This is a genomic window from Lactobacillus sp. M0403 (assembly GCF_016101265.1).
GTDB lineage: Bacteria > Bacillota > Bacilli > Lactobacillales > Lactobacillaceae > Lactobacillus > Lactobacillus apis.
The window spans coordinates 57,672-288,357 of the sequence record NZ_JACFQV010000002.1 but is presented as its reverse complement, the minus strand read 5'-3'; the positions used below and the strand labels follow the sequence as shown (position 1 = coordinate 288,357).

General features: G+C 36.6%; 217 protein-coding genes, 2 tRNA genes and 5 other annotated features (2 of these 224 only partly in view). Of the genes, 32 read left to right on the top strand and 187 right to left on the bottom strand.

All coding sequences use genetic code 11. The features are described 5' to 3' along the window. Together H3T48_RS03915 and tpx are read left to right on the top strand one after the other, a co-directional pair. Nucleotides 1-471, top strand: the 3' end of a protein-coding gene (locus H3T48_RS03915; protein WP_198188597.1) for an aminotransferase class I/II-fold pyridoxal phosphate-dependent enzyme. The gene continues 726 nt to the left of window position 1, outside the view; only the last 471 of its 1,197 coding nucleotides appear in the window; the start codon falls outside the window, past its left edge; its stop codon occupies nt 469-471. 78 nt (nt 472-549) lie between these two features. Further along, the gene (tpx, locus tag H3T48_RS03910) at nt 550-1,044 is read left to right on the top strand and encodes a thiol peroxidase (protein ID WP_198188596.1); all 495 of its coding nucleotides are present in this window, start codon (nt 550-552) and stop codon (nt 1,042-1,044) included. A 694-nt stretch (nt 1,045-1,738) separates the two neighbouring features. On the opposite strand, the gene galE is transcribed toward tpx, so the two are convergent. The 7 genes from galE to prmA all read right to left on the bottom strand — a co-directional run bounded on the left by galE (nt 1,739) and on the right by prmA (nt 11,214). Next, nucleotides 1,739-2,761 carry a UDP-glucose 4-epimerase GalE gene (galE, locus tag H3T48_RS03905; protein ID WP_198188595.1) on the bottom strand — a complete coding sequence of 341 codons (1,023 nt, stop codon included), beginning with the start codon at nt 2,759-2,761 and terminating at the stop codon, nt 1,739-1,741. 431 nt (nt 2,762-3,192) lie between these two features. Beyond that, nucleotides 3,193-3,693 (bottom strand): NUDIX hydrolase, encoded by a 501-nt coding sequence (locus tag H3T48_RS03900; protein ID WP_198188594.1) that lies wholly within the window; start codon nt 3,691-3,693, stop codon nt 3,193-3,195. A 65-nt stretch (nt 3,694-3,758) separates the two neighbouring features. Next, nucleotides 3,759-5,603 carry an aspartate--tRNA ligase gene (gene aspS, locus H3T48_RS03895; protein ID WP_074425297.1) on the bottom strand — a complete coding sequence of 615 codons (1,845 nt, stop codon included), beginning with the start codon at nt 5,601-5,603 and terminating at the stop codon, nt 3,759-3,761. Nucleotides 5,604-5,611: 8 nt separating this feature from the next. Further along, on the bottom strand, nt 5,612-6,898 hold the full coding sequence (gene hisS, locus H3T48_RS03890) for a histidine--tRNA ligase (RefSeq protein ID WP_198188593.1): 1,287 nt from the start codon (nt 6,896-6,898) through the stop codon (nt 5,612-5,614). 269 nt (nt 6,899-7,167) lie between these two features. Continuing rightward, nucleotides 7,168-7,605, bottom strand: a complete 438-nt coding sequence (gene dtd, locus H3T48_RS03885; RefSeq protein ID WP_046306965.1) for a D-aminoacyl-tRNA deacylase — start codon at nt 7,603-7,605, stop codon at nt 7,168-7,170. Then, the gene (locus H3T48_RS03880) at nt 7,605-9,842 is read right to left on the bottom strand and encodes a bifunctional (p)ppGpp synthetase/guanosine-3',5'-bis(diphosphate) 3'-pyrophosphohydrolase (protein WP_122035228.1); all 2,238 of its coding nucleotides are present in this window, start codon (nt 9,840-9,842) and stop codon (nt 7,605-7,607) included. Before H3T48_RS03880 ends, dtd begins: the two co-directional genes overlap by 1 nt. 427 nt (nt 9,843-10,269) lie before the next feature. Next, complete coding sequence (gene prmA, locus H3T48_RS03875) at nt 10,270-11,214, bottom strand: 50S ribosomal protein L11 methyltransferase (protein WP_187157955.1); 945 nt, start codon at nt 11,212-11,214, stop codon at nt 10,270-10,272. A 60-nt stretch (nt 11,215-11,274) separates the two neighbouring features. On the opposite strand from prmA, the gene H3T48_RS03870 reads away from it, so the two are divergent. Beyond that, entirely contained in the window at nt 11,275-11,775 is a 501-nt protein-coding gene (locus H3T48_RS03870) for an aminoacyl-tRNA deacylase (protein WP_198188592.1), read from the top strand. A 109-nt stretch (nt 11,776-11,884) separates the two neighbouring features. Beyond that, nucleotides 11,885-12,847, top strand: a complete 963-nt coding sequence (locus tag H3T48_RS03865; protein WP_370567525.1) for a sugar-binding transcriptional regulator — start codon at nt 11,885-11,887, stop codon at nt 12,845-12,847. Here H3T48_RS03865 and citX read toward each other — a convergent pair. From citX to H3T48_RS03775, 18 genes are all read right to left on the bottom strand, one after another. After that, nucleotides 12,840-13,388, bottom strand: a complete 549-nt coding sequence (gene citX, locus H3T48_RS03860) for a citrate lyase holo-[acyl-carrier protein] synthase (RefSeq protein ID WP_122035238.1) — start codon at nt 13,386-13,388, stop codon at nt 12,840-12,842. The genes H3T48_RS03865 and citX overlap by 8 nt on opposite strands. A 24-nt stretch (nt 13,389-13,412) precedes the next feature. Beyond that, a complete protein-coding gene (gene citF, locus H3T48_RS03855) occupies nt 13,413-14,951 on the bottom strand; it encodes a citrate lyase subunit alpha (RefSeq protein ID WP_305067121.1) in 1,539 nt (512 codons plus the stop codon). Continuing rightward, on the bottom strand, nt 14,941-15,855 hold the full coding sequence (locus H3T48_RS03850) for an aldolase/citrate lyase family protein (RefSeq protein WP_198188590.1): 915 nt from the start codon (nt 15,853-15,855) through the stop codon (nt 14,941-14,943). Before H3T48_RS03850 ends, citF begins: the two co-directional genes overlap by 11 nt. Further along, entirely contained in the window at nt 15,856-16,152 is a 297-nt protein-coding gene (citD, locus tag H3T48_RS03845) for a citrate lyase acyl carrier protein (protein WP_122035245.1), read from the bottom strand. Then, entirely contained in the window at nt 16,142-17,200 is a 1,059-nt protein-coding gene (gene citC / locus H3T48_RS03840) for a [citrate (pro-3S)-lyase] ligase (RefSeq protein WP_198188676.1), read from the bottom strand. The genes citD and citC overlap by 11 nt, the downstream gene beginning before the upstream one ends. Before the next feature lie 22 nt (nt 17,201-17,222). Then, the gene (locus tag H3T48_RS03835; protein ID WP_122035249.1) at nt 17,223-18,020 is read right to left on the bottom strand and encodes an alpha/beta fold hydrolase; all 798 of its coding nucleotides are present in this window, start codon (nt 18,018-18,020) and stop codon (nt 17,223-17,225) included. After that, complete coding sequence (locus H3T48_RS03830) at nt 18,021-19,487, bottom strand: DASS family sodium-coupled anion symporter (RefSeq protein WP_122035251.1); 1,467 nt, start codon at nt 19,485-19,487, stop codon at nt 18,021-18,023. It lies immediately after the preceding gene. A gap of 18 nt (nt 19,488-19,505) precedes the next feature. Beyond that, nucleotides 19,506-20,204: an RraA family protein gene (locus tag H3T48_RS03825; protein ID WP_122035253.1), complete on the bottom strand. Its 699-nt coding sequence runs from the start codon at nt 20,202-20,204 to the stop codon at nt 19,506-19,508. 15 nt (nt 20,205-20,219) lie between these two features. Then, on the bottom strand, nt 20,220-21,149 hold the full coding sequence (locus H3T48_RS03820; protein WP_122035255.1) for an L-lactate dehydrogenase: 930 nt from the start codon (nt 21,147-21,149) through the stop codon (nt 20,220-20,222). A gap of 186 nt (nt 21,150-21,335) precedes the next feature. Next, nucleotides 21,336-22,733, bottom strand: a complete 1,398-nt coding sequence (locus H3T48_RS03815) for a flavocytochrome c (RefSeq protein ID WP_198188589.1) — start codon at nt 22,731-22,733, stop codon at nt 21,336-21,338. A gap of 18 nt (nt 22,734-22,751) precedes the next feature. Further along, the gene (locus H3T48_RS03810; protein ID WP_198188588.1) at nt 22,752-24,155 is read right to left on the bottom strand and encodes a class II fumarate hydratase; all 1,404 of its coding nucleotides are present in this window, start codon (nt 24,153-24,155) and stop codon (nt 22,752-22,754) included. A 188-nt stretch (nt 24,156-24,343) separates the two neighbouring features. After that, entirely contained in the window at nt 24,344-26,389 is a 2,046-nt protein-coding gene (locus H3T48_RS03805; RefSeq protein ID WP_198188675.1) for a copper-translocating P-type ATPase, read from the bottom strand. Between the two features lie 124 nt (nt 26,390-26,513). Then, complete coding sequence (gene brnQ, locus H3T48_RS03800) at nt 26,514-27,893, bottom strand: branched-chain amino acid transport system II carrier protein (RefSeq protein WP_122035263.1); 1,380 nt, start codon at nt 27,891-27,893, stop codon at nt 26,514-26,516. A gap of 141 nt (nt 27,894-28,034) precedes the next feature. After that, nucleotides 28,035-28,273, bottom strand: a binding site (T-box leader). Nucleotides 28,274-28,324: 51 nt separating this feature from the next. Continuing rightward, the gene (locus tag H3T48_RS03795; RefSeq protein ID WP_198188587.1) at nt 28,325-28,963 is read right to left on the bottom strand and encodes a copper homeostasis protein CutC; all 639 of its coding nucleotides are present in this window, start codon (nt 28,961-28,963) and stop codon (nt 28,325-28,327) included. 22 nt (nt 28,964-28,985) lie between these two features. Continuing rightward, nucleotides 28,986-29,939 (bottom strand): N(4)-(beta-N-acetylglucosaminyl)-L-asparaginase, encoded by a 954-nt coding sequence (locus tag H3T48_RS03790; protein WP_198188586.1) that lies wholly within the window; start codon nt 29,937-29,939, stop codon nt 28,986-28,988. A gap of 134 nt (nt 29,940-30,073) precedes the next feature. Next, nucleotides 30,074-31,489, bottom strand: a complete 1,416-nt coding sequence (locus H3T48_RS03785; protein ID WP_198188585.1) for a DASS family sodium-coupled anion symporter — start codon at nt 31,487-31,489, stop codon at nt 30,074-30,076. 20 nt (nt 31,490-31,509) lie between these two features. Further along, entirely contained in the window at nt 31,510-33,327 is a 1,818-nt protein-coding gene (locus H3T48_RS03780; protein ID WP_198188584.1) for an FAD-binding protein, read from the bottom strand. 3 nt (nt 33,328-33,330) lie between these two features. Next, nucleotides 33,331-35,124 carry an FAD-binding protein gene (locus H3T48_RS03775; protein WP_198188583.1) on the bottom strand — a complete coding sequence of 598 codons (1,794 nt, stop codon included), beginning with the start codon at nt 35,122-35,124 and terminating at the stop codon, nt 33,331-33,333. 208 nt (nt 35,125-35,332) lie between these two features. On the opposite strand from H3T48_RS03775, the gene H3T48_RS03770 reads away from it, so the two are divergent. Next, nucleotides 35,333-36,214, top strand: a complete 882-nt coding sequence (locus H3T48_RS03770; RefSeq protein ID WP_198188582.1) for a LysR family transcriptional regulator — start codon at nt 35,333-35,335, stop codon at nt 36,212-36,214. A 63-nt stretch (nt 36,215-36,277) separates the two neighbouring features. Here the strand turns inward: H3T48_RS03770 and H3T48_RS03765 are convergent, their stop codons facing one another. Continuing rightward, nucleotides 36,278-36,997, bottom strand: coding sequence for an MIP/aquaporin family protein (locus tag H3T48_RS03765; RefSeq protein ID WP_122035273.1), 720 nt, complete (start codon nt 36,995-36,997; stop codon nt 36,278-36,280). Nucleotides 36,998-37,202: 205 nt separating this feature from the next. Then, nucleotides 37,203-37,988, bottom strand: a complete 786-nt coding sequence (locus H3T48_RS03760) for an SLAP domain-containing protein (protein WP_198188581.1) — start codon at nt 37,986-37,988, stop codon at nt 37,203-37,205. Between the two features lie 173 nt (nt 37,989-38,161). Here H3T48_RS03760 and H3T48_RS03755 point away from each other — a divergent pair, with 173 nt between their 5' ends. Next, nucleotides 38,162-39,016, top strand: a complete 855-nt coding sequence (locus H3T48_RS03755) for a glycosyltransferase family 8 protein (RefSeq protein ID WP_122035277.1) — start codon at nt 38,162-38,164, stop codon at nt 39,014-39,016. Nucleotides 39,017-39,174: 158 nt separating this feature from the next. Further along, the gene (locus tag H3T48_RS03750) at nt 39,175-39,456 is read left to right on the top strand and encodes an HU family DNA-binding protein (RefSeq protein WP_046306988.1); all 282 of its coding nucleotides are present in this window, start codon (nt 39,175-39,177) and stop codon (nt 39,454-39,456) included. Between the two features lie 78 nt (nt 39,457-39,534). On the opposite strand, the gene H3T48_RS03745 is transcribed toward H3T48_RS03750, so the two are convergent. The 5 genes from H3T48_RS03745 to H3T48_RS03725 all read right to left on the bottom strand — a co-directional run bounded on the left by H3T48_RS03745 (nt 39,535) and on the right by H3T48_RS03725 (nt 43,224). Continuing rightward, nucleotides 39,535-40,236, bottom strand: coding sequence for a methionine ABC transporter permease (locus tag H3T48_RS03745; protein ID WP_122035279.1), 702 nt, complete (start codon nt 40,234-40,236; stop codon nt 39,535-39,537). Continuing rightward, complete coding sequence (locus H3T48_RS03740; RefSeq protein ID WP_122035281.1) at nt 40,229-41,290, bottom strand: methionine ABC transporter ATP-binding protein; 1,062 nt, start codon at nt 41,288-41,290, stop codon at nt 40,229-40,231. The genes H3T48_RS03745 and H3T48_RS03740 overlap by 8 nt, the downstream gene beginning before the upstream one ends. Before the next feature lie 28 nt (nt 41,291-41,318). Beyond that, nucleotides 41,319-42,173, bottom strand: coding sequence for a MetQ/NlpA family ABC transporter substrate-binding protein (locus H3T48_RS03735; RefSeq protein ID WP_122035283.1), 855 nt, complete (start codon nt 42,171-42,173; stop codon nt 41,319-41,321). Between the two features lie 42 nt (nt 42,174-42,215). Next, nucleotides 42,216-42,458 (bottom strand) — a binding site (T-box leader). 63 nt (nt 42,459-42,521) lie between these two features. Next, a complete protein-coding gene (locus tag H3T48_RS03730) occupies nt 42,522-42,713 on the bottom strand; it encodes a hypothetical protein (RefSeq protein ID WP_046306992.1) in 192 nt (63 codons plus the stop codon). A 1-nt stretch (nt 42,714) separates the two neighbouring features. Further along, nucleotides 42,715-43,224, bottom strand: coding sequence for a dihydrofolate reductase (locus tag H3T48_RS03725; RefSeq protein ID WP_122035285.1), 510 nt, complete (start codon nt 43,222-43,224; stop codon nt 42,715-42,717). Between the two features lie 183 nt (nt 43,225-43,407). Between H3T48_RS03725 and H3T48_RS03720 the strand changes: the two genes are divergently transcribed. Continuing rightward, nucleotides 43,408-43,719 (top strand): TipAS antibiotic-recognition domain-containing protein, encoded by a 312-nt coding sequence (locus H3T48_RS03720; RefSeq protein ID WP_122035287.1) that lies wholly within the window; start codon nt 43,408-43,410, stop codon nt 43,717-43,719. A gap of 49 nt (nt 43,720-43,768) precedes the next feature. On the opposite strand, the gene pnuC is transcribed toward H3T48_RS03720, so the two are convergent. From pnuC to H3T48_RS03695, 5 genes are all read right to left on the bottom strand, one after another. Further along, nucleotides 43,769-44,482: a nicotinamide riboside transporter PnuC gene (gene pnuC / locus H3T48_RS03715; protein ID WP_122035289.1), complete on the bottom strand. Its 714-nt coding sequence runs from the start codon at nt 44,480-44,482 to the stop codon at nt 43,769-43,771. Nucleotides 44,483-44,586: 104 nt separating this feature from the next. Continuing rightward, nucleotides 44,587-45,753 (bottom strand): cation:proton antiporter, encoded by a 1,167-nt coding sequence (locus H3T48_RS03710; RefSeq protein WP_370567524.1) that lies wholly within the window; start codon nt 45,751-45,753, stop codon nt 44,587-44,589. A 216-nt stretch (nt 45,754-45,969) separates the two neighbouring features. Further along, the gene (locus tag H3T48_RS03705) at nt 45,970-46,293 is read right to left on the bottom strand and encodes an AzlD domain-containing protein (protein WP_187157983.1); all 324 of its coding nucleotides are present in this window, start codon (nt 46,291-46,293) and stop codon (nt 45,970-45,972) included. Beyond that, entirely contained in the window at nt 46,280-46,987 is a 708-nt protein-coding gene (locus H3T48_RS03700; protein ID WP_198188580.1) for an AzlC family ABC transporter permease, read from the bottom strand. The genes H3T48_RS03705 and H3T48_RS03700 overlap by 14 nt, the downstream gene beginning before the upstream one ends. A 158-nt stretch (nt 46,988-47,145) precedes the next feature. After that, the gene (locus H3T48_RS03695) at nt 47,146-47,550 is read right to left on the bottom strand and encodes a carboxymuconolactone decarboxylase family protein (protein WP_198188579.1); all 405 of its coding nucleotides are present in this window, start codon (nt 47,548-47,550) and stop codon (nt 47,146-47,148) included. A 157-nt stretch (nt 47,551-47,707) separates the two neighbouring features. On the opposite strand from H3T48_RS03695, the gene H3T48_RS03690 reads away from it, so the two are divergent. Beyond that, nucleotides 47,708-48,076, top strand: a complete 369-nt coding sequence (locus H3T48_RS03690; protein ID WP_074425254.1) for a MerR family transcriptional regulator — start codon at nt 47,708-47,710, stop codon at nt 48,074-48,076. Between the two features lie 54 nt (nt 48,077-48,130). Here H3T48_RS03690 and H3T48_RS03685 read toward each other — a convergent pair whose 3' ends face one another. After that, nucleotides 48,131-48,505 carry a hypothetical protein gene (locus H3T48_RS03685; protein WP_109715545.1) on the bottom strand — a complete coding sequence of 125 codons (375 nt, stop codon included), beginning with the start codon at nt 48,503-48,505 and terminating at the stop codon, nt 48,131-48,133. 178 nt (nt 48,506-48,683) lie between these two features. On the opposite strand from H3T48_RS03685, the gene H3T48_RS03680 reads away from it, so the two are divergent. Next, nucleotides 48,684-48,772, top strand: a tRNA-Ser gene (locus tag H3T48_RS03680). Between the two features lie 185 nt (nt 48,773-48,957). Here H3T48_RS03680 and H3T48_RS03675 read toward each other — a convergent pair. The 8 genes from H3T48_RS03675 to H3T48_RS03640 all read right to left on the bottom strand — a co-directional run bounded on the left by H3T48_RS03675 (nt 48,958) and on the right by H3T48_RS03640 (nt 53,322). Next, on the bottom strand, nt 48,958-49,140 hold the full coding sequence (locus H3T48_RS03675; RefSeq protein WP_109715546.1) for a hypothetical protein: 183 nt from the start codon (nt 49,138-49,140) through the stop codon (nt 48,958-48,960). Nucleotides 49,141-49,525: 385 nt separating this feature from the next. Further along, nucleotides 49,526-49,804 (bottom strand): hypothetical protein, encoded by a 279-nt coding sequence (locus H3T48_RS03670; RefSeq protein WP_198188578.1) that lies wholly within the window; start codon nt 49,802-49,804, stop codon nt 49,526-49,528. Further along, entirely contained in the window at nt 49,791-49,928 is a 138-nt protein-coding gene (locus tag H3T48_RS03665; RefSeq protein WP_198188577.1) for a hypothetical protein, read from the bottom strand. The genes H3T48_RS03670 and H3T48_RS03665 overlap by 14 nt, the downstream gene beginning before the upstream one ends. A gap of 179 nt (nt 49,929-50,107) precedes the next feature. Continuing rightward, nucleotides 50,108-50,341, bottom strand: coding sequence for a hypothetical protein (locus H3T48_RS03660; protein WP_198188576.1), 234 nt, complete (start codon nt 50,339-50,341; stop codon nt 50,108-50,110). 80 nt (nt 50,342-50,421) lie between these two features. Beyond that, on the bottom strand, nt 50,422-50,673 hold the full coding sequence (locus H3T48_RS03655) for a hypothetical protein (RefSeq protein ID WP_198188575.1): 252 nt from the start codon (nt 50,671-50,673) through the stop codon (nt 50,422-50,424). 260 nt (nt 50,674-50,933) lie between these two features. Beyond that, entirely contained in the window at nt 50,934-51,146 is a 213-nt protein-coding gene (locus tag H3T48_RS03650) for a hypothetical protein (RefSeq protein ID WP_198188574.1), read from the bottom strand. Between the two features lie 118 nt (nt 51,147-51,264). Further along, nucleotides 51,265-52,200 carry a hypothetical protein gene (locus tag H3T48_RS03645; RefSeq protein ID WP_198188572.1) on the bottom strand — a complete coding sequence of 312 codons (936 nt, stop codon included), beginning with the start codon at nt 52,198-52,200 and terminating at the stop codon, nt 51,265-51,267. A 459-nt stretch (nt 52,201-52,659) separates the two neighbouring features. Continuing rightward, nucleotides 52,660-53,322 (bottom strand): hypothetical protein, encoded by a 663-nt coding sequence (locus tag H3T48_RS03640; protein ID WP_198188570.1) that lies wholly within the window; start codon nt 53,320-53,322, stop codon nt 52,660-52,662. A gap of 199 nt (nt 53,323-53,521) precedes the next feature. Between H3T48_RS03640 and H3T48_RS03635 the strand changes: the two genes are divergently transcribed. After that, a complete protein-coding gene (locus H3T48_RS03635; protein ID WP_046307014.1) occupies nt 53,522-54,103 on the top strand; it encodes a phosphatase PAP2 family protein in 582 nt (193 codons plus the stop codon). A 239-nt stretch (nt 54,104-54,342) separates the two neighbouring features. Here H3T48_RS03635 and H3T48_RS03630 read toward each other — a convergent pair whose 3' ends face one another. Beyond that, nucleotides 54,343-55,176, bottom strand: coding sequence for a DegV family protein (locus H3T48_RS03630; RefSeq protein WP_198188568.1), 834 nt, complete (start codon nt 55,174-55,176; stop codon nt 54,343-54,345). 242 nt (nt 55,177-55,418) lie between these two features. Here H3T48_RS03630 and eno point away from each other — a divergent pair, with 242 nt between their 5' ends. Next, on the top strand, nt 55,419-56,705 hold the full coding sequence (gene eno, locus H3T48_RS03625; protein WP_198188566.1) for a phosphopyruvate hydratase: 1,287 nt from the start codon (nt 55,419-55,421) through the stop codon (nt 56,703-56,705). Between the two features lie 175 nt (nt 56,706-56,880). After that, complete coding sequence (locus H3T48_RS03620; RefSeq protein ID WP_198188564.1) at nt 56,881-59,154, top strand: HAD-IC family P-type ATPase; 2,274 nt, start codon at nt 56,881-56,883, stop codon at nt 59,152-59,154. Nucleotides 59,155-59,268: 114 nt separating this feature from the next. On the opposite strand, the gene H3T48_RS03615 is transcribed toward H3T48_RS03620, so the two are convergent. From H3T48_RS03615 to H3T48_RS03500, 24 genes are all read right to left on the bottom strand, one after another. Next, nucleotides 59,269-59,787, bottom strand: coding sequence for an N-acetyltransferase (locus H3T48_RS03615; RefSeq protein ID WP_109715553.1), 519 nt, complete (start codon nt 59,785-59,787; stop codon nt 59,269-59,271). A 309-nt stretch (nt 59,788-60,096) separates the two neighbouring features. After that, the gene (locus H3T48_RS03610; RefSeq protein ID WP_198188562.1) at nt 60,097-60,624 is read right to left on the bottom strand and encodes an adenine phosphoribosyltransferase; all 528 of its coding nucleotides are present in this window, start codon (nt 60,622-60,624) and stop codon (nt 60,097-60,099) included. An 89-nt stretch (nt 60,625-60,713) separates the two neighbouring features. Next, a complete protein-coding gene (gene recJ, locus H3T48_RS03605) occupies nt 60,714-62,990 on the bottom strand; it encodes a single-stranded-DNA-specific exonuclease RecJ (RefSeq protein ID WP_198188674.1) in 2,277 nt (758 codons plus the stop codon). 170 nt (nt 62,991-63,160) lie between these two features. Further along, entirely contained in the window at nt 63,161-64,999 is a 1,839-nt protein-coding gene (gene lepA, locus H3T48_RS03600; protein ID WP_198188560.1) for a translation elongation factor 4, read from the bottom strand. Between the two features lie 140 nt (nt 65,000-65,139). Continuing rightward, entirely contained in the window at nt 65,140-66,279 is a 1,140-nt protein-coding gene (gene dnaJ / locus H3T48_RS03595; RefSeq protein WP_046307029.1) for a molecular chaperone DnaJ, read from the bottom strand. Nucleotides 66,280-66,357: 78 nt separating this feature from the next. Next, the gene (gene dnaK / locus H3T48_RS03590) at nt 66,358-68,208 is read right to left on the bottom strand and encodes a molecular chaperone DnaK (protein WP_198188551.1); all 1,851 of its coding nucleotides are present in this window, start codon (nt 68,206-68,208) and stop codon (nt 66,358-66,360) included. A gap of 18 nt (nt 68,209-68,226) precedes the next feature. Next, a complete protein-coding gene (grpE, locus tag H3T48_RS03585) occupies nt 68,227-68,808 on the bottom strand; it encodes a nucleotide exchange factor GrpE (protein ID WP_198188538.1) in 582 nt (193 codons plus the stop codon). 12 nt (nt 68,809-68,820) lie between these two features. Beyond that, nucleotides 68,821-69,870 carry a heat-inducible transcriptional repressor HrcA gene (gene hrcA, locus H3T48_RS03580; protein ID WP_198188536.1) on the bottom strand — a complete coding sequence of 350 codons (1,050 nt, stop codon included), beginning with the start codon at nt 69,868-69,870 and terminating at the stop codon, nt 68,821-68,823. A gap of 136 nt (nt 69,871-70,006) precedes the next feature. Beyond that, a complete protein-coding gene (gene ribF / locus H3T48_RS03575) occupies nt 70,007-70,939 on the bottom strand; it encodes a riboflavin biosynthesis protein RibF (protein WP_187157999.1) in 933 nt (310 codons plus the stop codon). A 20-nt stretch (nt 70,940-70,959) separates the two neighbouring features. After that, a complete protein-coding gene (gene truB / locus H3T48_RS03570; RefSeq protein WP_198188534.1) occupies nt 70,960-71,853 on the bottom strand; it encodes a tRNA pseudouridine(55) synthase TruB in 894 nt (297 codons plus the stop codon). Between the two features lie 43 nt (nt 71,854-71,896). Beyond that, nucleotides 71,897-72,259, bottom strand: coding sequence for a ribosome-binding factor A (locus H3T48_RS03565; RefSeq protein ID WP_122035325.1), 363 nt, complete (start codon nt 72,257-72,259; stop codon nt 71,897-71,899). 18 nt (nt 72,260-72,277) lie between these two features. Next, nucleotides 72,278-74,938 carry a translation initiation factor IF-2 gene (gene infB, locus H3T48_RS03560; RefSeq protein ID WP_198188533.1) on the bottom strand — a complete coding sequence of 887 codons (2,661 nt, stop codon included), beginning with the start codon at nt 74,936-74,938 and terminating at the stop codon, nt 72,278-72,280. 4 nt (nt 74,939-74,942) lie between these two features. Continuing rightward, on the bottom strand, nt 74,943-75,254 hold the full coding sequence (locus H3T48_RS03555; RefSeq protein ID WP_074425229.1) for a ribosomal L7Ae/L30e/S12e/Gadd45 family protein: 312 nt from the start codon (nt 75,252-75,254) through the stop codon (nt 74,943-74,945). Nucleotides 75,255-75,256: 2 nt separating this feature from the next. Beyond that, nucleotides 75,257-75,553, bottom strand: coding sequence for an RNase P modulator RnpM (gene rnpM / locus H3T48_RS03550; RefSeq protein WP_101138666.1), 297 nt, complete (start codon nt 75,551-75,553; stop codon nt 75,257-75,259). An 18-nt stretch (nt 75,554-75,571) separates the two neighbouring features. Continuing rightward, the gene (nusA, locus tag H3T48_RS03545) at nt 75,572-76,786 is read right to left on the bottom strand and encodes a transcription termination factor NusA (protein ID WP_198188532.1); all 1,215 of its coding nucleotides are present in this window, start codon (nt 76,784-76,786) and stop codon (nt 75,572-75,574) included. Nucleotides 76,787-76,805: 19 nt separating this feature from the next. Beyond that, nucleotides 76,806-77,279 carry a ribosome maturation factor RimP gene (rimP, locus tag H3T48_RS03540; RefSeq protein WP_198188531.1) on the bottom strand — a complete coding sequence of 158 codons (474 nt, stop codon included), beginning with the start codon at nt 77,277-77,279 and terminating at the stop codon, nt 76,806-76,808. A 106-nt stretch (nt 77,280-77,385) separates the two neighbouring features. After that, nucleotides 77,386-81,693, bottom strand: coding sequence for a PolC-type DNA polymerase III (locus H3T48_RS03535; RefSeq protein ID WP_198188529.1), 4,308 nt, complete (start codon nt 81,691-81,693; stop codon nt 77,386-77,388). A 5-nt stretch (nt 81,694-81,698) separates the two neighbouring features. Beyond that, nucleotides 81,699-83,399, bottom strand: coding sequence for a proline--tRNA ligase (locus H3T48_RS03530; protein WP_198188527.1), 1,701 nt, complete (start codon nt 83,397-83,399; stop codon nt 81,699-81,701). Nucleotides 83,400-83,418: 19 nt separating this feature from the next. Continuing rightward, nucleotides 83,419-84,675: an RIP metalloprotease RseP gene (rseP, locus tag H3T48_RS03525; RefSeq protein ID WP_198188525.1), complete on the bottom strand. Its 1,257-nt coding sequence runs from the start codon at nt 84,673-84,675 to the stop codon at nt 83,419-83,421. A gap of 9 nt (nt 84,676-84,684) precedes the next feature. Further along, on the bottom strand, nt 84,685-85,482 hold the full coding sequence (locus H3T48_RS03520) for a phosphatidate cytidylyltransferase (protein ID WP_198188523.1): 798 nt from the start codon (nt 85,480-85,482) through the stop codon (nt 84,685-84,687). Nucleotides 85,483-85,493: 11 nt separating this feature from the next. Beyond that, entirely contained in the window at nt 85,494-86,228 is a 735-nt protein-coding gene (locus tag H3T48_RS03515; protein ID WP_198188521.1) for an isoprenyl transferase, read from the bottom strand. Nucleotides 86,229-86,230: 2 nt separating this feature from the next. Continuing rightward, nucleotides 86,231-86,788 (bottom strand): ribosome recycling factor, encoded by a 558-nt coding sequence (gene frr, locus H3T48_RS03510; RefSeq protein ID WP_046307059.1) that lies wholly within the window; start codon nt 86,786-86,788, stop codon nt 86,231-86,233. Next, on the bottom strand, nt 86,788-87,513 hold the full coding sequence (pyrH, locus tag H3T48_RS03505) for a UMP kinase (RefSeq protein WP_109715569.1): 726 nt from the start codon (nt 87,511-87,513) through the stop codon (nt 86,788-86,790). The genes frr and pyrH overlap by 1 nt, the downstream gene beginning before the upstream one ends. Before the next feature lie 205 nt (nt 87,514-87,718). Next, nucleotides 87,719-89,176 carry an FAD-dependent oxidoreductase gene (locus H3T48_RS03500; RefSeq protein WP_198188519.1) on the bottom strand — a complete coding sequence of 486 codons (1,458 nt, stop codon included), beginning with the start codon at nt 89,174-89,176 and terminating at the stop codon, nt 87,719-87,721. Between the two features lie 107 nt (nt 89,177-89,283). Between H3T48_RS03500 and H3T48_RS03495 the strand changes: the two genes are divergently transcribed. Further along, the gene (locus H3T48_RS03495) at nt 89,284-90,171 is read left to right on the top strand and encodes a LysR family transcriptional regulator (RefSeq protein WP_198188517.1); all 888 of its coding nucleotides are present in this window, start codon (nt 89,284-89,286) and stop codon (nt 90,169-90,171) included. Between the two features lie 37 nt (nt 90,172-90,208). Here H3T48_RS03495 and H3T48_RS03490 read toward each other — a convergent pair whose 3' ends face one another. The 7 genes from H3T48_RS03490 to H3T48_RS03460 all read right to left on the bottom strand — a co-directional run bounded on the left by H3T48_RS03490 (nt 90,209) and on the right by H3T48_RS03460 (nt 97,341). After that, complete coding sequence (locus tag H3T48_RS03490) at nt 90,209-91,123, bottom strand: ROK family protein (protein ID WP_198188515.1); 915 nt, start codon at nt 91,121-91,123, stop codon at nt 90,209-90,211. A gap of 250 nt (nt 91,124-91,373) precedes the next feature. Then, the gene (locus H3T48_RS03485; protein ID WP_198188513.1) at nt 91,374-92,174 is read right to left on the bottom strand and encodes an alpha/beta fold hydrolase; all 801 of its coding nucleotides are present in this window, start codon (nt 92,172-92,174) and stop codon (nt 91,374-91,376) included. Further along, nucleotides 92,175-92,837, bottom strand: coding sequence for a malonate decarboxylase holo-ACP synthase (locus H3T48_RS03480; protein WP_198188511.1), 663 nt, complete (start codon nt 92,835-92,837; stop codon nt 92,175-92,177). It abuts the gene before it with no gap. Continuing rightward, nucleotides 92,825-94,492, bottom strand: coding sequence for a biotin-independent malonate decarboxylase subunit beta (gene mdcD, locus H3T48_RS03475; protein WP_198188673.1), 1,668 nt, complete (start codon nt 94,490-94,492; stop codon nt 92,825-92,827). The genes H3T48_RS03480 and mdcD overlap by 13 nt, the downstream gene beginning before the upstream one ends. Continuing rightward, nucleotides 94,482-94,775: a malonate decarboxylase acyl carrier protein gene (gene mdcC, locus H3T48_RS03470; RefSeq protein ID WP_187158013.1), complete on the bottom strand. Its 294-nt coding sequence runs from the start codon at nt 94,773-94,775 to the stop codon at nt 94,482-94,484. The genes mdcD and mdcC overlap by 11 nt, the downstream gene beginning before the upstream one ends. A 15-nt stretch (nt 94,776-94,790) precedes the next feature. After that, the gene (mdcA, locus tag H3T48_RS03465; protein WP_198188509.1) at nt 94,791-96,431 is read right to left on the bottom strand and encodes a malonate decarboxylase subunit alpha; all 1,641 of its coding nucleotides are present in this window, start codon (nt 96,429-96,431) and stop codon (nt 94,791-94,793) included. 1 nt (nt 96,432) lies between these two features. Continuing rightward, complete coding sequence (locus H3T48_RS03460) at nt 96,433-97,341, bottom strand: acyltransferase domain-containing protein (RefSeq protein ID WP_198188507.1); 909 nt, start codon at nt 97,339-97,341, stop codon at nt 96,433-96,435. A 110-nt stretch (nt 97,342-97,451) separates the two neighbouring features. Between H3T48_RS03460 and H3T48_RS03455 the strand changes: the two genes are divergently transcribed. Then, on the top strand, nt 97,452-98,324 hold the full coding sequence (locus H3T48_RS03455) for a LysR family transcriptional regulator (RefSeq protein WP_198188505.1): 873 nt from the start codon (nt 97,452-97,454) through the stop codon (nt 98,322-98,324). A 99-nt stretch (nt 98,325-98,423) separates the two neighbouring features. Continuing rightward, the gene (locus H3T48_RS03450; RefSeq protein WP_198188503.1) at nt 98,424-99,533 is read left to right on the top strand and encodes an acyltransferase family protein; all 1,110 of its coding nucleotides are present in this window, start codon (nt 98,424-98,426) and stop codon (nt 99,531-99,533) included. A gap of 420 nt (nt 99,534-99,953) precedes the next feature. Here H3T48_RS03450 and tsf read toward each other — a convergent pair whose 3' ends face one another. The 3 genes from tsf to H3T48_RS03435 all read right to left on the bottom strand — a co-directional run bounded on the left by tsf (nt 99,954) and on the right by H3T48_RS03435 (nt 102,832). Then, entirely contained in the window at nt 99,954-100,829 is an 876-nt protein-coding gene (gene tsf / locus H3T48_RS03445) for a translation elongation factor Ts (RefSeq protein WP_198188502.1), read from the bottom strand. A 31-nt stretch (nt 100,830-100,860) separates the two neighbouring features. Then, nucleotides 100,861-101,646 carry a 30S ribosomal protein S2 gene (gene rpsB, locus H3T48_RS03440; protein WP_187158021.1) on the bottom strand — a complete coding sequence of 262 codons (786 nt, stop codon included), beginning with the start codon at nt 101,644-101,646 and terminating at the stop codon, nt 100,861-100,863. Nucleotides 101,647-101,800: 154 nt separating this feature from the next. Next, complete coding sequence (locus H3T48_RS03435; protein ID WP_074425196.1) at nt 101,801-102,832, bottom strand: GIY-YIG nuclease family protein; 1,032 nt, start codon at nt 102,830-102,832, stop codon at nt 101,801-101,803. Nucleotides 102,833-102,890: 58 nt separating this feature from the next. On the opposite strand from H3T48_RS03435, the gene H3T48_RS03430 reads away from it, so the two are divergent. Both H3T48_RS03430 and H3T48_RS03425 read left to right on the top strand, forming a co-directional pair. Beyond that, nucleotides 102,891-103,505, top strand: a complete 615-nt coding sequence (locus H3T48_RS03430) for a 1-acyl-sn-glycerol-3-phosphate acyltransferase (protein WP_198188500.1) — start codon at nt 102,891-102,893, stop codon at nt 103,503-103,505. 98 nt (nt 103,506-103,603) lie between these two features. Next, nucleotides 103,604-104,782, top strand: a complete 1,179-nt coding sequence (locus H3T48_RS03425; RefSeq protein ID WP_198188498.1) for a cyclopropane-fatty-acyl-phospholipid synthase family protein — start codon at nt 103,604-103,606, stop codon at nt 104,780-104,782. A 162-nt stretch (nt 104,783-104,944) separates the two neighbouring features. On the opposite strand, the gene H3T48_RS03420 is transcribed toward H3T48_RS03425, so the two are convergent. The 5 genes from H3T48_RS03420 to H3T48_RS03400 all read right to left on the bottom strand — a co-directional run bounded on the left by H3T48_RS03420 (nt 104,945) and on the right by H3T48_RS03400 (nt 110,652). Further along, on the bottom strand, nt 104,945-106,345 hold the full coding sequence (locus tag H3T48_RS03420; RefSeq protein WP_109715578.1) for an FAD-binding oxidoreductase: 1,401 nt from the start codon (nt 106,343-106,345) through the stop codon (nt 104,945-104,947). Between the two features lie 131 nt (nt 106,346-106,476). Further along, nucleotides 106,477-108,267, bottom strand: coding sequence for an ABC transporter ATP-binding protein (locus tag H3T48_RS03415; RefSeq protein WP_198188496.1), 1,791 nt, complete (start codon nt 108,265-108,267; stop codon nt 106,477-106,479). Nucleotide 108,268: 1 nt separating this feature from the next. After that, nucleotides 108,269-110,023 (bottom strand): ABC transporter ATP-binding protein, encoded by a 1,755-nt coding sequence (locus tag H3T48_RS03410; RefSeq protein ID WP_198188494.1) that lies wholly within the window; start codon nt 110,021-110,023, stop codon nt 108,269-108,271. Between the two features lie 71 nt (nt 110,024-110,094). Beyond that, nucleotides 110,095-110,310: a YneF family protein gene (locus tag H3T48_RS03405; protein WP_074425186.1), complete on the bottom strand. Its 216-nt coding sequence runs from the start codon at nt 110,308-110,310 to the stop codon at nt 110,095-110,097. A gap of 69 nt (nt 110,311-110,379) precedes the next feature. After that, entirely contained in the window at nt 110,380-110,652 is a 273-nt protein-coding gene (locus tag H3T48_RS03400; protein WP_046307087.1) for a DUF896 domain-containing protein, read from the bottom strand. Between the two features lie 144 nt (nt 110,653-110,796). Here H3T48_RS03400 and lexA point away from each other — a divergent pair, with 144 nt between their 5' ends. Next, nucleotides 110,797-111,420, top strand: a complete 624-nt coding sequence (gene lexA / locus H3T48_RS03395) for a transcriptional repressor LexA (protein ID WP_187158027.1) — start codon at nt 110,797-110,799, stop codon at nt 111,418-111,420. Nucleotides 111,421-111,688: 268 nt separating this feature from the next. Here lexA and H3T48_RS03390 read toward each other — a convergent pair whose 3' ends face one another. From H3T48_RS03390 to ylxM, 7 genes are all read right to left on the bottom strand, one after another. After that, a complete protein-coding gene (locus H3T48_RS03390) occupies nt 111,689-112,456 on the bottom strand; it encodes a nucleoside phosphorylase (protein ID WP_198188672.1) in 768 nt (255 codons plus the stop codon). Nucleotides 112,457-112,551: 95 nt separating this feature from the next. Further along, nucleotides 112,552-112,899: a 50S ribosomal protein L19 gene (rplS, locus tag H3T48_RS03385; RefSeq protein ID WP_046307093.1), complete on the bottom strand. Its 348-nt coding sequence runs from the start codon at nt 112,897-112,899 to the stop codon at nt 112,552-112,554. Nucleotides 112,900-113,012: 113 nt separating this feature from the next. Further along, nucleotides 113,013-113,738, bottom strand: coding sequence for a tRNA (guanosine(37)-N1)-methyltransferase TrmD (gene trmD / locus H3T48_RS03380; protein ID WP_198188486.1), 726 nt, complete (start codon nt 113,736-113,738; stop codon nt 113,013-113,015). Next, nucleotides 113,728-114,243: a ribosome maturation factor RimM gene (gene rimM / locus H3T48_RS03375; RefSeq protein WP_198188484.1), complete on the bottom strand. Its 516-nt coding sequence runs from the start codon at nt 114,241-114,243 to the stop codon at nt 113,728-113,730. Before rimM ends, trmD begins: the two co-directional genes overlap by 11 nt. Nucleotides 114,244-114,314: 71 nt before the next feature. Beyond that, nucleotides 114,315-114,587 carry a 30S ribosomal protein S16 gene (gene rpsP / locus H3T48_RS03370; protein WP_046307097.1) on the bottom strand — a complete coding sequence of 91 codons (273 nt, stop codon included), beginning with the start codon at nt 114,585-114,587 and terminating at the stop codon, nt 114,315-114,317. 85 nt (nt 114,588-114,672) lie between these two features. Next, nucleotides 114,673-116,100, bottom strand: coding sequence for a signal recognition particle protein (gene ffh, locus H3T48_RS03365; protein ID WP_198188482.1), 1,428 nt, complete (start codon nt 116,098-116,100; stop codon nt 114,673-114,675). Between the two features lie 3 nt (nt 116,101-116,103). Then, complete coding sequence (gene ylxM, locus H3T48_RS03360) at nt 116,104-116,445, bottom strand: YlxM family DNA-binding protein (protein ID WP_198188480.1); 342 nt, start codon at nt 116,443-116,445, stop codon at nt 116,104-116,106. Nucleotides 116,446-116,650: 205 nt separating this feature from the next. Between ylxM and H3T48_RS03355 the strand changes: the two genes are divergently transcribed. Next, entirely contained in the window at nt 116,651-118,078 is a 1,428-nt protein-coding gene (locus H3T48_RS03355) for an APC family permease (RefSeq protein WP_046307103.1), read from the top strand. A gap of 62 nt (nt 118,079-118,140) precedes the next feature. Here the strand turns inward: H3T48_RS03355 and H3T48_RS03350 are convergent, their stop codons facing one another. The 19 genes from H3T48_RS03350 to H3T48_RS03260 form a co-directional block, all read right to left on the bottom strand. Next, entirely contained in the window at nt 118,141-119,565 is a 1,425-nt protein-coding gene (locus H3T48_RS03350; protein ID WP_046307105.1) for a C69 family dipeptidase, read from the bottom strand. 34 nt (nt 119,566-119,599) lie between these two features. Continuing rightward, complete coding sequence (gene ftsY / locus H3T48_RS03345; RefSeq protein WP_198188478.1) at nt 119,600-120,862, bottom strand: signal recognition particle-docking protein FtsY; 1,263 nt, start codon at nt 120,860-120,862, stop codon at nt 119,600-119,602. Nucleotides 120,863-120,864: 2 nt separating this feature from the next. Then, nucleotides 120,865-124,428, bottom strand: a complete 3,564-nt coding sequence (smc, locus tag H3T48_RS03340; protein WP_198188476.1) for a chromosome segregation protein SMC — start codon at nt 124,426-124,428, stop codon at nt 120,865-120,867. Nucleotides 124,429-124,440: 12 nt separating this feature from the next. Beyond that, nucleotides 124,441-125,127: a ribonuclease III gene (gene rnc / locus H3T48_RS03335; RefSeq protein ID WP_122035384.1), complete on the bottom strand. Its 687-nt coding sequence runs from the start codon at nt 125,125-125,127 to the stop codon at nt 124,441-124,443. Nucleotides 125,128-125,258: 131 nt separating this feature from the next. Next, entirely contained in the window at nt 125,259-127,028 is a 1,770-nt protein-coding gene (locus H3T48_RS03330) for an oligopeptide ABC transporter substrate-binding protein (RefSeq protein WP_122035386.1), read from the bottom strand. 244 nt (nt 127,029-127,272) lie between these two features. Continuing rightward, entirely contained in the window at nt 127,273-129,042 is a 1,770-nt protein-coding gene (locus H3T48_RS03325; RefSeq protein ID WP_198188469.1) for an oligopeptide ABC transporter substrate-binding protein, read from the bottom strand. Nucleotides 129,043-129,221: 179 nt separating this feature from the next. After that, entirely contained in the window at nt 129,222-130,982 is a 1,761-nt protein-coding gene (locus H3T48_RS03320; RefSeq protein ID WP_198188466.1) for an oligopeptide ABC transporter substrate-binding protein, read from the bottom strand. 174 nt (nt 130,983-131,156) lie between these two features. Then, nucleotides 131,157-132,932 carry an oligopeptide ABC transporter substrate-binding protein gene (locus tag H3T48_RS03315; protein WP_198188465.1) on the bottom strand — a complete coding sequence of 592 codons (1,776 nt, stop codon included), beginning with the start codon at nt 132,930-132,932 and terminating at the stop codon, nt 131,157-131,159. Nucleotides 132,933-133,072: 140 nt separating this feature from the next. Further along, entirely contained in the window at nt 133,073-134,845 is a 1,773-nt protein-coding gene (locus tag H3T48_RS03310) for an oligopeptide ABC transporter substrate-binding protein (RefSeq protein ID WP_198188462.1), read from the bottom strand. 192 nt (nt 134,846-135,037) lie between these two features. Beyond that, on the bottom strand, nt 135,038-136,810 hold the full coding sequence (locus H3T48_RS03305; RefSeq protein ID WP_122035396.1) for an oligopeptide ABC transporter substrate-binding protein: 1,773 nt from the start codon (nt 136,808-136,810) through the stop codon (nt 135,038-135,040). A 166-nt stretch (nt 136,811-136,976) separates the two neighbouring features. Further along, nucleotides 136,977-137,897 carry an ABC transporter permease gene (locus H3T48_RS03300; RefSeq protein ID WP_122035399.1) on the bottom strand — a complete coding sequence of 307 codons (921 nt, stop codon included), beginning with the start codon at nt 137,895-137,897 and terminating at the stop codon, nt 136,977-136,979. Between the two features lie 12 nt (nt 137,898-137,909). Then, the gene (gene opp4B / locus H3T48_RS03295; RefSeq protein WP_122035401.1) at nt 137,910-138,869 is read right to left on the bottom strand and encodes an oligopeptide ABC transporter permease; all 960 of its coding nucleotides are present in this window, start codon (nt 138,867-138,869) and stop codon (nt 137,910-137,912) included. 2 nt (nt 138,870-138,871) lie between these two features. Continuing rightward, complete coding sequence (locus tag H3T48_RS03290; protein WP_122035403.1) at nt 138,872-139,849, bottom strand: ATP-binding cassette domain-containing protein; 978 nt, start codon at nt 139,847-139,849, stop codon at nt 138,872-138,874. A 2-nt stretch (nt 139,850-139,851) separates the two neighbouring features. Further along, nucleotides 139,852-140,865, bottom strand: coding sequence for an ABC transporter ATP-binding protein (locus H3T48_RS03285; protein WP_122035405.1), 1,014 nt, complete (start codon nt 140,863-140,865; stop codon nt 139,852-139,854). A 121-nt stretch (nt 140,866-140,986) separates the two neighbouring features. Beyond that, on the bottom strand, nt 140,987-141,229 hold the full coding sequence (gene acpP / locus H3T48_RS03280) for an acyl carrier protein (protein WP_046307130.1): 243 nt from the start codon (nt 141,227-141,229) through the stop codon (nt 140,987-140,989). Nucleotides 141,230-141,252: 23 nt separating this feature from the next. Beyond that, nucleotides 141,253-142,251, bottom strand: coding sequence for a phosphate acyltransferase PlsX (gene plsX, locus H3T48_RS03275; RefSeq protein WP_198188460.1), 999 nt, complete (start codon nt 142,249-142,251; stop codon nt 141,253-141,255). 18 nt (nt 142,252-142,269) lie between these two features. Then, nucleotides 142,270-144,306, bottom strand: a complete 2,037-nt coding sequence (recG, locus tag H3T48_RS03270) for an ATP-dependent DNA helicase RecG (RefSeq protein WP_198188459.1) — start codon at nt 144,304-144,306, stop codon at nt 142,270-142,272. Between the two features lies 1 nt (nt 144,307). Beyond that, nucleotides 144,308-145,966, bottom strand: coding sequence for a DAK2 domain-containing protein (locus H3T48_RS03265; RefSeq protein WP_198182350.1), 1,659 nt, complete (start codon nt 145,964-145,966; stop codon nt 144,308-144,310). Between the two features lie 21 nt (nt 145,967-145,987). Beyond that, entirely contained in the window at nt 145,988-146,350 is a 363-nt protein-coding gene (locus H3T48_RS03260; RefSeq protein WP_046307138.1) for an Asp23/Gls24 family envelope stress response protein, read from the bottom strand. A gap of 166 nt (nt 146,351-146,516) precedes the next feature. Between H3T48_RS03260 and rpmB the strand changes: the two genes are divergently transcribed. After that, on the top strand, nt 146,517-146,702 hold the full coding sequence (rpmB, locus tag H3T48_RS03255; RefSeq protein WP_046307139.1) for a 50S ribosomal protein L28: 186 nt from the start codon (nt 146,517-146,519) through the stop codon (nt 146,700-146,702). An 85-nt stretch (nt 146,703-146,787) separates the two neighbouring features. On the opposite strand, the gene H3T48_RS03250 is transcribed toward rpmB, so the two are convergent. From H3T48_RS03250 to gmk, 10 genes are all read right to left on the bottom strand, one after another. Next, a complete protein-coding gene (locus tag H3T48_RS03250) occupies nt 146,788-147,480 on the bottom strand; it encodes a thiamine diphosphokinase (protein ID WP_198188458.1) in 693 nt (230 codons plus the stop codon). Next, nucleotides 147,480-148,133 carry a ribulose-phosphate 3-epimerase gene (gene rpe, locus H3T48_RS03245; protein ID WP_198188671.1) on the bottom strand — a complete coding sequence of 218 codons (654 nt, stop codon included), beginning with the start codon at nt 148,131-148,133 and terminating at the stop codon, nt 147,480-147,482. The genes H3T48_RS03250 and rpe overlap by 1 nt, the downstream gene beginning before the upstream one ends. Nucleotides 148,134-148,140: 7 nt before the next feature. Further along, entirely contained in the window at nt 148,141-149,034 is an 894-nt protein-coding gene (rsgA, locus tag H3T48_RS03240; protein ID WP_232349860.1) for a ribosome small subunit-dependent GTPase A, read from the bottom strand. Beyond that, complete coding sequence (pknB, locus tag H3T48_RS03235) at nt 149,031-151,007, bottom strand: Stk1 family PASTA domain-containing Ser/Thr kinase (protein WP_198188457.1); 1,977 nt, start codon at nt 151,005-151,007, stop codon at nt 149,031-149,033. The genes rsgA and pknB overlap by 4 nt, the downstream gene beginning before the upstream one ends. After that, nucleotides 151,004-151,753, bottom strand: coding sequence for a Stp1/IreP family PP2C-type Ser/Thr phosphatase (locus H3T48_RS03230; protein ID WP_074425145.1), 750 nt, complete (start codon nt 151,751-151,753; stop codon nt 151,004-151,006). Before H3T48_RS03230 ends, pknB begins: the two co-directional genes overlap by 4 nt. A gap of 4 nt (nt 151,754-151,757) precedes the next feature. After that, nucleotides 151,758-153,080: a 16S rRNA (cytosine(967)-C(5))-methyltransferase RsmB gene (gene rsmB, locus H3T48_RS03225; RefSeq protein WP_198188456.1), complete on the bottom strand. Its 1,323-nt coding sequence runs from the start codon at nt 153,078-153,080 to the stop codon at nt 151,758-151,760. Beyond that, nucleotides 153,070-154,014, bottom strand: coding sequence for a methionyl-tRNA formyltransferase (gene fmt / locus H3T48_RS03220; RefSeq protein WP_198188455.1), 945 nt, complete (start codon nt 154,012-154,014; stop codon nt 153,070-153,072). Before fmt ends, rsmB begins: the two co-directional genes overlap by 11 nt. A gap of 14 nt (nt 154,015-154,028) precedes the next feature. Then, nucleotides 154,029-156,428, bottom strand: a complete 2,400-nt coding sequence (priA, locus tag H3T48_RS03215; protein WP_198188454.1) for a primosomal protein N' — start codon at nt 156,426-156,428, stop codon at nt 154,029-154,031. 63 nt (nt 156,429-156,491) lie between these two features. Then, entirely contained in the window at nt 156,492-156,710 is a 219-nt protein-coding gene (gene rpoZ, locus H3T48_RS03210) for a DNA-directed RNA polymerase subunit omega (RefSeq protein ID WP_046307157.1), read from the bottom strand. A 2-nt stretch (nt 156,711-156,712) separates the two neighbouring features. Continuing rightward, nucleotides 156,713-157,327 carry a guanylate kinase gene (gmk, locus tag H3T48_RS03205; protein WP_046307159.1) on the bottom strand — a complete coding sequence of 205 codons (615 nt, stop codon included), beginning with the start codon at nt 157,325-157,327 and terminating at the stop codon, nt 156,713-156,715. A gap of 207 nt (nt 157,328-157,534) precedes the next feature. Here gmk and H3T48_RS03200 point away from each other — a divergent pair, with 207 nt between their 5' ends. Next, nucleotides 157,535-157,810: a hypothetical protein gene (locus tag H3T48_RS03200; protein WP_046307161.1), complete on the top strand. Its 276-nt coding sequence runs from the start codon at nt 157,535-157,537 to the stop codon at nt 157,808-157,810. A gap of 40 nt (nt 157,811-157,850) precedes the next feature. Here the strand turns inward: H3T48_RS03200 and H3T48_RS03195 are convergent, their stop codons facing one another. The 16 genes from H3T48_RS03195 to H3T48_RS03120 form a co-directional block, all read right to left on the bottom strand. After that, nucleotides 157,851-158,714, bottom strand: a complete 864-nt coding sequence (locus H3T48_RS03195; RefSeq protein WP_198188453.1) for a GNAT family N-acetyltransferase — start codon at nt 158,712-158,714, stop codon at nt 157,851-157,853. After that, nucleotides 158,711-160,396 (bottom strand): DNA repair protein RecN, encoded by a 1,686-nt coding sequence (gene recN / locus H3T48_RS03190; protein ID WP_198188452.1) that lies wholly within the window; start codon nt 160,394-160,396, stop codon nt 158,711-158,713. Before recN ends, H3T48_RS03195 begins: the two co-directional genes overlap by 4 nt. Nucleotides 160,397-160,405: 9 nt before the next feature. Beyond that, nucleotides 160,406-161,215 carry a TlyA family RNA methyltransferase gene (locus H3T48_RS03185; protein WP_198188451.1) on the bottom strand — a complete coding sequence of 270 codons (810 nt, stop codon included), beginning with the start codon at nt 161,213-161,215 and terminating at the stop codon, nt 160,406-160,408. A 3-nt stretch (nt 161,216-161,218) separates the two neighbouring features. Further along, a complete protein-coding gene (locus H3T48_RS03180) occupies nt 161,219-162,085 on the bottom strand; it encodes a polyprenyl synthetase family protein (protein ID WP_198188450.1) in 867 nt (288 codons plus the stop codon). A gap of 1 nt (nt 162,086) precedes the next feature. Then, nucleotides 162,087-162,329 carry an exodeoxyribonuclease VII small subunit gene (locus H3T48_RS03175; RefSeq protein ID WP_046307168.1) on the bottom strand — a complete coding sequence of 81 codons (243 nt, stop codon included), beginning with the start codon at nt 162,327-162,329 and terminating at the stop codon, nt 162,087-162,089. Beyond that, entirely contained in the window at nt 162,319-163,677 is a 1,359-nt protein-coding gene (xseA, locus tag H3T48_RS03170) for an exodeoxyribonuclease VII large subunit (RefSeq protein ID WP_046307170.1), read from the bottom strand. The genes H3T48_RS03175 and xseA overlap by 11 nt, the downstream gene beginning before the upstream one ends. Further along, the gene (locus H3T48_RS03165) at nt 163,667-164,515 is read right to left on the bottom strand and encodes a tetrahydrofolate dehydrogenase/cyclohydrolase catalytic domain-containing protein (RefSeq protein WP_198188449.1); all 849 of its coding nucleotides are present in this window, start codon (nt 164,513-164,515) and stop codon (nt 163,667-163,669) included. The genes xseA and H3T48_RS03165 overlap by 11 nt, the downstream gene beginning before the upstream one ends. A 50-nt stretch (nt 164,516-164,565) precedes the next feature. After that, a complete protein-coding gene (gene nusB / locus H3T48_RS03160) occupies nt 164,566-164,964 on the bottom strand; it encodes a transcription antitermination factor NusB (protein ID WP_046307173.1) in 399 nt (132 codons plus the stop codon). Next, nucleotides 164,942-165,400 carry an Asp23/Gls24 family envelope stress response protein gene (locus tag H3T48_RS03155; protein ID WP_046307175.1) on the bottom strand — a complete coding sequence of 153 codons (459 nt, stop codon included), beginning with the start codon at nt 165,398-165,400 and terminating at the stop codon, nt 164,942-164,944. Before H3T48_RS03155 ends, nusB begins: the two co-directional genes overlap by 23 nt. Nucleotides 165,401-165,418: 18 nt before the next feature. Next, on the bottom strand, nt 165,419-165,988 hold the full coding sequence (gene efp, locus H3T48_RS03150) for an elongation factor P (RefSeq protein WP_046307177.1): 570 nt from the start codon (nt 165,986-165,988) through the stop codon (nt 165,419-165,421). A gap of 71 nt (nt 165,989-166,059) precedes the next feature. Next, nucleotides 166,060-167,169, bottom strand: a complete 1,110-nt coding sequence (locus H3T48_RS03145) for a Xaa-Pro peptidase family protein (protein WP_109715611.1) — start codon at nt 167,167-167,169, stop codon at nt 166,060-166,062. 127 nt (nt 167,170-167,296) lie between these two features. Further along, complete coding sequence (gene rpmA / locus H3T48_RS03140; RefSeq protein ID WP_046307181.1) at nt 167,297-167,590, bottom strand: 50S ribosomal protein L27; 294 nt, start codon at nt 167,588-167,590, stop codon at nt 167,297-167,299. Between the two features lie 13 nt (nt 167,591-167,603). Next, the gene (rplU, locus tag H3T48_RS03135) at nt 167,604-167,918 is read right to left on the bottom strand and encodes a 50S ribosomal protein L21 (protein WP_046307185.1); all 315 of its coding nucleotides are present in this window, start codon (nt 167,916-167,918) and stop codon (nt 167,604-167,606) included. Between the two features lie 14 nt (nt 167,919-167,932). Further along, nucleotides 167,933-168,010, bottom strand: a sequence feature (ribosomal protein L21 leader region). 76 nt (nt 168,011-168,086) lie between these two features. Continuing rightward, the gene (locus H3T48_RS03130; protein WP_109715612.1) at nt 168,087-168,926 is read right to left on the bottom strand and encodes a YitT family protein; all 840 of its coding nucleotides are present in this window, start codon (nt 168,924-168,926) and stop codon (nt 168,087-168,089) included. A 116-nt stretch (nt 168,927-169,042) separates the two neighbouring features. Further along, nucleotides 169,043-170,377 carry a DUF2325 domain-containing protein gene (locus H3T48_RS03125; protein WP_198188448.1) on the bottom strand — a complete coding sequence of 445 codons (1,335 nt, stop codon included), beginning with the start codon at nt 170,375-170,377 and terminating at the stop codon, nt 169,043-169,045. Between the two features lie 90 nt (nt 170,378-170,467). Further along, nucleotides 170,468-172,198, bottom strand: coding sequence for a DUF2207 domain-containing protein (locus tag H3T48_RS03120; protein ID WP_198188447.1), 1,731 nt, complete (start codon nt 172,196-172,198; stop codon nt 170,468-170,470). Nucleotides 172,199-172,446: 248 nt separating this feature from the next. On the opposite strand from H3T48_RS03120, the gene H3T48_RS03115 reads away from it, so the two are divergent. Then, nucleotides 172,447-172,520: transfer RNA gene (locus H3T48_RS03115), tRNA-Arg, on the top strand. A 92-nt stretch (nt 172,521-172,612) separates the two neighbouring features. On the opposite strand, the gene H3T48_RS03110 is transcribed toward H3T48_RS03115, so the two are convergent. From H3T48_RS03110 to H3T48_RS03100, 3 genes are all read right to left on the bottom strand, one after another. After that, nucleotides 172,613-173,476 carry a DNA adenine methylase gene (locus H3T48_RS03110; protein ID WP_046307193.1) on the bottom strand — a complete coding sequence of 288 codons (864 nt, stop codon included), beginning with the start codon at nt 173,474-173,476 and terminating at the stop codon, nt 172,613-172,615. A gap of 50 nt (nt 173,477-173,526) precedes the next feature. Further along, nucleotides 173,527-175,272, bottom strand: coding sequence for an AAA family ATPase (locus H3T48_RS03105; RefSeq protein ID WP_198188446.1), 1,746 nt, complete (start codon nt 175,270-175,272; stop codon nt 173,527-173,529). 199 nt (nt 175,273-175,471) lie between these two features. Continuing rightward, entirely contained in the window at nt 175,472-175,957 is a 486-nt protein-coding gene (locus H3T48_RS03100) for a hypothetical protein (RefSeq protein WP_074425117.1), read from the bottom strand. A 419-nt stretch (nt 175,958-176,376) separates the two neighbouring features. Between H3T48_RS03100 and H3T48_RS03095 the strand changes: the two genes are divergently transcribed. From H3T48_RS03095 to H3T48_RS03080, 4 genes are all read left to right on the top strand, one after another. Beyond that, complete coding sequence (locus H3T48_RS03095; protein WP_198188445.1) at nt 176,377-177,414, top strand: PTS sugar transporter subunit IIC; 1,038 nt, start codon at nt 176,377-176,379, stop codon at nt 177,412-177,414. Between the two features lie 81 nt (nt 177,415-177,495). Further along, nucleotides 177,496-177,852: an arsenate reductase family protein gene (locus H3T48_RS03090; protein ID WP_198182332.1), complete on the top strand. Its 357-nt coding sequence runs from the start codon at nt 177,496-177,498 to the stop codon at nt 177,850-177,852. Between the two features lie 96 nt (nt 177,853-177,948). After that, the gene (locus H3T48_RS03085) at nt 177,949-180,345 is read left to right on the top strand and encodes a Xaa-Pro dipeptidyl-peptidase (RefSeq protein WP_198188443.1); all 2,397 of its coding nucleotides are present in this window, start codon (nt 177,949-177,951) and stop codon (nt 180,343-180,345) included. A gap of 1 nt (nt 180,346) precedes the next feature. Further along, a complete protein-coding gene (locus tag H3T48_RS03080; protein ID WP_109715618.1) occupies nt 180,347-180,649 on the top strand; it encodes a hypothetical protein in 303 nt (100 codons plus the stop codon). 831 nt (nt 180,650-181,480) lie between these two features. Here H3T48_RS03080 and H3T48_RS03075 read toward each other — a convergent pair. The 7 genes from H3T48_RS03075 to H3T48_RS03045 form a co-directional block, all read right to left on the bottom strand. Beyond that, on the bottom strand, nt 181,481-181,741 hold the full coding sequence (locus H3T48_RS03075) for a transposase (protein WP_187158054.1): 261 nt from the start codon (nt 181,739-181,741) through the stop codon (nt 181,481-181,483). Between the two features lie 77 nt (nt 181,742-181,818). After that, on the bottom strand, nt 181,819-185,001 hold the full coding sequence (carB, locus tag H3T48_RS03070; protein WP_198188441.1) for a carbamoyl-phosphate synthase large subunit: 3,183 nt from the start codon (nt 184,999-185,001) through the stop codon (nt 181,819-181,821). Next, entirely contained in the window at nt 184,994-186,079 is a 1,086-nt protein-coding gene (locus H3T48_RS03065) for a carbamoyl phosphate synthase small subunit (protein ID WP_198188435.1), read from the bottom strand. The genes carB and H3T48_RS03065 overlap by 8 nt, the downstream gene beginning before the upstream one ends. Continuing rightward, a complete protein-coding gene (locus tag H3T48_RS03060; RefSeq protein ID WP_198188431.1) occupies nt 186,080-187,354 on the bottom strand; it encodes a dihydroorotase in 1,275 nt (424 codons plus the stop codon). It abuts the gene before it with no gap. Further along, nucleotides 187,354-188,310: an aspartate carbamoyltransferase catalytic subunit gene (locus tag H3T48_RS03055; protein WP_187158057.1), complete on the bottom strand. Its 957-nt coding sequence runs from the start codon at nt 188,308-188,310 to the stop codon at nt 187,354-187,356. The genes H3T48_RS03060 and H3T48_RS03055 overlap by 1 nt, the downstream gene beginning before the upstream one ends. A 159-nt stretch (nt 188,311-188,469) precedes the next feature. Further along, entirely contained in the window at nt 188,470-189,009 is a 540-nt protein-coding gene (pyrR, locus tag H3T48_RS03050) for a bifunctional pyr operon transcriptional regulator/uracil phosphoribosyltransferase PyrR (RefSeq protein WP_122035448.1), read from the bottom strand. Nucleotides 189,010-189,246: 237 nt separating this feature from the next. Next, nucleotides 189,247-190,170, bottom strand: coding sequence for a dihydroorotate dehydrogenase (locus tag H3T48_RS03045; RefSeq protein ID WP_198188430.1), 924 nt, complete (start codon nt 190,168-190,170; stop codon nt 189,247-189,249). Nucleotides 190,171-190,414: 244 nt separating this feature from the next. Here H3T48_RS03045 and pyrF point away from each other — a divergent pair, with 244 nt between their 5' ends. Then, complete coding sequence (gene pyrF / locus H3T48_RS03040) at nt 190,415-191,122, top strand: orotidine-5'-phosphate decarboxylase (RefSeq protein WP_187158059.1); 708 nt, start codon at nt 190,415-190,417, stop codon at nt 191,120-191,122. Continuing rightward, nucleotides 191,123-191,758 (top strand): orotate phosphoribosyltransferase, encoded by a 636-nt coding sequence (gene pyrE / locus H3T48_RS03035; protein WP_046307214.1) that lies wholly within the window; start codon nt 191,123-191,125, stop codon nt 191,756-191,758. It abuts the gene before it with no gap. Nucleotides 191,759-191,904: 146 nt separating this feature from the next. On the opposite strand, the gene H3T48_RS03030 is transcribed toward pyrE, so the two are convergent. The 11 genes from H3T48_RS03030 to H3T48_RS02980 form a co-directional block, all read right to left on the bottom strand. After that, on the bottom strand, nt 191,905-193,089 hold the full coding sequence (locus tag H3T48_RS03030; protein WP_074425095.1) for an MFS transporter: 1,185 nt from the start codon (nt 193,087-193,089) through the stop codon (nt 191,905-191,907). A gap of 268 nt (nt 193,090-193,357) precedes the next feature. Then, nucleotides 193,358-194,377 (bottom strand): linear amide C-N hydrolase, encoded by a 1,020-nt coding sequence (locus tag H3T48_RS03025; protein ID WP_187158061.1) that lies wholly within the window; start codon nt 194,375-194,377, stop codon nt 193,358-193,360. Nucleotides 194,378-194,542: 165 nt separating this feature from the next. Next, the gene (glnA, locus tag H3T48_RS03020; RefSeq protein WP_198188425.1) at nt 194,543-195,880 is read right to left on the bottom strand and encodes a type I glutamate--ammonia ligase; all 1,338 of its coding nucleotides are present in this window, start codon (nt 195,878-195,880) and stop codon (nt 194,543-194,545) included. A gap of 192 nt (nt 195,881-196,072) precedes the next feature. Continuing rightward, on the bottom strand, nt 196,073-197,323 hold the full coding sequence (locus H3T48_RS03015) for a methionine gamma-lyase family protein (protein WP_198188417.1): 1,251 nt from the start codon (nt 197,321-197,323) through the stop codon (nt 196,073-196,075). Continuing rightward, on the bottom strand, nt 197,316-198,236 hold the full coding sequence (gene miaA / locus H3T48_RS03010) for a tRNA (adenosine(37)-N6)-dimethylallyltransferase MiaA (RefSeq protein ID WP_198188413.1): 921 nt from the start codon (nt 198,234-198,236) through the stop codon (nt 197,316-197,318). The genes H3T48_RS03015 and miaA overlap by 8 nt, the downstream gene beginning before the upstream one ends. An 84-nt stretch (nt 198,237-198,320) precedes the next feature. Then, complete coding sequence (locus H3T48_RS03005; RefSeq protein WP_074425086.1) at nt 198,321-198,725, bottom strand: rhodanese-like domain-containing protein; 405 nt, start codon at nt 198,723-198,725, stop codon at nt 198,321-198,323. 59 nt (nt 198,726-198,784) lie between these two features. After that, entirely contained in the window at nt 198,785-199,003 is a 219-nt protein-coding gene (locus tag H3T48_RS03000; protein WP_046307223.1) for a YqgQ family protein, read from the bottom strand. Beyond that, entirely contained in the window at nt 199,003-199,683 is a 681-nt protein-coding gene (locus H3T48_RS02995) for a rhomboid family intramembrane serine protease (RefSeq protein WP_198188412.1), read from the bottom strand. Before H3T48_RS02995 ends, H3T48_RS03000 begins: the two co-directional genes overlap by 1 nt. Nucleotides 199,684-199,693: 10 nt before the next feature. Continuing rightward, complete coding sequence (locus H3T48_RS02990) at nt 199,694-200,266, bottom strand: 5-formyltetrahydrofolate cyclo-ligase (protein WP_046307227.1); 573 nt, start codon at nt 200,264-200,266, stop codon at nt 199,694-199,696. A 53-nt stretch (nt 200,267-200,319) separates the two neighbouring features. After that, on the bottom strand, nt 200,320-200,469 hold the full coding sequence (gene rpmG, locus H3T48_RS02985; RefSeq protein ID WP_046307229.1) for a 50S ribosomal protein L33: 150 nt from the start codon (nt 200,467-200,469) through the stop codon (nt 200,320-200,322). An 84-nt stretch (nt 200,470-200,553) separates the two neighbouring features. Continuing rightward, entirely contained in the window at nt 200,554-202,581 is a 2,028-nt protein-coding gene (locus H3T48_RS02980) for a penicillin-binding protein 2 (RefSeq protein WP_222710185.1), read from the bottom strand. Between the two features lie 302 nt (nt 202,582-202,883). Here H3T48_RS02980 and H3T48_RS02975 point away from each other — a divergent pair, with 302 nt between their 5' ends. Then, nucleotides 202,884-203,798: an N-acetylglucosamine kinase gene (locus H3T48_RS02975; protein WP_046307233.1), complete on the top strand. Its 915-nt coding sequence runs from the start codon at nt 202,884-202,886 to the stop codon at nt 203,796-203,798. Between the two features lie 54 nt (nt 203,799-203,852). On the opposite strand, the gene greA is transcribed toward H3T48_RS02975, so the two are convergent. The 5 genes from greA to H3T48_RS02950 all read right to left on the bottom strand — a co-directional run bounded on the left by greA (nt 203,853) and on the right by H3T48_RS02950 (nt 209,362). After that, on the bottom strand, nt 203,853-204,329 hold the full coding sequence (greA, locus tag H3T48_RS02970) for a transcription elongation factor GreA (protein ID WP_046307234.1): 477 nt from the start codon (nt 204,327-204,329) through the stop codon (nt 203,853-203,855). 77 nt (nt 204,330-204,406) lie between these two features. Next, nucleotides 204,407-206,824, bottom strand: coding sequence for a phenylalanine--tRNA ligase subunit beta (pheT, locus tag H3T48_RS02965; protein ID WP_198188411.1), 2,418 nt, complete (start codon nt 206,822-206,824; stop codon nt 204,407-204,409). Beyond that, nucleotides 206,824-207,873: a phenylalanine--tRNA ligase subunit alpha gene (gene pheS, locus H3T48_RS02960; RefSeq protein ID WP_046307238.1), complete on the bottom strand. Its 1,050-nt coding sequence runs from the start codon at nt 207,871-207,873 to the stop codon at nt 206,824-206,826. Before pheS ends, pheT begins: the two co-directional genes overlap by 1 nt. Before the next feature lie 38 nt (nt 207,874-207,911). Then, nucleotides 207,912-208,119, bottom strand: a binding site (T-box leader). 48 nt (nt 208,120-208,167) lie between these two features. Then, nucleotides 208,168-208,518: a helix-turn-helix domain-containing protein gene (locus tag H3T48_RS02955; RefSeq protein WP_046307240.1), complete on the bottom strand. Its 351-nt coding sequence runs from the start codon at nt 208,516-208,518 to the stop codon at nt 208,168-208,170. A gap of 76 nt (nt 208,519-208,594) precedes the next feature. Beyond that, the gene (locus H3T48_RS02950) at nt 208,595-209,362 is read right to left on the bottom strand and encodes an RNA methyltransferase (RefSeq protein WP_074425075.1); all 768 of its coding nucleotides are present in this window, start codon (nt 209,360-209,362) and stop codon (nt 208,595-208,597) included. Nucleotides 209,363-209,465: 103 nt separating this feature from the next. Here H3T48_RS02950 and H3T48_RS02945 point away from each other — a divergent pair, with 103 nt between their 5' ends. Both H3T48_RS02945 and yidC read left to right on the top strand, forming a co-directional pair. After that, nucleotides 209,466-209,795, top strand: a complete 330-nt coding sequence (locus tag H3T48_RS02945; protein ID WP_046307244.1) for an acylphosphatase — start codon at nt 209,466-209,468, stop codon at nt 209,793-209,795. Between the two features lie 36 nt (nt 209,796-209,831). Beyond that, nucleotides 209,832-210,803, top strand: a complete 972-nt coding sequence (gene yidC / locus H3T48_RS02940; protein WP_198188409.1) for a membrane protein insertase YidC — start codon at nt 209,832-209,834, stop codon at nt 210,801-210,803. Between the two features lie 143 nt (nt 210,804-210,946). Here the strand turns inward: yidC and H3T48_RS02935 are convergent, their stop codons facing one another. From H3T48_RS02935 to polA, 23 genes are all read right to left on the bottom strand, one after another. Beyond that, nucleotides 210,947-212,515, bottom strand: a complete 1,569-nt coding sequence (locus H3T48_RS02935; RefSeq protein WP_074425071.1) for a HAMP domain-containing histidine kinase — start codon at nt 212,513-212,515, stop codon at nt 210,947-210,949. Further along, complete coding sequence (locus H3T48_RS02930; protein ID WP_046307250.1) at nt 212,493-213,206, bottom strand: response regulator transcription factor; 714 nt, start codon at nt 213,204-213,206, stop codon at nt 212,493-212,495. Before H3T48_RS02930 ends, H3T48_RS02935 begins: the two co-directional genes overlap by 23 nt. A gap of 142 nt (nt 213,207-213,348) precedes the next feature. Beyond that, nucleotides 213,349-213,915 carry a DUF177 domain-containing protein gene (locus tag H3T48_RS02925; RefSeq protein ID WP_198188407.1) on the bottom strand — a complete coding sequence of 189 codons (567 nt, stop codon included), beginning with the start codon at nt 213,913-213,915 and terminating at the stop codon, nt 213,349-213,351. 1 nt (nt 213,916) lies between these two features. Further along, nucleotides 213,917-215,071 carry a nucleotidyltransferase gene (locus H3T48_RS02920; RefSeq protein ID WP_074425068.1) on the bottom strand — a complete coding sequence of 385 codons (1,155 nt, stop codon included), beginning with the start codon at nt 215,069-215,071 and terminating at the stop codon, nt 213,917-213,919. Between the two features lie 6 nt (nt 215,072-215,077). Then, a complete protein-coding gene (gene rsfS, locus H3T48_RS02915; RefSeq protein WP_074425066.1) occupies nt 215,078-215,425 on the bottom strand; it encodes a ribosome silencing factor in 348 nt (115 codons plus the stop codon). Nucleotides 215,426-215,434: 9 nt separating this feature from the next. Continuing rightward, entirely contained in the window at nt 215,435-216,034 is a 600-nt protein-coding gene (yqeK, locus tag H3T48_RS02910; protein WP_198188405.1) for a bis(5'-nucleosyl)-tetraphosphatase (symmetrical) YqeK, read from the bottom strand. Then, nucleotides 216,027-216,668 (bottom strand): nicotinate-nucleotide adenylyltransferase, encoded by a 642-nt coding sequence (locus tag H3T48_RS02905; protein WP_198188401.1) that lies wholly within the window; start codon nt 216,666-216,668, stop codon nt 216,027-216,029. Before H3T48_RS02905 ends, yqeK begins: the two co-directional genes overlap by 8 nt. Before the next feature lie 8 nt (nt 216,669-216,676). After that, nucleotides 216,677-217,792 carry a ribosome biogenesis GTPase YqeH gene (gene yqeH / locus H3T48_RS02900; protein ID WP_198188400.1) on the bottom strand — a complete coding sequence of 372 codons (1,116 nt, stop codon included), beginning with the start codon at nt 217,790-217,792 and terminating at the stop codon, nt 216,677-216,679. Next, nucleotides 217,785-218,309: a YqeG family HAD IIIA-type phosphatase gene (locus H3T48_RS02895; RefSeq protein ID WP_046307262.1), complete on the bottom strand. Its 525-nt coding sequence runs from the start codon at nt 218,307-218,309 to the stop codon at nt 217,785-217,787. Before H3T48_RS02895 ends, yqeH begins: the two co-directional genes overlap by 8 nt. Before the next feature lie 106 nt (nt 218,310-218,415). Beyond that, entirely contained in the window at nt 218,416-218,772 is a 357-nt protein-coding gene (gene rplT / locus H3T48_RS02890; protein ID WP_046307264.1) for a 50S ribosomal protein L20, read from the bottom strand. Between the two features lie 36 nt (nt 218,773-218,808). Beyond that, nucleotides 218,809-219,009 carry a 50S ribosomal protein L35 gene (gene rpmI / locus H3T48_RS02885; RefSeq protein WP_046307267.1) on the bottom strand — a complete coding sequence of 67 codons (201 nt, stop codon included), beginning with the start codon at nt 219,007-219,009 and terminating at the stop codon, nt 218,809-218,811. Between the two features lie 26 nt (nt 219,010-219,035). Further along, complete coding sequence (gene infC, locus H3T48_RS02880) at nt 219,036-219,545, bottom strand: translation initiation factor IF-3 (RefSeq protein WP_046307269.1); 510 nt, start codon at nt 219,543-219,545, stop codon at nt 219,036-219,038. A 37-nt stretch (nt 219,546-219,582) separates the two neighbouring features. Beyond that, nucleotides 219,583-219,693, bottom strand: a sequence feature (ribosomal protein L20 leader region). A gap of 102 nt (nt 219,694-219,795) precedes the next feature. Next, nucleotides 219,796-220,452 (bottom strand): amino acid ABC transporter permease, encoded by a 657-nt coding sequence (locus H3T48_RS02875; protein WP_074425058.1) that lies wholly within the window; start codon nt 220,450-220,452, stop codon nt 219,796-219,798. A gap of 13 nt (nt 220,453-220,465) precedes the next feature. After that, nucleotides 220,466-221,104: an amino acid ABC transporter permease gene (locus H3T48_RS02870; protein WP_074425057.1), complete on the bottom strand. Its 639-nt coding sequence runs from the start codon at nt 221,102-221,104 to the stop codon at nt 220,466-220,468. Beyond that, nucleotides 221,101-221,922: a transporter substrate-binding domain-containing protein gene (locus H3T48_RS02865; protein WP_232349859.1), complete on the bottom strand. Its 822-nt coding sequence runs from the start codon at nt 221,920-221,922 to the stop codon at nt 221,101-221,103. Before H3T48_RS02865 ends, H3T48_RS02870 begins: the two co-directional genes overlap by 4 nt. A gap of 10 nt (nt 221,923-221,932) precedes the next feature. Then, a complete protein-coding gene (locus tag H3T48_RS02860) occupies nt 221,933-222,670 on the bottom strand; it encodes an amino acid ABC transporter ATP-binding protein (RefSeq protein ID WP_046307278.1) in 738 nt (245 codons plus the stop codon). Nucleotides 222,671-222,872: 202 nt separating this feature from the next. Continuing rightward, nucleotides 222,873-224,807 carry a threonine--tRNA ligase gene (gene thrS, locus H3T48_RS02855; protein ID WP_198188399.1) on the bottom strand — a complete coding sequence of 645 codons (1,935 nt, stop codon included), beginning with the start codon at nt 224,805-224,807 and terminating at the stop codon, nt 222,873-222,875. A 344-nt stretch (nt 224,808-225,151) separates the two neighbouring features. Beyond that, nucleotides 225,152-226,054 (bottom strand): primosomal protein DnaI, encoded by a 903-nt coding sequence (gene dnaI / locus H3T48_RS02850; RefSeq protein ID WP_198188397.1) that lies wholly within the window; start codon nt 226,052-226,054, stop codon nt 225,152-225,154. An 8-nt stretch (nt 226,055-226,062) separates the two neighbouring features. Next, nucleotides 226,063-227,409, bottom strand: coding sequence for a DnaD domain protein (locus tag H3T48_RS02845; RefSeq protein WP_198188391.1), 1,347 nt, complete (start codon nt 227,407-227,409; stop codon nt 226,063-226,065). A 2-nt stretch (nt 227,410-227,411) separates the two neighbouring features. After that, nucleotides 227,412-227,879 carry a transcriptional regulator NrdR gene (gene nrdR / locus H3T48_RS02840; RefSeq protein ID WP_046307290.1) on the bottom strand — a complete coding sequence of 156 codons (468 nt, stop codon included), beginning with the start codon at nt 227,877-227,879 and terminating at the stop codon, nt 227,412-227,414. 1 nt (nt 227,880) lies between these two features. Then, the gene (coaE, locus tag H3T48_RS02835; protein ID WP_198188388.1) at nt 227,881-228,483 is read right to left on the bottom strand and encodes a dephospho-CoA kinase; all 603 of its coding nucleotides are present in this window, start codon (nt 228,481-228,483) and stop codon (nt 227,881-227,883) included. Next, complete coding sequence (gene mutM / locus H3T48_RS02830; protein WP_198188386.1) at nt 228,480-229,310, bottom strand: DNA-formamidopyrimidine glycosylase; 831 nt, start codon at nt 229,308-229,310, stop codon at nt 228,480-228,482. Before mutM ends, coaE begins: the two co-directional genes overlap by 4 nt. Nucleotides 229,311-229,322: 12 nt before the next feature. Next, a protein-coding gene (gene polA / locus H3T48_RS02825; protein WP_198188378.1) for a DNA polymerase I crosses the window boundary here: on the bottom strand, nt 229,323-230,686 show its 3' portion. 1,312 nt of this gene lie beyond the right edge of the window; 1,364 of the gene's 2,676 nt are visible here — the last part of the coding sequence; its start codon lies beyond the right edge, outside the window — the gene reads right to left on this strand; the stop codon is at nt 229,323-229,325.

The window sequence follows — 230,686 nt, the reverse complement described above, 5'->3', positions numbered from 1 at the left end:
AGCTTTGCAATGACTGGTTGGAGAATTGGCTATATTGCTGGTCCAGCCGAAATTATGAAGACAGTTGTTAAAGTAAGTTCCTTCTTAATTACTTCTGTAACAGATAACGTACAGATTGCCGCTGCTAAAGCATTAGAAGATGGTGAGCAAGACTATGAAGAAGCACGCGCAATATACGAAAAGCGTCTTCACATCATTCAAACGGGTCTTGAAAAGAATGGTTTTACCATGGCAACACCTGAAGGTGCTTTCTACATTTTTGCTAAAATCCCTGAACATTTTGGCTCAGATGATGTTGCATTTGCAACTGATTTGGCAAATAAGGCAAAAGTTGGTGTTGTTCCTGGAAGCTACTTTGGTGAAGGTGGGGAGGGCTATGTTCGTCTCTCCTACGCCTCTTCTGAAGAACACTTGAGAATGGCAGTTGAAAGAATTACCAACTATGTGGACGACGTTCTAGAGAAAGAATAAACTTATTGTTTGGGTATCTCCTCTTTTTTGAGTTAAAATATGTAGTGTTATATTATTTATATAAGGGAGATTTATTTAATGAAAATCACAATGAAAAACGAACCATTAACAACTAATGGTCAACCACCTGTTGTTGGTGAAAAGTTACCTGATTTTGAAGTTAAAAAGGCTGATGGATCAATGGTTAAGATGGCTGATTTAATTACTAAGCCAACTTTGATTAGTGTTGTACCAAACATTAACACTAGTGTCTGCAGTATTTCAACCAAGCGCTTTAATGGTGAAGTAGACAAGTATGAAGGCATTGACTTCTATACTGTTTCTACTAACACTCCTGAAGAACAAAAAGACTGGTGTGCTACTGAAGGTGTTGCTAAAATGGAACTACTATCAGATGAACAGCTTGACTTTGGTAAGAAGATGGGATTATACATTGAGTCAGCTGGTATTGATTCTAGAAGCATTTGGATTGTTGATGGCAATCAAGAAGTTATCTATCAAGAACTAATTCAAGAAATGACTAACGAGCCGAATTACAGCGCCGCTCTAGCTTTCTTAGATAATTTGAAGTAAGAAAAAAGCAACTTGCTATTGATGTGAACCCTAAATTAGGACACTTTATATTAGCTGCTAGCTTAGGACTAACTTTCGATATTTAATCGGAAGTTAGTCCTTTTAGTTTGATTGTTGATTATTTTTAATTCTGTAACTTTGAGGAGCGCCCCATTATGATAATATTAATCATACACACGGCAATTCATAGAGAAATCTCCTAAGCGTTGGCTAATTGTGCTGTGAAAATGGATATCATGATGTTAAACTCAAAAATGTAATGCCTCATAACAAAAGTACAACAGTGAAGGATTAATCAATTAGGAAAAAATGGTCGTTTTGAGCAAGATAACGGGCTAGCGAGCGTTTTCTTCGTCATCTTTAAAAGTAATTAGGGTTTTAAGATAAAACTAAAAAGACTAACACAATCTGAATATCAGGTGTTAGTCTTCAATTATAATATTAAGTTTGTCTTAGATTTAGAAATATATCAAATTCTTGCAGCATTTTTTAAGTCATTATAGGAAATAACAATCCTACAATCCAAAATTTAACAGACGTATTAAATTTTGGATATGTTACAAAATACCCCCTATTTGCTAGAGACATTCTGTCCATTTCCGCTATTCATAAAGGATAAGGCGTCAATTCACAGTTTTTATTTTGTTACTTTACCATTTTAAATTATCAAAATCTACATTTGATTCAATCATAGTTATTTACTTTCATAGCCATTAGGATGGCTTGATTGCCATTTCCATGTGTCTCTACACATTTCATCTAAATTCTTTGTTTGCTGCCACTTTAATAAATGATTGGCTTTTTTAGAATCAGCTCTTAACTCTGGAACATCCCCTGGTCTTCTTCCGATAATTTCATAGTTTATTTTTTTACCAGTACATTTTTCAAACGCATGAACAATATCAAATACGCTATATCCTGACCCACTGCCTATATTGAAAACCTCATAACCATTAGGAGATTCATCTAATTTTCGAAGTGCACACACAAAGGCTTCCGCTAAATCCATTACATGCAAATAGTCTCTAATACAAGTGCCATCTTTGGTAGGATAATCATTTCCAAATACTTTCAATTTTTCAATTTTTCCAATAGCAACTTGAGCAATAAAAGGAGCTAAATTTTTTGGAATTCCACTAGGCTCTTCCCCAATTTCTCCACTTGGATGAGCACCTAAAGGATTGAAAAAGCGTAAACTAATTGAATTTAGTTTTTCCTTTGACAAATCTTTCATAATACTTTCAATTATAGCCTTGGTATTAGCATAAGGGCTTTCAGGCTTTATCGCTTCATCTTCTGTAATAGGAATTTTATTAGGGTCTCCATATACAGTTGCTGATGAAGCAAATACAAAATTATCGATATTAAATTCTTTCATTAAGCTCAATACATTCAATGTACTAATCAAGTTATTATCATAATACATTAACGGATTTTTTACTGACTCACCAACGGCTTTGTATGCAGCAAGATGAATTACTGCATCGAATTTATTTTCAGCAAATACATTTTCTAGCTCTGCTTTATTTAACAAATCAATTCTATAAAACTTTGCAGTTTTTTTCGTTAATTTTTTAATACTATCTAATACTTCAACACTAGAGTTGCTCAAATTATCTATAACAGTAACTTCATAACCACTTTCCAACAGTCTTAAAACTGTATGGGAGCCTATATATCCTGTTCCACCCGTAACTAAAACTTTATTTATTTTCATAGTTATTTTTCCTCTATTTTAAATTCAGATATTTTTGTTATAACACTTGCAATATAGTATTTATAGTTACCAAAAAGTTTAAAAACTTCCGGTCCACTATCGACATAATCAACTATGATATTCTTAGAAAGACCATCTAATTAGAATCTTTGTAGCAGGATGAATAAATATCTTCTTCTGCTGACTCACAACTCAGTATGTCCTGTATTCTCTCTAAATAATTCATATAAAAAATTTTATCATTTTGTTAAATAGTCCGCAATTTATAGTTTATTTTGGTTTAATAATTATATATTGTTGCAAACACAAGATTTATTGATTTCAGTACAAGTAAAATTAGGTGAAAAAGGCATGCTTATTAAGGAATAAAAATGCAAATTAAATTTGTCCTAAATTTTGGGGATCACCTCATTAGCAAGTTGCTTTTTGCTTTAAAAAACAGCTTTTTTAAGTATTGGCCATTTTTTAAATGTTTGATCTGCTAGACTAAACGAATTTCTTTTAAGTAAATATTCTTTAGCCTTCAATACTAATGGTGAAGAGTTTTCCACGTTAAGCTGATCTAGACTTACTCTGACTGCACCCAATGCATCTTGACCTTCAAACTGGTCAACTTCTGCTGCTAAACTACCATCAGTATTAGTTACTTCATAAAAAACACAAATATGTTGATTGAAATGCCATTTTTCGTAATCCCATGGATATCTGAATGAAGTTACTCCAATTTGGTGAAAATCTAAAACACTCAATCCCGTTTCTTCCTTCACTTCACGAACAAGGGCATGGTTTAATTCTTCCCCATCTTCAAGACTACCACCGGGTAAGTCATAGCGATTAATATAGGGTCCTCCTAATTTCTTTATTACAACTAAGTCCTTTTTATTACCAATAATGCCGTAACAGCCAAAAGCACGATGATATTTTTCAGTCATTAATTTAATCCCTTTTTTAAGCAATAAAAAAGCATGAAATACATTTTCATGCTTTTCATTGATCTTTATTCTTCCCAAGTTGAATGGGATGCATAGTCTTTCATTGCCTGTTCTTGCAACTTGGCATCAATTTGGGCAGCAGCTTCACGGTACTGATCTTCTACCTTAACACCTAAGTCAGTTAACTGCTGTTCGGCTACAGGTGCCGGTGCATGCATCATTGGTTCAGAGGCATTTGCATTCTTAGGGAAAGCAAGTACATCACGAATATTATCTTTTTCGGCAAGTAGCATTGCAAAACGATCTAATCCAATTGCTAAACCAGCATGTGGAGGAAATCCCATGTCTAGGGCTTCAAGTAAGTAGCCAAATTGTTCATAGGCACGTTTCTTAGTAAAGCCCAGTGCTTTAAACATTTTTTCTTGGATTGAACGCTTATGGATACGGATTGAACCACCACCAAGTTCATCACCATTCATTACGATATCGTAACTACGCGCATGTGCCTTATGTGGATCCGTATCAAGTAGTTCAATACCCTCATCGTCAGGCATCGTAAATGGATGGTGAGCAGCAATCCATCTACCAATTCCTTCATCATATTCAAATAATGGCCAGTCAACCACCCAGACAAAATCAAATTCATGCTTAGGAATAATATCTGTTTCTTTAGCAAACTCACGACGCAAGTGGTCAAGTGAGTCACAACAAACCTTCCACTTATCAGCTACGAAGACAAGAAGCTCTCCACCTTCAAGGCCAAATTCCTTAATTAGTGCACTCTGATTTTCATCATTCAAGAAGCGTGCAATTGGACCAGAAAATTCGCCATCTTCAAATTTAACCCAAGCCAGACCTTTAGCATGGAAGCGTTTGATGTAATCTTGTTTCTTTTCAATTTGCTTACGCGAATATGCCTGCGCACCATTTTTAACAGCTATTCCCTTAACAAAGCCGCCATCAGCGATTGCACCTGAAAAGACCTTAAAGTCACTATCTTTAAAAATAGGACTTAAATCATGAATTAACATACCAAAGCGAATGTCAGGTTTATCAGTACCATAATTATTCATTGCGTCAGTCCATGAAATACGGTCAATTGGAGTCTTCAAATCAATTCCCATAACATCTTTCATGATCTTTTTGAGCAAGCCCTCAGTATAATCCTGTACTTGTTGCTCATCAGTAAATGAAGTTTCCATATCAATTTGGGTAAATTCAGGTTGACGATCTCCTCGTAAATCTTCGTCACGGAAACATCTTGCTAGTTGGTAATACTTATCAAAACCTGCACCCATTAACAGTTGCTTGAATAATTGTGGTGATTGAGGTAGAGCGTAAAAACTTCCAGGATAAATTCGCGAAGGAACTAAATAATCACGTGCCCCTTCAGGAGAAGACTTACCTAATACAGGAGTCTCAATATTAATAAATCCGTTTTGATCGAAATACTCATGGGTAGCTTGTAAGATTTTTGCCCGCAAAATAATTGCTGATTGTAAGTTAGGACGACGCAAATCTAAGTAACGATACTTTAATCTAGTTTGTTCGCTTACTTCAATATTATCCTTAATTTCAAATGGTGGGTTTTGTGACTTGTTTAAAACGATGATCTCACTGGCATCAACTTCAACTTCACCAGTTTTCATTTCGGGATTAACACTGGAGCGCTTAACCACTTTACCCTTAACTTGAATAACGTATTCGTTACCAAGTGAGTCTGCTGCTTCCATTAATTCTTTACCAGAATCATGGTTAACAACAACTTGAACAATTCCTTCCCGATCACGTAAATCAATGAAAACAAGGTTACCCAAGTTCCGAACGCGTTGAACCCAGCCATAAAGATTAACTTCTTGGTTTAAATAGTCAGCGGTAATGTTGCCACAATAATTTGTTCTTTTTTCCATTATTTATATTAGTCCTTTAATTTTGCTATATTTTCTTGCATGTTCTCAATATCACTAAACTTTAAATCTAGTGTTTTACCATCTTGTAGGCGTTTAATATTCAAAGTTTCGTTTTCAACTTCCTTTTCGCCAAGGGTAATTACATATTTAGCGTGAACTCGATCAGCTTTTTTAAACTGAGCTTTAAGCTTCTTTTGGTCAACATCGTATTGCACTTTAAAGCCTTGCTTGCGTAGTGCACGTGCAATTTCTACTGTTTTAATTTCAGTACCTTCACCGATATTAGTAATGAAAAAGTCAATTCCCTCATCAGTAAATAGTGCTGGATTTTGTTTTTGAAGTACAAGCATCAGTCTCTCTTCACCTATACCAAAACCAACAGCTGGTGTAGCAGGACCATCAAATTCTTCAACTAGGTGATTATAGCGACCGCCACCCAAAATTGTTGATTTAGATTGCCAAATACTCTTGTCCTCAACCATGAATTCAAAAATCACGCCAGTATAATAATCAAGCCCACGTACTAGATCATTATCAATTACATACTTGATGCCTAACTGATCCAGCATTGCCAGAATTTTGTCAAAGTTTTCCTTTGCCTCATCGTTGAGATAGTCGATGATCTTAGGAGCGTCATCCAAAAATTGTTGATCTTGCTCATCTTTTGAATCTAGAATTCTAAGAGGGTTTTTCTCTAATCTTCTTTTTGAATCATCGGATAATTGATCTCTTAATGGTTCAAAATAGTTAACAAGAGCATCGTGATAATTTTGACGAACTTCTTCATTGCCTAGTGTGTTAAGGTGCAATTCATAGTTCTTCACACCTAATTTAGCTAGCAAATCATGAGCTAATACAATTGTTTCAACATCTGCCAATGGATTGTCGGAGCCAAAACTTTCAATACCAATTTGATGAAACTCACGCTGACGTCCTGCTTGTGGTCGTTCATAGCGGAATGTTGACTCAATATAGTAAACATTAAGCGGTTTAACAACCTCGGGTGCATAAAGCTTATCTTCGACGTAAGCTCTAACTACACCGGCAGTTCCCTCTGGTCTTAAGGCAATATGTCTTCCACCTTTATCATTAAAGTCATACATTTCTTTTTCAACTACATCGGAGGTTTCACCACTCGAACGAGAAAAAACTTCGTAGTTTTCAAAACTAGGTGTACGAATTTCACGGTAATTTGCCTGTTTAAAAAAATTACGCAGGATTTGCTCTACTTTTTCCCAAGAACCAGATTGGTCTGGCAGAATATCAACTGTTCCTTTCGGCTTTTGTACTTTCATTTAATCATCCTTCTAATAAAAAAACGCCCTTGAATAAAATCAAGGGCGCTCTGAGTTAGCACGGTACCACCTTTTACCTGCTGCGAATAACGCTCGCGAAACGATTTATTATCTGGTAAAGGGGTCACAGTTAGCTTTTATCCGTTTTTTCAGCTCAATCCACGGTCTCTGTCAATAAAAATGCTAATCTTCAGTCTTTGTCATTGATAATTCTTTTTTAAGAATATATTTTTGCTGTAAAAATGTCAACTAGATTTAGGTTGAACTTCTTATAAATCTAAAACAATAGTAAACGGGCCATCATTTTCAAGGCTTACTTTCATATCCGCACCAAATTCTCCGGTTGCAACTTCTATACCATTATCTTCAAGTTCTTGGTTAAAAGCTTCCCAAAGTTCTTTGGATTTTGGTGGTCGCATAGCTTCAATAAAGCTCGGACGATTTCCTTTTTTGGTATCCGCAAGTAAAGTAAATTGACTAACACTCAAAATTTTACCGTCAACGTCTTTAATGCCTAAATTTGTTTTGCCATTCTCATCTTCAAAAATACGCATTTTAGAGATTTTAGCAGCTGCTTTTTTGACTGTTTCTAGGTTATCTCCTTCTTTTAGGCCAACGAGTAAAAGAAGACCTTTTTCAATTTTACCAACGGATTCTCCGTCAATTTTAACATCTGCATGATTAACTCTTTGAATTACAACTCGCATTAATTATCTGCCCTTCTAGTTTCATAAACATCTGGAATGTCGCGTAATTTGGCTAAAATACGATCTAACTTAGCTGAGTTATTAACCGCAACTGTAGCATAAATATGGGCAATATTGTCCTCATTCACTTTACCAGAAAGATTATTAATATTTGGAGTCAATGAGTTTAGCATCGTAATCACATCACTAAGTAATTTGCTGCGATTATAGCCAAAAACTTCAATATTTGCGTTAAATGATTGTGCGCTACTTTCTTCTACGTTTTCCCATTCAACTTCAATTAGGCGCCCTTGGCTATCTTTATTATTTGCAATGTTGCGGCAATCACTTCGGTGAATGGTAACTCCACGCCCTTTAGTAACGTAACCAACTATATCGTCTCCCGGAACAGGATTACAGCATTTGGCTAAATGAAGCATTAGGTCACTGATTCCTTGAATCATCACACCATTTTTATGCTTGATTTTCATTGTCGCAGAACTATTTTTTGCATTTGACTCTGAAACTGCCTTTTGACCGGAATTTAAAATTTCTTCTTCAAGCTCTTTTTGGCGTTTTCGTTCATTTTCATGCCGAATATCAGCAGTCAACCGGTTGACAACACTGATTGCTGAAAGATCACCAAATCCAATAGAAGCGTACATTTCATCGGCCGTGTGATAGTTCATGTCTTCCAATAATTTATCGATATGTTCCTTATCCATAAATTCTTTAGGGGCAAAACCTTGCTCACGCAAATTGTCGGCTACCATTTGCTCGCCTTGTTCGATGCTATTTTCACGGTCAAGGTTTCTAAAGTAGCGTCTAATCTTATTACGTGCACGAGATGTTTTTACAAGATCAATCCAGTCACGTGAAGGGCTGGCATTGGACTGAGTCATGATGTCAATGACGTCGCCGTTTTTCAATTTGTAATCAAGTGGAACAAGCTTGCCGTTAACCTTAGCGCCAACAGCATGACTACCAACTTGAGTGTGGATTTCATAGGCAAAATCTAGAGTTACAGAACCTTTTGGTAATTCGTATACCTCACCTTTTGGTGTGAAAACATAAACACGATCAGAAAAAATCTCACTCTTAACGCTTTTCATGAATTCACTGGCATCTTGAGTTTCATCTTTAAGCTCAAGAATTTCACGCACCATGTCAAGCTTTTCATTAGAATCGGTTTGCTCAACTCCGTTAAAGTTGCCACGTTTATATGCCCAGTGTGCGGCAACACCGTATTCAGCAACTTCATGCATTTGCTCAGTTCTAATCTGAATTTCAAGTGGACGCCCACCAGGCCCAATAATTGTGGTATGGAGTGACTGGTAGCCGTTAACCTTAGGTACGGCAATGTAGTCTTTAAAGCGTCCTGGCATTGGCTTCCATTTAGTGTGAACTGCACCCAGAACAGCATAACAATCTTTGACAGTATCCACGATAACGCGCACAGCTAGTAAGTCATAGATTTCATTGAAATCCTTATGCTTATTAACCATTTTTTTATAAATGGAATAAATGTGTTTTGGACGTCCTTGAATGTCATACTTGATTCCTAAGCTATCTAAACTACTTTTCAAGGTATTTATCGTATCATTGATATAGTTTTCGCGTTCACTTCGCTTTAAACTCATCAAATTAACGATACGGTAATATTCCTTAGGATTTAAATAGTGAAAACTCAAGTCTTCAAGTTCCCATTTAATTGTTCCAATACCCAAACGATCAGCAAGTGGCGCATAAATGTCCATCGTTTCTGAAGCAATACGCCGTTGCTTATCAGGTCTTAAATGCTCAAGCGTATGCATATTGTGTAAACGATCGGCTAGTTTAACCATAATTACACGAATATCTTTAGCCATTGCGATTAACATCTTTCGGTGGTTTTCGGCCAAAAACTCTTGGTGAGACTTGTACTCGTATTTATTTAGCTTGGTCACACCGTCAACAATAAAAGCAACGTCTTTTCCGAATTTTTCTTTTAATTCATCATTAGTTACATCTGTATCTTCAACAGTGTCATGTAAAAAACCTGCAGCGATTGTATCAGGATCAAGACCTAAATTAGCTAATGTACCAGCTACCTGAGTTGGATGGACAATATACGGTTGTCCAGAAGCACGTTTCTGATTTGCGTGCGCTTTCTTTGCAAATTGATATGCCTCTTCGATAAAAGCAATCTGCTCATCATCGAGATATTTTTTACAGGCATCAATTACCTGTTCATGCGTCATTTCAACGTATTTTGACATCGAATCCGCCCCTTCTATTTATAGATTTGTCTGTCCATCAAGCCAAAGACTTCAAAAATTAGATAAATTAGTCCAAATAACAGATTGTATTTTGCATACTTTAATAATACTAGTAAACAAAAACAAATTGGTAAAAAAAGCAGCCAATATGGCTTCAGGGTAAGTGTTTTAATTAACTTTCCTACTTGATAGCTGACCACGCAATTAAAAACACCAAATAATAAACCTACACGCCAAATTGTTTGAATTCCTAATAAACTACATAAGAGAGGCAAAACAAGTACTAAGCATGTCCACCAAATAATCGGCATCGGTTTATGTTGATTCAATTTTTTAATTAGTGCTATTTGTTCTAATTTATCGATCAATTCTTTTTCCTTACTTAACTTAATTAAATATTATAGTACTTTTTATCTAAATTTAACTTTTATTTTTCGATACGCTCGATTACTAATCCAACCCAACGATCCTGTTGCATTGTTAGAACAATGTGGAAGCCGTTTTTAATAAGTGCGTCTTTGATTTTATCTAATTGTAAATAATCTATCCCGGAAAAAATTACTTGCCCATTTTCATTCAAGTGTTCATCTAATTGCGGGATTAAGTCGAGCAAAATTTCCGCTAAAATATTAGCAACGATAATATCAAATTTTCCATGGACGTCTTTTAATAAACTTGCTTTTCTAACCTCAATATTACCTATGTGATTAAGTGCAATATTAGTCTGTGCTGATGTAACTGCCTCATCTGAAATGTCTGTTGCTTCAACTTTGTTTGCGCCAAGAAGTGAAGCAGCAATTGCTAAAATTCCAGATCCAGTTCCAACATCAATCACACTCTTAGGCTCAATAAGCGCACGTTCTAGCCCCATCATTGCTAGCTGAGTTGTCTTATGTCCGCCAGTACCAAAAGCCAAGCCTGGGTCCAAATTGATTAATTTTTGATCAGGAAATTTTGGTTGATAATTTTCCCATTCTGGAACAATTGCCAAGTGACGCGAAAAATTGATTACATGATAGAATTTTTGCCAAACCGTATTCCAGTCTTTGTCTTCAATATAAGAAGAACTGATTTGATTTAAGCCTATGTCTAAACCATAAGACTTTAACTCCGTTAATTTAGCTTGATAACTTTCAATTAAACTATCGCGGTCCGCATCTTCATTAAAATATGAAAAGAACTCTAAATCCTCAGGCAAATTTTCAATTTCATCAAGTTGTACAATGGTTGAATCTTTCTGCTCACCTGCATTTTCAAAATCGGAGCGTTTACGTGTTTCAGTGCCTAGGCAGTTCAATTCGTCTTGACTAAAGACAGTAAGCGCATCTTCAACTTCATGACTTGTTTCTATTTTTATAACTAATAATTTCATGACTAAACTCCCTTTTTCAACCACCCTCATCAATGCTAATATTTAACTAAGGTGATAATTATGTCTAAGAAGAAAAATAATATTGAAAAAACGTTAGTAGAAAAAATACTTGAACGCAACAATATATCTTATCGTCCAGCAAAATTTGCTACACACGAAGATTCTGGTGGTGTAGCGCAAATGGATACATCTATTTTAAACGAGAATGAACATTTGGTCTATAAGACACTTGTCTGTTCAGGCAATAAGACCGGTCCTCTAGTTGGTGTTATTCCTGTTACTGAGCATTTAAGCATGAAAAAGCTAGCTAAAAATTCAGGTAACAAAAAATGCGAATTGCTTCCTTTAAAGGATCTTGTGAAAACTACCGGGTATGTTCACGGTGCCAATACGCCAATTGGAATCCATTTTAATCATCATTTTCCAATTTTTCTTGATTCAAGTATGGAAAATGAAAAGGAAATTGCGGTTTCGAGTGGAAAAATTGGTAGGAGTGTTTTTTTAAATCCAAATGATTTACAAAAAATTACCGCTGGAACCTTCTGTGATATACTCGAATAGAAAATAAGAATATTAAATGTGTTTTTTAAATTGTTATTTTAAGCCAAATCCCGTTTTTAATCTAGAATGAAGCGCTTTTTTCGAATATAATTTAAAAATAAGATCAAAGATGAGGAATCTAAAAATGACATTATTAACAGATGAACAGCTTGCCAATATTGCACACGACTATTTTTTAAGTCAAATGAATATTGCAGATATATCAGAGAAATATAACTTATCGCGTTATTTGATTACAAAGTCACTTGAAGACGCAAGAAACAAGGGCATTGTAAAAATTAGTATCGCGCAAACACCAAAAAGATCGCAAAAACTGGAAAGTGAATTTCGAAAGCAATTCAATTTAAAGGAAGTTTACATCCTAGAAGATCTGGAAACCAAAAACCAAGATAATGAAGTAATTGTTAGCTATGCTGCAAAGCAAATTCAAAATTATACAAAATCTGCGCACGTAGTTGGTTTAACGTGGGGTGCACTTTTACGCGATGTTATTAACGACTTTTCTGAAGTTAATCGTGAGGATTTAACATTCGTGCAGCTTCTAGGTCAAGCTGTCAATGCAGGCAAAAGGAAAAATCAGTTGGTGCAGGAAGCTGCAGACAAATTTAATGCTAAATGTTTAACTTTTCCTGCTCCACTTTATTCTGTTAATACAAGTACAGTAACAGAATTAAAGAAAGAACCATTTTATGTCCACGCCGAAGAAATGTTTGACCAACTTGACATGGTTTGTGCAAGCCTTGGAACTATGCAATCGCTTGAATCTAATGAGTTTTTTATGGATAATTATGCTAAAAGTGTCTTGCAAAATGTTGATAGTCATCAAGTGGCGGGGATTGTTTTCGGTCGTCCCTATGACATTAATGGTAACTTTTACAAACCAATTGAACCACATATTTGCGGCATTAACTTAGATACTTTAATGCAAGTACCTAATCGTTTTATCATCGTAAAAAACCATTTCAAAGAAGATGCACTTCTTGGAGCACTCAGAGGCAACATGATCACGCATCTGATAACCAATAGTGGAATCGCTGAACAAGTTTTACGTAAAAATAAGAGTTTTAGTTAAACACTTCACCAAAGATTTTACTTATATAATTCTGCAACTCGTCAACGGAGTGACTTCTTGCACGCGCGCATTCCTTGGCTGGTCGATTACATAGAAAACAAGTGCGACTAGGTATTTTTAAAGTTGACCTGGAAATAATTCCCACTGTTTGACCATTTTTTACTAGGACGTCGGCATCAAACAGTCTAGTTAGTTTTGACTGCTTCTCAAACTCAATAGCAGTTTGCTTAACTTCAGTTGCATCGTTACTGAGTAAATAAAAATTCTCGCAACCAGTCGGCTTATCCCAACTTTCAGCTAACTGAAAAGATAAGTGATGCGCTTGCATGATTGTTTCCAAATTAGTTATTCCAGCTGAAAACAACTGCTCTAAGTAGCAGTTGTTTTTTATTGGCCCTGGGATATTGAGTTTAACATCTAAGAGCGTCTTATTAGGAAATTGCCGAAATAACTGTTTTTGCATGTCTACACGCTTATCTTTATCAGCTAAAACAGCTAAAATGTCCTGTTTTTGACCTTCAGTAAAGATTGATTTTACCAACTTGATATTCCCTCCTTTTTACTTTTAATCCTTCACTTGTCTTATTGTGTCAATAATTGTTCCGTCACGATACTGAATCAAAGCAACTGTTCTGTCAGTGTATTCTAATGGTTTTGGAACACCAACTTGTTTTTCAGCCATCTGTTGTAATTCTGTAATATCGACGATGTTAAGATCAGGAATCTTACTGAATGCTTCGATTAGGTCTTTTCTTTTCGGATTAATGGTAATGCCACGCTCAGTGACCAAAACATCAATTGAATCACCTGGTGTAACAACTGTTTCAACAGATGGAACAACGGTTGCGTTTCGGCCTCTAACTAGAGGTGCTGTAATTATTGTCATTTTTGCGTTAGCAGCATCCTGATGACCACCAATCGCTCCTCGTATGACACCGTCTGAACCAGTCATAACATTTACGTTAAAATCGGTATCAATTTGTAGTGCTGACAAAATTGCAACATCCAAATTATTAACTACTGCTCCCTTATTATGCGGATCAGCATACCAAGAAGCATCAATTTCTTGCTGATTCTTATTTTTTGCCATTGAAGCCGCAGCACCCTTATCAAAATCTTGGACATCCATAATCTTTTTTACTAGGCCCTCATCAAGCAAGTCTGTGGTTGGCTTTGTGATACCGCCTAAAGCAAAAGAAGCTGTGATTCCATCATTAATCATAGATTGTCTTAAGTAACGTGTAACTGCAAGCGCAGCACCACCAGATCCAGTTTGGAATGAGAATCCTTCCTTGTAATATGGTGAATTGACAATAACTTGATTGACCATCTCAGCAATTTTCAGTTCTTTTGGATCCTTGGTAAAACGAGTTGCTCCAGAACCAATTTTATCTGCATCCCCTATTTGATCTACCTTAACCACGTAATCTACCTGAGTCTGTTTGATTGAAGCAGGGGTATTAGGATAATCAACGATATTATCCGTTAAAAGAACGACATTATCAGCATATTGTGCATCAATAAGTGCATAACCTAATGAGCCAAAAACAGCGTCTCCTTCTTGACCATTGGCATTACCAGCAGGATCAGAGTTTGGAACGCCCAAAAAGGCAACATCAACTTTAATTTCTCCTTCTTCAATTGAACGAGCTCGATTTCCGTGAGATCTGAAAACAACTGGATTTTTAAGACCTCCATGGGAGATAAAGTCGCCCAAAGTGCCACGCATCCCCGAAGAAGTAATATTAGTAATTACTCCTTTTTGAATTGCTTCAATGACTTTATCATTCATCACACTAGTTAATGATGATGGTGCTAGCGTCAAATTTTGGTAGCCAAGTTTTATAATTAAGTCCATTACCTTATTAAAGGCAAAGTCGCCATTTCTAAAGTGATGGTGAAACGAAATAGTCATTCCATCTTTAAGAGTCTTCTTTATAACTTCTTCTAATGAATCAACTACTTTGTTTTCACCGGTTGTAACATGAACTTTTGGCGCAATCCTTTTAATTTCTGGGTTTCCAACTTCAACTGATTCAAACGGTTTTAATTTCATATCAGACATCAATTCATCTGGTAGATTACGTTTAACCTTATTTTCCAATGTAATTGCCCTCCTCATCAATTAAATTTGAAGCCTTAGCTGTTTCGATTACTCTATTAGCCTTTTCGACTACCGGCTTATCAACCATTTTTCCATTCATTGAGATAACACCAGAGCCCTTTGCCTTGGCTTCACTAATCGCATTTTGGACGGCCATTGCATTTTCAATTTCTTCTTTTGAAGGATTGAAGACTTCATTAACCATTGGAATTTGGCGAGGATTAACTAAAGACTTACCATCATAGCCTAATTCATAAATGTACCTAGTTTCTCTATAAAAGCCTTCCGTGTCATTCATATTTGAAAAGACAGTATCAAATGCATAGACATCTGCTGCACGAGCGGCTTGTAAGACCATGTTACGCGCAAATTCTAGTTCTCGACCATCTGGATAGCGGTGTGTATGCATGTCTGCAGTGTAGTCTTCACCTGAAACAGCTAGTCCCATCATTAACGGAGTTGCTGTAGCAATTTCTGGTGCATTGAGTACCCCTTTAGCACTTTCAATTGCTGCCATTACCCCAATTGAACCTTTTTCTACACCGTATTCCTTTTCTGCATTTTCAATATCTGTAACTAACTTTCGAATCATGTCAGCCGATTCTGTTTTTGGTAATCGAATGACGTCAACCCCAGCTCGTACCATTGCTTTAACATCTTCATCATAAAAAGGTGTGTCTTGCCCATTAATTCTGACTACAATTTCTGCACCGCCAAAATCAACCGTCTTAATTGCGTTAAAGACTAACATTCTAGCAGCGTCTTTTTCTGTTAAAGAAACGGCATCTTCCAAATCAAGCATAACTGAATCAGCACCATAAATACCAGCGTCTTTTACCATTGCCGGATTATTACCTGGTACAAACATCATTGTTCGCCGCAAACGATTTTTAATGTAAGTCATTTATTGCAATACCCCCAATTCTGGTTTATCTGAAGTTTTAGTTGCTCTCTGCGCAGCTGCTAAAGTTCTAGCAGCAATCACACAGTCAAGAGCTCCTTTGTCAACTGCTTTAACCTTGGCATTATCAATACCATATTTCTCAAGGGTATCAGTAATAACCTTTTTAATTTGATCTCCATATGCCTTAATTACTTCTGAATCAAGGTCAATCTGAATGCCATCATCTCCTTTTGAAATCATAATTTGTATATCAGATGATTCCAAAGTTCCGGCAACTCCAGTAGTTTTAATTTCCATTAATATTCATTCCTTTCCTAATCCTAGTTTGTAACGCTTCTTTATTTGCACTAATAAATTGCATTGTGGAATTGGGTACAAAAGGTGCAATTTCAGCTAGCTTATCTTCTTTTATTAGTTGCCTAACATATGTGGCTGTAATTACTTGTTCATTAGCTTGAAAACGATTAATGATCTTAACTTCTATTTCAGGATTAAGTATTGAACTTAAGCTTTGATTATAAAAACTAGTCGTTCGCGAGAATGGTTCTGTTCCCAAATATCTTCTTGTAATTGATAGACTAGGGGCAATAAAATTTTTAAAAACGTGTGCATCAATTTGGGTTTGCGTAGTTATTAGTTCATCAGATGATTTTAAAAAATACGCTGGGAACGTCGACTTTGAAACCATATAGTCACCGCCACTAATAACTAACACATTTTTAAAATCGGCTGTCCCCTGCTTAACTAAGTTAAGGCGCTCATCAGTCTTGAAAAGCGAAGCATCCGTTTGTACAACAAATACATATACCAAGTCATTTTCCTTACTAGCAAGTTCCACTAATTGTTGGTGTCCTTTAGTGAATGGATTTGCATTCATCACTATTGCAGCAACTTTTTTGTTTTTTCCTTTATCAGGGTTAGGAATGTTTGACACAAAATTATCTATATTCGGCGTGCCACTTTCTAAAAAAGCAGCCTTGTCAGTTCTTGCTAATTCGTTAAATCCTAAATGAGAAAAACTTGCAGCATACTGTGCTTTAGTGAAAACAAAACTGTGATAGCACTTTATACTATACAAATATTGTTGTAGTGCAGTTACTATTTGACTGAAGCGTGCACCTTGGACTGCATTTTCATTAGTAACGGCAATGTACTTTAAGACGTTACCAGCTATACTACCAGTACCTACAAGCTTGCCATTGTCATCAATTAGACCAACTGTGTGATCAATCACGTTAATTTCACGTGAGCCAAAGTTATTTATGCCTTTAGAAACTAAAAAGTCTTGCCACTTTTTTCTTGTTTCAGGAATATTTAAATATAAATCAACAATTTTATCCGTAATTAGTCACATCCTAACCGCGTCATTAATCTACTTGGGTTAAAAATTCTGCTATTTTGTTATACATAAGTTGAGGTTGTTCAGCTTGAACAATATGCCCACAATTAGGTACAACAGCAGCAGTTATGTTGCTATTTAACTTTTCCATTTCATAAGCAAAATGATAGTCAAAAAATGGTGAGTTTTTACCAGCCAAAACTAACATTGGGGTTGTTAAGTTAGTGATTACATCGCGCCAATCTTGTTCAGCATGATTGATTCGACACAAAAAGTTGTTTTCAGGATAATAAGGATATTTCAGTGCTTCTTTTTTTGCTCTTTGAAACAAAGCATCATCAATATGTGTATAAAATCCTGAGCCAAAATCAATTTTTAAGTAATCGGGATAATTTTCCCAAGTCAATTCTTTAAAGCCAAATTGCCATGTTGAATCGTTGATCATTTTAGGTGGCTGATCAAGATCAACTAAAGCTCTAAAGCGCTTTTCTCCAAATAAAGAAATGTAAGCCCAGATTGTAGCTGCTCCCATAGAATTGCCAATCGCAATTATGTCAGTTAATCCTAGTTTCTGAATAAGTTCTTTAAGGTCTTCTGCATGGCGACTAATTCTTTGGCCTTTATATGTGCGTGCAGATTTACCTTGATTTCTTGGATCAACTATAATAAAGCGAAAATCATTTTTAAAAAGGTCAACGGCCTTTTCCCATAAGCGTGCAGACCCTCCAATTCCTGGAATAGCAAGAATTGGAGGTTTGTCAGCTTTAGTATCGTAATAATGGATCCTAATGCCATCATTAGTAATCAAATCTGCTTGATCAATCATTTACCACATTCCTATGATTTTCATCCATACGGTACCAATGACTCCAAAGATCAGTAGATACACGAGTCCTAAAATAAAGTTGAATTTCCACCATTCTCCCTGCTTAATATAGCCCGTCGTAGCTAGAATAGAAGCCGGACCATTGGCATAGTGAGTAGTTGAAGCATTAATGGCTCCAGTGAATGCAAGTAACATTGCTGAAAGAGCAAGCGGTGCTCCAGTTGCCACAGCAACTGAAAGAAATGGTAAGTATAAAGCCGTCATATGGGCAGTTCCACTAGCAAAGAAGTAGTGCGTATAGAACATTAGAATTACCAAAACTGCCAAAACAATTTCCCAACTTATACCGTGGAGACCCGTCTGAATTGTTTTGGAAAACCAGTCAATAAAACCAAATGATATAAGTTTACCGGCCATGAAAACCAAAATGGAAAGCCAAATCAAAATATTCCAAGCTCCAGTTTGCTTTAAGGCATCTTGCATGGTTAAAACGCCAGTTATTAAAAGTAAGCCAACTGCTAGAAAAGCAACAAAAGTAGAATCTAATTGTGGAATTTTAAAAATTCCTGATAACACCCATAAAATAATAGCTAATAAGAAAATGACAGACATGATTTTTTCAGGTTTAGACACAGGGCCCATTTCAGCTAGATGCTCGTCTGCCCAATTTTTAGCATCTGGAGTTTCTTTAATTTCAGGTGGAAATATCTTATAGATAATTAAAGGAATAACAATGGTTGCGATTAAAGCTGGGACAATTGCTGCCGTAAACCAGCTTATCCAAGACATTGTGTAGCCTTTTTGAACAGCCATTTGAGAAGCGACCATGTTAGGTGCAGCCCCCGTAATGAATAGAGCGGTTGAAATCACATTAGCATGAAAAGCAATAAAACTTAAAAATGCACCAATCTTTTTACGAGAGGGATCATTTGGTAATGAATCATAATCCTTAGAAATTGATTCCGTCACTGGCCAAACAACACCACCTGTTCGAGCACTATTGGATGGAATTAAAGCTCCTAAGACAATTTCCAATCCAGTGATAGCGTAAGCAATCCCAATTGAACGTTTACCAAAGCGTCTAATCATCCAATAGGCAATTCGATTTCCTAAGCCTGTTTTACTAATGCCATAGGCCATGATAAAAGCCATTGCAATCAACCATGAAGCAGAATTGCTAAATGCACTCAAAATTCCGGCATTCACTGCACCTGTTTTAGGATTCACTTCATTTTGAACAGGAGCTAAACCAACTAAAACAGTCACAATTAAACCAATCAGCGTTGTACCACCAATTGGTAATGGTTTTGTGATACAACCCACAATGGTAGCAACAAAAATAGCAAACATTTCCCATGCTTGTACTGATAATCCACCAGGTCTTACAGGAGTAAGAAGCCACAAAATTGCTCCAATTACTACCGGCAAAATAAACCCTTTATAATTCACTTTCTCAAGAGTTTTCATAATTAGCCTTCTTTATATTTACGGGCGATAAATATCGTCGATAATCTGATAGTTTTTATTTTTCAGTTCATCATCTACCCAACTAATATTACCTGTACCATCATGGAAACTTGCTGCTTTAGCATTATCTTGTTTGTTATAGGCCTGAACCTCAGGCAGTAACTTTGCCGCCTTTTCGTGAGCTACTCTAACAACACCGTCTGCATCTCCAACAATCAAATCCCCTGGATTTACACTAATTTCGCCACAAGAAACTGGTACATTAATTTCTCCAGGTCCTTCCTTGTATGGACCATTTGGCGAAGTGCTGACAGCATAAATTGGCAAGTCCCAATTACGTAAACTGTCAATATCTCTCATAGGACCATCTACTACTACTCCAGCAACATGTCTTTGATCACGAAGCCAAGTCATCATAACTTCTCCAATAACAGCTCGAGTGTTATCACCTTCATTATCAATTACAATTACATCGCCTTCATGGCAGTACTTTAAAGCTGCATAAATGGTTAAATTATCGCCTGGCCGATTATGAACTGTAAAGGCTGGACCACACATTTGCTTTGTTGGTTTAGACATTAACTTAATCCGTGTAGCCATTGCCCCTTTACGATTCATACAATCAGCAATATTTGAGGTGGGAATATCACGAAAACCCATAATTACATCTTTGTCAGGTAACTCTCTTTTTAAAAAGATTCTTTTTCCTACTTGCATTTTGATCCTCTTTAATTAGTTCAATTCGATACCTTCTAGAACTTCTTGCATTTTATCAGCAGAATTAACCATTTTAGCTAATTCCTTATCTGATAGCTTAGTTTCAATCACATGACTAATTCCAGTACCATCAATCACTGTTGGAGTACCCAAATATAAGTCATGTTTAATACCATATTCACCATTTATAGGTGCTGATAGCGGTAAGACGATTGCTTTATTTTCCAAAATTGCACTAACTATTTTTGCTAGCATCATTGCAATGCCATAAAAGGTTGCCCCTTTACTTTTAATAATTTCCCCACCTTTCTGACGTATGTCACTTTCAATATTAGATAAATCTGAAAAATTAAGTTCATTATATTCGCTTAATGGTTTACCATCAACTACTGTTTCATCAAAGTTCTCAAATGAAGTGTCACCATGTTCGCCTAGCACAATGGAGTTAACGCTTTCCACAGATAAATTTAATTTTTTTGCCAGTTCTACTTTTAATCGAGCAGAGTCAAGCGATGTACCTGTACCAATAACTTTGTTCTTAGGAAAACCAGAAAGTTTTTGTGTCAAGGTCGTCAGTATATCAACTGGATTGGCAGAAACAACAAATATTCCATTAAATCCAGATTCTACGACTGGCTGAATAATACTTTTCAAAATTTTAACGTTCTTATTGACTAAATCTAATCTAGTCTCACCTGGTTTACGTGGTATACCAGCTGTAATAACTACAACATCAGCATCCTTTGCATCCGCATACTCACCTGCATGAATATTGCATGAACCAACAAATGGGGTAATGTCTTCAAGATCCATTGAATCGCCAATTGGTCTCTCCTTTACAACATCCGTAATTACTAATTCGTCAACTTGGGTACTTAGTAAAAGGTCATTTGCAAAAGTTGAACCAACTGCTCCATCACCAACGAGTAAAACTTTTCTTGACATAATTTAAAATCCTTTCAATTCTGGGTATGTAATCCTTTACAAAACATATTATAAATAAAGCCCCTCCTTTTTGCAATATTTTAAAAAAGTAATTTATTTTTTAAATTTATAAAAATGAAAGAGCTTTTTTATTTTTAAATAAAAAAATGCTTAGCATTAGGCTAAGCACTTTTTGGTTTAAATAAACTATTTATTATTTCTTACATAATCAGTCATCTGCATACCTGCTTGACGGCCAAAAATTACTGTTTCAGCAATTGAATTTCCACCAATTCGGTTATTACCATGAAGCCCACCGGAAACTTCACCAGCTGCATATAGGCCCGGAATCACATTACCGTCAGTATCTAAGACCTCAGTCTTCGGAGTGATATGAATTCCGCCCATGGTGTAGTGAATGGCAGGGTTAATGTGAATAGCAAAGAAAGGTCCCTTGGTAATTGAGCGATCCATTCCAGTAGTTCTGCCAAATTGAGCGTCATTCTTTTGATTAATAGCATCATTCCAAGTATCGACAGTTGCCTGAAGATTATCACCATCAACATCAATTGCTTGCGCAACTTCTTGTAATGTATCTCCATGGCTAACCAGACCAACATGATCATAAAATTCGACTGCAGTAAAGTTTTCTCTGATACCTTGATCAAATATTAGATATGCTCCACCTTCATGCAAATCATTTATTGCATTGGAAACAATTTTTCTAGTATTCATTTCGTTAACAAACCTTTTACCAGATTTATTAACCAAAATTGCTCCTTCACCACGTAAGCCTTCACCAATTAAATACACGTGATCAGTATCGGTCTGTGCAGTTGGATGAACTTGAATAAAGTCCATTTGTTCAAGCTGTGCATCAACTTCTTCAGCTAGTTTTAAGCCATCGCCTGTTGCTCCAGGCTGATTAGTAGTTTTAAAATCAACCAAATCAGGACGATACTTTTTGATAAGTTCTTTAGAAGAACCAAAACCACCACTTGCTAGTAAAATTGCCTTAGCATTTACTGTTTTAGTACCCGCAGGTGTTTCAACTTCAACACCAGTAACTCTTTGCTTATCAGCACGGATCAGTTTCGTCACTTTAGTATTGTTAAACACAGGAATATTTTCTTTTTGAATCTGTTCAAGCGCACCTGATACAAGATAATTACCTACTGGAGCCATTGAAGCGGGACGATGAGCTCTCTTTTTACTCATTCCACCTGTAATTGTCAGATTAGTTAATTCAATTCCATGATCACTTAACCAATCAATTGCTAAAGCTGAGTGATCAACAAAATAGCGAAGTAGTTCTGGATCGTTCAAACGTCCCCCACCCTTTAACGTTTCCTCATAAAAGTCTTCTTTGTTATCAATGATACCTTCATTGATTTGAACAAGACTTTCAGAAGCATTCATTCCAGATGAAGCCCGATTAGTGTTACCACCAAGTTCAGGGTTTTTCTCAAAAACGGCTACTTTTAATCCTAATTCATTTGCTTGAATTGCAGCAGTGAGTCCTGCTCCACCCGCGCCAATAATTACAGCATCGTACTCATTGGCAATCTCAGAACTATCATTGGGTGTAAAAACAAATTTAGCCATCAAATTCCTCCTGTAAATTTAATCTTCTGGTTCTGTTCGATCAATATTAGTCATTTGCATGTAATCCATCCATTGATCGTATTGTTCCTCTGTTAACTCGCCACTCTTCAAAGCTGCTTCTTTAAGCGTTGTTCCTTCTTTATCTGCAGCTTGTGCAATTTTAGCCGCAGCATGATAACCAATATGAGGTGACAATGCAGTAACTGTCATCAATGAATTTTCTAGTAATTCATCCATCTTTTCTGAGTTAACTGTTAAACCAGAAATCATCTTATCAGCAAAGCCTTCAATTGTACCTGTCAAAATATCGCATGAATCCAAAAAGGCAGCAATCATGACAGTTTTAAAGACATTCATTTCGAAGTTTCCTTGTGAAGCAGCGAAAGTGATTGTTGTATCATTACCAAAAACTTTAGCAGCAGCCATGGTCACTGCTTCAGCTTGAGTTGGGTTAACTTTACCAGGCATAATTGAAGAACCTGGTTCGTTAGCAGGAATGTTTAATTCATGATAAGCAGCTCTTGGACCCGAAGCTAAGAAGCGAATATCTTGCGCAATTTTAAACATATCTGCTGCTAGAGTCTTTAATGCTCCATGAACAACATCAATACCAGAATGATGAGCTAAGCCCCAGAATTTGTTGGTCTTAACTTTGAACTCATGACCGTAAACTTCGGATAATTTAGCAACAATTTTTTCTGTCATACCTGGAGCAGCATTCAGTCCAGTACCAACAGCCGTACCACCAATTGCTAATTCATATAAAGTAGGTTTTAACTCTTGAATGTATGATAAGTCATGTTTCAGAGCAGAAATATAGCCAGAGACTTCTTGACCAAAGGTAATCGGAGTTGCATCTTGCAAGTGCGTACGTCCTACCTTTACAGTTTTCCAGTATTTATCTTGCTTAATCTTTAATTCGTCAATTAAATGCTGAATAGCTGGCTCTAACTTATCAAGTGCTTCAACTGCAACGATATTCATTGCAGTAGGATAAGTGTCATTAGAAGATTGTCCACGGTTAACATCATCGTTTGGTAAAATATTTAAGCCAGGGTGTAATTTATTAGCTAAATTGGCAACAACTTCATTAACATTCATATTGCTTTGAGTACCAGAACCCGTTTGTAATACGTGAAGTGGAAAATCTCTGCGCAAATCTTCATCACTTAATTGTAAAAGATGATCAACTGCATCTTCAATTGCTGCACCTTTTTCTTCTGGTTCATCGCCTACTTCTACATTTGACTCAGCAGCAGCCTTTTTCAGGTTTAAAAATGCACGAATAATTGCCAGCGGCATGAGTTCTCCACTTGGAAAGTTATTTCGACTTCTTTCTGTTTGGGGTCCCCATAATGCGTCCTTAGGAATTTTTACAGGACCAATAGTGTCACTTTCAACACGGTATTCTTCTTCGCTCATTTGCTTCTCCTTTTTAACTTATATTTCTATTCTAACTGAAAAATATTTCTTTCGCGACCTCACTATTTATGATACGCGTTATTTAATTTTTGTTCAATATTTTTCAAATTAAAGTGCTATCATTTTAATTATTTAAAAAGTGCATAAAAACAAAAAAGGCACCTTTCTCTAGTTGCCTTTTAATAGTTTTATATTCGGATTGTTTCCGCATTGATAGCCACAATCACAGTTGAAAGCGACATTAAGATTGCGCCAACTGCTGGTGGAAGAAGAATTCCAATTGGAGCTAAAACACCTGCAGCAAGTGGTAAGGCTATAATGTTATAGCCTGCTCCCCACCATAAATTTTCAACTGTCTTTTTCTGTGTGTTTTTAGCTAGCTTTAAAAAATTGATGATATCAATTGGATTACTATTAACCAAAACGACATCAGCGGAATCAATTGCAACATCAGTTCCTGTACCAATAGCCACACCGATATCAGCTTTTGCTAAGCTAGGAGCGTCGTTAATTCCATCTCCTACCATCATTACCTTATTGCCATTAGCTTGATACTTTCCGATAATTTTTTGTTTATCTTCTGGCAAAAGCCCTGAGTAAACTTCTGTAATTCCCAGTTTTTCTGCAATACTATCCGCAACATTTTCATTATCACCAGTTAACATTACTGGAATAATGTTTTGGGCTTTAAGTTCTTTAATTAGTGAAATTGCTGTTTTCTTGACTTGATCACCAACTGCAACATACCCGAGCAGATTGGAATCCTGTAAAAGATAGCTTACCGTATAATCAGCAGCAGATATTTTAGGAAAATTATTAACTAAAGAACGAGCGGTTTTTTCATTGACTAATTGATAATCCTTGCCATTAATTGTTCCAGTAACACCTTTACCCGAAACAGTTTTGCTATTTGATAACGGTAAAAGACTGATTTTATTTTCATCGGCAAATTGCAAGATACTCTTTGCAATTGGATGCGTTGAATCTTGTTCAAGCGAGGCAATTAATCTTAATACACCTTCCTTATTGATTGTTTGGTTTAGTGTATCAAACTGACGAACCTGAAATTTTCCTTCAGTCAGTGTACCCGTCTTATCCATTACAACATATTTAATTTTTTGACTAATACCAATTACATTGCGGTTTCGAATCAACAGTCCATTTTTTGCACCAATTGACATGCTTTTTGCATTTACAAGGGGAATAGCTAAACCTAATGCATGTGGGCAGGCAATGACTAGCACTGTAACCATCCGCTCCAGTCCGTTACTTATTCCTTTTAAACTAGTCCAGACAATTAGAGCAATGACACCAATAATTAGTGCTGCATAAAACAACCAACCGGACACGCGATCTGCTAAATTCTGTAAATTAGATTTATTCATTTGCGATGACTGAACTAACTTGTTTACGTTTGCCAAAAAGCCTGAGTTAGCTGAACTGGATACCTTAACTACAATTGTGCCGGAACCATTGATTGAACCACCGATCACTTTATCATTAACTTTGCGTGTTACACTTTGTGATTCACCTGTAACCAAGGATTCATTAATATCGCTGGAACCATTAATGATAATTCCGTCTAATGGTATGCTCTCACTTGGTTTAACTAAAACAATTGCATCCTTTTGTACACCGTTAATTGAAACATCTTTTGTCTGACCATTATCTTGAAGATGGACCTTATCTGGTAATAATTTAGCTAGGTCATTTACTGAACTATTTGCACTCATCATGGAAGACATTTCAATCCAATGACCTAATAACATAATTAAAATTAGGGTTGCCAACTCCCAGAAAAAGTCCATTACCTGATTTTGATTATGTAAGATATTGTTTTCAACAAAAGCATAGATACTATAAACATACGCCGTAACAATACCAAGGGAGATTAATGTCATCATTTCAGGTCTTTTTGCTTTTAACTCATAAAAAGCACCTTTTAAAAATGGTTCGCCACCATAAAAGAATAGGATAGTTGCAAAAAGAGCTACTATCCATTCAGAACCGTTAAAAGAAAATTGAAAAGGCAAACTAATTCCCATTGCTGGTGATAAAAACAGTATCGGTAATGCAAGCACTAGAGAAATCCAAAATTTTTGTTTCAGATTTCCCATGTCCATCATCTGATTTCCGTGCATCATCATGTTTCCACCACTCATTTGCATTGATGAGTGGTGCATTTTTGTCCCAGACTGAGCACTTTTATTTTTACCTTGATTGCCCATGTTCATATCGTTCAAAATAATCAGCCCCCACTTCTTTTTACATCAATTTAATTAACTCTTTAAGTTAAATCTACTTTTATCAAGCAGTGATGTCAAAGAAGAGGCTCTAAAAGTTAAACTATATGAATGGTTAAGCATCTTGCAATTTAGCTTTGTGATAAAAGTGAACAGCAAAACCAATTGCCAGCCCAAGAACAGTTGGAATAACCCAATCCATACCAATGTCTGAAAATGGTAAGAAACGATATTGAATCGATTTTAGTGCTAATGCCCAGCCCTGTTGACTAATTGCTGGAGGAAATGACGCAAGCATATCAAAAACAGCTGGAATTAGTGTTAACCCAACTCCCCAATAATAAACAACTGGATCATGATCAAAAAGAGTACCTGAAATTGACAAAATGATTAAAACCATTGCAATTGGATATAAAAACATCAACATTGGTGTGGACCAAGCAATAATCGTATCTAAGCCAAAGTTAGCCGTGATAAAGGAAACAAATGTCATGATAGCAAGCCATGCATGATAACTAATCTTTTTGAAACTACGGTGAAAGTCTTGCGCAAATGCTGCAATTAAACCAACAGCAGTAGTCAAACATGTGAGTGTAACTAGAGTTGCAAGAAGTGCATGGCCAACATCCCCTAAATAATAAGTAACGATTTGATTAAACGTTGTTCCACCCTCGGGTGCAATTTTAAAGTGATTTAATGTAGTTGCACCTAACCAAATTAAGCCGATATAGATAACCCCGATCGCACTTGTAGCAATCACACCCGCTCTCGCGGTTACCTTAGCATTACTCTTAGCAGATGTCTTACCTAATTGATTAACGGCAGACACAATCGTATAACCAAAAGCAAGACCAGCTAAAGCATCCATTGTGTTGTATCCTTGCAGGAAACCGTTAAAAAATGGCATTGTTTGATAAGCTGCCGTAGCACTTTGATTTTTAGCTGCGCCCATTGGCGAATGAGCTGCAAGTAAAAATACCGAGAATAATAAGACTAGAAACAGTGGGTTTAAAACTTTTCCAATACTGCTTAAAATGGTTGATTGCTTATATGCAATGATAAAAGCTAAAATAAAGAAAATAGCCGAAAAAATTAATAAACTAATTTTCGCATATTTTTGTGGCAGCACTGGTGCTAACCCGACCGAAAATGAAATGCTTGCAGTACGTGGTGTTGCAAATAATGGTCCTAGCGTCAAATGAATTAAAACCATAAAAATCAATGCAAATTTAGGTCCTAAGGGCTTTCCAATATCATAAACACCTTTAGCATGACTAGCACTAATCGCTAAGACAGCCAGTAAGGGCAACAAAACTGCTGTCACTAAAAAGCCAAAAGTTGCCATCCCCCAATTTGCTCCAGATAATTGGCCTAAATGGATTGGAAAAATTAAGTTTCCAGCCCCAAAAAACAAACCAAACAATAAAGAGGCGACTACTAAGTATTCCTTCCAACTTAATGGCTTTTTATTAATATCGTCTTTAAATTCTTCCATTTTACTCTCCTACCTTTTCATATTTCTGTATGTCTTCAATAGATGCCTACTTTAAAAAATACTTTTCATTTCTCTCACTTTCTAGCATGTACTTTAGCTTTGAACTTTGTAAAAACCAATAAAAAAAGCACCCTGATTTTCATCAAGGGTGCTTTAGCACGGTACCACCTATTTTACCAACGAACAAAATGTCGTTAGGTCACTTCACGTACGGCATAACTGCGATACGCTAACACGATAATGGGTGTCACCAATATTAGCTACTAAAATTCACCATATAGCTCAAAGTTACTTTCAGACTACTCTCACGGTTCATTTTCAGCAAACAGAACTCTCTAATACGCTTTAAATAATCTTACTCTTCTTTTCATTGCTTTTTATATTAATTATATTTTAATTATTGTCTTATTTTTTGTCAATAATTTTTTTGTTTAGCTCACGATTTTCGTCCCGTGCATTTGATCAACATCGAGCTCTCTAGCTACTTTAGCTATGTTTTGAGCAGTTATTCCACCGCCAGGAAGAATTTCAATTTTATTTTTAGCCCAATTAATAATTTCTTTTAAGTGAGGGTAATTATCGGAAATAGTTTGCTCTAAACTGCCCCCGTGCGTCAAAATGCGTTTAACTTTTTTAGAGCTTAACCAATCAATAGCATTTTGTTGCTGATTCTCAGCTATCTCGTCAAAAGCCATGTGCATCACAACTTCCAAATCTAGGATATGAGCCAGTTGAATCAATTTATTCATATTTTCTTGATCCAGATCACCATTCATATCAATACACCCAAAAGTAACACCATCTGCTCCTAGCAGTGAGGCCATTTCAATATCTGAAAGCATAATGGCTATTTCATCTTTTGTATAAACAAAATTACCTGCTCTAGGTCTAATCATTACCACCACTGGGATATTCAAGTTATGCGCATATTCCACGACTTTTTTAGTTACTCCAAATGAGGGTGTCGTACCACCAGCAGCCAAATCATTATTAAGTTCAATTCGGTTGGCTCCTGCAGCAATCACTTTTGGTACATTAGTAAAATTTTCAACGCAAGCTTCTTTTAACATTCTCTATCTTTTTCCTTATAGCTTAGTCAATTGTTGACTCTGTTCTTTTTTGGTAATCTGCCAACCATTTTTTGGTCATTGGGAAAATTTTAGTCATATCTTTTGCCGTCGGTTGAGCAATCATGATTTTTACGTCATGCTCATTATCAGAAACACAAAAAGCAAACTCAACATTTGTTGCAACTCCCCATTCTCCTTTAGAGTTTAAGGCAATCAACGAAATAGCATCACAACTTCCATAACGATCCTTTAAAGTTTTAGCAAAAGAAAACAGTGCCTGATCACATGCATCTTGAGGTGACTGTCCCTCGGCCATTTTACGAACAATCTCGTAGGACAAGCATCCCTTCATAATATCCTCACCTAGTCCAGTTGCTGCTGCAGCACCAACTTGGCTATCAGCATAAAAACCTGATCCAGATAAAGGTGAGTCTCCAATACGCCCATCTTTTTTCATAAATAAACCAGATGTAGATGTTGCGGCTGCCATCGAGCCTTGCTGATCAAGCGTTACCGCACCAACTGTATCGTGGCCATCATAGGCACGGAGTTGCTCCTGTTGATTAACATTTAGACGCTCTTGCCATTCTTTTTTGGCTTTTTCGGTTAGCATATTTGTCATTTCAAAACCATTTTTGGCAGCAAACTTCGTTGCGCCATCACCGACTAAGAAACTATTAGTTTTATTTTCACTTAATTTCCGCGCCACTGAAACGGCATTTTTAACATTTTCTATTGAAGCAACTGATCCTTGCGCAAATGTATCGCCATCCATAAAGCCTGCATCCATTTGCACTATACCCTCTTCATTCGGCAAACCGCCAAAACCAACAGATTTGTAGTGTTCATTGTTTTCTACAACATTAATTAATTTTTCAACTGCATCTCCAGCATTAATTCCTTTATCTAAAAGTACACTAGCTTCACTTAAGCCATCAAATGACATTCTCCAGGTTGATATTGCTGCCCAGGTCATAATTTTTCCTTCCCTTACCATTTCTTATCGTTAATCTTATACTAGGCCTAAAATTGTGACAAGCACTTACAGAATACAAAACCAAAGTAAAAAGATTCTAAGCATCTTATACCAGAAGTTTAGAATCTTTTTAATTACCACATTCCAATTACTTTAGTCCAAATCAAACCGCCACCAAGCCAAATGACGTTTAATATTACACCAATGATCGCACTCAACTTCCACCAATCTTTATTTGATACATAACCAGTTGAAGAAAGAAGTGCTGCGGGACCAGCTGAATAACTTGAAGTCGATAGGTAAAGTGAGCCATCTAAAGCAAGCATTAATGCAGCCATAACAGGTGGAACACCGGCTCCGATTGCAATCGACAAAAAGCCAGCGTATAGTGCTGAAATTTGTGTAGAAACACTTGGGAACAAATAGTGTAGATAAAAGTAGGCTAAAAATAGAATTACTAAAACTACAATCCAGTTCATTCCGTGTAAGGCACTGCCCAATGTTTTTGAGAACCATGGGAAGAAACCAAGAGTCATTAGCTTTTGTGACATTAACATGATAATTGACAACCATGTGAGAATATTCCAAGCAAAGCTTTGGCCTAGAATGTCTTTAACATTAATTACTCCAGAAATTAGCAAGAGCGCAACTGCAATAAAACTTACCAATGTTGCATCGATACCAAACTCTGGACCAACTAACCATAATGCAACAGAAAGGATGAAGACTATACCCATTATTTTTTCTGCTGTGGTCATTTTCCCAAGTTCTTTTAACTTAGTGTCTGCCCAATTATGTGCATTAGGGGTTTCTTTAATTTTGGGAGGATAAATTTTGTACAGAATAAACGGAACAAGAAGCAATGAAATTAACCCAGGTACAATTGCTGCTAAAAACCATTGCATCCATGAAATCGAAACATTTTGCGTTTTAGCAATTCCTAAAGCAACCATGTTTCCTGCTAAGCCAGTTAAAAACATTGTCGAGGTTACAATATTTACTTCGTACTCGTTAAATACTAAATATGAACCCATATCACGCTGTGTACCTTTTTTAGGATCAGATCCCATTTCCTTAGAAAGATTGTCAATAATTGGGTACATAATTCCATTAACCCGAGCGTTGTTACTTGGTATACCTATAGCTAAAACGGTTTCCACCAAGGATAAGGCATATGCCAAGCCTAGTGTTTTCTTACCAAAGGTTTTGACGAAAAAGTAAGCAATTCGTTTACCTAAACCCGACTTAATAAATCCAGCTGCCATAAACATACACATTGCAACCATCCAGGCAGTAGAATTTCCGAAACCTGCTGTGACTTCTTCCATTTTAAAAATACCAGTTAAGGTAGCAATAACAATTGCAATGATTGTTGTTGCCATCATTGGTAATGGCTTAGTCACACAGGCGACAATTGTTCCAATAAAAATAGCAAAGAGGTGCCATGCTTGTACACTGATAGCAGCAGGCTTTAAGGGTGTAAAAAGCCACAGACCTATCCCTATTACAAGTGGTAAAATCCACTTTTTCCATTCAAACTTATCTAACATATTTTTTCTCCTTAACAATTTTATTTTGCTTTACTAATTGCAGCCTTAACGGCATTCTTTAAGGCTTGAGTAGTAGTTGAAGCTCCAGAAACGGCGTCAACTTCGACTGAGTTTTGCTCTACCATTTCTTGTGGAACACGCTTAATTGCAACTGCGCCTATTCCTTCAGTTTCGTGATTTTCTAGGACTTCAACATTTTTAATTGTTTGGTTTTCATATGTGACGCGAACTAAAACACGACCGCCAATACCTGCCTCTGAAGAACCTATATACTGATTCTCGTTTAGACTAATTTGATCTTCCTTATTTCCATCTAATAAGTCATTAATTCGTGGTACAGCATTTTCTATGGTTATCTTTTCTGTGTTCTTCGTCATTCTTGCAGCGTTTTCTCCAGCTATTTGGCCAAAAATCAAGCACTCAGCAAGGTTGCCACCTCCTTGATAGCGATTGGCACAAATGCCACCTAGTTCACCAGCAGAATAAAGCCGTTTGATAGGTTGACCATCAATCCCAAGAACTTGAGCTTTTTGATTATGCTCTGGACCACCTTGAGTATTCAAAACAGCTGGAGCCAGCTTAATTGCATAAATTTTTCCTGTTAAATCAAAGCATTCCATACTTTCTGACGCACGATTAAATTCCAAGTCTATGCCTTCTTTAGCAAATTGATTGAATTTCTCGATGGTTTTTCCCAAGTTTTCTGAAGGTACTTCAATCGCGGACGCTAATTTATCGACAGACTCAGCTTGAATTACTTTTTCAAAGAAAGTTTGATACTTTAGCTTGCCAGTTTCTTTTTCTTTTATGAATTTATCATATTGCTTCTGGTCAAAAACAAGCCACGCATTATCAAAAGCATGGGGCAATAAGTACTCGCCATGTTCATATATATGTCCATGACGATATTTGGCATCTTCCCTCATAAAGCGACTGCCATCATTAGCGACCGCAAAAATAGAACCAGACTTAACATTTTGCCAACCACTAATTTGACGTCCACGTTCATTCTCGCCTTCGGCAATGACATAGCTAGGAACAATACCAAGAGACTCATAATTACTCATGTGCCACATCTTTGCCCCTACATCAGCAGCCATTTTAATACCATCACCATTATTGTATAGCGTTCCTAATGGAGTTAATTTTTTGACATGTAGGTAATCTTGCTGCATTTGTGTATTGTTTTCGAAACCTCCAGTAGCAAGAATAACTGCCTGTTTAGCATGAATGTAATAGTCTTTATGATTGCGACTAACGATGACACCAGTAATTTCGTTATCGTTGGGATTTTGGATAAGTTCCTTAGCTCTAGAATTTAGCCAAACGTCAATTTGCTCTGAACGTTCCATAACTTTTTTCCGAATTTCCTGCCATAGCCCAGCGTCAAAGTCGCGATTATGAACTAAAGCAAAATCAAATGTTTCCGCACCAGAAAATTCAGGATACTCACAAAGTTTGTTTTTCTTAGCTAAATGATCTCCTAGCTGATAATCTTGTGACCAAATAAAGGGTTTAATTCCTAAATACTTTTCGAAATATTCAGGCATTTTAGTAAAGCCATCAAGGTATACTTGCATTGTTTCTTTATCAACTTTAAAAGGTTTTGCTAACTGGTCGTAGTAGTCGCCAATCTTCTGGCGATCGTGTGCCATTGCCACATGTTGAGCAGAATAACGAGTATTTCCTCCTTCATGTCCATATGGTGCAGCATCAACTAGTAAAACACTCGCTCCTTGATCAGCTGCAAAACGAGCTGCTGTTCCACCGGCACCACCAAAACCTAAGACAATAACATCATAATTTCCGTTCCACTTAATTTCTTCATTACTTTTCATTTTTTATTCTTCTTTATTTTCCTTAGCATTGGCAATAGCTTTGTCTACCGCCTCTTTAAATGCCGCACTTGTTGTACTTGCTCCACTTATTACATCAACATTTGTAGTCTGATTCTGCATCATTTCTTTTATAAGTAGAGGAATTGCTTTTCCACCCAAAGAAGGTGTCTCATGCTCTTGAAGGGTTTCAATTTGAGCTATTCTGCCCTTTGCCATAGTAACTCGAACCACAATTGGTAAATCATTGATACCGTTAGTACTAATACCAATACCTTGGTTTTCTTTTATTGCATAATCATTTGTTGAAATATGAGCATCTGATTCTAAATCAGGCTTTTCGGATGCACTTGTTGAGACAGTAAAAGTTAGAGATTGTCTCTTAGGCCAAGCTGCATTTTCACCTGCAATTTTGCCTGATATAAGTAAGTCAGCAATACTGTTAGCACCAATATATTTAGTAGCAAAAATGTCACCCAATTCACCGGCTTCATACAAATGCGGAATAACATTATTTTCTAAGTCCAATACTTCACATTTCTCATTGCGGCGTGCACCGCCATGTGTGTGTAAAATGTTATGACGAATAGGAATTGCATAATATGGTCCATCACTAAAAGCACGCATTGTTTGAATATTTCGGTTTAGAAACATGTCGCGCTTTGGTTCGCTGACTAAAAAGTTAAAATCTTCGACTGCTTCTTTTAGTTTTGGCGCTTTGATTTTTGCAGCTAACTCTTCAATTGACTTTGCTTTAATAGCATGAGCTATGAGTTCCTTAATCTGATCAGCATTTGCAGATTTATCATTTGCCAGTTGATTGAACTGCATTTGGTCCATAACAATATGTGGGTGATTTTGGTTCGGTAACATAATCCAGTTACCGTGGTTATATTTATAACCATGACGATCTTCTTCGTCCTCGCGGTAATACCTGGTACCATCATCACCAGCTACGAAAATACTACCGTTAAATAGACTTTTCCAATTGATCATGTAGGCGAACTTTTCTCGTGGTAGCCCCTCATTTAGTGAAAATCCATGTGAATCGTAATTAGACATATGCCAAAGTCGTGCCCCAACTTCAACAGCTAAATCAATTCCTTTTCCTCTGTTATATAAAGTGCCAATTGGAGCTAAAGAACCTTGTCCCAAAAAATTCTGAATCATGTCCTGATTGTTTTCAAAGCCACCACACGATAGAACTACACCATTTTTGGCAGCAATATTTCTATTAATTCCTTGATGCTTAATTTGCACACCTAAAATCGTCTTAGTTTCAGGATCTTGAATTAAGTGCTCTGCCGGACTTTCAAACCAAATATCAATCTTGTCTAAGCGATCATATACTTTTTCCCGTAACAGTTTCCAAAATCCGCCATTATACATGCCAGTTGTCATGCTTTGTGAACGCATAGTATCTGCATGCTGATATTCTGGATATTCTCCCTTTGGTCTTCTTCCGGTATATTGTGCTTCAATCCCAAAGTATTTTTTCGAATACTCTTTCATTTGTAAAACATTATTTACAAATGTGTCTAAACCTTTTGGATCATACTTAAATGGGTAATATGTCTCTTTATAATACTCACGAAGATCGTTAAAATTATCACTCCAAGCAAAGGCACCTCCAGCGTAGCGTGTATTACCACCCTCTTGGCCTTCAGGAGCTGAGTCGATCAGTAAAACATGTGCATTATTATCTGCAGCAAATCTAGCCGCACCCGCACCTGCTCCTCCAAAACCGATAACGATTACATCATAAATGGCATCCCACTTAATAGCCGAGTCATAAATCATGTACTTACCTGCTCTTTCTAATAAATTCTTTACTTGGAAATATATTCTTAATAAAAAACCAAGTCCAATTTATTTTTAAGATGATTTTGAGCAAATAAATCAATTAAAGTAAGCGCCCGATAAGGAATAATTGCAATTTCTTCTTAAGTTTAATATAATCAAAAAAGATGGGATTATAAAAGTTATTGATTAATAGTAGGAGATAAATATGAACGAAAAAGATCTTCTATACTTTTGTAAATTAGTAGAAACGGGTAATTATACAGCTACTGCTGCCCTCTTTGATGTAACCCAACCAACTATCTCAATGGCAATCAAGCGACTGTCTGATAAATTTGATGACCCGCTTATTTTGCAAAAAAATAGAAAGAGTAAAATCACTTTAACTGATGCTGGTGAGCTTCTTTATGAAAAAGCCAAAATTTTATTACAAGATATTTCCAGTATCAATTATGATGTTAAGCATGCTAGCGACAAGAAAATTCGCTTAGCTTTTTCTGGTGAAGCTGGTAATTCTTATATTGCCGACATTATCATGAAATTTTATCAAGCAGGTTTAACCGACTTGATTGATACCAATATTGAACGCTCAGCTGATGCTTTCTCTGATTTGACTAACGGGGATGTTGACGTGGCAATTTATTCTTGGATGGTGCCAATCAACGATCCTGAGTACTTTGTCCATAATTTAAATCGAACTGAGTTAGTTATAATTACCAGTGAAGCCGATCCTTGGAAGGATGTTCATCAAATCAGCGCATCTGATTTACGTAACCGCAAGTTTGTTGCTCGTGGTCGTGGTTATTTAACTAGAGAATGTCTGGAAGAAGTTGGCAAATTAGGTAATTTTAATCCTAATGTCATTTACACTGCGCAAACAATGCAAACGATGATTGATTTAGTCAGAAGAGATGTTGGTATTGCTCTTGCAATGGAAAGTAGTCTTAAGGACCAAACAGGTGTACACGTTATCAGACTGAAGCCAGGACAAAAATTATATGCCTATATGCAAATTGCAATGCGCAAGAGCTTCGTACCAAACAAATATCAGAAAAAAGGAATTGACATATTGCGACACTTTAAACCTTAGTTTTTAAAGAGCAAACAAAAAAGCACATGACCTAGTTAAGAAGTCATGTGCTTTTTTTAATTGTTAAGCTAACACATTAAATAATGAAGCAGCAAGTGCCCCACCAACTAATGGTGCTACAATTGGAACCCAACTGTAAGCCCAGTCTGATTGTCCCTTGTTAGCGATTGGCATTAATTGATGAGCCAATCTAGGACCAAAATCACGTGCTGGGTTTAAAGCAACACCAGTAGGGCCACCAAGTGATAAACAAACTGATGTAATTAAGAAACCAGCTAGTAACGGATTCAAACCAGCAGCTAAATTACCATTAGTCAATGCCAGCAATCCGTATACTAAAACGAAAGTAGCAATTGCTTCAGTGAAAAAGTTCCATGCATAGCTTCGAATTGCTGGAACTGTAGCAAAAGAACCTAAAATTGCTTCTTGATCATCTGTTTCTTTCCAGTGTGGGTAATAAGTTAACCATACTAAAATAGCTCCAACAAATGCACCTAGTACTTGTACCAAGAAATAAGGTAAAACTGAAGACCAAGGCAACTTATGAGCGATTGCCATTGAAAGGGTAACTGCAGGGTTATAATGTCCTGGACATAACCAGCGAGCACTATAAACACTGAACGCTACGGCAAATCCCCAGCCAAAGGAAATTACAATCCAACCTGCCCCTTTTGACTTCGACTTGTTTAAATTGGTTCCAGCACAAACACCGTCACCAAGCAAAACAAGCATTGCAGTTCCTAAAAATTCACCTATTAACTGCATAGACAAACTATTATTCATTTTTCTTCTCCCACTTTTGTTATTTCTATAAATAAAATTTATAGAATGATATACTTCACAAATATATAGTATTGCATTGCCGTTACTTTGTAAACAAAATTTTGTATTGTGAAAGTATGTACTTGGAATTCACATGCATATTCTCTACAAAATCAGAATAAAAAAGGGTACCTATTAGATAGGTACCCTTTTCAAGAGCGAAAGATTAACCTGAAATAATGTTACCGCTCTTATGATCTAAAACTGACCATTTAATGTATTGTGAATCTGAAAACGCAACGTATTTAACACCTTTAATTTTCTTGGTCTTAAAGACTGTTATTACTTTACCCTTTGGCACGTATACACGAGTATTGCGCTTTCCTTTACTGTTATAAACGAAAGCATTCTTCTTTACTTTATACTCAACAGCCTTAAAGAGTACAACATTATTAACCTTGATGTACTTACCCTTTTTGTTGTTATAGCCGATTAAGACTTTGCCATCTGGAGTTATAACACCATTTACAGCAATAATTGTGCCCTTCTTTAATTTAGCATTTTTAATACGTTTACCTTTAGCATCGTATACATAAGAATTTCTAGTCAGCCTAGCATATTTACCCTTACCACTTAGACTCAAAGCCTTATTTAAGTCCGCAGAGTTAATTGGCTTTGAAGTTGATGGCTTAGTGGTACTAGTATTACCTGATGGATTAGTAGTACCAGTAGCAGGCGTCTTTGAGGTATCAGTTGTTCCGGTAGCAGGAGTTTTTGAAGTATCAGTAGTTCCAGTTTGACCTGTAGTAGGAGTCTTTGAAGTATCAGTTGTACTTGTTTGACCTGTTGAAGGAGTATTTGTAGTAGTACCCTTTTGATCTGCAGTATTATTTGTGGTAGTTGATGTTGGGTTTGGATTAGTAGTTTCTGCTGCCAAAACTGGAGCAGTTGCACTTAAACTAACTGCAATTGAAGCTGCACCAACTAAACTAAATAGCGTTTTTTTGTTCATATTTACACCTCATTGATAAAATAATCTTATTAGAAATAATTTTACTACATTAATTGAATTAATTCTTGTATTTAGAATAATTAAAATTTTTATACTATGAATGTATCTCTTATTATTTTGCTTTATACTAGGAAGGTAACTTCATTTACAATTTTTATTAAGGAAGATTTTATATGAAACAGCGAAAATCCAGTCCAATTGAAATTTTGGTCACAATTGACCAAAACTATCTTAAGCCCCTTGAGGTAATGATGTATTCCGTCAGACTTAACAATTTAGACCAAGATTTCCGCGTTTGGCTGATTCACGATAACATCGATGACTCTGCCCTAGCTGGACTTGAAAAGTTTTGTGAACAAATTAATGTTAAGCTCGAAACTGTAGCAATGAACCAAAATATTATTTTCCCAGATTCATTACTTAACTTACATGATTATCCTAAAGAAATGTATTTCCGTCTTCTTTCGGGACAAGTTTTACCAGATAATCTACACAGGGTTATTTATCTAGATCCTGACATCTTGGTTATCAACTCAATTAAGCCTCTATGGGATCTAGATCTTCAAAATAAAATGTTCGCTGCTTCTGTCCATGAAGGTCTAACAGATATTATGAGCTCGATTAATAATATCCGACTTGGGACAACAACCGGCTATTTTAATTCCGGCATCATGCTAATGGATTTGGATCAGATGAGACAAAAGGTAAACATTGAAGATATTACAAAGGCAATCGAAGAGCATCATGATTCCTTAATCTTGCCTGATCAAGATATTCTAAACTACCTTTACGGTGAGGACATTTTGAAGATACCTGAAACCCGCTGGAACTATGATGCAAGAGCCTATTCTGTGTATCTCACTCGAAGTACAGGCGAATACAACACCGAATGGGTAATGGAAAACACCAGTATTTTACATTTTTGCGGCAAACCCAAACCATGGCAAAAGGAAAAACACTCAAGATTCAAAGCACTGTATTTAAACTACCAACAAATGACCAATCGTGTTCTTAAACAAATAAACTAACGACAATATTTGCGTTTTTCTATTGAAGGACACAGGAACTGTGCTAAAATATAAAAAGTTGCGAAATATCAAGCGACACAAAGCATTTCGTCATTTATGTATGATTTTTTTCAAAATTGTCGAATTGTTTAAAAAATTTATAGAAAAGAGAAGAAAATATGGCTTCAATCAACAAATCTGAACTTACTAAAGAAGTTTCAGCAAAAACTGGTCTTAAGCAAAAAGACGCAGAAAAAGTGATCGATTCTTTAATCGAATCAATCAAGGATAACCTAGCTAAAGGTGAAAAAGTTCAAATCATCGGCTTTGGTTCATTTGAAGTTCGTGATCGTGCCGAAAGAAAAGGTCGTAACCCACAAACTGGTAAGACTTTGACTATTCCTGCTACTAAAGTTCCTGCATTCAAGCCAGGTAAAGCTTTAAAGGATGCCGTAAAATAATTACTTATTTCTTAAATAAAAAACAACAGGCAAAACTGCCTGTTGTTTTTTTGTTGTTTATTTTTATTTATAGTTAGTTTATCTATTTTGGTGGTTTAAATGTTTAGCTAAGAAATCACCAATAATTTGAACAATAAAAATCAAGATTACGACTAGTAAAGTTGCAACGAATGTAACATCATTGTTAGACCTCTGATAACCGTAAGAAATAGCTGTGTTTCCTAGTCCACCTGAACCGATTGCACCTGCCATTGCCGTTAAACCAATTAAACTAATTATAGTTACAGTTGAGACTCTGGCTAACTCAGAGCGCGCTTCGTTCAGATAAACATTGAAAATAATATCCCAAGTTGTTGCACCTAAACTTTGTGCAGCTTCAATCTTACCCTGATCTACACTTTCTAGAGCAACTTGAACCTGTCTAGCATAAAAAGGAAAAACTCCTAAAGATAATGGCACAAGTGCAGCATTCATTCCAATTTGGGTTCCAGCAATTATTTGAGTTACTGGAGCAATAAAAGCTAGCAAGATAATAAACGGGATTGCGCGAAAGATGGAAACGATCTTATCACAGAGATTGAACCAGAATTTATTTGGTTTAACACCGTTTTCTTTAGTCAAAACAAGGACTACCCCAAAGACGATACCTAGAATTCCCCCAAAAATTGCTGACCAAAATGTCATGAACAAAGTTTGATATATACTGGATGCCCAGCCAGTATCTCCAGTCCAACCTAAATTAATTACATTTGGAAAAACTTTATTAAACCAACTACTCATATAAGTCACCTTTCTCATTTAACCGCGTAACTGCAACCTGTTCTTTCTCTAGAAATTGAACAGTTTGTTGCTGCTTCTCATTGTCTCCTTTAACTAAGACCAGCAATGTTCCAATTGGCTCATCGTCTAACAATTCGACGTTACCATAAAGCATACTTGCTTCAACGCCAATTTCTCGGTAAAGATCAATGATAATAGTTTTGGTAACATTGGCGACACTATAAATAAGTTGGTAAATTGCCTCTTGATCATTTAGATTACTTAAATTGAGTGATTTAAGAGTATTAATTACTTCCAGTGATCCACCAACAAAACTCTTGGTTAGAGTATTTTTCGGATGAAGAACTACGTCTCTTAGGTTACCTTTTTCGATGATTTCGCCTTGTTGCATTACCGCAACTTTGTCACATATTTTCTTGACAGCACTCATTTCATGAGTGATTAAAACAATTGTTAAATTAAGTTCATCTTTTAATTTCTTTAGTAAATCCAAAATTTGTTGGGTATTTTGTGGATCAAGTGCACTAGTTGCCTCATCAGAAATCAGAATATCTGGTTCATTGGCTAATGCGCGAGCAATCGCCACACGCTGTTGTTGTCCACCAGAAAGTTGAGCTGGATAGAATTCAGCTTTTTCTTTTAAGTCAACCAATTCCAGCAATTTCAATGATTTTTCTTCAACCTCATTGTCTTTTAAACCAGAATGCTTCAAGGCAAAAGCGACATTTTCAACAACAGTAATTTCATTTAAAAGGTTAAAATTTTGAAAAATCATTCCAATTTTTCTTCGAGCTAATTGCAAGTCCTTATTAGAAATAACTTGCTTACCATCTTTAATAAAATCAGTGCCATTGACTTTGATATTACCGCCACTTGGTTTTTGTAACAGATTAATTGTTCTAACCAATGTCGATTTACCAGCACCAGAGAAGCCAACAACTCCGTATATATCGCCTTTTTCTATTGTCAAATTGACATCATGAACAGCGTGCACAACCTCTCTTTTCTTATCAGGAAAATCCACATTAACATGCTGTAATTCAATAATACCCATACAAATCTTCTCCATTCGTTAAAGATGACTAAAACTTGATATCCCAAGCAGTTTTTTGCATGTCACCGTAATATTTCTTATCCAAACGCTTTGTTTCTTCGGTTTGGTAAGCCTTAACAACTGCTAAGTAGTCCTTCTTCTTTTCTTCACCTTTACGAGCACAAATGATGTTAACCCATTTTAATGAGTCTTTATTAACTGGCTCAATGAAAATTGTTTGTTTCTTACCTAAGCCTGCAGGACGAGCGAAGTCATTGTTAACGACCGCTGCGTCAACTGAATCAATTACACGACCACATTGGTCTGCTGCTACTTCTTTAACCTTAAGTTTCTTAGGGTTCTTAACGATATCAGCTACTGTTGGTAATTTCTTACCCTTAGGTAAAGTAATCAAACCAGCATTCTTTAAAACGAAAAGTGCACGAGATTCGTTACTTGCATCATTTGGAACTGCAATTGTTGCACCATCTGGCAGGTCACTAAGTTTATGATACTTCTTAGAATATAATCTAATTGGATTAATTTCTGTTCGACCAATTGCTACAACGCCACCATGGTTTGACTTGTTCCAAGCATCTAAAAATGCGTAATGTTGGAAAGCGTTCAAATCAATATCACCGTTTTTGACAGCCTTATTAGGTTGAGTATAATCAGTAAAATTCTTAATTTTAACAGTTACGCCGTATTTCTTTTTTGCTGTAGCTGCAACGTGCTTCCAAATATCCTGTTTGGGTTTTGTTTCACTGACAATTCCGACCGTTACAACATGGTTACTACTCTTTTGATTATTTGGTTTAGGACCAAAGCTAAACCAACCTATCACGACAACGATAATTGCGACTATTACCCCAATGATAATATTTCTATTTCTCTTCTTCGACATTAAAAAACCTCCAAAATAAACTAAAAAAGCACCCGTCCTATCTATAAGGACGAGTGCTTCGCGTTACCACCTTTAAATTATTTATCACTCACGTAATAAATCTCTCACTAGCTATCAATCAATAGCTTGCAATGCTAACGGATGCAACTCCGCCGGTAGCTAAATATCACTAACGGTCATCATTTCGAGCCCATGTTCACCACTACTAACTGGCTGAGTCTCACCAAAATCCCAGCTCTCTTTATCAGTAATTATAATAGTTACTCTGCTTTTCAAGATGTATTAATTATTTAATTGTTTATTAATTTAGCACCTTGTTTTTGTTCTGTCAACTACGAATTTTAAAAATTACTTAAGATGGTCGATTTTTAAATTATGGAATAAGTCGACATTAACTCTTCCTACAGCAAAGGTAACAATAGCCATACCAATAGCTTGCCACCAAAAGTTATGGTTAATACTCTCTGCTTGTATAATGCTACTAATCAAAACCAACACACAAATTAGCAGAATAATAGCAGCAATAATCATCTTCTTCATTCTAATCCTTCTTCCTTAGATAAGTTAAAAAATCATATGAATATTGACATTTGTTATTAGCTTGATGATGCACTTTTTTACTTAATTTAAAATCATCATAATTAAGATCTGGCATTACAGTATCGGCAGGAAAAGTTGCAGCAATTGCAGTTTTTTCAAGACAATCTACGCGGTCTTTTAAAGCTTCAAAGACTGAAACTCCACCAATTACATACAGTTGCTCTGTTTGATGCGCATTAATCCACTTATTTAAACTGTTAACTGATGAAACAACTATCACTTGCGGATTATGTTCATACTCTTCTTTAAAAACTTGATTTTGTGATAGTACAATATGCCGTCTTTGAGGCAAAATACGTGGCAAACTATTAAAAGTCTTTCGTCCCATTATAATCGGATGGTTAATCGTTAAGATTTTAAAATGCTTCAGATCTTCAGGAATATACCACGGTAAATGTCCATCTAGACCAATTTTGTGTTGTTCATCTTCAGCCCAAATAAATGTAATCATTACTTCATCTCCAACTCCATTATAGCGCGCTTTACGCATTTAAGGCTAGTCTTTGCTTACAGCTCTACCAATTTTATTCTCATTTTTTTAAATAATCCTTTTCACTAATCATTTCATACAAAAATACTGTAATTTAATTTGCTATAGTGGTTAAATAAAATCAATAAGGAAAAGGAGAAGATAATGAATAGTAAAGCTGACAATTTTTCCGAAGAGAAATTTAACCAAATGAAAGCAACTGAAGCTGACTTAGTCCGGGAACTGCAAAAAGTAGTAAAAGATCCTAGTAAGGAAACTGAACTAAGCGATACGATTTTCCAAAACCACCAAAAATGGCTTAAAATAATTATGCCAAATTATACTCCAGAAATACATTTGGGTATTGCTAACGGCTATGAGACAGACGAGCGCTATCAGTCATATTACGATGATAAAGCAGGAAAAGGCGCAACTAAGATCTTAATTAAAATAGTTAAAGCACATTTAGCAAAATAAAAAAACAAGGTTTCAAATGATTGAACCTTGTTTTTTAGTTATATCAAAATTAATGGAACCAATGCGTATGCTTGTCAGTAAATGCAAGAACGTCATTACTCAAGTATAGGATGTATGTAAAAAATAGCGTTAAATTTGCGTCTCCTTGAAATGCAGTTACACCCCACAAAATAATTGACATAACCCCTTGAATCGTCCAGAAATAATATTGCTCGCGAAATCTAAAAGTACATAAAACAGAGCCAGTAATCCCAATTGCACCAGCAATTGCATCGATCCACGGACGAGGACTAATAAATATTCTTGTGTCCATCAGATAAAGCATAGCTGTAACAAATAAAAAGAAGATCATGGTAAAACACCATTGTTTAAATTTAAGCCCCTTAATGTGCTTTTCAGCGTTTTTAGACCATGCTGGTAGCAACAATACCGGTAAGTCGAGTAAGAAGATATAGGACGCTTGCAAGACAACATTTGCATAATTTTGTGCGTAAATCGATACGATTATATAGATGATTGAAGAAAGTAAACCTAAAACTCCATTAATCGGTTTGGCATTAGTAATTGCGAGCGTACAAGTAAAACCTATTATTGCAGCAACCATCGTAATTAAACTAATTGGATTAACCGGCGTAGAAATTGTTGTTCCGATAATAACTCCAATTCCTAGCATCAGAAGCATATAAGTCTTGAAGCTCCATCCTCTCATTTGCTCTAAATACCATTTAGGCTTAAAGATGTCGGTATTTGGTTGAAAATTCATTATCCACTATCCCACCATTTTTCTTAATTTGTGCAAAAACACGTTTTCTATCATAGCATTTTTATCATACAAATCAATTAATAGCCCTTGTTGTCAGCTTTTCCTTATCTCTTTTTCATTAGCGCCCCTTTTAGCATTATTGGAGCGATTAGTGTGGTTAAAACTATTACTCCAACTACAGTTGAATAAGCAGCAGGAGCGAGCAAATGATTGGACAAGCCAATTTGTGCTACAACCAGTGCCATTTCCCCACGTGAAATCATCCCTGTTCCAACTTGGTAAGCACTACTACTAGAAAAACCGGCCACTTTAGCTCCTACACTTGCACCCACTAATTTAGAGATAACACTTCCTACAAATAGGACAATAAATAATAAGCCATCCTTAAAAATTCCAGTGATTGACATTTCTAGACCGATACTGGCAAAAAAGATAGGAATAAATAAGCTATAACCGATATCCGTAAAACTTTTTTGCAGTTTTTGTTTATCAGGCAATCTACTGAAAGCTAATCCTACAAAGAAAGCGCCAATGACATTACTCAGGCCCACTTTTTCTGCTCCAAACGCTGCCAGTAAAACAATAATTATCGTAACAAGTGGTTTAGCCGCTGGTAGTAAAAAGCGTTCACTCAGTTTAAGCATGCGTGGAAATAACCAAATACTTGCAGCTAGTAATATCACTAAATAAACTAGCTGTAATAGTAAAGTCAGTCCTAGGCCAAGATTCGCGTTCGCGGAGTCCGTGTGGGTTCCCGTAACGCTACTTACAACACTTAAGAGAATAACTGACAGCAAATCGTCAACCACAGCAGCTCCAAGAATCGTCATCCCCTCTTTAGTTTCTAACTTTTTCATTTCTTGCAAAACAGCGACAGAAATTGAAACTGAAGTGGCGGCAAACGTAATACCTAAAAAGAGACTTTCTGTTTGCGAGAATTTAAAAGCAATCCCCGTTAAATAAGCAATTACAATTGGCACGACCATTCCAAAAGTGGCCACAAGGAAGCTAGGTTTCCATAATTTTTTCAAAATCGCTAGATCACTTTCAAGTCCAGCTAAAAACATTAGCAAGACAACTCCAATGTCGGAAAAACTTTTAATTAAACCACTAGGCTGTACCCAGTTAAGCATAGCTGGGCCAATAACAATTCCGGCTAGCAATTCTCCGATTACAGCTGGTAAACCGCAGCGATTGGCGATCTGTCCGCCAATTAAGGCAAATAGCAAAATTAAACATAAAATTCCCATAATCTGCATTATTAATTCCACTTTCTGAAATGAACAAAAAAGACTTTCAAAATTGCTCAGGCAACCCAAACCTGAGGACAATTCTTGAAAGTCTTAGACTCCAACCAAATTTTTATTTGATTCATTTTAATGACCAATTTACTTTATCAGTATAAATTGGCAACTTTTATTAGTATAACTCACAATTTTTTTAATACAAACTTTGAAAGACGGAAAACTTTTAGCCTAGCTATTTTATTAAAACAATCGCAGCAAAGCTAAAGAAGCTATTCCTACAATAACGATTACTAAAAGTGATTTACTAATAACCGCTGATACCAATGTTGGTACTGAAGCAATTAGGTATTCCATATTAATTTTTGGCAACTGCCCTGGTTGAGCAGTGAATAAATTGCTAAACCACATTGTAGACATTATAACAATTGGTACAAAGGATAAAAATTCAACCACTACTTTAGGCAAAGTGAATTTTTTTAATAAAATAAATGGAAGTACACGTGATAACCACGTCGCAATTCCACAGCCGACAATAGTTAAAAATAGATAATTAGAAGAAGACATGTTTTATTACCATCCCCAATGTACATCCAATAAGTGTTACAGCAATAATAACTAGACTAGCTGGCAAAATTATGGTTGAAATGTAAGTTAATACCAATGTCAATAAAACCACTATTACTTGTAATGTCTTGTTTAAGGCTTTATCACTGTTTACCTGTAAATATAACAAGCCGATAAACATCGCTACATTTGCAAAATCAAGCCCTAATTTCTTTGGATCCTCGATAAAATTACCTAGCAAGGCACCAATCATTGTGGCAATTACCCAAGTTGAATAAGAAATAATATTTTCGGTATTGAACCAGCTAAAATTCATTTTCCCGTTAGTATAATTAAGTTTATTCATTGCTAGAGCAAAGCTTTCATCAGTTAAAAGCGTGCCAATTAGCATCCCTTTACCCAAGCTATCTTTCTTAAAATATGGTGCAACGGTTGTACTCATTAAAATCATTCTTGAATTAACCATAAAGGTAGCAAAAACGATTGAAGCAATCGGACTACCCGCTGCTAGCATACTAACAGTGGTAAATTGTGCTGAACCGGCATAGATTATGACTGACATTAAAATTACTGTAATGGTCGAAAATCCCGAGGCACGAGCAATCACCCCGAAAGCAGTCGCAATTCCTAAGTAACCAAAAACTGTTGGAAGAGTATCAACTACTGCAGCTCGCTTAGTTAATGAATCGTCCACCTTACGCCTCCTTAGCTATAAATATTAATTTAAAATAAATCGAAGCAAATTTACATTCATCGTTTAATAAGGTCCAATTTAAGTTAGACTCTAAAAGCATTGAACTAAAAAACTAGTTGCCCATCTATAGCAACTAGTTTTATTTATGACTTTACTTATTAATCTTTACTTGCTTTTGTAAAATCAATTCCACGATCTTTGAATACTTCTTTAGCAACATTAATCGCATTCAATACTTTTGGAAATCCTACATAAGGAATAGTTTGAATAAAAGTCTCAATTACTTCTTCTGGTGTTAGGCCAACATTCAAGGCGCCATTAATATGAACATTTAGTTGAGGTTCAGTATCACCTTGTGAGAGCAAAGATGTGATTGTAATCATTTCTCTTTGCTTAAGGTCTAAGACACCACGATCATATACATCACCAAAGGCAAATTCAATGATGTAACGACCTACATCTTCGGATAAACCAGCTAATGAATCAATAACTGACTTACCACCTTCGCGGTCAACTTTTTCCAAATTTTCTAAACCTTTTTCATAGCGTTCATTATTTTCCATAGCTTTTCTCCTTTTTGTTTTACAAACTTATTTTCAACAGTTAATAGAATAATTGCTGGAGTGCAGTCCATGTCAACCGCTATTTTAAAAATATTTTGTCATGCTAAAATATGATAAAGTACTATACTGAAATAGAGTTATTTCAGGAGGAAATAAGATGAAATATTCAATTGGTCAATTCTCTGAACTTAGTGGCTTTTCAATTGATACCCTACGCTATTATGAAAAACAAAAACTACTTTTCCCAAGTCGGGATGAAAATAATCGTCGCTGTTATTATGAAAAAGATGTGGCTTGGATTAAGTTTATTTCGCGCTTAAAAAAGACAGATATGAGTATTAAAGAGATGCAAAAGTATGCAAAACTGCGCTATGAAGGTGATCAAACTATTCCTGACCGGCTTGTTTTGCTGTTTAATCAGCTAGACAATTTGCATAAGAAAGAAAAAGAAATTGATGATAGCATTTCCTTTATCGAAGGAAAAATCAAAACATATCTTAAGACCCTTGGGGATTTAAAAGAATAAGAGCATATCTTACCTGTACCACCACGTTTGTCACACCTTGAGCTTATAAAAGTACTAGCATAGCTCAACGTGATTGATATTTTCTAATTCGACCCATGTATCTGAAATGACAATATGATCTGCTTGATAGCCTTGAACTAAACCAACTAGATTCGGCAAAAAATCATCTTCACTATCGATGACTTTAAGTTGAACTGATACGGGATGATGATTAGCGTATGCACTAAGAAGCAACTCACTAATTGCCTCCTGGGACATTGGTTGCTTTTTTTCATAAACTTGAGCGCGTTTTTTATCAATCTTACTAACGGTTGATGTATAGTCGCTTAGCATAAAGCCTTGCCATTTCTTCATTCCACGATCTTGATATGTTCTAAAAAAATCGTCTAAAACTTGATCAAATTCTTTTTGATCGTGTCTTTTTTTCACTTTGTCCGCCTCCATAACAAACATACGTTCTTATTATACACTGTTAATTGAGCAAGGGCGAAGCAAAATTCGTACCTTATACTAGTAAAATGCTAAGCAAATGTACTTTTGGTATTGGCTAGTATTCAAAATAGTAAGTTGAAAAAACATTTAAATAAGGTATAATGATATTCGTTATGGAGAGTTGGCAGAGTGGTAATGCACCGGACTCGAAATCCGGCGAACCAAGTTTTCCTTGGCGCGCAGGTTCAAATCCTGTACTCTCCTTGTATTTATTTAAAGACTGTAACAGTTGATGTTACAGTCTTTTTTGTTTGCTCGGTAAAAACATAGCATAAAGGTAAAAAGGCAAGAAACAATATTTATTTGTTAGTTACTAAAAGACACCCTTAAACTATTAGTCTAAGAGTGTTTTAACCATTGCTCGTGCCAGTTTATTATGCTAAATGCCTTCAACTTTTTAATTCATTTCTTCGTTGCTTAATATACTCTAGTGTCTTGTCTAGATCTTCTTCATTAGCATACTTCAAAATGAAATTTTTAGAGTCAGATTTTCTTCGAAAGTAGTTCATTTTATCTTTGTTTTTATCATTCCACTTTTTGTTCGCACGTATCTGCGCATCACTTAGCGTCATATTAATTCCCCTATTGCAAACACCAATATTCCATGAAATATAGCAATTATCGCTAATTTATAGTACTTCTTTTCTTTGTTACTCATATTATAAAAATAGATAGCAGAAAGTGGAATATGGATCCACATCTTCATTTATTTTAAAAATACTTTAATAATTTCATGAATTAAGCTGCTAATACGGCCGTTATTGTCATATTTAGCAATTGTTTATTCGGCTATCGTTGAAATCATTTTTTATTTCTTGCTACCCAAGACTCACCACCCTATATAAATATAATACACTGATTAAAAGTTCAAAAAAGCCACCTAAGAACAATTTTCTAAAGTGACTTTTTGTTTATTTAACTATACTTAGAGCAAGATACTATTTTGCCTACCAAAACTTAAAATCTATCAGGTGACTCACCAGTAGCCATTGCTTCAGCTTTTGTAATAATTTTCCTTAATTCATCAAGCCATGCTTTTTTTCTACGTTCATCGTATGCTTCCGTAAATTCTGGAATTATATCATTCAAATAGTTTTCCATTTTTGGATTATCTATTTCTAACTGATCTGTTTCATCAGCAAAATAATCTTGAATCAAGAACGTATACATATAAGTTTCCTTAGTCTTAAATGCTTTTTCTAAAATATTAATTGCCTCTTTTTCACTTTTTTTCATCCACTACTTCAGAGATTTTTATTTCATTCTCAACTGAACCACCAAGAAAAGTTAACTCAGACTCATCATCATCTTCATTTAAAATATCCTGAACAAAAATTGTCTTCTTTTTTCCGTTTTTCAATGTAAACTGAACTTTCTGCCATATAACCTTTGTCCTAATTCTTGTAGAGTCATTTTTTGTAGATCCATGATACCACTTTCCTTAATTAAACTGGTTCCTTGTAGTTTTGACTATATCCCTTTTATTAGATTTTGGACTCCCTCTTTCCTCATAGGGCTACTTTTACTTCTAATTATAAATTATAGATTTTCATCTTCTGGCAAACCATATTTTTTGTTTGCCGCTTTTATTTGTTCTCTCAATTTTCTATTGTGCTCATTATCAAAAGCTGATTTAGGAAGGCTCTTAGCGAACTCAATTAATTCTTCTGTCTGCTTTCTTTCTTCCTCAGTTTCCGGATGATCTCTTCCTATTACCCTGCCACCACTAGGTAAGTACCAACGCAAGTCTGAATAAGGCTTCTTTTTAACCAATTTTTTCGATCTCCTAACTGGATAATTAGTTTACGATATCTGTATATGTACTGTGACATAAAAACTCTAATATCACACTGTTACCATTCAACATTGCGCATTTCAGGATATAGTTCAGACAACTTTTTGCCATCAATTTCAAAGTCCAGTACTTCCTTAATATTTTTGAACTTTTTTATATAATTACCGCATCCTAGCTCGCGTTTCTCTGAAAAATCATCCGCAGTCTGGTCAGGTTCCAATAGCCAACGTTGATTATTTAAAGTAAATTCTATTTCATATACTGTTTCTATTAATTCTCTAAATTGTGTTAAACTTTTAATCTTGCTCATTATCGGGTTACGTCTCTAATTCATCTATTTTTTTTCGTGTTTATTATCCCTGTAACATCATCAGTGCTCTTATAGCAATAACTATAATTGCGCACACTAAAATTGTAATCCAAGCTGTACGTTTGCTCATTATTATTTCCTCCATACTTTCTCTTCTATTTATCTTGGCTCTAGGATAATTCGTTCTACAGTATTTCGATGCTATTTAAGTTTTATATTCAACCTCTGCATAATTATTCGTAATCATGCAGAATTACTCCTTATTCTGGTACTGCACTTACAACATCAGAAATCCAGATATCCTGAGAATTATCGCCTGCAGCCATAAAAATTAGTTCTGGTTGATCATCATCTTCATTCTCGATTTCCTCAACAAAGATAGTTTTCTTATTACCATCTTTTAAAGTAAAGGTAACATTTCTTGCGCGGAAATTTTCAATTATTTCTGGTAACGACATTTTATGTACGTCCATGTTTCAGCCTCTTTTATAATATATTGGTTAACAATCCTTAATTCATTTAAAGAGAGTACAGGAGTTGAACCCATTCATCAAATAAAAATCAGTAAAAGAAATTACTTTTACTGATTTTTTAAACTAAGCCTTTAAATATCCCTGTTTTTACTAAAAATAAATACTGTAAACCTACTCCGATTATTGCAGCAAGACAACCAAAGAGATTAACCATCAACTGATTGATCGAAGCATTTGTAAGCAAACAAATTTCAATCCAGGGAGCTGTTACTATCAAGTAACCACGTGCTCCTGTCATTAATAAAGAACACCACTTAAAGCTTTTACTAATTTCGTTTTTGCTAATTCTGTAACGTAGAAACTTTTGAAATAACCAAGTACCTATAAGCACTATGACTGTTGTAAAACCAAACTGCCAGACTTTATAACTAGTTACGTTGATACTGTAATATGAATAATAATTCAGGCAAACCACATAGCCACATACAATATCCAAAAAATAAAAGCGATCAGCATAACTCTTTTTAGCAGCTTCACTGATATAGTTGCCTAAATTTTTTGCCGTTTGTCTTCTTGACTCCTTCTGTTTGTCGATAACTTTATTCCTTACTAAATAGTGGTACTGTAGTGCTATTCCGCCAAATCCGGTAATTAAACCGATGATTAACGAAAAAAACATGCTAGCACTCGAATTCATAGAAATATCAAAAAAAGTCAAAGGAGCATTAACAACTACAAAACTTCGAATTCCTGTTGAAAGCAAGCTAGCATTTACCCAAAAAGACGTCATTTTACCAGAAGCTATTTTATGCTTTAAAAAGTTCTGAAAACGAACCAAACTAATAGCTGCTACGAGTGTCGCAAGAATAAATAGCCAGCCAACTTCAAAGATATCAGTAGGCAATAGAATCAAGAAAAGATAGGTAAGTCCATATATAACCAAATCTCCCATGTGGTTAGTAGAATTGTCTGCAAGCGCAAAAGCATGTTCATGATGTGCAATATCACGTAAAGCTTCACTAACAGTTTCATGCTTGTTTGTTTTATTATTCAATTTCTATCTCCTTTTGTTCAGTATTTTATTCTATACAGTTAATTCTAATTTTTCCTTCATTAATGTCAAGTAAACACTATTATCCTTAAAAGTCTCCTATATATTACGTCAAAAGAAAAACCAAGTAGTTTATTATCTACTTGGTTCTATTCATTTACTCTTTGGCAGTAAAATTTGCCCAAGAGTCAAAAGCACTTCTATTGTCTTCTTAATTTGTCTAAACTTGCGATCTAACCAAATTGAACTCTTTCATTATATTTGCAAAATCATTTAGAACTAGCCCTGCAGTTTAACCAAACTGAAAATCACAGCTACTGCAATCATGCTAATGATTATCGTTTTTAAAATTGTCTTTACTCTCAAATCTATTTTCATTTTTATTGTTGTATTCCCTTTTTGCTTTTGAAATCGATAAACTTTATTCATTACTATTAATACTCCAATCCCATTTTTATACTATTATTTGCCTGACTTAAGTTGGTTATATAGCTTCCTAATTTTTCTATGGACTATTGTTAGTTCCTTCTCTAGTCGTTTTACTTCTTCTAAGTAGTCTTTTCTTACTTCAACTACATCTTTATTACTTTGAGTATTTTTCTTATCTCCTGCACTAAGCATTTTTGTAAATGTCAGAAATGTCTTGCCAGCTTCTTTACTAAAATTACTATTGTAAGACTTCAATTCTCCGGATATTTCCTCGGTTGTTGCCATGATTGCAGAATTGTAGTTATCAAGATAATCTTTTGACTCATCAAAGAATTTTTCTGACTGCTCAAAAAAGACTGCAAGAACTTTTTTATCTAACGGCTTATCTGATTTTTGCATTAGTTGATTTAATAGAACTATATAGCGTGTGAATCTTAATGACAATTTTTTAGAGGAATTAAACAAACCGCGCAAAGCTAGCATGTCCTTTTGCCGTTCACTTGATTTTAATTGATATTGCGTATTCACGTAAGAAAAGATAATTGTGATAATACTTCCAATATAAGACCCTAAGAATCCCAACCAGTCACCTATACTAGTTTTATCACCAACAAATAAAAAGATAACTAGTGGTATAGCAATTGAAAAAAAGATTGCAATGATTACCACTTGGTTTTTCTTAATAAACTTCTTCATTCTATCCCCCACTATCAAATGTTTTCTTATGAAATTATATTACTAAATAGAATACACAACAAAAGTTTTTTGAAACTATCCAATTTAGTTACAAGGTATTTATTTCTTAAGTTTTGTTCAAGGCTATGTACCTAGTTGGAACTAACACTATTAAGCTGATAAAATACAATCGGTATTTATCTGAAAGTAGGGTTGTAATTTGGATATTTATATTTGGCTTGCCAGCTTATCCGCTTTAATTCTGCTGTTACTTATTTTCAATGTTAGAAATTCACGGCGCTTTAACCTGTTAGATCACTGGCTTCATCACAAATTGGTCAGACAGCGTGACGGAATTAGTTGGCAAATCGTTGCTTTCATTAATGATCCTAAATTATTAGTGGTTTGGGATGTATTCCTTGCTAGCTTTTTAATGAGTAAAAATGAAACTTTATTAGCATTCTGGGCTTTATTTACGCTTGGCTTTACCGACTTTGTCGGCATTGTTTTAAAAAAATGGATGCACCGAAAAAGACCAATCATGCATTCTAGCTTAGAAGACGGTTATAGTTTCCCTAGCGGGCACGTTTTAGGAACGACAATCATGGCTTTAATAGTTTGGCGACTTTTTGCAGATACATTAGGTAGCAAATTATTATTGATTCTTATTTTAATTTGGATGATGGTTGTAATTTCTCGTATTAGTTTAAAAGCCCACTTTCCTTCTGATATTCTAGGGGCAACTTCTCTGGCTGTTTTTTGTTTTAGCATTTGTCAACAATTTCTATTATTAGTAATTTAAGTTTGTAAAAAAATACCGCAGTCATTACAACAATACTGCGGTATTTTTATTATTCTTTTTTAAAATTAAAGATATCTAAGTAGCTTACCAACTATAAAGATAATTAAGAACAATTTTTTGAAATATCATAAGAAATAAATAATCTTCCTGACAAAAAGCCCTAGTTTATCATAATTAGGGCTATTACTATGCTGTTATTTTATGTGCAATTACAAAATTGGTAAGCAGCTATTAGGACTTTATAGATCATCAAAGCCAACCATCAGACTTCCTTCTTCAGCATAGAATGCACACAAACCACGCATTGGACGAATGACTATTTCTGCTTTGGGATATAGAGCAAGAATTTTTTCTTTAAGACTATTGGCATCTTTTTCGTTATTGCACTGGTCAATAATGACAGGTCCACCTTTGTATTTCCGTTCATCCATTAACTTCAAAAGCTCTTTAAAAGCTCGTTTCATTCCTCGCACTTTTGAAATTGGTTCTAGCTTACCTTCTTCACTTGCAGTGCCGACAACATCAATATTCAACATTTTTGCCATCTTAGCTACAGCAATGTTGACACGACCGTTTAAGGCCAAATTGTGTAATGATTGCAAAATAACCAATAAGTGAGTATGGGTTTTATACTCTGAAATTTTTTGATCAATATCTACAAAACGAACTGATTTATCTTCTACTAAGCGTTTAATTTCACGTTGAATAACCGATATTTCTGGACCCGCAGTTCTTGAGTCAACAACAATTACCTTACTACCCGGATTGTCCTTTTCATAAATTTGTTTTGCCTGATAGGCGGATGAGAAACTGCCGCTAAGTCCACTAGTAATAGTTAGCATAACCGCTCTTTTACTTCCTTCAAGGGCTTTTAGCCATTCATCAATACTTGGACAAGAGGTTCTGCCTTCCTCAGTGTTTTCTTCCATACTAGTAAGAAATTCTTCCATGTTAAGGTCCTCATTATCAAGAAAATCCTTACCCGCTATAGTAACGGTCAATGGTACAACGGTTAAATTCTCACTAGCTTTTTCATTGGCACCAGAATCGATTATTAATTTTACTTCTTCCATAATAAACACCTTGTATAGAAAATAAACTGATTTTTTTAAAAAATGTATAGCTAAATAATAATTCAATTGAATTAAAAAAGCGACTAATTATTTTTTAAATTTTTTTAATGCTAGAAATCGTTTACAAATGTTTACATAATCACAAACTTAGGCTAAAATTTGTCATGTAGAGATGGAGCCTTTTGCTCCTCTTAATGTATGTACCTACTTGGTACAGCATGTATTATTTAGGAGGTTTTTAGATGTTAAAATCAGTCATTGAAAATGTTCATGCACTGGAAATCTATGATTCACGTGGTAACCCAACTGTAGAGGCTTTTGTTACCCTTTCAAACGGTGTCGTAGGTAAAGCTGAAGTTCCATCAGGTGCTTCAACTGGTGAAAATGAGGCTGTTGAATTACGTGACGGTGGCGATCGCGTTGGTGGTAAAGGTGTTTCTAAAGCAGTTAACAATGTTAACACTAAGATTGCTGATGCTTTGAAAGGCTTAGACCCTCATGACCAAGCTAACATTGACCGTGTAATGATCGAATTAGACGGTACACCAAACAAGGCTGAACTTGGTGCTAACGCAATTTTGGGTGTGTCAATGGCTACAGCTGACGCTGCTGCTAAAGACAGCAACCAACCTTTGTACAGATACCTTGGCGGTACTGACCTTGAAATGCCACAAACTTTCCACAACGTTATTAACGGTGGTGAGCACGCTGACAACGGTATTGACGTTCAAGAATTCATGATCACTCCAGTTAAGAAGACTTCTTTCCGTGATGGTTTTGAAAAGATCGTTAACACTTACCATACTTTGAAGAAAGTTCTTGAAGATATGGGTTACGAAACTGGCCTTGGTGATGAAGGTGGTTTCGCTCCTAACATGAAGAACTCTGAAGAAGCTTTACAAGCTTTACACGAAGCTATCATTAAAGCTGGTTACAAGCCTGGCGAAGATATTGCTATTGCTTGTGACTGTGCTGCTTCATACTTCTACAACAAAGAAGATGGCAAGTACCACTTTGAAGGCAAAGTATTCGATGATGATCAATTAGCTGAATACTACGACAAGTTACTTGATGAATTCCCAGAATTAATTTCTATCGAAGACCCATACGACGAAAACGACGTTGAAGGTATGATCAAGTTCACTCAAAGCCACAGAGACAGAATTCAAATTGTTTTAGATGACTTTATTTGTACTAACCCTAAGCTTTTAACTAAAGCTATCAAGGAAGGTGCTGGTAACGCATCATTGATCAAGTTGAACCAAATCGGTACTGTTACTGAAACTTTGGAAACTATTCGTCTTTCACGTAAGAATGGTTACAACACTATGATTTCTCACCGTTCAGGTGAAACTGGTGACACATTCATCGCTGACTTCGCTGTTGCTATCAACGGTGGACAATTGAAGACTGGTGCCCCAGCTCGTTCAGAACGTGTTGAAAAGTACAACCGTTTACTTGAAATCGAAGAAGAACTTGGTGAAGGCGAGCGTTTAGCTACTTTCCCAGACAGCGTTGACAAAGACTAATTTGTTAACCTGAAAAAGCCTGCAGCAATGCAGGCTTTTTGTATGCAGATAAAATTCACTTCTCAGTTATGTATAATGTAGGTAAAAAACTGATATGAGCTAACCCTTTAGCTAGAAAAAAAGCCCCTTTTATGCTAATTTAGATAAGTATTTAAAAACTAAGGAAGGATAAATTATGTCTGAAAATATTAAAGGTTTAACTCAAGCCAAAGCAGATGAACTCCTTACTAAAAATGGTTTAAATGAAGTCCCCGAACCTCAATTCAACTTTTTCAAGGAATTTTTATCAAAATTATGGAATTTATCGGCATGGATTTTGGAAGCAGCTTTGTTACTCGAATTCTATTTGGGTAAAAAGCTTCAAGCACTTTTTGTCTTGCTCATGCTATTATTTGCGGCTTGGAACGGAGCATCTAAAAAGAAACAGTCAAGGCGAGTTTTAAATAATATCTCGCATAAATTAACTCCAACTGTTTCCGTAATGCGCGATGATAAATGGAAAAATATTGATTCAAAGTACCTTGTACCTGGTGATTTAGTTAGTATTCAAACTGGAGACGTTCTTGCGGCTGACGTCAGAATAATCGATGGCCAGATTTCTACAGATGAAAGCTCAATTACAGGTGAAGCAAAAACTGTTAGAAAGCAGGTAAAAGACACTGCTTATGCTGGAACCACGATTGTAGAAGGTAGCGGCTTGGCAACGGTAACTGCAACTGGTGCTAATTCCCGCTCAGGCAAGACCGTTAATCTAATTAACAACTCTGCTGCTCCGGGACACTTACAACAGCTCTTAACCAAAATTATTTATTATTTATGTATTTTAGATGGTATCTTAACCCTAGTAATAGTCATTGCTTCCTTCTTTAAAGGTGGAGATTTAGACAATTTAATAAAAATGTTGCCTTTCTTGGCAATGATGTTTATTGCCTCTATTCCGGTTGCAATGCCCTCAACCTTTGCCCTTTCGAACTCATTTGAAGCAACTCGACTAAGTAAGGAAGGTGTCTTGACAGCTGATTTAACTGGTATTCAAGATGCTGCCAACTTAAATCTAATTTTACTTGATAAAACTGGAACTATTACTGAAAACAAGACTGCAGTTGCCAATTGGACCAATTTTAGTCAGATGACTGATAGCGAAGTTCTAGAACTAGCTGCTGCTGCAACTGACCAACGTAATAAAAAAATCATTGATTCTGCAATCGATGATTACGTTTCTAGTCTTGGCCTAAAGGTTAAAGCACCTGATGACTTTACACCGTTTACTTCAAGTACTGGTTATTCAATGGCTAATATTGATGGACATAATGTCAAATTAGGTTCTTTTAAGCAGCTGTCACTTATTGATGTATCCGCTACTGATAAAGTTAAGGACATTGATTTTGGTGCAGGACGTTCAGTTGCCTTACTAATTGATGACAAGTTAGCTGGTGTCTTTATTTTACAAGACAAAGTTCGCTCCGATTCAAAAGCAGCTTTGGCTGAACTTAAAAAACGTGGTGTTATGCCTATTATGTTAACTGGTGACAACCAAAAAACTGCTGAGGCGGTTGCTAAAGAAGTTGGCTTAGAAGGCGAAGTAATTTCAATTCATGATTTTACTGATCAAACTGATACCAGCAAGTTAGCCGGAATTGCAGACGTTTTACCAGAAGATAAGCTAAAAATGGTTAAGTTTTTCCAGCAAAAAGGCTATATTGTCGGAATGACTGGCGATGGGGTAAACGACTCACCTGCCCTTAGACAAGCCGAAGTCGGAATTGCTGTTTCCAATGCGGCCGACGTTGCAAAACGCTCAGGTAAAATGGTTCTTTTAACGGATGGACTAACTTCAATCGTTAAAATTCTCGATGCGGGACATCGCGTATACCAACGAATGACTACTTGGTCCCTTACCAAGCTCGCAAGAACAGCTGAACTGACCATGTTACTAACTTTTGGCTACCTCTTCTTTGGTTACATTCCAATGGCTCTAAACGCAATGGTTATTTATACTATTATGAATAATATGGTAACGATGATGATTGGTACTGACCGGACTCATATTACCTACAAACCAGAAAATTGGAATATGGCTAGATTAGCAAAAATTGCTTTTTCACTAGCTTCTGGCTGGACTGTAATTGGTATTCTGGCAGTTGCCTATCTAAATACTCATGGTTGGAGTCATGGGACGATTTCAACTATGGTTTACGTATATCTTGTTTTAAGTGCAATGTTCCTTATCCTAATTACAAGAACAAAACGTTACTTTTGGCAAGATTACCCTTCCAAAGCTGTCGGTTTAACTCAGCTAGGTGACATCATCCTAACAGTCATTTTAGCAATCTTGGGGATTGCAATGGATAAGATTAGTTGGACTAATCTGGCAATTACATTTTGGGTGGCACTAGTAGCTGCAATTGTCATTGACCTCTTTTATCAGCCAATAATGAAGAATAGGTAAAAGTAAGCAAAGTTAAATACATATTTTTAAACGCATCAAGTTAATTTGGTGCGTTTTTATTTTTAAATAAAAAAACTCCCAAATACTTGAGAGTCTTCTATCAAAACTAATTATTTACTTTTTCAATTCATAGACGTATGAGGTTTCATTTGGCCGGTAAACCCCATGAAGGAGACCAACTTTGGTGAAACCCATTTTATCTATTAAATGTTGCATTGCCTTATTATCTTCGTGTGTGTCTATTCTGACGGAATCAATTTCGTCACGATTGTCCTTAATGTCATTAATTACAGCTTGCAGAAGTTGAGTAGCGTAGCCTTTTCCAGCATGGTTCGATTTAATTGCAACACGATGAATTACTACGTAGTTATCAGTATCACATATCCACTTGCCATCTAAATGGTCATAAACATGATCTGGACCATCAACAATTGCAATAGCACCAACTGTCTCATGATCATCAGATTCAGCTAAAAAAGCCCAACCGTGTTCAATATCTTCTTCAATTTGGCCTTTTGAAGGGTAGTCACCTTGCCATTGATTGACTCCACGTTCGGCTAACTGGTTAGCACCGTCTTTTAAAATAGTGATAATTTGGTCAAAATCGGCCATTGTTGCTTTTCTTAATTGCAAATTACTCTATCCCCTTTTTTGAAATACCGTACCATTATATCCACTCAAGTCTCACTTGTAAAAAAAATTGAACACTTTTTTTGGAACTTAAAATGATTTTCATTTAGGAATTATTTTTGCTGGCTAATTCTTTTTTTAACAACATTTTGACAATCCAAATTAAATGAAAAGATCATGGCATTTTCCTTGCTAGCACTTTTTCATTCAGACATATTTAGTATAGTTTGCTTTTTCACTGATGTTAAAAATCTTGCTCTAAAAAGAGTACAAAAAAAGATTGTACTTATGAAAGTGCAATCTTTTTATTTTTTAAGCACCGTGATATTGAACTAATGAAAAGACATCCAAATCAGGTAACTTTTCTCTACCATGCAAATCAGGTAATTCAATATAGAAAGCAGCGCCAACTAGTTCAGCTCCTAGGTTTTCAATTAACTGCTTGCAAGCAGTTAGTGTTCCTGCAGTCGCTAGTAAGTCGTCACAAATTACCACTTTTTGCCCTGGCTTAAGGGCATCTTTATGCATCTCTAAACTATTTGAACCGTATTCCAAATCATAAGAAGCACGTTCAACATCCCTAGGTAATTTATGCGGCTTTCTGGCTGGAACAAAGCCAATACCTAATTCAGTTGCAACAGGACAACCAACGATAAATCCTCGCGCCTCAGGGCCAACAATAACGTCAGCACCCTTATTTTTAGCATACTCAGCCAACTTATGAGTGGCCTCTCGAAATAATTTTCCATCTTGTAAAATCGGGGTAATGTCGCGAAATACAATACCTTCATTAGGGAAATTATTAACACTTGCAATGTGTTCTTTAAAATCGTTTGCCAAAAGAAGAAAAACCTCCAAAAATACAATCTTATAACTTAAGCTGTTTTACTTACTCATTCTACCATTTTTTGCACATTTGCGCATCTGTCTTAATGCTGTTTTAATTGCTTATTCACGTACATTAACAATTGACTGCTTGGCATCCGTCGAAGTTGCTTGATAAAACTTAGCTGTGAGCTAATACCATTGTAATATTTAGAAGCAGTCAAAGGCTTCTTAGCCGGATTTTTAACGCCTACAATTTTTCCTTGCTTCATTTCAACGAAATTTAGTTCAAAAAATACCCGAAGAATGAATAGAATACTATTATAGTCTAGGTTGAGAAATGGCCCTACCTGACGATAATCTTCTGCACTTAGTCCAGGATGGGAATAAACATAGCGTAAAACACTCTCAAATGCATTATTATCTGGAATATTCTTGACAGGTAGCTGATCCATTAAAAAGCGCAAGTACAGTTGCTCAAAGTTATTGCTAAGTGCAAAATCTAGCTCATTTTGATTGTGAGGAGCATCAAGTAAAACGACCACTTCTCCATCTTCATCATATTCACTGGCTAAAGTAATTTTGGTTTCATCCAGATCGAAATTATTCATTGCTGCAAACTTGTTTTTCTTATCGAATAACAGATAGCGGTCAGCAAAACCCATGACATATTTTTCTTGCCTTAAATCAACTACTGGAGCAGGAACAGCCAGTTTAGGCGCAGCGAAGATTATCCCTTCCATAATACCTTGCAACTTAACTTGATTACGATAAGTATTCTTGCCGAGTTGAATAAACATCTGATCAATGTACGGCAACAGAACTTTTGTTAGATATTTTTTGTTAAAGCCAACAACTTCAAGTTTATTGTTTCCCTTAGTTACCGTAACTTTAATATGATTTTTCTCTTTGCCCATAAAAAAGCAGCCACTAATTTGTGGTTGAGATATGCAGAAAATGGGTTGCGGATTATCCGTTCCAAATGGACCGACTTGATCGATTTTATCAATTAAATCAATCGTAAGTTCTTCAAAACGCAATTCCATATCATATGGCTTTACAATTTGCTCATGAACGCCATGATAGCTATCTTCAAATGCCTTTCTTAGCGCCTCAATTTTACTCTCTTCCATAGAAAGACCACAGGCAAAATCATGGCCACCAAACTTTAAGAATAGATCCTTTTTAAGCGGATCGAGAGCATTAAATAGGTTGAAACCTGCAATAGAGCGTCCAGATCCCTTAATAATTCCATCATCATTTTTAGTTAAAACGATTGTTGGTTTATGCACCTGCTCAGCAACCTTGTTTGCGACAAGGCCCAAAACGCCCTCATGGAATTCAGGATTATAAATTACTAGTGTTCCTTTGGATTGCCAGCCCTTTGCTTTAATTTGCTCCAAACAATTTTGATAAACCTCGACCGTAAGTTCTTTACGTTCATCGTTGAGCTTCTCAACTCGGTCTGCAATTTCTTGGGCTTCTTCTTCATCCTCACTTAGTAATAATTCTACAGCTAAGCTTGCATCAGCAAGTCTACCAACCGCATTAAGTCGTGGGGCAATATTGAAACCGATATCTGTTTCATTGATTTGTCCAAAATTTAAGCCAGAATTTTTAATTAAAGCACGTAATCCAGGGCGCTCTGTCTGATTCAGCTGCTGGAGTCCTCTTTTTACGATGATATGACCTTCACCAGAAACTTTTACCATATCACCAATTGTTCCAATCATTGCAAGTTCTAGTAGTTCTGGCATTGGGTCTTGCATTAATTGCCGACAGATTGTATAAGCTACACCGGCACCACAATAGTCGTCAAAGGGATAATCTTGCCCAGGAAAATCACAGTGAACTATTGCATAACTATCCGGTACATCTTCTTGAATTTTGTGGTGGTCAGTAATAATCGTATCGACCCCATGTGACTTAGCGTAAGCCACCTCTTCAACCCCTGTTATCCCATTATCTACAGTAATGATTAAATTGGTTCCGTCCGCAACGATTTTTTCATAAGCTGCCATATTGGGACCATAACCATCACGGAAACGATTTGGAATGAAAAAATGAACGTCTGCACCTAAGATAGCCAGGGTTTCCATCATAATACTGGTTGCGGTAATGCCATCTGCATCGTAGTCACCATAGATTGTTATTTTCTCACCGTTGTCAATTGCATCATTGATTCTTGCAACTGCTTTATCCAAGTCGTGCATTAAGCTGGGATCTGCTAAATCTTCTTCTGTTGCATTAAACCAAAAATTCAGTTTTTCATCAGTGTTAATACCACGCAAAGAAAATAATTTTGCCTCAGTATTGCCAAGTTGGTATTTTTCAACTAGTTCAGGAGCTAGCTCTTCTCCTGTGCGCTGTTTCCAATCTATCATTAAATTAATTAAGCCTTTTTTCTATTTACATTTATCTTTATCTGCTTGATAAAAAATACCAGATTAAAACTGCGACACCATTATCTGATTATATTCTAAAAATACATAAGGATTAATATCCATCAGATAATAGAGTCGCAGCCTTGCTTATTTTGTTAAACAATTTATTATTTAGAGTTTAAATCGTCATCATTCATTCGTAAGACAGCCATGAAAGCATCTTGTGGTACCTCTACACGACCAACGGCTTTCATTCGTTTCTTGCCACGTTTTTGCTTATCTAATAACTTAGCACGACGGTCTGGGTCACCCGTGTGAATTTTCCAGGTAACGTCTTTTCGATAAGGCTTAATTGTAGCACGTGAAATGATTTTTGCACCAATTGCTCCTTGAATATCAACTTCAAAGTTTTGACGCGGAATTAACTTCTTAAGCATAGAGGTCATTTGACGTGCACGATCTTGTGCCTCATCCCTATGCGCAATAAAACTCAATGCATCAATTACCTGCTTATTAAGCAAAATATCTATTTTAACTAAATCAGTTGCACGATATCCCGTAATTTCATAATCAAGTGAAGCATAACCTTTAGTCGAAGACTTCAAATCATCAAAGAAGTCATAGATTATTTCAGCAAGTGGCATATTGTAAATCACATTGACACGGTATTTATCAAGATAATCCATTGTGACAAATTCACCGCGCTTACGTTGACAAAGTTCCATTACTGGTCCGACAAAATCGTTTGGAACCATTACTTCTGCCTTAACATAAGGTTCTTGAACTTCCTTATATTCTCCTGCTGATGGTAAATCGGCTGGATTATCAATTACTTTGGTTGAACCATCATTCATAATTGCATGATAATCAACCGAAGGCGCGGTCATAATTAAATCCAAATCAAATTCTTGTTCTAACCGTTCTTGAACCACATCCATGTGTAGTAAGCCTAGAAAACCACATCTAAATCCAAATCCCAAAGCAGTTGAAGTTTCTGGTTCAAATTCCAATGCAGCATCATTTAACTGCAGCTTTTGGAGAGCTTCTTTTAAGTCGTCATATTTAGCATTGTCAACTGGATACATACCAGAGTATACCATTGGTGGTATTTGACGATAGCCAGGAAGAGGTTCTGCAGTAGGGTGTTCAGCTGAAGTAATCGTATCACCCACTCGTGTCTCTCGAACAGATTTAATATTAGCCGTTAAGTAACCAACATCACCAGCAATCAATAAATCTTTTTTAACTGGATGAGGACTTGAGACACCAACTTCAGTAACTTCATACTCTTGGTCGGTATTCATAATCTTAATCTGATCGCCAGGTTTTACTGTTCCCTCTTCTATTCTAACGGAAAGAACTACGCCTCGATAATCATCATACTTTGAGTCAAAAATTAACGCTTTAAGAGGAGTCTCTAAATCACCTGACGGAGCAGGAATATCCTTTACGATCCGTTCGAGTAATTCGTCAATTCCCTGTCCAGTCTTACCAGAAACCTCGGCAGCGTCCGAAGCGTCTAGACCTAGCATTTCAGTGATCTCTTCCTTAGCCTGCTCTGGATTTGCGGAAGGTAAGTCAATTTTATTGATTACTGGCAAAATTTCTAAATCATCATCAATTGCTAAATATGTATTAGCTAAAGTCTGTGCTTGAACACCCTGAGAAGCATCTACAACCAACAGTGCTCCTTCACAGGCGGCCAAAGAACGCGAAACCTCATAAGAGAAATCGACGTGACCTGGTGTATCAATTAAGTGGAAAATATAGTCTTCACCATTTTTTGCATGATACTTAATTTCTACAGAGTTCATTTTGATGGTAATACCACGTTGCCGCTCAAGTGGCATGTCATCCAGCATTTGATTTTTTAATTGTCGCTCTGAAACTGTATCAGTTAGCTCTAAAATTCGATCAGCAATTGTTGATTTTCCGTGATCAATATGTGCCACAATAGAAAAATTGCGAATGTGTTCTTGATAATCTTGTAATTTTTTAATATCCATAAATTGCACCCTTTACTCTATCTTTCCTATTATAGCAAATTCGCTAAAAGGGATAAAACTTTTAATTGTCATCTCAGCTAATCTTTTAATCCCGCTTAAACAAAAAAGCAACAAGTTATTAAACTCATTGCTTTGATAGTTTATTGTAATTTATCTTTTAAACGTTCAAAGAAACCCTTCTCCTGTGGGGTAATTGATCCTCCACCGGCTTTGACAAATTCAACCAGTGCTTCTCTTTGCTTTTCATTAATTGACTTAGGAATCTGAACCTGAACCGTGGTTACTTGGTCACCATTACCGTTACCACGTAAGTATGGTACACCTTCACCATGTAAAGTGAACTTCTTATTTGGCTGAGTACCAGCAGGAATCTTCAACTTCTTTTCACCATGAACGGTTTTAACATTGATTTCATCACCCAAAGTAGCTTGTGCAAATGAAATCGGTACTGTTGTATAAATTGTGTTACCACTACGTTCAAATTCTTTTGAAGGCTTAATTCGATAACTGATGTATAGGTCCCCGTAAGGTCCACCATTTTTACCAGCTTCACCTTGACCTTCATAGCGCAATTGTTGGCCATTATCAATACCTGCAGGAATATTAACTTCAATCGTATTCTTGCCATCAACAACACCATTACCATGACATGTCTGACATGGATGCTCAATAATTACACCACGGCCATGACACTTGTCACATGTCGTTTGTCTTCGTACAACACCAACTAAAGACTGTTGCGTAATGGTCATATAACCAGTTCCTTGACACTTGTCACATGTTGTTGGATGTGTTCCTTTTTCAGCGCCACTACCCTGACAAGTTGAACAGGTTTCGCTACGAGTATATGAAACCTGAGTCTTCTTACCAGTAATTGCATCCATAAAATCAATGGTTAAAGTATAATCTAAATCTTCGCCCCTAGTAGGTGCAGTTGGATCAACATGTTGCTGACGCGCACCATTACCAAAGATATCACCGAAAATATCGCTAAAGTCACCAAAACCACTGAAGTCACCATAGCCCTGACCTGCTCCACCGCCAAAGCCACCCTGACCATTTACACCAGCAGAACCAAATTGGTCATACTGTGCACGCTTTTGTTGGTCATGAAGAACTTCATAAGCTTCATTAATTTTCTTATACTTTTCTTCAGCACCTGGCTCATGGTTTATATCAGGGTGATACTTTTTAGCTAATTTACGGTAAGCAGAGTTGATTTCTTTATCACTGGCATCACGACTAACACCTAGCACGTCATAATAATCTTCTTGTGCCATCTAAAAGCTCCTTACTTTACAAAAGAAAAGAACTACTATTGCGGCAGTTCTTTTCTAATTTATTTAATTATAAACCCTTTACTTGTCTGGGTCTACTTTATGAAATTCACCTTCGTCAGCAGAACCACCTGTTGAATTGCCATCTTGTGAACCAGGGTTTTGAGGACCAGCTTGGCCTTCAGCACCTTGAGCACCACCATTAGCTTGGTAAAGCTTAACAGCCAAGTCTTGAGCAACCTTAGATAATTCATCCTTCTTGGTCTTCATTTCGTCCAAGTTGTTATCTTTTTGAGCCTTCTTTAAAGCTTCAAGAGCATCTTTGACTTTCTTAGTATCTTCTTCAGATACTTTATCCTTAACATCTTCCAAAGTCTTTTCAGTTGAGAAGATTAATTGGTCAACTTCATTACGAAGATCAACTTCTTCTTTCTTCTTCTTGTCTTCTTCAGCATGCTCTTCAGCTTCTTTTTGCATCTTTTGAATTTCTTCATCAGACAAACCAGATGAACTCTTGATAGTAATCTTTTGTTCCTTACCGGTACCCATATCCTTAGCAGATACGTTAACGATACCGTTCTTGTCGATGTCAAAAGTAACTTGAATTTGAGGAACACCACGAGGAGCAGCAGGAATATCTGTTAATTCAAAACGACCTAATGTCTTGTCATCTGCAGCCATTGGACGTTCACCTTGTAAAACATGAACATCTACTGCTGGCTGATTATCAGCAGCTGTTGAGAAGATTTGACTCTTTGAAGTTGGGATAGTTGTGTTCTTTTCGATTAACTTAGTGAAGACACCACCCATGGTTTCAATACCAAGTGAAAGTGGAGTAACATCAAGTAAAACAACATCCTTAACATCACCTGAAATGACACCACCTTGAATTGCGGCACCTAAGGCAACAGCTTCATCAGGGTTAATTGAGTGGTCAGGGTCTTTGCCAGCCCATCTCTTTACAGCTTCTTGAACAGCTGGAATACGAGTTGAACCACCATTTAAGATAACTTTGTCAATGTCATTTACAGTTAAATCTGCATCCTTTAAGGCATTATCAAATGGAATCTTTGTACGGTCAACCAAATCAGCAGTTAATTCGTCAAATTTAGCACGAGTTAAGTCTGTTTCAAGGTGAAGTGGACCTGATTCACCTGCTGAAATGAATGGAAGTGAGATATGAGTTGAAGATACACCAGATAAGTCCTTCTTAGCTTTTTCAGCAGCATCCTTTAGACGTTGTAGAGCCATCTTATCTTTAGAAAGATCAACACCATTTTCATCCTTGAAGTTTTGAACTAGCCAATCGATAATCTTGTTATCAAAGTCGTCACCACCAAGGTTAGTATCACCGTTTGTTGACAATACTTGGAAGACGCCATCACCTAATTGCAAAACTGAAACATCGAAAGTACCACCACCAAGGTCGTATACTAAAACTTTTTCATCTTCTGCATCTTTATCAAGCCCATAAGCAAGTGAAGAAGCAGTAGGTTCGTTGATGATTCTCTTAACATCTAAACCAGCAATCTTACCAGCATCCTTAGTTGCTTGACGTTGTGCATCATTGAAGTATGCAGGAACTGTAATAACAGCTTCAGTAACCTTTTCACCTAAGTAGTCTTCAGAAAACTTCTTAATGTATTGCAAAATCATTGCTGAAATTTCTTGAGGAGTATAAGCTTTATCACCAATTTTAACTTTGTAGTCAGCTTCACCCATGTGGCGCTTAATTGATGAAATTGTGTTTGGGTTGGTAATTGCTTGTCTCTTAGCAACTTCACCAACTTGAATTTCACCATCTTTAAAAGCAACAACAGATGGTGTAGTACGGTTACCTTCTGGGTTAGTAATAATCTTAGGTTCTTTTCCTTCAAGAACTGCAACTGCTGAGTTAGTAGTTCCTAAGTCAATACCGATAACTTTTGACATTAATAATCATCCTTTCAATTATTGAGCAACAACAACCATTGCTGGTCTTAATGTGCGATCTTTATATAAATATCCCTTTTGTAGAACCTGAACGACGTGATCTTTTTGACCATCAGATTCAGCTGCAACAGTCTGAACTGCTTGATGTAAGTTCGGATCAAACTGTGCTTTTTCAGCATCAATCTCGCTAATTCCATGATCCTTCATGGCTTTAACAAGCGCATCCAAAGTCATTTGAACACCCTTTTTAAGTTGACGAGAAGCCTCATCATCTACCTTAGTTTCCAATGCTCTTTCTAAGTTATCCATCGCTGGTAAAATATCTTTAGCTAAGGATTGTGATTCATACTTAATCAATTGAGCACGTTCATTGTTGTAGCGATTTTGCATATTCTGCATTTCCGCTTGACTACGAAGGTACTTGTCTTCTAGTTCTTTTTGTTCTTCTTTTAATTCTGCTAATTCTGTTTCAAGCTTTTTTGAAGTCTCAGGCTTCTTACTTTTATCTGTAGTATTAGCCTTTGTATCAGACTTTTTTTCTTCAGCTTTAGTTTGATCTTTGTTTAGATCTTTTTCACTAGCATATTTTTCTTTACTCACGGCTAACCTCCTTTATTTGAATCTACCATAATACTCAAGTAGTTTCTTAGCAAGTTCATTTCTAAAATATTCCAAAAGACCAATTACTTGCGAATATGGCATATTGTTAGGACCAAGTAAAGCAATTACGCCTTTACCATGTGAACCAACACTATATTCCGCAGTGAGCAGACTATAGTCCTTAAGTAAATCACTTGGCAAATCTGAACCCAAACTAACACGAATTGGATACTTACCACTGTCTGAGTTCATACATTGATCAACCATATCCGAAATCAAATCATTGTGATCAATTAACTCATAAACGGAGCGTAAACTTGAAACATCATCCAAAGAAGTATTATTAAGTAAATTAATCTGACCATCAACATACATTTGCTCACTTGTAGCGTCTTTAATGACGTCTTCAACCAACTCAAGTAAATCACTTGCATGAGAATCAGCAAGTTTCTTACCCAAAGTTCGATTAAGCAAAGATGATGTAACTTCATTTAGCGTTTTGCCAATTAACTCATCGTTAATCATTCGGACTGCTTTTTCAATTTCATCACCACTGATGTTACGTGGCAAGTTATAAACTTGATTGTGAACATCACCATCACTAGTAACTAAAATTGCCATCACTTGTCTATTAACTAAGGAGACAATTCTAAAACCAGTTATTGTAATATCATTGTTTTCTGGCCCTTCTGCAAAGGCTGTGTAATTAGTCAAATCAGATAAAATCTTTGCTGCTTCTTGAACAATTTCATTAACCTGATGAAAAGGTTGATCAAGTTGACTAACAATTCTCTTGTAAACAGAGGATGGTATCTTAAGTGGCTCAAGCAAGTTGTCTAAATAGTACCGATAACCGTCCATTGACGGAATTCGTCCACTTGAAAGATGTGTTTTCTCAAGAAGACCTTTATCTTCAAGTGCAGCCATTTCATTTCGAATTGTCGCACTTGAGACTTTCATCGGTAACTGATTCATCACTGTTTTTGAGCCAACAGGATCATGCGTCTGAGTAAAATCATTAATAATTGTTTTTAAAATTAATTCTTGACGTTCGGTCAACATAAATATCGCCCTCACTTTTAGCACTCATACTTTTTTGGTGCTAACAATTATTATGATACTAGCTTTTAGCAGAATGTCAAGTTGAGTGCTAATTTTTTCGCAATTAATTTTAACTTGAATTACTGTTTAAATAAAATTAACTTTGCTGAGCAAAATAAGCCTTAATTTCGTTCTCGTCTGCTTCCATTTGTTTTTTCAAATCATCCAAATTGGCAAATTTAATCTCACCACGTGTATACTTGTACCATTTAATAGTCATTTTTTTGCCATAGGCCTCTTCATCAAAGCCAAATAAATTTGATTCAATTAAAACTTTTTTTCCATCGCCGATAGTTACATTGTATCCAACACTAGTCATTGAATCATACCAATGCCCATCAATCTTTGTTTTTGTGGCATAAACACCAATTTTTGGAATAACCTTATTATCTTGCCAAACCAAATTAGCAGTTGGAAAACCGAGCTTATGCCCGTTGCGCAAACCATGACCAATTTTTCCAGACATCATATATGGAAAGCCAAGAAGTTCATTAGCTAGTTCCATGTCACCATTAACAATGGCTTTTTTTATTTCAGTAGAACCAATTTTTTGTCCACCATATGACTGCTGTGGCACATTGACGATATCGAATCTGCCTTTAGCAAACTTAGGGAAATTTTCCATATTTGCTACGTCTTTTGGACCATACGTATAATCAAATCCAGCTACGACTGTATCTGTTTCAAGTTTTACAATAATTTCATCAATAAATTGTTGAGCACTTAACTTACAAAAAGCATCACTAAAGTGCATTACCAAAAGATAATCGACATTCAATTTTTCCATTTTGTATGCTTTTTCATCTAAGCTATCGATATAGCTAACATCTGCTCCTTGATAAACTGACTTGGGATGACGGTCAAATGTCATCACTGCAAGAGGAAGCTTTTTCTCAGTTGCTTTTTCTCTAGCAGTTCTAATTAAATGTTGATGACCACGATGTACACCATCAAAAAAGCCCAAAGCAAGCACAATCTTAGTAGGGAAAATATTCTCCTTAATTGGATAAGTTAAATGGATAATTTGCACAATAAAGCCTTCATTTCATCTTACTGGTTTTGTAATAGCATTAAAAACGGATGATACATGTGGTCATCCTTTTCGTATATTGCTTTAATGCTATTATTGTACCTTAACGCAACTTTTTTTGCATTCGTTTTCAAAACTATTGCATTACCATTTTTCACCTTAAACCATTGCTGATCATTCAAGTTGATACTTTCATAATCCTTGAAAAAGGCATCAATTGGTTGAATAAAATCGGCAATCTTTTCTGGTGCATTAATTACTTCATCCAATTTAACTGCTTGGCTCAAATCAAAACCTGAGCTAGCAGTTCTTCTCAATGATTCCATAACTGCAGGAACATTCAATTCAGTTTTAAGATCGTTGACCAAAGATCTCACGTAAGTGCCCTTACTACATTCAATCTGAAAATCAAAAGTTTCTTCACCTTTTTTCTTATCAAAGGTTGGATCATTTTTAATATCATATTGATAAACTTGTACCTGCCGCTTTGGCCGCTCTACTTCAATACCAGCACGAGCGTATTCATATAAATGCTTCCCATTAACGCGGACAGCAGAATAAATTGGCGGAACCTGTTCAATTTCTCCCACAAAACTTTGCATTGCTTGTTGGATGGTTTCCTTTGAAATTGGAGCTGTGATCCTTTCACTTTCCAAAACTGTCCCACTCACATCATAACTATCAGTTGCATAACCAATAATTCCTGTGCCCTCATACTTTTTATTCTGTGTGTGCATTAATTCAATCAGCTTAGTAGCTTGACCAATTGCAATTGGCAATACACCGGTCACATCTGGATCTAGAGTGCCAGCATGACCAATTTTTCTGATATGTAATGCTTTTCGCAAATGATAGACAACATCAGCACTTGTCATGCCTTTATCTTTATCAATTACTAAAATTCCGTTTATCATATTTTCCTATTCCATAAAAAAAGCGCTCGCAAGCGCTTCTTAATTAATTATTGCGATCCTCATCTTGCTTCTTTACTTCAGCAATTAAACGGTCAATTTTACTACCATATTTAACTGAATTATCGCGTTTAAAAATCAGCTCAGGGACTTTATAGACTGTCAGCACTTGTCCTAACAAGTGTCTCATCATCCCTTTTGCTTTTTCTAAACCAGCTGCAGCTTCCTCTTCCTTTTTAGCACTTTCAGAGAGAATACTGTAATAAATAGTTGCATATGATAAATCATTAGTACATTCAACTGCTGTAATTGTAACATCACTTACACGCGGATCACGAATATTTTTCCGCAAAATTTTAGTTAATTCACGGAGGATTTCTCCTTCAACACGACCTACTCTGTGTTTCATGTTTTCCTCCTAGTTAAACTAGTTGTTAGGCTTTACCTCTTGTTGCTCAACGGCTTCAAGTTCATCGCCTACTTTAATATCATTGTAGCCTTCTATGGTTAAACCACAATCAAATCCTTGCTTAACAATTTTGGCATCATCTTTAAAGCGTTTCAGAGAAGCTACTTTACCTGAGTAAATAACCACGCCATCACGTATTAAGTTGACATCAGCATCACGAGAAACGTAACCTGAATCAACAAATGCACCGGCAATTGTACCAACCTTTGAAACCTTCCAAGTTTCACGAACAGTTAGATTACCAACAACCTTGTCTTCGTATGTTGGTTCAAGCATACCCTGCATAGCGGCCTTAACATCATCAATTGCTTTATAGATAATACTGTACAAACGAATATCAACACCATCAGCTTCGGCCTGTGATTTGGCAGTTGCCGTTGGACGAACATTGAACCCAATGATAAATGCGTTAGAAGCTCCAGCAAGTGTAACGTCTGATTCATTAACAGCACCTACACCTGCGTGAATGATATTGACGCGCACGCCTTCAACTTCAATCTTTTCAAGTGATTGTTGTAATGCTTCTGCTGAACCTTGAACATCGGCCTTCAAAACGACGTCAACTTCCTTCATGTTCTCTTTCTTCATTGTATCAAACAAGTTGTCAAGAGTAACATGTTGAACGTTTTCACGTGATTGTTGCAATGCCTGTTGTGCTCTCTGTTCACCAACACTACGAGCAGTCTTTTCATCTTCAAAGACAACAAGCTTATCAGCTGATTCAGGAACATCGTTCAATCCAGTGATTTCAACTGGCATTGACGGCGTTGCTTTTTCTACTTGACGACCACGGTCATTTGTCATTACACGAACACGACCAAAGCGGTTACCGACAACAATTGGATCACCTGTACGCAAAGTTCCTTGTTGAACAAGAACATCGGCTACAGGACCACGACCACGAGATAAACGTGCTTCAATTACAGTACCAATTGCCATTTGTGTGGAGTCAGCCTTTAATTCCATCATATCAGCCTGTAATAAAATCATCTGCAACAATTCATCAACATTTTCACCAGTTTTAGCAGAAATGTTAACAAAAATTGTGTCGCCACCATAATCTTCAGGAATTAAATTATATTTCATTAACTGTTCAGTAACGTGTTGTGGATTGGCACCTGGGGCATCCATCTTGTTAATGGCTACAATAATAGGAACCTTAGCACTTTTAGCATGGTCAATGGCCTCAATAGTCTGTGGCATTACACCATCATCTGCAGCAACAACTAAGATAACAATATCAGTTACTTCAGCACCACGTTCACGCATGTTTGAGAATGCAGCGTGTCCTGGGGTATCCAAAAATGTGATTGGTTTGTTATCAATTCTAACTTGATAAGCACCAATCTTCTGCGTGATACCACCTGCTTCATGGTCAGTAACATGAGTATGACGCAAACGATCAAGTAAAGTTGTCTTACCATGATCAACGTGACCCATGATTGTAACAACTGGTGGACGCTTGTGTTGATGTTTCGACTCTTTAGAAGCTTCCATCCGCTTACTGTAAAGGTTATCGATATCAGCTATATCTTCATGTACCTTCTCTTCAGCATCGATACCATATTCTGCAGCAATTAATTCAATTGCATCTTTGTCTAACGATTGATTTTGGTTGGTCATCACACCAAGCATGAACAGCTTTTTAACAATTTCAGCAGGTTCACGGTGTAAGATTTTACCCAAATCTTGGGCATTCATTCCTACTTCGTATACTAGAGTTTCTGGTAATGGACGCTCTTTTCTTTGAGTTGGCTGCTTTTTAGGCGCTTGCTCAACCTGATGCTTCTTGTTCTTGCTTTTGCGCTTCTCTTGACGTTTTGAGAAACCATTGCTGTTATTGCCAAATGATTGATTTTTACCCTTACGTCCTGGTTTTCCTGCATTGCGAGAATTATGGCTGTTACCGCGTCTTTTTTCGTCTTTAGCAGGTTCAGGAGCTGCAGCGTTGTCAATTTTCCTAACTTGATCAGAAGAAGTTTCTTGATTTTGCTTCAATCTGGCTGGTGATGGTTTAATGATTTTTGGACCGATTACTGTAGACGTTGTTTTCTCCACCTTAGTTACTTTTGAAACAGTAGATTCTGTTTTTTCAGTTGATTTCTTTTCTTCTTTTGTACTATCAGGCTTATTTATATCTTTATGATATGACTCGCGCGCTTTTTCTGTCTGCTTGTTTAATGAACTTTGTTCAACTCTTTGCTTTTGTTTCAACTGTTTAAGCAAATCTTGAGCAGCTGGTTTGGTAACTTTTTGCGCATGATTTTGATTGGTAGCTTGCTTAGAACGGTCTTGACTTTGTTGACTACGGTTATTCGCCTTACGATTATTGCTACGTCGAGAGCCATTAGTATTTTTGGCTTCTTCGTGATTCTTTTCGTTTTTACGAATTGAAGTGACAGAAATTTTGATTTTACTGCTCTTTTTATTGGCTTGCTTCTCTTGCTTTTTAGCGGGAGCGGGGTTGCTAAAACTACCCTTCAATTGATTCACCTGAGAATCTTCTAGTGATGACATATGATTTTTTACATCAAAGCCAAGGTCTTTTGCCTTTTTGACCACGTCTTTATTATCGATGCCTAAATCTTTTGCAATTTCATAAATTCTTTTCTTAGTCATCAAATCACACTCCTTTATGTATTTTTTGTATTAGTGCTTTACCAAAACCTGTATCAGTAATTCCCAATACTTTTCGGTTTTTGCCTACCGCATGTGATATTTCATCGCTGCTAAAATCATCTATTACTGTTACGTCATTTTGCTTAGCAGCTCTAGTGACTTTTTCGCAGGTGTCTGCATGACTGTCATTAGCCAAAATAACTACTTTTACTTTTTTCGACTTTAGTGAAGCAAGAACGATATCTACACCAGAAACCAGTTTTCCAGCTCGCTCACATAGTCCAAGTAAATTTAATGCTTTTGTTCTATTTTGCAAATTTATTTATCACCAAACAATTCTTTTCTTGCCTTTTGATGATCAACGTAAGAATAGAGTTCTTCGTAAAAGGACTCAGGAACCTTTGTACCTAAGCTTTTATCTAATAACCCTTTTTCTTGGGCAAATTTTATTTTGCTTGGATCTAAAGATACGTATGCACCTCTGCCTGGTTTTTTCCCAGTAGGATCAACCGAAATGTTTTTTTCCTTATCAATTACAACACGGACTAATTCTTTTTTCGGTTGCATACTATTTGTTAATAGATCTTTGCGCATTGGAATTTTTCTTTTTTTCAAAAGAACTCACCCCTCGCTTTATTCTTGATCAGCCTCTTCGCCGCTATCTGCAGAGTCTTCAATTTCAACATCATCTTGATCAACAGCTTCAGACGAAATATCTTCATCTATGCCGTCAGCAACTGAATCAACAATTTCCTCTGTTTCAACTTCAGCATTTTCTTGGTTAGCTTCAGTTGTGTTTTCATCAACAAATTCAACTTCAGATTCTGGTCTAATGTCAATCTTGTAACCAGTTAATCTAGCAGCTAATCTGACGTTTTGACCTTTTTTACCAATGGCAAGTGACAATTGATAATCAGGAACGATCACAAGTGCACTCTTTTCGTCTTCTTCATTACCAAACTGAACAGCAATAACTTCTGCTGGATTTAACGCATTGGCAATAAAATCTGAAGGATCATCTTCATATTTGACAACGTCAATATTTTCGCCGCCTAGTTCGTTAACAACGTTTTGCACACGAGCACCACGTTGACCAACACAGGTACCAACTGGATCAATATTAGGGTCGTTAGATTTTACCGCAATTTTTGTTCGATCGCCAGCCTCACGAGCTATTGAAACTATCTCAACAGTCCCATCATAAATTTCAGGAACTTCTTGTTCAAATAGACGTTTAACCATGTCTGGAGCAGTACGTGAAACCGTAATTTGTGCTCCCTTGGTGTCTGAGCCAACATGAGTTACCAAAACACGTATCTGATCTTGCGGATTATAATTTTCATTTGGCATTTGATCATTACGTGGCATAACAGCTTCGACATTACCAATTTTAACATAAACGAAGCGATTATCACGCCTTTCCACGGTACCAGTAATCAACTCATCTTCATATTGTGAATATTCATCAATAATATGATTTCTTTCCGCTTCACGTAAATGTTGCATAATAACTTGCTTGGCAGTCTGTGCAGCAATTCGGCCAAAATTCTTTGGCGCAACTTCAAAGCGGATTTTATCTCCAACTTCATAAGCCTTATTAATTGTCAAAGCATCTTTTAAGCTGATTTCAAGTCGGTCATCGTGAACTTCGTCGACAACTTCCTTTTCAGTCATTAACTTAAAATCGCCTTTACGTTCATCAAATTCAACTACTACATTAGTTGCTTGATTATAGTTTTTCTTATAGGCTGCAACAAGTGCTGCTTCGATAGCCTCAACAATCACATCTTGTTTTATACCTTTGGTTTTTTCTAGAGTCGCAAAGGCCTCTAGCATTTCTTTAGACATAAGTTTTTAATCAGCCTTTCTAAAATTCGATTGCAAAACGAATATTTGCAATCAACTTCCGGGGAATAGTTAACTGTTTCCGCCTTGTTTTTACCCTTACTTCAAGTTCGATTTCTTCGTCATTAAAGGCTTTCAGAGTACCTTCATATTCTTTTTCGCCCTCAATTTTTTGGTAAAGGCCGACATGAATATAGTTATTAAGCGCCTTTTGCCAATCTTTTTCAGTTTTGATAGGACGCTCAATTCCAGGAGATGATAATTCTAAAACATATGGATCAGGAAAAGGATCTGGTGTGATTTCGTCGAGCTTTTCGGAAATCAATTCGCTAAGGCCAGCAATTTCATCCATATCAATTCCATTTTCGCGATCAACATATATTCTTAAATAATTTTGACCTTTTTCTTTAACATATTCAATATCAACAAATTCATCATTGCGCTTTTCAATGATTGGTTTGATTTCTGCAAGTACAGAATCTTCAACTTTCGCCAAGTACTTTCCTCCGTAATAAAAAGAGTGAGCAAAACTTGCTCACTCCGAATCATTTATTCGAACTTCTTCTAGAAGTATACCATATTTATATTCTTGCTGCAAAAAATTAAAAAAGTGATAACTGGTTCTGGTCTGGCATCCCTTCCAAGACCTCATTTTCTTCCAGATAATCCATAATTGTTTGCGAAACCTTACCTCTTTTGGCCAAATCCTCTTTTGATAGGAATTCTTGCTCTGCTCTAGCTGCAACAATTTGCTTAGCTGCATTATTTCCTAAGCCAGGAACGGCATTAAATGGGGCTAAAATAGTATGTTGATCAATAATTTTGAAGTTTGTCGCTTCTGACTCATTGATGTCAACCATCCTAATTTTTATACCTCGCTCTAAACATTCATTAGCGATTTCTAAAACAGTTAGTAAACTTTTATCTTTAGCAGAAGCGTCATTTCCTTTTTCCTGAATGTCTGCCATAGCTTTTTTCACAGTATTTTTACCGTGACTCATTGCTACCAGATCAAACAAATCAGCACGAACAGAAAAGTATGCAGTGTAGTATATTTCCGGATAGTAAACCTTAAACCAAGCAATCCGTAAAGCCATTAAGATATAGGCTGTTGCATGTGCCTTAGGGAACATGTATTTAATTTTCAAACAAGATTCAATATACCAGTCTGGAATTTTATCATTTTGCTTCAAAACTTCCATGTCTTCATCACTAATTCCGCGACCATGACGAACAGATTCCATTGTTGAGAAAGCAACCTCTGGTTTCACACCCCAGTGGATAAGGTCCATCATAATGTTGTCACGACAACCAATCACGTCTTTCAACTTGCAGGTACCGTTATTAATCAGCTCTTCTGCATTGCCGAGCCAAACATCAGTACCATGCGAAAGTCCAGAAATTTGAAGTAGTTCAGAAAAAGTGGTTGGTTTAGTTTCCTCAAGCATTCCGCGGACAAATCTAGTTCCAAATTCTGGGACACCCAAAGTACCAGTTTTAGATTGAATTTGTTCTGGCGTGACACCCAAGATATCCGGACTTGAAAATAATGACATGACGCCAGGATCATCCGGTGGAATTGTCAGCGGATCAACACCGGATAAATCTTGCAGCATTCTGATCATCGTCGGATCATCATGACCTAAGATATCGAATTTTAAAATGTTATCGTGGATTGAATGAAAATCAAAATGCGTCGTTTTCCATGCAGCGTCCACATCATCGGCAGGATATTGGACTGGTGTAAAGTCGTAAATGTCCATATCATCAGGCACAACAACGATACCAGCAGGGTGCTGCCCCGTAGTCCTTTTTACCCCACTGACTCCGGCAGCCAAACGATCAAGTTCAGCTTTTCTTAAGTTCAGTTCTTTTTCTTCATCATAGTGTTTCGCATAACCATAAGCAGTTTTATCAGCCACAGTCGCAATAGTACCAGCACGATATGAATTACCTGGCCCAAACATAACCCGAATAAAGTTATGAGCAACAGGTTGATAGTCACCTGAGAAGTTCAAATCGATATCAGGAACTTTGTCTCCATGGAAGCCTAAGAAAGTAGCAAACGGAATATCCTGACCATCTTTCACCAAGTCTGCCCCGCACTCAGGACATTTTTTATCAGGAAGGTCATAACCTGAGCCATATTCACCATTTTCAAAAAATTGCGAATATTTACATTTTGGACATCGATAATGAGGTGCAAGTGGATTTACTTCAGTAATTCCAGACATAGTAGCGACCAGACTAGAACCAACAGATCCACGAGACCCAACCAAGTAGCCATCCTTATTTGACTTGGCAACAAGACGTTGTGAAATCAGGTAAATGACTGCATAACCGTTTGAAATAATCGAATTTAGTTCCATATCCAAACGGTCCTGAACAATTTTAGGAAGAGGATTACCATAAAGCTCGTAAGCCTTATCGTAAGTCAATTTTTTCATTTCCTCATCTGAATTTTCAATATGAGGTGGATATAAACCGTCTTTAATTGGAGCAATTTCTTCAACCGATTCTGCAATTTTGTTTGGATTAGTAATAACAATTTCTTTTGCAACATCTTCACCTAGGAAACTGAATGCATCAAGCATCTCCTGTGTAGTATAAAAATGTAAATCAGGTTGCTTTTTATTGCGGTCTGGATTACTACGCTGTGCTGAAATCAAAATTGTTCTATAAATTGCATCGTGCTCTTCAACATAATGTGCATCTCCCGTTGCAACAACAGGTTTATTTAATTCTTTTCCTAACTTGTATATGTTAGTTAATATTTCTTCTAATTCAGCCTCATCAGCAATTAAATGGTCCTCAATTAACTGGGAATAGTTTGCTGGTGGCTGAACTTCTAAATAATCATAGAATTTAGCTTTTTCACGAGCTTCATCATAGCCCTTTTGCATCATTGCAACAAAAACTTCACCCTCTGAGCAACCGGAACCAAATAACAATCCTTCATGATTATCAGTTAAATCAGATTTAGGGGTACGCGGAATGCGGTAAAAGTACTTTGTATTAGCAATTGAAACTAGCCGATACATGTTCTTCAAGCCAGCCTGGTTCTTAGCCAAAATAGTCATATGCTGCGGGCGAGCTCTTTTGAAAACTTGTCCATGAGCCGCATAATCATTCATCTTGCCCATATCATCTTCACCATATTTTTTGGTAAAGGCTTCAAGTAGTTTGAACATTAAATAGCCAGTTGCTTCCGCATCTTGGTTAGCACGATGGTGATGCTCAAGAACAACGTTGTATTTTTTAGCTAAAGAATCTAGAGTATGTCTCGTTTGCTCAGGATGAAGTAAACGGGATACCTCTAGTGTATCTACTACTGGTTGTGTGATTTCTTGCAACCCTGCTCTTTTTAGCGCAGCATTTACAAATCCCACATCGAATTGAACATTGTGTCCGCACAATGGTCGGTCACCATAAAAATCTTGGAACTGCTTAATGACGACTGCCTCATCATCAGCAGCACTCACCATTTCATCAGTAATTGAAGTTAGATTGATTGTTTGTTCGCTTAGCGCATGATGAGGATTAATGAACTTGTCAAAGCGTTCAAGTACCTCGCCATCCTTCATTTTGACTGCACCAATTTCGATAATTGTGTCGTAAACTGATGACAAACCAGTTGTTTCAACATCGAAGATAACAAACTCTCTATTTTCATATTTCATTGGTGCCGGATTAAGAACAAGCATGGCGTGGTCATCAATCATATTTGCTTCAACACCATAAACGATCTTAACACCGTTCTTTTTGCCGGCATTATATGCTTCAGGAAAGGCTTGTACATCAGCGTGATCTGTAATTGCAATTGCTTTTTGACCAAACTTTTTAGCAGCTAAAACAAAATCGGTGGCAGTGTTTGTTGCATCTAACTGACTCATATTAGTATGAAGGTGAAGCTCAGCGCGCTTTTCATCACCCTCATATTTTTCTTGTCTTCCAACATGCTCAACTGCTTCAAAACTGTTAATGTTGAATACGACATCATGACTCCATTGGTCTTCTGCAGCAGAACCCTGCATTTTAGCCCAAGTTCCTGGTTTTAAAGCTTTAATTGATTCCAATTGATCTTTATCTGAAATAAACTTTTTAAAGGAAATTGAATCACTATAGTCAGTTATTTCTCCAGTAAAGATGATTGTACCGGTTTTTAACTCTTTACTATCTGTATTAAAAATGTTTCCTTCTATAACAACATTTCTTGTACCATCAATAACATCCTTAATTTGAGTAATTGGTAAGCTTTCATCTAATTTTCGATTGCCATAGTGCGTCTTTTTAGTCTGGTAAGTAGTTTGCTTTGGTCTTTCCTTGACCGGCGCAGCTTCGTATACTTCCTGCATACTTTGCTCATGTTGTTCTTGCAGTTGCTGCAAACTCTCTAAATTGCTTAGTGAATTGGCATCATCAACTTCAGTAACAAACTTTAAATTGAAGAAACCATAATCGCGCATTTCTTCTGCAAGTTGGTCCAGCATCTTTTGTTCAATAAGGCCATCAACTACCAAGTTATCTACCGGAATAATCCAACGCCCATTTTCTTTTTTTGGTTTATGACTAGAAATAAATTCGCGCGCAACTGGCTGTAAAATATCAGAATTTTGAACGGCGTACTTCCAGTAATCAGTTAAATAGTCATCAAGTCCATCTTGAGTAGATACAAAAAGCCTGGTTTTAACAAAAGATGAAAAATTTGCTTCTATTGCTTTATTTAAAGCATCATATGTTTCAAATTTAAGCGGAGTAGCAAAAAGAACATGGATATCCCATCTATGTTCTTTAGCATATACATCCACGTTCTTAATTTCACCTTTTCTTAATAAGGCATTGTCTTCAAATTGATTTGGAAAATGAATTTGTTCTAACAGTCTTAAGAAAAGTTCGTTTTTATTAGCCACAGAAATTATCCTAACTCTTTATTTACAAAATCATCGAGTTCAGAAACATTCAGCTCTATTGATTTTTCATCAGTTGGACGCTTAACCTCAATAATTCCATCACTAGCTTTTTTACCAATTGTGATTCTAAGAGGCGCACCAATTAAATCTGCATCAGCAAATTTAACTCCTGCGCGTTCGTTACGATCATCATATAAAACATCATAGTCAGCACTATATTTTTGTTCAAGACTTTCAGCCAATTTTGTTTGGTCGTCATCTTTCATCTTCATTTGAACAATATGAAGATCATAAGGAGCAATTTCTTTAGGCCAAGAAATTCCACGTTCAGTTAAATGTTGCTCAATAACTGCAGATAGAACTCTGGTTACACCGATTCCATATGAACCCATGATAACAGGCTGAGCCTTTCCATTTTGATCAAGGAAACTTGCGCCCATTTTATCTGTATAGTAGGTCCCTAACTTAAAGATATGACCAACTTCAATTGAAGTAGTGAATTTTAATGGTAAATGGTCAACAGGATCTGGTTCACCTTCATTTGCAACACGCAAATCACTGAATTCTTCAACTTTAAAATCACGATTCAGATTAGCATTCTTAAATTGGAAACCATCTTTATTTGCCCCGACAATTACGTTAGTCAGATCTTTAACAGTATCGTCTGCAATAATCTTATCAGCCCAATTTGCTTCAACTGGACCAACACTACCCTTGCCGACACCTGTAATTTCCTTTAATTCTTCATCAGTAGCAACACGAACAGAGTCAGCATCTAACATATGAGTTAACTTAACTTCATTTATTTGTTTATCACCACGAATTAAAACTAGAACGTGTTCTTTTTCATTAATAATGTATAAAACACTTTTTACAATTTTTGTTTCTGGTACTTTTAGAAATTCAGCTAAATCAGCAATTGTTTCTTGACCAGGAGTTGCAACCTCTTCTAATTCGGCAACCTGTTCTGGATCCTGTTTAAATGTGTCAATACTTTGAGCCATTTCCAGATTTGCGGAATAAGTACCTGCTTCATTAGTTGCAATGGTATCTTCACCAATTGCAGCTGGAGCCTGGAATTCCATTGAGTTTTTACCGCCCATTGTGCCGGAGTCAGCAATTACTGGAGTTACTTTGACACCGCAACGATTAAAAATCGCTTCAAATGCCTTTTTCTCATCATCAAACTGGTCATCTAATTGTTGGCTAGTAGCAGCAAAACTGTATGCATCTAACATAATAAATTCACGGCTACGAAGCAAACCAAACCGAGGACGATTTTCATCACGGAACTTAGTTTGAATTTGGTAAAGCGCAATTGGCATTTGCTTATAACTCTTGAGATTTTTAGCAACAATTTCGGTAAAAGTTTCTTCATGGGTTGGTCCTAAGAGACTTTGACGTCCATGGCGATCTTTTAACTGAAACATTTCAGGACCATACTTCTGCCATCTTCCAGATTCTTCCCACAGAGTTGCTGGTAAAAGTTCAGGCATTTCCATTTCTGGAACACCAATTTTTTCCATTTCCTCTTCCATGATTTTTTCGACTTTATTTAAAACTCGAAAACCCAAGGGCAAATAAGCATAAACTCCGGCAGTAACTTGTCTTACATAGCCACCACGAAGCATTAACTTATGGCTTTCAGCAACCGCATCTGTTGGTGCTTCTTTTAAAGTAGGTATAAATATTTTAGATTGTCGCATTAAATTCTCCCCAAATTCTTTATTTAATAAAGTAGCGATATATATCGTTACCAGTAACTGCTATGATTAAAAGTAAGAGCAAACCAAATCCAACCAATTCAACAATAGCTTCATGGTTTTCAGAAATAGGCTTCCCACGGAAAATTTCAATAATATTAAGTAAGAACTTACCGCCATCAAGTCCAGGAATCGGTACTAAGTTCACAATGCCCAAGTTAATTGAAATCATTGCTAAAAATGCCAAAAGGTATGAAAAGCCCATTTGCGAAACTTGTGCCGTCTGAGAGTAAATTCCAACAGGACCAGACAATTTATTCAGACTAAAGTTTCTAATTAAACCACCTAAAGCGTTAAAAATCATTCCTGTGGTTGACACAGCTGTATTCCATCCACGTTTAGCTTTTGAAATAGCTCGATCGTCACCTTGAGCTTTAATTCCTATTTGATAAACCGTTTGACCACTGACTTTTACAACCTTTGGCTTTACCGTAGCTGTAGTAGTCTGATTGTTTTTTTCCAGAACTATCTTTAAGTTCTGGCCCTTACTTTGAGCAATTATATTAGAGACATCCTCAAATGAACTCGTCTTGTGACCATTAATCGAAACAAACTTTGATCCCTTTTCAATCTTAGCTATATCAGCTGGTGAATTAGGTGACACTGATTGAATTGTTGTAGTTGCAGGACCTGGAATTGTAAACGTCCAAATCATGAAAACCACAAAGCCAAGCAAGATGTTCATTAAAGGTCCAGCAACATTAGTAGCAAGTTTTTGCCAAACATTTGCTTCTTGAAATTGTGTATCACGAGGTGCGATTATTAGCTCAGTTTTTGATTGGTCAATGACAGTTGCATCATGGTCAACCGAATACCTAACCGGTTTTTCTTCATCACCATTTTCATAGCCTTCGATTACCAGTTTATCTACCAAATCAGCCTTTATTACTTGAACTGGAATTCCTTCCACCGGAATATCTGATTCTGAGGCATCAATTTTGACCACTTTATTCTGATCATTTAGTTGAAGAACTACATTCATTCCAGGTGAAAGTTCAGTTTCATCGTCCTTACTAGCTAAACGAACGTACCCACCTAAAGGTAGCCAGCGAATAGTATAAGTGGTTGGATTCCGTCTTACTTGAAATAGCTTAGGACCCATTCCAATAGAAAATTCACGAACTAAAATACCGCACTTTTTTGCAACAATAAAGTGCCCGAATTCGTGAACAAACACTAACAAGCCAAAAACTACTAAGAAAATCAGTATACCTTTCATGGAATACTCCTAATGTATAATTCCTAGTAATGCCGCGAATACCGGCAAAACAAATAGCATACTATCAAATCGGTCTAAAATTCCACCGTGACCCGGTAAAATTTTACCTGAGTCCTTAACACCATAATAGCGTTTATATGCGGATTCAACTAAGTCACCCATTTGGCCAACAATTGATAGAATCAAAGCAAAAACAACCATTTGCCATAGCGGATAATCGACATTGACGAAGTATACATAGACAGCGGCACAAATGACAGCACAAATAGTTCCGCCAATTGATCCTTCCCATGTTTTATTAGGACTAATCACTGGCCATAATTTATGTTTACCTATTTTACGTCCAATCATGTAAGCACCTGTGTCAGTCAACCAAACGACAACAAAAACATAGCAAAGTAAAGCTAAGCCGTTTGAACTATTTCTGATGCTTGCCATGTAGTGAAAACCGGTGCCGATATACAGTGAACCAAGTGTGTACACTGAAACATCATCAAAAGTTGTCTTATTCTTTGATAAAACTGTCCAAGTTAGCATTAACATAATTAGAGCAAAGTAAATACCGTATTTAGTCCAGTGGAACGGCATGCTCTTGATAAAACTATCGGGAACTGCCCAAGTGATTGTTGCCAATAAAGCTAGCAAAAAGTTAACAGAAACTAAAATCTGCTTTTTCATTAAAAAGATTTCACTTATTCCAACTGCAGCAAAAGCGACTGTCAGCCAATCCATCCACAAACCGCCTGCAATGACGATTGGAATAAATAAAATCAAAGCAATAACTGCTGTAATTACACGTTGTTTCATATAATAACTACCTAACTATCCGTTTCATCTAATTTGCCAAAGCGGCGATGACGATTTTGAAAATCACTAACAAATTCTTGCAAGTCCTCTTTTGTGAAATCAGGCCAATTTTTAGGGCTAAATGCAAGTTCAGAGTAGGCCAATTGCCAGAGCATAAAATTAGAGATGCGTTGTTCTCCAGAGGTTCTAATTAACAAATCAGGATCCCTAAAATCTTTGAAACTTGCGGTCATTAGCCGATTCGAAATTAGTTCTTCAGTGATTTGATCACTGGTAAGCTGCCCAGTCTCAATTAACGTACCAATTTCTTTAACCGCTGTTGTTATTTCTCTTCTTGAGCCATAATTAAAAGCAAAATTTAATATTAAACCAGTATTTTGCGCAGTTTCTGCCATTGCACGTTGAACTACATCATATGTTTTATGAGGTAATTCATCCAAATAGCCCATAATATTAACTTTTACATTGTTTTCCATTAACGTCGGCATGAAATGGTCAAAAAAGCGTACAGGCAAGTTCATTAAATATGCAACTTCTTCTTTGGGTCTTGCCCAGTTTTCAGTTGAAAAAGCATATAGAGACAAGACTTTTATTCCAAGTTGATCAGCTGCTAAAGTGATTCTCTCAACATTGTTCATCCCTTCGTAATGACCAGCCACACGTGGCTTACCTTGTTTTGTAGCCCAACGACCATTACCGTCCATAATAATTGCAAGATGATTTAATTGATTTCTTTTTTCTGCCATTTTTAGCCTTGAGTAATTTCCTTACGCTTTTTATCAGCTAATTCATCAATCTTCTTAGTTGCTTGATCCGTTACCTTTTGAACTTCTTTTTCAAGGTTACGTTGCTCGTCCTCAGTTATTTCATCATCTTTTTGTTGCTTCTTAAGTGAGTTCATTGCATCACGTCTTACGTTTCTAACAGCAATTTTTCCTTCTTCGGCAATTTTATTTACTTCTTTGGCAATTTCTTGACGTCTTTCACCAGTCAATTGAGGAATAACTAGTCTAATAACTTTACCGTCGTTTGCTGGTGTTAAGCCTAGATTTGAAGCAAGAAGAGCATGCTCAATATCATCGACACTGTTTTGGTCATATGGTGTAATCAAGAGAACACGAGGTTCTGGAATAGTCACACTCGACATTTGAGTCAATGGGGTTGGCGCACCATAGTATTCAACTTGAACGCCATCAAGCAAGGCTGCATTGGCAACACCGGCACGAATAGAGCCGAGATTCTTTTCAAAAACGCTGATAGATTTTTCCATATTATCTTGCGCTTTTTTAATCGTTTCGTTATTCATTATTTTCCACCTTCAATTACAGTTCCTATATGTTCACCCATAACGACTTTTCTAATATTTCCTTCTGTATTGACGTTAAATACAATTAACGGAATATTTGTATCCATTGAAAGTGAACTAGCAGTTCTATCCATAACTTTCAAATCTTTGGAGATTACATCAAGTTGAGTTAACTCATTGTACTTTTTAGCGCTTGGATCAATTTTTGGATCAGCGGAGTAAACTCCGTCAACACCATTTTTAGCCATTAAAATGACATCTGCATTAATCTCAGCTGCACGTAAAGCTGCAGTGGTATCAGTCGAAAAGTATGGGTTACCGGTTCCACCACCCATGATTATTACTCTGCCTTTTTCAAGGTGACGAATTGCCTTTCTTCTAATGTAAGGCTCAGCAATTTGTCTCATTTCGATTGATGTCTGTAATCTTGTTGGCACACCTACATGCTCCAGACCATCCTGAAGAGCTAAACCATTCATGATAGTTGCTAGCATACCCATATAGTCTGCTTGTGAACGTTCCATTCCCAGTTTTTCACCAGTTTCACCACGCCACATGTTACCGCCACCGCAAACGATTCCAATTTCAACGCCTAGGTCGTGAACTGATTTAATTTCTTCGGCTAAATGGCTGATAACTGTAGGATCAATTCCAGTACCTTGACTACCAGCCAATGCTTCACCAGAAATCTTTAAAACAATTCGCTTATATTTAACTTGAGTCATGACAACCTCCTCTATTAACTTTAGTTATTCTACCATATAAAAATGGCAAATGTAGGACTACAAAACAAAAGAGCAGAAATTTATCAAGAAATTTATTTTCTCTTTAAAAGCTTATTTTAATAGAAGAAAAACGCACTACTTATTTATTATTTTTTGTTGAAAATAAAAAGCACTGTCGTATTAAACAGAGCTTTTTAATCTATTATTATTTCAAATATTTTTGTGCATGTTGCGCTGCATTTCTTCCAGAATAAAATGCATATCCGGCACAAGTTCCTGGCATATTTGGACCATATGTATCTCCAGTTAAACCACTTGCATCATTACCTGTTGCATATACACCTTTAATTGGTTGACCTTTTTCATCTTCAATCTCATTATCAGGGGTTATTCTTAGACCACCCATCGTGCAATATGCACCAACTGTTAACTTAAAGCCATAAAATGGACCGTCTTCAACAGTTCTTAAATATTTTGGATCCTTGCCAAATGACTTGTCCTCACCAGATTTTACATCTTCATTGAATTTTTCAATATTTTGAACAAACTTATCTCTTGGCAAGTTCATTTTTTCTGCTAATTCTTCTAGCGTATCTGCCTTAAAGATAAATGGTTTGTTTTCACTAATTGCTTGATCAATTTCTTCTTGTAACTTATCCATCTTGTGTCCACGTTCAATGTAAACACCTAGTCCCATAAAGTTACCCTTTTCAGCCATTTCATCAATGATCTTTTTATCTAAAATGCTGTAAACCTTATTTTGACTGTACAGAGCGTTGCCAGCATATGAAAAGTTATAAACGACTGATTCATCAACAAATCTCTCACCATTTTCATTTACCCATAAAAGAGGTTGTTGTCCTGCAGCCACATTCATCTGACTCCGCATCATCTTGAACGATGGTTGGCCTGGATCTTTCAGATAGCCACCAAATAGCATTGCTGTACCCATGCCATATTTTTGACCACCAACATGCCATCCTAGTCTCAAACCATCACCAGTGCCTTTGCCACATGAAACTGTAATCAATCTGGATAAATCATAATTGGTTTCTTTTGCCATCATTTCGTCATTGTTTAAATAGCCTCCTGTTGCCAGGATCACTACTTTGGCTGTAATTGTTTCAATGTCACCATTAGCTTCATTTTTGATTGTTACCTTTTTATTGCCATCATAATCAATTTCTAGGTTAATTGCTGATGTAGAAGTTAAAAGTTCTCCTCCCAATTTTTTGAAACGAGGTTCCAAACCATTGTGCATTGCGCCATCGCCGTATCCTTTATAAATATGCCATGTTGCTTCACCAGCACCCATTGCTTGAACGCCTTCATATTCAACGCCTTCATCATGTAACCACTTAATATTCTCGGCACTAGTATCCAAGTAATTACGCCAAATCCTCGAATCAGCTTTATAGCTAGAATACTCAACTTCTTCTTTTAAAACATCCAAAGTTGAAACATTAATTCCTTTTTCTTTTTGTAAATATGAACCGACTGCAAAAAGACCCTCGCTATAATTTGCAGAACCACCAGTGTGACGCCCTTTTTCAAGCATCAAAACACTGTTACCGTTCTCGACAGCTGTTAATGCAGCAGCTTGACCAGCAGCACCCGAACCTACAACTACAACATCGTAATTTTCTTTTTTTGAAATATTCATAACCATGTACCTCTTTAAAACTATTTATGCTTTAATAGTAAGTGCTTACAAGTAAAAAATATAGATACTTTATTTTTCAGCACTAGAAGTAAAAGGTTCGGATAAAGATGAATTTCACTCAATTAAATACGTTCATTACGGTAGTCGAAACGGGGAGTTTTCAAAAAGCGGCTGCAACACAATACATTAGTCAACGCGCAGTTTCACAGTCAATTGGCAAGCTAGAAAACGAATTAGGCTTTAAATTGTTCGAGCGCGGCAAAAACAAAATTTCAATTACCTCTCAAGGACAGGAATTTTTCTTAAAAACCAAGGAAATATTACATAGCTTTTCTGTAGAAATCAATTCTCTGCGGCACGAAGTAGCCACCACCTATCAAGAACTAAAAGTTGGCTACTTTTCTCCTTTTGAAGGGGCATTGCTGCTACAAAAAGTCTTTGATGCAAATCAAAAACAGCCTGAATTAAAAATAAAGATAACCGAGGAGAGTATTGAACACCTAATATCGGACGTTTCTCTTGGCATATTAGATTTAGCTTTTATCTTAGATTATGGAGACCAAGAATTCTTGACTAAGAACCTAACTAACAAGAGTATTTTTCAAAGCAAAATGGTGATTGGCGTCAGTAAACTCGATCCCTTAAGTAGCAGCACTGTTTTTCCATTAACTGCTCTTAAGGAAAAGCCAATTTTATATTATGGACCTGAGAAAACCAATTATTTAAAGCATGCTTTTCTTGCCACCTTACCTGAAGCATATCAAAATTTACCGGTCGCTAGAATTTCAACTATTGAACAAATGCAAATTCTTGTTTCCTCTAATCAAGCTAATGCATATTATCCAGATGGCTTACTTCAACCTTCAAACTCTCCGAGTGAGAAAATTGAATATTTACCATTAGAGGGCAACAGCAGTGCCCAAAATTACCATGTCCAAGCTATTTATCAAAAGAAAACTGAAAAGAAAAAATTAATCCAGCAGTTTTTAAGCTAATCAAAAACCTCACTTTAGCTTAAAGCGAGGTTTTTGATTAATAATCAGTTTCGTTATCTACAGTTAATAACAAGTTATATAAGGCTCCATACAAATTAGAGTCATTTCTAAATTTAGCTGCAACTATTTCTGGTTTAACTAATGTTTGTCCAATGATTGAATTCATTTCGCTAACTAACTTATCATAAGCCTTATTAATGCCAGAAAGTAGAATTGGTTGAGCACTAATGCCGCCACCGATTGCCACTTTATTTATATCAACTACTGTATTCATATTTAAAATTAATGCTGCAATGTTTAAACAATAATCATTGAAAATCTTAATTGCGTCTTCATTGCCGCTTTTAATTTCTTCAAAAGCATGAATTCCATCATTTATTTCAGAATAACCTGTTTTTTGATTTACATGCTTTACAAAGTTGACAGCAGAGCATAGATTACCGACGCTACCTTGCATTTTTTCTGGGTGGGTCAAATCAATAATCATAAAGCTCATTTCACCAGCTTGATAATGGGAGCCTTGTAAAAGATGACCGTTAACCATGATGCCACCGCCAACACCCGTGCCTAATGTTAGTGCTGCACAGTTAGCTTCACCTTTTAAGCTTCCTAACCAATTTTCTGCCAAAATACTGGCTTTACCATCATTAAGAACAGTTACAGGGTAATCTTGATCTTGATAGATTTCTCCAAAATCAATGCCATCAAGATAAGGAATTGCTCCTCCAAAACGTATTTTTGTTCCTTCGATTTTTCCCGGAGCACAAATTGCCAAACCTTTGATTCTATCTGTATATTTTTTAACAATTTTATCTACTGCAACTAAAAAGTCAGCTTTATTGTCAGGAGTACTTACTTTGCCCTTTTCAATAATATTACCAGCTTGGTCTATTTGTGCGTATTTAATTTCTGTTCCGCCAATATCAATACTTAAATAATTTTTCATCTTCATCCTTCACCAATAGATAAATTAAAAGTTACAGCCATAAAAAGCCACATTAAAGATTATAAACTAAAACTCAATCTTTGATTGCATTACTTTTAGACAATCAAGAATTCTACTGTATCATAAATTTTCAAAAACTGCCTTTAAAAATTATATCTCACATTAAAAACTATTTTTATGCCTAATATCAAAAAGACCTCTTATCCAATTAAATAAGAGGTCTTCTAAAAAAATTTAAATCCTTAAACCTAATACACTATTCAGGCAAATAACGATTTTTCAGTAAAAAGTGACGTAACAGCTGATTAAATCGTCGAGGAACCTCAGCCATAATATCATGTCCGCAATCATCTAAAACGGCATATTCAATTCGCGAATTATGTTTAGCCATCCATTCAGCAAATTGATAGTTATAATATGGACTTTTCTTAGCAGCAAAAACAACTATTTTTTGCGTAGTGGTTATAATTATATTTCGCCAATCCTGCTTAATGTGCTCTTGCAATAAATCCATATTACTTTGACGATCAAAAGGATACTTAGTTTTAACTAGGTTGAGTTCATTAAAAACTTCAGTATCAAGGCCATGAAAAGTTTCATGAACCTCTGGAATAATCTTAGATTGCTCTTTGTAGTTTTCCAAAGTATAGTTCATGAAGCCAAAATGCCAGTCCTTAGTATTTAGCATATATGGTGTTTGATCAACGATACAAGCTAAATCAACTAAATTAGGTTTTGTCTTAATTAAATCATATAGAACACTACCACCCATTGAATGCGCAATAAATGTGGCATGACTGATATTTAGAAATTTCGCTAAACCAATCAGATCATCAGTCAATCTTTGGAGAGTATGACCATTTAATGTTTTTTCACTTTCACCCATGTTACGGTGATCATACGTTATTACCTGATATCCCATATTTAACAAATAAGATACTTGTTTTGTCCAGATTTCTTGATAACCACCAAAGCCAGTAACCAAGACAATTGGCCTACCGTTTCCGTATACATGATAATTAAGTTTAACCCGATCACTGGTTAGATAGTAACTCATCTATTCTTTCCTTACAAAATTCCACGGGTTCTCTACCAAAATAGGTCCGGTAGCTGTTTTGATTAGTACTTTTTTGTTGCGCCCTGCAGCATACTCTTCTAACGAAAAGCCTTTTTGTCCATGTACAACCTGAACATCCGCATGAACTCCGTATAAATTTATCTTTCTTAATAACTCTCTTGCTTGACTCACACTAATTTCTTTTGTTGCCGACAGAATAACATCCAAATCACTGATATGCTCTGAATTATTTTTTACTATCTTCATTCCAGTGGCCATTTCGTAAGCCACCGAGCCACCGATTCCCCATTTAAATCCTTTTAACAAAGGAACCATTTTAATTAGAGCTTGAAATTGAGGTATGTTTTGCCGAGCAGGAGGCAACTCTTTCCATAACTGTTTTTTTATAAAGTAGTCTGGCGAGTAACAATTTACTGCTCGCTCTTTTTTTAAGAAACAGGCTAAGCGCTCATTTCTTTGAAATCCTCTTATTCCAACTGGAATTAGATTATTATCTATTTCTCCTCTTCTGACAACAACGATTTTAGCTTTAGCTAAAGAATCCTTTGCCCATTCAGGTAAAGGATTCTCGCCTAGCACCAAATCACTAATTTTGTTAAAAGTGAGCAAATCATGTGGCCAAACTTGTTTTATTGATTCCATTGTTCAAAAACTGTTTTACGCATCTTGTTAGTTGCTTGACGTCCACTTTCAACCGCAATTGGCGTTTCATATCTAAAGTGCAAATCAGTAGGTTGATTCTTAGTACTCTCAATTGCTTCATCAATAACGGTTTTGATTTCTTCAACTGCGTTTTCATTAGCATCCCATGAGGAAACATCCTGAACCAATTTGTAAAGAGCACCTAATTTTTCATAGTTGAGAATATCATAGGCCATTGCAGGAACATGTTTTGTGGCTTCTTCTAATTCAGCAATCGTTCTTTGAGTAATTCGAGCAGCTGAAGCCTTAGACATTGCTTGAATTGTGATTGAGTCATCTGCTAAAGCTATAATTCGGTTTGATTGCAAACCATGAGCTAAAAAGCCTCCTGAAACGGCATCCCCAGGAATAAACGCAATAACTGGATGACCTGCTTGACGTGCTTTAGCATATGCAGCAGCAGCGGATGCCAAACTGATATGAATACCAATTAGTTCCTCTTTGTAGCCATATGCTTGACTTGGTACGTCAACAACCAAAATAAGTGGCCGTTTTTCTTTCTTATCTTTGTCTTCATCAACTATCTTGTTAACAATTTCGGCTACTAGAAAACCTTCCTGTAAGCCAACTTCTCCCTTTCGAACTCGTGGAAAACGATTATTTTCATCTGGGACAATTGCAATATATTCTTTACCATCTTTTTCAGCATGTAAAACAGTAGGATAATTTGATTCTGCATTTTCAATTCCAGTTAATTTTTCAAACCAAAGTCGACCGCGTGACTTAGTTTTCGCTTGCTGACTAGCAGTAGCTTCATTAACGACATGTTTAGTTGCTTTATTCTTAGAATAAAGGTCACGGTATTGCTTGGTATTAAGCGGTTGAGCAAAATCAATCTCATCGAGTAAAGAGAGGTAAAAATCAGCTTGGTCTGTTCTATGAGCATCCTTATTCTGATCAATTGCATTGTTAATTGCGTCCTTAATAGCTGAAACATCATCGTCAACTACTTCATCAGCAATTCCTGTTTCAACACGTTGACGTGTTCCTAGAGTGTCCCAAATCAAGTTCTTATCGCTGGAATCGAATTCTCTTACCCCAGCTTCTTGCTCAATTACTTCTGGACCATTCAGAGCAATTCTAGCCTTAGGTGTTGTAATCAGATAAGAAAAAATTGCACTTGTAATTGACATTCCACCAAAACTACCAACTCTTCCCGGCACAATACCGATAACGGGAACATATTCTTTTATGGCAATAACTACGTTTTGAATTTCTGAAATTGAAAGCAGGCCATAGTTTGCCTCTTGCAACCTCACACCACCTGTATCAAGAACAATAACTGGGTATTCCTTAATTCCATTTTTATTGTCTTCAAGTGTTTTTTCCAAAGCAGCTACAATTTTAGCTCCCGAAACTTCACCAATTCCACCACCTTGGAAACTACCTTCAATTGAAATAATAACGGCAGCTTTTCCATCTAACTTACCTTTTACAACAATTACGCCGTCATCACTTTCAGGTACAATGTTTTGCGGCTCCAAATGTGGTGAAATAAAATCAAATTCAGGTCCAACAATCTCGCGCCCAGTGTTCTCATCAAGTAAGCTAAAAGCACGTTGACGTCCATTTAATTCAACAAAACTATTTTTCATCATTTAATGCCTCCATTGCTTGTGTGAGACGTAAGTTAACAACGCCTGGTGTTGCACCAAAGTCATGAATTACAAATTTTCCTTTTAAAGGATAACGAGTGAAAAAGCGATCTAAAACATTTTTCCAAACTTCTTTAAAGCCATCACTACCAGTTACTATCTCGATTGTTGTTTCATCTGCAGGGTAAAGTAGGATTTCTAAATCTCCGGATGCTACTACACCAACATGAACAAACTTTTTAACAGTTTCTGAATTTTGATAAGTAAAATTAAGTTTTTCCATCTTAACTAACCTCCTTTATGACCATGATCTGAATTTAGCAGGTGGATTGTATAAACCATGTGACCACTCAACTAAATCATCCATCGTTTGTGCAGCTAGCAATGAACGCTTTGCATCCTGTCTACGAACCCCAAGATCTTCTGGCAAAGCAATAATTCCTTTATCACGCAACTTTTTGACCTCTTCAGGATTAGAGCGAAGACCTACAGGTGTTACACCCGCAATTGCTTCAATGGCAGCCTTACGCTCTTCCATGCTATCTGTCTTATAGAGGTATGCAATTCCTTCTTCAGTTACAATATGAGTTGTATCTTCGCTATAAATCATGATTGGTACATTGGCCAATTTTGCTTCTTCTCTTACCTCTTCAGCATCCAAATGATCAACAAAGACAGGTTTCTTATTAGAACCAAATGTTTCAACCATTTGGACAACTAATTTTTGTCCTTTAGCTAGAGGATCATCAGCTGGCTTCAAACTTTGCCATGCTGCAGTTGAGTGACGTCGACCAGTTGGATTCGAGCCCATATTAGGTGCGCCACCGAAACCTGATAAGCGACCATGAGTAACAGTAGAAGAATTACCCCATTGATCAATTTGTAATGTTGATCCAACAAACATATCACAGGCATATTGACCAGCAACTTGACCTAAAGCACGATTAGAACGCATAGTGCCATCTTTACCGACAAAGAAAACGTCTGGCCGAGCAGCAATATACTTCTCCATGCCGACTTCACCACCAAATGAGTGGATTGAGTCAACCCAGCCACTTTCAATTGCTGGAATCAAAGTTGGCGTTGGGTTCAATTCCCAGTTACGGCAAATTTTTCCTTTAAGACCAAGTTGTTCGCCGTAGGTAGGTAATAGCAATTCAATCGCCGAAGTGTTGAAACCAACACCATGGTTTAGAGTTTGAACATTATGCTTTTCATATATTCCGCGAATTGCCATCATACCCATTAAAATTTGCAATTCACTAATTGCTTGTGGGTCACGCGTAAACAATGGCTCTAATTGATATGGCTTATCAGCTGGAATCACAACATCAACCCAACCAGCTGGAATATCAACTCTTGGAACTTTATCTACAATTTCGTTTGCTTGAACAATGACGATACCATCATGAAATGCTGCAGCTTCAACAATTGTTGGTGTTTCCTCAGTATTAAAACCTGTATATAGGTTACCTTCACGATCAACTTTATCTGCTGCTACTAAAACAACATTTGGAATCAAATCTATGAACAGTCGTCCAAACAATTCAAGGTAAGTATGGATATCTCCAACCTGCATCGTTTTGTCTGCAATCATTTGGGAAACCCTAGTACTTTGTGGACCAGCATAAGAAAAGTCCATCTTAGTGGCAATTCCTAAATCAAAAATATCCAAGTGTTCAGGTCTCGAAATACTGGACATAATCATATGCAAATTATTAACTTTATCTGCATCCACTTTTGCTAGAGCTTCAGATAAAAATGAAGCCTGTTTTTGGTTGTCTCCTTCCAAAACAACCTTATCACCTGGCTTAATCAGCGCTTCAAGAACTTTAACAACATCTTCTGTTTTTGCAAACTTGCCATCAAGAAGAGCACTTGCGCCATTTAAACGTGCAGCTTTTGCATCTCGATGCGTATGCCAATTTCTTTCAGTCATATTATTTTCCTTTCCATTTATTAAGTAAAAAGTCGGCATCATCTATTGTCATTTCACTTAATATAATATTTGATACCTGATCAGTTTTAACCTTTAATAACTTTGTAAATGCGTTTCCTGGCGAGAATTCGATACTCACTTGCGGATTATACTCAAGTGCAACATTAATCATCGTTTCCCAAAAGACGGGATGAGTTAAATTATTAGCTAGGTCATATTTAACATCTGCAACCTTTTTTACCGGATGACCGTTATTATTGGCCAAGTAAATACAGGCAGGGTTACTTAAATGTAACTTCCCTATCTCATAATCTAATTGTTCAGCAACATTTGCCATTAGCGGCGAATGTGACGGATTAGGTACATGCAATAATTTAGCTTTAGCTGCACCTTGCTTGGTGGCAAGCTCTAACACTTGTTTAATCGCAGTCAACTTACCTGACAGAGTATTTTGCAACTCTGAATTTTGATTCGACAGGTATACCGGATTTTCTTCGGTATGAACCTGCTTCACAAGCTCGGCAACTTCTTGTCGAGATAAACCAACTACCACGCCCATACCATATCCTTCGGGATAAGAGGATTGCATCAGCTTAGCCCTTAAGCTAACTAATTTAAAAACATCTTCTTTTGAAATTACTCCAGCAGCATATGCTGCTCCAAACACTCCTAGGGAATGTCCAGCCACTAAATCTGGTTGCCAACCCATTCTTTTAAGTTGATCAACTTCATTAATTTGCAAAAGTAAAATACTTAATTGTATCTGTTGCGAATCAGAATAACCTTCACTAGTATCTAAAAGTTTCACTCCCGTCCAATTTTCTACATTCTGTTTCAAATTGGGGTCAACATTAGTTAACATTCCAGCTTTCTGACTTCCTTGCCCAGGAAACAACCATAAACTTTTCACGTTATCACCTCTTTGGATCTCACAAATTTAGTTTAAACCCAATAGATAACCATTTATAATAGATAATAGGAATAATAGTTAACCAAAAAGTTATTAATTGGAGCAAAATAATGAATTTAACTGGTTTAAAGTATTTTGTCAGTGTAGCTAGTTTGGGCTCTGTAACGGAAGCAGCCCGAGCAGCATATGTCAGTGAATCCGCAATTAGTAAAACCATTAGACAGCTTGAAGAAGAAATTGGTGTAAAACTGTTTGATCGTCAAGGAAGAACAATTAAGTTGAATCAGCAGGGAAAGATCTTTTATTCATACGTTTCCGATAGTCTTAGCCTGCTGAGCCGTGGCATCAACGCAGTGAAAACTAATTCAGCAGAAGAAAATGGACAAATCAACGTTCTTTTTACTGTTGGCTCACCTTTAATTCCGATCATTGCACTAAAAATGCAAAAATCACTTCCAAATGTCAGCCTAAATATTCACCAGCGTACAACTTTTGCTAAAGACCTAAAGCAATTTGACTTTGTTATTTCTTCACATAAGATTAAAAACTTTACGGCAATTCCTTTATTAAGAGAAGAAATCTTAATTGGCTGGAAAAAAAGTTTCATGCATAAGAAAAAGTTTTTTCTAGCTTCAGAATTAAAAAATTTTACCTTTGTCGGTGAAAATGATGAAACCGAGTTACAACAAACTGTTAACCAGTTTTTAGTAAGTAATGACATCAAATTAAATTTCAAATACCAATCAGATGAACCGGCCACAGTTCGAGAAATGATTGTAGCAGGACTAGGTATGGGTTTTATTCCTAAAGTCACATGGGGAAATTACTTTACTAATTCAAACTCAATCGATATTGCAAGAATTCTTCCCAATTCACCACACCGAACAATCTATTTAAATACCCCACACCAGACTTTAAATGATACTCAACGCTTATTTAGCAATGAAATTGCTAGTGTTTTAGTTGAAGCACAATCGAATTAAAAGAAAAAAATAAAACTTGCCTTTTTTGAAAAAATCGCATATATTAAGGCTGAACTTCTTAGGGATCTCACAAATCTACTAAGAGAGGTCTTAAATGAAATGGATAAATATCCTTATCCGGCATATAAAACAGCAGATATTGGAGATTATTTAAAAGTCTTTGCCTGTACTGCAGTTATGTCGCAGCCAATTATGTCTTTGGTTATGGGGGTTGGTCAGCCTTTTGCCACACAAGATATATTTGGCATTATGTATAATTTGGTTAAATACACTGCACCAGCCTTTATTTTTGGCATCCTATACACCACAATTCGAACAAATGATTTGGCAGGCAATTTTTCATATAAAGCACATATGAGGTCAAGCTGGTCAAACCTATTTGTTCCGACAATTTGGTGGACGTTAATTTATTTGCTGGGAATGCCATGGCTCCAACAGATAAATAAATTTAATAATTTTGGTTCATTTTGTTGGCATTTTATTAATGGTAATGGAGCACCGCATTTGTGGTACAACACAATGATGTTGCAGTTTATTATTTTAATGCCATTGTTTTGGGCAATTAGTCGTTACGTTGGTAAAAATGTAAAAAGAGGATTACTTGTCGCTCTAATTACTTTTGTTTTATATTTTGTCTGGCTATGGTTTTATGATTTTTACGTATTCCATGGTCCACACGAAAAAACGTGGTATATGCTAGATCGAATTTTTATTTCGTTCTTTATTTATGGCGTATTTGGAGTACTTGCATGGCAACTGAGAGATTATGTTAATTCAATATTAAGTAAATTTTGGTGGCTAATTCTATTAGTTTTTCTTGCTTGTTTTATTTGGACAAATTTTGAATTACACGGCTTTGGACATCCAGTCCTTTTTGCAAACGCTCCGTATTATAAACCATCAATGACATTCTATTGTTTAGCAGTCATTGCTTTAGTTGCAACTCTATGCTTACATCAAGTTAGGAATGATTCGGAAACTTCACTCAAAGTTTTTCATTTTTTAGCTACATATGCTTACCGTGCTTACCTTTCAAACGTATTTTGGAATCAACTGATTTGGCGTGGATTAAATATGAGTTACCATGCGACTTATCACCCATTTTTAACTTTCCTAGGCACATGGATCTTAACTTGGATACTATCGTTCACTTCTGCATATTGCCTACATATTTGGTGGACAAAAATAAAAAGCTATATAGTTAAATAGACGTTAAATCAATCTAAGAATGCAAAAAGAACCCTTTATAAAGAGGGTTCTTTTTATTTAACCTGAAAATGTTTCTATTCTAGAAGGGCTTTTATCCGACAGCTAAGAAAAATGCTAGCGCATCTAGAATGATACCCATAACAAAAACTAAATTATTGTTTAATTTAGAAAAGGACTTTTCAACGCTTAAATATATACATATCGTTCCGACTATCACTGCAATCATCATTATGTCAAAGCCCATATGCCTTACCTCACTTTGAAATTTATCTAATTATATTTTTCCATATTAAAATTAGTCGGTAAATTCATTTGCTTTTATTTTAGAATTATTTTATTAACTTTAACTTTCTTTAAGAATAAAAAAACCTTATCCATTAGGATAAGGTTTTTAGTAAATCTTTTTTTAGACTTCAAGGACTATTTAATTTGTTCTTGAACTTCAGCAGCAAAGTCTTCTTGCTTCTTCTCGATACCTTCGCCAACTTCGTAGCGAGCGTATGCAGCAACTTCACAACCTTCAGATTTAGCATATTCTGCAACTGTCATATCGCCATCTTTAACGTAAGGTTGGTCAACTAAGCAAATTTCGCTTAAGTACTTGTTAACACGACCTTCAACGATCTTAGGAATAATGTTTGCAGGTTTACCTTCGTTTTCAGTTTCCTTAGTGAAAACTGCCTTTTGACGATCAAAATCAGCCTTTGGAACAGAAGCTTTATCTAAGTATTCAGGGTTAATAGCAGCAACATGCATTGCAATGTTCTTAGCTGCTTCTTCGTTGTCACCCTTTAAAGTAACAACAGCAACAATTGATCCACCATTATGCTTGTAAGCGCCAAATACTTCATCATCATTCTTGCTGATTAAATCAAATCTTCTTAAAGTGATCTTTTCACCGATAACGGCAGTCAAGTTGGTAATTTCTTCACCGATTGTTGAACCAGCCATTGGAGCCTTTAAAGCTTCTTCTACGTTAGCAGGCTTTGCAGCAAGAATTGCCTTTGTTACATCATCAACTAACTTAATGAACTTATCGTTTGATGAAACAAAGTCAGTTTCTGAGTTAATTTCAACTAATGCAGCTGTGTTACCAGAGAATGCATATTCAGCCAAACCTTCAGCTGCAATTCGACCACTCTTCTTAGCAGCTTTTGCAACACCGTTTTCTCTTAAAATATCAATTGCCTTTTCAACGTCTCCATCAGCTTGAACTAAAGCTTTCTTGGAGTCCATCATTCCGGCACCAGTACGATCACGTAACTCTTTAACTTGTTTAGCAGTAATATTTGCCATTGATGTATCCTTTCAAATAAAAGATATTTAACTAGTCTTCGTCTGAAGTTTCTTCAGCTTCAGTTGCTTCTTCAGCACCATCAGCTGCAGCATTCTTAGTCATTTCAGCTTCTACGTCAGCGTTATTGTCATCTTGACCTTGCTTACCTTCAATAACAGCATCTGCCATTGCGCCTGAAATTAAGCGAATAGCACGAATAGCATCATCGTTTGAAGGAATAACAACATCTACTGGATCTGGATCAGTGTTAGTGTCAACCATTGCAACAACTGGAATACCAAGAATGTTTGCTTCGTGAACAGCAATCTTTTCCTTCTTAGGATCAACAACAAACATTACGTCTGGGATTCTAGGCATGTCTTCAATACCACCTAAGAATCTTTCAAGCTTATCTTTTTCCTTAGTTAATAAAGATGCTTCCTTCTTTGGTAATACTTCAAAAGTACCATCTTCTGACATCTTCTTAAGGTCCTTTAATCTTTGCACACGACTTTGAATAGTCTTCCAGTTAGTTAAAGTACCACCAAGCCAACGTTGATTAATGTAGTATTGACCAGCACGAGTTGCTTCTTCAGCAATTGAGTCTTGAGCTTGTTTCTTAGTACCTACAAAAAGAATTACACCACCGTCTTGAGCAACTGCTCTAACGAATGAGTATGCGTCATCCAACATCTTGATTGTCTTTTGCAAATCAATGATGTAGATACCATTTCTTTGAGTAAAGATGTAAGGAGCCATTTTTGGATCCCATCTTCTAGTTTGGTGACCGAAGTGGACACCAGCTTCAAGTAATTGTTTCATTGAAACTACTGACATAATTAACTTCCTCCTATGGTTTTATACCTCTCAAGCGATCATTTCAACGTTTCACCAGTGTGTGGCACCAAAACGTTGATCACTCTTGATGTTTCTTACTTGTGTGTTTAACACACAAGTAAAATAATACTAAATTTAGGCTTAAGAATCAAGGCTAAAAATCAACTGATCGTTCACGCAAAAAATTTTCCTTCCACTGTCGTGTATGGTGCTTAAACCAATACTCTCTTTTCAATGCTAGTTGCTTATCTTGAAATTTTTCATGATAAATCATTTTGACAGGTCTTCTAGTCTTAGTATATTTTGCTCCTTTACCAGTGTTATGTGCAGTTAACCGTTTTTGTAGGTCATTTGTAAAACCACCATAAAAACTGCCATCATTACACAACAAAACATAGAAATAGTAACTTTTCCCTTCATCATGTTTTTGCCGCTCTTCATCAGTTTCACGAATTACTTTTTGAATCACAGGTAAAAAATCACCGTTTTCATCATGAACTTCAATCGCATCCCTCAAAACCAAGCCATCTGTTGCCGTGTGCTTAACAGCTTCAATAATAACTAAATTTGCATCATCTCCACGATGAGATACATACGGCTGTACAAATTTGATACTTAAATCGTGCTTTATGCAAAAATATGCAATTTCGTTAAGACGTTCAGGTCGATGTACCATATACATTTTGCCCTTCATCTTAAGAAGATCACTGGCAACCATAATTATTTCTTCTAAGTTAATTAACAATTCATGACGTGCAATTGCTTTTTTAGGATCAGGATTTACTTTATGATTCTTTGCCACTTTAAAATATGGTGGATTAACCACAACTACATCATAAGAATCTTTACGTAAAAATTTAGGTGCATCCTTAACATTTTTTTGATGAACTTGAATACGGTTTTCCATTTGATTTAATTCAACCGATCGCCTAGCTTGTGAAGCAGCCTCATCTTGAATTTCAATTGCATCATACTTAGCTCGATTAAAATATGCCATATAAATTGTTGCAGCACAGTTTCCTGCACAGAGATCAGCAACTTTCGAACTATCTTTAATTGATTCTTTAGCTTCTGACGCCAGTAATAATGTGTCTAACGAAAAGCTAAAGGCATCTTTGTCCTGAACAATTTTAAGATTATCGCTATACATATAATCAATTCGTTCATTTTTTGACAAATTTACCATAAAAATTTCTTCCTCTCCTCAAGCTCTGTTATAATATTTTACATCATTGGAGGAAATAATGTTTTATCATATCATTCGCCCAATTGCCCGCTTTATTGTCTGGCTACTAAATGGGCATTTACATGTTAATCATAAAGAACGTATCCCAGATGGGAATTATATTTTGGCAGCTCCGCATCGCACGTGGTGGGAACCGATTTTGTTTGCTTTAGCTGCAAGTCCGAAAGAATTCATGTTTATGACAAAAATTGAATTATTTAAATATCCTGTTTTAAATTTCATTTTAAAGCATGCACATGCCTTCCCAGTTGACCGTAAAAATCCTGGTCCATCTGCTCTAAAGACACCTATCAAGGGACTAAAAAATGGGAATTATTCATTAATTATCTTTCCATCTGGAACCAGACATTCCGCCGAACTAAAAGGCGGAACTATTGCAATTGCAAAGCTATCCGGTAAGCCAATTGTTCCCGTTGTTTATCAAGGTCCTCTGACCTTTACAGGACTTCTAAAGAGAAAACCACTTGAGGTTTGCTTTGGCGACCCTATTCAAGTTGATCGAAAAATCAAACTAACACATGAAAATGAAGCAATGTTAGATAATCAGCTTAAAGAAGCTTGGAATAAGATTGATCAAGAACAGAATCCTAATTTTCATTATCAACCAAAGTAAAAACAGACAAAATGAAAAGATTAAACTTTAATAAGTTTAATCTTTTTTTGTAGTGTTAAAATAATTACGACTGTAATTGAATGGAGGAAGTCAAAAAATTGTTAGAGAAAACATTTTATAAAATGATGTTAAGTAAATCTTTTCCTTTCCCAGTGAAAGTAACCTATTGGGATGGTAAGAGTGAAGTTTATGGCAATGGCAACCCAAACATTGAAATCATTTTTAATGAAAAAATTCCAGTTAATGAAATCACCCGTAATGCTTCATTAGCACTCGGCGAAGCATACATGGATAAAAAGATTGAAATCAAGGGCAGTATACAGGAACTTATCCTTGGAGCTTATGAAAGCCCAAACAGTTTTATGCGGTCTAGTAAATTCCGCAAATTTATGCCTAAGCAAAATCATACTGAACAACAGAGTGAAAAAGACGTTCAAAGTCACTATGATATCGGTAATGATTTCTATAAGTTGTGGCTTGACCCTACGATGACCTACTCATGTGCATACTTCAAGGAAGGTAATCAAGACGACCTTGAAAAGGCTCAAATTGATAAAATCAATCACATTCTTGATAAACTACATCCACAAAAAGGTAAAACTCTTTTAGATATAGGTTGTGGCTGGGGAACGCTTATGTTGACTGCAGCCAAAGAATATGATCTTAAGGTTACTGGTGTAACTTTAAGCGAAGAACAATATAAACTTGTTCAAAAGAAAATTTATGATGAAAATCTACAGGATCAGGTAGAAGTTAAGCTAGAAGACTATCGCGAACTTGGCGATCAACAATGGGATTACATTACTTCAGTTGGCATGTTTGAGCATGTTGGTAAAGAAAATCTTGGTCAGTATTTTAATGACGTTGCAAAATACCTTAAAAAAGACGGCGTTGCCCTAATCCACGGAATTACCCGCCAACAAGGTGGCGCTAGCAATGCTTGGATTGATAAGTACATCTTCCCAGGTGGCTATATCCCAGGACTAGATGAAAATGTTCATCATATTGTCGAAAATGGCATGCAAATTGATGACATTGAAATGTTAAGACGCCATTATCAACGAACAATTGAAATTTGGGATAAAAACTTTAACAATCATCGTGATGTTATTCAAAAAAACATGGGTGAGCGCTTCACTAGAATGTGGGACCTTTATTTACAAGCATGTGCTGCCTCCTTTGAATCGGGAAATATTGATGTAGTTCAATATCTCCTAACCAAAGGGCCGTCTGGTAAAAACTTACCAATGACTCGTGATTACATGCTTAAAAATTAAAACAAATGAGCTATAACTCAATTTTTAAAAGATTAGTTACGTATTTCATCGTAACTAGTCTTTTTTATTTTGAATTAGAAATTTTTGCTAAAAATAAAAACAACCTTCGAATTCAATAATGATATCGAAAGTTGCTTTATAAACTATTTAACTTTTACATTCTTACATCTTAAAGATTTTGCCAGGGTTAACAACTTCATTAGGATCAAACAACTTCTTAACTTGACGTAAAAGTTCAGTGTAGTCGTGACCATAGAAATCTTCATAGTAACCAGCACGAGCATAACCAATACCGTGTTCGCCGGACATATTACCATCAAGTGATTTAGCTGTCTTGTATAATTCTGAAATTACTTTATCACTTGTCTTGGCGTATTCTTCATCAGACATGTCGTCAGAGCAAAGATAAATATGTAGGTTTCCATCGCCAGCATGTCCAAAGTTTGGAATTCTAATATTCAATTCGTTTTCAAGCTCTTCAATACGATCTAAAACCTCTGGAATGTGGTTAATCGGAACACAGACATCGATTTCATCCATCTTTGGAGTTGACTTTTGAATTGCAAGAAGTAATTCTTCACGACATTTCCAAATTTTCTTAGCTTCTTCTGAATCGGCACTTAAGATAACTGCATCTTCAGCTTTAAATTCTTTTACAGCTTCCAATGCTTGTTTCAGTTCTGCTTGCCACTCTTCTTCAGTAAATGAATCCAGGCCCATGATAATAAAACCATCACCATTTTTAATTGGGAATTCATCGTCTGCGTATTTTTCCCATAAGTTAATCACTTTACGTCCCATGAATTCAACTGTAGTTGGAACAACACCGGAAGCAAGAATTGCTGGAACTGATCTAATTGCATCATTCAAAGTTGGGAAAGGAATAATTGCATTAATTGATTTGCGTGGTTTTGGATACAATCTCAATGTAACTTCAGTAACTACGCCTAGCGTACCTTCTGAACCAATAATCAAATCTTTTAGAGAATAACCTGATGAAGATTTAACTGCTTTAGAGCCAAACTTATACAATTTTCCGTTAGTTAAAACAACCTTCAATTCGCGGATGTGCTCTCTTGTAACACCATACTTGATTGCTTTTAAGCCACCGGCATTTGTATCAACATTACCACCAATTGTAGCCCAGTGCATAGCAGGTGCAGGCATATAAGTAAATGGCTTATCAGCAAGATATTCTTCAATATCCTTTAATCTGATTCCTGCTTGAACTGTCATAGTTAACCCATCCGGATCATATTCTAAAATACGGTTCATTTTAACCATATCGAGTGAGATACCGCCATCAACAGATAAATTGGCACCCATTAACCCAGTTGAATTACCACGTGGCACCAAAGGAATATGATGATCACTCGCATATTTAACAACATTTTCTACTTCTTGATTAGTAACTGGTTGAATTACTAATTCTGGCATTGCTGTTACTGTTCTAAATTGGTCATGATCCCAATGTTTAGTTGGCTCTGTAACAAAACGCTCAGGTTCTGAAATAAATTTACGTAAATTTTCACGATCAGTATCATTAATTTGATGGTATTCCATTTCAAACTTCCTATTTCTAAAACATAAATATTTTTAATTGTTATTATAATTAATTTACATCTTTATGTAACCGCTGTCAACAATTGGTGTAAAAGAAAAGCACGGGATAATTAAATAACCCGTGCATAAACTTATTTTTGACTGTTTTGCAACTTATATAAGTTGTAGTAATAACCTTTTTGAGCCAATAATTGTTCATGATTTCCATGTTCAACTATTTTTCCATCGTTTAAAACGATAATTTGATCAGCATCAACAATTGTTGACAATCTGTGCGCAATGGCCAAAGTAGTTCGGCCTTTTCTTAAACTCTTTAAGGCAGTTTGAATTAATGTTTCAGTTTCAGTATCTACGTTAGCCGTTGCTTCATCAAGAACTAAAATTTTAGGATCAGTGACTAAAGTACGTGCAAATGAAATCAGTTGTCGTTGTCCCTGACTGAACTCGCTACCGCCTTCACCAACCTTGGCATGATATTTACCAGGTAGATTTTCGATAAAGCCGTCTGCTTGAACAGTTTTAGCTGCATCCTTAATTTCCTCATCAGTGATATTTTTATTATAAAGTCTAATATTAGAATTCACATCACCATAAAACATGAATGGCTCCTGTAAAACTAGACCTAGTTTTTTGCGAAGCTCTTCTTTTGGATACTTCTTTATATCTACACCATCAATTAGTACTTGCCCCTTATAGAATTCATAAAAACGCATCATTACGTTGATAATTGAACTCTTACCGGAACCAGTGTGTCCAACAATTCCCAATGTTTCACCTGGATTAACAGTAAAAGAAATATCATGCAATATTTCATTTTTACCATCATATGAAAAGCTTACGTGCTTAAATTCAATTTTACCTTTAGTAATTGTTAAGCCTTTTTCAGCTTGCTGCTCAGGTTCAAAGTCTGTATTGTCAAGAATTCTAAAGATTCTCTTTCCGGCAACAATTCCATCTTGAAAGAAAGTCATTTGATCCATCATATTAGCAATTGGATTGAAGAATTGCGAGATATATTGTGAAAATGCATAAACCACACCTGCAGGAACAAAAGTCTCACGTAGTGGAAAACCAAAGTACATCAAGGTTAAAGCAAGTGCTATCGAGTAAAGCATACTCGTTAACGGTGATAAAAGTAATGAATTAAGGTTTATCATACTAAAACGCGTCTTCATTAAAGAAGTGTTTTCATGTTCAAAATTATTAATCATTCGCTTTTCTTGTTTGAATTGCTGAATTAAAGAAACCCCTTCAATTGACTCGTTTAAATTCGTATTAATGCGACTTAAGCGCTCGCGATAATTTCGGTATAACTTTGAACTTCTCTTAGAATATTGCCAAATAATTAGCAATAAAATGGGTAAAAATGCCAAAACAATTAAGCCCGCATAAAAGTTAGTCGTAAACATCGCTACTAAAGCAGAAATAATTGAGAAAAAGGACATGACAACACTTGAAAGTACCACTAAAAAGTTACTTAAAGTCATTGTATCGTTAGTAACGCGCGAAACGATTGAACCAGCTGGAGTTTGATCAAAATAGCGCATTCCCAACCTTTGTAATTGCTTATATAGTGCTGAACGTAAACTTTCAAGCGATTTTTCAGAACCTAAAGCAAAAAAGTACTCGTAAGTAAACTGCAAAACCGCTTTGATAACTGAACCAAAAGCATATAAGAAACCAGCAAATAAGATAATCTGGGTTGTAACACTCTCTTTAACTAAGTAATTGTCCAAAAAGAACTGCAATCCGTATGGCAGAAGCATGTTGATTACACTAACCAAAAATGCTCCAATACCCGCAATAATCATTTCATTTTTGAACCGCATTACAAAGCGCATCAAACGTTTGAAGATGCTAATTTGTTCTTTTACAGGTATTTCTTTTGACCAGACAGATTCATAATTACTTTGATCGTCCATCTTATTCACCTACCTTTGCTTCTAATTCTTGGCGTTGCCACATGTCTGCATACCAGCCGTTTTCTGCTAACAGCTGATCATGCGTACCTCTTTCAACAATTTGACCGTCTTTTAGAACCAAAATTAAATCGGCATTCATAACTGAGGTCAGTCTGTGCGTAGCAATTAAAGTGGTTTTACCTTCACGCTCTTTACTTAGTGATTTCAAAATTGCCATCTCAGTTTTTGCGTCAACAGCGGATAAAGCATCATCTAGGACTAAAATTTGACTTTGCTTCAACAAAGCTCGTGCAATTGACATTCTTTGTTTCTGTCCACCAGAAAGAGAAACGCCGTTTTCACCAACAAGAGTGTTGTAGCCACCAGGCATTTGCAAAATATCATTGTGCAAATCACTCTTTTTAGCAGCTGACACAATCGCACTCTCATCTGAATTTGCATCTGAAAAAGCAATATTCTTTTGAATACTTGTTGAGAAAAGATAATTATCTTGCGGAACATATGAAATCTGACGCAATAAAACATTTAATGGTATTTCTCTAATATCGTGACCATTTAATGTTATTTTCCCATCATATTTATCAAATTCACGCAGCAACAGCTGAATAATCGTAGTTTTACCTGCTCCGACCTTCCCAACTAGTCCAAGTGTCTGCCCTGTTTTTAGAGTGAAATCAATATTGTGCAGCACTGGAGTTTGTGGCTCATCAGGATAAGCAAAAGATTTTACTTGATATTTCAAATCACCTGCAATATCTTGAGCTTGGAGACTTTGATCAGCATGTTGATCGGTAATTTCAGGTTTTTCATCAAGTAGTTTTTCAACTCGATCATAGCTTGCGCTACCTCGCTCAAGGATATTAAATAGGTAACCAATTGCAAACATAGGCCAAACCATATTCCCGATATAGGCAATAAATGATACAAGTTGCCCAATTGATAAAGCCTTGTGGCTAACCAACAATCCACCATAAATAATAGTTATTGTATAGGTCAGTCCAATAAGAAGCGTTCCCAATGGGTCAAATAATGAATCCCACTTAAAGACACGTTTATTGATTTTAATCGTATCATTAACCATGTCATTGAAGGCTTCAGTATCTTCTTTTCCTTGACCAAAGGTTTTTAGAACCTTAATCCCAGAAATCGATTCCTGAGTTTTATTGTTTAAACGAGAAAAAGCAGCCTGTGATTCATCAAACGCACCGTATAGCTGATCGCCTAATTTCCATGCCCCCCAGGCAAGAAATGGTAATGGAATAAGTGCAACGATTGTTAACCGCCAATCAACAAATACTATCATTGCGACCATTGTTGTTACACTCATCAAAAGTGAATCAACTAATGTCAATACACCTTCACCCGCAACTTCCTGAATCGCTGAAACATCATTAGTGGCGTGTGCCATTAGGTCACCTGTTCTATGGCGTTGATAGAATGTACGATCCATTTCCATAAAGTGCTCAAACAGTTTAGAGCGCATTTGCAATTCTAATTCGGCTGCACCACCCCAAATTTGACGACGCCAAAAATAGCGGAAAGCATATAAAACTAACGCAGCTAGTACAATGGCTAAGATTAAAGTCGCATATTCTTGCCAAGAAATATGACCTTTATCTAATTGATCAGCCATTAAACCCAAAATTCTTGGTGGTACTAAGTTAATTATTGAAGTTAGTGCTAGAAAAGCAACACCGATTAAATAGCGTTTCTTTTCCTTTTTAAAAAACCAGCCTAACTTAAAAAATATACCCATTTTTCACCTGTCTTTCAAAATAAAAAGGCGGAAGAAATAATCCTCCGTCTGATGTCAATCTAGTTAAGATTTTATTTTTGATGTTTCATCATGTTCATCACTTGGTTTACCTTTTTAGCAGAAGGTTTTTGACCCATTTGTGACATCATGGCAACAATCATATCTTCACTGATTGGTGGATTATCTTTAAAATATTTCTTCATGTATGCTCTAGCACCATAAAAGCCGCCAATAAGACCTATTAGCAGCGCTACAATAATTAATACAATTGCTAATCCTAAATTCATAAAATAATCACCTCAATTTGTCCAATAGATATATCTTACCTAAAAAATAAGTAAATTAAAAGCTATAAATCAGTCTTTTCTCAAGCCTTTCTTACGCTGTGCTTTTTTTGCTTTTTCGGAAGTTACTTCTTTACCATTTTTATCTACGATAACCAAGTCTTCGACATCTTGTTTAAAGCCAGCACGGAAATTTCTGATAAATTCTTTGTGAAGTTTTTGTCGCTCCTCTTCTTCTTCTTTAGTTAATCCCTGAGCTTCTTTCTTATGGTATAACTCATTGATTCTATCAGTTAGTTTTTTTTCTTGTTCTTCAGTTAATCTTTGTTCATTATTTTCAGTCATTTTTGCACCTCTCATTTGTAAAAGTCTACCTTACTTTTTGGATAAAAAAAAGAATAATTATTTAGAACGCCTGTTTGTATTAGGCAACATTATTTGTTAGAATGTAGTTAATACAAAGAATTAACTAACGAATGGGAGAAAAAAATGACCAATAAGCAAAGTTCTAAGCAACTACAAATTCTTCGTTATATATATGATACCGTTGAAAAACGCGGATTCCCTCCCACTGTTAGAGAAATTTGCCAAGGAGTTGAACTCTCATCAACTTCTACGGTTCACGGTCATCTTTCTAGACTAGAGAGAAAAGGCTTAATTGTTAAGGACGCAACTAAGCCTCGAGCACTAGAAATTACAGAAGAAGGCAAAAAGGCACTTGGCGTCAAGCCTACTGATATTCCCGTTGTTGGTGATGTCACAGCAGGTCAGCCAATTTTAGCCGTTGAAGATATTGAAGATTATTTCCCACTTCCTCCCGATTTAGCTAATGATGCTGGCGACTTATTTATGCTACGAGTTCACGGCGAAAGCATGATTAACGCTGGTATTTTAAACGGAGACAATGTGATTGTCCGTAAACAAAGCTCTGCTATTAACGGTGAGATTGTTGTTGCAATGACCGATGAAAATGAAGCAACCGTCAAGCGGTTCTATAAAGAAAAAGATCATTACCGTTTACAGCCAGAAAATGATACTATGGCACCAATACTCTTGAACAGCGTTCATATCTTAGGTAAAGTGGTTGGCTTATATCGAAACAACATTATTTAGAAACTATTTATTACACCATTGAAATTTACGAACTAGTTTTATTCGGAATTCAATGGTTTTTTTCTACATTTTTGAGTCGCATCTAAATAAAGCAGAAATGCAAAATTTGTCCTTTTATCTTTCCACAGCAATTATTAAAATGTAATTCACAAATTTTTGAAGTTATTTCGGTATTAAATGCTGTTATATCAATATTTGTTTTAAACTTTGTGAAATACAACATGGTTTCACATCAGTTTCACACTTCCGTTTTTCACAAAGTTGGAAATTAAATGTTGGCTATAATATTTGCTGCCAAATTAATGGCTGCTTCACGAGCATCACTGCCCCAGCCTCTTTCGTCATGATTTTCTAAGTCTTTGAGAGAATCTGCTGTAAATAATATTTGTGCAAAATCTACCCCTCTAAATTGTGCGCACGCAGCCATTGCTGCACATTCCATCTCTACACAAGAGGCCCCCAGTTCTTGGGCTTGCTTTACTTTCTTGACAGTTTCCCTAAAGAAACCATCAGTTGTCCAGGTAGTTACTTCTTCAACTTTAAAGCCTTCTTGATTCAGTAACTTTTTTGTCTTTGTTAGAAACCTTGAGTTTAAATCAATATATGTTCCTGGTTTCATATAATGAAAGGATGTGCCCTCATCTCTAATAGCTCTTGTAGGCAGTAGAAAATAGTTTTCCGGTAAATCAATTAAACAGCCTGCAGATCCTATTGCTAAAATTTGCTTGACACCGTAACTTATTAACCAATCCAATAGCATCACAGCAGCTGCAGCACCTATCTTCGCTTGACAAAAAGTAATTTTTTCTTCGTCTAAATCAACCTCATAAATTGGAGTTTCTCCTTCGAAACAGTCAAAGAACCCAATTTTTTTATGAGGATGACGAGCCAAGAAATCACCAATCACATCAGGAGTTAGGAATGCAAACAGTAACTTAGGCTGAAAACGAAAGTTATTAATCTTTTTCTCATGATCTGGTTCTAAAACCGCCCGAGGTTCAGGATCAAAATTTAACAATAATGGTTCTTTCATAATTCTTTTCCTCATTAAAAATATTTTAATGAATATTTTAACATAAACAAAAAAGAATCACTCCTTTACGGAGTGATTCTTTTTTACTTAAGCGTGAATTAACGACGCTTTTCTGCGATTCTTGCAGATTTACCATGACGTTCACGTAAGTAGTAAAGCTTAGCACGACGTACACGACCGTGACGTAATACTTCAATCTTAGCTACTCGAGGGTCATTTACTGGGAAGGTACGTTCAACACCAACACCAGAAGCAATCTTACGTACAGTATAAGTTGCAGCAATACCTGCACCCTTACGTTTGATTACAACACCTTCGAACATCTGAATACGTTCGTGAGAACCTTCAACAACACGTACGTGAACACGAACAGTGTCACCAGCACGGAAGTCAGGAATATCATCACGTAATTGTTCTTTAGTTAATTCTTGAATTAATGGATCCATATTTTTCTCCTTCTTCGGCATTCATCAACGATTATCTACGCCAGCGGAACACCCATAGCTATTAGTACATTACAATTGCACCTTTGTTATCTTAGCAAAGAAAGCTTGTAAAATCAAGCTCTTGTGTCTTCTTGTTTAATCTCTTCTAACATGGTTTTTTCTTGAGAACTAAGTTCATAATTTTCCAGTAAATCAGGCCGATGCAAATACGTTGCTCGTAGCGACTCTTTATGACGCCATTCATCAATTTTTTGATGATTACCTGAAGTCAAAACAGCTGGGACCTTCATCCCTTCAAAATCTTCTGGTCGAGTATACTGCGGGTATTCTAATAAGCCATGTGCAAAGCTTTCTTCAACTGGAGAGGCTGCGTTACCTAAAATACCAGGTAATAGCCGTACAGTTGCGTCAACCATACTCATCGTTGGTAATTCTCCACCAGTTAAAACATAATCTCCAATTGAAACAGTTTCATCCGCTAAATCATAAACACGCTGATCAAAACCCTCATAATGGCCACAAATAAAAGTTAAATTATCTTCTTTTGACCATTCCTGTGCCATTTTCTGATTGAAAGTCTTTCCTTGTGGTGCCGTAATAATCACTTTACCTTTATTGGAAAGTGAATCAAGTGCCTTTTTAATTGGCATAATTTGTAAGACCATGCCTGCGCCGCCGCCGTATGGCGTGTCATCAACATGATGATGAACATCAGAAGTAAAGTCACGAAAGTTAACTAAATTTAATTCCCATTTACCGTCTTCAAGACCACGGCCAAGCATTGAAGTTGTTAAAGGAGTGAACATATCCGGAAAAAGTGTCAGAATATTAACTTTCATCTCGCAAGCCCTCCAATAGTTCTACATAAACTTTTTTAGCATTGACATCGACCTTTTTGACAACATCATCAATATAAGGAATTAAATACTCGTTGCCTGAATCTTCAGTAACTTCCCAAACGTCATTGGCTCCTGGGGTTTCAATTCCAGTGATTTTTCCCAAATCACTACCATCTTGATTATCAATAACCGAACACCCTAAAATGTCACGGTAATAATAGTAGCCTTGTGGCAGTTCATGCTGTTCAGTCTCACTAACAACCAAGATTTTTCCCTTGAGTAATTCTGCTTGCTCAATTTGATTGATCTCTTCAAATTGAATAAGCCAAAATTGTTTAAACGGTCTGCTACTCTTAATTGTTAATTCCGTTTGCAGATCATCTTTCAGTGATAACTTGCTCCCGGGAGCAAACCGTTTTTCTGGGAAATCGGTAATTTGCGTTACTTTGACTTCTCCATTTAAACCATGTGTCGTCAATATGCGCGCGACGTCATAAAACTGCATCTTTTCTCCTAAATTTAAACCAAGAAAAAAGTTTGAAGCAAACTACTCCAAACTTTTTCTAACAAATTCAATTATTTGTTGAATTTTGATTCGTGCAACTTCTTCATTAAGCCAGCGCTTGAAAGAAGTGAACGTACAGTATCCGAAGGTTGTGCACCCTTCTTCAACCATTCAAAAATCTTGTCTTCATCAAGCTTCAATTCCTTAGGTTCTGAAACTGGATTGTAGTAACCTACTTCTTCAATAAAACGACCATCACGTGGCATTCTTGAATCTGCAACAACTATTCTGTAGAAAGGTTTTCTTTTGGCACCCATACGGCGCATACGAATTTTTACTGACATAAATTAATATCCTCCTAAAACTTACGAATAATAATATAGCATGTTTTTTTGAGGGTGTAAAGCTTTTTCCCTTAACAGGTAAAAACTAAGAATGATAACGCTTGACCTTCATTCGCTTCTTCTTATTTTTCTTAAACTTCTTACCCATTCTTCTCATTGCAATTCTTCCCATTGGTGAATCCATACCAGGAATATTCTCCATTCCTTTTAAATTCCCTTTGGTTATCTTACTCATCATGTCACGAGCTTGCTTAAACTGCTTAATCATTCGATTAACTTCAACAATCGGTCTACCAGATCCAGCAGCAATTCTCCTTCTGCGACTTGGATTTAACAATTCAGGATTTTCACGCTCTTCTTCTGTCATTGAAGAAATAATTGCTTTAACATAGACGATTTGCTTTTTATCAAAATTGACATTTTTTAGCTGAGGGTTGTTAGCCATTCCAGGAATCATCTTAACAATTTGGTCAAGTGGTCCCATCTTTTCAACTTGTTCAAGCTGATCAACGAAGTCATTAAAGTCGAAGGTATTCTCTTTCATCTTTTCTGCTACTTCTTCAGCTTTTTTGGCATCGTAATCTTGCTGAGCTTTTTCAATCAGAGTCAGCATGTCACCCATACCCAAGATTCTGGAGGCCATCCGGTCAGGATAGAATTGTTCAAGGTCAGTTAATTTTTCACCTTGCCCAGTATAAATAATTGGCTTTCCAGTCACAGCTCTAATTGATAAAGCTGCACCACCTCGAGTATCACCATCTAATTTGGTCAAAATGACGCCGGTAATGTCTAAGCGACTATCAAACCCCTTTGCTACATCTGTTGCTGCTTGACCAGTCATTGCATCAACTACAAGCAAAATATTATCTGGATGTGCAACTGCTTTAACTTGCTCAAGCTCTTCCATCAATGGCTCGTCAATTTCTAGTCGACCAGCCGTATCGATAATGACATAGTCATTTTTATTTTGATCAGCCTGTTGCAGACCATTTTTTACAATTTGCGCAACGTCTTTTTCATCCCGCTGACTATAAACTGGAACCTTTAATTGATCACCTATTTGTTCAAGCTGATCAATTGCGGCAGGTCGGTAGATATCGCCTGCAATCAATAAAGGACGGGCTTTTTCTTTTTCAATCAGACGATTAGCTAGCTTACCAACAGTTGTCGTTTTACCGGTACCTTGCAAACCAACCATCATAATAATAGTAGGAATGTGCTTAGATTTGTTAAGTGTTGTAGCACTCTCGCCCATCATCTTAGTCAATTCATCATTAACAATCTTAATGACTTGTTGACCCGGATTTAAGCTTTCTTGAACCTCTTTTCCTAAGGCTTCTTGCTTAATCTTTTTAATAAAGTCTTTGACAACTTTAAAGTTAACATCCGCTTCGAGTAAAGCTAGTCTGATTTCACGACTGGCATTATTGATGTCCTCTTCAGAAATTTTACCCTTACCAGATAAATTGCGTAGAGCTTTTTGAATTCTTTCACTTAGATTCTCAAACGCCATGAATTATTCTCCCCTCATTTTGTGCAATAACTCGTTAATATCATTTAAAGCTTGATTCTGCTGTTTTTCTTTAATTGCAATGGAAATTTGACCTAGCTTCTCTTCAATCTCATTATAGTCTTTTTGCATGTGCAGTTTTTCCTCATAATTAACTAGCAGCGTGCGGCAACGCCGTAAGTTATCATAAACTGCTTGCCGCGAAACTTGATGATTCAGAGCAATTTCACCCAAAGAAAGATCATTATAATAATAATCTTCAAAATAACTTTGCTGGTTTTCAGTCAATAATTTTCCATAATAGGCGTATAAATCACCTAGGACTTCATTTTTTGTTAGTTCATCCATTGCGTTCACCTTGAACCAGTATAGCAAAAATGCGCGTACTTGACGATCTAGAAAGATGAGTTTACCTAAAAAATCCAATTAAAGTTTCTTGCATTCAAAGATAATAGCTTGTATCATTACGGTGCTATTTTGTCTAAAAGGTAAGAATACACTAATGACAAGCTTTTGCTTGTTAAATTTAACATAACACTAAGGAGATTTTTGTTTGAACTTTTGGAAAAAAATGAATCGGAAAGAAAATCCGGCCATTTATCAAGAAAAAGATGGTCACTTAATCCGCACATTAAAAGTCCGAGATTTTTTAGCTTTAGGTGTTGGAACAATTGTTTCAACCTCAATTTTCACCCTGCCTGGTGAAGTTGCTGCCCTGCACGCTGGTCCTGCTGTCGCGATTTCCTGTGTAATTGCTTCAATCGTTGCTGGTTTGGTTGCATTTGCCTACGCTGAAATGGCGGCAGCAATGCCATTTGCAGGCTCAGTTTATTCATGGATTAATGTTATCTTCGGCGAATTCTGGGGCTGGATTTCTGGCTGGGCACTACTTGCTGAATATCTTATTGGAATGGCCTTTATCGCCTCTGGGCTTTCAGCCAATTTCCGCGCTTTAATTGCTCCACTTGGGTGGCAACTACCAAATGCGTTAGCTAACCCTTTAGGAGTAAACGGCGGCTTCTTTGATCTTATTGCCTTAATTGCGATTACACTAGCTGCTCTGATTGTTAGCTGCGGTGTATCTAAAGCTTCAAAAATTGAAAATGTTTTAGTTGTAACAAAAGTTCTGGCAATCCTTTTATTTGTTGTTGTTGGTCTAACCGCAGTACAAAAAGTTAATTTCATTCCCTTTGTTCCTTCATACCGACCTACTAGCCACGGTGCTTTTGGTGGTTGGCAAGGAATATATGCTGGCGTTTCAATGATTTACATTTCTTTTTTAGGTTTTGACACAATCGCTTCAAATTCAGCTGAAGCAGTCAATCCGCAAAAGACAATGCCGCGTGGAATTATCGGTTCCTTGCTTATTTCAGTTGCATTATTTGTTGCTGTTAGTCTAGTTCTAGTAGGAATGGTACCTTATCAACAATATCTTAATTCAGCAGAACCAGTTGGCTACGCATTAAGGCAAACGGGTCATGGTATGGTCGCAGTAATTGTCCAATCTGTCGCAGTTTTAGGCATGTTTACCGCCTTGATTGGCCTTTGCTTGGCTAGTTCACGTTTGATATATTCGTTTGGTCGTGATGGGATGCTACCTAAAAAATTAGGAAAATTATCGGCTTCTCGTCGTCCAACATGTTCGCTATGGACAGTTGCAATTATTGCTATCTTTATTTCTGCCTTCATACCGTTTACCTTTTTAACGCAATTGGTATCTGCAGGAACTTTAATTGCCTTTATGTTCGTTTCAATTGGAATTTATCGCTTACGTCCGCGTGAAGGAAAAGATATTACTGATCCAGCCTTTAAAATGCCATGGTATCCGGTTTTACCGTTCTTAGCATTTTTGGGATCTTTCGCCGTTTTCTGGGGATTAGACATGCAAGCTAAAAAATACATGTTCTTCTGGACCATTATTGGGCTTATTATTTATTGCTTTTACGGAATCAGACACTCAACGATGGATAAACGAAATTAAATAGCATTAAAAAACCTCCTAGTAAAAACTAGGAGGTTTTTTCACTTAACTCTAAAAGTGACTTATAGATTAGCATCCATATTAAAGGTTAGCTTAGACATATTGATAGAATCAATCATCATTTGTGCCCATAATTTTTCTGAACGTTTTCTAGTATACGCAACGGTCTCTTGATTTGCCTTCGTTAAGTAAGCAGTCAATTCAGCTCCAGATTTTTCACCTGCACCTTCAATAACGTCATGTACACGGTGACGATAGTATTGGTTCAGTTCATTCAAGTAATCAGTATCTAACTGAACAAATTGTGGGTAATGACTCTCTACCAACGCTGCAAGTGACTTGTAGTACCACCAAGCGTCATCCATATTGTAATCCATTGAAGTATTGTTATATGAAGGATCAGTATCATTCATATTAGCAAAAAATGGAACAAATGGCGTGAATGTTGGTCCACCAATACAAAGCCACATTACAGCAGCCTTGTCGTCTGGCACATCATTTCTTATTTGTAAGATATGCGCATTTTGAGTACGATTAAGTCCAATTGGACGGAAGCGGTGCTTTTCTTCTTCAGTGCCCTTGCCAAAAGGATCATATGGCGTGTTTTGATAATGACTACCTAAAACAAATTCGATATCTTCACGAGTGATTTTTTTAGCAGCACGTCTAATAAATGGCAAATCACCATCTGTTGGATCTTGTTCAATCTCTGGATTAAAGTACTTTTGACCATACCAAACACGATTAGTGTTGTAGAACCGGTCTTGTTGGCTGTAAGTACCAAAGATATGACGGAAATTCCAGCCTTCATGATCGACATTCAAATGATGTTCTTCAACAAACTCGCGAATACCATCACTCCACATAAAGTTGTCAGTGTCTTCAAAATCAACTTGCTCAATCGAAACACGATTAGCTGCTACGGCATATGCATCATCTGGTATACGTTCAGCTACCCAATGATGACCGGTAACTATTTCCATGTACCAAATTTCGTCTTTATCACCAAACAGAACAGAGTTTCCAGCTGGTGAACCATATTTAGCAATTAATTTCCCTAAGTACTCAACACCGTTTCTAGCAGAATGAATGTATGGCAAAACAACTGTCTGCATACAATCTTCATCAAGACCATCTTTTACAAGTGGATCATAGGCCAATGCACGTTCATTACCATAAGTTGATTCAGTACATGACATTGCAACATTTTCTTGATTAATTCCACTTTCATCGTAGTAACCACGATTTTTATAATCAACATTAGGAACTGCTGGAACTGCTTGAGCATCTTCTGGCAAATCCATTTCAAATTTGTTTAGCCAAGACTTAATTTTACGGCCCTTTTCACCTTTTGCAGCAGGTTCGATAATGAACTTCTGTGGTGTAATTGGACGAAAAGTATCATCGTTTCGGCAGATCATAGTCGAACCGTCAACAGAAGCATTTTTACCTACTAAAATTGTGGTACATGCGCTATATTCTTTCATCAAGTATCTCCTCTTTTTGTTCTATCTTTCTATCTTAAACCAAATCGTGGAAAAGACCAACTGCATAGTCTGCGGCATCAAAATCGGCTAAATCACTTGCTTTTTCACCAAGACCAACCAATTTCACAGGTAATTTCATTTCGTTTCTAATTGCCAAGACAACCCCACCTTTAGAGGAACCATCTAATTTAGTCAAAACTAAACCCGTTAATTTAGTTGTTTTGTCAAAGTCTTTTGCTTGAAGTAATGCATTCTGGCCAGTTGAGCCATCTAAAACAAGCAACGTTTCTGTTGGTTCGTCAGGAGCTAATTTTTTTATTGTTCGCTCTATTTTTTCAAGCTCATTCATCAAGTTCTTTTTGTTTTGCAAGCGTCCAGCAGTGTCAACTAGCAAGTAATCAACTTGTTCGTCTATTGCTCTCTTAGTTGCATCATAAACTACCGAGGCTGGATCGGCTTGCTCTTTACTGGTAACAACAGGAACATCGACACGTTTCCCCCATTCAACTAATTGTTCAACTGCACCAGCTCTGAAAGTATCTGCAGCAGCAAGTAAAACAGATTTACCTTCATCTTTAAGACGTTTGGCCAATTTTCCAATTGTGGTAGTTTTACCAGCGCCATTAACTCCAACGAAAAGATAGATGTTAGTCTTGCCATCATCATGATGACTTAGTTTTTCGTTTTCGCTGTCACCATTTTGATCGTATAGCTCAACCATTTTCTCAACAATGACTTTTTTAAGATCATCGCGAGATTTAGCTTTTTGTAATTTAGCCTCATCCCTCAAAGCATCGGTTAACTGCTCTGCTGTCTCATAACCAACATCTGATTCAATCAACAGCTCTTCTAGATCATCAAAGAAATCTTCATCAACTGTTCTAAATTGAGCAAAAAAGCGATTCAAACGAGCACCAAAACCTTTGTTCGTCTTTTCTAATCCCTTTTCATATAACTCAGTTTGATTTTCAGATTGTTGTTCTTCAGAACCCGTTTGATCCTCTACTTCATTTTCCTCATTATCTGTTGAGTCAGAATCAACGTCTTCTTGGGCAGTATCTTCTTTATCTTGTTCAGACTGCTCTTCTTCAACATCGTTAGATTGATTCGAAGAATCATCTTCCGGATTTTCTTCTGCTGTTTCAGCTTCTTCTATACTTTCATCTTGCTCTGCTTCTTCAACGTCAGCTGCTTTTTCACCGTTTTCTTCTTCGGTTTTCTCGTCCTTTTTGGTTTCTTTATCTGTATTTTCATCTTCACCAAATAAAGATTTTTTTATCTTATCAAATAATCCCAAAGTTAATTCACCTCATCTTTTAGTTCTTTTAATGAAACCGAAAGTACCTGGGAAACTCCCGATTCCTGCATCACTACTCCATATAACTGATCCGCGCGTTCCATCGTTCCGCGTCTATGCGTAATAACAATGAACTGAGTATGCATATCATATTCTTCCAAAAAGTTGGCAAACCTAGTTACGTTAGCATCATCAAGAGCGGCCTCAACCTCATCCAAAACGCAGAATGGAACAGGTTTGTATTTTAGCATCGCAAACAATAATGTAATCGCAGTTAAAGCACGTTCACCACCTGAAAGTAAACTTAAACGTTGTGACTTTTTACCAGGTGGCTCTGCCATGATTTCGATTCCAGTAGTTAACATATCGTCCGGATCAGTTAAAACAAGTTTAGCATTACCGCCACCAAAAACTACTGGAAACAGTTGACTAAAGCTCTCAGCAACTGCGGTAAATGTCGCTTCAAATCTTGAACTAACTTCTTGATCCAATTCGGCCATCGATTCGCGCAAATTGTCACGACCCTTGATTAAGTCATTTTGTTGATTGTTAAGGAAGTCGTACCGTTGCTTAACGTTCTCATACTCTTCAATTGACTTTAAATTAACTGGCCCAATATCTTCAAGTGACATTTTGTGTAATTTTACACTCTTTTGAAGTTGTTCACGGGTTTCTTGATTATTTGGACTTTGCGCCTGATTCAAAGCAGCTTCAAAACTCAAAGAATAATCTTTACTTAATTGGTCAAGTCGTTGATCAATTTGACTAGTTAGACGAGCAATCTTAACTGAGAAATCTTCTTGTTCACTTGCTGCATCTTTGCGCAAATCATAGTTTCTACTTGCCACTTGATCGAGCTGATTAATCTTAGCATCAAATTGTCCCAGCTTTGAACTAAGATTATTTAAACTAGTTTGTAATTCTTCTTTTTCAATAGAGCCTTGCTTAATTTCTTCATCCATTTGCTTTTTCTTAGCCTGGTCTAGCTCGCCACTATGACTGAGTGAAGATAATTTTTCGGATAAAGACTTGAGCTGAGCTTTATGCTGTTTCAAGCTTACGGCCTTGTCATTTTCTTGTCTAGTTAAGTTTTCCAACTTATTAGTATAAACAGCAATTTGCGGATCTAATTCAGAAAGCTGTGCCTGAACTTTTTGATTAAGCTCGGTAAAGTTTTTGATTCTATCTTGTATCTTGCTAATTACTTCTTTTTGTTGGTCAATTTTTTTGACAAAATCAGCTTTTTGTTTTTCAGCTGACGAAATCTTTTCTTTAATCTTTGCAATTTGCTCGTCACGTTCTTGTTGATGAGCTTCCAGCAAACGTTTGGCAGCCTTTAATCGATTAACTTCCTTCTCCTGATTTTGAAAAGAAAGAACGGCCTCACCTAAGTCTCTGCTATATTCTCGTTCCTTGTTTTGTAGCTGAGTAATTTCTTCAGTTAAAGAATCACTAGAATCGGATAATTCAGTAAACTGCACTTGATCCTTTGCCATTTGCTCTTTCAGTTGAGCAAGTGTTTTCTTTAATTGGTTAAGTTCAGAAACAGTCTGAAGCGGGGAATTATTTTTTTGATTTCTCGCTCCTCCTGTCATTGAACCACCAGGCGAAATAATATCACCATCGAGTGTAACAATGCGATACCGAGCAACTCGTTGCCTAATTTTCATTGCGTTATCGATTGTATCAACCACAATTGTGCTGCCTAACAAATAATTGATTGCAGCACTAATATCTTCTTCAGTGGAGCTTTTGACAAGCTGGCTTGCTATCCCTTGATAGCCGTCATAAGATTCAATAATCTTAACTGTTGAGGAAGGTATTTCATTTACTCTTAAACCATCGAGTGGTAGAAAAGTGGCACGACCACTATGATTCATTTTTAATCGATTAATCGCATCCCGCGCACTAGTGCGAGAAGTGGTCACAAGATCCTGAACTCCTCCACCTAAAGCAGTAGTCATTGCCGCTTCAAATTCAGCCGAAAAAGTTATTAGTTCTCCAATCGCACCAATAACTCCTGGAAAATCACTTAAATTATTAAGCACATTTTTCACACCATAATAATAGCCTTCATGCCTGTTTCTAATGTTTTTAAGTGCTTCATACCTAGCATTAACCTGACTATAGCGCTGGTTATTATCACTGACTACTTGACGCAAATTAGCTAAAGTTGCTTGTTGACTAGCTTGTTTGTCAGTCAATTGCTTTACATCGGCTCTAGCCTTTTGGTGTTTTTCTTTTAATTTTTTTCCTTGCTCACGTAGCCGTTCAAGCTCACTATCCGCTTTTTCAAGTTGATTAACTACATCATCATTCTGGTAATCACTATCATCGCTAGTGCGCTTAAGTTCTGAATTTAAATAGACAATTTCATTATTATTAGAAGTTTGATCTTGCAAAAGTTGAATATAATCAGCTCTTAGATCGTCTAATTTCTTATTTAATTGCTCTGGATTTTCATCCAATTGCTCGGTTAGCTTAGTTCTTTTATCTTTCAGCTGAGCTTGTTCTTCAGCCAGTTCCTTTTTTTGCTGAAGTAGCGCCGCAGATTCTTCTTGTAAGTCAGCAATCTGCTTTTTTAGATCTGCCAGCTCCTTCTGATACTCTTTCTTTGTTGCTTCACTATACTGTTTGCTTTGCTCAGCAACCTGCAATTCAGTATTCAAATCAGAAAGTTTCTTTGTCAAAGCAAGTAGTTTTTCCTGAATTTGTTCGCGTTCATCATTTGCTGCTTTGTACTCTGAACGCTTAGCAGCAACCGCTGCTTGAGATTCCTTCACTTCACTATCAAGCTTTGATAAAAGAACTTGGTTTTGATCAGCTTTTTCTTGAACTTCCTTTTTTTGTTCATCTAAGTCTTCAATTTCAAACGCTAATAAAGTCTTTAAATCTTTGTCTAAACTATCTTTTTGAAACTGATATTCCTTAGCAAGTGAACTTTGCTCGTGAAGCGGTTCAATTCTTTGTTCCAGTTCCTTGACCAAGTCATTAATTCTAATTAGATTTTCGGTAGTTTGGTCTAATTGAGCACTGGCTTCTTCTTTTTGCTTTTTAAAATGTAGTATTCCAGCAGCTTCCTCAAATAGACTTCGTCTTTCTTCCGGTCTGGAATTTAGAATCTGATCTACTCGCCCCTGCGAAATAATTGCAAGACTATCTTGAGAAATTCCTGAGTCCAAAAATAAAGCACGGACATCTTTTTGCCTAACACTACGCTTATTGATTAAGTACTCATTATCGCCGGAACGCAATATTCTTCTAGTAACGATTACATGATCATCATCAAAGTTAAGTTCACGTTTTTTGTTATCAAAAATCATTGAGACTTCAGCATGATTAGCGGGCTTACGGAATTCACTACCTGCAAAGATGACGTCTTTCATATTTGACCCACGTAGCGACTTGGCGCTTGATTCACCCATTACCCAACGTATTGCTTCAGTAATGTTACTTTTTCCACTACCGTTTGGGCCAACTATTCCGGTAATACCAGTGTCAAATTCAATTTTAGTTTTTTCAGCAAATGATTTAAAACCATCAATGATAAGTTCTGTTAATGGCAAACACTTATCCTCCTAATTGAGTTCGTTTAAGGCAACCTTAGCTGCTTCTTGTTCAGCTGCCTTCTTATTATGCCCATTTCCTTGAGAAACCACTTTCCCATTTACAACTAACTGAACAGTAAAACTAGAAGGTGTCTGAACTTCTTTTATTACTTGATATTCAATTTTAACCGGTCCGTCCTGTTGTAAAAATTCTTGTAAGTCCGTTTTGTAATCCCGCGATGCATCAAAATTACCAGCATCAATTTCTGGGAAAACCGTTAATCTTAGAAAGTGCTCAACCGTATTCATGCCTTGATCAAGAAAAAGTGCACCGTTAAATGCTTCAAAAACATCTTCCAAGAGCGTTTTTCTGGCTCTTGCTCCTGCTTTTTCCTCACCATGACCTAAATTAATTTCAGCTGGAAAGCCAAATTCTTGTGCAAACCTAGCAAAGCCCTCGGTATCCACAATATTTGACCGCATCCGTGTTAGTTCCCCTTCATTAAGTTGAGGGAAATTACGATACAAATAATCTGAAATGGCTAATTCAAGAACTGCATCACCTAAAAATTCTAGTTTTTCATAGTCACGAACGCCATCATTCGGATGCTCGTTGGCATACGATGAATGGGTAAAAGCTTCCTCTAATAATTTTGGGTTATTAAAGGTAATCTTGTATTTGGTTTTTAATTGATTAATAAATTTTGTACTGACCATCTTTTCAACCCCTTTTTCTTTATAGATTATACCAGTTTTTACCTTTAAAAATGAAAAAGAAAACTATTACATCAAATTCATGTAATAGTTTTCTTTATTATTGGTCTATTTGCATTAAATTAAGATTGCTTTTATTTAGTAAAAGCTACTTGATACCATAGTGGGTGTCCATTGTTCATCTTAGATGGCTTATACGAATAACCAGTCAGTTTGCTGTTAACAGCGTCGATTTGATATACGTTGTATGTTGGAACAACATATGCTTCATCATTCATATATTTTTGCCATTCATGGAATTTTTGAACACGATATTTATGATCAAAGGCTTTTTGTGAGTCCATTTCCTTCAACAGTTTAGTGTTTTCTGGAGTTACAAAACGTGAATAGTTCTGCATGGTTCCTTCACTATAGAGCTGTTCCTGTGAAGGTTCAGATGAAAGTGTCCATCCACCTAGAAAGACGTCAACCTTAGGATCATCATGTTGAACCTTGTCATAGAAGGAGTTAAACTCGGCTAAACGGCCACCAACCAACTTAACATTCAAGCCAACCTTTTTCCACTGCAGGATATAGTTCTGAATAATTGGCTCATCGATTGGTGTCTTAGCCTTAGCTAACAAGTTAATTGTTAATGGCTTGCCATCAGGAGTTGTACGCCATTTACCCTTCTTCTTATATCCAGCTTTATCTAAAATTTGATTAGCCTTCTTGAGATTAAAGGTATAGCCCTTGTTACTCTTGTCGAAGTAATCGCCATATTGCGCAGGAATCAAGGTTGGGACCTGGAAACTCAAGCCATCAGTATAGTGCTTATAGACAGAATCTGTATTCAATGCATATGCCATTGCTTGACGAAGTGACTTATCACCCATCTTAGCTTTAGGATTCATTACGTTCTTAGACTTTGCGTCATCCCACTTACCAACCTTAAATGCCATGTAGAAGTAGGCTAATGGAATTTGGGCAACAAAGTTTACGTCCTTAGTGTCTTTTACTTCTTTCCATTGGCTGTTCACAACTCGAGCAATATCAAATTTATGACTCTTAATTGACTGAGAAGCTGAATTTGTAGCAATTACTTGGTATTCAATCTTGTCTAATTTTGGTTTACCACGCCAATAGTACTTGTTAGGTACCCAAGTTACAGCTTGACCACGAACAATTTTTTGAGCTTCGTACGGTCCAAAATATAACGGCTTCTTTCTGAGCTGATCAGACGATTCTAGCTTAGAGAAAGGAACATCTTTAAGGTAATGATATGGTGCAGCATTCTCACAGAAATATCCGTTACCAGAATAATACATCCCAGGTTTTAATTCACTGCAGTGTAATACAACTACTCGACCTTCTTCACCATCTGGCATTTCAATGCCGGAAATTGTCTTGGCTTTACCTTCATGATATTCTTCCATACCATTTATGATATTAAATTGGGAGGAATAACGCTGCGATTTAGTTGCCTTATTAGCAATAATCTCATAAGCAAATTCAACGTCCTTAGCAGTTACTTGTTTACCATCCGACCACTTAACGCCCTTTTTTATTGTAATCGTAACAGTTTTCGCTTTACGATTGAGCCTTAATGTTGCTGGACCTTTATCATTAATTTTATATTCGTCGTCGGTATCAAAGAGAGATTCTTGACCAGGACTTGATACATCAGCACTAGGCTGATCATTTTGCAACTCTTCGTTAAAAACTCCAGTAAATGGTGTATCAGATTCTAATGCTATTTTAATCGTTCCACCTTGTTTAGCAGTCTTATTTGGAGACTCAATTGGGAACTTTCTATCCGTCTTAGCGCCCTCATTACCTCCATTACCGCTCTTACCACAAGCAACTAGTGCTAAAGCAGCTGTTGACACAATACCTAGGGAACTGATAAATTTACCTTTTTTCATAAAGCGTGTTCCTCCTTAATTCGTAAAATTTTAATTGAGTATTAGAAACAAGTTAATAATAAAATAATACCATCAAAAATTATAAAATCAATATAAAAATTAATATTTATTTCATTTATTTTTATTATTTTAGCAATTATTTATAATAGAAAGAATTTTGGCAATAATTTATCACAAAAAAGAGTGAAGAAACCTAGATTTCTTCACTCTTTTCATGTATTAAGCTTAAAGCTTATTTGATTTTTTACTTAGCAAAACCAACGTTGTACCATAATTGGTGACCATTGTTTAACTTAGAAGGCTTCAATGAGTAGTTAACTAACTTGCTGTTAACAGCATCAATTTGATACTCATTGTACATTGGAATGACGTAGGCTTCATCATTCATATACTTTTGCCATTCATGGAACTTGTCAACACGATACTTGTGATCAAAGGCTTTTTGTGAATCCATTTCCTTAATCAACTTAGTGTTTTCAGGAGTTACAAAACGTGAGTAGTTCGACATTGTACCTTCACTGAACATTTGCTCTTGTGATGGTTCAGTTGATAATGTCCAACCAGCCATAAAGACATCTACCTTAGGATCATCATGTTGAACCTTATCGTAGAATGAGTTGAATTCAGTTAAACGACCACCAAGCAATTTAACGTTCAAGCCAATCTTATTCCATTGTTGGATAAAGTTTTGAACAATTGGTTCGTTGATTGCTTGACCAGACATTGCCATGAAGTTAATTGTTAAAGGCTTACCTTCTGGAGTTGTACGCCACTTACCCTTCTTCTTGTATCCAGCTTTATCCAAAATTTGGTTAGCTTTCTTAAGGTTATATGTATAACCCTTATTGCTCTTATCGAAATAGTCACCAAATGGTGCTGGAATTAAAGTTGGGATTTGGAAACTAAGACCATCTGTATAGTGCTTGTATACAGCATCTGTGTTCATTGCATAAGCCATAGCTTGACGAAGTGACTTGTCATGCATCTTAGAATTTGGATTCATGACATTCTTAGACTTCTTAGCATCCCACTTACCAACTTTAAAGGCAAGATAACGATAACCTAAAGGAATTTGTGCTACAAAGTTTACATCCTTAGTATCTTTAACTTGCTTCCATTGACTGTTGATAACACGAGTAACATCGAACTTCCCACTCTTGATTGATTGTGAAGCAGAGTTAGGTGAAACAACTTGATAAATAATTTTATCTAGCTTAGGAGTGCCACGCCAGTAGTACTTGTTTGGTACCCATGTTACAGATTGACCACGAACAATCTTCTGAACCTTGTAAGGACCAAAGTACAAAGGTTTCTTTCTAACTTCATCTGAACTTTCAAGTTTAGAGAATGGAATGTCCTTTAAGTAGTGATATGGTGCAGCCATTTCCCAAATATAGCCGTTACCACTGTAATACATACCTGGCTTTAATTCCTTGCAGTGCAATACAACTACTCGGCCATCTTCACCATCAGGCATCTCGATACCAGAAATGGTCTTTGCTTTACCTTCATGGTATTCTTCCATGCCGTTGATAATGTTGAATTGTGATGCATAACGTTGTGACTTAGTAGCCTTATTCGCAATAATTTCGTAAGCATATTCAACATCTTTTGCGGTTACTTGTTTACCGTCTGACCACTTTACGCCTTTTTTAATTGTGATTGTAGCTGTTTTAGCTTTACGATCAAGTTTTAAAGTAGCTGGACCTTTATCATTAATCTTGTAATGATCATCGGTATCAAAAAGTGATTCTTGACCTGGACTTGCAACATCAGCATCTTGCTGACTCATTTGCAATTCTTCATTGAAAATACCTGTAAAAGGTGTATTTGTCTCTTCAGCAACCTTGATAGTGCCACCCTTTTTTACAGCTGCACTCTTAGTTTCTACTGGAAACTTACTTGCTGTTTTGGCGCTTTCATTGTTTGAACTTTCACTTTTACCACATGCAACTAGTGTTAGGGCTGCAGCAGTCACAACTCCTAACGAACTTAAAAACTTACTCTTTTTCATAAGCGAGATTCTCCTTCTTAAATAAATAAGAATTTAACTGAGCTCTCGAAACAAGTTAATAATTTTATCTTAGCATTAAAAATGATAATTGCAATAATATGATTAATCAAAAGTTAAGTTTTTTATATTATTCTTCTTCAAAAGCAACAAAAAACTCGAGCTTTACTCGAGTTTTTTGCTTATTTAGCGTATGCAACTTCATACCAAATTGAATTAGAATGTGAAGGTTTTAATGTGTACCCTGTCAGCTTCTTATTAACAGCAGTAATTTCATACGAATTGTTAACTGGAACTACATAAGCTTCTTTATTCATATATTCTTGCCACTCATGGAATTTTTCAACTCTGTATTTGTGGTCAAATGATTTTTGTGAATCTATTTCATTCAAAAGCTTAGTGTTTTCAGGAGTTACAAAACGACTGAAGTTAAATGGTGCACCTTCATTGTAAATATCAGCAGGTGAAGGTTCGCTTGACAAACTCCAAGAACCCATAAACATATCAACACCAGGATCGTCATTTTGGACCTTATCATAGAAGGAGTTAATTTCTATTAAACGTCCATTATACAAGCTAACATTTAAACCAATTTTTTGCCATTGTTGAATATAGTTTTGGATGATTGGTTCTTGGACAGCTGATCCTGCCATACCTAAGAATTTAATCTTTAAAGGCTTACCATTTGGTTGAACACGCCATTTACCCTTCTTCTTATAGCCAGCCTTGTCCAAAATTTCATTTGCCTTTTTAAGGTTGTAGTTATAACCTTTAGCATCTTTGTCAAAGTAATCGCCAAATGGCGCTGGAATCAAAGTTGGAATATGGAAGTTTAAGTCACTATTGTACTTCTTGTTAACTTGATCTATGTTCATGGCATATGCCATAGCCTGACGAAGAGACCTGTTACTCATTTTGCTCTTTGGATTCATGACGTTCTTACTTGTCTTAGCGTCAAATTTACCAACTTTGAAAGCCAAATAACTATATGACAATGGAATCTTTGCAATAAAATTAACACCTTTAGCATCTTTGGCTTGCTTCCATTGAGAGTTAATTACCTTAGCAACATCAAACTTATGGCTCTTAATTGCTTGAGTTGTGGAATTAGTTGAAACGACTTGGCAAACAATCTTATCCAATTTTGGTTTACCACGCCAATAGTACTTATTAGGAACCCAAGTTGCTGACTGTCCACGAACTAGTTTGTCCAACTTATAAGGGCCAAAGTACAAAGGCTTTTTTCTGATTTTATCTGATGACATAAGTTTACTGAAAGGAACATCTTTTAAATAGTGATATGGTTCAGCACTTTCTGAAAAATAGCCATTACCACTGTTATACATACCTGGTTTTAACTCTGTATAGTGCAAAACCATTGTAAGTCCATTTTCACCATCAGGTAATTCAATTCCAGAAATAGTTTTTGCCTTACCTTCATGATATTCCTTTAAGCCTTTAATGTTTTGTAACGAAGCGGTATAGCGTTGAGACTTAGTCGCCTTGTTAGCTAAAATCTCATATGAAAATTCCATGTCTTTGGCAGTTACTTGCTTACCATCGGACCATTTAACACCCTTTTTGAGCGTAATGGTTACTGTGTTATTTTTACGATTAATTTTTAAAGTGGCGGGACCTTTATCATTAATCTTGTAATCATCATCAACATCAAATAATGACTCATTACCTGGTTCTGCAACATCAGAATCAGTTTTTGTAGTTGATAATTCACTGGCAAAAATGCCAGTAAATGGCGAATCACTTTCAATAGCTAATTTTACTGTACCACCCTGCTTGACAGCTTTCTTAGGTACATCAGTTGGAAACTTGCTAGCTTTCTTTACTTCATTAGCATTATTATCGTTGCTTTTACCACAAGCAGCGAGGGTCAAAGCAGCTAAGCTGGCAATTCCGACAGACCCTAAAATTTTTGACTTTTTCATTTATACCTACTCCTTTTTTAAATTTGAGTATTTTCTTGGAAACAAGTTAATAATAAAATACTATCATACTTAATTAAAATATCAATATATTTTTTAATAAATACATAATTTGATTATTAATATATACTAAAACATGTTTAATTATGCTAAATTGTTTTTCATAATTTAAAAAGCTCAAGCAGAGCCTGAGCTTTTATTTGCTATAAACCAAAGAGCATTTGAATCAGATGGCTTTACTGAATATCCCGTTAGCTTATCATTGACAGCTGTTATTGTGTATTCATTAGTAGTAGGAATTACATAAGCCTGGTCAAACATATATTTTTGCCACTTATGAAATTGTTCAACACGATATTTGTGGTTAAATGCTTTTTGCGAATCAATTGCATTGAGTAATTTTGTGTTTTCTGGAGTGACAAAACGAGCAAAGTTGAAAGGTGCCCCTTCACTATAAAGGTATGCTGGTGATGGTTCACTTGAAATGCTGGTTAGACTCCATCCCCCTGTAAACATATCAATTCCAGGTGCATCATGCTGGACCTTATCAGCATATGAGTTAAATTCAATTAGCCTTCCGTTATACAAGTTAATGTTAAGACCAATTTTATGCCATTGCTGTAAATAATTTTGGTAAATTGGTTCTTGAGTGTCATTACCTTGCTGCACTAAAAAAGTTATTTTAAGCGGCTTGCCATTAGGTTGGACACGCCATTTTCCTTTCTTTTTGTATCCAGCTTTATCCAAAATTTGATTAGCCTTTTTTAAGTTGTAAGAAAAGCCTTTAACATCTTTGTCAAAATAATCGCCATACTGCGCTAAAATCAGCGTCGGAATTTGAAATGTTAAGCCACTATTATATTTCTTATTAACGTCTTCAATATTCATTGCGTAAGCAATTGCTTGCCGTAAAGCCTTATTATTCATTTTGCTCTTAGGATCCATCACATTTTTACCTGTTTTGGCATCCCATTTTCCAACCCTAAAGCCGATATAACGGTAGGATAAAGGAATATTAGCAATAAAAGTGGTTCCTTTAGCGTCTTTTACCTGTTTCCATTGGTCATTAATTACGTTAGCAACATCAAACTTATGACTTTTAATTGATTGTGAAGCTGAATTAGTCGAAACAACCTGGCAAACAACCTTATCGAGTTTTGGCTTTCCACGCCAGTAATACTTGTTAGGAATCCAAGTAACAGACTGTCCGCGAACCAATTTTTCCAATTTATATGGGCCAAAAAACATTGGCTTCTTTCTAATTTTGTCAGATGATTCAAACTTACTAAATGGGACATCTTTTAAATAATGATATGGTTCGGCTCCTTCAGTAAAATAACCGTTACCACTGTTATACATGCCTGGCTTCAACTCTGTATAGTGAATAGTTAGAGTTCGTCCATTTTCACCATCTGGCATTTCTAAACCTGAGATAGTCTTCGCCTTGCCTTCGTGATATGCTTTCATCCCTTTAATATACTCAAGTTGACTTGTATATCTTTGCGACTTAGTTGCTTTATTGGCCAAAATTTCGTACGGAAATTCCAAATCTTTGGCAGTTACCTGCTTACCATCAGACCATTTAACTCCCTTTTTAATGATGATCGTAACCGTCTTTTTTTCTTTATCAATTTTCAACACTGCAGTGCCTTTATTGTTAATACGATAATCATCATCAATATCAAACAATTTTTCGTTTCCTGGAGAAGCTAGATCTATATCAGTTTTTGAAAACGCCAATTCACTAGCAAAAATTCCAGTAAATGGTGAATTAGTTTCAATTGCATACTTAACTGTGCCACCTTGTTTAGCCTCTTTTTTGGGCATTTCCGAAGGAAATTTACTAGCCTTTTTTGAATCATCAGTATTTTCAGCTTTATTACCACAAGCTGACAAAACAAGCGTAGCAGCACTGAGCAGGGCAATTGAGCTTAAAGTTTTGATTTTCTTCATTTATCTTACCTACACTTTTTCCTTATTAATCTGCCAATTTGTAAAAAAACAATAGTTCAGTAGATTATGAATTTAATAAATAGTTCATGCTGTTAAATATAACAAAAAAACTCTCCCTAAGAGAGCTTTAGATAAATTTTTTATTTCACATAGCCAACTTTGTACCATAAAGGATGTCCATTACTATTTTCAGTTGGTTTAAGCGAGTAACCAGTAATCTTATCATCAATAGCAAAAATCTTGTACGAGTTAAACATTGGAACAACATATGCTTCATCATTCATGTACTGTTGCCATTCATGGAATTTTTGAACACGATACTTACGGTCAAAAGCTTTTTGTGAATCAATCTCATCAATTAATTTATTGTTTTCTGGGGTAACAAACCTAGTATAGTTCGCTGGTCCACCTTCACTGTATAATCCATTTGGTGAAGGCTCACTCGACAAGCCCCAACCAGCCATAAACATATCTACAGCAGAATCATCATGTTGTACTTTATCATAAAATGAATTGAATTCAGTTAATCTTCCTCCAACAAGCTGTACATTTAAACCGACTTTATGCCATTGTTGTAGGTAGTTTTGAACGATTGGCTCTTGTGTTACGGCCCCCGACATTGCTAAAAGGTTAATCTTTAAAGGTTTACCATTCGGTTGAGCTCTCCACTTACCCTTCTTCTTATAGCCAGCCTTATCTAAGAGTTCATTAGCTTTCTTCAAATCATAGTGGTAGCCTTTTGCATCTTTATTATAATAATCACCAAATTGTTTGGGTATCAACGTTGGCACTTGGAAGCTCAAACCATTTGTATAGTGCTTGGTAACTTGAGCAATATTCATTGAATAAGCAATAGCCTGACGCAAAGACTTATTATTCATTTTACTATTAGGGTTCATAACGTTTCTGCCTTTTTTGGCATCCCACTTGCCGACTTTGAAGCCTAAATAGTTATATGCTAACGGTATTTGTGCAATAAACTTAACGCCTTTAGTGTCCTTTACTTGCTTCCATTGTGCGTTAACAACTTGGGCAACTTCAAACTTATGCGCCTTAATTGCTTGTGAAGCAGAATTAGGTGAAACTACCTGATAAACAATTTTAGATAACTTTGGTTTGCCACGCCAGTAATACTCATTAGGCACCCATGTAACTGATTGTCCGCGGACTAATTTAGCCAATTTAAATGGTCCAAAGTAAAGTGGCTTTTTTCTAACCTCATCTGAAGATTCAAGTTTGTCAAAAGGAACATTTTTCAAATAATGATACGGCGCTGCGCCTTCCCAATAATAATCATTCCCACTATACGCCATTCCGGGCTTGATGGAATCGAAGTGTAAAACCATTGTTCTACCGTTTTCACCATCTGGTAATTCGATTCCGGAGATTGTTTTAGCTTTTCCTTCATGATATTCTTTCAGACCTTTAAGAGCCTCTAATTTGGTTGAATATCGTTGAGCTTTAGTTTTTGCATTACCTAAAATCTCATACGAATATTCCATGTCCTTAGCAGTTACTTGCTTACCATCTGACCACTTAACACCTTTTTTGATTGTAATGGTGATAGTCTTTTTGTCTTTGTCCAATTTCATTGTAGCAGGACCATCATCAGTTATCTTGTAGTAGTCATCAGTTGCAAATAATGATTCTTCACCTGGAGAAGCAACTTGAGCATCAAAACTAGTGACAGACAGTTCATCTAAAAAAATCCCTGTGAACGGAGTATCTGTTTCCAATGCCACCCGTACAGTGCCGCCTTGTTTAGCTTCTTTTTTGGGCATTGCACTAGGAAAACGACTTGCTGTTTTTGCATTATTAGTGTTGTCCGCATTATTGTTTTTGCCACATGCTACCAAAGTCAACGCAGCAAGGCCCAACATTCCTGCCGATCCAGCTAGTTTTGCTCTTTTCATAAAAGTACTCCTTCAAATTCAGAATTAAAATTAGTTTTGTTAATATTATATGAATTAATTAAACATGTCAATCACTTTTATTAATATTATTTTAATTTTTATCGAAAAAGGTAGCCTTAAATTAAGTTTTAAAATAAAGCAGCAAATAAAAACACCCCAAGATAATATCTTGAGGTGTTGCCATAAACTTAGTTATTTAGTAAAGCCAACTTTATACCATAATTGGTGTCCATTTGAATTTTCAGATGGATTTGTTGAGTAGCCAGTTATCTTCTTATTAACAGCTATTACTTTGTATGAGTTATCTAGAGGAATTACGTAAGCCTCGTCATTCATGTAATCTTGCCATTCATGGAACTTATCTACACGGTAGCTATGATTGAATGATTTTTGCGAATCAATTTCTTTCAATAGTTTATTGTTCTTTGGCGTAACAAATCTAGTGTAGTTCATTGGAGAAGTTTCACCATAAAGCGCTGCTGGCGATGGCTCACTTGCTAAACTCCAGCCAGCCATGAACACATCAACTTGAGGGTTGTCGTTTTGAATCTTATCATAGAATGAATTAAATTCACTCAAACGGCCACCGACAAGCTTTACATTCAGGCCAACTTTTTGCCATTGTTGAATATAGTTTTGAACGGTTGGCTCTTGAACAGAACTACCGGTCATTGCCAAGAAGTTAATGGTTAATGGCTTACCGTTAGGTTGAACACGCCATTTACCTTTCTTCTTATAGCCAGCCTTATCAAGTAGCTGATTTGCCTTTTTCAAGTTATAATCATATCCTTTGGCACTTTTATCGTAGTAATCACCAAATTGAGCAGGGATTAGAGTTGGGATGCGGAAACTTAAACCAGAAGTATAATGTTGATCAACAGATGAAACATTCATTGCATAGCCCATAGCTTGACGCAATGCCTTGTTATTCATCTTTGCTTTAGGATTAGTAACGTTCTTGCCTTGCTTATCGTCCCATTTACCTACTTTAAAGCCTAAGTAGTGGTAACTAAGAGGAATTTGCGCAACAAAGTTAACATTTTTAGTATCCTTAACTTCATTCCATTGTGAATTAACTACTTCTGTAACATCAAATTTATTACTTTTAATACTTTGCGAAATTGAGTTATCGGAAACTACTTGTGAAACGATTTTTGCTAGTTTTGGTTCACCACGCCAATAGTACTTATTAGGAACCCAAGTAACTGATTGTCCACGGACAATTTTTTGAACTTTAAACGGACCAAAGAACATCGGCTTCTTTCTGATTTGATCAGATGATTGTAATTTATCAAAAGGAATATCCTTCAAATAGTGGTATGGCGCTGCTGATTCCCAGAAGTAACCATTACCACTGTAAAGCATCCCTGGTTTCATTTCTTTGAAGTGCAAAACAATAGTTCTACCTGACTCACCGTCTGGCATTTCAATTCCTGAAATTGTTTTGGCTTTTCCATCATGGTACTCTTTCATACCAACAATTTCTTCAAATTGACTGCTATATCTTTGTGCCTTTGTTTTCTTGTTTGCTAAGATTTCATATGGGTATTCGAGGTCCTTAGCATTTACTTGCTTACCATCAGACCACTTCACACCCTTTTTCACTGTAATTGTAATTGTTTTAGCTTTTCGGTCTAGTTTAAAAGTTGCTGGACCTTTATTAGTGATCTTGTAACTGTCGTCAGTATCAAATAATGATTCCTCACCAGGTTCAGCTACTGAACTATCAATTGCAGTAGTCGATAATTCATCTGAAAAAATACCAGTAAATGGTGTATCTGTTTTAATAGCGTACTTTAGAGTACCACCTTGCTTAGCCTCTTTTTCTGGCACTGCTTGAGGAAATTTACTTGCCGTCTTAGCATTTTCATCATTAGCAGTATTATTACTTTTACCACAGGCTACCAGTGTCAAAGCCGCAGCAGACACTAAACCTATGGAACGAAGAATTTTTGACTTATTCATAATTATTTAAAAACTCCTATCTAATCAATGAATAATAAATTCCCGTATGTTCTTGGAATAAGCTAATGTACTAATTTTAACATATTTACCGCTACTTTTAAATGTGACCACTTTTTACTTTTTTCGCTGCAACAAAAAAGACTTGCTCTCACAAGCCTTTTTATTTTTAGTTTTCACGTTGTCTTGCATCACCTGCACGTTGCAATGCTCGACCGACATAGTTAACACTAAGCGAAATAGCTAACAACATAACCGTTGCTGGAAGCCACAACCAAGGACGACTAACAACGTTAACTGGGTCATTGGCAAAACCAATTAATGTACCAAGTGAAGGCACTGTAGGCGGTAATCCGTAACCAATGAACGAAAGAGTTGTTTCAACACCAATGTTACTTGCAATTGCAATAACAACGTCGATGATAATCATTGAGGTAATGTTAGGTAACACTTCACGGAACATAATCTTAAAGTCAGACGAACCAGAAGTCTTTGAAGCTAACACATAATCACGTCCACGCTGGGAAAGAACAAAGGCTCTAAAGTACCTAGCCGTTCCAGTCCAACCAAACATTGAAATTATCCAAACCAAACTCAGTGGGCTGTAGTGAGGAATAACTGTTACCAAAACAATTTCGATTGGCATTACAGGTAAAACTTGGATAAAATCAACTATTCTCATGATAATTGCATCAATGTAACCGCCGTAATAACCTGAAACTAGTCCGACAACCAAACCGACAATTTCACAGATAGCAGTAACACCCATACCAATAAGAATTGAGTTACGTCCACCCATAATCAATAGTTTTACAATATCACGACCACCATCGTCAGTACCCAATAAGTGGCCATTGGTTCCCCAACCATAGTAGGCATCAATAATATTGGTTTCTGTAACCTTTTCGGCGTTCAAGAAAAGCGAACCACCAAAGGTGAATAATAAAATTGCAATTATGATAATAAAAGCAGTTAAAGCAACTTTGTCTTTAAAAATCTCTCGCGCAATCACTTTTAAGCTTGAAGCAGGAGAAGAAATTTTTTTCTTTTTAACTTCTTCAGTTGAAGTGTTTTCTTTCTTTTCAGACATTTCTTTTCCTCCTTACTTAATTCTGATTCGTGGGTCAACAATACTCATAATAATATCTGATAATAAATTACCGAGTAAAGTAAGAATACCGAAGATTAAAATCAATGCTGTTAAGGTTGTGTAATCACGTTGGCCAATTGAGTCAAGGAACAGTTTACCCATTCCTGGATAACTGAAGACTGACTCGACAATCATTGAACCACTCAATAATCCGGTAATTGTTGTACCAAATGATGAGGCAATTGGTAAAAGTGAGTTACGTAAAATGTGCTTACGGAAAACAACATTTTCTGGAACACCCTTACTGTGGGCTGTACGAACGTAATCTTCAACCTTATTATCAACGATACCAGTTCTTAAATACTGAACAATTGAAGTAGTTGTAATTAAGGCAACCAAGCAAGCAGGTAAAATGATGTGATAGATTTGACTACCTAAAGTACCCCAGAAACCAGAAGCGCTAGGCGAAACGGAACCTGAGATTGGGAACCAACCTAAAGTAAAACCAAATAGCCAAATTCCTAAGATATAGAAGACAAATGGTGGTACTGCAAAAGTCACATAGTTAAAAATTTGAACTGCTTGATCTTGCCATTCGTCTTGGTGACGACCAGCGGTAACACCCAAAGGAATAGAAATACCATAGCTGATGATAGTAGTTAAAAGTGATAGCCAGAAAGTGTTTACAGCACGGTCAGCAATTAATGAAGTTACTGGAACATGCTGGATATAACTAGTTCCTAAATCACCTTTAAATAAGTTAGCAACCCAGCGTCCATATTGAACTGGAATTGGATCGTACAAACCAGCGGCACGTTTCAAAGCCTCAAGTTGCTTTGGATCAGTATTAGGATTAATCTGTCCACTAAATGGGTCACCAGGCATCATTTTAGCTAAGAAGAAGATCAAAATACTCAAGATAATCAACTGAGGAATCATGACTAATATTCGTCTTAAGACTGTTTTCCACATTATTAATTTCTCCCTTCTTCTTTAAACTCTTCACGTTTAAGTTCTTCTTTTGGCAAAGCAACCCAGTGCTTGCCCGAAACTTGTTGCAGTGGGAAGACACGACCTTCTTGATCGTACCATTTACTTTGGTCATTCTGGAATTCTTGTTCGACTTCTTCACGGTGCTTTTTATTTTCTGCACGATGTTCAACGTCAACAACAGGAATTGCTGAAAGCAGACGCTTAGTGTAGATATGCATTGGGTGGTTATAAATGTCCTCACGACTACCAATTTCTACTAAACGACCACGGTGCATAATAGCCAAGTTTTCCGACATGTGCTTAACAACACCCAAGTCATGAGAGATAAACAAATATGCAATGTTATATTGCTGTTGGATATGCTTCATAAAGTTCAAAACCTGCGCCTGAACCGACAAATCCAAAGCACTTGTTGGCTCATCGGCAACAATCAACCTTGGATTTGTTGCAACCGCACGTGCAACACCAATTCTTTGTCTCTGACCACCAGAAAATTCATGTGGGTACTTATAAATTGAGTCACTTGGCATACCAACGATGTCCAATAATTCTTGTACACGATCACGTTCTTGATCAGTAGTTAAATTCTCAAAATTACGAATTGGTTCAGCAATAATGTCTTCGATTCGCTTTCTAGGATTCAAACTAGACATTGAATCTTGAAAGATCATTTGGACATCTTTGTTATAGTTTAACTTACGACGATTCTTAGACTTTGTAATATCAACATCATGATAAATAATTTCGCCGCTTGTTACTGGTTCAACACCAACAATTGCTTTTCCAGTTGTTGACTTACCGGAACCTGACTCACCAATTAAGCCATATGTTTCACCTTCGTTAATAGTGATGCTGACACCATCAACCGCACGAACATAATCAGTAATACGATTCCAAAAACCAGATCTAATTGGATAGTGTACCTTTAAATCTTTTACTTGAATAATTTCTTTTGCCATAATTACTCCCCACTTGCTTCAGAATCATCAAAGTGGAACGTCTTCCAGCATGTACATCTTACCCAGTGACCTGGCTCAACTTCATGCATGACTGGTTCCTTTTCATGGGCACTCGCAGGAATCCACGGAATTCTATCCGCAAAACGATCCCCTTCACGCGGCATGTTTATCAATGATGGAACGGTTCCATGAATAACGTGTAAATCTTCATCTGTATCATCAGATTGAGGCATTGAGTTCAATAATGAACGTGTATATGGGTGTAACGGATTGTTGAAAATTGTCTTAACGTCTGCTTTTTCAACTACTTGACCGGCATACATAACAGCAACCTCATCAGCTGTTTCTGCCACAACGCCCAAGTCGTGCGTAATCAAAATAATACCTGAATGAGATTGCTTTTGAATATCTTCAAGTAAATCAAGAATTTGTGCTTGAATAGTTACATCCAAGGCTGTAGTCGGCTCGTCTGCAATAATAACTTCTGGTTTGCAGGCAATTGCCATGGCAATCACGATACGTTGACGCAAGCCACCTGAAAGTTCGAAGGGATACATTGAGTATGTTTCTTCTGGCTTTGGCATACCAACTTGATTGAACAATTCGATCACGCGTTCATGACGTTCTTTTTCATTCATATCTGTGTGGTAGTACAGAGTTTCTGCAACTTGATCGCCTACACGCATAAGTGGGTTTAAACTGGCTAGTGGATCCTGAAAGATCATACCAATCTTATTTCCACGAATCTTATCAAATAGAGATTCATTTAAACCGACCAGGTTTAATTCATTGTATAGAATATCTCCAGTTACTTTTGTATTTTTATGGTCATATAAACCAATAATACTTGCGGCTATTGTACTCTTACCACAGCCAGATTCACCAACGACTGATAAAATTTCATCTCGCTTCAGAGTAATGTTAACATCGTCTGCTGCATCGTAAAACTTTCCGTTTAGACGATAAGCAGTATGAAGATGCTGGATATCTAGCAAGAGATCACTTTGTTTTTCCAAAGGCCATTTCCCCTCTCAATTTTTCAACAAGTTTATTAAAGATACTTAATAAATTTATTTAATTTCTAATTATATACATCAAAATGGCTATATGCAAATATCAACCTGAAATTTATTGAAATTAATTTTGATGTGAAGCAATGTAACTAACTGCATCGCCAACTGTTTTTATCTTTTCAGCATCTTCATCAGAAATTTCTGCACCAAATTCATCTTCCAATTGTAAAATGAACTCTACTAAATCAATTGAGTCAGCATCTAAATCAGTTGTAAAATTCGTTTCTTTTGTAATCTTGTCTTTAGAGACTTCAAAATTATCGGCTAAAATGTCCTTTATTTTAGTAAAAATTTCTTCTTCAGTCATTATCAATTCTCCTTTATTACTTTTTATTTATCGGTAGCAAATTCAGCCCTAAATTGATCAATAATATTTTCTTTTAATATTTTATCGACCTGTTTAATTGTAAAATAGACTGCTCGCTGATCTGAACGCCCATGAGTCTTTACCACAGGAGCATCCAAGCCTAACAAAACTGCTCCACCGTACTTATCAACGTCAAATTTTGAAACTAAACCTTTCAAGGCATTTTTTATTAATAAAGCACCAATTTTAACCAAAAAACCACTATTTAGCAAATTGTCTTTTAATAAATGAATTAGAACTGAAGACGTTCCCTCAATATTCTTTAAGACGGCATTGCCTGTAAAACCATCTGTTGCCACAACATCGGCTTTACCCTCTAAAAGCTCATTTCCTTCAATATTACCAATGAAGTTTAACTCACTATCAAGCAATAATTGATAGGCTTCTTGATGAACATCGTCACCCTTATCACTTTCAGACCCATTGTTAAGAAGGGCAACGCGTGGATTTCTAATACCGCGGACTTTTTCAGCATAATATGATGCCATTTTAGCCCAATTAAGGATGTACTCAGGTTTGGTCTTGGCATTTGCACCAACATCAATCATGTTAAAACCATCGTCTGAATTTTTAACAGGTAAAGTTGGCATAAATCCTGGACGAGCAATCCCCTTAATCCGACCAATAATAAAAATACCACTAGCCAGAATTGAACCAGAATTTCCTAATGATAAAAGTGCGTCTGCTTTTCCCTGCTTAACATACTGCGCTGCGACAACCAAAGAAGAATCTTTCTTTGTCCTGATTGCTTTAACAGGTTCATCCTCATCATTAATAACTTCTGTTGTACCAACTATCTCTATTTGGTCAGTATCGGAACCGACCAATTTTTTAATTTTTGCTTGGTCACCAAATAAAATAAATTTGGTTTCTTTTAATTCTGTTTTTGCCTGCAAAACGGCTTGGACAATGGCTTCTGGCGCATTTTCGCCACCCATTGCATCAATTGCAATTGTTCTCATTTATTTCCACAATCTTTTCTAAGTACGTTCTTGCTGTAATTTTTTATATTCTATCACTTGTTTTAAATTTTTGTGCTCACTATCAGATAATTCTGGATCTTTTTCAACTATATTGTTGGCTACTTGTTGAGCCACAACCATTGTTTCGTAGTTGTTGACCACATTTCCTACCTGAAATTCTGGCAAACCAGATTGTGCACGCCCGAAAAGATCACCTTCACCACGAAGCTTTAAGTCTTCTTCGGCCAGTTTAAAGCCATCGGTTGTTGATGCAATTATTTTCATTCGTGCCTTCCCGGCTTCCGTTTTTGGATCTGCTAAAAAGACACAATAGCTTTGCGTTTTTCCACGTCCAATTCGGCCACGAAGTTGGTGCAACTGACTAATTCCAAAACGATCGGCATTGTAGATAATCATTAAATTTGCATTGGCGACATCGACTCCAACTTCAATCACACTAGTAGTAACTAAAATGTTAATCTCACCAGCTGCAAACTCTGACATAATTTCTTCTTTTTTTGCTCCCGGCATTTGGCCGTGAAGAAGTTCAACACGTTGATCAGGAAAATCATGGCTTAGCTTTTCAAAAAGTTCCTCTGCATTTTTTAAATCAAGCGCTTCAGATTCAGTAATCAGTGGAGTAACCGCGTAAATCTGAAAATGTTGCTCCAGTTGCTCGCGCATTAGACGATAAACATCACTCATCTGGTTGCCAGTCTTCCAAAAGGACTTAATTTGCTTTCGGCCCGCCGGAAGATGGCGAATTTCTGAAACAGAAGTTTCGCCATAAACTGTTAAGGCTAGGGTTCTTGGAATTGGAGTTGCAGTCATTGCCAAAGTATCAGGTGCATTACCCTTATTAATCAAAGCTTGACGTTGTCCAACTCCAAAGCGGTGTTGCTCATCAATAATTACGAGTCCTAGGCTTTTAAAAATAACACTTGGTTGAATTAATGCATGAGTTCCAACAACCACATTGATAGTGCCATCAGTCAATTCACGATATATTTCTCGACGCTCGAGTGTCTTAGTAGTTCCAGTTAAAAGTGCTGTCCTAACTCCAAACGGCCGCAAAAGATCATCTATCTTCTTAAAATGCTGCGTAGCTAAGATTTCTGTTGGCACCATTAAAACTGCTTGAAACCCCGCAGTAACGGCTGCATACATCGCATAGATTGCAACAATCGTTTTACCTGACCCAACATCCCCTTGCAGCAAGCGATTCATTTGCTTAGTAGAATGCAAATCAGCAAAGATTTCATTTATAACCCTTTTTTGATCATCTGAAAGATCAAATGGCAATGCTTTGGTCAGTTCATTGATTTCTTCCAAGTCATACTTTTTTGCTATTCCAGTATTTTGGGAATTATGCCTAGTCAGTTCAGCAAGTTCTGTTTGGAAAATAAAAAATTCGCGGAAAATTGCGCTTCTTTTCGCTAATTCTGCTTCACGACCATTTTTTGGATGATGCATTTGCAAAATTATTTGTTGCTCGGGAAGTAAGCGATACTTTTGACGAATTGGTTCGGGAACGATATCCATTACGTCTGGCAAAAAATCCTCCAAAGCTAAATCTATCAACTCAACGAGCTTCTTTTGCCTAATATGATGGTTAACCGAATATATCGGAGCCATTCCGCTGTCATTTTCCTTTGCAGCAACAAATTTAAAGCCAGCCAAACTTTGCCTTGCAAGGTTGTACTTGCCATAAACTGCTACTTCTTTTCCAACTTCAATTTTCTCTTTTAGCCATGGCTGATTAAAAAAATTGACCAAGATTACATCATGGTCAATTCTCATTTTGAAACTAAGTCTGCTTTTTTTGTAACCAAATCTGCTAACAAAGGCGTCAGTCGCAACAATCCCTTTTAGCATTACCTTTTGACCATCCATGATCTGATCAAGTGGTATCGTCTGCAATTCATCGTAGCGAAATGGAAAATAAAATAACAAATCATATATGCTATATATTCCTAAGCTACCAAGAGCAGCAGCAGTTTTTGTTCCTATGCCTTTTAAATTGGTCACAGGAGCAAATAGTTTGTTTGCATCCATTTTACTCTACAGAAATCAAGAAATTATAAACTGGTTGCCCACCATTGTGCACTTCAAATTCAAGATCGTCGTGCTTTTCTTCTAGCGCAGAAACAACTTGATTGGCCTCTTCTTTGTTAGAATCACGACCAAACATCACAGTAATAATTTCTGAATCCTCATCAAGCATTTTTTCAACCATATCAACGGTAGATTGAACTAGATCTTTTTCAGCAACTTGAATATCACCATCAATAATACCTAAAAAATCATTTTCATGGATTTCAATACCATTGATTGTTGTATCACGGTTAGCTTTAGTAACTTCTCCTGAAACCACATCTTCAAGTGAATCAGTCATATTATCAACGTTGTTTTCCAATGTATCATCTGCATCAAAAGACAACATTGCAGTTAGTCCTTGCGAAATTGTCTTAGTAGGGACAATTCCAACTGGAATATCGCTAACTTCTGCTGCTTGTTTTGCTGCCATTACGATGTTGCCATTGTTAGGTAAAACAATTGCCTTCTTGGCTCCTGATTTCTTAATCGCATCGATAATGTCTTGAGTAGAAGGATTCATTGTTTGTCCACCAGAAATAATCCGGTTTACCCCTTCACTTTCAAACAGCTTACGAATACCGTTACCAGAAGCAACTGCGATTACAGCAAAATCTACACTTTCTTGCTGTTCTTCATTGTTGTTAACAATCGTCTCATGTTGAATACGCATGTTATCAATTTTGATTTTACCTAATTGTCCAAATTGGCTGCCATATTCAAAAATTGCACCTGGATGCTCAGTATGAATATGAACTTTAGCCACCTCGTCATCAGAAACAGCTAAAAGCGAATCACCTAATTTAGATAAGTGATCTCTAAATTCTTCAAGGTTAAATGGCTTTTTATCAGGCATATCAGCAGTCAAATCAACCATAATTTCTGTACAATAACCATGGTCAATATCTTGAGTAGCTAATTGTGATTGAACGGACTGGTGGTGCATGGCATTAATCATTTCATCCATTTCACCTTCATCTGGTTGGTAGCGATCTGCAAAATCTTCGCCAAGAAGTCCTTCCAAAAATCCCTCATAGATAAAGAGCAAGCCCTGTCCACCAGAATCAACTACGCCGACTTGTTTTAAAACAGGTAATAAGTCAGGTGTTGTCTTCAAAGCTGCTTTGGCACCTTCGACAATCGCCTTCATTACTTCTTCAACATCGTCCGTCTCATTGGCCTTATTAGCACCTTCTTGAGCTGCTACACGGGCAACAGTTAAAATTGTACCTTCAACTGGTTTCATCACAGCCTTATAAGCTGTAGCAACACCATTAGAAAAGGCATTTGCAAGTTCTTGAGCGTTTAAAGTCTGCATTCCTTGAGTAGCTTTGTACACACCTCTAAAGAGCTGGGAAGAAATAACCCCACTGTTACCGCGGGCACCCATTAGCATCCCTTTAGCTAAGCTTTCGGTTAAATCACCGACACTATTACTTGGGTTTTCGCTAACTGCCTTTGCTCCGCTTTCAATAGTTAAATTCATGTTTGTTCCAGTATCACCATCAGGAACTGGAAAAACATTCAAGGAGTTAATAAACTCTGCATTTCGACCAAGTCTGTGTGTTGCCACACGAACCATGTCTCTGAACTTTTTACTATCTATTTCCTTTAAAACCAAAATTTATAACCTCCGCTTGAGTTATTCGTCAAGCACTTTAACACTTTGAACGATGACATTAACAGCCTTAGTATCAATTCCAAGTTGATTCTTCAAATTGAATTTAACGCTAGTTTGTACGTTACGGCTAACTTCAGAAATTTTTAGTCCGTAGCCCACAATAATATAAACATCAACCGTAATACTATTATCTTCTGACTTAACAACAACACCACGTTTATAGTTTGCTCGATTAAGAATTCCATCAAAGCCATCGCGAATAGCATTCTTAGATGCCATTCCAACAACACCGTAATTGGATGTAGCTGCACTACCAACAACAGTTGCAATTACTCCGTTTGAAATATCAATCAAACCATCTTTTGTTTTGATTTTAACAGCCATGTTTATCCTCCGAATCATTGTTCTCAATATTATGAATCTATTTTATCATAGTAATCAAGTAATAATACAAAAATCCATTTATAAAAAATACTTTTCAGGTTGCAATGATTTAGAGAATATGCTATCTTAACTAAGTATGAAAACACAAATAAAGGGGGTTTAGCAAATGGCAAAAGATTATATCACTGGTAAAAAGACCACTTTTGGTAACACACGTTCACACTCACTGAATTCATCACGTCGTACGTGGAAGCCAAACCTTCAAAAAGTTCGTATTCTTGTTGATGGTAAACCAAAGCGCGTATGGGTATCAACTAAGACTTTAAAGTCTGGTAAAGTTACTCGTGCCTAATAAATGGACTGACAAATAGTTTGTCGGTCTTTTTTTGTACTTAAAAAGCCACTTTCTCTTTTAAGCTGAGAAAGTGGCTTTTTCTTTATTTTTGAATATTTTGAAAACGTTCGAGATCACGCGATTGGATTATCGCGATTAACCCCTTCTTAAATGATACATTAAACGTATCCTGATCAGGCAAAAATTCATTTGAGCTAAGTGATACAGGATTAGTATTTGAATAGCCTGCAAGATTGTACTTTGCATTTGAGATATTTAGTTCTTCTACCTCATTCAATGGAGCGACACCAAAATAAGTGTAATTTTCTATACGTTTAACAGCATGCTTTCCTGGCTTTAAAAATGAAATATAATTTTGCTGATCAATTATTTGTACCTTTTCAGCATATTGCCTGAATTCAGGTTTTAGCAGCATGAATAAATTAGTCAAAAAATGATCTAGTCTTCCACCAGTTGCACCAATTAAAGATAGTGAGTCGACGCAATAATCATCAAAAGCATAATGCAAAGCAAGTTCGGTATCGGTTAAGTCTTTTTCAGGCACTGAGTAACGAATATCAGAAACACTCTGATTAATCCGCAATAGCTCTTCTTTTTTCAGAGAATCAAAATCACCTACCGCAAGATCAGGAGTTAAATTTAACTCTTCCAATAACAAACTTCCACGATCGACACCAATAATAAAAGTTCCTTTTTCACGAGCTTTTACTAGTTTATCCTTTATATCAATAGGCCAAGAAATATTTGGACCGCCTAATAGTGCAATAGCCTTCATTATTCTTCAACAGCTTTTTCTAATTTTTTAATTTGGACTGGAATACTCTTTTGGCAGAATAGATACGAACCCGCAACAAAAATATTAGCTCCAGCGTCCTTAGCCAGTTGAGCAGTTTGGTCGTTAATACCACCATCAACCTCAATCGGCACTCTTCCTGCTAAAAGTTCATTTGCTTCTTTAATTCGCTCACATGAGCCCGAAATGAATTTTTGTCCGCCAAACCCCGGATAAACAGTCATCATTAAAACTTGATCTATTTTAGCTTGGAATTTTTCTAAAACTGAAACCGGTGTGTCTGGATTAAGAACAATGCCAGCTTTTATCCCATTTGAATGTAAAAAATCAATCCAGTGATTCAGCTTATCTTCAGTCATTGCCTCATAATGAAGTAAAACCAAATCCGCTTTTGTTTTAGCAAATTCTGGTACCAAAACATCAGGATTATTACTCATTAAGTGAACTTCTGCTTCTAAATCAGGAAATTCAGCTTTAAAATCACTGACTAGCTGCGGGCCAAATGACAGATTTGGTACAAAATGGCCGTCCATAATATCAATATGAAAACGCGTAATCCCATTTTCAGCAGCAGTAGCAATATCATCCTTCAAATTCAAATTATTAATATTTAGAATTGATGGTGCAATCATTATTGTCTCCTTATTTTAAATACTCTGGCATCCTACCATTCTCAATTTCTGAGCGCATCTGTAAATAATTATCATAACGGCTTTGTGTGATTTCCTGCTTTTCAACCAGATTTTTGACCTCGCATTTAGGTTCCTTGATATGTTGACAACCACGAAACTTGCATTTAACACTTGCTCGTTTAAATTCAACAAAGTAATTACATAAATCATTAATCTTAATTGGTGTAAAGTCAATTGCAGAAAAGCCTGGTGTATCAGCTAAAAAGCCCTCACCAAGTGGGAACAGTTGAACTGTTCTAGTAGTATGCTTACCTCGGTTCAAACTGGTAGAAATTGCAGCAGTTTCCTGCTCTATATCTTGTTTCAGATGATTAATCAATGTTGATTTTCCGGCACCAGATTGACCAGCCAGAGTCCAAATTTGTTGAAACTCAATTGCCGACGGCAATTTTTCCGCTAGTTCTTCCCATTGATAAAAAATTGGGTAACCTATTTTTGCGTAATAAGACAAATTAGCTTTAATTTCGGCCAATTTTGCTTCATCAGCCAAATCACTTTTTGAAAGATATATACTAACTGCAACTTTTTGCCAAGAAAAGAAGGTTAGATACCTATCTAATAATTGAAGCGAAAAATCAGGCTCAACAGCTGAAATCACCAGTAAAACATGATCTACATTTGCTAGTGCAGGACGGCCAATCAAGTTAACTCGAGGCAGGATTTCTGTTAAATAGCTTGTACCCTGCTCGTCTACTTGAATTTTTACATGGTCGCCAACAGTGGGCTTTTCCTTATTTTTCCGGAAAAGTCCTCGCGCTCTTGTGCGAACAATTTGGTTTCCAGTTTGAACATCATAAAAACCAGAAATTAGTCCAACAACTATCCCATCAGTTTGTTTAATCATCTATTTACCTTTTCGTTTAGTATAGTTTGGCCATCCCTGACAACACGTAATTCACCTGCTCCATCCTTTAACGAAAATGGAATTGAGAAGTTCATGTCTCGTTTTATGTACAAATCACGGTAAATATTATTAATTGAGTGATCGTCATCAGAAACATAGATTTGAATGTGATTACCTCTTCTGTTAGGCGAATCATCATCATTATCTTGATACGTTACTGTAAATGTTTTAATCGCAGTATGGTCTCGTTCAATTTTTGGACCCTCAGAAACACTAACCATTATTGTACTTCCGTGAGGGACATGTGTTCCGGGGGCAGGACTCATGGAAATAACCATGCCCTTCTTTACTTTCTTTGAATAAGCAGGACTGACTTGCAAAATCAAATCATGCCGACGAACATATTCTTGAACTTCTCGCAATGTGTAATCTTTAAAATCTGGAAGCTTAACTGTATCATTTTTTTCGTGATCATCTTGTCCTTTTGAAACGACCAAAGTGATTGTTGTTTCTGCCGGCTTTACTTCAACTCCAGCAGCAATGCTTTGCGAAACCACATGATCAATTGGAACACTGTCAGAAAACTGGTTTTCACGAATAACGTCAAAGCCCATTTTTTCTAGTTTAGCAACCGCTACTTGATATGAATCGCCTGACACATCCGGCACTTTAGCCATTCCAACACCATCGGAAACTTTTAAGTCAACAAATCTACCTTTTTTTGTCACTCTACCAGCTGGAGGCGATGTTGAAATAACTTTACCTCGACTAATTCGCTCTGAATTTTGATGCCTTATTCTACCAACCTTCAAACCGACTTGTTCAATTTTTTGGCGAGCAGATTCTTCGGATAAATTAGTAACATCTGGAATTCTTACTTCACTTTGACTGTTATTGGTAACAACTAAAAGTAATAAACCAACCACTAAAACAGCTGCCAGACCCATAAAAAGCCACCACCATTTATGAGTTTTTAATGTCTGCAAAAAATTGCCTTTTGTTGAGGACTTATTATTTTTATCGTCTAATGTCTCTTCTTTTACTTGATTACTATCTTCTCGCTGACGATTAGCCTTAAAATCAGGTAAAATTATAGTTTCATCATCACTTGTGCCATGTGTTGGTACAAAAACAGGTTCATTAACTCGAGCAGGATCCAAGCTAGTGTCAATATCTGCACGCATTGCGCTCGCTGAAGCATAGCGATCCCGCGGATCCTTAGCGGTTGCTTTTAGCACAACATTTTCTAGAGCTTGCGGAACCTTCGCATCTTTTTCTTTAATCGATGGAATTGGCTCTTGGGCATGTTTAAGAGCAATCGCGACTGCAGAGTCACCATTAAATGGAACTGAGCCAGTTATCAGCTCATAGAGAATGATTCCAAGTGAGTAAATATCTGATTGTTTAGTAATTAACCCACCACGTGTCTGTTCAGGAGACATGTAATGCACTGAACCGAGCGCAGAGTTTGTCTGCGTAATTGAATTTTGGTTTAATGCAACTGCTATGCCAAAATCGGCAATTTTAATATTACCGTGTTTATCCATCAAAATATTTTGTGGCTTTAAATCACGGTGTATCACATTATGCTTATGAGCCAATGTCATTGCACTAAGTATTTGATCCATAATTCGAATCACATCATGCAAATTAAGTGGTGAATTCTGAATAATATAGTCTTTTAAATCAGGTCCATCTACGTACTCCATTACCATGTATGGCAAGCCCTGATCAGTGCCCACATCTAAAACCATCACAATATTAGGATGACTTAATTCACTGGTAGCAAGCGCTTCACGTTGAAAGCGCGCTACAGTTTGCGGCTCTTTTTGTAGATCCAGCCTTAAAATTTTAACGGCAACTTTCCGCTGTAAAATGATGTCTTCAGCTAAATAGACATTTGCCATTCCGCCTTCACCTAATGTATCGATTATGCGATAGCGGTCGCCTAATAAATAGCCTTTATTAATCAACGTGAGCCACCACCTTCATTTAGGACTAGACAAACGGTAATGTTATCGCCGCCACCAAGACGATTTGCTTCATTAATTAGCTTATGGCAGCGGTCTTTGAGTGATAGATCCTTAGTGGCTAAAATTTGTTGGATTTGCGGATCAGTCAAAGAATTGGTTAGGCCATCTGTGCACAGCAAAATAAGGTCGTCATCATTGAAGGGGATTTCACGAAACTCAGGATCAATTGTGCTTGAAACGCCAAGTGACTGCGTAATGATATTTTTTTGCGGATGGGTTAAAGCCTGCTGCTTAGTAATTTGCCCCATTTTAACTAGTTCATTAACAAGAGAATGGTCTTCAACTAGTTGAACAAATTTTCCTTCTGCATAACCGTAAGCACGTGAATCACCCAAATGAGCAATCAAAGCTTGATGGTCAAACACAACTGCCAAAACAATTGTAGTGCCCATTCCATTTAAATCAGGAAAACGATCTGCTGTGCGCAAAATCGTTTCATTTTCAGAGCTTAATTGGACATCAAGCCATTTATGAGCATTTGCACAATCACTGAAATCGGTCTCGCTAAAGCTGTGACCTAAATGGCTAACAGCCATGGTTGAGGCAACGTCACCACCTTGGTGACCACCCATGCCATCACAAACGATTGCCATCGTCGCTCCACTTTTGTTTTTAAAAACTTGTACAAAATCTTGGTTGCTTTTACGTATTCGTCCAATACTTGAAGCAAATGCTGTTTTAATCAAAATGTTAACCTCGTGCTATAAACTTGGCAATAAAGAAGCCATCACTGCCATAACTGTCCGGTAAAAGCTTAATTAAACCATTTGGCGCATCCATATTACCTGTAGTGAATGACTGTAATTCAAACTCCGGATGCTCTTTTAAGAAAATTTCTACAACGTCTTCGTCTTCTTCACTTGCAATCGTACAGGTAGAATATACTAGCTCTCCATTCTGCTTCAGTAATTGACTAACATGATCAAGAATCGCCAACTGAATTTGTTGCAGCTTGGTTAGATCAGCCAGGGTTTTATTGTAGCGAATTTCTGGTTTTCTTCTAAGTAATCCTAATCCTGAACAAGGAGCATCCACTAAAATCTTATCAAAAGAATTTTTGCTAAATTCGCTATCCACCTTGCGAGCATCCATTTCCTTGGTGATTACCCGCTCAGCTACATTCATTCGTTCAGCGTTTTGCTTAACCAAGCGTAATTTATTGGCATGAATATCCAACGCCGTAACTGTGCCACTGTCTAGTTTTTCAGCAATCTGCACTGTTTTACCGCCTGGGGCACTACAGGCATCGAGAACTTTTTCATTTCCTGTAAAATCAAAAGCGCTCACTGCTAAGCTAGCAGCTTCATCTTGAATGGTTAGTTTGCCAGATTTAAATAAGTTAGTTGAACTAACACCGCCATGATCCAAAACCAATTCTTCACTCGTCAATTGGGAATGTTGTGGCGAGAAGCCTAATTCATTCAACTCACTGACAACTTCAGTTGGATTCGCCAGCCGAGAAAGACGAACAGTATTTTTAGCTGGTTCATTAATACTTGCCAGAATACTTTCTGTTCGTTCAATTCCCCAATGATCAACTAAGTACTTAACTAACCATTCTGGGACGCTTTCTTTGACGCTTAAATAATTTATCTGCTGCTCTTTTTCAGGTAAAACTGGCCCACGTCTAATTAAAGAGCGCAAGATTCCATTAACTATTTTATAGCCAGTCGAATTACGCTTTCCAAACTGTTTAGCCAAAATATTAGCTTCGTTTAAAACTGCTCGGTTAGGAACTTTATCCATAAAAAAGAGTTGATAAGCTGACATTAATAACAATGGCTTTAGATAGTCTTCTTTTAGCTTAGTTTTGATTAAATCATGCAATTGAAATTCCAAATAAATCTTATATTGAACCGTACCATAAACAAGCCTGGTAGCAAAGTTGCGGTCAGTTTCCGATAAACTAGAATTGCGCAAGCTATTATTCAAGCTAATATTTGAATATGAGCCATCATTAAATATGTGTATTAAAGTTTCTAAAGCAATAAAGCGAGCACTTTTATCCGTCAACTACTTGTTCTCCTACTTTAAACTTACTACCTTGACCATTCAAAAAGCTCTGAATTGCCATTTTCTTCTTTCCAGCTGGTTGAACTTCTAGCAGATTCAAAACGGTGCCTTCCGCAAAACTAATTGCGAAACGATTATCATTAGCAACTAGACTTCCAGCGGGCAGAGTTGTTTTTTCTTCAGAAACTTGAGCTTGCCAAACTTTAAGTCGACTATTTCCAAGCATTAGGTAAGCGCCTGGATCAGGATTGAGCCCTCTTATTAAGTTATTTGCTTGTGACGCAGTTAACGTCAAACTAATCTTTTCTTGTTGCTTGCTGATATTCGGAGAGAAAACGACCTGGTCAGGATCCTGCGCCGTTTTTTCATCTGGATGAGCAATTATATGTGGAAGTGTCTCTAAAAGCAAGTCTCGACCAACAAGTGATAATTTATCAAAAACGCTACCAGTAGTATCATCAGGCTCTATCTTAATTGCCTTTTGCGCATAAATGTCACCCGCATCCATTTCCTTGACCATTTCCATAATAGTGATACCAGTTTCTTGATCGCCATTAATCACAGAATATTGAATTGGCGCTCCACCACGATATTTAGGTAAAAGTGAGCCGTGAACATTAACCGCAGCAATTTTAACTGAGTTTAAAAATTTAGTTGGTAAAAATTGACCATATGCTGCTGTAACAATAAGGTCAGCGTGCATTTCAATCAGCTCTTCGACTTCTTCGGAACGAGCCAACTTAGTAGGCTGATAAATCGGTAAATTGAGTTCTTCAGCCGCCACCTTAACAGGCGTTTTAGTAACTTGCTGCTTTCGACCAACCTTTTTATCTGGTTGCGTCACTACAGCCTTAATTTCATAATTATTTTCGACTAGTCCTTTTAAAATTGGTACAGAAAAATCTGGTGTTCCCATAAAAATTATTGATGTCATTAAACATATCCCCTTTACATGATTCGTTCTGGTTCATTGTCGATATAAATATTTAATCCATATCTCTTCACTTTTTGTGCAGAATCCTGGATTTGATGTAATAAGCTATTTAAATTGTCTTCTTTTTTATATTTTACCAGTATTTGATAATAATATTGATTTTTTAGACGAGAAATTGCGCTTGGTGATGGTCCTAAGATAATTGCCGAACTACTCAAATGTTGCTGAAGTTGCTTTTTAATTTTGAATGCTTCCTTAGCAGCATTTTGCTCATTTTTGGATGCAACAGAAACCAAAACGGTATAAAAGTATGGCGGATAATCACCAGCATGACGGACTTTCATTTCATAAGCATAAAAATTCTCATAATCCTGTTTTTTAGCAAATTTAATAGCGTAATGATCTGGATTAAAAGTTTGTATTATGACTTCGCCAGTCTTTTCAGCACGTCCTGCCCGACCGGCCACTTGTGTCAAAAGCTCAAAGGTACGTTCAGATGCATTGTAATCTGGCACCCACAAACCCGTATCGGCGTTGATTACACCAACTAAAGTTACATTGGGAAAATCCAGTCCCTTGGCTATCATCTGTGTGCCCAATAGAATATCTGCCTCATGGTTACCAAAAGTATCAAGAATATTTTTAAAGGCACCTTTTTTTCTCGTCGTATCAACGTCCATCCGTAACACTCTTGCTTTGGGTATTAGCTCATTCAACTCTTCTAACACCTTCTGCGTTCCGGTACCTAAAAATCTGATTCGTTTACTGTGACAATTAGGACAAATTTGTGGAATTGCAGTTGTATAGCCACAATAATGACACTGCATTTGTTGGGTATCCTTATGCATTGTCAACGAAAGGTCACAATTAGGACATTTCATTACGTAACCACATTCACGACAAAGCATAAAACTGGCAAAGCCGCGTCGATTGAGCATTAAAATGACTTGTTCCTTTTTTTGCAGTCTTTGCTTGATTGCATCAACTAATTGAATTGATAAATCAAGTTGATTACCTGCAAAATCAGCCTTTTTTAAGTCTATTAAATTTACTTCAGGTAGTTTCTTGGCATTGGCACGTTTTGGAAGTTCTAATAACTGATAAACACCTTTCTGGGCTCGTGCACGGCTATCAAGAGACGGAGTGGCACTACCCAGAACTAAAGGACAAGAATTGTATTTACTACGCCAAATTGCAACATCCCGTGCATGATAACGCGGATTGTCTTCTTGCTTATAAGACGATTCATGTTCTTCATCAATTACAATTAAACCGATATTAGTTAAAGGAGCAAAAACCGCGCTTCGTGCACCTACTACAACATGAACCTCCCCGCGTCTTATACGACGCCATTCATCATATAATTCCCCTTCAGATAAACCACTGTGCAATACCGCTATTTGATCACCAAAACGATTTTTTACTTGCTCAACCATCTGCGGTGTTAGTGAGATTTCTGGTACTAGCATTAACGCATTTTTGCCAAGCTCAAGCGTCTTACTAATTGCATTCAAGTAGACTTCAGTTTTGCCACTACCCGTAATCCCTTCTAATAAAAAAGTCTTAGCCGTTTTAGTTTGAATCGCAGGGGTAATTTGCGCAAGTGCTTCTTTCTGGTCCTCATTTAACTCAACCTTTGGTTGACTTGCTTTAGACCGTCCATAGCTAGCTATTGGATCACGATAAATTTCAGTTTGACTTCTTTCAAGCCAACCTTTTTTAATCGCGCTTGTTAAAGTTTCTGTTTTGAGCTGAGCCCCTTGCTCAAGTTCATTTTGCATCATTGGAAATTGTTCATAATTTTCAATGACAAACATTAATAGTTGTCGCTGCTTAACGGCATTTGTACGAAGCTCTTCATACAAACTAATATAATCTTTTTTAGCTAAAGTAAGTTCATAACAATTGGCTGTTTTTACTTTGGCACGATTTTCAACCAAATATTCTATCTTGGCATCTTGACTGCGTAGCAAGCTATTAATACGACCAATCTCTTGATTATCAGTCACATTAGCTAAATCAATTGGATCACCGTGAAAGTATGGCATTTTTTTTGCTTCGTCGGTTATCGGTACCAAGATTTTGCGGTAATTTGCCCGCATCACTCTTGGGAGCATTGTCTTAAGAATCGAAATTCGATAGGCAAAAATCCGATTAGCCAGCGCGTTAGATAATTCAACTAATTCAGGTGTTAACGGTGGCATTTCATCCACTACTAAAAGCAAATCTTTTAATTCACCCTGATATTTGCTTTTTTCACTGAGGCCAACGACAAAACCCTGCAATTTACGTGAACCAAATGGTACAAATACTCGTGAGCCAATTTCTACACCATCTAAGTCATCTGGTACATGATATTCAAAAATGCGGTCAGTCTGTTTTGCTGCAATATCAATTACTACTTGCGCAATCATTTAATCATCCTTAAAAAAATAACCTCCATCCCAAAAGAGATGGAGGTTAAATAATTCAACCAACTACTGATTAACCTCGCGATGGCTTGAATCGACGGTAACTTTACCGGCTTCAATCTCTTCAAGGGCCTTTCCGACGGGCTTTAATGATTTATATTCTTTCAATGCCTCTGGATCACCAGCTTCAAGTTCATGTGCACGCTTAGCAGCAAGAACTGATAATGAATATCTTGAATCCACTTGGGCTAATAATTTATCAATTGATGGATATGTAACTCTCATCTTTAATCCTCCCTAACCATTTTACGGTAAGTATCAATAACGCGTTTTACACTGACATGTTCAGCATCTACGATTGCCTTAATGTGATCAACTGCATTTGCAACAGTATCATTGACCACCGCATAATCATAATCTTGCATGACTAAAATTTCATTACGCGCCTGCTTGATTCTTCCCATAATAACATCTTCAGACTCAGTCCCACGATTTTCTAGGCGTTGATGTAATGTATGCAAATCTGGTGGCGTTAAAAAGATAAAAACTCCGTCAGGCATTTTTTCTCGTACCTTTTTTGCTCCATTAACATCGATTTCCAGCAGTACATCTTTGCCTTCTTCAAGCATTCGCTTAACCGGTACTAAAGGTGTCCCATAAAAATGATCAACGTACTTATTATATTCTAAAAGTTCACCTTGGTTAATGGCTTCTTGAAATCTTTCTTCGCTAACAAAGTAATAATCTTTACCATCTACCTCGCCCGGTCTAGGTTTTCTTGTTGTCATCGAAACCGAATATTCAAACGGAAAAACTTTACCATCTACGATTGCACTTTTCACAGTGCCCTTTCCTACTCCTGAAGGACCAGAAAGAACAAGCAACAAGCCTTTTTCTGTCATGCCATACTCCCCTAATAAAAGCTATTATGTCTAGTTTGCACTAAATGCAGAATATTTTCAAGTTCTACCTATTTATTATGTACAATAGGGAATTTTAAAGTAGCGCATGATGGAAATTATTTTTGGAAAAAGTATTGTTTTTCTGAACAAATGTTCTTATAATATAAAGAGTCAAACAAGTGTTCGAGAAAAACTGAGGTATGATTGATGAAAAACTCACTTAAAAAAATCTATCACTATTTATTTGATTATGACATTGATAAACTGAGTATTTATGACCAATATCACAGTGAAATTCTATCTTCTTTAGAATTTGCTTTACTTCACCGGGCTTATGTCCTATTAAGATATCAAGATGGTACTAGTGAAATTGGGCAGGTCATTAAGCACATTTCTGCAGGACGCTTTGCCTTGCGCACAACTAACCAAAAGCTAATAAAAGTTATTGACTTAGATAATATTTTTAGGGTCGATTTAGCTTAATAAAAAAAAGAGTTGAGAAATATTTCTCAACTCTTTTTTACTATTCTTCTTTCACTAAATAGTAAGTTTCACTAACTATTTTTAAGCCAGCATTTTGATAAGTCCGAACTGCCGCTATGTTATCAGGTTCGACATCAAGCGAAAACTCGTTTTTTCCTTTTCTAAGCAAAATTTCCATCATTTTTTTAATAAAGAAGCTAGCATATCCATGTCCCTGATAGTCGCGAGCAACAAATAAACCAAAGAAATACCCGTCATCAACAGCACAATAGCCAATCACGTCTTCTTTATAAGTTAAAACAAAACTCAGCATTTGATCATCAGCCAAACTTTCGGCAATATAAGTTTTAGCGTTCGCAATATCTAGATCAAAAGCTACACTATAAATACTTGCAACATTATTAAAATCCGTTTTGACCATCTGACGCACGCCTAGTATGCGATTAAGTTTGTCATCTTGAAAAATTTTCTCTGGATTTTGTGTACTCATATGATAGTCAGTAGCATCAACTTTTAAATTATTATTGGACAAATATGTCGGATTTTGTTCTATAAAAGCTTTCTCGCTAACAAAATCATAGTTCTGATAACCATATTTATTCAGAATCTTTTTTGCACGCTTAATCATTTCAGTAGCTACGCCTTGTTGACGTTTTTTGGGCGCTACTTCCACATGAATGTCGACTTCTTCATCCGGCTTCTCATCAGCATAAAGCATTGTTAGACCTATTAGCTCTTCATTATCATAAGCTAGAATAAAAGTAGGCATATCCTTAAAATAATTGTATTGATTACTTAAATAGATATCACAAAAAGTTTTATCGTGTTCATGAATTACTTTAGCTAGCTGACGAGCCTGCTTCACTTCTTTAGAATCTAATTTTATTTTTTCGAGATATCTCATTCTTTCTTTTTAAAACTCCTCATTAGGTCTTTCGCGTTTTGTTTTGCAGCTTGAGTAACATCGCTTCCTGCCATCATTTCGGCAATTGCAGTTACTGTTTCTTCCTGGGTTAATGGACCTATTTGAGTGTAGGTTGCACCATCTTTAACTTCCTTGGCAACTAAGTACTTTTGATCACTAGCTGCAGCTACCTGAGGCGAATGAGTTATGGCAATAACCTGTTTATTTTGTCCAATTGAATGCAATTTCTTTCCAATTGCCGCTGAAACTCTTCCAGAGACACCAGTATCAATTTCATCAAAAATCATTGTTCCTACAGGTTCAACCCGACTAAAAATTGCTTTAAGCGCTAAAATCAACCTTGATTGCTCACCACCTGAAACAATTTTTACCAATGGCATTAAATCTTCTCCCGGATTAGGAGCGATTAGGAACACAACTTCATCTGTTCCCTTTTTGGTGAAACCCTTAGTAGTCGAAATATCTATTGCAAAACGGGCCTTTGCCATGTATAAGTCTTTAAGTTCTTGCTTAATCTTCTCTTCTAATGTATTTGCAACTTTTTCACGCATCTGATGAAGTTTCTTTGCTTCTTCAGTTAGCTTACTTTCAACTTGAGCTACTTCTTTTTGCAGTTTTTCTTCATCCAGACCGCCAGTTTCATATTGACTTAACTCTTTTTGTACTTTTTCATAAAAAGCAAACACATCCTGCAAAGTAGGGCCATACTTTTTCTTTAGCGAATTGAGTAAATCTAATCTACTTGTAACATATTGATAGCGTTCCTCATCAAAGTCCATTTCATCTAAGACATTTGATAGTTCACTTCTGGCATCACTTAATGCAAAGACACCGTCATCAATTGTTTTGGCAATGTCCTTAAACTTAGCACCATATTCGCCGAGTTCATTTGCAGCACTCTGAGCATTACCTAGTAGTGTTTCCAAACCATGTTCGTCATCATCGTACAACTGCATTAAGTAATTTGCAGTGTCCACGATTTTTTGATAGTTACTTAATTCGTTGTATTCTTCTTCTAGTTGCTCGTCTTCTGTTGGATCAGTTAAGTTGGCAGAAGATAATTCTTCACTTTGAAAGGTTAAAATATCCTGCTTTTGGGCTAACTCTTGAGCGTCACTTCGCAAATGGTTCAACCGGTTGCTTAACTTTTCCCAAGTAGCGAAATTGGCTTGGTACTCCGCTAGCTCTTTTTTAAATTGTTCTGGAGCGTAATTATCAACTAAATCAATTTGCCGGTCCTGATCCATTAAAATTTGTTGATCATTTTGACCGTGAATATCAACCAGATAATAACCCAATTCTCGTAAAACGTTAATCGTCGTTAACTGTCCATTAATTCTGACTACATTACGACCTTTAACGGCAAGCTCCCTACTAATCACAAGTTGCCCGTCTGAAATAGGCAAGCCATACTGCTCACATAGTTCTGTAATTTTAGCGGCTTGATTGTCAATTTCAAAAAGACCTGTAATAACAGCCTTCTTTTCACCACTACGAACCATTTCTTTTTGGCTTCTTCCACCCATCAATAGTGAAACGGCATCAATAATAATAGATTTACCAGCACCAGTTTCACCAATTAGCACTGTCATATGTTCTTGAAAGCGAACCTTCAAAGCCTTAATAATGGCGAAGTTTTTAATATCCAGTTCAACTAACATAATTATCTCCTAAAGCTCAGCAACTGCTCGTTCAACAACTTCTTCAGGGGTTCCTGACCATAGCATTTGCCCACCATCTTCTTCACTTTTTTGCAAATGAATTAAAAATTCAATATTGCCTTTGCCACCTTTAATTGGTGAATAATCAAGGCCTAGCACGTTAAAGCCTATTTCACGCGCTTTTTCGATGGTATGTTCAATTACATTGCAATGAACCTGGTGGTCATGAACAATTCCGTGTTTACCAACATTTTCTGGCCCCGCTTCAAATTGAGGCTTAATTAGGCAAACAGCATCACAATCATTTTTAAGAATGTCGTACATTGGCGGCATAATTAGATCAAGTGAAATAAAAGAAACGTCAGTCATCGCAAAATCAGGTAATCCCTGGGTAAAATCTTCAGGTTTACTAAAACGGAAATTTTGCTTTTCCATGACCACAACGCGTTTGTCATCTCGCAACTGCCAAGCCAACTGATTGTATCCTACGTCAAGTGCATACACCATTTTGGCGTGGTTCTGTAGTGCAACATCTGTAAAACCACCGGTAGAAGCTCCAATATCAAGACATATTTTATCTGTTAAATCAATTTCGAACGATTCAAGGGCTTTTTCGAGCTTAAAACCCCCACGTGAGACATATTTTTTATCCGACTTTTTAATATAAAAATGTTCATCTTCAGGAAAACTTGTTCCACTCTTATCAATCCGCTGATGATTGTGATCCGAAACCAAACCAGCCATAATTGCTCGCTGTGCCTGAGTTCGAGAGTTAAAAAGTCCTTGTTTAGCTAATAGTATGTCAGCTCTTTCTTTCATTTTTTAGAGCACCTTTTGATATAAATCTAGAAAACCAGTTAAAACTCCATTGTTAAGACTCGTTAAATTTGCTTTTGCCTCAGCAATTAATTTGGTCAGTTCTCTTCTACTTTGTTCAATACCAAGAATTGTTAAAGTATTGTTCTTACCATTTTCTTGGTCCTTGTGAGTTGCTTTTCCAGCCTCTTTACTAGTTTGAACGACATCAACTAAATCATCATAAATTTGGTATGCTCGACCAAAATTATCGGCAAATTTAATTAGATTTGTCTTACTATTTTCATCTGCTCCCGCATAAACAGCACCCATTTTGACACAAGCTTCAATCAAGCAACCAGTTTTTAACCATTCCATTCGATCAATTAAAACTTCGTCATCAGCCACACTTGCATTATTGGTTGAATCAATGTCAAGATATTGTCCTCCAACCATACCGTTGGGTCCAACTGCTGAGGTAATAATTTCAACCAATTCATAGGACTTGCTGCCTTCTGCAATCCATTGAATTCCTAATGGAAGCAATGCGTCTCCAGCCAATATTGCTTCAGCTTCACCCCATTTTTTATGACTGGTTAATTTGCCACGGCGATAATCATCATTATCCATCGCAGGTAAATCATCATGAATCAAAGAATACGTGTGGATTAGTTCGATACCACAAGCAATTTGAACTTCAGAATTCGTAATGTCCTTATTTAAAGAATCTAAGGTAGCCAAAAACAATAAGGGCCGCAGTCTTTTACCACCAGCCATTACTGAATAGGTCATAATTTGACTTATTTTTTTGTCATCAATGTCTTGTTTTAAATGTTCCTCTAAATATTGATCAATTTTGGGTGTCCATTTTTTTCTAAATTCTACAAAATTCATATTATTCTTCCGGTGCTGCAGCGTCATTTGGATCTAATTGATGTTCTGTACCATCACTATCAATTAATTTGGCAACAGTCTCCTCTGCTTCCGTTAAACGTTTGTTCAAGTCCTTACTCAGTTTTACTCCAGTTTGAAATTCAGTCAATGCATCTTCTAAGGCTACATTACCATTTTCAAGGTTGCTAACAATTTTTTGTAATTCATTTAATTCTTCTTCGAAGTTATTTTTCTTAGTTGCCATTTTCGTTTCTCCTAACTGCTTTTACAACAGCCTGTGCTTTACCATCTTTAAAATTAATGTTTATTTCATTATTCTTCTTCAATTGATCCACAGAAGTAATTGTCTTCTGCGTATCATCAGTTACATAAGCATAACCACGATCAAGCGTCATTAAGGGGCTGTAGTCGTTCAATTGCTGACCAGCTTGAGCCAAATGATGCCTTTTTTCGCGTAAAAGCGTCTGCATATTGGAAACTAGTTTTTGGTAGAAAAAGTTCTCTTGTTGAAGCACTTGCTCAATTTTCTTTTCTGGATTCACACCAACTAGCTTTTGCTTTGTAAGTTGATATTGTTGTCTTTGCCGCTCAAGTAGATGAATCATGCTACTGTGAAGCCGCTCACGTAATAAATCGACGGTTTGGGCCTGCTCGTCATATAGTCTGGCCGGTTCTCTCATAATGACCGAATTGTTAATACGATTCAAATATTCACGTCTAACTCGAATAATATTCTGCATACTTGCCAATAGGCTGCTTTGTAATTGATGAATATTAGCTAATTCATCAGGCAAGTTAGGTGTTGCATATTCAGCTGCAGCAGTGGGTGTTGCAGCACGGGCATCAGCCACCAAATCACACAAGGTAGTATCAGTTTCATGACCAACTGATGAAATAACCGGCATACTCATATCATAAACTTGCCGAACCACTTTTTCTTCATTAAAAGGCCACAAATCTTCAAGCGAGCCACCACCTCTACCAATAATCATGACATCATATTTGTCACCATAACTGGTAATTTGTTTCATTGCTTCCACCAAAGAATCTGCAGCACGATCTCCTTGAACTTGAGCAGGAAATAAATCAACTTCGGCATGAGGAAATCTGCGATTGACAGTAACCAAAATATCATGAATTACTGCTCCGGAAGCACTTGTAACTACTGCAATATGATCTGGAAACTTTGGCAACGGCCTCTTATGGGCTTCATCAAACAAACCTTCGTCAGATAATTTTCTTTGCAATTGTTTTAACTGCTCATATAGTGCCCCAAGACCAGCAGGTTCCATTGATTCGGCATAAAATTGGTAGGTACCTTGGGGACCATACACACTTACATAACCCGAAATATAGACCTTCATACCCTCTTCAGGCTTGAATTTAACCTTATCAAAATATGAACGGAACATTACCACATTTATTTTAGATTTTTCATCTTTCAACGAAAAATATTGATGAGAATTTCTGCGATAGCGAAAATTAGACAGTTCACCTTGAAGAAAAACTTTATGCAAATACGGATCATTTTTGAACTTCTGTGTAATATAGTAATTCAGATCCGTAACTGTAAGATACTTATTATCTGCCATTTTTTCTCCTTGTTAGTTTAACAACTTGCTCCATCAATGATTCTACAGTTAAAGGCCCAATTCCTCCAGGGACTGGCGTAATAAAGCTCACTTTAGGTTTAACCAACACAGTATTAACATCCCCAACAGTTTGATTGTTAACTCTATTAATGCCAACATCGATCACCACTGCATTTTCTTTGACCATCTCTGGCGTAATCAAGTTAGCGTGTCCAACAGCTGAAACAAGTATATCGGCATTTTTGGTATATTCAGCAAGCTGTTTTGTTTTTGAATGCAAAATAGAAACTGTCGCATCTCTTTCTAGCATTAAAGCAGCTAATGGCTTGCCAACAATACTACTACGACCGATGATTACCACTTTTTTGCCATGTAACTTAATTTGATAGTGATCAAGTAATGCCAATACACCATGAGCTGTTGCAGGTTCTACATAATGGTCACCGCGCCATAAACGGCCTACATTACTCGGCGTCAAACAATCGACATCTTTTTCTGGGTCGATATGTTCCAATGCTTCATTGAGGTTAATTTGCGGTGGGACCGGTAACTGGATCATAATACCGTAAACTTTTTTATCCTGATTTAACCGATCAATCAGAGTTAACAAAGACTGCTGACTCTGTGTTTTAGGCAGTTGATAGACTTTTTGAACAATTCCAATTTCATCTGCTCGCCTTTTTTTAGTTTTAATATAGAGCTTACTACTTGGATCATCACCAATATTAATTACGCAAAATAATGGAACTATTCCCTGACTTTTTAATTCACTAACTTGTGTCTTTAGTATAGCCGCGCGCTCATCAGCTAAGTTCTTTCCATCTAGAAATTGACCCATTAGTTTATTCCTTTTTTAAAAAAATAGCCGGCTATCAAGCCGACTATTAATTATTTTTGGATGAAATTTGCCAAAATACCGTTAATAAACGGTTTAGTTTTTGGATCCGCAAACTCATCACATAAGTTCAAAGCTTCATTGACCGCTGCTTTAGGCTCAATTTCATCGCTATATTTAATTTCAAATAGAGCTATTTCTAAAATAGCCAGCGAAATTTGGTCAATTCGATCAATGCGCCAGTTTTTCTTTAGATAAGAAGCAAGCTGACCTTTTAGCTCGTCCCGCTTTTCAATCACACCTTCAATTAAAGTCTTTGAATAAGCAGAAAGTTCTTTTAAATCAAGCATTGCAACGGTTTTTGCCTCAACTTCAGCAGGTGTATACTTTAAATCTTGATTAGCTAAATATACAGCCTGCATTGCAACTCTACGACTCTCGTGTTGATTCATTTTTATCCTTTTCATCAATGTCAGAGAAAAGTTGAGAGGTACCACTATCATCCTGCTCTTCTTCCTCTGGGAATACTAGACCGATTACATGGACATTAATTTCCTTGAGAGTCAGATCAGTCATTTGAAGCACTTGCTGTCTTAATGACTTTTGAAGATCCTTTGCGATTTTTGGAACATTACAGCCAGCTTCAAGACCAACGTAGACGTCAGCAATTAAGTCACCATCTTCGTTTACTCTGATTTCGACGCCGCGACGTAAATCTTCGCGACCTAAAACCCAGTTAATTCCAGATCTGACATTGCCATGCATTTCAGCCACACCGTCAACTTTTTCGGCAGCAATGCCCATAATAACTTCAAGAACACTAGGATCTATTTCAATTTCTTCACCGTTATTTTTATCATCTAAGACAATTTTTGAACTATCTGCCATTTTGTTTACCTCAAAAAACTATTTATTTGCGCGAGATACGTATGTGCCATCAACAGTATTGATAATTAATACATCGCCTTCATTAATAAAGAATGGCACGTTGACTACTAAACCTGTCTCCATTGTAGCAGGTTTACCACCACCTGAAGAAGTATCACCCTTAATATTTGGTTCAGTTTTTGAAACCGCTAATTCAACCGTGTTAGGTAATTGAATTCCTAATGTCTTACCATCATGCATAATTACACTAACATCCATGTTTTCCTTTAAATACTTAGCTTCATCAGTAATTTGTTCATTTGGAATTGCTAACTGATCATAAGTAGTTGTATCCATGAAAACATAGTTTGAACCATCGTTATAAAGGTATTGCATACCCTTTGTTTGGATTTCCGCAGTTTCAACTTTAGCAGTGGAACGGAATGTATATTCTTGAACTGCACCAGTGTTTAAGCTCTTTAACTTGGAACGAACAAAGGCACTACCTTTACCAGGTTTAACATGTTGGAACTCAACGATGCGCCATAAGTCATTATTGTACTTGATGGTCAAACCATTTTTAAACTCGTTAACTGAAATCATTGTCATATTAAGAACCTCATCTCCATAATAATATCTTACCAATTAACACGTGATTTTACTATAAATAATCTCTAACTTTATAAAGAAATTAACTCATCCTTAGGTAAAGTAGATAAAGTCTCTGGCGAATTGTCGTGAACAAGAATATCATCTTCAATTCTAACCCCACCTTTATTAGGAAGGTAAATTCCGGGCTCGACAGTATGAACCATATTATTTACCAATTCTTGCTTACCAAATGGTAACGCCGGTTGACAGAGTTCGTGAATTTCTAAGCCGATTCCGTGCCCAATGCCATGACCGAAGTACTGACCATAGCCTTGTTCAGTGATATAGTCGCGGGCAGCATGGTCAACATCACTACCTTGATTGCCTACCACTGCTGCTTCGATACCACGTCTTTGAGCTTCATGAACAATCTCATAAATTTTTTGCATTTCTTGATCAACTTTACCAACTGCTACAGTCCGCGTAATGTCAGCTGCGTAACCATTATAAAAGGCACCAAAGTCAATTACAACCATGTCGCCATCTTCAATTACTTTATCGCTTGCAACTCCGTGTGCCCAAGCTGAACGCGCGCCAGAAGCAATAATTGTATCAAAGCTCGGACCATCGCCTCCATTAACTTTAAAGAGGTAATCAAGTTTGGCACCAATATTACGCTCAATTGCCCCTGGCTTTACTAAAGGTAGAATTTCATTGAAGCTATCCATTGAAATATTAATCGCACGACGGAGCATCTCAATTTCCAGCGGATCTTTAACGTTTCTAACTCGTTCAACTAATTCTTCACAAAGTTCAAAATCAATTTCTGGATTAAGCTCTTGCAAAGTAAATAACTCAGTTGCTGAAACAAATTCCCCTTCAACCAAGACTTTTTTCAGATTAGCCTTTTTTAACTGATCAGATATTTCTTGATCCTGGTTGCCATGCTTCATAATAACAGTCATTTCACCAGGAGCCTGAGCCTTTATTTGGCCCGCAAAACGCGAATCTGATAGTAAAATCCGATCACCTGCAGCTGTCAAAATCAACTGTGCTTCTTCACCAGTAAAATTAGTCAAATAACGATAGTTAGCTTGATTAAAAATGAGTATAGCATCTGCATTTTTTTCTTTTATTAAATTAGCTACTTCTGTAATACGCCTATTTAGTAGACTTAATAATTCATTTTTTTCAGCCATCTTTTTTCTCCTATGTAAAGTTTGACTATATTTTACTGCTAAAAACTATTTATAGATCATAACGTATTTTTTAACACAGAAAAAGACGAGAAGCACATGCTTTTCGTCTTCTTAATTAAGAACTAAATTACTTAGCTTCTTCTTCAACTGGGATAACAGAAACTTGCTTTCTGTATTTATCCTTACGTTCAAACTTAACTACACCATTTACTAATGCAAATAATGTGTCATCTCCACCTTGACCAACGTTCTTGCCAGGGTGAATCTTAGTACCACGTTGACGATAGATAATCGTACCTGCGTGAATTGTTTGACCGTCTGCAGCCTTAGCGCCTAAACGACGACCAGCTGAATCACGACCGTTAGCAGTAGAACCTCCACCCTTGTGGTGGGCAAATAATTTAAGATTTAAAATATTCATAATTGTTTCACCTCTAGTTTAATTCAATTTTTTCAATTGTAACCTTAGTATAAGGTTGACGGTGACCATATTTTGAATGTGAGTGCTTCTTAGGCTTGTACTTGAAAGTAACAACTTTCTTTTCCTTACCTTGCTTCTCAACCTTAGCAACAACCTTGGCGCCATCAACTAAAGGTGCACCAACCTTAACGTTATTGCCGTCAGAAGTTAAGATTACTTCGTCAAAAGTAACTTCCTTACCTTCTTCAACGTCAAGCTTTTCAACAAAAACACTATCGCCTTCAGCAACTTTGTATTGCTTTCCGCCGGTTTTAATAATTGCGTACATTTACTGCCCTCCAAAAATTTACTTAGACTCGCCAATTGAGGTGTTTCTTGATAGAAAACTTCTAACCACAAAATGTGCGGTTGCAGATGTGAAGGTCTCCACAAATACAACTCCTATATAGTACTACTTCAAACAAAAATTGGCAATAAAAATCCAACTAATTGAGCCTTAAATTTGCCACTTTCCACCGTGAACTTTTGCTACATTTTCTGTCACGATGAAGGCTTCATTATCAATTTCACGTATTTTTGCTACTAATTGACCGTATTCGTTGGTATCAACTACAATTACCAGCTGCTGTTTGTCTTTATCGGTGTAACCACCAACAACGTTGAAAACTGTTAGACCTTCATAGTCATTTTGTAGCATATCACGAACCTGATCCAACTTTGTATTACTCATGATTCTAACCTGGTATTTCTTATCAAAACCAGTTTCTGTATACCGCATTGTAATTGTTGTAATTACCTGCGAAAAAGCGGCAAGTAAGAATGCTTCCGTCCCATCAACAAAGAGGTTTAAGACAATTATAGTCATATCAATTGCCATCAGCGACATAGCAGGATCGATGTAAAAGTACTTTTTGATAATAAGTGGTGGAATTGTTGTTCCACCAGATGAGGCATTGATGCGATAAAGCATTGATACCCCAATTCCCATTAGAACACCACCATAAATTACCGCCAGCATATTGTTAGTAGTCAATTTCATGCTTGGCGTGATTGCCATTAAAATTGGCAGCAACATACTACCGAGAGCCACTTTTTTCAAAGTTTCCTTGCCAAGAAAAATGACTGCCAGAATGAGCATGATTAAATTGACAATAAAAACTGTTATTGAGCGATTAATGCCCCATACGGCGTCTACAAGAATTGAAATTCCCGTTGATCCTCCTGCGGCTACATTAATTGGTGCATAGAAGAAGTTAATTGCAATTGTTATAATCTCAAGTCCAGCCAAGAAAAATAACCAATATTGCCATGTGTGTTTGTGCTTTATGTTTTTCATCTCATCTTCCTTCCATAAAAAGTGTTATTTAATATAATACAAGAAAATAACTAATATACGCAAGAAATAAGTCTTTTTGCCTCCTAAATTATCAAAAACTTATAGATTTAATTGATCTAGTTATCTGCCTTTTCATATTGAATACTTTGATTACCCTCATATGCTGGTAACCCTTTGGCAGCACGATATAGCGCACGCTCAAATGATTGGTAACCCTTACTTGAACTAACGGCGAACTTGACATTATATTTACTTGCAAATTCACTGATGTTCCAAGCACTATCATGAGCAGCAAATGCTGTCACCAAAATAACCAAGTCTAAATCTTTTATTTGATTCTCAATAACTTTTTTCTTTCCCTGAAAGGCATCTACTGGAATCGGAATTCCATTATAACGAGTTACGATTCCCTCTAATAAAGCTTCGTTTTGATTATCTCCTACCGCAATACCAACTCTTTGGTAATGAAGATCTAAAGCTAATTTTGGTAACTCAGTTGCCTGCGTTTCAACTTTATCTTTATCTTTCTTTTTCTTAACATGAGTCGCCGACTGTGGCTGTTCAAGCTGGTAAACCCAGCGAATTTGAATAGCGTCAGCCGGACTTTTCTTTAGCCTAACATCCCCGTCATACCATGCTAAATCAACAATTGAGCCATCAACCAATTGAATATTATCATCCCAGTATTTGCTTGAATCTATTGGGAGTAAAACTGCCTTGCCTCGAATACGTAGTTTTTGCCCCTGAGCATTACGGCTGATTGACAAATGACCTGGTCTCCCTTGTACAACAGCGTACTTAAAGGTAGAAATAGTATCAACTTCCATTTTTGATAACTTGCGAAAGCCAACAATACGTAAAATTTCTGCTTCATAATGTGGATTATTTTCTTCTGGTAAAGCTTCGACAATATCACCACTTTTTAAATTCAAAGAGTGAATTTGCGATTCCTTCATCGTATAAACGATTCTATTACCATCATCGACTAAATCACAACCAGATAAAAGCCTAACAACTGTATAACGCTTACCTTTTCGATAATCCTTTTTTGGTTTTTCTTTTTTCTCAAGCGCCTGCTCAAAGATCTTTTGATTAACTTGTTCATTCGAAGTCTTAGACAAATTAACATTCTTTTTAAGATCAATCAGATTATCCCTGAATTTTTGGTCAACTTGTGGTGTCATTGTCAGTTTTTGAATCGCCGATAAAGCTGTGTTTTTTGCCTGAACATCTCCTGGTGTCCGGAGCAATTTAGTGAGACTGGTCAAAAGCATATTTACTTGATTTAAATCAAGTTCAATCGAACTTTTCCTTTTTTCTTTTGGTATTGCTTGATCACCATCTGTCATGCCTAAAATCAACTTAATTGCTGCTAGACCATTTCGTAAGCTTTTCTCATCGCCAGTAGTCTGATTTAAAATTCTTTTTATATTATTCCGGTAATCAAACATTTTAATCTCCAACTTTTTTCTAATCTCTATCTTTAATAGTATAGCAAACAAAAAAAGCCTAGCATAACAACTAGACCTTTAATGAAATTTCTAAAATGCTCCACCACCGGAACCGCCGCCAAAGCCGCCCGATGAACCGGAACCAAATGAAGCACTTGAAACGCTACTTGAACCAGCGGCAATTCCGTTTTTAAAGCAGGTATTGAAGTTTTCAGCAAAACTATTTTTACCACTATTAGCCAGAAAACCATAGAAGAATAAATCACTATTATTTAACTCATCCTGGTTAAATTCAATTTTAAGTTCTTTCATAACCTTCTTAGCTAAGCCAAAAGAAACTGCATAAGGTAAAATATCTTCCCACAGGATTAAATCGCCAACTTCTTTCATATTGAAACGGCCAATGTCTTTCAACATCTTCTTAAAGCTACGTACCTTGTCAACTTCAAGTGCACCCTTCTTGGAATACAGATTGATCTGGTTTTTGTCCCTGTACATACCTATAGTACCAATGACAAAAAGTAGTCCTGCAACAATAATAACTGGCCAGAAATACTTGCGGGTAAATAACAAGGAGAGACCTGCTGCAACCAAACTCGCAATCCTCAAACCAAGAATTATCCTGTTACTACGCTTCTTCTTTAACAATAACTCCTCAGGCATATATTGATCTTTATCTGCTGAATAGAATTGATCGTCAGCCCAGTCATCAAAACTGCGTCCCAACTTTTTACCACGTGCTTTTTTCAATTCTTTTGTAGTAAAACTTGTTCCATCACCAATTTCATTAAAAAGCATCCACATAAGAGTACTTTCGTGTGCAACATTCTCATCGATTAATGAAATACGATAATAGGTTGTCTTTAGCTTACTCTTGTAATCTTCAATTTTAATTTTCTTATGAATAGCAAGCTCCATTAAGTAAGCCGTAAAAGCCTTACTATCAGGAACTTTAGCAGTATCAAGAACTTGAGCAATCACTGGATTGGCATCAGGTATTTCATAATCGTGACTTAACTCACTAGTCTTTTTAGGCTTATAGCCTATCTTCTGTGTGGTAAAGCCTTTAAAAATAGAGAGGATTCCCGTCACAACACTGACTAAAACAAGAACTAGACTAATCATCAAGTTTTTCTTTTGTTTGGCGTTACTTTGCGCTGCTAATTTCTTTTCTTGTTTAAGAACAGCCTGCTTATGATTGACATTTTTTACATTTTTATTTTTAGGCGTTACGCTTAATGGAAAAATAGTATGGACTTCAATTCCCGTATGACCACCCAAATTATCAGCAGTCATGATAATTTTGCCATCTTGAGGATCCACTTCAAGCTTACCATCAAGTGGGCCATGGGCCCAAACCTTCAAGTCCTTAACTGGGCCTGGAAAAATCACACTCGCTTTAACTTTTTTTAATCTTGTATCCCAGCCATTACCAATAATCATAAAGTTTAATTCAGCAATATCGCGATAATTAGTAATTGCATTGGTAATTTGGTAGGCGTAAGTTACAGTAAAATGTTCATGCTTCTCTCTAACAACATGTGGCACTATCATCTCATAGCCGTGTTCACTTTTACGAAGCGTAAAATCGGTCGAATTAAGCGTTGGTGCATCATTGGCCTTGGTCGTTATCTTGACATGCTTAATCTTTTGATTAGGCTCAAGATTTTGACGATAAAAAACGCCGTTAGCAGTTGATTGAAATTCATAATCAATTCTGCGTTTTATCGTTAATGAGCCATCCGGATTTACTTTAGAAGTAACCTGGTTGTTTTGAATATCATATTTAACTTCAACTTCTGCCTTCGCTTTTTGCGGCATAGCAAAACAAAATAGCAAAACACTTATAAGAGGAAGTATTTTTAACAGCTTTCTTCTCATACTTTTTTCTACCTTTTCCTTAGTTTATTGGTTTAATTATACAGATTATTACTATATAAAACACCACCCTATATAAATTTATTTAAAGTACAACAATTATTATGGAAGATTTGAAAATTAGTGGTTGCAATTAGACATCTTTTTTTCTATAATAGTTACTGTTCTTGCGCGGCAAGCGTAAATTTGATGGTCTGGTAGCTCAGCTGGATAGAGCAACGGTCTTCTAAACCGTGGGTCGTGAGTTCGAATCTCACCCGGATCACTTTTGAAGCCACCTTTACAATTTGTAGGGGTGGTTTTTTCGTACCCGAATGACTATTAACAAAAAGGCCCCAACTTTAAGTTGAGGCCTTTTTATTCTAAATTAACATTAGCAAAAGTTTCTATTTTTGTTTTAGGGTTTGCAAATAAGTATTCTTTAGCTCTACGCTTAATATTTGCTGAATAACTCAACGAATATGTATAAGCTTGGGCTTGCTTAGAATAGAGATTATAAATTTCATCTTGAATATCATATGTTGTTATCCAATTAAACTCATTTTTTGAAATAATATTCTTTGCTAATTTTTTATGATCATCTTTTCTCACAAAAGACATGTACAAATTTTTCCCCTGTTTATAATACGGGGGATCATAAAAAATAAATGTGTCATCTGGCTCATAATTAGAAAGCTTTTCCAGTATGAACTCGTTTGCATCTAAGTTATACAGCTGAATGAATTTTTTCTTATTATTTATTTCCCTAGCCTTTTTAATAAGAACTTCTTTCTTGAATCTACAATCTATTTTATATTTTCCATTTTGTTCAAAACCACCAATTGGACCACCATTAATAATTCCACTAATATTAGTCCTATTTAAAAACAAGGTTGAATATGCATTTTCAACAGAAATAGGGTCGTCTTTTTTATCTAAATGAACTTTTTTTTGACGCTTCCATTCTTCTACTGATATTTCAGTTTTTTCTATTTTATATATAAGTTCATCAATATTATTCAACGTATTGTACCAAAGAGAATAAATTGAGGAGTCACGATCATTAAGAACAATATTGTCAATTGAATTATCAAATAAAAGATTTAATGCTAATCCTGCACCACCAGCAAAAGGTTCTATGTACGTTTTTTGTAAATTATTAATATCCAAAATATGCTTAACAAATTCAGTTAATTGAGATTTGCCTCCAGGATATCTTAATAATGACTTTGTACGCGCCATATTTTTACCTCCATATCCATAATAACAAGGATACTGCAAATTGGCCATATTTAATCAAAAAGTTGAGAACTAATTTTCTTTAACACAATTTCTTCAGCTGATTTAAATTGCTTTAAAAAACCTTCGAACTCATTTATAGCATGTTTATTTCTTAAATCATTATAATAATTAATTAAAATATCTGAATCTTTTACAAATTTTATAGCTTCTTCAAACCACTTGCTTTTTTCATGTATGTCCTCAAACGTTGTATTTTTAGAAATTTTCAATTTCTTAATAACAGAATCAACAGTAGTTATTGATGTAGCCCTCTTATCTCCTAATGATTTCCAAAAAGAGTTATGCTTTTTTGCATTTGTTGTATATTCCTCAAATATATTATATAGGAAAACTTCTGGAGGGAAAAAGCCAGGTAAAAAAGCAATATTTTTCTTATTATTTTCTTGAGGAGTTAAATTTTTACATTGTTTGTACTCTGTATCGTGCATTGCACGAGTATTATCAATTTTTTTATCTCTTAGTTTAGCATCACCATCTAAAATCATAACAACTTTTTTAAAATACTCATCACTGTCTTGTAACCCTTTTAAATTTGTATTACCCAAATGAATCGGTATTTGCTTTGCTTCAATTTTTGTTTTTATTTTTCCAGTCTTTTTACCACAATCTATTAATAAATTAAAAACTTCTTGGGTAGTTTGATCTTCAAAGTATATTTTTATTTTCGGCGATGTAGGTAAATTTTCATTAAGGAGGTCAGCTTTTAAATTGTTATAATCATCATAGACGTTGATTCTTGGTACTTTATTGTCAACAAAATACACAAGTTGATAGTTTTCAGGTTCTCTATTTTGTAAATTAATAATGTATTTCAGAGCAGTTAAAGAATGCGTTGTTAACAAAATCTGTAAATTTAATTCCTTAGATTGTTCATCAAGACATTTCAACAATGCAATTACTGCGCTTGGATGAAGTGTAGCGTCTACTTCATCTATGCACAGTATTCCACCTCTATATTGATCACCTAATTCCTGTTTAAGAGCATAAAAATTAGTCAAGGAAGAAATTATTCTGCTTAAATTTCCTTGCCCAACTGATTGTGTTTCCGTAGTTGTATTCCTTACTTGAGCATTAAGATAATTATCTTTTATAAATGATCTTTTAACTTTAGCTGCTTTTTTTGCACTCGAATCAATTGAGTTAGGAAACACTGAATTGTAGCATTTCGTATAAAAATCATAATAGCCATTCTTGAATATAGAATTAAATCTACTATCAAGTTTTTCCTCTTTAATCTCCTCTTCACCTAAGGGAAGTATTCTAGATAAGCTCAAATAAATAGTTGGAATAGGTACCCTAGCAGCAGGACCTATTTCGAATTTTTCCCTAACTTCGGCGTCCACTTCTTTTTTTGTTTTATCGATTTTGTAATTACTCGTTTCCGGTAATACACGTATTCCCCTTTTAGCTTTTGAATAATTGGCAAAGCGAATTTTTTTTGTCAAATAATGATTCTCAAAATCTTTTTGATTAAATGAGACGTACATACTGTACTTTTTATATTTTTGGGGATTAGGTTCAATTTTAAAAAAATCAAAGAAATCAGGATGAAAGTTACCTCCAGTGAGTTTCCTATTAAAAGTTCCAGTTGTTGAAACAATTAGAGATAGTAAAAAAGACTTACCAATTCCATTCACTCCCGAAATAACTGTCATTCTATTTCCTAAATCAAAGTCAATATCCGAAAAATTTCTTAATTCATTAATATGCACACTTTTAAATTTCAAATCTGTCATTTTGGTACCCCTTTTATACTTTGATAATCACTAATATGATATTAACTTATCCGAGTATAGAATGTAAACATTATAGGTAGTTATAGTTACTCAAAAACTCCAATTTTGAATTTTTAATCATAAAGGAAACAGCTTTTATTAACAAAAAGGGCCTCAACTTTAAGTTGAGGCCCTTTTGATTTGTAAATCACTTAATAACTTAATTGTCTTTGAGTTTTGAAATCAGATTTTCTTGACGCTTAGGATTAATACGGTAGTATGCCGAAGAAATACCTAAGAAAGTCAAAATTACTGTACCGACAATTAGCCAGAGGACACTTTCAATGTGAAGCTCGCCTAAGAACTCATATAAAGATGAGACCATCTTAAGCCAACCACCAAGTGACACAAAGTACCAAGCCGTAGCTTTGTCAATAAAACTCATCGCAGTTCTCAAATCTGATTCATTCTTGATGATGTCACCTAAAATTTTCACTGCACGTTTTTTCTCAAGATAAATCTTAACTATTGGTGCAATCCAATAAAGTGGTGAAATTTTCGGTTGTGATTTACTAGACTGATTAAATTCGGTCAAAAACCACTTATAATCATAAAGCTCCATCAATCCCTGATATAAAGGAAAAGAAAAGAGCAACCAGTCACCCAAAAAGCTAATAAAATTAATAAACGTAGATATTTTAATCACTTCTCCTTTTTCTCAAACCTGATTATGGAAAATCCATAATGCAATTACTGAATATTTTAGTTCAACAAAGGTGTCCTTAACAAGTATTAAATAGTTTATTTTTTAGGAATTATTTTCTATTTATGATTTTTACACTAAATATTTTATTTTTAATTTTGCTTGCTTTTTAAAATTTAGTTTAGTATGATATTGATTAAATATTTATGAGAGGTACAGATTATTATGACAAACATAAAAACTAATCTAACACCAGTTAAATATTATTTTTGGTACTTTAGTGAATGATCTGAGTGCCTAATTTGTATTGTCTTAGACACACAGTTCAAATAAAATGCTGTGTGTCGTAGCTTAAGTACCTCTTCTCGAGTAATGCTCACACAGCGATTGACTGTGTGAGTTTTTTATTTCGGGAGAAAAGAATGAAAATTTTAAAAAGAATTACCTTAGATACGCTTAATGGCCTATCCACAGGAATAGTAGTCGCGTTAATTCCAGGCGCTTTAGTTAGTCAATTAATTAAAGTACTCCTACCCATGTTTCCTCAACTAGGATTCATCCTTACCTTTACTACTTTTGCTTCTTCACTTCTACCTGCAATTAGTGCCGTTTGTGTTGGTATGACTGGTAAGTTGACCCCTATCCAAACTTCATCCATTGCACTTGCAGCTACTGCTGCAGCTGGTAACTTTACGATTCAAAACGGTAAAGTTGTAGTAATCGGCAGCGGCGACGTAATTAATGTCGCAGTCACGATCATGGTTGCCTACGCATTAGTCCTGTTTTTAGGTAAAAAGTTAAAGGCATACACAATTTTACTTGTCCCCCTAATTGTTTTGGTAGTTGCAGGTGGAATCGGAAGTCTCACCAGAATTCCAATCAGTGCATTTACGAGAATAATTGGTTTAGGAATTGAACATCTAACATCACTGCAACCCATTCTAATGGGAACACTGATGGGAATTGTTTTCGCAATCCTTGTAGTTTCACCTATTTCATCTGTCGGCATCGCAACTGCAATTAGTATTCACGGTATCGCGGCTGGTTCTGCCAATTTGGGAATTACTGCTGCAGCTTTTGCCCTAGCAATTTTTGGTTGGAAAGTAAATTCATTCGGTACCTCAATTGCGCATTTCTTGGGTTCACCAAAAATGCAGATGGCAAACCTACTTACTCAGCCAAAGCTATTGATTCCACTTGCAGTTAACGCTGGAATTATGGGTGCTTTAGGCGCAATCTTTGGAATTGTTGGTAATCCAATGAGTGCTGGATTCGGTTTCTCCGGTTTGATCGGACCAGTTGCTGCTATGGCCGGCCGCCAAGCTAATTTTGCTAACATTGCTTTAATTACAATCCTCTTTTTCATTTTACCGATTGCACTTGGAATTATTGCCAACTACTTATTATCGGTTAAAACCCACTTTTTCACTGGCAAAGATTTCGAATTAGATTTTGAATAAAAATGACTTAGCCTATATATTTTCTATTTAATTAATCACTGCTATAATAAGTGCCAAGATGATTAAGAAAAGGAAATAATAATGATTAATTTTTATGGTTATAAACGTTGTTCAACTTCTAGAAGTGCACAAAAATGGCTTCAAGATCATAATGTTGACTTCACTTTTCAAGATTTAGTTGAGCAACCTCCTCGAAAAGAAGATCTTGTTAAGTGGATGACAATGCACCAAGATCGAGGGCTAAAATATTTCTTTAATACTCATGGTCAAGACTACCGCAAGTTGAACTTAAAAGAGCGCGTTCCAGAAATGTCAATTGAGGAGGCTGCCGATATGATGTCGAAGAACGGTAAACTAATTAAACGCCCACTAGTTGTTGAGGGTGAAAAACTAACTTGTGGCTTTAAAGAAGATTTATATAAAAAAACTTGGCTGTAAAAACGGATGTAAAAATCCGTTTTTTATTTATCCTCTTTTTAAACTTTCGTAACATCTCAAGAACAGGTAAAATAAGAAAATAATAAGGAGGACAAGATGAAATATAACCAGTATGCATATGTTGAAACAAAATTAGAAACGCAAGTTAAAGAACTACTACAAATTAAATTTTTGCCTGCTAACTATCAGGATCTATCTTTTGCGCAACTATTAGCCGAAATGGTAGAAAATTGTCGGGCCGAAGTTCAGCCAAATGATGAAAACGCTCGTGCTACAAAACTAAATGAAATTGCTGTTACACCTACACAAACCTTGGCAGCTTTCTTGGATACAAAACCAGAAGAAATTTCATTGATTGAATTTTACAATATCGCTTTACAGTTATTGGACTACCGTGTTCATTATGACTACGACCTAAATGATCCCTGCAAGACAATGAAAAAGCAAGCTTTGCCAATGGTCGACAGTATTAGTAATAAAGAAGAACTAATTAGTGCCTTTTACCGATTACTAAATACGCGTACTAAAAACGGTCAGCTGCTAATCGATGTAATGGCTGGCAAAGGCTATTTTTATAACCGTAAAAATGAATTGCCTACTAACCAGTTTGTCTTCTTGAACGGTAAAAGCTTACCAGTATTTGACACTAGCAAAGTAATTCGAGAAGTTGTTTATGTTGAAAGTGATCTAGATACTGATGGCGACGGCCAATCTGACTTACTTCAAGCAACTATTTTTCGTCCTTTCGAAAGTGAAAAAATGCCTGTTCCAGCCTTGTATACAGCTAGTCCCTACTTTGGTGGAATTATTGACAACGAAAAACGTAACCATAATGTTGACGAAAATCTGACGGATGCTACTGAATGGACAAATCCACAGTACGAGCCATCTGCTGTAGTCAAAGCGAGAAAACCTAGTGATGAAAATACTTCTTCTGCAACTGAAATGGCTGTCGGCAAATCTTCTTATACCCTAAATGAATATTTGTTAGCTCGCGGCTTTGCCAGTGTTTTTGCTGGTGCAATCGGTACACGAGGAAGTGACGGTCTGCGAATCACAGGTGCCCCAGAAGAAACTGAGAGTGCCAAAGAAATTATTGAATGGCTTCATGGAGACAGAATTGCCTATACCGACCGCTCGCGAAAACATGAGATTAAAGCAGATTGGTGCAACCATAATATTGGAATGACCGGTCGCTCATATTTAGGGACTTTACAAATTGCAATCGCAACGACTGGTGTTGCCGGATTAAAGACAGTTGTCTCTGAAGCTGCTATATCTTCTTGGTATGACTACTACCGTGAACACGGCCTTGTAATCGCTCCTGAAGATTGTCAAGGTGAAGACTTAGATTTATTAGCAGAAACTTGTCAATCTAACTTACTGGATTCAGGTGACTACATTAAGATTAAGCCTAAATATGATGAAATGCAGGCTAGTCTACTAGAAAAAGAAGACCGTAAAACGGGCCAATATTCTGATTACTGGGAAAATAGAAATTACCGTCATCATACAGATAAAATCAATTGCTCTTGGATTAGCGTTCATGGCCTAAATGACTGGAACGTCAAGCCGAAAAATGTCTATAAAATTTGGCAAAAAGTAAAAGACTTACCGGTTGAGCACCACTTATTTTTACACCAAGGACCTCATTATAATATGAATAACTTGGTATCAATTGATTTCACTGATTTAATGAATTTATGGTTTGTTCACGAATTATTGGGTATCGAAAATAATGCCTACAATCAATGGCCAACTGTCATGATTCAAGACAATCTCGAGGCCGATATCTGGCACGATGAAGAGGACTGGAGCAATGACGTTGGTCAAAAAGTAGTTTACTACCCAACTGACGATGCCGAATTGCAAAAAGATGGTAACGGCAAAAAGAAGCTTGCTTTTCTTGATTTAGGTGGTAAAGATTTTAAAGCAGCTAAAATTTCTGAAAGTGCTTGGCAAGATAAATTTATTGCTGGTGATGAAAAATGGGCTAAGCCTAGTCTTCGCTTTACAACAGATGAGTTTATTCACCCAGTAACTATTGTTGGACGTCCTGAAGTAAAATTACGTGTTTCATCTAGTCTTAACAAAGGCCAAATTTCTGTTGCTCTAGTGGAACTTGGTGACCGTAAGCGTCTAACTGCAGTACCAAAATTCCTGATGCGTGATGGCCAAGAACTTGGTTTTCGTTTTGGAACAGATACATTGCAAGAATTTGTTCCTGATAAGCTATCTCATGCTAAATTAATAACTAAGGCTCACATGAATCTACAGAATTATGCGGACATGCAAAAACCTGCAGCAATTGAGCCAGGAGAATTCTATGATTTGAGCTTTGAATTACAACCTACTTACTATAAAATTCCAGTAGGCAGCAAACTATGCTTAATTATCTATTCAACTGACCAAGGCATGACCAAACGACCACTTGAAGAAACAACTTATACGATTGATCTCGCAAAAACAGAAATCAAATTTAACGAAAAATAAAATGGACGAAAAAAAGCAAGAAGATTTAATACTTGTTATAAAAACAAGTATTAAAAATGATTTTGAATATAAAATTGAAAAATCATATAAAAATAGCGTTTTTATTGTTGTGTATTCTACTGAAAGTCTCTCTACCATTTTACATTTATGTGGAACGCTTGGTGCCTTCTTTAATTATGGTAAGGCAGAAGAAGTCGATGAAATTCATGCTTTTGAATATGAAGTTTCAATAACTGATTATGGACTTGATCTTTCAGAGGTTGCAAGATTGACACGTGAATATATAGATCCTAATGATATTTGATAAGACCCATCTATCACTAAAGTAAAAGAAGGCACTTTAAAGTGCCTTCTTTTATTTGCTTAGAGCAGTTGAAAAAGTGACAAAAAGCTCATGCTTTATCGGTTTCAAATAAAACAATAGAAAAAAATTACCACCGTCAAAACCAACCTTAAATTTTTTAAGTTTCATTTCAATAGAGTACACACATCAATGATCGGTGATAAATAGGTCTTTTGCACCTTGAGCTTAAACTTAGTTATATCTGAATACCATTTGTGATGGTGATAAACCGCACTAAAGCTGCGTTTAATCGAGTCAGGCTTAATCAGACCCTGAGTACCGCGATAGCTGTTGTATTTGTGCCAGCGTTTACTGACTATGTCAAATAATTTCATTTTGTTATTAGGCACTGCACCTTTTTATGATTGATTAATAAACCGTGACGTCTAAGCTATACAGTAATGCGGCGATAGCCATAGTGGTGCTTGTATTCTTCATAAATAGCTCTGATTTCAGCCATTATTTCTTAATTATTCCGATCTTTGTCCTTCTTCTTTAAAGCGCGTAGTAGCAATTACTACGAGAAAGACGGGGCGGATTCAAGTTGGCATTAATGGCATCAAGAATAAAAGTTACACTGACCTTAAGCTCGCTTCTTAGTTGGGTGACTGCCAGGGCTATTTCCGAGGCTTGCGGTTCTTGCTCCGCTGGTCGATTAAGACGCTCAATTTTTTATAAATTCGTTCTCGATTTTCAGCTTTAAGTTCTGCTGGCGTAAGCGGTTGTCCTCTCTACTTGTTAACGATATTATATCCATTTTCACGGTATTCGCGCAGTCAATTGGACAACATGTCATAACTTTTCTAGTGCTACGTAATAAAGGGGCTCATGGTTAACTACGATTCGCTTGAGAGCCTGCTCCTTAAAATTACTTGTATAAGTAGTGAACGGCTGGTTTAAAATAGCTAGACCGTGACGGTCAATTAAAGCCAACAAGTAACTAATATTAGATTTGCCAACCCGATAACGCTGACTTAACTCAATAGAACCGATTTGATAATCATGCCAAAGATGATAGATTTCAATTTTATCTTGTTTAGATAATTTAGACATAAAAATAACCCCCAAATTTGTCCTAAATTTGGGGGTCATATCAGATATCCTGTAGTTCTCTTTTTGTTAGCTTTTTTCTATTTTAAGCTCGTTGTTATAAATGAACGATTTTCCAAAGCGATTAATAGCGCTCGCGCTGTATCTAGACTAGTAATCAATGGAATATTTTGCTGGATTGCATTTTGTCTAATAATGAAGCCATCAGAGTTTTTGGCCACATCGTGCCCCATTGTATTAATTACTAGATCAATCTTACCATTTTTAAACTCACTTAAAAGGTTGTCTTCCTTCTCTTCATGGATTTTACTTACTTCAGTTACATGAAGGCCATTATCCCGCAAGAAGTTAGCTGTTCCACTAGTGGCAAAAATTCTGTAACCGATTTGAGCAAATCTTTTGGCAATCGGTAAGATTGCTTGTTTGTCACGGTCCTCAATTGTTAACAAAACATTGCCGCTGTCAGGAATTTGCATATTGGCGCCTGAAAAGGCCTTGTACAATGCTTTAGGGAAGCTCAAGTCGCTACCCATAACCTCACCAGTTGATTTCATTTCTGGTCCAAGGTAACTATCGACATCAGCAAGCTTACTGAATGAAAAGACAGGTGCCTTAACACTAATCATTTTTGGTTCGGGAGCCAAGCCATCAGCATAACCTTGCTCTTTCAAGCTCTCACCCATAATAACTCGTGTTGCCACTTGTGCCATTTCAATATCAGTAATTTTACTCAAAAATGGAACTGTTCGACTAGCACGTGGGTTAACTTCAATAATATAAATTTCCCCATCACGCTCAATTAGCTGCAAGTTCATGATACCATGACAATTTAGCTTCAAGGCTAGTTTCTTGGTAACATCAGCAATTTTTTGCTTAATGTCAGGGGTAAAGGTTTGAGCTGGGTAAACAGCCATTGAGTCACCAGAGTGGACTCCGGCGTGTTCAATATGTTCCATAATTCCTGGAATTAGAACTGTTTCGCCATCACAAATTGCATCAACGTCACACTCGCGACCATCAAGATAGTCGTCAACTAGGATTGGATGGCTGCTGGCGATATCAACGTGATTATTTAAGTAATCTTCGAGTTCTGCTTCAGTATAAACAATTTCCATTGCCTTACCACCAAGCACATAACTAGGTCTTACTAAAACAGGATAACCAAGTTGCTTTGCTGCTTCAATTACACCGTCGTGCGTGGTAGTAGTTATACCTTGAGGTTGCTTTAATCCTAATTCTTTAACTACTTGGTCAAACAATTCACGGTCTTCAGCACGGTTCAAATCAGCCACACTAGTACCCAAGATCTTAACTCCATGTTCTTCTAAGCCCGCAGCCAAGTTGATTGAGGTTTGTCCACCAAACTGAATAATGACACCCTCAGGCTTTTCTAAGTCACAAACGTTTAAGACATCTTCTAAAGTTAATGGTTCAAAGTATAATTTATCTGAAATAGAGAAATCAGTTGAAACAGTTTCAGGATTAGAATTAATGACAATTGCTTCATATCCCATTTTCTGCAATGCCTTCACACAGTGAACAGTAGCGTAATCGAATTCTACCCCTTGACCAATTCTGATTGGACCGGAACCAACAACCAAAACTGACTTCTTGTTGGTTTTCAAACTTTCATTTTCAAAATCATAAGTTGAATAAAAGTATGGTGTCTTAGAAACAAATTCTGCAGCACAAGTGTCAACCATTTTATAGACTGGAATAATACCATTGCTCTTACGCAAATTACGTACCTGATCTACATTTTCATTCCACAAGTTGGCAATAGTATCATCGCTAAAACCGTATTTTTTGGCATTCTTTAATATGGCAATATCATCAGGATTTGCTTGAATTTCTTTTTCTAATTCTACAATGTGCTTAACGATATCCAAGAAGTAGAAATTAATTTTAGTCAACTCATGTACGTCTGAAATTGAGTAATCTCTTCTAAAGGCCTCAGCAATATAGAAGAGACGGTCGTCTTGCACTTTAACTAATTTAGTTTCAAGATCTTCGTCGCTTGCTTCATGCGCCTCTTTAGAAAAAAAGTCTTTTTGATCAATTTCAAGTGAACGTACAGCTTTTTGGAATGCTTCTTCAGCTGTACGACCAATTGCCATTACTTCTCCAGTGGCTTTCATTTGTGTACCAAGTTGACGATCAGCCTTGGTAAACTTGTCAAATGGAAAACGTGGAATCTTGCAGACAACGTAATCAAGCGCAGGCTCAAATTCAGCAAAAGTTGTACCAGTAACAGGATTCTTGATTTCATCTAAAGTTAAACCAACAGCAATTTTGGCTGCCATCTTGGCAATCGGATAACCAGTTGCTTTAGAAGCTAAGGCTGATGATCTTGAAACACGAGGGTTAACTTCGATAACATCGTAGTCAAAGCTATTAGGATCAAGGGCTAACTGAACATTACATCCCCCTTCAATCTTCAAAGCTCTAATCAAACGCAAGGAACAGTCTCTAAGCATTTGATACTCTTTATCAGATAGAGTTTGAGAAGGCGAGAAAACAATTGAATCTCCTGTGTGAATACCAACTGGATCGAAGTTTTCCATACAACATACAATCATGGCATTATCATCATGATCTCGCATTACTTCAAATTCGATTTCTTTGTATCCAGCAATTGATTTTTCAATTAAACATTCAGTTACTGGTGACAATTCCAAACCATTTTTGGCAACACTAGCAAGTTCTTCGCGGTCATTACAAATACCGCCACCTGTTCCACCCATTGTGAAAGCAGGACGAACAATTATTGGATAGCCAATTTCATCACCAAAGTCTAAAGCTTCTTGAACGGTTTTAACACTTTTTGAAGGTGGAACTGGTTCGCCTAATTTTTGACACAGTTCTTTGAACTTCTCTCGGTCTTCTGCTTGTTCGATTGACTCAAGTTTAGTTCCCAGAAGTTCAATATTTAACTCATCTAAAATACCAGTTTCAGCTAAGGACAAGGCCATGTTTAAGCCAACTTGACCACCCAAAGTAGGTAAAATTGCATCAGGATATTCTTGACGAATGATACGTGACACTGAATCAACTGTTAATGGCTCAATATATACTTTATCAGCAATTGTGGTATCAGTCATAATTGTTGCTGGATTAGAGTTAACCAGTACTACTTCATAACCTTCTTCACGTAAAGCAAGGCAGGCTTGAGTTCCCGAATAGTCAAATTCTGCAGCTTGTCCAATAATAATCGGACCAGAACCGATCACCATTATTTTTTTGATATCTGTTCTTTTAGGCATGAGTCTGTGCTTCCTTTCTTTGATCAATCATTTGCATGAAATAGTCAAAAATACTTTCTTCATCGTGAGGTCCAGGGGTACTGTCTGGGTGGAATTGAACTGAAAAAGCTGGATACTTTTTATGGCGTAATCCTTCTACAGTGCCGTCGTTAACTTCAACGTGAGTAATCATGAGGTTTTCTGGATCAACTGAATCGCGATCAACTGCGTATCCATGGTTTTGTGAAGTAAAGCCGATATTACCAGTTGCAATTTCACGCACTGGGTGGTTAAAACCACGGTGACCGAATTTCATTTTATAAGTTTTGGCACCATTAGCTAAGGCAAATACTTGGTGACCCATACATATACCCATCAAAGGAATATGCTTTTCCACCTCTTTAACCATTTCTACGGCATCTGCCATTTCAAGCGGATCACCAGGTCCATTGGACAAGAGCACACCGTCTGGTTTCAATGATAAGATTTTTTCGGCCGAAACTGTGTAAGGTAAAACAACACAGTTACAGTCACGTTTGGCAAGCTCACGTAAAATACTGTTCTTTAAGCCAAAATCAACTACAACAATATTTCGCTTTGAGCCAGGTACCGGATAAGGTGTAGAAGTTGAAACTCGGCTAACTACATCTTTAGTAACATTAATCTTCTTAAGCTCAGAAGCAACTGTCTCTGCCTCTTCTTTTGAATCGCAGATTTGGCCCTTCATAGTTCCGTACATTCTCAACTTTTTAACCAGTTCTCTGGTATCGATTCCCTGGACTCCCGGTATATCCAAGCTCTCCAAAAAATCAGGTAAAGTTGTTTGCATCCGCCAATTATCTGGGTAGCGTGCAACTTGATGGCAAATCACGCCCTTAATGCCAGGCTCAAGTGATTCATAATCTGCCAACGTAATTCCATAATTACCAATTAACGGATTGGTAAAAACTAAAATTTGATCTGCATATGACTGATCCGTAATAGCTTCTTGATAGCCTGTCATACCTGTTGTGAATACGACTTCACCTTTGGTTTCTTTTTTGCTGCCAAAGCCTTCGCCTTCATATATGCTGCCATCTTCTAAGATTAAGTATCTCATTTAATTTCCTTCCTTTTGGTAAACAACTTTACCATCGACTATGGTCATGGATGTTTGACCATAAACTTCATCCCCCGTAAAAGGAGTATTAGTTCCTTTTGATAAATAATCAGTTTCGGCAATTTTATGACTACTATTCAAGTCAAAAATTGCAATATCTGCGGGTTGTCCTAAAGCTATCCTGCCCGCTTGACTAAGTCCAAACGCTTCGGCAGGTTTAGCAGTTAACCATTTCAATAACTGCGTTAGTGAAAAAACACCGGTTTTAACAAAATGGGTATATAGTTCGCTAAAGACAGTTTCGCTCCCAGTGATGCCAAAGGCGGCTTTTGCAAAACCACCTGCCTTATCTTCTTGGGTATGCGGAGCATGATCTGTTGCAATCATATCAATTGTACCGTCAAGTAAACCTTCAATTAGCGCTTGTTGATCAGCCTTACTTCTAAGTGGCGGATTCATTTTATAGTTACCGTCATTTGCAGGGATGTCGTAATCCGCAATTAACAAGTGATGTGGTGCAACTTCACAAGTAACGTTAATACCTGCCTTCTTGGCAAGTCTTACCAAAGCCACACTCTTTTCAGTTGAAACATGACAAATGTGATATCTCACACCCGTCTTTTGTGCAAGCAATAGATCACGTGCAATTTGCGTTGTCTCGGCCAACTCAGTAACTGGCCGCACCCCAAACTCCTCTGCTTTTTTTCCTTCATTTATCACACCCAGATTAAAAAGCGAATCATCTTGCGCGTGCTCAGCGATGACTAGATTATTCTTCTTTGCTTGCTGCATGGCCAAGTACATTGTTTGTGCACTCTGAACACCCTTACCATCGTTACTTAATGCAAAACAGCCCGCTTCTTTCAAGCCTTGATAATCCGGAATCTCATCGCCTATTTCATCTGTCGTTATCGGACCATACTGCATGATATGAACCACACCATGGTCCTGATTATTTTTAACCATCTCAGACATTAATTCCGGTGTGTTAGGTACCGGAGTAACATTTGGCATGGCACCAACAGTGGTGAATCCACCGTGTGCTGCTGCTTTAGAACCGGTCTGCACGTTTTCTTTATTAGTTTGGCCAGGATCACGATAATGAACGTGGACATCAACTAAACCAGGACTAACTAATTTTCCACTTGCATCAATTTCATTGTCTCCTGTAAGTGATTGTCCAATAGCAACTATTTTGCCTTTTTCAATTAAGAGATCGCCCGATTCAATCCGGTCCCCGATAAAAAGTTGCCCGTTTTTAATTACAGTTGACATTAGGAAAGGCCTCCTAGCTTGCGCCCACGCACTACAGCTTCAATCATTGCCATTCTCATAAATACACCATTTTCCATTTGACGAACAAAGCGGCATTTAGGTGCTTCTACCAACTCACTTGCCAATTCAACTCCCCGATTAATTGGACCTGGATGCATAATAATGGCATCATCTTTCATTTGATCATAGCGTTTCTGATTAATTCCAAATTCTTCGTGATATTGCTTTGCATCAAACTGTGCTTCATTTGGATCACCGGCGTGACGTTCATGTTGAACCCGTAAGAGCATCATGACATCCATTTGGTCGACTAATTCATCAAGCTCTTTAAACTGACCATACTGATCATACTTGCTGTCATACCAGTAGCTTGGGCCAGAGAAGTAAACCTGCGCACCTAACTTATTTAAGAGCTCCATGTTGCTCTTAGCTACTCTTGAGTTAGTGATGTCGCCGACAATTGCAATTTTGAGATCTTTAAAATGACCAAATTGTTCGTAAATTGTCATCATGTCTAGTAGGCATTGCGAAGGATGTTGTCCACTACCGTCACCGGCATTAATTACGCCAATGTTTAAATGCTCATTTTTCTTAGGATGGATTAACTCTTCATAATATTCATTCTCAGGATGTCTAATTACTTCGAGATCAATTCCAACGGCTTGCATAACTAAAGAAGTGTCATAAAGCGTTTCGCCTTTTTTAGTTGAACTATGAGATGGATCAAACGGAATAACCGTTAAACCTAACTTTCTTTCAGCCATTTCAAAGCTGGTATGTGTCCTACTAGAATTTTCGAAAAACATGTTTGTAACATATACAGGCTCAGTTAAATGAGGTCTAGCACCACCATTTTTAAAGTATTGTGCGCGCGCAATCAATGCTTCAACTTCTTGCACACTCAGGTCTTCAACACTGACGAATGATGATAAAGTGACTAAATTGGTCGTTTTCATTTTAAAACTCTTTTCTTTTGCAAAAAAATAAACCGGAAGCTTTTACTCCAGGTTTATCAAAAGGGAATTTTATTTTATGCAGTGCCGCACAAAAGAAATTCAAGCCCTTCTGACCCTCTCTGGAGTCAATTAAATGGTTGAATTAAATCATAACTTTTATCACGATAGTGGTTTCAGTTCAACACTATCTTTTTGATCAATTTCTTCAACTTTAACGGCAACTTGCTCGTTTGAAGAAGTTGGAATATTTTTACCGACAAAATCAGCTCTAATTGGTAACTCACGGTGACCGCGGTCAACTAATACGGCAACAGCAATTGAGCTCGGACGTCCCATGTCCATCAATGCATCCATAGCCGCACGAATTGTTCGGCCAGTGTAAATAACATCATCAACAAGGATTACATGTTTATCAGTAATATTAACGCCCAATTCATCTGAATTAACAACAGGATCCTGTTTTAAAGAAGCATCATGACGGTCATCACGATAAAGTGTGATATCAAGTTGACCAAAAGGTACATCTACGCCTTCAAGTTTTTGAATCCGGTCGTGAATACGTTGTGCTAAATAAACACCACGAGTTTTGATGCCAACTAAAACTAAATCTTCTGTGCCTTTATTATGTTCAATAATTTCATAAGTAATTCGTGTCAAAGCACGCTTCATTGCAAGCGCATCCCAGATTTCTTTTGCCATCATTTTTCTCCTATTACCGTTGCTATGAAAAAACACCTAGTCTAAATGAGACTAGGTGCTTCCTAAAAAGTTTGATACTTAATTAAGCCTGCCTTGCTAGCCTCACTGGACTAATTTAAAGGACATATTTCTATTTAAATATACGTGTTCCACTCCTACTTGTCAACTAAAAATCTTAGGTTATTAGCAGAATTCAAGAAAGAGTATCAAACATAAATTTGCACTTAATTGTTAAACTTAGTTAAACTCGACCTGATTAACTAAGTCATTAATATCTTCGACACCTAGTTCTTCAAGTACCGCTGGCAAATCACGTGCAATATGTGGACATGCTAATGCATCCTTAAAATGAGCACTGCCAACTTCGACTGCATTAGCACCTGCTAGCATAAATTCAACAACATCTTTTGCAGATTCAATTCCACCCATTCCGATAATTGGCAAGTTAGTAGCCTGACGCACTTGATTAATCTGATACAGTGCAATTGGCTTTACAGCGCTACCAGAATAACCGCCGATATTGTTACCTAAAAGTGGTTTACGTGTTTTAAGATCAATCCGCATCCCAGTTACCGTGTTAATCATTGCCAATCCATCAGCGCCACCAGCTTCTGCTGCACGCGCAATTTCAGTTGTGCTTGTTACATTTGGCGTTAACTTAATATAAATTGGCACATTAACCGCGGCCTTAATTTTAGCAGTTAAACTTTCAACGAGTTCAGGATGAACACCAAAGGTCATGCCACCTTCAGCAACATTAGGACAGGAAAAGTTGATTTCTAGTGCATCAACTAAGTTTGAATTAGCTAATTTAGTTGCTACTTCAACGTAACCCTCTTCACTTTCACCACCTACGCTTGCAATTAGTGGCAGCATCGGATAACTCTTTTTCAATTCAGGTAATTTGTCGCTTACGACTTGATCAACTCCTGGATTTGTTAGGCCAACCGAGTTAAGTACCCCATTGTCTAAAACGGCAATTTGTGGTTGCGGATTACCAACTCGCGCTTTTGGCGTAGTTGTTTTAATTACTAGTGCACCTAATTCATTCAAATCAAATTTCTTAGCTGCTGGTACGTCGCCAAAACCAAAAGTACCACTAGCAGGCATGATTGGATTTTTTAAATTAAGTCCTGGTAATTTTACGCTGATATTTGTCATAAGTTCCTCCAAAAATGAATGCTCTCAGTCATTACAATTATTTTTGGCTCTATTTTACACGTTTTTTCATTTTTTAAAAACTAAAAATTGGTTGTATTTTATTGATGAAGGTGGTAATCTCAATGTTGACAAACTTTAAACGGTACAGAGAGACCGCAAGTTGAACATGACTTAAATTAAATAAAAAGTCTATTTTGTTGCACTCTTGTACCAGAATAGGCTTTTTTGCTTGTGGAGGTTTTTAATGGAAAAAGCGGTATTTGTAGCTTTGGACTATGACAATGAAAATGATGTTCAAATGCTACTGGCAAAACTAGGCAAGCCCGAAAATACTTATTTAAAAATTGGAATGGAACTTTTCTATCACGCCGGGTCGGACTTAGTTAAAGAACTAGTTCAACAAGGTTACCCCATTTTTTTGGATTTAAAGCTACACGATATTCCAAACACAGTTTATCAAGCAGCTAAACAGCTTGCTCGACTTGGAATTTTTTGTACAACTATCCATGCTCTTGGTGGTAGTGAAATGATTGCAGCTGCACAAAAAGGATTGATAGACGGAACTCCTGAAGGAAAGGAAATTCCTAAACTGCTAGCAGTAACCGAGCTCACATCCATTTCAGATTCAATCTTGGCAAATGAACAAAATTGTTCATTACCAATGGCTGAGCAAGTTGTTAGCCTTGCCCAAACAGCTAAGAAAGCTGGCGCTGATGGTGTAATTTGTTCACCACTTGAAGTTGAAAAACTGAAAAAAGAAGTTGGAGATGACTTTTTATACGTCACACCCGGCATTCGTTTAGCAAGTGACACCAATGGAGATCAAAAGCGTGTTGCAACACCACACAAAGCTAAAGAATTTGGTTCTAGCGCGATTGTTGTTGGACGATCAATCACACAAGCAGATAATCCAGAATTAACATATCAAAAAATTAAAAAGGAGTTCAATTAAATGTATCAAGATCAAATCATTAACAAACTTGTTGAAGAAAAAATTATTACTATTTCACCTGACAAACCCTATACCTATGCCAGTGGTATGTTATCACCAATCTACACTGACTTAAGATTGACGGTTTCTTATCCGGATTTACGCGATTGGATTGCTACCGACTTAGCCGCATTGATTAAAGAAAAATATCCTAATGTATCTGTAATCGGTGGTGTTGCCACTGCTGGAATCCCTCATGCAGCCTGGGTTGCTACCAAATTAGGCTTGCCAATGATTTACGTTAGACCAAAACCTAAAGATCACGGAAAAGGTCGCCAAATCGAAGGACGCTTTACTGAAAATGATCAAATTGTTTTAATCGACGACTTAATTACAACAGGTGGTTCTGTCATCAACGCCGTTAAGGCGACTGAAAATGAAGGTGGCAACGTCATCGGTGTAGGTTCAATTTTCACATACTACCTCAGTGATACTAAAAAGAACTTTGCTGATGCAGGTGTAGACTTCAGTCCACTGCTCACTTATCCTCAACTACTTCAAAAAGAAAAAGAAATGAACTATATTAGTTCTGATGAATATGAAGCATTAAAAACGTGGCACGAAGATCCATGGGAATGGGGTAAAAAGTTCCAATAATTAATCTTGCTAACAAAAAGTGCAGCTAAACAATCGTTTAGTTGCACTTTTTTAGTTGCAATCGTAATTTACACGCAAATTTTTGCGAAAAATTGTCTATGTTACATACTTCTAGTCTATTTGTCTCCCTAGGTCTTATCACACTTTTAATGATGATTAATTGCTCCATTCAATCGGGTATGGTAACGCCAGTACACAATCAACATCAGTGGTAATAACAGCAATTGAATTGGGTAGAAAAATTTAATTGGCAAAAGATCGCTAATTAATCCCATAATAATTGGACCAAATGCCATCCCAATATCTAATCCCAAGTAAAAAGTGCTACTTGCTAGTCCCTGCTCACTAATTGGCGCCAAAAGAAGTGCTGTTGACTGCAAAATTGAATAGATTACCCCATAGCCAACTGCCATAAAAGCAGCAGCTAAGGCCATCATCAAATTATTCTTCATAGTTGATAATAAAAGCAGATAAATCAAAGTGGCTCCAATACTAACCCAAAACCAGATACCAAATTTGACTGTATCGAAAAAGTTTTTTAGAAAGATTCTAATTACTAGTAGAACCACAGCATAAATCAAAAAGAATGATCCCACATTAACATTCAGATGACGTTCTTGAGCATAAGTAACCAAATCAGCTTGCGTGGCAAAATAAGGAAAAGCAAATAATGTCGTCAGCAGTGCGATTGGCAGAACGTTTTTTTGAATAATTTTAAACTGATGCGAAGAACCGGACTTTTTCTTAGCCGTACCTTTTTTAGGATTTGCACGATTACCAACAAATTGAATGATAATGACCATCATAAAAGCTGCAATTGCAGAAGCAATTAGTGCCAGCCGGTAACCAGTTTTTTGATAAACATTAATTGCCAAGGCCGGAGCAACCGCCATTGCCAAAGCATTCATTAAGCCATAAAAGCCCATAGCTTGACCGACATGAGCCCGAGGAACCAAAAATGCTAGCCACGTAGACATGCAAACAGTACATAGAACGAACCCGGCGCCATTAATCAAGCGAAAAATTAATAACCAGTTGCTAGCAGGAGCTATGACATAGCCAATCACACCTATCATGATTAAAATACCGCCAATCAATGATAAGCAATATTTAGAAAGTTTATCTGTTAAATTCCCTGCTATTGGCCTTAGAAACATTGATGCAATACTCATAATGCCGACTATAACGCCTGCAAATGCACTACTTGCTCCAAGACTTTTGGCATAACCGTTAATTAGTGGATTAACAAACATTGTACTGAACATAAAAAAGAACGAAGCTGCCATCACTAGAATTACGTCTTTGGTATAAATTGATTTTTCTTTAGCCATTTAATCTCTCACTTAGTTTTAAAAATAGATTAATGTTTTTATTCTATCACTTATAACATTTTGAGTTAACTACGAATTGCATGCAAATTTTTACTATTACAAAAAGCTATTGTTTTTGCATAACTAACATTAGCTAGATACTCAAGCTTTTTAAAAAGATAGTTTTATTCAAGCATGTCCCTCGTTCTATGCTAGGACCAACTGCAGCAAAGTTTAACAATCAAAAAAGACACTCCATTTATTGAAATGCCTTCTTTATTAGTAATAATTAGTTTTTGGTCTCTAAAACTTTAAATTCGTGCTGAATAGGCTGTGTAACCTTAGTAGTTATATTCGGATCAAGTACAAATTTAGTCATTGTTGGACAGTCCTCAGGTTGAATGTATAGACTTCTTTGGGTCACGTCATAACCAGCCCAATAACCAGTGTAATCACAGTTATCAGTTTCTGCACTAAGATGCTCAATTCCTCTTGGAATCATTAATGCTTTAAAGACATTATAAAGCTGTGTAATTCCTTGATCAGAATGAAAAGGTGCAAGGAATTTTGAAAGATAAGTACTTCGAACAAAACGAGATGGTGCTGTATAGTCCCCAGGTAAGCCAATCAATCCGGAGCCACTTTCAATTTGTTTGATATCCAGTTGATCAGTAATTTGGTTATGACCTAAATTGTGGTTTGTAAGCTGAAGATAGTTACGTAAGTTATCCAAGTGCCATGGATACTCTGGACTGTTAGTCATTACACCAATGCCATCATAAATTTTGAAAGCACCATTATTTACCGGCTCTAAAATGAGACTTTTACCAGTTGAATCGCTGAAAGTATAGTGCATTGGAATTGGCGTTGGGATGCCAGTATCAGCAGCTTCCCAGTCAGGATAAGTTGTTTTTTCCTGGCCCATCTTTTGAAAAGCTTCTTTAATTTCGGCAATACTACCAAAATTACTTAAAACGTAGGCAACTACTTCTTCACCGATGATTGGTTTTAGGCCACGCTTTTTGAGATTATCAACTGTATCCCAAGAAGCTTCTTCTAGGTATTGTGCGTCCCCTACAATACCAGCACTGTTAATACCATCATTAAAAAATAGAGAATCATTAACATTAATTCCCATAAAAGCATATTTAGTTGACCAACTTTGATGCAAACCTTCTAATTCATAATTTGCAGGATAAGAGGTCATTTTACTGTCAGCACTAGGCTTAAATGGATCAAAAGTGAAGTCCATTGTCCGACCCCAAAATACATCTCCGTTATCTGCAGTAATTGAAATATTTGTACACATTTTTTACCTCCTATAACTCAATAAATACTAAGGATGAATATATCTTATCATACATTTATTATTAAAAAATAGTTGTTATTTTAATCAGCTTTTCAGCTTCAAAATACTGTAGCAAATAAAAAGCGAAACAATCATTTGCTTCGCTTTTACTATATTTCTTATTAATTAATAGCCCATGTAGCGATTTCTTTCCCAATCTGAAACTGTTTCGGCGTATTGTGCCCATTCAAGTTCTTTGGAATCGATAAAGCTTTGTGTAAGATGTTCACCAAGTGCTTCTTGAATTAATTTATCTTCTTTGAAGGCCTTAAGTGCGTTGTGCAAAGTTGAAGGTAAAGGCTTAATACCCATTTCGTTACGCTTTTCTTCACTAACTTCAAACAAGTTGCAAGTTACAGGATCCATTGGCATCTTTTCACGATTGATACCATCTAGACCCGCTTCCAAACATGCTGCTAACAATAGATATGGGTTAGCAGTTGGGTCAGCAGAACGCATTTCTAAACGAGTATTAACTTCTTCAGCCGAGGGTACTCTGACCATTGGAGAACGGTTCTTAGATGCCCAGGAAATGTAAACTGGTGCTTCATAACCAGGAATAAGTCGTTTATAAGAGTTAACTGTTGGGTTAGCAACCGCTGTAATTGCGCGAGCATGCTCAAGAATACCATTTAAGAAGTAAAGAGCAGTATTTGATAAGTGGTACTCATTATTCTTATCGTAGAAAGCATTTTTACCATCTTTGAACAAAGACATGTTAGTGTGCATACCATTACCAGCTTGACCTTGTAATGGCTTAGCCATGAATGTTGCGAACAAGCCATGCTTTTTAGCAATTTCGCGAACAATCATCTTGAAAGTTTGTACACGATCCGCAGTTGCCAAAGCATCGTCAAACTTAAAGTCAATTTCTTGTTGGCCATCACCAACTTCATGGTGAGCTGCTTCAACTTCAAAACCGATACTTTCCAAAGTTTCAACGATATCACGACGGCAACTTGCACTTTCATCATTTGAAGTTAAGTCAAAGTATGAAGCGTGATCTGGAACCTCAGTAGTCCAATCACCTTTTTCATTTAATTTAAATAAATGGAATTCTGCTTCAAAACCGATGTCAAATGCAGAAAAGCCCATGTCCTTCATTTGCTTTTCAATTCGCTTCAAATTATTACGTGGATCACCTTCAAATGGTTCACCATCTGTTGTATGAACGGAACAAATCAAGCAACCGATTTTACCACCACGACTATCTGTCCAAGGTAGTACTGACCAAGTTGAAAAGTCTGGGAACAAAATCATGTCACTTTCTTCTAGACGAACAAAGCCATCAATTGAAGAACCATCAAATCTAACATCATTAGTCAAAACCTTGTCTAATTGGCTAGTTGGAACTTCTACTGCTTTAAGAGTTCCATTAATATCTGTAAAAGCCAATCGAATAAAGCGAACGTCATCATCAATAACGCTCTTTCTAATATCATCTGCTGTAATTTTCTTTGTCATGCTTTTCCACCTAAAAATATAAACAACTATAAATAACTAACAATTGGTATAGCCCGAACACAGTTTTCCAAACTTGCTCAAAACTTGATTAATAGATTAGCAAAACATTAAATGCTTGTCAAAGTGGTCTAACCATTTTTTTGCTAATCTTTACAAAAGCTTTACTAATATAAAGCCATTGACAGGCCAAAATTAATTTTTGAAGAATAATTCATTAACTGCATTTGTAATCGCAATTTTGACATGAGCATAAGTTAACCCACCTTGCATGTAAATTGCGTATGGCGGCCGAATTGGTCCATCTCCAGAAAACTCGATACTTGCACCTTCAACAAAAGATCCATCAGCCATAATAACCTTATCTTCATAGCCAGTATCATTGCTTGGCACAGGATCAACAAACGAGTTAATCGGTGAATTTTCCTGTAATGCTTTAGCGAAGCGAATCATTTTATCTTTGTCATGGAAAATTACTGCCTGAATCAAATCAGTTCGATCGTCATTCCATTTTGGAGAAACTTCTGCTCCCATTCGTTCTAAAATAGCAGAAGAATAAATTGCACCTTTAATCGCATTTCCCGTTACACTTGGAGAAATAAACAGACCTTCAAAGTAATCCAAATTATTATTTAGACTTGCACCCTCTTCACGTCCAATACCACCAGCTGTTAAACGTGCAGCCGTATTTTCAATTAACTCATGCTTTCCAACAACATAGCCACCGACTTTAGCTAAACCACCACCAGCATTTTTAATTAAAGAACCAGCCATTATGTCTGCGCCAAACTCTGTTGGTTCATGTTTTTCAGAAAATTCGCCGTAGCAGTTATCGACGAAAATGATGCTGGCGGGGCTCACTTCTCTGATCATTTCAATCATTGGCTTTATTTTTTCGATCGTAAAACTTTTACGCGTATCATAGCCACGTGAACGTTGAATAACCACCATTTTTGGCTGATGCTCAGCTAGCAAACTACGTGCACCGTCAAAATCAACGCTACCATCCTCAAGCAAATCAACATGAGAAAATTTCACTCCGTATGATTTCAGACTGCCTCGACCATCGCCAGCAATTCCAATAACTTGTTGCAAGGTATCATAAGGCATTCCAGTCAGATAAGTTAACTCATCCCCAGGAAGTAAATTACCTGCCATTGCAGTGGCTAAAGTATGCGTTCCGGAAACAAACTGAGAGCGAACCAGCGCATCTTCGGTATGAAAAATTTGCGCATAAATACGATCAAGCTTATCACGGCCACTATCATCTGAACCATAACCGGTACTACCAATCAAGTCGGCTTCTGCTACGGCCTTATCCTTAAATGCTTGCAATACTTTGTTTTGATTATACAAAATATTATCGTCAATTTTTGCTAACTGCGGAGCAATTTGCTTATCAATCTCACTAACAATCTGTTGTAATTCTTCTGGCCAATTATTCATTCAACCATTCCTCTGCTTTCTGTTTCATTTTTATTAAATAATCTTGATCATTAAGGGGGTCGACCCATGTAATTGGCAATTGATGCCTAAAATAGGTCAGCTGCCGTTTAGCGTACCTACGTGAGGCTGTCTTTAAATCTTTAACAGAATCATCAAGTTCTTTATTGCCTTCAAAATATGGAAAAAATTCTTTATACCCAATTGCCTGCAATACTTGGTACTCTTTTTGCCGATTGTCATAAATAAACCTAGCTTCATCAAGTAGGCCCGCATCCATCATCTGATCAACTCGTAAATCAATTCTGTGATAAATTTCTTGGCGATCAGAATTTAGGCCAAAAATCAGATAATCATAACGCGGCTTAATTTGTGTTTGTTGCTCTGAAAACTTTTTCCCTGTGCGCTTAATAACTGTCAGAGCACGTAAAACCCTTCTTGAGTTTGTAACTGGAATCTTAGACGCAGTCACTTGATCTTGCTTAGCCAATTCTTGCCACAAAGCAGTCTCACCGTTTTTATCTAAATAGCTTTGCCAATAATCGTCTACTGCTTGCTTATGTTCATTTACTTCACCAAGTTGCATCTGATTTAACAGCGCATTAACATAAAAACCTGTTCCCCCTACCAAAATTGGCAACTTGTTTTTGTGTGCAATCTCTGAAACTGCCTGCTGCGCTTGGTCAACAAAATCCTTAACTGAATAGGGCTCATAAACCGACTGCACATCGACCAAATAGTGCTTAATTAATGCTTGTTCTTCGCTCGTCGGCTTGGCTGTGCCCACCTTAACTTCACGATAAATTTGCATTGAATCGCCAGAGATAATTTCCGCATTGAGCTCAGTGGCTATATTAATCGCTGTGCTTGTCTTACCGATTGCCGTTGGCCCAACAATTGCTAATATTTTTTGCATCTTTCGCTTCCCTTTTTTTGCATATCGATTTTAATTATATATTAAAAAAACACGTTTGAAAAAGAGTACAAACATGTTTTTAGATTAATATTTAGATGATTTGGTACGGCCATCCCATTCATCAAAGCCATTTTTTAGCCATTTAATTGAAGAGAAGTTCTTCTTTTGCAAAAATCTAGCGGCACGAAGAGTAACCGACAAAGAATCGGAATACAAATAAACAGGTAAGTCTGGTCTTAACTCTGAGTATTGGTATTTCATCATCGTGTATGGAAGATTACGGGCACCATCAATGTGCTTTCTTTTGAAAGGTTCCTTTTCACGTAAATCAACAATTTGTGCCTTTCTCATTCCTTGATTAAATTCTTCATTGGTTAAGTCACCATTACCTAATCGTTTTGTTTGAATTTTATTCCACAGCCAAACAGCGACAAAAGCCAAGATGATAACTATTAATACTATATCTACAATAATTATAAAAGTTGACATAAAAATCGATTTCTCCTCTAGTAAAAATGTTCATAAAAATAATATACTCCTAAATTTCTTTAAGAGCTATGGTTATCTTGTTGATGCTTTTCTTCGTATTCATGCTCTCGATTTAAAATTAGTTTTGCCACTAAGTAATCGTGCTGACTAATTAGATGAGCATGATTAATATTATCGAGTTCTAGCGCCATGAGTTCAATATCCCAGATCCGCTTACCAACATGAACAAATATGCCGTATTTTTCAAGAAGCTGTTGTACATCATATAGTGTTTTCATTATAGTTTTATGACCATACCCATTCTGACTGTGGCGACACAATAAACAATTAAGACAGCTGCAGCAACAGTTCTTTCTTTAACCGAGTAATGATGTGTCGTGCGGTCTCCTAAGATAATTGCCACAAGTACTCCTGCAACAAAACCGCCAATATGACCTTGAATATCGATATTAGGAGCAAATAAATCCAATCCAATATTAATGGCTGCTAGCCAGAAAGCCTGACGGCCCAAATACGAAATAACTGGATTAGCACGATTTTTTAAAGCCACTGCAGTCATTGCACCAAACAAGCCAAACAATGCTGTTGAAGCACCGGCACTAAGAGAACTGTCGCTTCCCATAGCCAAGCTTAACAAATTACCACCGATACCTGAAAGCAGGTAAAGCAATAAAAAGCGCCAGTGACCAAGAAGTGGTTCCATGTAGTAACCGATATAATAAATCATTACCGCATTTGAAACCAAGTGCATAATGCCAATGTGTAAGAATTGGGCTGTAAAGAGCCGCCACCATTGGTTTCCACCAACTACAGCATAATTGTTCATGGCGCCCATTTTAACCAGGACAGCCGTATTTTCTGAGCCACCAAGAGCTGTTTCTACAATAAAGGTAAGTAGTAGTACTACCAAAATGCCAACAGTTACGTAGCAATTTTTTAAATATTGTCGTTGATCCATCTTAACCTCGTTAATTTTGTAAAATTGAAGTAGGCGTAATAATCATTTCAATCGGAATATCTGTTGCCTCAATTTCCCACTGAGCAGAACTAAAAATCATTTTTGTATTCGCTAAGGCAACAGTCTTAGTGGCAGTATGTTTAGCCAAAAAACGGTCATAATAGCCTCCACCAAAGCCTAAACGTTGATGGGAATCTTCGGCAAAAGCTAATCCAGGAACAATCAACAGATCGAGTTCATTATTAATTTTAGCGTGCGGATCACTTACTTCTTCTACACCAAATTTTGAGCGCGAAACTCTTGTCATATAGTTATATAGAACAAAATCTTGCGTGTGTTCTTTATCGTTATTCGCACGTGCAAGATAAACTTCTTTGCCCAAATCCCACAGATAAGCAATCAGCTTAGCAGTATCTACTTCATAGGATAGAGAAGAAGTGACTCCAATACTACGACTATTTTTTAATAGCTCAGTATTAATTAAGCTGTCAAGCAAAGCTTGATCTTCATTTATCTTTTGCTCACTGTCCGCATATTCACCTAAAATCTTTATTTGTTGTTGCCTAAATTCTTTTTTGTCCATGTCTTCCCTATACAAAAAATAGCAGGAGCATAGGCTCCTGCCATATTGGTTTATTACTTAGTTTCACGATGAAGAGTAGTGTGTCTTTCAACTGGACAATACTTCTTCAAACTTAAACGATCCGGATGCTTACGCTTGTTTTTCTTAGATAAGTAACTTCTATCGCCACATTCGGTGCATTCCAAAATGATGTTATCTGCCATTTCTTTCACCACCTAAATTCTTTATTCTGACTGTATAAGTTTAGCATTTCTCTTTCACTTTTACCAGTAATTATTATCTTTTTTCTATTTTTTATAGAGTTTAAAGTAATCTTGAACCATTGCTTTAGTCATTTGCAGTGTGTAAGAGCCTTCCAAATCAGGGTCTAAACCTGGGAAAACAACGGCAGTCGCAATCTTTGCATTGTCCGATGGTGCATATCCTACAAACGTTGCATTGACTAACTCTGGTGGATTCTTTTGATTAGGGTTATCTGGATCATAATAAAAGGTTTGCGCTGTTCCAGATTTACCGGAAATTGACGGTTTAACATTCTTTATCTTATGCGCAGTACCCCATGAGTTAGTACCGTGTACAACACGCCAAAATCCTTGCCGAACTACATCCAGTTCACTTGGCGTCCATGGAATTTTTAGTTGAACATTAGGTTTTTTGTCATAATCAATATAAACCTTTTTACCATTTCTGGAAGTTCGACCAATTGACTGGACGATATATGGTTGCATTCGATAGCCGCCATTAGCTATTGTTGAAACGTATTGCACCATTTGAATTGGTGTATATGCATCATAGTTACCATAAGACAAGTCTAGAACTGACCCTGATAAAATCTGCCCGTGTTCATTAAAGGACTTACCTTGAATACCTGAAATTTCGCCTGGTAAATCAACACCAGTTTTCTGTCCCAAGCCAAACATATTAAAATTATGTCTGATTGTATCAAAGGCAGTATTAGGCATACTAATAAATTCTTTAGGAACATACTTAGCGTTAACCCATTTCATTGCCAAACGCATCATGTAAATGTTACTAGAAACTTCCAGTGCTGTTGAAGCATCCAATGAGCCAAACGTTCCCACTGGATATACTGATTTCTTAATCGGTGTTCCGGGTAGATAAACTGGAACATCGGGCATCACGTTGTCTGTTGGCGTAATAATCTTGTTAATTAGGCCACCACTAACCATTGCTCCCTTAACGGCAGATCCCATAACGAAGGCTTGATTGATGACGCCTAAGGCATTATTAGTTGTTTTATTTTTCTTTGGATCTCGACTAATTCCAGCAACTGCCAGAAGTGCACCAGTTTTAGGATTCATTGCAACGGCATAGGCACCGTTCGAATAATGAGCAGCTCCAGATGCAATCGCGGAAGAATAAATCTGTTCAAGTGATTTCTGTACTTCTTTTTGATAGCGTGCATCAATCGTTAAAACCAAACTTGCTCCAGCTTGACCAGAATAAACTGATTTAGTCTGCTCAATATTACCGGAACTTGTCGTTGAAACTTTACTGGTTGATTTTGTTCCTTTTAACAGTGGCTCATATTCTTCTTCTAAATATGAAGTACCAACCCGATCATTTCTTGAATAACCGTTGGTCAAATAGTATTGCAAGTTATCACTCGGCAAACCCGCCTTTTGGGTTGATACTGAGCCAATAATACTTTGAATAGAAGAGCCGTTAGGATATGATCTTTGCCAGTCAGTTCCAATTCCAACTCCTGGCAACTCGGATAAGTGCTCACCCACTTCGGCAATTTCTTTATCGGTTAAACCATCGTTTTTGACGTAAATGGTTGACAGTGTATACGCACCGGAAATTTTGTTATAAATTAACGCTGCTGTTTCCTGCCGTTTAGATAGTTTTAAATGCTTTGCTTGAACCTGTTGTTGAATACTTTTATTAATTTTTTCATCATCTTCGGTAGCACGAATAGATTTAGGAACTCTAGCAGCTTCTCGCTTACTATTCTCCTTATTACCCAAATAGTAATCAATGATTTGTTGTTCAGTTGGCTTCTCGTTCTTAATCAAAATATAATTGCTGAGCTTATTAGAAATTGAGTAGACATCATCAATAGTCGTTGAAACGCTCTTAGTATAAGTAATCGCATTTTTGGCGGTGTTACCAACTAAAACTCGTCCCTTATTATCATACATCACACCACGCGGAACCTGACTAGAGACAACAGCAGAATTTGATTTTTGTACTTCTGCTTTAAACCGGGACCCATACCCGATTTGTAAATAAGCTAATTGACCAATTAATGTAGCAAAAAGCACAAAAATAATGCCCAGAATTAACTTCATTCTGAGTGGTGTTGACGATTCTGTCTTATTTCTATTTGATTTTTGATCCTTTTTAAAAAATTTCACGTAATCCAACCTCACTAAACTAAGGCTATTTTATCAAATGCAGTGTTGTAATTCCATCACTTGCTTGTTGCTTTGACAAAATTTAAAAAGAGAACAGCATAATAGTAAATTTGTTGAATCCACTTTTTTAAAAAGCAATTATCTACTTCTTTATTTACTGAAACATCTTCTGCATTTAAGCTTTTTGTAATAGAATAGATAGTGAAAAGAGTAATTAATGGAAGGAAGATAAAACTATGACACTTGAATACCAAATTGGTGTCGATGCTGGTGGTACACATACCACCGCAATTGCTTATGATCTAACCGGTAACGAAATTAAACGTAGTGAAGCTGGCCCGGGTCAAGTCAATACAGATTACGACACTGCAATCAAGAACATCACTAGTGCCATTAACCACCTAATTGATGAAATTGATGGTGATTGCCAACGCATTTTGTGCGGTATGGCAGGCCTATCAGTTATTGGACATGCCTCCGAAGTGGCTGCAGAAATTTCTGCTAAAGTTAATAACTTACCAACGCGTGCAGTTACAGACTCATTATTAGCACTTTATAGTGGTCTTGAAGGCGAAGACGGCGGTTTGGTTATTGCAGGAACCGGTTCAGTATTTAACGGTTTACAAAATGGGCGAATCATCACTACTGGCGGATACGGTGCCACTTTGGGAGATGAAGGCTCCGGTTATGCAATTGCCTTGACTGCACTTAAGTCTGCCTTATTAAGCTGGGATAAGCGCGAAGATAACAAACTTATTCCAATGTTTAATGACTTATTTAAGACTGATAACATCGTTGATGGGACTGCCAAGTTCTACCAAATGACTAATCCAGAAGTTGCTTCAATGGCTGTTAGCGTTGCAAAATTAGCTGACAGTGGCGATGAAAATGCAACTGCAGTAATTAAAGAACAGGCTGAGTTACTCGCCCGCGATATTATCATTGGTATGGATCGCTACGAGGAACCAAAGCCAATGCGCATTGCTCTGACAGGTTCAGTTCTTGCAAACAATGAAATGATGCGAAATTACTTGGAAGCTAAAGTTCATGAGCGCTATCCAAAAGCTGTATTTTCAATCTCTAATGGAGAAAATGCCCGCGGTGTTGTTTTTGATAAGAGTAAAGATTATCGTTACTTTACTAGTCACTAGTAATTTACCATACAAAAAACCAGTTACTTCTATGTAACTGGTTTTTTATTATAATTATTCTTCAACTTTGTTAATAACAACGTCAAATTTACCACCTGGTGTTGTAATGGTCACTGTTTGACCCTTTTTCTTACCAAGAATGGCTTGAGCAATCGGTGAATCGTTAGAAATTTTACCATTCATTGGATCAGATTCATCACTACCAACAATAGTATATGTTTCTGGATCATCTTCACCAACTTCAGTATAAGTAACAGTCTTTCCGACAGCAACTTCATCTGGGTCACTTGAATTCGCATCAACAACGTGTGCATATTTCAACATTTCTTCAACGACATTGATTCGGTCTTCTAAGTGACTTTGTTCATCCTTAGCGGCATCATATTCTGAGTTTTCAGATAAATCACCGTATGAACGAGCAACTTTGATTCGTTCAATTACTTCAGGACGTTTTACTAATTTTAAATTCTTAAGTTCTGCTTCAAGTTTTTCTTTTCCTTCAGCAGTCATTGGATATGATTTCTCAGGCATGAAATTTTCTACTCCTTAAAGTTAAAATTCTATTTGCACTGGTTTATGATATTGATTTCTACTTCTAAAGTCAACCTTTACCGAATTTCAGCACCAAGTTGCTCCTTCAGTTCTGCATCAATCGCAGCCATCGCTTTGTTAACTACTTCATCAGTCAAGGTGTCTTGTTCATTAAGGAAAGTAAGACGGTAAGCCAGACTCTTCTTATTTTCATCAATATGAGCACCTTGATATACATCAATAACACGTAAATTAACTAAGAACTTGCCACCATTATCGTTGATGACATTTTCAATGGCTTGATTAGAGACACTTTCTTCAACCAAGATTGATAGGTCACGCTCAATTGCAGGGAACTTAGGTGCATTTTTAGAAACAGTCTTAGGACTAATAATCATTGGAACTAAAGTATCAAGATCGATTTCATAGCCATAAATCTCACTGCCATTTAATGCCTTGCTTGCTCTGGTTATAGCATGACTAATCATTCCAATCATTCCAACGTATTGACCATCGATATAAATACCAGCTGTTCTAGTTGGATGCATTCCTTCGATTTCTTCTGCTTTGTATTCGACTTTACTTAAATTAACACCAATGGCTTTAAACAAGTTGGTTAATTGTCCTTTGACATAGAAGAAATCAATTTGTTCTTCTTCATGTTGCCAGTTATCGAAATAGACATTCCCAGAATATAGCGTAGCTAAATGTTCGTGCTCATTATATGTGTCGTTTTCAAAATCATATACTCGTCCCTGTTCAAAAAGTGCAAGCTGATTTTGTTTACGTGCCATATTATAACTTGCCGCATCAACTAATCCAGTCATTAAGTTTTGACGTAAAGTTGAACGACTTGAATTTAATGGCATTTGTACTTGAACTAATTTTTGGGGATTGTGAGTGTATGAAACAGCCTTTTCAGGAGAAGTCAGTGAATATGAAATTGCCTCAATTAGTCCTTGACCTTGAACAACTGCTTTAATTCTCCTAATTGTTTCCTCTGTTTCAGAATAACCCCCATGTGTTTCCGCTAAAACTGGTTGAGTTGATTTAATCTTGTCATAACCATAAAGTCGACCTACTTCTTCAACCAAGTCTGCTGGAATAGAAACGTCCCATCTTCTTGCAGGTACATTGACTGTTAGATTATCACCATCAAGTTCGTATTCAAAGTTAAGTCGATCGAAGATATGACCTACTTCATCATTCGAAATTTCTGTTCCCAGCACTTTATTTAAATAAGAAACAGTAGTGTGAATAACATCAGGTTGACGTTTTTCATCAGTCGCAGTAATCACACCTTCGTCAATTGTACCAGAAGCATTGTTACGAAGAAGTAAAGCTGCCATGTCGAGCGCACGCTCAGTAGCATCCCAGTTAACACCTTTTTCATAACGACTTGAAGCTTCAGTTCTATTAGCATGACGTAAAGCTGCTTTGCGAATTAGAGTTGGATCAAAAATTGCTGATTCCAAAATAACATCGGTTGTGTCATCCTTAATTTCTGAATTAAGGCCACCCATAACACCAGCCATCATGACAACACGTTCACCATTAGTAATAACGATATCATTTTCATCAAGGTCAATCTCTTTGTCATTTAGAAGAGTTAACTTTTCACCTTGATTTGCTTTTCTTACTACTAACTTGTTAGTTTCAAATGCACGAGCGTCATAAGTGTGCATTGGTTGACCAGTTAAAAGCATGATGTAGTTTGTCACATCAACGACATTATTAATCGGTCTAATACCAGCATTCCAAAGTCTCTTTTGCATCCAAAGAGGGCTATCGGCCACCTTTACACCACTGATTTTACGTAAATTAAATTTTGGTGCGAGCTTAGGGTCAACTTCGGTAGTGAAATTGTCAGTCCAAGATTCACCGTCTGCCTTTAAAGTGACATTTTCAATTTTAACTGGTTCATTAACGATTGCACCTACTTCATAAGCAGCACCTTCCATTGATAATGTATCTGCCCTGTTAGGTGTGATATCAAAATCAAAAATATAGTCATCCATTCCTAAAGGTTCGTAAGCATCCTGACCAGGTTTTACATCAGCATCTTGAGGGAAGACAAAAATACCATCAACGTATTTTTCTGGAACGAGATTGTCGGCAAAACCAATCTCTTGCAAGCCACAAATCATGCCATTGGATTCGTATCCACGCAATTTACCCTTTTTAATTTTAACGTTATCCGCAATACGCGCACCTGGCAATGCAACTACAACGTCCTCACCTGCAGCAACATTTGGAGCACCACAGACGATTTGATGGGGTTCTTCGTCACCAACATCAACATGAGTTAGGTTCAAGTGTGTGCCTTCAATTGGCTCACAGTCGATAATGTGACCGATAACGATTTTCTTAAGTCCTTCTTCAGGATGCTTTACTTCAGCAATTTCAACCCCAGTACGGGTGATTTTTTCGCCTAATTGATGTGGCTCTTGGTCTAATTTAAGAAAATCTTGTAACCATTGATATGAAACTAACATTATCTTTCCTCCTTGCTGAATTGTTCTAAGAAACGAACATCATTAGTATAGAAGTCACGGATATCATCAATGCCATATTTAAGAATAGCAAAGCGGTCTAATCCTACACCGAAGGCGAAACCACCATAGACATTAGAATCAACCCCAGCATTTTCCAAAACATTAGGGTGAACCATTCCGGCACCTAAAACTTCAATCCAGCCAGTATATTTACAAATTGAGCAGCCTTTACCATTGCAGTTGAAACAAGAAACATCCATTTCAACTGATGGTTCAGTAAATGGGAAGTAACTAGGACGAAGGCGTGTCTCGCGGTCTTGACCAAAAACATGCTTAGCCATTAACTCCAATGTGCCTTTTAAGTCGCCCATTGTAATATTTTTATCGACTACTAAGCCTTCCATTTGCATAAATTGGTGTGAGTGCGTTGCATCATCATCATCACGACGATATACCTTACCAGGCCCGACCATCTTTAGTGGACCTTTTGAAAAGTCGTGCTTCTCTAATTCACGGGCTTGATCACCTGAAGTTTGCGAGCGAAGCAAATCCTCTGAATCAATATAAAAGGTTTCCTGCATGTCACGTGCTGGATGATCCTTTGGTAAGTTCATCATTTCAAAACAGTAGTGATCAGTTTCAATTTCAGGACCCTGTGCTACCTTGAAACCCATGCCAATAAAGTATTTTTCTAAGTCATCCAAAATAATATTGATTGGGTGCTTAGTGCCAAGATGCTCCTCACGTCCAGGAAGCGTCACGTCAATTGCTTCCTTTTCCAGTTGTTCCTTAACCAATTTTTCAACAATTTCATTTTTGGCATCATCTAATTTTTGATTAAACAGATCGCGCACTTTGTTGACCTTTTGACCAATCTCACGTCTTTTTTCAGGTTCAACGTCTTTCATTGAATGCAAAATTTCGGTTAATTCACTTTTACGACCTACTAACTTAACGCGTACATCGTTTAGCTTTTCTTCGGTTTTTGCTTTATCAATTTCTGATAATCCTTGGTCGCGAAGTTCTTGTAGCTTCTCAAACAAATCCATAATTTTTCCTTTCAAACAAAAAAGCTTCATCCCTCATATCAAGGGACGAAGCTTCGCGGTACCACCCTGGTTTAGACTCACAAAGAGAGTCTACACTCAAGTCTTCGATAACGGTGAATACCGGAATTGATTAAATCCTACTAGTAAGATGAAATTCACAGCTCTATTTAGACTTTTCTTTCAGCTAATAAAAAAGTCTCTCTGCAATAAACGATTACTGCTACTAGTCTTACTCCATGTAATTAACTATTAGAATAATTCTTTTTGTTAAAACATGCAAGCAATTATTAAAAATTAGACCCACTTGTCGGCCCAATCATGTATTTTGTCTAAAGCTGGCTTTAAATCTGCACCTTTTCTCGTTAAACCATAAGAAATAATCTTAGTATCACTATCAACTGAACGTTTAACAATTCCTTCTTTTTCTAGTTCTTTTAAACGTTCGACCAAAACACGATCAGAACAAGCTCTGACACAACGTGTTAAGTCTTTAAAGCGCATGTAATTTCCGGCACAGAGGGAACTAATTATTAAGCCATTCCACTTTTTACCAATTATTTGAAATGCATTTATATAGTGCTGGCACATCTCGTTGTCTGTGCCAATATAGTCAGTACCTTCCTTGGTTTTACTACTTGAAGCCATCCTACTTTCCTCCTACAGCAAAGCAATATCATGAATTTATTATAAAAAAAACACTTACTAGAAACAAGTACCAGACCTAGGCAAAATAATAAATCATAATTCCAGCCGCAACTGCAGCATTAAGTGATTCTGCTTGCCCTTTAATCGGAATATAGAGCTTTTCATCACAAATATTAGCAACTTCTTCACTTACACCGTGTGCTTCATTCCCAATTACCAAGCCCAATTGAGCAACATGCTCAAATTCTGGTAATTGCTTCGCATTTTTGTCTAATAAGCTGGCGTAGACAGGGATAGAATTTAACTTCAATTCATTAATTACTTCGGATAGTGGTTTAACTATTAAATTAAGGTGAAACTGGCTACCCTGCATTGCACGCTGCGTTTTAGGATTATATAGGTCAACACTTTCAGGTGACAAAATAACACCATCAAAGCCGGCAGCGTCGGCAGTTCTGATAATTGTCCCCACATTTCCAGGATCAGAAAGATTATCAAGCAATACCCACTTACCAAAGTTAAATGAATAGTTCTTCGGCTGAGTCATCTTAAGAACCATAAAAATACTTTGTGAATTTTTAGTGCTAGTTAAATTTCGTGTAATTGCTGTATTTATCAAAAAAACGTTTTTGGCGCTTAAATCTACATTTAATTCCTCTTCTGCGCGTTCCAAAGCATCTTCTGTTCCTAGTAAATAAACATAACTTAGCTTTGCTTTAAGTGCTTCTTCTATTAAGTGAAAACCTTCTATCATGTAAGTACCGGTTTGCTCACGATACTTTTTTTGCTTTAGTTTAGCTAAACTTTTAATAAGTTGATTATTTACCGAAGTAATTTGTTCCATTTATTTGTCCTCTTTTTATTTAGATTTAGTACCTGACAATTGTAATATTCGATGAAGAAAATGGTAAAATCAAGATGATATGCTTTTAGAAAGGAAAATCATTATGGGCTTATTTAACCATCACAACCACAATAGTGAAAAAACGACTGACTCACCAGTTGAAACGTGGCAGTTAACTGCCTCTGGTATTGTCCAAGGTGTTGGCTTTCGCTGGAGTGTTATGAACCTTGCCAAGCAGATGAATATTGCTGGTAACGTATGTAATAATAGCGACAGCACAGTCACCATTACTTTACAGACTAACCTTGATTGCGTCAATCAATTTATCAAGGAACTGCCTCGTAATGTTTCACCTTCTGCACGTATTTCTACAATAAAAAAAGAAAAACTGACAGATGTAGCCAAACTCCATGGTTTTCATGTATTATATTAAGTATTGACTTTTTAAAAAACTAACTTGGTGAATTTAATGAAAAAATTTCGTAAATATATTGGATTAATTGCTCTTTGTTTTGTGGTCATGCTAACTGTTACAGCATGTGCCCAAAATGGTAATGCTGCTACTAAGCCCCCTACAGGCTTTTTCTATGGCAATATTTATCGCTTTATTGGGAAGCCACTTCAAAATATCATGTTGTCGTTTTCGCACATGATTGGTGGAGCAAATGGCGCAGGTTGGGCAATCATTTTAATGACGTTAGTTGTTAGAATAGTTCTTCTACCTTTAATGCTAAGCCAACAAAAGAAATCAACTACACAACAGGAAAAAATGACGCGAGTTCAGCCTCAAATGCTGTTAATCCAGGACGCAATGAAGCGTAAAGATTTAACTCAAGACCAACAAATGACTTTGGCAGGCTGGCAAAGAGAACTTTATTCGCAAAACAACATTTCCTTAACAGGTGGTATGGGCTGCTTGCCTTTGATTATTCAGTTTCCAATCATGATTGGAATTTATCAAGCCGTAATGTATTCCAAACCACTGGCAAACTCGTTTTTCTTTGGTATCTCACTTAGTGAACGATCCATTTCGGTTACCATCATTGCAACACTGTTTGCTTTCATCCAAGGGTACCTGTCAATTATCGGTGTCCCTAAAGAGCAAAAGAAACAAATGCAATCAATGATGTTGATGAACCCAATCATGACTTTGTTTATTTCTCTATCCGTTTCTGGTTCAGTAGCTTTATACTGGGCTGCCGGAAACTTCTTCTCGGTCATTCAACAGTTGATCGTTACTTTTATCATCATGCCAAAAGTTAAGAGGGACGTTGATGAACACCTTAAGAACGAACCAATTAAGGCGATTGTAACGAAAGAGAAAATTGATGAATTACTAAATCAAAAAACTTCAGGTTCAGCTGTCTCTGAAAAAGAAAAGGAATTGCACGAAAACTTGCGCAACCGTAATAAAGGTAAACAACAAAAGCATCATAAATAATGATCACTCAAGATTTTTACTGAATAATATAGAACTCCTAAAAGGCTAATTCCAGTACATAGAATTAGCCTTTTTACTTACCTAAATTAAGCTAAAACAAAAACAGCAAAAGTTTTCCTTTTGCTGTTTCATATATTCCTCTATTACTCTGCTTCTTTTTGACTTTGAGCACGTTCACGCAAAGTTTGTGCCTGCTTCTTTGTGAGGGCTGGGAACTCAATAATGAACTGACTACCCTGACCTTCGACTGATTCAACACTAATTTTACCATGATAGCTGTTAACCAGTTTTTGTGCAATCGACAGACCTAAACCATTACCACCCTTTTCACGTGTTCTCGCTTTATCAACACGGTAGAAACGGTTAAAAATCTTGCTTTGATCTTCTTTAGATATTCCTTCACCAAAATCTTGTACGATGATGTGTACGTCAGTTTGAGCCAACCCAGCAGAAATGTTAATTTCTTTTCGCGTAGTTGAATACTTTATTCCGTTATCAACCAAAATTACAAGTAGCTGCTCCAAGTGCCCCTGGTAGATTTGAATTTCAGTATCCTGAGGTAAATCATCCATTTCCAAACCGATTGAAAAGTCCTGATGGACCATTGCCATATCTCCAGCGACACGCTTCAAAACATCCGCAACGTTTGTTACAGCATTTGGATACTGCACATTGATTTGTTCCGCACGGGTTAAGTCAAGCATTTCTTGAATTAGATGCTGCATTCTGTTGGCTTCTTGTAATGAAGCATTGATCGATTCCTCCAGAATTTCTGGATCATCTTTGCCCCATCGTTCTAACAAGTTCAAATGTCCTTCGATTACCGCAACTGGTGTGCGCAACTCATGTGAAACGTCGCCAACAAATTCTTTTTGCTGGTCAATGTAGCGCTGCATTCGATCAAGCATTTGATTCAGAGAAACTGCAAGCTCTTGCAGCTCATCATTTCGGTGAAATCTTCTTATTCGAGCAGTACTGTTTGGATCTGCATTAACTTCACGGGCAACTTTAGACATTTCTTTGATTGGCCGAACAACACCGCGCACAATCATGTACGAAATCAAAATAAAGACCACAATTGCAATAGCGGAAATTCGTACCATCCATTTAAGTAGATCGTGCATCAATTCATTGTAGTAAGACATCTTGTTGGCAACAACAATATAGCCTGTGAGTTTGCCACTATGGGCTGCTCTAACTTTTTGATAGGTAATAATTTGGCGCCGATGGCCCTTAACATAGACGCTCTCCATCGAATAATCACCCTTAATATGCTTAAACTTAGGGATTGGTCCACCATTATCAAAAACGTCTTCTTTTTCCAAGTTATAAACAACAACACTCAAATCAGGATTCGTTAGTGATGAAAGGAGGTCATCATTAAATGCACTTCCAGGATGGTCATCATTAGTAATAGGCGGATTGCCTTCTAAAACATTTCTGGTTGATGGCGTTAGAGCAGGAACTACATTAGAAATCTGTAATTCATGTGGAATTCTATTTAAGCTTTCATTTAGCTTAACAACCATTTCAGTTGAGGTCTTTTTCTGCTGCACGAATGATTGCTGACCTACAACTGAGTAAATAACAACTGAGAATACAATAAAAGAGACCATGATCGTTAAAGCAACGATACTGACCCAGCGTACAATTAACGATGAGTGCTTGGTCTCTTTTTTACCTTTGACTTTACTTCTTTTCATCATCTTCATCTCTTACCATATATCCGGTACCACGAACAGTCTTGATATATGATTGTTGACCTGGGATGTCAATCTTATTACGCAAGTAACGAACATAAACTTCAACAACATTAGTTTCAATGTTTGAACCTGGTCCCCAAATCTTAGAAAGTAGTTGGTCACGGCTAACAACGTTGTTCTTGTTCTTAATTAAAGTCATCAAGAGGTTGTATTCACGTTTGGTTAGGTCAACTGCTTTACCATCCCCGCGACGAACAATTCTATTTGCAGTTTCAATTGTTAAGTCCTTAAACTTAACTACCTTCTTTTCAACTGTATCATCTGACGCATCTTTTTCAATCTTGACACGACGTAAAACGGCACGTAGACGAGCTAACAATTCTTCAATGGCAAAAGGTTTAACAATGTAATCATCTGCACCATGATCTAAACCAGAAACACGATCAATTACAGAATCACGTGCAGTCATCATAATTATCGGTGTACTCTTAACTTGACGAACACGACGAGCAATTTCAAGACCATTTAAGTCAGGCAACATTAGGTCAAGTAAAATAGCATCAAAGTCTTCTTTCAAAGCCAAATCCAATGCTTTACGACCGTTGCTCTCAACAACAGTATCATATTTTTCATGTTTTAATTCTAGCTCCACAAAGCGAGCTAAGTTCTTTTCATCTTCAACAATTAAAATTTTTGCCATTTTTATCATCCTTTATATTAACTATCAAATGCTAAATCAAGTTAAAACCTTTTAATTAAGATAAGCATACTTTAAAAGAGGTTTTAAAACAAGATTAAAAAACTGAGTTAAGAATAACTCAAAGTTTTTGCATTACTTATTTTTATTTTTGCTTATTATTTTTATCATGTTCATCCTGTTCAAGCAAGGATTTAAGCTTGGCAAATGCGGGATTAACTTGATTTTTCTTTCCTTGGTCATAATCACTTTTTGAAATAACAGACCAGCCATTGCCTTGAGGATAGATATCTTCTTTTTCTTCTTCAGGTGTCAAAATTGTGATTGGAATATTAAGAATAATATTATCTTCGACTGCAGTCTGCAAATCGATTAGATCATCTTCAACCTTAACGATTGGAATTTCACTTTCATCAATTTTTTCTTTCGACACTTCTTCATCAGTATAGTTTTCTGTAAACCGGAAGTCCTGTTGATAATCAACAGGTTCTAAGCTTCGACTCGAAGGAACAACCAAGGATGCCTTAACATGAAAATCGCCAGTTACATATGGTTCATTGTAAAAAAGTGAACCAGTTAATTGCACCTTTTTTACTTGATCAACCAAGTTTTTGCTCCGGTCAAAAAATTCTGGCCTCATTTGAACTTCCTGATCAATCTTCGTCAAAACTTCATTACTATTTTTGATTTGTGAAAAGTTAATTGATAGCATTCTAAACCTCCAACGGACGACGGCCAAAATTTTGATCCTTCTGCATTATTTGTTCAAATAAACGATCAACGCGAACCTGTAAGCCCAATGAACCATGCTTAGCATTGTTCTGATCAACCTTTGAAATAATATTGGCAGAAGTATCTTTTCTAATTTGCTTCAAATAATTGCGCCCAAGCTTGCTATAGCCAAGTAATAACAACGACTCATGGTTAAAGCTTTCAATCATATCGTCTTGACTTACATTCAGTAAAGTATACAAGCATAATCTTCTCAAACGCGCATAGGTATACCGTTTCGATTTGATTCTACGTAAAAACTCAGTAAAGTCATGGGCCAAGTGAATCTCTTGTTTCATTTTATATTCAAGGCCTTCACTCATTTGATATATTTGACGTAGTTCTTCTACACTAGTAGATTCAAGCCGGTACTTTAAAAACGGGAACAATATATTCCAGTTTGGATACTCGCTTTGGGCATCAAGCATTTGAACTTCTTTTTTGGGCAGCCATTGCTCTAATTCCGAATCTATTTTGTTATGCAAAATAATATTGCGAATTGCACTCGCACTTTGAACTACACCATTATTTTGTAACAAATCATCATGCCCAGCACCAATTCGATTAACTGGATGTAGTGCTAAAGGTGTACCTAGGTTGTGATTTGCAACAGCATAGGCCAACGCCAAAATTGCATTAGGCTCATTAACTTCATGCCCAACTTCACGTGCAACCATCTGATTATACTGTGTTGAATATGTCTGACTATAATCATTAAAGTCCATATGACTTTGTGGAATTTCTGCAATTTTGCTTCCTAAGTAAGCAAAATTTTGGGTTGCATCTTCAACGCCAAAAACTAAGTCAGTAACCCCAACTTTGACTAATTGGTCGATGCTTCCAAGTGAAAAGAGGTCTGCTGGTTGAACCGCAGTTGAAAATGGTAGTTCAAATACTAAATCCGCACCACTTTCAAGTGCAGCCCTAGCGCGCGACCACTTATCCATAATTGCCATTTCGCCCCTTTGAACATAGTTACCTGACATAACAATCACGATTGGATCTTTGTCTCCTGCCAGATAGCGAGCCTGATTCATCAAAAACTCGTGTCCACTATGAAAGGGATTGTATTCAGCAATGATCCCAACAACACTCATTAGCAGCTAATCTTCCTCTAACTCTAATTTTTTACCGTCTGCCCATAGTTTTTCAACATTATAAAAGTCCCGGGCTTCTTCAGTAAAGACATTGACGACTACATCACCTAAATCTAAAAGTAGCCAATTTGATTCGCTACTTCCTTCAACTCGATAATCATAGAAGTCAGCCTTATGTGCCTCATCAATAATTGCATTAGCAATTGCGTGCAACTGTCTATTAGAACCTGCACTGGTAACAACGTAATAATCAGCTAAAATACTGTATCCTTGCATGTCATATGCAGCAGTATCTTCACCATGACGGTCACTGATTGCTTTTAATGTAAAAGCTAAGATTTCTTTACTAGTCAATTTTTCTCCTTATTGTTTTTTGATACTCCACACATTGTATGCTTCTAAAGTGCGTGGATAAATTTTACTTCTGTTATGAACTAAATATTCAAGTGTATGTGCAAGTTGATAGCCTACACCTTCATCTAAGTTGGCATAGGTGACATCACGTGCTTGTTCAACACCCGCAAAATCTCGTCCAGGCTCAATATAATCAGCCATATAAACAATCTTATCTAAGGTGGTCATTTCTGTATCAGCAGTTGTATGACGTCGAACAGCGGTTAATATTTCCGCATCAGTAATTTTTAAATCACGTTCAATAAAATAAGTACCCACTATTCCGTGCCAGATTGCAGGACCCCAATTAAGCAAATCCTGATCAAATCCCTGGGTTTTAATTACTTGTCGAAATTCTTCTACTGGCACTTGCTTGGCATAATCGTGGATAAAACCAGCAAGTGCGGCTTTATCCTCATCATAACCATTTAGTTTAGCAAGCTTACGAGCCGTCTCACTCACTCCTACACAGTGGGTAAAACGCTTTTGATCCATATTGCTTCTTTCTTTAGCAACTATTTCAGCGCTAGATAGCGGTGAGTACGTTTCATTAAAAAATAAATCACTCATGATATAGTTCCTTTTTTTGTATATAGTTTCTCACTGTGTCAGGTACAAGATACCTGATTGAGCCACCCATTGCAATAGTTTGGCGTATTGAGGTCGAGCTGACATCTAGACTTGGAACATCGACCCAGATCATTGGCAATTCTGCTTTAGTGGGATAGCCTGCACGTTTTATTCCAACCAAGGTTGCCATTTGTGCAATTTTAGTCGGTTCTTTCCATTCATTGAAATTATTTACCTGATCACTGCCCATAATCAAGTAATAATGATTTTCCGGCTGAGTTTCATGTAGGTATCGCAATGTATCGACAGTATATGAAACACCACCACGATAGAGTTCAAATAACTTCACTTGAAAATGAGGATTGTCCTGAGTTGCTAATCCTAACATATTAGCACGATCTTGCGGTGAAACAGTTGGAGAATCCTTCAAAGGCGGAATATTAGTTGGAATAAACCAAACTTCATCGAGGTGAAGCTTATTATATACCTGTTCACCAACTATTAAATGAGCCGAGTGTACTGGATTAAATGTTCCACCTAAAATTCCAATTTGTTTACCCTTCTTAGGCTCTATTTTTTCTTCTTTAATTTCAACTGACGGAATTTTTCCTAAATCCTTAGCAATAGCGATCATTTTTGCCTCTAAATTAGTGCACGTCTAATACCTAAACCAATTTTATCAGGAGTATAAATCTTAACCAAACAATCTGCCGGCACTGTCACAAAACCAATACCACCAAATAGCAAGTCACTTTTACTTGAAGTATGGAATTCTTGCCCTTTTAGTCCGGGAAGATCTGTTTCTTTTTCTGGTGGATTCAACAATTCACCAACATGCTTTTCGTAAAAAGTATCAGCATTCTCAGTCTTGGTGCGATGAATGTATAATCCACGCGCCGCATATACTGTAAAGCTAGCCGGATCACCCTTGATAAAGTCTATTCTCCCAAGTCCTCCCAAGAATAATGTATTACCTGGCTTTAATTGGTATGTCATAGGTTTTAATGGCTTTTGTGGTGAAATAACTGCTAATTCACTAGCATTTAATCGCGTTGCCAACTGATTTTCAGTCATAATACCTGGAGTGTCAACTAAAAAGTGTCCATTTTCCAACGGGATTTCAATTTTGTCTAATGTAGTTCCAGGGAAACGAGAAGTTGTAATCAGATTCTTAATGTCACCCATTTGGTCAATAATTGCATTTAACAAAGTTGATTTTCCAACATTAGTCATACCAACAAAGTATACATCTTCTATTCTTGAAGCTTTATCTAAATACGAAATTAAAGTTTCTAAGTTCTTTTGTTTTTTGGCACTAACCAAAAAGATTTTCTTTGGAAATAGGCCAACTCGATTAGCCTCTTGACGCATCCAATCTTTAATTTTGCTTTGACGAGAATTTAGCGGGAATAAATCAAATTTATTTCCTACTAAAATGAAGTCATTATCACCGATAAAACGTTTAAGAGAAGATAATAATGAATTAGTAAAATCAAACAAATCTACCACGTTAACAATTAACGCCTTTTTTTCTGCCAATGAATTTAGCAGTGCTAAAAAGTCATCGTTATCCGCATTAACAGGCATAATTTCATTATAATGACGCAAGCGGAAACAGCGTTGGCAATATGTATCATTATCTTCGTCTTGATTTTCGATAGCTTTCTTCAAACGTTGAGCTGGTAAAAAACCTGCTTCTTCTGGATCAGTTGATTGCAGCTTTGCTCCACAACCGATACAAATTAACTCATCATCCATTTTCTAATGTCTCCTTAAAGGTAACTCTATGCGAAATTGCTAAAAAGAAAAAAATTATTTTTTCTAAGAAGCGATTAATGCGAGTATTCCATTTATCCGTTTCAACCAATGGTTTCACCAAAACTGACTCTACACCGGCCAAATTTCCAGCCTGAATATCAGTAATCAACTGGTCGCCAACCATCATTACCTGATCTTTTGCCAAACCAAGTTGTTCTCTTTTTTTAGTTATTGCAAAAGGAAGCGGCTTTCTTGACTTCGCAACGAAGTCAATTTGATATGGGTTTAGAACCTTACCGATTCTTTCTGCATTATTATTGGAAATTACAACCAATTTGATGCCAGCTTTGGCCAAACGTTGATTGAGCTCATCCATTTTTTTGGCAGTCTCAAATTCATTCCATGCAAGTAATGTATTATCTAAATCTGAAAAAACTGCTTTGACATTCATCTGTTGAAGCACATCAGTATCTAAATGATAAATCGTATCAATTGTATAACGTGGCCTGAATAACATTCAACTTCCCCTTTATTTAAGTTTTCACTCATCTAATATATCAAAAAAATTCAGTAAAGTGATAATTTTTGACATAAAAAAATGGCGCCAATGCGCCATTTTTAAATTAATTTAAAGCCTTCTTAGCTGTTTCAGCTAATTGTGCAAAGGTCTTTGAATCGTTATAAGCAATATCAGCTAACATCTTACGGTTAATGTCAACACCAGCTACTTTCAAGCCGTGCATTAACTTAGAATATGAAATATCATTCTGTCTTGCAGCTGCATTGATTCTGGCAATCCATAATTTTCTAAAGTCGCTCTTGCGTCTTCTACGGTCACGGAATGCATATCTGTAAGATACAAATAATTGTGTACTTGCAGCCTTAAATTGCATATGCTTTGCGCCACGGTAACCCTTGGCAAGCTTCATAACCTTCTTACGACGTTTACGTGTAACAGTTCCACCCTTAACTCTTGGCATCTAAAATTCCTCCTAAATATCGTCTCTTACAATTAATTAACGCATTTGAGAGAGCATCTGTTTGATGCGCTTCAAGTCGCTGCGTGAAACTAATGCAGCCTTTCTCAAATGACGACGTTGCTTCTTTGTCTTACCGTGGAAACGGTGTCCAGTAAAAGCGTGATGACGTTTTAATTGACCAGAACCTGTTCTCTTGAAACGCTTTGCAGAAGCGCGGTGGGTTTTCATTTTAGGCATTTTCTAATTCCTCCAAATTAACTAATTTACTTTTTATCACTCTTGGGAGCAAGCATTAAGAACATTGAGCGACCTTCCATTTTCGGTTTACTTACTACAGTAGCAATATCCGAAGTGGCTTCAGCCATCTTTTCCAATACTTCGCGACCTAATTCCTTATGAGTAATAGCTCGACCCCTGAACCTAATTGAAACACGAACTTTTGCTCCCTCTTTAGTGAGGAATTTTTGAGCGTGCTTTAATTTAGTGTTAAAATCATTGCCTTCAATTGTTGGACTCAAACGGATTTCTTTGACACTGACGGTCTTAGATTTCTTACGAGATTCCTTAACCTTCTTTTGTTGTTCAAAGCGGTATTTACCGTAATCCATAATGCGGGCAACTGGTGGCTTGGCATTAGGCGAAATTAGAACTAAATCTAAACTTGCAGCACTGGCTTGGCGTAAAGCCTCAGTCTTTGTTACAACACCAACTTGTTCACCATCTTCATTAATTAAACGAACTTCACGAGCACGTATTTGATCGTTTAATATCAAATTCTTTGGTATAATTCTTCACCTCCGTGTTAATTTGAGGACAAGAAAAAGGCGGGTAAAACGTACCCGCCTTTAATCAACAGAAAATATCGATTAGCCCAGAGGTCAACTTAACATAGGCGAGAAGCGGGAGCTTCTTCTTGTTCTCAACTAATGTGATTATACGCGTTAGTATTCAATTAGTCAATATAATCTGTCTAAAAATGTTCTTAGTCTTGAGGAAAGACCTTTTATCAAAAAATCAAAATTGTTAACTAGCCATGTGCTTATGCAAATAGCTTCCTGCCATTGAAAGTGTAAAACAAATAATAAAATACAGCAAGGTTAATGCTGCAAACATTGGAACAATGTAATTAGCATTTTGACCATAGATGACCTGAGCATGTTGCATCAATTCTGGAACAACGATAATTGTGGCAAGAGAGGTATCCTTAATTAAAGAGACAAATTGACCAATAATCGTTGGGATCATATGGCGGTATGCTTGTGGCAGTATGATGTACCACAATGCTTGGACAAAACTCATCCCCGTCGATCTTGCCCCTTCCATTTGCCCCTCAGAAACTGACTGTATACCAGATCTAACAATTTCAGCTAGCATGCTTGATTCAAAAATTGTCATTGCAATGATTGCCGAAGTAATTGCACTAGGGCGATAGCCAATTTTAGGCATTCCAAAATAAGTAAAGAAAATAATTAACAATAAAGGAAGGTTACGAACCAGATCAATTACAAAACCAACAGCGGCTGAAATAAATTTGATTTTTGAATACCGTATTATCCCTAATACCGAACCCAAAATAAAACTTAAAACAATCGATACTAATGAAATATATAATGTAACGGCCAAACCTTTAAGCAAGAAGCCAAAGTTTAGCCAAGATAATGCGTCTATCCATGTTTGCATATCAGTCGCCTCCCTACGCTAATTTCTTTTCAAGGTACCGCATGTAGTAACTTAACGGCATCGTGATGATTAAATATAGGATTCCAATAATGAAGTAACTATTCATTGTGTCAAAAGTTACGGATGCAATTGCATTGGCTTGATACATTAAATCAAAGCCAGCTACAAAGGCTAAAATTGAGGAATCCTTAATAAGGTTAACGAACTGATTACCTAATGGTGGAATGACAATCTTCATTGCTTGCGGCAAGATGATGTACTGCATTGCCTGTTTATAAGTCATGCCAGTCGATCTGGCACCTTCCATTTGACCACCAGATACTGATTGAATACCTGAACGAATTATTTCAGCAATAAAAGCTGAAGTGTAAAGGAACAGTCCAATTGTACCTGCTGTAAAACCATTTAATTGAATAATATACTTTGGAACTATTAGATAGAAAAACATCACAATAATCAACAAAGGAATATTACGAAAAATTTCTACATAACCACGTCCAATTTTGTTAGCAACTTTATGAGGAATTACTTCTAATAAAGCAATAAATATACCGAAAATCAAACTGAAAACTAAGGTTAAAAAACTAGCTAAAAGTGTCCAGCCAAAACCCACAAAAAGTTCGTTACTAAAGTGATTTAATATGTTAATCATTTGTAAAACATCTCCTTATAGTTGAAACCGGGAACTTGGCCAAACCACTTTTTAATTAAGCGATTATATTCACCACTGCGTTGGATTTTATCAACTGCGCGATTAATTGCGCGATGAAAAGGTTCCTGATTTTGGTTAACCGCAATACCATAAGGTTCTTTCGTAAAAGTGCCACCTCTTACTTCTAAACTCCCCGCACTTTGTGCAGCAAGTCCATACAAAATACCATTATCACTAGTTAGGGCGTCACCTTGATGTGATTTAAGGGCAGAAACAGCTTGACCGTAATCTTGCATTGCAACAACTTTAGCTTTAGGTGCAACTTTTTTAATTACTTCAACCGAGTTGTCACCGACGATTCCTATCACAGTTTTACCATTTAGGTCACGCACACTTTTAACATCAGAGTCCTTATTAACTAGCAATGATTTACCAGCCCTAAAATATGGCTTAGAAAAACTAATGATTTTTGCTCTCTCAGGCGTAATCGTCAAAGTTGCAATTACTGCATCAACATTACCGTTTTTCAAAAGTGGGATTCTTGATTGCGATGTTGCTAAAGTAAATCTTGCTTGGCCCTTCGGTCCCAAAATCTCTCTAGTAATGGCTTTAGCCATATCGATATCAAAACCTTTTTCCTGGTCATCACGAATATCAATTAGACTGAAAAGCTTTTTGTCACCTTCGACGGCCCATGTAATTGTGTTAGATGAACGGACATTTTTTAAAGCGGATTGATCTGTTACGCTTTTCCCGCAACCAGTGAGCATTAATGCACTGAATAATAGAGCAATTGGCCAGATAATTTTTTTCATCATGCCAACCTCCTTAGTGCGAAATGATTTTACTCAAAAATTGTTGTGCACGTACTGTCTTAGGTTGCTTAAAGAAGGCTATACTTTCGTCATCTTCAACAAGATGTCCTTGATCCATAAAAATCACGCGATTAGCTACTTCTTTAGCAAAACCCATTTCATGCGTAACAATCAATGATGTCATTTCACTTGCAGAGGTTACCTTTTTTATAACCTGCAAAACGTCATCAATCATTTCAGGATCAAGTGCAGAAGTTGGCTCGTCAAACAGCAATAACTTAGGTTTCATTGCCAAGGATCTAGCAATTGCAACACGCTGCTTCTGTCCACCAGAAATTTGTGCAGGCATGTTTTGGGCCTTATCTGCAAGACCAACCATGTCTAATAGCTCCATCGCCTGCTTTTTGTTTTCCTCTTCAGGCATATGACTAACTATTCTTGGTGCCAACATAATGTTTTCTAGTACATTTTTGTTTGCATAAAGATTGAAGTGTTGGAAAACCATCCCGACATCTTGACGTAAACGATTGGAATCCGTTTTAGGATTGGACAAGTCTTGATTATTAACAATCAGCTTTCCACCTTGAATCGATTCTAACCGATTTACTGTCCGAATTAGCGTACTTTTACCTGACCCCGAAGGACCAATTAAAACGACCGTTTCACCTTTGTCTATTTCTAAATTAATATCGTGTAAGGCGTGAAATTTACCATAATATTTTTGCACGTCGTGGAATTCTATCATTGACATATAAATGCTCCTTTGTGTTCGATCAACAAAAACACATCATACTTTTCTTATCAATTGATTTAAAAAATCAAAAGTGCATCCCCGTCAACACTACGTTTGTTACCCGACTTGCAAAGTTCCAGTATATTAAAAAATTAAATGTTTATGTTGTCACCCTATAATCTTTGATTTATCGATAAATACTTTTTCAATTTCTAACTACCTATTTTTTTCTTGAGTATGACTTAACATCTTGATCAATTTCTGCAATAAATTCGTCAAAACTCTTTACAATTTCTTCTTCAGTTCCGTAACGACGAACGTTAACGCTGTTAGAAGACATTTCTTCATCACCTAAAACTAAGGTATATGGAATCTTTTGAGTTTGAGACTCGCGAATCTTATAACCCAATTTTTCATTTCTTAAATCTGCTTCAGCTCTAAAGCCACGCTTGTTAAGTTCATCGCGTACCTTTTTCGCATATTCAGAGTGTGCATCAAGGTTAACTGGAATTACTTCTACTTGTACTGGTGCTAACCAAGTTGGGAACGCACCCTTGTAAATTTCAATTAAGTAAGCAATGAAACGTTCCATTGTTCCAACAATTCCACGGTGAATCATAACTGGACGGTGCTCTTCACCATCTTGACCAACGTATGACAAGTTGAAGCGTTCTGGCAACATGAAGTCAAGTTGAATGGTTGACATGGTTTCATCCGCACCTAAAGCAGTCTTGGTTTGAATATCAAGTTTAGGACCGTAAAAGGCTGCTTCACCTTCGGCTTCAACATATTCAAGTCCCATGTCATCCATTGCCTTCTTAAGCATTGATTGACTTCTTTCCCACATTTCATCATTTGCAAAGTATTTTTCAGTGTTCTTTGGATCACGATATGAAAGTCTGAAGTAGTAATCAGTAATATCAAAGTCCTTATATACTTCCATGATTAGTCTCAGAATCTTGGTAAATTCTTCTTGAACTTGCTCAAGTGCAACGAAAGTGTGACCATCATTCAAAGTCATTTCACGAACACGTTGCAATCCAGATAAGGCACCTGATTTTTCATACCGGTGCATCATACCTAATTCAGCGATTCTGATTGGTAATTCACGGTAAGATCGAATATGGTGCTTGTAAATTTGAATATGTGAAGGACAGTTCATTGGCCGTAATTCAAGCATTTCACCATCACCCATATCCATTGGTGGGAACATATCATCACGATAGTGTGCCCAGTGTCCAGAAGTCTTATATGCATCGACATTCATCAAAACTGGGGTATATACGTGTTGATAGCCATCGGCAACTTCTTTATCAATAATGTAACGTTCAACAACACGGCGAATAGTTGCACCCTTTGGCATCCAGTATGGTAAGCCAGCACCAACTTTAGGATCAACGAAGAATAAGTCAAGATCACGTCCGATTGTCCGGTGATCACGTTCTTTAATATCTTCACGGCGTTTAATATCTGCATCCAAGTCTGCTTTCTTAAAGAATGCTGTACCTGAGATTCTTTGCAGCATTGGATTGGATGACTTGCCCTTCCAATATGCACCAGCAACAGATAAAAGCTTAAATTGTTTAATTTTGCCAGTGTTTGGTAAAAGTGCGGCAAACCCAAAGTCAACAAAGTCACCTAACTTGTAGGCCTTAACTTCATCGCTAGTTTCTTGATTTAATAGCTCAAGCTTAAATGGATCATCTTTAAAGATTTCTTCCAATTCAGCCTTAGGCATAACAACACTTTCAATTTTTTCGCCTGCTTTAACTGCTTTCTTAACAGCATTTTCAAGTTCAGGTAATTCATTGACTTTAATTTGATTTTCCTTATCGGTGTCAACAAAAAAGCCATCTTCGCCTGCAGCATGTTCACCAAAACGTAATTCTGGATATGCTTTTTTAGCAACTGCTTCAAAAACAAATGCTACTGTATCACGTAAGACGTTCAAGCCTTCTTCATCTTTATCAGTAATAATTGCTACATTAGCATCACGATCGAGTTGATAATCAACCGGTTGTAATTGTCCGTCTACTTTACCAGCAAGTGCTGCTTTTCCTAGTGATGTTGAAATACCATGTGCCAAATCACTAATTGTAATTGCTTGATCAAAATCACGTTTTGATCCATCTGGCAAAATAACTGAAAAACTCATCTATACCTCCGAAAATATAAAAAAACGCCCCAGTGCATCACTGCACTGGGACGTTATTAGCGTGGTTCCACCCAAATTTCAAGTCAGATATACGAATCTAACTTCTCAAATTAAGTTGATAATGGAACTCACCCATTTTAATTACTTTTTAAGTTTGAATGAGTGGGGTACATCTACATTGAACCACTTCCAGAATAATGTGATTCTCTCTGACTTGAGCTGCATCATGTTCATTCAATTAAGATAATTATACATATCTAACATTTTTTTGCAAGAACTTTTTTAATAAAAATCACAAAAAGCACTTTTTAGTTAAGTGCTTTTTGTTTTAACTTATTTTTAATTTAGCGTCGTCTATTAGGACCAGAAACAACGACCTCTTTAGCCAAAGTCCGTACTCTTTCCATTAGTCTTGCAGCTTTAACTGGATCTATTGCATTTTTAGTCTCCTTAAAATGTTCTTCCAAATCGTTCATCGAGAAATTGGAAGAAAAGAAAGTCGGCAATTGATTGTCCATCCTGGATTGCAGGATTACTGCTAAAACTTCGTCACGAGACCACTGACTGAGATTTTCAGCACCAATATCATCCAAAATTAGTACATCACAATTTGAAATTCGCTGTACCTCTTCCGGCAGGCTATTATCATTAAAATGACTTGAAAGACCGGCAATAAAATTAGGCACATGCATGAAAACAACACGCTTATTCATCAATGCAAGTGAATTTGCCAAGCCAGCAAGAATGAAAGTTTTACCTACTCCAAAACTACCTGATAAAAATAGACCTTTTTGATGAATATTCTTAGAGTACGCACTCAAGAATTGACCAATATCAGCCATTGCTTGCTTTCTTTCAGGCGTTATCTCAACTTGACTGAGTTTAACATCATGCAAACTGGTTGGCAGATCAATTAAACGCAGATTCTTTCTGGCACTAACTTCCCGATCATGTTCAATCTTACTGTCTTCAGGAACGTAAGTAATATCAATCGCATTAGTATTTAGAATCAACTTCGGTTTAAAGCCTTGTGTGACTGGATCCTTTTTATTTTGTTGAAACAAATAAAATTCAAAAAGAGCAGACATACTCTTATCAATCATTTCATCCGTTATTTTGTCCTGATGAGCGCTAATGAACTGACTGACAGCCGGTTCAGTTAAAACTTGCTGCCTAATCTGAGCTGGATCAATTTTTTTAGCTGCTGGATGATTCTTTCCAGAAATAAATTTATTAATCGGTTCCATAGATTCACCTACTTCATGCCATTTTGGTCTTCAAAGTTCTTGAAAAAGTTCTTTAAATCTGCCGAAGAAACGTCTGATTTAACTGTAGCTTTTTTCTTGCTCCAGTCTGTTGCCTTTTCAACCCTTTTTGCCTGAGTATAATGAGGATATTTTCCTTTATTTTGCTCACGTTTGTTCATATAGTCAAGTGCTTGCTCACCTGTCTTGACACCATGTTGCAACCAATCATGCAGGATTTTATTTGCTAAACGATAGGAAATATTCGGTGCGCTTTTTAGACAAGCGTAGGTCAAAAGATTCAGCAATTCAGCTGGTATCCCTTTTTCATTATATAAACTGTCAAGGACATGATATTCGCTAGCATCAACATAATCATGACGTTCAGTTTTTAGATAATATAAAAACTGAGCTGGAGATTTACTCTTCGCAAGTTGTAAAAGTTTTTGTTCTTGTTCACTAAAATGCGCATTTGAAGGACTAGCTTCTTCAGTACGCGTAACTCTTTTAAGTTGATCACGTGTTGTTTGAGCATGGATACTGTTTGCGATTGTCTTTTTAATTAAGGACATATCAAGCTGATAGTCTCCGTGTAAGCACGACAAAGCCTCATCAACAAATTCTTGTTCGGACAAACCATAGGTGCGCATAATGGCCCGAATTGCTTGGCGGTTGCAATCAATTTCTGTCTCCGGAATCTGATAAATCTCAAACTGCTGCTTCATAAAATCCCAGTCAATCTTGTCATCTTGTTTGATACTTGCCTTAACAGGTTTAGGAATCTGGTTTTCTTGAGCAGCCTGTTTCACTTCAATTGAAGGTTCAATTGCTTCTTGATCAGGTAAACGAAAGACGTCCATGAATGAGGCAGAAACATCAGTTGCGGTCGCTAAGCCATTAGGTTGGTTTAAGTTCTGACTACCTTCTTGGGCAAAAACATGACTCAGTTTTTGAAATGCGCTAACACCAATTTTTTCCTTAAGCAAACTGGCTAAAAGAGGAGTAGCAAAAAATTCATTACTACTTGGCACCTTTGCTAGCTGAAAAACTAGTACCTGACCCATAATTTCATTTTCAATCATGCGTGTTTGAATCAAACCAGTACCTTCAAGCTTATGCAGCGCAATAAAAAGACTTTTAAGGTTGCAATCAAGCTGTTCTTGTAACGCGTATAAGCCAGTTGAATCAGATAGCATTGCACCAGAATTATAGTCTTCATTCAGACTAAGATACATGGAAAGAGCAAGAGAGCCAATTAAAGGCTGATAAAGCTTTACTAAAATACGAATATCAGCTGGATATAGGTCAATATGATTAGCAATAAAAAAAGGTTGTTTGGGATTATCTGTCTCAAACATTTCTAATTTCCTTTCTCTCTTTTAGCAATCATATCCTCCATTGTCTTCATGAAACTCGACATATCTTTAAATTCGCGGTAAATCGATGCAAAACGAATATAAGCAACATCATCTAGTTCAGCTAATTCATCCATTACCAACTGACCAATTTTTTTCGAAGATATTTCACTTACACCTTGCTGTCTAACCTTGTTTTCAACGTGATCAACTAGTTCTTCAAATTGTGCACTGGTAATTGGGCGCTTTTGTCCAGCTGCCATTACACCATGCAGAATCTTTTTACGATTAAACGGCTCTCTAGTATTATCATTCTTAATTACTAATAATGGCGTTGTTTCAATTCGTTCAAAAGTAGTAAAGCGAAAGCCACAGTTTTCACATTCTCTTCTGCGTCTAATTGCACGATTTTCATCACTTGGACGCGAATCGATTACACGTGAGGCATTTTGCCGACAATTAGGACATTCCATCTTAGTCCTCCTCTTTTAGTTCACATAGCAGGTTTGCTAATTTAGTTTCTAGCTCTTTTATTGTACCAGTATTTGTGATGACATAATCTGCTAATTTTTCCTTTTGCGATAGCGGCATCTGTGTTTTTATTCTATTTAAAGCCTCAGTTTTATTTAGGCGATCACGTGTCATTAATCGCTGCACTTGCAACTCCTCTGGAACCGCAATTAACAAGGTTTTATCGCAATAATCTTTCACTTTAGTTTCAAATAGTAAAGGTGCATCTACAATAACTACTGGTTTTTTAAAAAGTTTATTTTGCGTAATTTTATCTTCAATTTCGCTAAAAATCAATGGATGTGTTATCTTGTTAAGCACATTTAGCTTACTTTGATCATTAAAAACAATTTGTCCTAACTTTTTGCGATTAAGTGTCCGATCAGAATTTAAAATATCTTGGCCAAAGTAACTAATCACTTTTTTATAACCTAACTGACCGATATTTAAAATGTCATGTGCAATCACATCGCTGTCAATAACAGGTAAATTGCGCTTAAGGAAAAAAGCATCTGCCGTGCTTTTCCCACTTGCAATTCCACCTGTTAAGCCAAGTACTAAAGTCATTTATAAATTACCTGACAGTGGGGACAAAATGTAGTCCCTCGGCCCGAAACTTTTATTTTTTCTAGTGGTGTGTCACAACGAACACATGGCTCACCCTTATGACCATAAACCTTGAGCATTTCCTGAAAACCACCGGTTTTTCCGTTAGCGTCAAGGTATGTATGAACCGTAGTTCCTCGTTCCTCAATTGCCAATTCAATTAGAGAATTAATGTTATCGTGAAGCTGCTTAATTTTGGTTTTTGGTAGTGCATTGGCCATACTTAAAGGATGAATTTTGGTTTCCCATAAAACTTCATCAACATAGATATTACCTAGTCCGGCAACCACTGACTGATCAAGAAGCGTATTCTTAATACTCTTTTTCTTGCGCGCAAGTCCCCTAGTAAAAGCAGCAACTGTAAAAGCGGGTGAATTAGGTTCTGGGCCCAGTTTACTGATACCAGTTATTTCTTTTTCCGTTCCAGTTTTAACTAACTGCATTCTACCAAATTTACGAACATCGTTATATCTCAAAGCTGAGCCATCGGTAAAAACAAACTGAACATGATCATGCTTATCTTTTTTCGTATTTTCTTTAACTAAGCGATACTTGCCTTCCATGCGCAAATGAGAAACTACCGTCAAGTTCCCACTCAACCTAATCAACAAGTACTTCGCATAGCGATCAATCGTTTCTATTTTCTTATTAACTAATTGCTGTTCAAATTCTTGCGAATCACTGGCAATAATTTTGGGGTACCACAACGTAACTTTTTTTATTGTTTTTCCTTTAATCAGTGGTAATAAGGTTCGACGTACCGTTTCAACCTCTGGCATTTCTGGCATTACTTATACTCCTTATTTGGCATCAAACCAGTTGTGACCATAACCTGAATCAGCAACTAAAGGAATATCTAATCTAACTGCTGATTGCATTACTTCAGGCACAATCTTCTTAATTGTTTCAAGCTCATCTTTTGGAACATCAAAAATCAATTCATCGTGAACCTGGACAACCATCTTAGTCTTCAAGTGCATTTCATCTAACTTTTGCTGCATATTAATCATTGCAATTTTAATAATGTCTGCGGCAGATCCTTGAATTGGTGAGTTGATTGCAGTTCTTTCTGCAAAAGAACGGACATTAAAATTCTTCGCATGAATGTCAGGAAGATACCGACGTCTATGCATAATGGTTTCCGCATAACCCTTTTCACGAGCAACTTTCACCGCTTTATCCATATAATCTTTAATTTGTGGATATTGTTCAAAGTAGTTATCAATAAATTCTTTTGCCTGCTTACGACTAATATTTAAGTTTTTAGACAGGCCATAATCTGAAATACCATAAACAATACCAAAGTTAACTGCCTTTGCACGGCGACGCATTAATGGTGTTACTTCATCGGTTGACTTTAAGTGGAAAATTCTCATTGCAGTATGAGCGTGGATATCATAACCCGTTCTAAACGCTTCTTGCATCTGCTCATCACCTGAAACCTGAGCTAAAACCCGCAATTCAATTTGTGAATAGTCACAAGAGAAAATATAACCATCAGGTTGACTGGGAACGAACGCTTTTCTAATCTGCTTTCCTTCCTCTGTTCTAGTTGGAATATTTTGTAAGTTAGGATCCACTGAAGAAAGACGTCCTGTTGCGGTCAAAGTTTGCAAATAGCGCGTGTGTACACGTCCGTCTTTTTGAATGACATCAAGCAAACCATTAACATAAGTTGACTGGATTTTTGCAATTTGACGATAAGAAAGAATCTTTTCAATAATTGGATTCTCATCCTTCAGTTGATTTAAAACATCAACTGAAGTCGAATAGCCAGTTTTAGTCTTTTTGATTGGTTTAAGGCCCATTTTTTCAAACAGGATATGACCAAGCTGTTTTGGCGAATTAATATTGAACTCTTCGCCAGCTTCTTCATAAATTTCCTTCTCCATTTTGGACAATTCGCCGGCAAACTCATCTTGCAATTGGGTTAATGTATCAGGTAATACCTTGATACCATTAATTTCCATCTTTGCCAAAACGCGCGCAACGGGAATCTCGATGCTAGCAAAAAGATCATCCTGTTCATGTTCCTTAAGTTTAGCAAGTAAGGTTTCCTTCAAGCTTTCGATTGCTTCAGCCTTGGTTGCAAGGTGATTAAACAAAACCTTATCATCTTCAGGAATTTGTTCACTCTTTCCTTTGCCGTAGACGTCCAAATCAC

What these genes read in the sequence shown, in the direction of transcription:
- H3T48_RS02870 (WP_074425057.1), bottom strand. Translation starts at nt 221,104, where the DNA reads ATGATTAACATATTAAATCACTTTAGTAACGAACTTTTTGTGGGTTTT.
- brnQ (WP_122035263.1), bottom strand. Translation starts at nt 27,893, where the DNA reads ATGGAAGAATTTAAAGACGATATTAATAAAAAGCCATTAAGTTGGAAG.
- H3T48_RS03000 (WP_046307223.1), bottom strand. Translation starts at nt 199,003, where the DNA reads ATGAAAACACTATATGATGTACAACAGCTTCTTGAAAAATACGGCATA.
- H3T48_RS03650 (WP_198188574.1), bottom strand. Translation starts at nt 51,146, where the DNA reads ATGGACGTACATAAAATGTCGTTACCAGAAATAATTGAAAATTTCCGC.
- H3T48_RS03045 (WP_198188430.1), bottom strand. Translation starts at nt 190,170, where the DNA reads ATGACAAATATCAGCGTAAAATTACCAGGACTTAATTTAAAAAATCCA.
- yidC (WP_198188409.1), top strand. Translation starts at nt 209,832, where the DNA reads ATGAAAAAATTTCGTAAATATATTGGATTAATTGCTCTTTGTTTTGTG.
- H3T48_RS03755 (WP_122035277.1), top strand. Translation starts at nt 38,162, where the DNA reads ATGAAACAGCGAAAATCCAGTCCAATTGAAATTTTGGTCACAATTGAC.
- galE (WP_198188595.1), bottom strand. Translation starts at nt 2,761, where the DNA reads ATGAAAATAAATAAAGTTTTAGTTACGGGTGGAACAGGATATATAGGC.
- H3T48_RS03655 (WP_198188575.1), bottom strand. Translation starts at nt 50,673, where the DNA reads ATGAGCAAGATTAAAAGTTTAACACAATTTAGAGAATTAATAGAAACA.
- rpoZ (WP_046307157.1), bottom strand. Translation starts at nt 156,710, where the DNA reads ATGAGAGTTACATATCCATCAATTGATAAATTATTAGCCCAAGTGGAT.
- H3T48_RS03780 (WP_198188584.1), bottom strand. Translation starts at nt 33,327, where the DNA reads ATGAAAAGTAATGAAGAAATTAAGTGGAACGGAAATTATGATGTTATT.
- H3T48_RS02905 (WP_198188401.1), bottom strand. Translation starts at nt 216,668, where the DNA reads ATGATCGCTATTGCTAAGGATTTAGGAAAAATTCCGTCAGTTGAAATT.
- plsX (WP_198188460.1), bottom strand. Translation starts at nt 142,251, where the DNA reads ATGAGAACAATTGCAATTGATGCAATGGGTGGCGAAAATGCGCCAGAA.
- mdcD (WP_198188673.1), bottom strand. Translation starts at nt 94,492, where the DNA reads ATGAAAAATAGTTTTGTTGAATTAAATGGACGTCAACGTGCTTTTAGC.
- H3T48_RS03450 (WP_198188503.1), top strand. Translation starts at nt 98,424, where the DNA reads ATGGATAAATATCCTTATCCGGCATATAAAACAGCAGATATTGGAGAT.
- H3T48_RS02955 (WP_046307240.1), bottom strand. Translation starts at nt 208,518, where the DNA reads ATGGCTTCAAGTAGTAAAACCAAGGAAGGTACTGACTATATTGGCACA.
- H3T48_RS03090 (WP_198182332.1), top strand. Translation starts at nt 177,496, where the DNA reads ATGATTAATTTTTATGGTTATAAACGTTGTTCAACTTCTAGAAGTGCA.
- H3T48_RS03175 (WP_046307168.1), bottom strand. Translation starts at nt 162,329, where the DNA reads ATGGCAACTAAGAAAAATAACTTCGAAGAAGAATTAAATGAATTACAA.
- H3T48_RS03300 (WP_122035399.1), bottom strand. Translation starts at nt 137,897, where the DNA reads ATGTCTGAAAAGAAAGAAAACACTTCAACTGAAGAAGTTAAAAAGAAA.
- H3T48_RS03005 (WP_074425086.1), bottom strand. Translation starts at nt 198,725, where the DNA reads ATGTCAACTTTTATAATTATTGTAGATATAGTATTAATAGTTATCATC.
- H3T48_RS03405 (WP_074425186.1), bottom strand. Translation starts at nt 110,310, where the DNA reads ATGAATTTAGGATTAGCAATTGTATTAATTATTGTAGCGCTGCTAATA.
- dnaK (WP_198188551.1), bottom strand. Translation starts at nt 68,208, where the DNA reads ATGTCAAAAGTTATCGGTATTGACTTAGGAACTACTAACTCAGCAGTT.
- tpx (WP_198188596.1), top strand. Translation starts at nt 550, where the DNA reads ATGAAAATCACAATGAAAAACGAACCATTAACAACTAATGGTCAACCA.
- H3T48_RS03325 (WP_198188469.1), bottom strand. Translation starts at nt 129,042, where the DNA reads ATGAAAAAGAGTAAGTTTTTAAGTTCGTTAGGAGTTGTGACTGCTGCA.
- H3T48_RS03690 (WP_074425254.1), top strand. Translation starts at nt 47,708, where the DNA reads ATGAAATATTCAATTGGTCAATTCTCTGAACTTAGTGGCTTTTCAATT.
- H3T48_RS03400 (WP_046307087.1), bottom strand. Translation starts at nt 110,652, where the DNA reads ATGACTGAAAATAATGAACAAAGATTAACTGAAGAACAAGAAAAAAAA.
- H3T48_RS02895 (WP_046307262.1), bottom strand. Translation starts at nt 218,309, where the DNA reads ATGTTATTCAGGCCACGTTATACAATTGATACGATTTATCATTTAGAT.
- H3T48_RS03065 (WP_198188435.1), bottom strand. Translation starts at nt 186,079, where the DNA reads ATGAGATACTTAATCTTAGAAGATGGCAGCATATATGAAGGCGAAGGC.
- H3T48_RS03790 (WP_198188586.1), bottom strand. Translation starts at nt 29,939, where the DNA reads ATGACCTGGGCAGCAATATCAACCTGGAGAATGTCATTTGATGGCTTA.
- aspS (WP_074425297.1), bottom strand. Translation starts at nt 5,603, where the DNA reads ATGGAAAAAAGAACAAATTATTGTGGCAACATTACCGCTGACTATTTA.
- H3T48_RS02995 (WP_198188412.1), bottom strand. Translation starts at nt 199,683, where the DNA reads ATGGATCAACGACAATATTTAAAAAATTGCTACGTAACTGTTGGCATT.
- H3T48_RS03145 (WP_109715611.1), bottom strand. Translation starts at nt 167,169, where the DNA reads ATGGCTGAAAAAAATGAATTATTAAGTCTACTAAATAGGCGTATTACA.
- H3T48_RS03200 (WP_046307161.1), top strand. Translation starts at nt 157,535, where the DNA reads ATGAAAAACTCACTTAAAAAAATCTATCACTATTTATTTGATTATGAC.
- H3T48_RS03435 (WP_074425196.1), bottom strand. Translation starts at nt 102,832, where the DNA reads ATGGTAAATTTGTCAAAAAATGAACGAATTGATTATATGTATAGCGAT.
- recG (WP_198188459.1), bottom strand. Translation starts at nt 144,306, where the DNA reads ATGGATGCAAACAAACTATTTGCTCCTGTGACCAATTTAAAAGGCATA.
- yqeK (WP_198188405.1), bottom strand. Translation starts at nt 216,034, where the DNA reads ATGAGTGATTTATTTTTTAATGAAACGTACTCACCGCTATCTAGCGCT.
- pyrH (WP_109715569.1), bottom strand. Translation starts at nt 87,513, where the DNA reads ATGACTCAAGTTAAATATAAGCGAATTGTTTTAAAGATTTCTGGTGAA.
- H3T48_RS03760 (WP_198188581.1), bottom strand. Translation starts at nt 37,988, where the DNA reads ATGAACAAAAAAACGCTATTTAGTTTAGTTGGTGCAGCTTCAATTGCA.
- H3T48_RS03830 (WP_122035251.1), bottom strand. Translation starts at nt 19,487, where the DNA reads ATGAAAACTCTTGAGAAAGTGAATTATAAAGGGTTTATTTTGCCGGTA.
- H3T48_RS03415 (WP_198188496.1), bottom strand. Translation starts at nt 108,267, where the DNA reads ATGGACGATCAAAGTAATTATGAATCTGTCTGGTCAAAAGAAATACCT.
- rnc (WP_122035384.1), bottom strand. Translation starts at nt 125,127, where the DNA reads ATGGTCAGTACAAAATTTATTAATCAATTAAAAACCAAATACAAGATT.
- H3T48_RS03745 (WP_122035279.1), bottom strand. Translation starts at nt 40,236, where the DNA reads ATGAGTAGTTGGTTTAATAAAGTTTTTCCAAATGTAATTAATTTAGGT.
- H3T48_RS03630 (WP_198188568.1), bottom strand. Translation starts at nt 55,176, where the DNA reads ATGGAAGAAGTAAAATTAATAATCGATTCTGGTGCCAATGAAAAAGCT.
- hrcA (WP_198188536.1), bottom strand. Translation starts at nt 69,870, where the DNA reads ATGTTGACCGAACGTCAAGAATTAATTTTAAAAACAATTATTAATGAT.
- H3T48_RS02865 (WP_232349859.1), bottom strand. Translation starts at nt 221,922, where the DNA reads ATGATGAAAAAAATTATCTGGCCAATTGCTCTATTATTCAGTGCATTA.
- H3T48_RS03350 (WP_046307105.1), bottom strand. Translation starts at nt 119,565, where the DNA reads ATGAAAGAATATAGCGCATGTACCACAATTTTAGTAGGTAAAAATGCT.
- H3T48_RS03080 (WP_109715618.1), top strand. Translation starts at nt 180,347, where the DNA reads ATGGACGAAAAAAAGCAAGAAGATTTAATACTTGTTATAAAAACAAGT.
- thrS (WP_198188399.1), bottom strand. Translation starts at nt 224,807, where the DNA reads ATGAGTTTTTCAGTTATTTTGCCAGATGGATCAAAACGTGATTTTGAT.
- H3T48_RS03185 (WP_198188451.1), bottom strand. Translation starts at nt 161,215, where the DNA reads ATGAAAGAAAGAGCTGACATACTATTAGCTAAACAAGGACTTTTTAAC.
- rplT (WP_046307264.1), bottom strand. Translation starts at nt 218,772, where the DNA reads ATGCCAAGAGTTAAGGGTGGAACTGTTACACGTAAACGTCGTAAGAAG.
- H3T48_RS03705 (WP_187157983.1), bottom strand. Translation starts at nt 46,293, where the DNA reads ATGTCTTCTTCTAATTATCTATTTTTAACTATTGTCGGCTGTGGAATT.
- H3T48_RS03410 (WP_198188494.1), bottom strand. Translation starts at nt 110,023, where the DNA reads ATGGGTATATTTTTTAAGTTAGGCTGGTTTTTTAAAAAGGAAAAGAAA.
- acpP (WP_046307130.1), bottom strand. Translation starts at nt 141,229, where the DNA reads ATGACTGAAGAAGAAATTTTTACTAAAATAAAGGACATTTTAGCCGAT.
- H3T48_RS03520 (WP_198188523.1), bottom strand. Translation starts at nt 85,482, where the DNA reads ATGAAACAACGTGTAATTACAGCAGTTATTGCTTTGATTTTATTTATT.
- H3T48_RS03155 (WP_046307175.1), bottom strand. Translation starts at nt 165,400, where the DNA reads ATGGCAGATAGTTCAAAAATTGTCTTAGATGATAAAAATAACGGTGAA.
- pyrE (WP_046307214.1), top strand. Translation starts at nt 191,123, where the DNA reads ATGTATCAAGATCAAATCATTAACAAACTTGTTGAAGAAAAAATTATT.
- H3T48_RS03310 (WP_198188462.1), bottom strand. Translation starts at nt 134,845, where the DNA reads ATGAAAAGAGCAAAACTAGCTGGATCGGCAGGAATGTTGGGCCTTGCT.
- greA (WP_046307234.1), bottom strand. Translation starts at nt 204,329, where the DNA reads ATGCCTGAGAAATCATATCCAATGACTGCTGAAGGAAAAGAAAAACTT.
- H3T48_RS03320 (WP_198188466.1), bottom strand. Translation starts at nt 130,982, where the DNA reads ATGAAAAAGTCAAAAATTTTAGGGTCTGTCGGAATTGCCAGCTTAGCT.
- rplS (WP_046307093.1), bottom strand. Translation starts at nt 112,899, where the DNA reads ATGGATCCATTAATTCAAGAATTAACTAAAGAACAATTACGTGATGAT.
- dnaJ (WP_046307029.1), bottom strand. Translation starts at nt 66,279, where the DNA reads ATGGCACAAGAAGATTATTATGACGTGCTAGGTGTTAGTCGTGATGCC.
- H3T48_RS03495 (WP_198188517.1), top strand. Translation starts at nt 89,284, where the DNA reads ATGAATTTCACTCAATTAAATACGTTCATTACGGTAGTCGAAACGGGG.
- truB (WP_198188534.1), bottom strand. Translation starts at nt 71,853, where the DNA reads ATGATAAACGGAATTTTAGTAATTGATAAAGATAAAGGCATGACAAGT.
- H3T48_RS03675 (WP_109715546.1), bottom strand. Translation starts at nt 49,140, where the DNA reads ATGACGCTAAGTGATGCGCAGATACGTGCGAACAAAAAGTGGAATGAT.
- fmt (WP_198188455.1), bottom strand. Translation starts at nt 154,014, where the DNA reads ATGACATCAATAATTTTTATGGGAACACCAGATTTTTCTGTACCAATT.
- frr (WP_046307059.1), bottom strand. Translation starts at nt 86,788, where the DNA reads ATGAATAACGAAACGATTAAAAAAGCGCAAGATAATATGGAAAAATCT.
- rpmG (WP_046307229.1), bottom strand. Translation starts at nt 200,469, where the DNA reads ATGGCAGATAACATCATTTTGGAATGCACCGAATGTGGCGATAGAAGT.
- H3T48_RS03795 (WP_198188587.1), bottom strand. Translation starts at nt 28,963, where the DNA reads ATGTTAAAAGAAGCTTGCGTTGAAAATTTTACTAATGTACCAAAAGTG.
- H3T48_RS03095 (WP_198188445.1), top strand. Translation starts at nt 176,377, where the DNA reads ATGAAAATTTTAAAAAGAATTACCTTAGATACGCTTAATGGCCTATCC.
- H3T48_RS03105 (WP_198188446.1), bottom strand. Translation starts at nt 175,272, where the DNA reads ATGACAGATTTGAAATTTAAAAGTGTGCATATTAATGAATTAAGAAAT.
- H3T48_RS03305 (WP_122035396.1), bottom strand. Translation starts at nt 136,810, where the DNA reads ATGAATAAGTCAAAAATTCTTCGTTCCATAGGTTTAGTGTCTGCTGCG.
- rsgA (WP_232349860.1), bottom strand. Translation starts at nt 149,034, where the DNA reads ATGATTAAACAAACTGATGGGATAGTTGTTGGACTAATTTCTGGTTTT.
- H3T48_RS03030 (WP_074425095.1), bottom strand. Translation starts at nt 193,089, where the DNA reads ATGGCTAAAGAAAAATCAATTTATACCAAAGACGTAATTCTAGTGATG.
- H3T48_RS03835 (WP_122035249.1), bottom strand. Translation starts at nt 18,020, where the DNA reads ATGATTGATCAAGCAGATTTGATTACTAATGATGGCATTAGGATCCAT.
- H3T48_RS02845 (WP_198188391.1), bottom strand. Translation starts at nt 227,409, where the DNA reads ATGTTTGAGACAGATAATCCCAAACAACCTTTTTTTATTGCTAATCAT.
- H3T48_RS03810 (WP_198188588.1), bottom strand. Translation starts at nt 24,155, where the DNA reads ATGAGCGAAGAAGAATACCGTGTTGAAAGTGACACTATTGGTCCTGTA.
- citD (WP_122035245.1), bottom strand. Translation starts at nt 16,152, where the DNA reads ATGGAAATTAAAACTACTGGAGTTGCCGGAACTTTGGAATCATCTGAT.
- nusA (WP_198188532.1), bottom strand. Translation starts at nt 76,786, where the DNA reads ATGTCTAAAGAAATGCTAGAGGCCTTTGCGACTCTAGAAAAAACCAAA.
- pyrR (WP_122035448.1), bottom strand. Translation starts at nt 189,009, where the DNA reads ATGGCAAAAGAAATCTGGGATGCGCTTGCAATGAAGCGTGCTTTGACA.
- H3T48_RS03640 (WP_198188570.1), bottom strand. Translation starts at nt 53,322, where the DNA reads ATGAAGAAGTTTATTAAGAAAAACCAAGTGGTAATCATTGCAATCTTT.
- xseA (WP_046307170.1), bottom strand. Translation starts at nt 163,677, where the DNA reads ATGGCAGATAATAAGTATCTTACAGTTACGGATCTGAATTACTATATT.
- mutM (WP_198188386.1), bottom strand. Translation starts at nt 229,310, where the DNA reads ATGCCAGAAATGCCAGAGGTTGAAACGGTACGTCGAACCTTATTACCA.
- miaA (WP_198188413.1), bottom strand. Translation starts at nt 198,236, where the DNA reads ATGCAAAAAATATTAGCAATTGTTGGGCCAACGGCAATCGGTAAGACA.
- H3T48_RS03130 (WP_109715612.1), bottom strand. Translation starts at nt 168,926, where the DNA reads ATGAAAAACATAAAGCACAAACACACATGGCAATATTGGTTATTTTTC.
- H3T48_RS02920 (WP_074425068.1), bottom strand. Translation starts at nt 215,071, where the DNA reads ATGAGTGTTGTTGGGATCATTGCTGAATACAATCCCTTTCATAGTGGA.
- ffh (WP_198188482.1), bottom strand. Translation starts at nt 116,100, where the DNA reads ATGGCGTTTGAGAATCTAAGTGAAAGAATTCAAAAAGCTCTACGCAAT.
- carB (WP_198188441.1), bottom strand. Translation starts at nt 185,001, where the DNA reads ATGCCTAAAAGAACAGATATCAAAAAAATAATGGTGATCGGTTCTGGT.
- H3T48_RS03025 (WP_187158061.1), bottom strand. Translation starts at nt 194,377, where the DNA reads ATGTGTACAAATATTTCAATTACTGCAGATAACGGAGATGTATTTTGG.
- H3T48_RS03430 (WP_198188500.1), top strand. Translation starts at nt 102,891, where the DNA reads ATGTTTTATCATATCATTCGCCCAATTGCCCGCTTTATTGTCTGGCTA.
- priA (WP_198188454.1), bottom strand. Translation starts at nt 156,428, where the DNA reads ATGATTGCGCAAGTAGTAATTGATATTGCAGCAAAACAGACTGACCGC.
- H3T48_RS03725 (WP_122035285.1), bottom strand. Translation starts at nt 43,224, where the DNA reads ATGATTACATTTATTTGGGCTGAAGATGAACAACACAAAATTGGTCTA.
- pnuC (WP_122035289.1), bottom strand. Translation starts at nt 44,482, where the DNA reads ATGAATTTTCAACCAAATACCGACATCTTTAAGCCTAAATGGTATTTA.
- H3T48_RS03075 (WP_187158054.1), bottom strand. Translation starts at nt 181,741, where the DNA reads ATGTCTAAATTATCTAAACAAGATAAAATTGAAATCTATCATCTTTGG.
- dtd (WP_046306965.1), bottom strand. Translation starts at nt 7,605, where the DNA reads ATGCGAGTTGTAATTCAAAGAGTTAATCATGCAGATGTTAAAATTGAC.
- yqeH (WP_198188400.1), bottom strand. Translation starts at nt 217,792, where the DNA reads ATGGATGATGAGTTAATTTGTATCGGTTGTGGAGCAAAGCTGCAATCA.
- H3T48_RS03620 (WP_198188564.1), top strand. Translation starts at nt 56,881, where the DNA reads ATGTCTGAAAATATTAAAGGTTTAACTCAAGCCAAAGCAGATGAACTC.
- H3T48_RS03565 (WP_122035325.1), bottom strand. Translation starts at nt 72,259, where the DNA reads ATGAAACACAGAGTAGGTCGTGTTGAAGGAGAAATCCTCCGTGAATTA.
- nusB (WP_046307173.1), bottom strand. Translation starts at nt 164,964, where the DNA reads ATGAATCAACACGAGAGTCGTAGAGTTGCAATGCAGGCTGTATATTTA.
- H3T48_RS03195 (WP_198188453.1), bottom strand. Translation starts at nt 158,714, where the DNA reads ATGAGATATCTCGAAAAAATAAAATTAGATTCTAAAGAAGTGAAGCAG.
- H3T48_RS03825 (WP_122035253.1), bottom strand. Translation starts at nt 20,204, where the DNA reads ATGCAAGTAGGAAAAAGAATCTTTTTAAAAAGAGAGTTACCTGACAAA.
- H3T48_RS03060 (WP_198188431.1), bottom strand. Translation starts at nt 187,354, where the DNA reads ATGTCAACTGTAATTAAAAACGGGCAACTTTTTATCGGGGACCGGATT.
- recN (WP_198188452.1), bottom strand. Translation starts at nt 160,396, where the DNA reads ATGTTAGTTGAACTGGATATTAAAAACTTCGCCATTATTAAGGCTTTG.
- coaE (WP_198188388.1), bottom strand. Translation starts at nt 228,483, where the DNA reads ATGACTTTAGTACTTGGCTTAACAGGTGGAATTGCAAGTGGGAAAAGC.
- rpsP (WP_046307097.1), bottom strand. Translation starts at nt 114,587, where the DNA reads ATGTCAGTAAAAATTCGTATGCGCCGTATGGGTGCCAAAAGAAAACCT.
- H3T48_RS02945 (WP_046307244.1), top strand. Translation starts at nt 209,466, where the DNA reads ATGGGCTTATTTAACCATCACAACCACAATAGTGAAAAAACGACTGAC.
- nrdR (WP_046307290.1), bottom strand. Translation starts at nt 227,879, where the DNA reads ATGGAATGTCCTAATTGTCGGCAAAATGCCTCACGTGTAATCGATTCG.
- gmk (WP_046307159.1), bottom strand. Translation starts at nt 157,327, where the DNA reads ATGACAGAAAAAGGCTTGTTGCTTGTTCTTTCTGGTCCTTCAGGAGTA.
- prmA (WP_187157955.1), bottom strand. Translation starts at nt 11,214, where the DNA reads ATGAAATTATTAGTTATAAAAATAGAAACAAGTCATGAAGTTGAAGAT.
- H3T48_RS03485 (WP_198188513.1), bottom strand. Translation starts at nt 92,174, where the DNA reads ATGAGTTACTATCTAACCAGTGATCGGGTTAAACTTAATTATCATGTA.
- H3T48_RS03775 (WP_198188583.1), bottom strand. Translation starts at nt 35,124, where the DNA reads ATGATTTATGACTCGGCTATTAAGTGGGATGCCATTTATGATGTAATC.
- rseP (WP_198188525.1), bottom strand. Translation starts at nt 84,675, where the DNA reads ATGAAAGGTATACTGATTTTCTTAGTAGTTTTTGGCTTGTTAGTGTTT.
- H3T48_RS03670 (WP_198188578.1), bottom strand. Translation starts at nt 49,804, where the DNA reads ATGAAAAAAAGTGAAAAAGAGGCAATTAATATTTTAGAAAAAGCATTT.
- H3T48_RS02875 (WP_074425058.1), bottom strand. Translation starts at nt 220,452, where the DNA reads ATGCAAACATGGATAGACGCATTATCTTGGCTAAACTTTGGCTTCTTG.
- trmD (WP_198188486.1), bottom strand. Translation starts at nt 113,738, where the DNA reads ATGAAAGTTAATATTCTGACACTTTTTCCGGATATGTTCACTCCTTTA.
- H3T48_RS03420 (WP_109715578.1), bottom strand. Translation starts at nt 106,345, where the DNA reads ATGGAATACCATCAAATTAATGATACTGATCGTGAAAATTTACGTAAA.
- efp (WP_046307177.1), bottom strand. Translation starts at nt 165,988, where the DNA reads ATGACAATGATTTCAGTTAACGAGTTTAAAAATGGTTTGACCATCAAG.
- H3T48_RS02925 (WP_198188407.1), bottom strand. Translation starts at nt 213,915, where the DNA reads ATGCTATCAATTAACTTTTCACAAATCAAAAATAGTAATGAAGTTTTG.
- lexA (WP_187158027.1), top strand. Translation starts at nt 110,797, where the DNA reads ATGACCAATAAGCAAAGTTCTAAGCAACTACAAATTCTTCGTTATATA.
- H3T48_RS03735 (WP_122035283.1), bottom strand. Translation starts at nt 42,173, where the DNA reads ATGTCGAAGAAGAGAAATAGAAATATTATCATTGGGGTAATAGTCGCA.
- H3T48_RS02935 (WP_074425071.1), bottom strand. Translation starts at nt 212,515, where the DNA reads ATGAAGATGATGAAAAGAAGTAAAGTCAAAGGTAAAAAAGAGACCAAG.
- H3T48_RS02975 (WP_046307233.1), top strand. Translation starts at nt 202,884, where the DNA reads ATGACACTTGAATACCAAATTGGTGTCGATGCTGGTGGTACACATACC.
- H3T48_RS03290 (WP_122035403.1), bottom strand. Translation starts at nt 139,849, where the DNA reads ATGGCAAAAGAAATTATTCAAGTAAAAGATTTAAAGGTACACTATCCA.
- H3T48_RS03315 (WP_198188465.1), bottom strand. Translation starts at nt 132,932, where the DNA reads ATGAAGAAAATCAAAACTTTAAGCTCAATTGCCCTGCTCAGTGCTGCT.
- H3T48_RS03330 (WP_122035386.1), bottom strand. Translation starts at nt 127,028, where the DNA reads ATGAAAAAAGGTAAATTTATCAGTTCCCTAGGTATTGTGTCAACAGCT.
- hisS (WP_198188593.1), bottom strand. Translation starts at nt 6,898, where the DNA reads ATGAAAGTACAAAAGCCGAAAGGAACAGTTGATATTCTGCCAGACCAA.
- H3T48_RS02950 (WP_074425075.1), bottom strand. Translation starts at nt 209,362, where the DNA reads ATGGAACAAATTACTTCGGTAAATAATCAACTTATTAAAAGTTTAGCT.
- H3T48_RS03500 (WP_198188519.1), bottom strand. Translation starts at nt 89,176, where the DNA reads ATGAATATTTCAAAAAAAGAAAATTACGATGTTGTAGTTGTAGGTTCG.
- H3T48_RS03820 (WP_122035255.1), bottom strand. Translation starts at nt 21,149, where the DNA reads ATGTCAAGAAAAGTTTTACTCGTTGGTGATGGAGCAGTTGGTTCAACT.
- rplU (WP_046307185.1), bottom strand. Translation starts at nt 167,918, where the DNA reads ATGTACGCAATTATTAAAACCGGCGGAAAGCAATACAAAGTTGCTGAA.
- rpmI (WP_046307267.1), bottom strand. Translation starts at nt 219,009, where the DNA reads ATGCCTAAAATGAAAACCCACCGCGCTTCTGCAAAGCGTTTCAAGAGA.
- H3T48_RS03260 (WP_046307138.1), bottom strand. Translation starts at nt 146,350, where the DNA reads ATGGCTGTTAAAATCAAAACAAAAGATGGTTTGATTGATATTTCAAAC.
- H3T48_RS03900 (WP_198188594.1), bottom strand. Translation starts at nt 3,693, where the DNA reads ATGACTGAAAAATATCATCGTGCTTTTGGCTGTTACGGCATTATTGGT.
- lepA (WP_198188560.1), bottom strand. Translation starts at nt 64,999, where the DNA reads ATGGATATTAAAAAATTACAAGATTATCAAGAACACATTCGCAATTTT.
- tsf (WP_198188502.1), bottom strand. Translation starts at nt 100,829, where the DNA reads ATGGCAAATATTACTGCTAAACAAGTTAAAGAGTTACGTGATCGTACT.
- pyrF (WP_187158059.1), top strand. Translation starts at nt 190,415, where the DNA reads ATGGAAAAAGCGGTATTTGTAGCTTTGGACTATGACAATGAAAATGAT.
- dnaI (WP_198188397.1), bottom strand. Translation starts at nt 226,054, where the DNA reads ATGGAACCGATTAATAAATTTATTTCTGGAAAGAATCATCCAGCAGCT.
- H3T48_RS03110 (WP_046307193.1), bottom strand. Translation starts at nt 173,476, where the DNA reads ATGGCGCGTACAAAGTCATTATTAAGATATCCTGGAGGCAAATCTCAA.
- H3T48_RS03455 (WP_198188505.1), top strand. Translation starts at nt 97,452, where the DNA reads ATGAATTTAACTGGTTTAAAGTATTTTGTCAGTGTAGCTAGTTTGGGC.
- H3T48_RS03480 (WP_198188511.1), bottom strand. Translation starts at nt 92,837, where the DNA reads ATGGAATCAATAAAACAAGTTTGGCCACATGATTTGCTCACTTTTAAC.
- H3T48_RS02930 (WP_046307250.1), bottom strand. Translation starts at nt 213,206, where the DNA reads ATGGCAAAAATTTTAATTGTTGAAGATGAAAAGAACTTAGCTCGCTTT.
- mdcA (WP_198188509.1), bottom strand. Translation starts at nt 96,431, where the DNA reads ATGACTGAAAGAAATTGGCATACGCATCGAGATGCAAAAGCTGCACGT.
- H3T48_RS03770 (WP_198188582.1), top strand. Translation starts at nt 35,333, where the DNA reads ATGAACGAAAAAGATCTTCTATACTTTTGTAAATTAGTAGAAACGGGT.
- eno (WP_198188566.1), top strand. Translation starts at nt 55,419, where the DNA reads ATGTTAAAATCAGTCATTGAAAATGTTCATGCACTGGAAATCTATGAT.
- rpmA (WP_046307181.1), bottom strand. Translation starts at nt 167,590, where the DNA reads ATGAATATTTTAAATCTTAAATTATTTGCCCACCACAAGGGTGGAGGT.
- H3T48_RS03490 (WP_198188515.1), bottom strand. Translation starts at nt 91,123, where the DNA reads ATGAAGATGAAAAATTATTTAAGTATTGATATTGGCGGAACAGAAATT.
- H3T48_RS03865 (WP_370567525.1), top strand. Translation starts at nt 11,885, where the DNA reads ATGAGGAATCTAAAAATGACATTATTAACAGATGAACAGCTTGCCAAT.
- H3T48_RS03180 (WP_198188450.1), bottom strand. Translation starts at nt 162,085, where the DNA reads ATGAATTTTGTAGAATTTAGAAAAAAATGGACACCCAAAATTGATCAA.
- H3T48_RS03695 (WP_198188579.1), bottom strand. Translation starts at nt 47,550, where the DNA reads ATGGAAAATAATGAACGCTATGAAAAAGGTTTAGAAAATTTGGAAAAA.
- opp4B (WP_122035401.1), bottom strand. Translation starts at nt 138,869, where the DNA reads ATGTGGAAAACAGTCTTAAGACGAATATTAGTCATGATTCCTCAGTTG.
- glnA (WP_198188425.1), bottom strand. Translation starts at nt 195,880, where the DNA reads ATGACAAAGAAAATTACAGCAGATGATATTAGAAAGAGCGTTATTGAT.
- H3T48_RS03765 (WP_122035273.1), bottom strand. Translation starts at nt 36,997, where the DNA reads ATGAATAATAGTTTGTCTATGCAGTTAATAGGTGAATTTTTAGGAACT.
- H3T48_RS03815 (WP_198188589.1), bottom strand. Translation starts at nt 22,733, where the DNA reads ATGGCTAAATTTGTTTTTACACCCAATGATAGTTCTGAGATTGCCAAT.
- H3T48_RS02990 (WP_046307227.1), bottom strand. Translation starts at nt 200,266, where the DNA reads ATGGACAAAAAAGAATTTAGGCAACAACAAATAAAGATTTTAGGTGAA.
- pheS (WP_046307238.1), bottom strand. Translation starts at nt 207,873, where the DNA reads ATGGATTTGTTTGAGAAGCTACAAGAACTTCGCGACCAAGGATTATCA.
- H3T48_RS03750 (WP_046306988.1), top strand. Translation starts at nt 39,175, where the DNA reads ATGGCTTCAATCAACAAATCTGAACTTACTAAAGAAGTTTCAGCAAAA.
- H3T48_RS03530 (WP_198188527.1), bottom strand. Translation starts at nt 83,399, where the DNA reads ATGCGACAATCTAAAATATTTATACCTACTTTAAAAGAAGCACCAACA.
- pheT (WP_198188411.1), bottom strand. Translation starts at nt 206,824, where the DNA reads ATGTTAGTTTCATATCAATGGTTACAAGATTTTCTTAAATTAGACCAA.
- infB (WP_198188533.1), bottom strand. Translation starts at nt 74,938, where the DNA reads ATGACTAAGAAAAGAATTTATGAAATTGCAAAAGATTTAGGCATCGAT.
- H3T48_RS03015 (WP_198188417.1), bottom strand. Translation starts at nt 197,323, where the DNA reads ATGAATAATTGGCCAGAAGAATTACAACAGATTGTTAGTGAGATTGAT.
- H3T48_RS03055 (WP_187158057.1), bottom strand. Translation starts at nt 188,310, where the DNA reads ATGAAAACGACCAATTTAGTCACTTTATCATCATTCGTCAGTGTTGAA.
- H3T48_RS03125 (WP_198188448.1), bottom strand. Translation starts at nt 170,377, where the DNA reads ATGTTTGATTACCGGAATAATATAAAAAGAATTTTAAATCAGACTACT.
- ylxM (WP_198188480.1), bottom strand. Translation starts at nt 116,445, where the DNA reads ATGGATGAACTAACAAAAAATGAAGTCCTAGGTGATTTATACGCCTAT.
- H3T48_RS03515 (WP_198188521.1), bottom strand. Translation starts at nt 86,228, where the DNA reads ATGGCAGAAAAAAGAAATCAATTAAATCATCTTGCAATTATTATGGAC.
- H3T48_RS03250 (WP_198188458.1), bottom strand. Translation starts at nt 147,480, where the DNA reads ATGAAGGCTATTGCACTATTAGGCGGTCCAAATATTTCTTGGCCTATT.
- rimM (WP_198188484.1), bottom strand. Translation starts at nt 114,243, where the DNA reads ATGCAGTTTTATGACGTCGCGCGCATATTGACGACACATGGTTTAAAT.
- H3T48_RS03085 (WP_198188443.1), top strand. Translation starts at nt 177,949, where the DNA reads ATGAAATATAACCAGTATGCATATGTTGAAACAAAATTAGAAACGCAA.
- H3T48_RS03720 (WP_122035287.1), top strand. Translation starts at nt 43,408, where the DNA reads ATGAATAGTAAAGCTGACAATTTTTCCGAAGAGAAATTTAACCAAATG.
- H3T48_RS03785 (WP_198188585.1), bottom strand. Translation starts at nt 31,489, where the DNA reads ATGTTAGATAAGTTTGAATGGAAAAAGTGGATTTTACCACTTGTAATA.
- H3T48_RS02980 (WP_222710185.1), bottom strand. Translation starts at nt 202,581, where the DNA reads ATGAAGTTAATTCTGGGCATTATTTTTGTGCTTTTTGCTACATTAATT.
- H3T48_RS03120 (WP_198188447.1), bottom strand. Translation starts at nt 172,198, where the DNA reads ATGCCGCAAAAAGCGAAGGCAGAAGTTGAAGTTAAATATGATATTCAA.
- H3T48_RS03165 (WP_198188449.1), bottom strand. Translation starts at nt 164,515, where the DNA reads ATGGGTCAATTTCTAGATGGAAAGAACTTAGCTGATGAGCGCGCGGCT.
- H3T48_RS03850 (WP_198188590.1), bottom strand. Translation starts at nt 15,855, where the DNA reads ATGACTTACATTAAAAATCGTTTGCGGCGAACAATGATGTTTGTACCA.
- H3T48_RS03730 (WP_046306992.1), bottom strand. Translation starts at nt 42,713, where the DNA reads ATGAAGAAGATGATTATTGCTGCTATTATTCTGCTAATTTGTGTGTTG.
- H3T48_RS03805 (WP_198188675.1), bottom strand. Translation starts at nt 26,389, where the DNA reads ATGAACATGGGCAATCAAGGTAAAAATAAAAGTGCTCAGTCTGGGACA.
- H3T48_RS03880 (WP_122035228.1), bottom strand. Translation starts at nt 9,842, where the DNA reads ATGTCAAAATACGTTGAAATGACGCATGAACAGGTAATTGATGCCTGT.
- H3T48_RS03870 (WP_198188592.1), top strand. Translation starts at nt 11,275, where the DNA reads ATGTCTAAGAAGAAAAATAATATTGAAAAAACGTTAGTAGAAAAAATA.
- H3T48_RS03740 (WP_122035281.1), bottom strand. Translation starts at nt 41,290, where the DNA reads ATGGGTATTATTGAATTACAGCATGTTAATGTGGATTTTCCTGATAAG.
- mdcC (WP_187158013.1), bottom strand. Translation starts at nt 94,775, where the DNA reads ATGGAAAAACTTAATTTTACTTATCAAAATTCAGAAACTGTTAAAAAG.
- rpmB (WP_046307139.1), top strand. Translation starts at nt 146,517, where the DNA reads ATGGCAAAAGATTATATCACTGGTAAAAAGACCACTTTTGGTAACACA.
- rpsB (WP_187158021.1), bottom strand. Translation starts at nt 101,646, where the DNA reads ATGTCAGTAGTTTCAATGAAACAATTACTTGAAGCTGGTGTCCACTTC.
- H3T48_RS02860 (WP_046307278.1), bottom strand. Translation starts at nt 222,670, where the DNA reads ATGTCAATGATAGAATTCCACGACGTGCAAAAATATTATGGTAAATTT.